Annotated in this window: 212 protein-coding genes, 4 tRNA genes, 4 pseudogenes and 2 riboswitches (1 of these 222 running past the window's edge); of the genes and pseudogenes, 125 read left to right on the top strand and 95 right to left on the bottom strand. The window is 65.3% G+C overall.

The genetic code is table 11. The annotated features are described in order from the left end of the window. The first annotated feature begins 262 nt into the window (after positions 1–262). Positions 263–1177, top strand: a complete 915-nt coding sequence (locus tag L0966_RS04275) for an alpha/beta hydrolase (RefSeq protein ID WP_234050580.1) — start codon at positions 263–265, stop codon at positions 1175–1177. A gap of 97 nt (positions 1178–1274) precedes the next feature. Here L0966_RS04275 and L0966_RS04270 read toward each other — a convergent pair whose 3' ends face one another. Then, a complete protein-coding gene (locus tag L0966_RS04270) occupies positions 1275–1802 on the bottom strand; it encodes a transposase (protein WP_234050579.1) in 528 nt (175 codons plus the stop codon). A 270-nt stretch (positions 1803–2072) separates the two neighbouring features. Here L0966_RS04270 and L0966_RS04265 point away from each other — a divergent pair, with 270 nt between their 5' ends. The 3 genes from L0966_RS04265 to L0966_RS04255 all read left to right on the top strand — a co-directional run bounded on the left by L0966_RS04265 (position 2073) and on the right by L0966_RS04255 (position 4627). Then, complete coding sequence (locus L0966_RS04265) at positions 2073–2369, top strand: hypothetical protein (RefSeq protein ID WP_234050578.1); 297 nt, start codon at positions 2073–2075, stop codon at positions 2367–2369. Between the two features lie 19 nt (positions 2370–2388). Continuing rightward, positions 2389–3633 carry a Xaa-Pro peptidase family protein gene (locus tag L0966_RS04260; RefSeq protein WP_234050577.1) on the top strand — a complete coding sequence of 415 codons (1245 nt, stop codon included), beginning with the start codon at positions 2389–2391 and terminating at the stop codon, positions 3631–3633. A gap of 103 nt (positions 3634–3736) precedes the next feature. Further along, on the top strand, positions 3737–4627 hold the full coding sequence (locus tag L0966_RS04255) for a LysR family transcriptional regulator (RefSeq protein ID WP_234050576.1): 891 nt from the start codon (positions 3737–3739) through the stop codon (positions 4625–4627). On the opposite strand, the gene L0966_RS04250 is transcribed toward L0966_RS04255, so the two are convergent. Together L0966_RS04250 and L0966_RS04245 are read right to left on the bottom strand one after the other, a co-directional pair. Beyond that, positions 4610–4831: a helix-turn-helix domain-containing protein gene (locus L0966_RS04250; RefSeq protein WP_234050575.1), complete on the bottom strand. Its 222-nt coding sequence runs from the start codon at positions 4829–4831 to the stop codon at positions 4610–4612. The two genes, L0966_RS04255 and L0966_RS04250, sit on opposite strands and share 18 nt — an antisense overlap. Positions 4832–4903: 72 nt before the next feature. After that, entirely contained in the window at positions 4904–5167 is a 264-nt protein-coding gene (locus tag L0966_RS04245; protein WP_234050574.1) for a helix-turn-helix domain-containing protein, read from the bottom strand. A 107-nt stretch (positions 5168–5274) separates the two neighbouring features. On the opposite strand from L0966_RS04245, the gene L0966_RS04240 reads away from it, so the two are divergent. From L0966_RS04240 to L0966_RS04230, 3 genes are all read left to right on the top strand, one after another. Then, positions 5275–5574, top strand: a complete 300-nt coding sequence (locus tag L0966_RS04240) for a DNA -binding domain-containing protein (RefSeq protein ID WP_234050573.1) — start codon at positions 5275–5277, stop codon at positions 5572–5574. 116 nt (positions 5575–5690) lie between these two features. After that, the gene (locus tag L0966_RS04235; protein WP_234050572.1) at positions 5691–7676 is read left to right on the top strand and encodes a conjugal transfer protein TraG; all 1986 of its coding nucleotides are present in this window, start codon (positions 5691–5693) and stop codon (positions 7674–7676) included. Between the two features lie 11 nt (positions 7677–7687). Continuing rightward, entirely contained in the window at positions 7688–8125 is a 438-nt protein-coding gene (locus L0966_RS04230) for a CopG family transcriptional regulator (protein ID WP_234050571.1), read from the top strand. 16 nt (positions 8126–8141) lie between these two features. Here the strand turns inward: L0966_RS04230 and L0966_RS04225 are convergent, their stop codons facing one another. Next, the gene (locus L0966_RS04225; RefSeq protein WP_234050570.1) at positions 8142–8891 is read right to left on the bottom strand and encodes an SDR family oxidoreductase; all 750 of its coding nucleotides are present in this window, start codon (positions 8889–8891) and stop codon (positions 8142–8144) included. Positions 8892–8982: 91 nt separating this feature from the next. Here L0966_RS04225 and L0966_RS04220 point away from each other — a divergent pair, with 91 nt between their 5' ends. The 23 genes and pseudogenes from L0966_RS04220 to L0966_RS04115 all read left to right on the top strand — a co-directional run bounded on the left by L0966_RS04220 (position 8983) and on the right by L0966_RS04115 (position 35218). After that, positions 8983–9345 carry a helix-turn-helix domain-containing protein gene (locus tag L0966_RS04220; protein ID WP_234050569.1) on the top strand — a complete coding sequence of 121 codons (363 nt, stop codon included), beginning with the start codon at positions 8983–8985 and terminating at the stop codon, positions 9343–9345. Positions 9346–9572: 227 nt separating this feature from the next. Beyond that, on the top strand, positions 9573–10580 hold the full coding sequence (gene trbB / locus L0966_RS04215; RefSeq protein ID WP_234050568.1) for a P-type conjugative transfer ATPase TrbB: 1008 nt from the start codon (positions 9573–9575) through the stop codon (positions 10578–10580). Positions 10581–10615: 35 nt separating this feature from the next. Next, positions 10616–10909 carry a TrbC/VirB2 family protein gene (locus L0966_RS04210; protein ID WP_234050567.1) on the top strand — a complete coding sequence of 98 codons (294 nt, stop codon included), beginning with the start codon at positions 10616–10618 and terminating at the stop codon, positions 10907–10909. Beyond that, the gene (locus L0966_RS04205) at positions 10909–11190 is read left to right on the top strand and encodes a VirB3 family type IV secretion system protein (RefSeq protein WP_234050566.1); all 282 of its coding nucleotides are present in this window, start codon (positions 10909–10911) and stop codon (positions 11188–11190) included. The genes L0966_RS04210 and L0966_RS04205 overlap by 1 nt, the downstream gene beginning before the upstream one ends. A 14-nt stretch (positions 11191–11204) precedes the next feature. Continuing rightward, positions 11205–13643, top strand: a complete 2439-nt coding sequence (gene trbE / locus L0966_RS04200) for a conjugal transfer protein TrbE (protein ID WP_234050565.1) — start codon at positions 11205–11207, stop codon at positions 13641–13643. Further along, on the top strand, positions 13640–14398 hold the full coding sequence (trbJ, locus tag L0966_RS04195) for a P-type conjugative transfer protein TrbJ (protein WP_234050564.1): 759 nt from the start codon (positions 13640–13642) through the stop codon (positions 14396–14398). Before trbE ends, trbJ begins: the two co-directional genes overlap by 4 nt. A gap of 10 nt (positions 14399–14408) precedes the next feature. Then, positions 14409–14678 carry a putative entry exclusion protein TrbK-alt gene (trbK-alt, locus tag L0966_RS04190; RefSeq protein WP_234050563.1) on the top strand — a complete coding sequence of 90 codons (270 nt, stop codon included), beginning with the start codon at positions 14409–14411 and terminating at the stop codon, positions 14676–14678. Between the two features lie 2 nt (positions 14679–14680). Continuing rightward, positions 14681–16003 (top strand): P-type conjugative transfer protein TrbL, encoded by a 1323-nt coding sequence (gene trbL, locus L0966_RS04185; RefSeq protein WP_234050562.1) that lies wholly within the window; start codon positions 14681–14683, stop codon positions 16001–16003. Positions 16004–16005: 2 nt separating this feature from the next. Next, the gene (trbF, locus tag L0966_RS04180; RefSeq protein ID WP_234050561.1) at positions 16006–16689 is read left to right on the top strand and encodes a conjugal transfer protein TrbF; all 684 of its coding nucleotides are present in this window, start codon (positions 16006–16008) and stop codon (positions 16687–16689) included. Next, complete coding sequence (gene trbG, locus L0966_RS04175; protein ID WP_234050560.1) at positions 16686–17738, top strand: P-type conjugative transfer protein TrbG; 1053 nt, start codon at positions 16686–16688, stop codon at positions 17736–17738. Before trbF ends, trbG begins: the two co-directional genes overlap by 4 nt. Next, complete coding sequence (locus L0966_RS04170; protein WP_234050559.1) at positions 17735–18958, top strand: TrbI/VirB10 family protein; 1224 nt, start codon at positions 17735–17737, stop codon at positions 18956–18958. Before trbG ends, L0966_RS04170 begins: the two co-directional genes overlap by 4 nt. Position 18959: 1 nt before the next feature. Further along, entirely contained in the window at positions 18960–19208 is a 249-nt protein-coding gene (locus L0966_RS04165) for a DUF2274 domain-containing protein (protein ID WP_234050558.1), read from the top strand. A gap of 235 nt (positions 19209–19443) precedes the next feature. Beyond that, positions 19444–19656 (top strand): ribbon-helix-helix domain-containing protein, encoded by a 213-nt coding sequence (locus tag L0966_RS22430; RefSeq protein WP_370640617.1) that lies wholly within the window; start codon positions 19444–19446, stop codon positions 19654–19656. Further along, positions 19653–22865, top strand: coding sequence for a helicase-related protein (locus L0966_RS04160; RefSeq protein ID WP_234050557.1), 3213 nt, complete (start codon positions 19653–19655; stop codon positions 22863–22865). Before L0966_RS22430 ends, L0966_RS04160 begins: the two co-directional genes overlap by 4 nt. Beyond that, a complete protein-coding gene (locus L0966_RS04155; protein WP_234050556.1) occupies positions 22862–23647 on the top strand; it encodes a DUF4391 domain-containing protein in 786 nt (261 codons plus the stop codon). Before L0966_RS04160 ends, L0966_RS04155 begins: the two co-directional genes overlap by 4 nt. After that, positions 23644–25593, top strand: coding sequence for a DUF262 domain-containing protein (locus tag L0966_RS04150; RefSeq protein WP_234050555.1), 1950 nt, complete (start codon positions 23644–23646; stop codon positions 25591–25593). Before L0966_RS04155 ends, L0966_RS04150 begins: the two co-directional genes overlap by 4 nt. Continuing rightward, positions 25590–27602, top strand: a complete 2013-nt coding sequence (locus tag L0966_RS04145) for a site-specific DNA-methyltransferase (RefSeq protein WP_370640616.1) — start codon at positions 25590–25592, stop codon at positions 27600–27602. The genes L0966_RS04150 and L0966_RS04145 overlap by 4 nt, the downstream gene beginning before the upstream one ends. Then, the gene (locus tag L0966_RS04140) at positions 27602–28117 is read left to right on the top strand and encodes a gamma-glutamylcyclotransferase family protein (RefSeq protein ID WP_234050554.1); all 516 of its coding nucleotides are present in this window, start codon (positions 27602–27604) and stop codon (positions 28115–28117) included. Before L0966_RS04145 ends, L0966_RS04140 begins: the two co-directional genes overlap by 1 nt. Continuing rightward, positions 28114–31101, top strand: coding sequence for a type III restriction-modification system endonuclease (locus L0966_RS04135; RefSeq protein WP_234050553.1), 2988 nt, complete (start codon positions 28114–28116; stop codon positions 31099–31101). Before L0966_RS04140 ends, L0966_RS04135 begins: the two co-directional genes overlap by 4 nt. 232 nt (positions 31102–31333) lie before the next feature. Then, on the top strand, positions 31334–31945 hold the full coding sequence (locus L0966_RS04130; RefSeq protein ID WP_234050552.1) for a type IV toxin-antitoxin system AbiEi family antitoxin domain-containing protein: 612 nt from the start codon (positions 31334–31336) through the stop codon (positions 31943–31945). After that, positions 31935–32846, top strand: a complete 912-nt coding sequence (locus L0966_RS04125) for a nucleotidyl transferase AbiEii/AbiGii toxin family protein (RefSeq protein ID WP_234050551.1) — start codon at positions 31935–31937, stop codon at positions 32844–32846. The genes L0966_RS04130 and L0966_RS04125 overlap by 11 nt, the downstream gene beginning before the upstream one ends. A gap of 569 nt (positions 32847–33415) precedes the next feature. Beyond that, a pseudogene (locus L0966_RS04120) lies at positions 33416–34701 on the top strand (tyrosine-type recombinase/integrase). After that, a complete protein-coding gene (locus tag L0966_RS04115; RefSeq protein ID WP_234050550.1) occupies positions 34688–35218 on the top strand; it encodes a GNAT family N-acetyltransferase in 531 nt (176 codons plus the stop codon). Before L0966_RS04120 ends, L0966_RS04115 begins: the two are co-directional and overlap by 14 nt. 42 nt (positions 35219–35260) lie before the next feature. Here L0966_RS04115 and L0966_RS04110 read toward each other — a convergent pair whose 3' ends face one another. The 3 genes from L0966_RS04110 to L0966_RS04100 form a co-directional block, all read right to left on the bottom strand. Then, positions 35261–35512 (bottom strand): AlpA family transcriptional regulator, encoded by a 252-nt coding sequence (locus L0966_RS04110; protein ID WP_234050829.1) that lies wholly within the window; start codon positions 35510–35512, stop codon positions 35261–35263. Positions 35513–35760: 248 nt separating this feature from the next. Beyond that, a complete protein-coding gene (locus tag L0966_RS04105; RefSeq protein ID WP_234050549.1) occupies positions 35761–36936 on the bottom strand; it encodes a serine hydrolase in 1176 nt (391 codons plus the stop codon). A gap of 17 nt (positions 36937–36953) precedes the next feature. Beyond that, positions 36954–38075 carry an MFS transporter gene (locus L0966_RS04100; protein ID WP_234050548.1) on the bottom strand — a complete coding sequence of 374 codons (1122 nt, stop codon included), beginning with the start codon at positions 38073–38075 and terminating at the stop codon, positions 36954–36956. A gap of 179 nt (positions 38076–38254) precedes the next feature. On the opposite strand from L0966_RS04100, the gene L0966_RS04095 reads away from it, so the two are divergent. From L0966_RS04095 to L0966_RS04070, 6 genes and pseudogenes are all read left to right on the top strand, one after another. Further along, positions 38255–39175, top strand: coding sequence for a LysR substrate-binding domain-containing protein (locus tag L0966_RS04095; protein WP_234050547.1), 921 nt, complete (start codon positions 38255–38257; stop codon positions 39173–39175). Positions 39176–39451: 276 nt separating this feature from the next. Then, positions 39452–39631 (top strand): annotated as a pseudogene (locus L0966_RS04090) (TrbG/VirB9 family P-type conjugative transfer protein); the annotation flags it as partial. Continuing rightward, entirely contained in the window at positions 39617–41458 is a 1842-nt protein-coding gene (locus tag L0966_RS22425; protein ID WP_370640636.1) for a hypothetical protein, read from the top strand. The pseudogene L0966_RS04090 and the gene L0966_RS22425, both read left to right, overlap by 15 nt. Before the next feature lie 225 nt (positions 41459–41683). Beyond that, a complete protein-coding gene (locus tag L0966_RS04080; protein WP_234050546.1) occupies positions 41684–42295 on the top strand; it encodes a type IV toxin-antitoxin system AbiEi family antitoxin domain-containing protein in 612 nt (203 codons plus the stop codon). Next, positions 42285–43199, top strand: coding sequence for a nucleotidyl transferase AbiEii/AbiGii toxin family protein (locus L0966_RS04075; protein WP_234050545.1), 915 nt, complete (start codon positions 42285–42287; stop codon positions 43197–43199). The genes L0966_RS04080 and L0966_RS04075 overlap by 11 nt, the downstream gene beginning before the upstream one ends. A gap of 966 nt (positions 43200–44165) precedes the next feature. Next, positions 44166–44696, top strand: a complete 531-nt coding sequence (locus tag L0966_RS04070; RefSeq protein ID WP_234050544.1) for a gamma carbonic anhydrase family protein — start codon at positions 44166–44168, stop codon at positions 44694–44696. Positions 44697–44730: 34 nt separating this feature from the next. Here the strand turns inward: L0966_RS04070 and L0966_RS04065 are convergent, their stop codons facing one another. Continuing rightward, a complete protein-coding gene (locus L0966_RS04065) occupies positions 44731–45390 on the bottom strand; it encodes a transglutaminase-like cysteine peptidase (RefSeq protein WP_234050543.1) in 660 nt (219 codons plus the stop codon). 250 nt (positions 45391–45640) lie between these two features. Here L0966_RS04065 and L0966_RS04060 point away from each other — a divergent pair, with 250 nt between their 5' ends. Both L0966_RS04060 and L0966_RS04055 read left to right on the top strand, forming a co-directional pair. Continuing rightward, positions 45641–46309, top strand: a complete 669-nt coding sequence (locus tag L0966_RS04060; protein WP_234055848.1) for a rhomboid family intramembrane serine protease — start codon at positions 45641–45643, stop codon at positions 46307–46309. 172 nt (positions 46310–46481) lie between these two features. Beyond that, positions 46482–46904, top strand: a complete 423-nt coding sequence (locus L0966_RS04055; RefSeq protein WP_234050541.1) for a CBS domain-containing protein — start codon at positions 46482–46484, stop codon at positions 46902–46904. A 57-nt stretch (positions 46905–46961) separates the two neighbouring features. Here L0966_RS04055 and L0966_RS04050 read toward each other — a convergent pair whose 3' ends face one another. Continuing rightward, positions 46962–47597, bottom strand: coding sequence for a peroxiredoxin (locus L0966_RS04050; protein WP_234050540.1), 636 nt, complete (start codon positions 47595–47597; stop codon positions 46962–46964). A gap of 181 nt (positions 47598–47778) precedes the next feature. Between L0966_RS04050 and L0966_RS04045 the strand changes: the two genes are divergently transcribed. Further along, entirely contained in the window at positions 47779–49209 is a 1431-nt protein-coding gene (locus tag L0966_RS04045; protein WP_234050539.1) for a diguanylate cyclase domain-containing protein, read from the top strand. A gap of 154 nt (positions 49210–49363) precedes the next feature. Here L0966_RS04045 and L0966_RS04040 read toward each other — a convergent pair whose 3' ends face one another. Together L0966_RS04040 and L0966_RS04035 are read right to left on the bottom strand one after the other, a co-directional pair. After that, positions 49364–51037 (bottom strand): lysine--tRNA ligase, encoded by a 1674-nt coding sequence (locus tag L0966_RS04040; RefSeq protein WP_234050538.1) that lies wholly within the window; start codon positions 51035–51037, stop codon positions 49364–49366. Positions 51038–51088: 51 nt separating this feature from the next. After that, on the bottom strand, positions 51089–51325 hold the full coding sequence (locus tag L0966_RS04035; protein ID WP_234050537.1) for a hypothetical protein: 237 nt from the start codon (positions 51323–51325) through the stop codon (positions 51089–51091). Between the two features lie 96 nt (positions 51326–51421). On the opposite strand from L0966_RS04035, the gene L0966_RS04030 reads away from it, so the two are divergent. Beyond that, positions 51422–52054, top strand: a complete 633-nt coding sequence (locus tag L0966_RS04030; protein WP_234050536.1) for a TetR/AcrR family transcriptional regulator — start codon at positions 51422–51424, stop codon at positions 52052–52054. On the opposite strand, the gene L0966_RS04025 is transcribed toward L0966_RS04030, so the two are convergent. Beyond that, positions 52048–52959 (bottom strand): transporter substrate-binding domain-containing protein, encoded by a 912-nt coding sequence (locus L0966_RS04025; protein WP_234050535.1) that lies wholly within the window; start codon positions 52957–52959, stop codon positions 52048–52050. The genes L0966_RS04030 and L0966_RS04025 overlap by 7 nt on opposite strands. 48 nt (positions 52960–53007) lie before the next feature. On the opposite strand from L0966_RS04025, the gene L0966_RS04020 reads away from it, so the two are divergent. Next, positions 53008–55014 (top strand): glycosyltransferase, encoded by a 2007-nt coding sequence (locus tag L0966_RS04020; protein ID WP_234050827.1) that lies wholly within the window; start codon positions 53008–53010, stop codon positions 55012–55014. Here the strand turns inward: L0966_RS04020 and L0966_RS04015 are convergent. Beyond that, positions 54998–55591: an SCO family protein gene (locus L0966_RS04015; RefSeq protein WP_234050534.1), complete on the bottom strand. Its 594-nt coding sequence runs from the start codon at positions 55589–55591 to the stop codon at positions 54998–55000. The two genes, L0966_RS04020 and L0966_RS04015, sit on opposite strands and share 17 nt — an antisense overlap. A 57-nt stretch (positions 55592–55648) precedes the next feature. Next, positions 55649–55876 carry a hypothetical protein gene (locus L0966_RS04010; protein WP_234050533.1) on the bottom strand — a complete coding sequence of 76 codons (228 nt, stop codon included), beginning with the start codon at positions 55874–55876 and terminating at the stop codon, positions 55649–55651. A 319-nt stretch (positions 55877–56195) separates the two neighbouring features. Here L0966_RS04010 and L0966_RS04005 point away from each other — a divergent pair, with 319 nt between their 5' ends. Together L0966_RS04005 and L0966_RS04000 are read left to right on the top strand one after the other, a co-directional pair. Then, positions 56196–56546 (top strand): hypothetical protein, encoded by a 351-nt coding sequence (locus L0966_RS04005; RefSeq protein WP_234050532.1) that lies wholly within the window; start codon positions 56196–56198, stop codon positions 56544–56546. Between the two features lie 31 nt (positions 56547–56577). Continuing rightward, positions 56578–57516, top strand: a complete 939-nt coding sequence (locus tag L0966_RS04000; RefSeq protein WP_234050531.1) for an AEC family transporter — start codon at positions 56578–56580, stop codon at positions 57514–57516. 6 nt (positions 57517–57522) lie between these two features. Here L0966_RS04000 and gluQRS read toward each other — a convergent pair whose 3' ends face one another. Next, entirely contained in the window at positions 57523–58422 is a 900-nt protein-coding gene (gene gluQRS, locus L0966_RS03995; protein WP_234050530.1) for a tRNA glutamyl-Q(34) synthetase GluQRS, read from the bottom strand. 42 nt (positions 58423–58464) lie between these two features. Here gluQRS and L0966_RS03990 point away from each other — a divergent pair, with 42 nt between their 5' ends. The 3 genes from L0966_RS03990 (at position 58465) to L0966_RS03980 (ending at position 60515) form a co-directional block, all read left to right on the top strand. Further along, complete coding sequence (locus L0966_RS03990) at positions 58465–59115, top strand: DNA-3-methyladenine glycosylase (RefSeq protein WP_234050529.1); 651 nt, start codon at positions 58465–58467, stop codon at positions 59113–59115. Positions 59116–59143: 28 nt separating this feature from the next. Then, positions 59144–59833 (top strand): alpha/beta hydrolase, encoded by a 690-nt coding sequence (locus L0966_RS03985; protein ID WP_234050528.1) that lies wholly within the window; start codon positions 59144–59146, stop codon positions 59831–59833. Positions 59834–59957: 124 nt separating this feature from the next. Continuing rightward, positions 59958–60515, top strand: coding sequence for an HNH endonuclease (locus tag L0966_RS03980; RefSeq protein ID WP_234050527.1), 558 nt, complete (start codon positions 59958–59960; stop codon positions 60513–60515). A 26-nt stretch (positions 60516–60541) separates the two neighbouring features. On the opposite strand, the gene L0966_RS03975 is transcribed toward L0966_RS03980, so the two are convergent. After that, a complete protein-coding gene (locus L0966_RS03975) occupies positions 60542–61051 on the bottom strand; it encodes a disulfide bond formation protein B (protein ID WP_234050526.1) in 510 nt (169 codons plus the stop codon). Positions 61052–61344: 293 nt separating this feature from the next. Between L0966_RS03975 and irrA the strand changes: the two genes are divergently transcribed. Further along, positions 61345–61881: an iron response transcriptional regulator IrrA gene (gene irrA, locus L0966_RS03970; protein WP_370640615.1), complete on the top strand. Its 537-nt coding sequence runs from the start codon at positions 61345–61347 to the stop codon at positions 61879–61881. A gap of 326 nt (positions 61882–62207) precedes the next feature. Here the strand turns inward: irrA and L0966_RS03965 are convergent, their stop codons facing one another. The 3 genes from L0966_RS03965 to acnA all read right to left on the bottom strand — a co-directional run bounded on the left by L0966_RS03965 (position 62208) and on the right by acnA (position 66644). After that, positions 62208–62555: a DUF2794 domain-containing protein gene (locus L0966_RS03965; RefSeq protein ID WP_234050525.1), complete on the bottom strand. Its 348-nt coding sequence runs from the start codon at positions 62553–62555 to the stop codon at positions 62208–62210. 411 nt (positions 62556–62966) lie between these two features. Further along, positions 62967–63734: a thioredoxin family protein gene (locus tag L0966_RS03960; protein ID WP_234050524.1), complete on the bottom strand. Its 768-nt coding sequence runs from the start codon at positions 63732–63734 to the stop codon at positions 62967–62969. A 213-nt stretch (positions 63735–63947) separates the two neighbouring features. Then, entirely contained in the window at positions 63948–66644 is a 2697-nt protein-coding gene (gene acnA / locus L0966_RS03955) for an aconitate hydratase AcnA (protein WP_234050523.1), read from the bottom strand. A 165-nt stretch (positions 66645–66809) separates the two neighbouring features. On the opposite strand from acnA, the gene ccmA reads away from it, so the two are divergent. Both ccmA and ccmB read left to right on the top strand, forming a co-directional pair. Then, positions 66810–67463, top strand: a complete 654-nt coding sequence (ccmA, locus tag L0966_RS03950) for a heme ABC exporter ATP-binding protein CcmA (protein ID WP_234050522.1) — start codon at positions 66810–66812, stop codon at positions 67461–67463. Then, positions 67463–68131 carry a heme exporter protein CcmB gene (gene ccmB, locus L0966_RS03945; protein WP_234050825.1) on the top strand — a complete coding sequence of 223 codons (669 nt, stop codon included), beginning with the start codon at positions 67463–67465 and terminating at the stop codon, positions 68129–68131. Before ccmA ends, ccmB begins: the two co-directional genes overlap by 1 nt. Before the next feature lie 60 nt (positions 68132–68191). Here the strand turns inward: ccmB and L0966_RS03940 are convergent, their stop codons facing one another. Further along, positions 68192–70210 (bottom strand): methyl-accepting chemotaxis protein, encoded by a 2019-nt coding sequence (locus L0966_RS03940; RefSeq protein ID WP_234050521.1) that lies wholly within the window; start codon positions 70208–70210, stop codon positions 68192–68194. A gap of 453 nt (positions 70211–70663) precedes the next feature. On the opposite strand from L0966_RS03940, the gene L0966_RS03935 reads away from it, so the two are divergent. From L0966_RS03935 to L0966_RS03925, 3 genes are all read left to right on the top strand, one after another. Then, the gene (locus L0966_RS03935) at positions 70664–72949 is read left to right on the top strand and encodes a DUF3141 domain-containing protein (RefSeq protein WP_234050520.1); all 2286 of its coding nucleotides are present in this window, start codon (positions 70664–70666) and stop codon (positions 72947–72949) included. A gap of 325 nt (positions 72950–73274) precedes the next feature. Further along, complete coding sequence (locus L0966_RS03930) at positions 73275–75056, top strand: type I secretion system permease/ATPase (RefSeq protein ID WP_234050519.1); 1782 nt, start codon at positions 73275–73277, stop codon at positions 75054–75056. A gap of 3 nt (positions 75057–75059) precedes the next feature. Continuing rightward, a complete protein-coding gene (locus L0966_RS03925; RefSeq protein ID WP_234050518.1) occupies positions 75060–76565 on the top strand; it encodes an HlyD family type I secretion periplasmic adaptor subunit in 1506 nt (501 codons plus the stop codon). A 227-nt stretch (positions 76566–76792) separates the two neighbouring features. Here the strand turns inward: L0966_RS03925 and L0966_RS03920 are convergent, their stop codons facing one another. From L0966_RS03920 to L0966_RS03905, 4 genes are all read right to left on the bottom strand, one after another. Then, complete coding sequence (locus L0966_RS03920) at positions 76793–78919, bottom strand: fibronectin type III domain-containing protein (protein ID WP_234050517.1); 2127 nt, start codon at positions 78917–78919, stop codon at positions 76793–76795. Positions 78920–79194: 275 nt separating this feature from the next. Next, on the bottom strand, positions 79195–80067 hold the full coding sequence (locus L0966_RS03915; RefSeq protein ID WP_234050516.1) for a hypothetical protein: 873 nt from the start codon (positions 80065–80067) through the stop codon (positions 79195–79197). 186 nt (positions 80068–80253) lie between these two features. Further along, positions 80254–81264, bottom strand: coding sequence for an NAD-dependent epimerase/dehydratase family protein (locus L0966_RS03910; RefSeq protein WP_234050515.1), 1011 nt, complete (start codon positions 81262–81264; stop codon positions 80254–80256). Between the two features lie 682 nt (positions 81265–81946). Further along, on the bottom strand, positions 81947–83107 hold the full coding sequence (locus tag L0966_RS03905) for a septal ring lytic transglycosylase RlpA family protein (RefSeq protein WP_370640614.1): 1161 nt from the start codon (positions 83105–83107) through the stop codon (positions 81947–81949). 269 nt (positions 83108–83376) lie between these two features. Here L0966_RS03905 and L0966_RS03900 point away from each other — a divergent pair. From L0966_RS03900 to L0966_RS03850, 11 genes and pseudogenes are all read left to right on the top strand, one after another. Then, a tRNA-Ser gene (locus L0966_RS03900) sits at positions 83377–83466 on the top strand. A 201-nt stretch (positions 83467–83667) separates the two neighbouring features. After that, a pseudogene (locus L0966_RS03895) lies at positions 83668–84122 on the top strand (IS5 family transposase); the annotation flags it as partial. Between the two features lie 279 nt (positions 84123–84401). Next, positions 84402–84697, top strand: a pseudogene (locus L0966_RS03890) (IS3 family transposase); the annotation flags it as partial. Positions 84698–84794: 97 nt separating this feature from the next. After that, positions 84795–85799, top strand: a complete 1005-nt coding sequence (locus L0966_RS03885) for an HlyD family secretion protein (RefSeq protein WP_255683903.1) — start codon at positions 84795–84797, stop codon at positions 85797–85799. Positions 85800–85801: 2 nt separating this feature from the next. Beyond that, complete coding sequence (gene rbbA / locus L0966_RS03880; protein ID WP_234050513.1) at positions 85802–88540, top strand: ribosome-associated ATPase/putative transporter RbbA; 2739 nt, start codon at positions 85802–85804, stop codon at positions 88538–88540. 2 nt (positions 88541–88542) lie between these two features. Beyond that, positions 88543–89679, top strand: coding sequence for an ABC transporter permease (locus L0966_RS03875; RefSeq protein ID WP_234050512.1), 1137 nt, complete (start codon positions 88543–88545; stop codon positions 89677–89679). A 220-nt stretch (positions 89680–89899) separates the two neighbouring features. Further along, entirely contained in the window at positions 89900–90502 is a 603-nt protein-coding gene (locus L0966_RS03870) for a hypothetical protein (RefSeq protein WP_234050511.1), read from the top strand. Positions 90503–91169: 667 nt separating this feature from the next. Further along, entirely contained in the window at positions 91170–91523 is a 354-nt protein-coding gene (locus L0966_RS03865; RefSeq protein ID WP_234050510.1) for a hypothetical protein, read from the top strand. Positions 91524–91561: 38 nt separating this feature from the next. Next, positions 91562–92032, top strand: coding sequence for a DUF2271 domain-containing protein (locus L0966_RS03860; RefSeq protein WP_234050509.1), 471 nt, complete (start codon positions 91562–91564; stop codon positions 92030–92032). A gap of 19 nt (positions 92033–92051) precedes the next feature. Beyond that, positions 92052–94241 (top strand): PepSY domain-containing protein, encoded by a 2190-nt coding sequence (locus tag L0966_RS03855; protein ID WP_234050508.1) that lies wholly within the window; start codon positions 92052–92054, stop codon positions 94239–94241. After that, complete coding sequence (locus tag L0966_RS03850) at positions 94222–95244, top strand: FAD:protein FMN transferase (protein WP_370640613.1); 1023 nt, start codon at positions 94222–94224, stop codon at positions 95242–95244. Before L0966_RS03855 ends, L0966_RS03850 begins: the two co-directional genes overlap by 20 nt. Positions 95245–95357: 113 nt before the next feature. On the opposite strand, the gene L0966_RS03845 is transcribed toward L0966_RS03850, so the two are convergent. The 6 genes from L0966_RS03845 to L0966_RS03820 form a co-directional block, all read right to left on the bottom strand. After that, on the bottom strand, positions 95358–96128 hold the full coding sequence (locus tag L0966_RS03845; RefSeq protein ID WP_234050506.1) for an HAD-IIA family hydrolase: 771 nt from the start codon (positions 96126–96128) through the stop codon (positions 95358–95360). Next, positions 96125–96982, bottom strand: a complete 858-nt coding sequence (locus tag L0966_RS03840; protein WP_234050505.1) for a metallophosphoesterase — start codon at positions 96980–96982, stop codon at positions 96125–96127. The genes L0966_RS03845 and L0966_RS03840 overlap by 4 nt, the downstream gene beginning before the upstream one ends. A 62-nt stretch (positions 96983–97044) precedes the next feature. Beyond that, positions 97045–98319 (bottom strand): ABC transporter substrate-binding protein, encoded by a 1275-nt coding sequence (locus tag L0966_RS03835; protein WP_234050504.1) that lies wholly within the window; start codon positions 98317–98319, stop codon positions 97045–97047. 65 nt (positions 98320–98384) lie between these two features. Beyond that, complete coding sequence (locus L0966_RS03830; protein WP_234050503.1) at positions 98385–99233, bottom strand: carbohydrate ABC transporter permease; 849 nt, start codon at positions 99231–99233, stop codon at positions 98385–98387. Next, positions 99230–100165, bottom strand: a complete 936-nt coding sequence (locus L0966_RS03825; protein WP_234050502.1) for a carbohydrate ABC transporter permease — start codon at positions 100163–100165, stop codon at positions 99230–99232. The genes L0966_RS03830 and L0966_RS03825 overlap by 4 nt, the downstream gene beginning before the upstream one ends. Beyond that, a complete protein-coding gene (locus L0966_RS03820) occupies positions 100162–101283 on the bottom strand; it encodes an ABC transporter ATP-binding protein (RefSeq protein ID WP_234050501.1) in 1122 nt (373 codons plus the stop codon). Before L0966_RS03820 ends, L0966_RS03825 begins: the two co-directional genes overlap by 4 nt. 103 nt (positions 101284–101386) lie before the next feature. Between L0966_RS03820 and L0966_RS03815 the strand changes: the two genes are divergently transcribed. Then, entirely contained in the window at positions 101387–102289 is a 903-nt protein-coding gene (locus L0966_RS03815) for a LysR family transcriptional regulator (RefSeq protein ID WP_234050500.1), read from the top strand. A 242-nt stretch (positions 102290–102531) separates the two neighbouring features. On the opposite strand, the gene L0966_RS03810 is transcribed toward L0966_RS03815, so the two are convergent. Further along, entirely contained in the window at positions 102532–103452 is a 921-nt protein-coding gene (locus L0966_RS03810; protein ID WP_234050499.1) for an oxidoreductase, read from the bottom strand. A gap of 22 nt (positions 103453–103474) precedes the next feature. Then, positions 103475–104317 carry an aldo/keto reductase gene (locus L0966_RS03805; protein ID WP_234050823.1) on the bottom strand — a complete coding sequence of 281 codons (843 nt, stop codon included), beginning with the start codon at positions 104315–104317 and terminating at the stop codon, positions 103475–103477. On the opposite strand from L0966_RS03805, the gene L0966_RS03800 reads away from it, so the two are divergent. Both L0966_RS03800 and L0966_RS03795 read left to right on the top strand, forming a co-directional pair. Further along, entirely contained in the window at positions 104276–105178 is a 903-nt protein-coding gene (locus L0966_RS03800) for a TetR/AcrR family transcriptional regulator (protein ID WP_234050498.1), read from the top strand. The two genes, L0966_RS03805 and L0966_RS03800, sit on opposite strands and share 42 nt — an antisense overlap. 105 nt (positions 105179–105283) lie before the next feature. After that, on the top strand, positions 105284–106117 hold the full coding sequence (locus L0966_RS03795) for an aldo/keto reductase (protein ID WP_234050497.1): 834 nt from the start codon (positions 105284–105286) through the stop codon (positions 106115–106117). Between the two features lie 6 nt (positions 106118–106123). On the opposite strand, the gene L0966_RS03790 is transcribed toward L0966_RS03795, so the two are convergent. Genes L0966_RS03790 through cobS form a run of 3 tightly spaced genes read right to left on the bottom strand, consistent with a single transcriptional unit; the run spans position 106124 to position 107881 of the window. After that, on the bottom strand, positions 106124–106831 hold the full coding sequence (locus tag L0966_RS03790) for a TIGR02281 family clan AA aspartic protease (protein ID WP_234050496.1): 708 nt from the start codon (positions 106829–106831) through the stop codon (positions 106124–106126). A 38-nt stretch (positions 106832–106869) separates the two neighbouring features. After that, entirely contained in the window at positions 106870–107076 is a 207-nt protein-coding gene (locus tag L0966_RS03785; protein ID WP_370640612.1) for a DUF1289 domain-containing protein, read from the bottom strand. Positions 107077–107092: 16 nt separating this feature from the next. Continuing rightward, positions 107093–107881 carry an adenosylcobinamide-GDP ribazoletransferase gene (gene cobS, locus L0966_RS03780; protein WP_234050495.1) on the bottom strand — a complete coding sequence of 263 codons (789 nt, stop codon included), beginning with the start codon at positions 107879–107881 and terminating at the stop codon, positions 107093–107095. Positions 107882–108113: 232 nt separating this feature from the next. Here cobS and L0966_RS03775 point away from each other — a divergent pair, with 232 nt between their 5' ends. The 9 genes from L0966_RS03775 (at position 108114) to surE (ending at position 116130) form a co-directional block, all read left to right on the top strand. After that, complete coding sequence (locus L0966_RS03775; RefSeq protein WP_234050494.1) at positions 108114–109322, top strand: M23 family metallopeptidase; 1209 nt, start codon at positions 108114–108116, stop codon at positions 109320–109322. A 104-nt stretch (positions 109323–109426) separates the two neighbouring features. Beyond that, positions 109427–110440, top strand: coding sequence for a beta-N-acetylhexosaminidase (gene nagZ / locus L0966_RS03770; protein ID WP_234050493.1), 1014 nt, complete (start codon positions 109427–109429; stop codon positions 110438–110440). A gap of 2 nt (positions 110441–110442) precedes the next feature. After that, positions 110443–111249, top strand: a complete 807-nt coding sequence (locus tag L0966_RS03765; protein ID WP_234050492.1) for a ScpA family protein — start codon at positions 110443–110445, stop codon at positions 111247–111249. Beyond that, on the top strand, positions 111246–111956 hold the full coding sequence (gene scpB / locus L0966_RS03760) for an SMC-Scp complex subunit ScpB (protein ID WP_234050491.1): 711 nt from the start codon (positions 111246–111248) through the stop codon (positions 111954–111956). The genes L0966_RS03765 and scpB overlap by 4 nt, the downstream gene beginning before the upstream one ends. Positions 111957–112113: 157 nt before the next feature. Continuing rightward, positions 112114–112347: a twin-arginine translocase TatA/TatE family subunit gene (locus L0966_RS03755; RefSeq protein ID WP_234050490.1), complete on the top strand. Its 234-nt coding sequence runs from the start codon at positions 112114–112116 to the stop codon at positions 112345–112347. A 60-nt stretch (positions 112348–112407) separates the two neighbouring features. Further along, a complete protein-coding gene (tatB, locus tag L0966_RS03750) occupies positions 112408–112914 on the top strand; it encodes a Sec-independent protein translocase protein TatB (protein WP_234050489.1) in 507 nt (168 codons plus the stop codon). After that, on the top strand, positions 112911–113717 hold the full coding sequence (tatC, locus tag L0966_RS03745; RefSeq protein ID WP_234050488.1) for a twin-arginine translocase subunit TatC: 807 nt from the start codon (positions 112911–112913) through the stop codon (positions 113715–113717). The genes tatB and tatC overlap by 4 nt, the downstream gene beginning before the upstream one ends. A gap of 107 nt (positions 113718–113824) precedes the next feature. After that, a complete protein-coding gene (gene serS, locus L0966_RS03740; RefSeq protein ID WP_234050487.1) occupies positions 113825–115294 on the top strand; it encodes a serine--tRNA ligase in 1470 nt (489 codons plus the stop codon). A 68-nt stretch (positions 115295–115362) separates the two neighbouring features. Continuing rightward, positions 115363–116130, top strand: a complete 768-nt coding sequence (gene surE / locus L0966_RS03735) for a 5'/3'-nucleotidase SurE (protein ID WP_234050486.1) — start codon at positions 115363–115365, stop codon at positions 116128–116130. Between the two features lie 9 nt (positions 116131–116139). On the opposite strand, the gene L0966_RS03730 is transcribed toward surE, so the two are convergent. Then, positions 116140–116865: an SDR family oxidoreductase gene (locus tag L0966_RS03730; RefSeq protein ID WP_234050485.1), complete on the bottom strand. Its 726-nt coding sequence runs from the start codon at positions 116863–116865 to the stop codon at positions 116140–116142. Positions 116866–117029: 164 nt separating this feature from the next. On the opposite strand from L0966_RS03730, the gene soxR reads away from it, so the two are divergent. The 3 genes from soxR to mfd all read left to right on the top strand — a co-directional run bounded on the left by soxR (position 117030) and on the right by mfd (position 121539). Beyond that, entirely contained in the window at positions 117030–117503 is a 474-nt protein-coding gene (gene soxR, locus L0966_RS03725; RefSeq protein ID WP_234050484.1) for a redox-sensitive transcriptional activator SoxR, read from the top strand. A gap of 178 nt (positions 117504–117681) precedes the next feature. Next, positions 117682–117978, top strand: coding sequence for a succinate dehydrogenase assembly factor 2 (locus L0966_RS03720; RefSeq protein WP_234050483.1), 297 nt, complete (start codon positions 117682–117684; stop codon positions 117976–117978). Between the two features lie 51 nt (positions 117979–118029). Continuing rightward, a complete protein-coding gene (mfd, locus tag L0966_RS03715; protein WP_234050482.1) occupies positions 118030–121539 on the top strand; it encodes a transcription-repair coupling factor in 3510 nt (1169 codons plus the stop codon). Between the two features lie 381 nt (positions 121540–121920). On the opposite strand, the gene L0966_RS03710 is transcribed toward mfd, so the two are convergent. The 3 genes from L0966_RS03710 to L0966_RS03700 form a co-directional block, all read right to left on the bottom strand. After that, the gene (locus L0966_RS03710; RefSeq protein WP_234050842.1) at positions 121921–122274 is read right to left on the bottom strand and encodes a hypothetical protein; all 354 of its coding nucleotides are present in this window, start codon (positions 122272–122274) and stop codon (positions 121921–121923) included. A gap of 96 nt (positions 122275–122370) precedes the next feature. Continuing rightward, positions 122371–123165: an SH3 domain-containing protein gene (locus L0966_RS03705; RefSeq protein ID WP_234050481.1), complete on the bottom strand. Its 795-nt coding sequence runs from the start codon at positions 123163–123165 to the stop codon at positions 122371–122373. 210 nt (positions 123166–123375) lie between these two features. Then, the gene (locus tag L0966_RS03700) at positions 123376–125217 is read right to left on the bottom strand and encodes an extracellular solute-binding protein (protein ID WP_370640611.1); all 1842 of its coding nucleotides are present in this window, start codon (positions 125215–125217) and stop codon (positions 123376–123378) included. 235 nt (positions 125218–125452) lie between these two features. Here L0966_RS03700 and L0966_RS03695 point away from each other — a divergent pair, with 235 nt between their 5' ends. Next, a complete protein-coding gene (locus tag L0966_RS03695; RefSeq protein WP_234050480.1) occupies positions 125453–126178 on the top strand; it encodes an invasion associated locus B family protein in 726 nt (241 codons plus the stop codon). A gap of 653 nt (positions 126179–126831) precedes the next feature. On the opposite strand, the gene hspQ is transcribed toward L0966_RS03695, so the two are convergent. From hspQ to gltX, 4 genes are all read right to left on the bottom strand, one after another. After that, positions 126832–127155 (bottom strand): heat shock protein HspQ, encoded by a 324-nt coding sequence (hspQ, locus tag L0966_RS03690; RefSeq protein ID WP_234050820.1) that lies wholly within the window; start codon positions 127153–127155, stop codon positions 126832–126834. A 139-nt stretch (positions 127156–127294) separates the two neighbouring features. Continuing rightward, complete coding sequence (locus tag L0966_RS03685) at positions 127295–128335, bottom strand: CoA ester lyase (RefSeq protein WP_234050479.1); 1041 nt, start codon at positions 128333–128335, stop codon at positions 127295–127297. A gap of 141 nt (positions 128336–128476) precedes the next feature. Beyond that, complete coding sequence (locus tag L0966_RS03680) at positions 128477–128686, bottom strand: sulfurtransferase TusA family protein (protein WP_234050819.1); 210 nt, start codon at positions 128684–128686, stop codon at positions 128477–128479. Positions 128687–128736: 50 nt separating this feature from the next. Further along, positions 128737–130152 (bottom strand): glutamate--tRNA ligase, encoded by a 1416-nt coding sequence (gene gltX / locus L0966_RS03675; RefSeq protein ID WP_234050478.1) that lies wholly within the window; start codon positions 130150–130152, stop codon positions 128737–128739. A 200-nt stretch (positions 130153–130352) separates the two neighbouring features. Here gltX and L0966_RS03670 point away from each other — a divergent pair, with 200 nt between their 5' ends. Beyond that, entirely contained in the window at positions 130353–132578 is a 2226-nt protein-coding gene (locus L0966_RS03670) for a ComEC/Rec2 family competence protein (protein WP_234050477.1), read from the top strand. Positions 132579–132593: 15 nt separating this feature from the next. Here the strand turns inward: L0966_RS03670 and lexA are convergent, their stop codons facing one another. The 9 genes from lexA to L0966_RS03625 all read right to left on the bottom strand — a co-directional run bounded on the left by lexA (position 132594) and on the right by L0966_RS03625 (position 140746). Further along, positions 132594–133307, bottom strand: coding sequence for a transcriptional repressor LexA (gene lexA, locus L0966_RS03665; RefSeq protein ID WP_234050476.1), 714 nt, complete (start codon positions 133305–133307; stop codon positions 132594–132596). Between the two features lie 174 nt (positions 133308–133481). After that, positions 133482–134471: a glycosyltransferase family 90 protein gene (locus L0966_RS03660; protein WP_234050475.1), complete on the bottom strand. Its 990-nt coding sequence runs from the start codon at positions 134469–134471 to the stop codon at positions 133482–133484. Positions 134472–134475: 4 nt separating this feature from the next. Beyond that, positions 134476–135690 (bottom strand): gephyrin-like molybdotransferase Glp, encoded by a 1215-nt coding sequence (glp, locus tag L0966_RS03655; RefSeq protein ID WP_234050474.1) that lies wholly within the window; start codon positions 135688–135690, stop codon positions 134476–134478. A 27-nt stretch (positions 135691–135717) separates the two neighbouring features. After that, positions 135718–136200 carry a cyclic pyranopterin monophosphate synthase MoaC gene (moaC, locus tag L0966_RS03650; RefSeq protein WP_234050473.1) on the bottom strand — a complete coding sequence of 161 codons (483 nt, stop codon included), beginning with the start codon at positions 136198–136200 and terminating at the stop codon, positions 135718–135720. A 228-nt stretch (positions 136201–136428) separates the two neighbouring features. Further along, positions 136429–136851, bottom strand: a complete 423-nt coding sequence (locus L0966_RS03645; protein ID WP_234050472.1) for a DUF2147 domain-containing protein — start codon at positions 136849–136851, stop codon at positions 136429–136431. Between the two features lie 77 nt (positions 136852–136928). After that, the gene (trpC, locus tag L0966_RS03640; protein WP_234050471.1) at positions 136929–137720 is read right to left on the bottom strand and encodes an indole-3-glycerol phosphate synthase TrpC; all 792 of its coding nucleotides are present in this window, start codon (positions 137718–137720) and stop codon (positions 136929–136931) included. After that, a complete protein-coding gene (trpD, locus tag L0966_RS03635; RefSeq protein WP_234050470.1) occupies positions 137720–138751 on the bottom strand; it encodes an anthranilate phosphoribosyltransferase in 1032 nt (343 codons plus the stop codon). The genes trpC and trpD overlap by 1 nt, the downstream gene beginning before the upstream one ends. A 9-nt stretch (positions 138752–138760) precedes the next feature. Then, entirely contained in the window at positions 138761–139357 is a 597-nt protein-coding gene (locus L0966_RS03630; RefSeq protein ID WP_234050469.1) for an aminodeoxychorismate/anthranilate synthase component II, read from the bottom strand. A 387-nt stretch (positions 139358–139744) separates the two neighbouring features. Continuing rightward, the gene (locus L0966_RS03625; RefSeq protein WP_234050818.1) at positions 139745–140746 is read right to left on the bottom strand and encodes a D-glycerate dehydrogenase; all 1002 of its coding nucleotides are present in this window, start codon (positions 140744–140746) and stop codon (positions 139745–139747) included. A 154-nt stretch (positions 140747–140900) separates the two neighbouring features. Between L0966_RS03625 and L0966_RS03620 the strand changes: the two genes are divergently transcribed. Beyond that, positions 140901–141449: an SH3 domain-containing protein gene (locus tag L0966_RS03620; protein ID WP_234050468.1), complete on the top strand. Its 549-nt coding sequence runs from the start codon at positions 140901–140903 to the stop codon at positions 141447–141449. 125 nt (positions 141450–141574) lie between these two features. Further along, entirely contained in the window at positions 141575–142873 is a 1299-nt protein-coding gene (locus L0966_RS03615; RefSeq protein ID WP_234050467.1) for an NCS2 family permease, read from the top strand. A 17-nt stretch (positions 142874–142890) separates the two neighbouring features. Here the strand turns inward: L0966_RS03615 and L0966_RS03610 are convergent, their stop codons facing one another. Further along, positions 142891–143622: a hypothetical protein gene (locus tag L0966_RS03610; RefSeq protein WP_234050466.1), complete on the bottom strand. Its 732-nt coding sequence runs from the start codon at positions 143620–143622 to the stop codon at positions 142891–142893. Between the two features lie 318 nt (positions 143623–143940). Here L0966_RS03610 and secG point away from each other — a divergent pair, with 318 nt between their 5' ends. From secG to sugE, 4 genes are all read left to right on the top strand, one after another. After that, the gene (gene secG / locus L0966_RS03605; RefSeq protein ID WP_234050465.1) at positions 143941–144351 is read left to right on the top strand and encodes a preprotein translocase subunit SecG; all 411 of its coding nucleotides are present in this window, start codon (positions 143941–143943) and stop codon (positions 144349–144351) included. Between the two features lie 111 nt (positions 144352–144462). Beyond that, positions 144463–146091 carry a CTP synthase gene (locus L0966_RS03600; protein ID WP_234050464.1) on the top strand — a complete coding sequence of 543 codons (1629 nt, stop codon included), beginning with the start codon at positions 144463–144465 and terminating at the stop codon, positions 146089–146091. 363 nt (positions 146092–146454) lie between these two features. Continuing rightward, entirely contained in the window at positions 146455–147336 is an 882-nt protein-coding gene (locus tag L0966_RS03595) for a VOC family protein (RefSeq protein ID WP_234050463.1), read from the top strand. A 149-nt stretch (positions 147337–147485) separates the two neighbouring features. Next, complete coding sequence (sugE, locus tag L0966_RS03590; RefSeq protein ID WP_234050462.1) at positions 147486–147803, top strand: quaternary ammonium compound efflux SMR transporter SugE; 318 nt, start codon at positions 147486–147488, stop codon at positions 147801–147803. 152 nt (positions 147804–147955) lie between these two features. Here sugE and L0966_RS03585 read toward each other — a convergent pair whose 3' ends face one another. From L0966_RS03585 to L0966_RS03565, 5 genes are all read right to left on the bottom strand, one after another. Beyond that, complete coding sequence (locus L0966_RS03585; RefSeq protein WP_234050461.1) at positions 147956–148966, bottom strand: hypothetical protein; 1011 nt, start codon at positions 148964–148966, stop codon at positions 147956–147958. Between the two features lie 95 nt (positions 148967–149061). After that, entirely contained in the window at positions 149062–149514 is a 453-nt protein-coding gene (queF, locus tag L0966_RS03580; protein WP_234050460.1) for a preQ(1) synthase, read from the bottom strand. A gap of 117 nt (positions 149515–149631) precedes the next feature. Then, positions 149632–150153, bottom strand: coding sequence for a chromate transporter (locus L0966_RS03575; protein WP_234050459.1), 522 nt, complete (start codon positions 150151–150153; stop codon positions 149632–149634). After that, positions 150150–150767 (bottom strand): chromate transporter, encoded by a 618-nt coding sequence (locus tag L0966_RS03570; protein ID WP_234050458.1) that lies wholly within the window; start codon positions 150765–150767, stop codon positions 150150–150152. Before L0966_RS03570 ends, L0966_RS03575 begins: the two co-directional genes overlap by 4 nt. Continuing rightward, positions 150760–151680 (bottom strand): hypothetical protein, encoded by a 921-nt coding sequence (locus tag L0966_RS03565; RefSeq protein WP_234050457.1) that lies wholly within the window; start codon positions 151678–151680, stop codon positions 150760–150762. The genes L0966_RS03570 and L0966_RS03565 overlap by 8 nt, the downstream gene beginning before the upstream one ends. Positions 151681–152030: 350 nt before the next feature. Here L0966_RS03565 and eno point away from each other — a divergent pair, with 350 nt between their 5' ends. Beyond that, complete coding sequence (gene eno / locus L0966_RS03560; protein WP_234050456.1) at positions 152031–153314, top strand: phosphopyruvate hydratase; 1284 nt, start codon at positions 152031–152033, stop codon at positions 153312–153314. A 106-nt stretch (positions 153315–153420) separates the two neighbouring features. Here the strand turns inward: eno and L0966_RS03555 are convergent, their stop codons facing one another. The 6 genes from L0966_RS03555 to hemB all read right to left on the bottom strand — a co-directional run bounded on the left by L0966_RS03555 (position 153421) and on the right by hemB (position 158764). Beyond that, on the bottom strand, positions 153421–154095 hold the full coding sequence (locus L0966_RS03555) for a MarC family protein (protein WP_234050455.1): 675 nt from the start codon (positions 154093–154095) through the stop codon (positions 153421–153423). An 18-nt stretch (positions 154096–154113) separates the two neighbouring features. After that, positions 154114–154863 carry an arginyltransferase gene (locus L0966_RS03550; protein ID WP_370640610.1) on the bottom strand — a complete coding sequence of 250 codons (750 nt, stop codon included), beginning with the start codon at positions 154861–154863 and terminating at the stop codon, positions 154114–154116. Positions 154864–154942: 79 nt separating this feature from the next. After that, positions 154943–155485: an RDD family protein gene (locus tag L0966_RS03545; RefSeq protein ID WP_234050454.1), complete on the bottom strand. Its 543-nt coding sequence runs from the start codon at positions 155483–155485 to the stop codon at positions 154943–154945. A 94-nt stretch (positions 155486–155579) separates the two neighbouring features. Then, on the bottom strand, positions 155580–156863 hold the full coding sequence (locus L0966_RS03540) for a threonine ammonia-lyase (RefSeq protein WP_234050453.1): 1284 nt from the start codon (positions 156861–156863) through the stop codon (positions 155580–155582). Between the two features lie 60 nt (positions 156864–156923). After that, on the bottom strand, positions 156924–157613 hold the full coding sequence (locus L0966_RS03535) for an alpha/beta fold hydrolase (protein ID WP_234050452.1): 690 nt from the start codon (positions 157611–157613) through the stop codon (positions 156924–156926). A 110-nt stretch (positions 157614–157723) separates the two neighbouring features. After that, entirely contained in the window at positions 157724–158764 is a 1041-nt protein-coding gene (gene hemB / locus L0966_RS03530; protein ID WP_234050451.1) for a porphobilinogen synthase, read from the bottom strand. A gap of 335 nt (positions 158765–159099) precedes the next feature. Here hemB and L0966_RS03525 point away from each other — a divergent pair, with 335 nt between their 5' ends. Genes L0966_RS03525 through L0966_RS03515 form a run of 3 tightly spaced genes read left to right on the top strand, consistent with a single transcriptional unit; the run spans position 159100 to position 161301 of the window. Beyond that, positions 159100–160176, top strand: a complete 1077-nt coding sequence (locus L0966_RS03525; RefSeq protein ID WP_234050450.1) for an enoyl-CoA hydratase/isomerase family protein — start codon at positions 159100–159102, stop codon at positions 160174–160176. Further along, positions 160173–160604 carry a DUF6163 family protein gene (locus tag L0966_RS03520; RefSeq protein ID WP_234050449.1) on the top strand — a complete coding sequence of 144 codons (432 nt, stop codon included), beginning with the start codon at positions 160173–160175 and terminating at the stop codon, positions 160602–160604. Before L0966_RS03525 ends, L0966_RS03520 begins: the two co-directional genes overlap by 4 nt. A gap of 16 nt (positions 160605–160620) precedes the next feature. After that, positions 160621–161301, top strand: coding sequence for an O-methyltransferase (locus tag L0966_RS03515; protein ID WP_234050448.1), 681 nt, complete (start codon positions 160621–160623; stop codon positions 161299–161301). Positions 161302–161495: 194 nt separating this feature from the next. Here L0966_RS03515 and L0966_RS03510 read toward each other — a convergent pair whose 3' ends face one another. Further along, positions 161496–161780: a helix-turn-helix transcriptional regulator gene (locus tag L0966_RS03510; RefSeq protein WP_234050447.1), complete on the bottom strand. Its 285-nt coding sequence runs from the start codon at positions 161778–161780 to the stop codon at positions 161496–161498. Positions 161781–161995: 215 nt separating this feature from the next. Between L0966_RS03510 and L0966_RS03505 the strand changes: the two genes are divergently transcribed. Both L0966_RS03505 and L0966_RS03500 read left to right on the top strand, forming a co-directional pair. Next, a complete protein-coding gene (locus L0966_RS03505) occupies positions 161996–164404 on the top strand; it encodes a DUF3141 domain-containing protein (protein ID WP_370640609.1) in 2409 nt (802 codons plus the stop codon). A gap of 105 nt (positions 164405–164509) precedes the next feature. Then, positions 164510–164923, top strand: coding sequence for a hypothetical protein (locus L0966_RS03500; protein WP_234050446.1), 414 nt, complete (start codon positions 164510–164512; stop codon positions 164921–164923). A 117-nt stretch (positions 164924–165040) separates the two neighbouring features. Here L0966_RS03500 and L0966_RS03495 read toward each other — a convergent pair whose 3' ends face one another. Both L0966_RS03495 and L0966_RS03490 read right to left on the bottom strand, forming a co-directional pair. Then, positions 165041–165736: an SDR family NAD(P)-dependent oxidoreductase gene (locus tag L0966_RS03495; protein WP_234050445.1), complete on the bottom strand. Its 696-nt coding sequence runs from the start codon at positions 165734–165736 to the stop codon at positions 165041–165043. 33 nt (positions 165737–165769) lie between these two features. Beyond that, positions 165770–166102, bottom strand: a complete 333-nt coding sequence (locus tag L0966_RS03490) for a Rieske 2Fe-2S domain-containing protein (RefSeq protein WP_234050444.1) — start codon at positions 166100–166102, stop codon at positions 165770–165772. 190 nt (positions 166103–166292) lie between these two features. Here L0966_RS03490 and L0966_RS03485 point away from each other — a divergent pair, with 190 nt between their 5' ends. The 4 genes from L0966_RS03485 (at position 166293) to L0966_RS03470 (ending at position 168745) form a co-directional block, all read left to right on the top strand. Further along, the gene (locus L0966_RS03485; RefSeq protein WP_234050443.1) at positions 166293–167114 is read left to right on the top strand and encodes an indole-3-glycerol-phosphate synthase; all 822 of its coding nucleotides are present in this window, start codon (positions 166293–166295) and stop codon (positions 167112–167114) included. A gap of 92 nt (positions 167115–167206) precedes the next feature. Beyond that, on the top strand, positions 167207–167395 hold the full coding sequence (locus L0966_RS03480) for a hypothetical protein (protein ID WP_234050442.1): 189 nt from the start codon (positions 167207–167209) through the stop codon (positions 167393–167395). An 81-nt stretch (positions 167396–167476) separates the two neighbouring features. Continuing rightward, entirely contained in the window at positions 167477–168160 is a 684-nt protein-coding gene (locus L0966_RS03475) for an alpha/beta hydrolase (RefSeq protein ID WP_234050441.1), read from the top strand. A gap of 12 nt (positions 168161–168172) precedes the next feature. Further along, positions 168173–168745 carry a hypothetical protein gene (locus tag L0966_RS03470; RefSeq protein ID WP_234050440.1) on the top strand — a complete coding sequence of 191 codons (573 nt, stop codon included), beginning with the start codon at positions 168173–168175 and terminating at the stop codon, positions 168743–168745. A gap of 189 nt (positions 168746–168934) precedes the next feature. On the opposite strand, the gene L0966_RS03465 is transcribed toward L0966_RS03470, so the two are convergent. Further along, on the bottom strand, positions 168935–169126 hold the full coding sequence (locus L0966_RS03465) for a hypothetical protein (protein ID WP_234050439.1): 192 nt from the start codon (positions 169124–169126) through the stop codon (positions 168935–168937). Between the two features lie 560 nt (positions 169127–169686). Next, positions 169687–170865 carry a M20 aminoacylase family protein gene (locus tag L0966_RS03460; RefSeq protein ID WP_234050438.1) on the bottom strand — a complete coding sequence of 393 codons (1179 nt, stop codon included), beginning with the start codon at positions 170863–170865 and terminating at the stop codon, positions 169687–169689. Positions 170866–171025: 160 nt separating this feature from the next. Here L0966_RS03460 and L0966_RS03455 point away from each other — a divergent pair. The 10 genes from L0966_RS03455 (at position 171026) to L0966_RS03415 (ending at position 177005) form a co-directional block, all read left to right on the top strand. Next, positions 171026–171101: transfer RNA gene (locus L0966_RS03455), tRNA-Lys, on the top strand. 579 nt (positions 171102–171680) lie between these two features. Further along, positions 171681–172331, top strand: coding sequence for a DUF805 domain-containing protein (locus tag L0966_RS03450; protein ID WP_234050437.1), 651 nt, complete (start codon positions 171681–171683; stop codon positions 172329–172331). A gap of 178 nt (positions 172332–172509) precedes the next feature. Next, positions 172510–173106 carry a hypothetical protein gene (locus tag L0966_RS03445; protein ID WP_234050436.1) on the top strand — a complete coding sequence of 199 codons (597 nt, stop codon included), beginning with the start codon at positions 172510–172512 and terminating at the stop codon, positions 173104–173106. 91 nt (positions 173107–173197) lie between these two features. Next, positions 173198–173878, top strand: coding sequence for a hypothetical protein (locus tag L0966_RS03440; RefSeq protein ID WP_234050435.1), 681 nt, complete (start codon positions 173198–173200; stop codon positions 173876–173878). Positions 173879–173892: 14 nt separating this feature from the next. Continuing rightward, positions 173893–174192 carry a hypothetical protein gene (locus tag L0966_RS03435; protein ID WP_234050434.1) on the top strand — a complete coding sequence of 100 codons (300 nt, stop codon included), beginning with the start codon at positions 173893–173895 and terminating at the stop codon, positions 174190–174192. 33 nt (positions 174193–174225) lie between these two features. Further along, a complete protein-coding gene (locus L0966_RS03430; RefSeq protein ID WP_234050433.1) occupies positions 174226–174411 on the top strand; it encodes a hypothetical protein in 186 nt (61 codons plus the stop codon). A 100-nt stretch (positions 174412–174511) separates the two neighbouring features. Further along, positions 174512–174904: a hypothetical protein gene (locus L0966_RS03425; RefSeq protein ID WP_234050432.1), complete on the top strand. Its 393-nt coding sequence runs from the start codon at positions 174512–174514 to the stop codon at positions 174902–174904. Positions 174905–174952: 48 nt separating this feature from the next. Beyond that, positions 174953–175396, top strand: coding sequence for a lysozyme inhibitor LprI family protein (locus L0966_RS22420; protein ID WP_370640608.1), 444 nt, complete (start codon positions 174953–174955; stop codon positions 175394–175396). A gap of 28 nt (positions 175397–175424) precedes the next feature. Then, complete coding sequence (locus L0966_RS03420; protein ID WP_234050431.1) at positions 175425–176042, top strand: hypothetical protein; 618 nt, start codon at positions 175425–175427, stop codon at positions 176040–176042. Between the two features lie 15 nt (positions 176043–176057). Further along, on the top strand, positions 176058–177005 hold the full coding sequence (locus L0966_RS03415; RefSeq protein ID WP_234050430.1) for a hypothetical protein: 948 nt from the start codon (positions 176058–176060) through the stop codon (positions 177003–177005). Positions 177006–177239: 234 nt separating this feature from the next. Here the strand turns inward: L0966_RS03415 and L0966_RS03410 are convergent, their stop codons facing one another. After that, a complete protein-coding gene (locus L0966_RS03410; protein ID WP_234050429.1) occupies positions 177240–179849 on the bottom strand; it encodes a hypothetical protein in 2610 nt (869 codons plus the stop codon). Between the two features lie 645 nt (positions 179850–180494). Further along, positions 180495–181793: a site-specific integrase gene (locus L0966_RS03405; protein ID WP_234050428.1), complete on the bottom strand. Its 1299-nt coding sequence runs from the start codon at positions 181791–181793 to the stop codon at positions 180495–180497. 170 nt (positions 181794–181963) lie between these two features. On the opposite strand from L0966_RS03405, the gene L0966_RS03400 reads away from it, so the two are divergent. Beyond that, positions 181964–182039, top strand: a tRNA-Lys gene (locus tag L0966_RS03400). A gap of 291 nt (positions 182040–182330) precedes the next feature. Here L0966_RS03400 and cobF read toward each other — a convergent pair. From cobF to cbiE, 5 genes are read right to left on the bottom strand one after another with little or no spacing between them, the layout of a single operon-like run. After that, positions 182331–183068: a precorrin-6A synthase (deacetylating) gene (gene cobF, locus L0966_RS03395; protein WP_234050427.1), complete on the bottom strand. Its 738-nt coding sequence runs from the start codon at positions 183066–183068 to the stop codon at positions 182331–182333. Further along, complete coding sequence (gene cobA, locus L0966_RS03390; RefSeq protein WP_234050426.1) at positions 183061–183795, bottom strand: uroporphyrinogen-III C-methyltransferase; 735 nt, start codon at positions 183793–183795, stop codon at positions 183061–183063. Before cobA ends, cobF begins: the two co-directional genes overlap by 8 nt. Then, entirely contained in the window at positions 183792–185120 is a 1329-nt protein-coding gene (locus L0966_RS03385) for a cobyrinate a,c-diamide synthase (RefSeq protein ID WP_234050425.1), read from the bottom strand. Before L0966_RS03385 ends, cobA begins: the two co-directional genes overlap by 4 nt. Continuing rightward, positions 185113–185907, bottom strand: a complete 795-nt coding sequence (cobM, locus tag L0966_RS03380) for a precorrin-4 C(11)-methyltransferase (protein WP_234050424.1) — start codon at positions 185905–185907, stop codon at positions 185113–185115. Before cobM ends, L0966_RS03385 begins: the two co-directional genes overlap by 8 nt. 49 nt (positions 185908–185956) lie before the next feature. Then, complete coding sequence (cbiE, locus tag L0966_RS03375; protein WP_234050423.1) at positions 185957–187156, bottom strand: precorrin-6y C5,15-methyltransferase (decarboxylating) subunit CbiE; 1200 nt, start codon at positions 187154–187156, stop codon at positions 185957–185959. Here cbiE and L0966_RS03370 point away from each other — a divergent pair. Further along, positions 187155–187910 carry a cobalt-precorrin-6A reductase gene (locus L0966_RS03370; RefSeq protein WP_234050422.1) on the top strand — a complete coding sequence of 252 codons (756 nt, stop codon included), beginning with the start codon at positions 187155–187157 and terminating at the stop codon, positions 187908–187910. The genes cbiE and L0966_RS03370 overlap by 2 nt on opposite strands. On the opposite strand, the gene cobJ is transcribed toward L0966_RS03370, so the two are convergent. The 6 genes from cobJ to cobW are packed head-to-tail and all read right to left on the bottom strand — an operon-like array spanning position 187883 to position 195526. Continuing rightward, positions 187883–188656 (bottom strand): precorrin-3B C(17)-methyltransferase, encoded by a 774-nt coding sequence (cobJ, locus tag L0966_RS03365; protein WP_234050421.1) that lies wholly within the window; start codon positions 188654–188656, stop codon positions 187883–187885. The two genes, L0966_RS03370 and cobJ, sit on opposite strands and share 28 nt — an antisense overlap. After that, complete coding sequence (locus L0966_RS03360) at positions 188653–189375, bottom strand: precorrin-2 C(20)-methyltransferase (protein WP_234050816.1); 723 nt, start codon at positions 189373–189375, stop codon at positions 188653–188655. The genes cobJ and L0966_RS03360 overlap by 4 nt, the downstream gene beginning before the upstream one ends. Before the next feature lie 2 nt (positions 189376–189377). Continuing rightward, positions 189378–190007: a precorrin-8X methylmutase gene (locus L0966_RS03355; protein WP_234050420.1), complete on the bottom strand. Its 630-nt coding sequence runs from the start codon at positions 190005–190007 to the stop codon at positions 189378–189380. A 3-nt stretch (positions 190008–190010) separates the two neighbouring features. Then, a complete protein-coding gene (cobG, locus tag L0966_RS03350) occupies positions 190011–191177 on the bottom strand; it encodes a precorrin-3B synthase (RefSeq protein WP_234050419.1) in 1167 nt (388 codons plus the stop codon). Beyond that, positions 191174–194467 (bottom strand): cobaltochelatase subunit CobN, encoded by a 3294-nt coding sequence (gene cobN / locus L0966_RS03345; protein ID WP_234050418.1) that lies wholly within the window; start codon positions 194465–194467, stop codon positions 191174–191176. The genes cobG and cobN overlap by 4 nt, the downstream gene beginning before the upstream one ends. A gap of 3 nt (positions 194468–194470) precedes the next feature. Then, entirely contained in the window at positions 194471–195526 is a 1056-nt protein-coding gene (cobW, locus tag L0966_RS03340) for a cobalamin biosynthesis protein CobW (protein WP_234050417.1), read from the bottom strand. Between the two features lie 134 nt (positions 195527–195660). Continuing rightward, positions 195661–195894: riboswitch (cobalamin riboswitch) on the bottom strand. Between the two features lie 39 nt (positions 195895–195933). Here cobW and cobO point away from each other — a divergent pair. Genes cobO through L0966_RS03325 form a run of 3 tightly spaced genes read left to right on the top strand, consistent with a single transcriptional unit; the run spans position 195934 to position 198885 of the window. Continuing rightward, positions 195934–196542 carry a cob(I)yrinic acid a,c-diamide adenosyltransferase gene (cobO, locus tag L0966_RS03335; RefSeq protein ID WP_234050416.1) on the top strand — a complete coding sequence of 203 codons (609 nt, stop codon included), beginning with the start codon at positions 195934–195936 and terminating at the stop codon, positions 196540–196542. After that, positions 196542–197432 carry a DUF1289 domain-containing protein gene (locus tag L0966_RS03330; RefSeq protein ID WP_234050415.1) on the top strand — a complete coding sequence of 297 codons (891 nt, stop codon included), beginning with the start codon at positions 196542–196544 and terminating at the stop codon, positions 197430–197432. The genes cobO and L0966_RS03330 overlap by 1 nt, the downstream gene beginning before the upstream one ends. Before the next feature lie 7 nt (positions 197433–197439). After that, positions 197440–198885, top strand: coding sequence for a cobyric acid synthase (locus L0966_RS03325; protein ID WP_234050414.1), 1446 nt, complete (start codon positions 197440–197442; stop codon positions 198883–198885). Here L0966_RS03325 and cobD read toward each other — a convergent pair. Beyond that, entirely contained in the window at positions 198871–199839 is a 969-nt protein-coding gene (gene cobD / locus L0966_RS03320; RefSeq protein WP_234050413.1) for a threonine-phosphate decarboxylase CobD, read from the bottom strand. The genes L0966_RS03325 and cobD overlap by 15 nt on opposite strands. Before the next feature lie 116 nt (positions 199840–199955). Further along, the gene (locus tag L0966_RS03315) at positions 199956–200471 is read right to left on the bottom strand and encodes a histidine phosphatase family protein (protein ID WP_234050412.1); all 516 of its coding nucleotides are present in this window, start codon (positions 200469–200471) and stop codon (positions 199956–199958) included. A 120-nt stretch (positions 200472–200591) separates the two neighbouring features. After that, positions 200592–200742, top strand: a riboswitch (adenosylcobalamin (AdoCbl) riboswitch). Position 200743: 1 nt separating this feature from the next. On the opposite strand from L0966_RS03315, the gene L0966_RS03310 reads away from it, so the two are divergent. The 3 genes from L0966_RS03310 to L0966_RS03300 are packed head-to-tail and all read left to right on the top strand — an operon-like array spanning position 200744 to position 202369. Beyond that, on the top strand, positions 200744–200953 hold the full coding sequence (locus L0966_RS03310) for a CbtB-domain containing protein (protein WP_234050411.1): 210 nt from the start codon (positions 200744–200746) through the stop codon (positions 200951–200953). An 8-nt stretch (positions 200954–200961) separates the two neighbouring features. Then, on the top strand, positions 200962–201708 hold the full coding sequence (locus L0966_RS03305) for a CbtA family protein (RefSeq protein WP_234050410.1): 747 nt from the start codon (positions 200962–200964) through the stop codon (positions 201706–201708). Then, on the top strand, positions 201695–202369 hold the full coding sequence (locus L0966_RS03300; RefSeq protein WP_234050409.1) for a hypothetical protein: 675 nt from the start codon (positions 201695–201697) through the stop codon (positions 202367–202369). The genes L0966_RS03305 and L0966_RS03300 overlap by 14 nt, the downstream gene beginning before the upstream one ends. 91 nt (positions 202370–202460) lie before the next feature. Here the strand turns inward: L0966_RS03300 and L0966_RS03295 are convergent, their stop codons facing one another. Both L0966_RS03295 and L0966_RS03290 read right to left on the bottom strand, forming a co-directional pair. Next, positions 202461–203285: an alpha/beta hydrolase gene (locus tag L0966_RS03295; protein WP_234050408.1), complete on the bottom strand. Its 825-nt coding sequence runs from the start codon at positions 203283–203285 to the stop codon at positions 202461–202463. Positions 203286–203302: 17 nt separating this feature from the next. Further along, the gene (locus L0966_RS03290; protein WP_234050407.1) at positions 203303–204469 is read right to left on the bottom strand and encodes an MFS transporter; all 1167 of its coding nucleotides are present in this window, start codon (positions 204467–204469) and stop codon (positions 203303–203305) included. Positions 204470–204563: 94 nt separating this feature from the next. Here L0966_RS03290 and L0966_RS03285 point away from each other — a divergent pair, with 94 nt between their 5' ends. After that, a complete protein-coding gene (locus L0966_RS03285) occupies positions 204564–205052 on the top strand; it encodes a MarR family winged helix-turn-helix transcriptional regulator (protein WP_234050406.1) in 489 nt (162 codons plus the stop codon). 378 nt (positions 205053–205430) lie between these two features. Here the strand turns inward: L0966_RS03285 and L0966_RS03280 are convergent. After that, positions 205431–205507: transfer RNA gene (locus L0966_RS03280), tRNA-Met, on the bottom strand. A gap of 271 nt (positions 205508–205778) precedes the next feature. Beyond that, positions 205779–206636 carry an RNA methyltransferase gene (locus L0966_RS03275; protein ID WP_234050405.1) on the bottom strand — a complete coding sequence of 286 codons (858 nt, stop codon included), beginning with the start codon at positions 206634–206636 and terminating at the stop codon, positions 205779–205781. Positions 206637–206902: 266 nt separating this feature from the next. On the opposite strand from L0966_RS03275, the gene L0966_RS03270 reads away from it, so the two are divergent. Further along, a complete protein-coding gene (locus L0966_RS03270; protein WP_234050404.1) occupies positions 206903–208114 on the top strand; it encodes an NADP-dependent isocitrate dehydrogenase in 1212 nt (403 codons plus the stop codon). A gap of 179 nt (positions 208115–208293) precedes the next feature. Here the strand turns inward: L0966_RS03270 and L0966_RS03265 are convergent, their stop codons facing one another. The 5 genes from L0966_RS03265 to L0966_RS03245 all read right to left on the bottom strand — a co-directional run bounded on the left by L0966_RS03265 (position 208294) and on the right by L0966_RS03245 (position 216546). After that, complete coding sequence (locus L0966_RS03265) at positions 208294–209493, bottom strand: cyclic nucleotide-gated ion channel (RefSeq protein ID WP_234050403.1); 1200 nt, start codon at positions 209491–209493, stop codon at positions 208294–208296. 109 nt (positions 209494–209602) lie between these two features. Beyond that, positions 209603–211327, bottom strand: a complete 1725-nt coding sequence (locus L0966_RS03260; protein ID WP_234050402.1) for a cation:proton antiporter — start codon at positions 211325–211327, stop codon at positions 209603–209605. A gap of 278 nt (positions 211328–211605) precedes the next feature. Then, on the bottom strand, positions 211606–214260 hold the full coding sequence (gene alaS / locus L0966_RS03255; RefSeq protein ID WP_234050401.1) for an alanine--tRNA ligase: 2655 nt from the start codon (positions 214258–214260) through the stop codon (positions 211606–211608). A 213-nt stretch (positions 214261–214473) separates the two neighbouring features. After that, positions 214474–215562 carry a recombinase RecA gene (gene recA / locus L0966_RS03250; RefSeq protein ID WP_234050400.1) on the bottom strand — a complete coding sequence of 363 codons (1089 nt, stop codon included), beginning with the start codon at positions 215560–215562 and terminating at the stop codon, positions 214474–214476. A 120-nt stretch (positions 215563–215682) separates the two neighbouring features. After that, positions 215683–216546, bottom strand: coding sequence for a tRNA nucleotidyltransferase (locus L0966_RS03245; protein WP_234050399.1), 864 nt, complete (start codon positions 216544–216546; stop codon positions 215683–215685). Positions 216547–216648: 102 nt separating this feature from the next. Between L0966_RS03245 and L0966_RS03240 the strand changes: the two genes are divergently transcribed. The 4 genes from L0966_RS03240 to L0966_RS03225 all read left to right on the top strand — a co-directional run bounded on the left by L0966_RS03240 (position 216649) and on the right by L0966_RS03225 (position 220713). Further along, positions 216649–216807 carry a hypothetical protein gene (locus L0966_RS03240; protein ID WP_234050398.1) on the top strand — a complete coding sequence of 53 codons (159 nt, stop codon included), beginning with the start codon at positions 216649–216651 and terminating at the stop codon, positions 216805–216807. Between the two features lie 434 nt (positions 216808–217241). Further along, positions 217242–218105 carry a polysaccharide deacetylase family protein gene (locus L0966_RS03235; RefSeq protein WP_234050397.1) on the top strand — a complete coding sequence of 288 codons (864 nt, stop codon included), beginning with the start codon at positions 217242–217244 and terminating at the stop codon, positions 218103–218105. Positions 218106–218573: 468 nt separating this feature from the next. Continuing rightward, entirely contained in the window at positions 218574–219317 is a 744-nt protein-coding gene (locus tag L0966_RS03230; protein WP_234050396.1) for a 16S rRNA (uracil(1498)-N(3))-methyltransferase, read from the top strand. Between the two features lie 274 nt (positions 219318–219591). After that, positions 219592–220713 carry a carboxylate-amine ligase gene (locus L0966_RS03225; RefSeq protein ID WP_234050395.1) on the top strand — a complete coding sequence of 374 codons (1122 nt, stop codon included), beginning with the start codon at positions 219592–219594 and terminating at the stop codon, positions 220711–220713. Positions 220714–220824: 111 nt separating this feature from the next. Here L0966_RS03225 and L0966_RS03220 read toward each other — a convergent pair whose 3' ends face one another. Beyond that, positions 220825–221673, bottom strand: a complete 849-nt coding sequence (locus tag L0966_RS03220) for a fumarylacetoacetate hydrolase family protein (protein ID WP_234050394.1) — start codon at positions 221671–221673, stop codon at positions 220825–220827. Between the two features lie 565 nt (positions 221674–222238). Between L0966_RS03220 and L0966_RS03215 the strand changes: the two genes are divergently transcribed. The 4 genes from L0966_RS03215 (at position 222239) to L0966_RS03200 (ending at position 226544) form a co-directional block, all read left to right on the top strand. Continuing rightward, positions 222239–223051: a UDP-2,3-diacylglucosamine diphosphatase gene (locus L0966_RS03215; protein WP_234050393.1), complete on the top strand. Its 813-nt coding sequence runs from the start codon at positions 222239–222241 to the stop codon at positions 223049–223051. Next, a complete protein-coding gene (locus tag L0966_RS03210) occupies positions 223051–224118 on the top strand; it encodes a glycosyltransferase family 1 protein (RefSeq protein WP_304945414.1) in 1068 nt (355 codons plus the stop codon). The genes L0966_RS03215 and L0966_RS03210 overlap by 1 nt, the downstream gene beginning before the upstream one ends. Beyond that, positions 224115–225098, top strand: coding sequence for a threonine/serine dehydratase (locus L0966_RS03205; RefSeq protein WP_234050392.1), 984 nt, complete (start codon positions 224115–224117; stop codon positions 225096–225098). Before L0966_RS03210 ends, L0966_RS03205 begins: the two co-directional genes overlap by 4 nt. Before the next feature lie 189 nt (positions 225099–225287). After that, a complete protein-coding gene (locus L0966_RS03200; protein WP_234050391.1) occupies positions 225288–226544 on the top strand; it encodes an MFS transporter in 1257 nt (418 codons plus the stop codon). On the opposite strand, the gene dgcA is transcribed toward L0966_RS03200, so the two are convergent. Continuing rightward, positions 226514–227491, bottom strand: coding sequence for an N-acetyl-D-Glu racemase DgcA (dgcA, locus tag L0966_RS03195; RefSeq protein WP_234050390.1), 978 nt, complete (start codon positions 227489–227491; stop codon positions 226514–226516). The two genes, L0966_RS03200 and dgcA, sit on opposite strands and share 31 nt — an antisense overlap. A 314-nt stretch (positions 227492–227805) precedes the next feature. Here dgcA and L0966_RS03190 point away from each other — a divergent pair, with 314 nt between their 5' ends. Next, a protein-coding gene (locus L0966_RS03190; RefSeq protein WP_370640606.1) for an MlaE family lipid ABC transporter permease subunit crosses the window boundary here: on the top strand, positions 227806–228256 show its start. 677 nt of this gene lie beyond the right edge of the window; only the first 451 of its 1128 coding nucleotides appear in the window; its start codon is at positions 227806–227808; its stop codon lies off the right edge, out of view.

The raw sequence follows: 228256 nt of genomic DNA, 5'->3' as shown, positions 1-228256 counted from the left end.
AATTAATGACCTATGAGTCACTATTTCGTTGACGGGCGGCAGAGGTGTCGATAATGACTTTCCGGTTATTATTTTCCCGGTCCGCAGCGCCGCTTGCGGGACTCTGTCCGGAAAATCGTGATCAAGGCGACTCCTATGCCCGCAAGTCCGTAGTTTGATCTCGCAGAAAAGCGCCTTGTTTCTGTCAGGTCTTTTGAAACGGTGAACTTTCTATGTTTCATCCGCGCGCATGCTAGGTCCTGAGAGAATTTGAGATCCGTCGATGATTTTATTCCATTCGCTGCGATTTATTCCGCTTTTTGCTGCTATCGCCACCAATGTCGCCGCCGCTCCGCTGCACCACACACTTAAGCGGTCAGACGGTTCGAACATCGACTGGTATCTCGACCGTCAGCACCCTTCCGATCGACAGGGTATCCTGGTGATCGCACAGGGGTCGGGCTGCGGGTCGGTCGAAAACAACCGGAATGTCGAGGTGGCGAAAGGTTTGCGCCCCGATTTCGCAGTTCTTACGGTCGAGAAATATGGAGTGGAGCCAGGCGACATCCAAGAAGGTCCGGACGATTGTTCGCCAGCCTTCTGGGCCAAACACACGATCAGCCAGCGAGTGCGCGACTATCGTGCCGTCATAGATGCCGTGAAGACCGAACGGTGGTGGAATGGGCAACTCGTCCTGTTCGGTGGGTCCGAGGGTGGGGCGGTAGTTCAAATACTTGCCGCCGACGTGAATGCGAACGCAACTGTGATTTTCTCATCCGCAACCGGCATTCCGTTCCGAGACGCTTTTGTTCAGACTCTGCCGGCAGGAATGGCAGCAGAGGCGCAAGCACAAATCGAAAACGCGCTCCGCGACCCGCTTAGCGCTGCGAGATGGGGTGGGAATTCGTATCGCTGGTGGGCAGATATCGCTGATCGGCCATTATGGCAGGATGCGCTCAAAGCCTCTGGATTCCTGCTGGTCGTCCAAGGCGTCCGTGACAAGTCGAATCCCGTCTCCTCGGCAAGAGCTTTCCGCGACGCGTTCTCAGCAAGAACCAATCTCACTTATTGGGAATACGAGGACTATGACCACGCGATGATCGATAGCGCCGGGATATCGCATCTTACTCAGGTATTTTCGAGAATCTCGAATTGGCTCAGCCTGAAGCTTAGCGCGAAGACGCCGGCAGAGCAGTAAGCATCAGCCCAACAGCGTACATACCGAGATCGGTCATATCGCCGGCATCTTGCGAATCTAAGAGTCCATCCCATAAAATTTGAAGGTGTCCATTTTTTCATGCACACCTCATGATGGTCGTGCGAGCCGTCTGACCATCAGTATGACGGCGGCGGCGTAGAGGAGGGCTCTCGCGCTTTCGGTTGTGGCCTCCAAGTCCTTTGCCAGCCTGCGACATCTTCCGAGCGAGGCGAATTCGCTCCACGCCCCAACGTAGGGGCGGTACGACGAAGCCAACTTGATCGGCGATTTTGCGCACGATTTCCACGCTGGCGTAGACTTTTGAGATAAAGGGGTAAAATCGTCTTGCAACCTCGATCACGGGACCGCCCGAGTCCCGGCCTTGAATATCGGCTGCATGCGCTTCGCTGAACAGCCGCCGCCCGCCGGTGTCGACTAGATTGGACGGCTTGCGGCCCTTGATCTTTTGGCCGCCGTCATAGCCGCACGGCCCGCTGGCTTCGGTCGTCTTGACGCTTTGGCTATCCATGATCGCCGCCGTCGGGTGCGCATCACGCCTGCATCGCTGGCGGTAACGCTCGACCAGAGCAAAGTTGATCTTCTCAAAGATCGCCTCATCCAGCATCTTCGGAGAATTCTGCCAACCTGATAGCGATGATTTCTTTGGGGGGGGCACCTCTTTGCGTCGCCGTCGTCCTGCCACCGCGGGCGGGGGGCGCTTGCTCATTGATCCTATTTCCTCCCTCTGACCGCACATTCGGGGGGCATTCCAAAACGAATCCGCACAAGCCAGACTTATCTAATAATGACTCTTGGGTCACTAATTTGTTGACGGCACCCTCGGGCTCGATTAATGACTTGAAAGTCACTAATTAACTTGCCTTGAGGTGCACCCATGCCAGTCGATGGAATCTACCAAATCACGGTCAAGACACCGCTCGGACCACAAGATGCGCAAATGACGCTCCGTGCTGAGGGAACGGATCTGTCTGGCTTTATCGAAAACGCCAAAGGTCGATCCGAATTCTCCGGCGGAACCGTTGATGGAGCGGAGTTCCGATTTTCGGCCCGCATCGGCACGCCGATCGGACGCGTGCACGCCGACATCCAAGGAAGAGTGGACGGCGATCAACTGAGCGCCACAGCGAAACTTCCGCTTGGCACAGCCGATATCCAAGGCGCTCGGATCTGATCGTTGCGAAAGGAAAATTATGTCCGCTATTGTTCCGACCTATTCTTTCGCAGAACGCGATCGCCGCTGGTCTCTCGCCAACATGCTCATGGAAGAGCGCGGCCTCGACGCCCTGCTCATTTATGGGGATCGCGAGGGAGCGTTTCCCGCTTTCTATGCCCCCGACGCATGGTTCACCAACGAGCGTCCCGGCTCGATCGTCATCGTCCCGAAGGGCGAAGAACCCATCGTCATTGTTTTCCTGGTGACGGTCATTGAGGATCACATCCAGGCAGCGACGACCGGCCACAAGAGCTGGATCAGGTCCGAGAATATCTATGCCGGGAAGATGGGGTCCAACGTCGTCGAGATCATCGAAGATAGAGGCCTTGCGAGGTGCAAGTTCGGTGTCGTCGGCCTGGAACCTTATCCGCCATATTATTTCGATGGTGTAGTTCCCTATAATACGTGGAAGGGAATTGTCGAAGATTTACCGGATGCGCGTTTCGAAGCCGTCGGCAATGACTTCTTCGCCCGCACGGCCGCCAAGAGCGCCGAAGAAATCGCCGTCCTCAAGTGGTCGGCCGGTGTCGGTGAGAAGATGTGCGCCTCGATGCGCGATGCGACCCGACCGGGTGTCGGCGAGCATGAAATCTATGCAGCCGCTCTCGGCACAGCCGCCAGCAATATCGGCTATTGCGGCCAGATTCTACTCGGCTCCGGGCCAGAGTTCGTCGGATGGGGGCAACCGGCATGGCTCTATCGACCGCAGTTGCCGCGCACCATCCGAGAAGGCGATGTCGTCCTGTCTGAGGTCTTCTCATCGTTCGGCATGCTTGAAACCCAGCATCAGCCGGCGATCGCCGTCGGCAACGTACATTCTGACTTCCACGACGCCGCCGCTTTGGCGCGTGCTTCCTATGAGGCGGGTGTCAAGGCCCTTAGGGTCGGAGCGATCTTTGCGGATGTCGTAGAGGCGATGCGGGCACCAATGCGAGAGCAGTCTTGTTGGCAGGTACATCCCCTCATTCATTCGCTGACACCGTACACGATGATTGGAGCGGGAGAACGCCTCGCTGATCTCTCCGAAATGGCGCGCTACGGCAAGGTGTTGCCGATCCCCTCAATGGGTACTGACCGGGTGCTTGAAGCGGGAATGGTCTTCGCTCTTGAGCCGAACTGCGGCATCGGTCGTCGCATGATCAATCTCGGCGGGACCGTCCTGGTCGGCGAGAACGGCGGTATCGAACTCAACAGTAATTCGACGAGACTGATGCGCGTTTAGTTTGCAACGTAGGGGCAAAGAGACGCAAACTATGCGGTGGAGAAAATCCAAGCATAATATAAACAGTCGGACGCCGAGCGGAGACCGACTTGATGGCATTCCGTTGACCGCCTTGCGGCAGGCCCTTGTCGTCTCCCACACGCTCAATTTCCACCATGCTGCCGCTGTTCTTGGCGTGACGCAATCCAGTGTCAGCGCCCGGATTAAGGGGCTCGAAGATGCCCTCGGCGTCCTGCTGTTCGAGCGTCGCCATCGCGGAGTGCGCTTGACCGAGGCTGGGCGCCATTTTGTTGCCGGCGTCTCCGCCGGCATCGCGCAACTCGATCACGCGGTGCGAACGGCGGGCGCGATGTTGGATGGAACCGAGGGACGCATTGCAATCGGCGTGCATAGCCCCATCACCGCCGGATTTCTCGCCGATCTTCGTCGCCAGTATCGAGCGACCTATCCCATGATCGAGCAATCTGTGCTGGAGGGCCGGTCTGCGGAGACGATTGCGATGGTTCGCGACGGCAGACTCGACGTCGCCTTCGTCGTCGCAGCCGTGAATGCACCCGATTGCCATTCCCGTCAGTTATGGTGCGAGCCGATGGTGGTTGCAGTGCCGACGGGTCATCCGTTGGGCGAACGCGAGACGATCACCTGGCTTGACCTCGCTGACGAAACCTTTCTCGTCCGGCATGATGGCACTGGCCCCCAAGTGTTCGAGCATGTCGTGCGCCGGATCAGCGAACGGGACCGTTCGCCACGTATCCACCGTTGCGATGTCGCGCGTGACACACTGATGGGTATGGTCGCGGTGGGTGACGGTATCACGCTGACCAGCGAGGCGACGACGCATGTTCCGTTTCCCGGCGTCGTGTTCCGGCTGATCGCCGATGAGACCGAACGGGCGCGATTTAGCGCCGTATGGTCGCCGCACAACCGCAATCCGGCCCTGCTCAATCTGCTTGACCTCGCCGCGCAGATGAGCCGGTCAGCGGGCGCGGTCTGACGCCTTCACCAATTCGCCCGGCTCGACCTTCAGCGCTTGGGCAATCTGTCCCAGCACTGTGACGCTCGCGGATACATCCGCGCGTTCTATCGCGCCGATATAGTGGGCGCTCAGGCGGGCGAGATCGGCCAGCTCTTCTTGCGTCATGTTCCGATCATGACGAATCCGACGCAGATTGACCGCCATGACCTCCTTGAGGTCCATGACACGAGAGGAACCAGCGTCGGAATGATCATTCCAGGAACGATCAATCCGATTCTCCATTTGCTGTGGTATTCATTGCGCTGTCGGGGGCGTTTTCGCGACGGCCGGTTCGATCTTCGCGAGGAGATCGTTGGCGGCAATACCGAGGACCGCAGTAATGTCCACGAACTCGACAACATCAATCCGCCGCTCGCCGTTCTCATACTTTGCGACGAACGATTGCGGTTTGCCCAAGGCATCGGCCAACTCGGCTTGTGTCAGACCCTTGGCCTTGCGCGCTTCGACGAGGAGAGATTGCAGCAGGATTTGTCGGGGCGTGCGCAAGGATTTCTGCATTCGGGGCGGCTCTCCGTTGATAAGGGGGAGCCGATCCGGTAATCCTGATTCAGGATTATCCCATTTCGGGATTGTTCTGGACGCTAGGTCCGAGGGAGGGCTGTCCGATGCGGGTGCGACCCGAGCTTGACCCCGATGTCGATGATCTGGCGCCGACCACACCGGAGATCACGATCTACGACGAGGCGCATTTCGTGACCTATCTGCGCCTGCTCGACGCCGAGGCAGATAGTGCCGACTGGCGCGAGGTTGCCCGGATCGTGCTGCATCGCGATCCGGTGGCAGAAGCTGACCGCACGCGCCTTTGCTGGCAAAGTCACATGGCCCGCGCGCAATGGATGATGAAGACCGGCTACCGCAAGATTCTGGAACAGGCGACGGCAGAGGCGCGCTCGGCTCCGCGCTGACCATCCTATTTCTTCGCCATGGTATCCGAAACCTGCACGTTACGGATTTTCTGTTGCTTTTGACCGAAGCGGCTATTCTCTGATCGGCTCCGTCTCTTTTGCTGATTGGAGCCCTTATGTCAGGAAGCCGTGTCCTGTGGGGACAAGTCGCCCTCGTTCTGACGATCGTGTTCACCGCGATCTTGGGCGCGACGGAATGGACAGCGTGGCGGCTCGGCTTTCAGGCGCAGCTTGGGCCACCCTGGTTCGAGGTGGCCGGCTGGCCCTTCTACTATCCGCCGCTCTTCCTCTGGTGGTGGTATTGCTATGACGCCTATGCGCCGCAGATCTTCGTCGAAGGCGCCTGCATCGCGGTGTCGGGCGCGTTGGTCTCGATCGTCGTCGCCATCACCCTGTCGGTGATCCGGGCGCGGGAGGCGAAGAACGTCGCCACCTATGGATCGGCGCGCTGGGCGGAATCGGAGGAAATTCGCGCCGCCGGATTGCTTGGTCCCGATGGCGTGCTGCTCGGCAAGCTGGACAGCGACTATCTCCGCCATGACGGCCCCGAGCATGTGCTGTGCTTCGCGCCGACAAGGAGCGGCAAGGGTGTGGGCCTTGTCGTGCCGACATTGCTGACCTGGCCGGGCAGTACAATCATCCACGACATCAAGGGCGAGAACTGGGGGCTGACCGCCGGTTTCCGGTCGAAGCATGGCCGCGTGCTGCTGTTCGACCCGACCAATCCGGCGTCGTCGGCTTACAATCCGCTGCTGGAGGTGCGTCGCGGTGACAAGGAAGTCCGCGACGTGCAGAACATCGCCGACATTCTCGTCGATCCGGAAGGCGCACTCGACAAGCGCAACCATTGGGAAAAGACCAGCCATTCGCTGCTGGTCGGCGCGATCCTGCATGTCCTTTATGCCGAACCCGACAAGACGTTGGCCGGTGTCGCCAATTTCCTCTCCGATCCGAAACGGCCCGTCGAGGCGACGTTGCGCGCCATGATGAGCACGCCGCACCTCGGCAAGGCCGGCGTTCACCCCGTCATCGCGTCTTCGGCCCGCGAGCTTCTCAACAAGAGCGACAACGAGCGATCGGGCGTCCTATCCACCGCAATGTCGTTCCTCGGCCTCTACCGCGATCCCGTTGTAGCCAAGGTGACGGAGCGCTGCGACTGGCGCATCGCCGATCTGGTGACGGGGGAGAGGCCGGTCAGCCTCTACCTCGTGGTTCCGCCCTCCGACATCAACCGTACCAAACCGCTGATCCGCCTGCTGCTTAATCAGGTCGGGCGGCGTCTGACCGAGGACCTGAAGACCTCCGCCAACCGGCATCGGCTCTTGCTGATGCTGGATGAGTTTCCGGCGCTCGGCCGCCTCGACTTCTTCGAGAGTGCGCTGGCCTTCATGGCGGGCTACGGCATCAAGAGTTTCCTGATCGCCCAAAGCCTCAACCAGATCGAGAAAGCCTATGGCGCGAACAACAGCGTGCTCGACAATTGCCATGTGCGCGTCGCCTTCGCCACCAACGACGAACGCACGGCTAAGCGCGTGTCGGACGCGCTCGGTACCGCGACCGAGATGCGCGATTCCACCAACTATGCCGGGCACCGGCTGTCGCCCTGGCTCGGCCATCTCATGGTGTCGCGGCAGGAGACGGCGCGGCCGCTGCTCACCCCTGGCGAGGTGATGCAGCTTCCTCCGACAGACGAATTGCTGTTGGTCGCGGGCGTGCCGCCGGTCCGGGCGAAGAAGGCGCGCTATTACGAGGATGCTCGTTTCAAGGAACGCATCTTGCCGCCGCCGAAGGCGACGAGGACGCCGATAACGCCGCCGGACGACGACTGGTCGGCACTGGCGATCCCCCCTGTCTCGACAGGGACCGCACCGGGAAATGCCGGCAGCACGATTGCCGATCCGGCCAATGCCGGTATCCGCCGCGAGCCGGAATTGCCTGAGCACGAGGAGATCGCGCCACCCGACCGCCAGGCGATCGGCGAGTTCGACCTGCTCGACGACGATCCCGATGTGGACGCCGCCACGGCCGACCGCCTCCGCCTTCAGGTCACATCGAACGCCCGGCAGGCGACGATGGACCCGGCCGATGGCATCGAGCTGTGAGGGCGACGATCATGCAGACGAAAACCCGCATGAACGTCTATTTCGACCCCGACCTGTTGAAGAAGGTCGAAGCCCTGTCGCTCCGGCGCAACGTCTCTAAATCCGCGATCATCGAAGCCGCCGTCGCGTCTTTTCTGTCGGCGGACGCCTCGGAGCGGCTGGAGGCGGTGTTCGCCCGACGTATGGACAAGATCGGCCGCCAGATCGACGGTATGGACGAAGACCTCGCCATCGTCGCCGAAACGCTCTCACTGTTTGTCGAATATTGGCTGACCATTACGCCGCCGCTGCCCGAAAGCGCGCACGCTTCCGCCAAGGCGAAGGGCACCGAACGGTTCGGCCGATTCCTGAACACGCTGGGCCGAAAGCTGGCTACGGGTGATCGATTCCTGAAGGACATATCGCGCGACATCGACGCCCGACATCATGATGGCAAACAGCCAGAATAGCTAAGTCGGCGCGCCGCTATAGGCTGCCCGTTCCACCATCGACGAGCAACTCGGTTCCGACCACGAAACTCGACTCGTCCGAAGCGAGAAACACGGCAGCCTTGGCAAGCTCAAGGGGCGTTCCCATCCGGCCCAACGGGACGAGACTGCGAATTTCTTCCTGAAGCTTTTCCTGTTCGTCCTTGGGAAGGCCCAGCTTGCCGAGAGCAGGCGTCGCCGTTGGACCGGGGCTCAATCCATTCACCCTTATGCCCCTGCCGATCAGTTCGCCCGACAAGGTGCGCGCCAGCGACAATAGTCCAGCCTTGCTGGCGGCATAGGCGCTGCTTTGCGGCAAGCCGATATGCGCGCTGACCGAGCCGCACAGGATGATCGACGCTGAGTTTGAAAACAGTGGCAGCAGCGCCCGGATCAGAAAGAACGGCCCTTTGAGATTGCTCGCCATGAGCCGGTCGAAAACATCCTCGCTCCAATCCTCCAACGACATATGGGAGACATCGGCGGCGTTGACGTAGAGGATGTCCAACCGCCCCCATCGCGCCATGATTTCGGCAGCCAGCGCTTCCTGATCGGAGAGGGCGCCAGCATCGCTTCGGATCGCGACGACCTCTGGAGAAAGGTCCAGTGCGGCAGCTTCCAGACCAGCCTCGTTCCGGCCGGTGATGGCGACCGTTGCACCTTCGGCAAGAAACTGGCGTGCGGTTTCCAATCCGATGCCGCTTGTGCCTCCGGTGATGAGTGCAAACTTACCTTCCAAACGTCCCATGCGGTGCCTCCTTTGGTGTGGGTGGCCGCATTATCGCTTTCATGGTATCAAATGCATAGTAGGCACCGATTAGATACTATTAGGAATCTTCATGGAAACTAAGGTAACGGCCGACATATCGCAGAGGTCAGATGCGACCGAACGCTGTCCGATGGTTGATTTTGTCAATCTGGTTTCGGGAAAGTGGGCCATTCCGATCCTTTATCGCTTGATCGTCACTGGACGTCCCATTCGTTTCCTGGAGTTGCAGCGGGCCGTCGCACCCATCACGCAGAAGGAGCTGACCAAGCAACTGCGCCTCTTTGAGCAGCGTGGTCTCGTGAAGCGGACCATCTACGCGGAGGTGCCGCCCCGCGTAGAGTACGAGGCAAGCGAACTCGCCGTGACATTGCGCGGCACTTTAGATTCGCTCGCGACGTGGATGCGAACCCATGGAAGCGAGCTTCTCGCCTAAGCTGCCAGTCTCGCGATTGGCAGATTGCATACGTAATATCCAATCCACTTTTGAATTCGCAACGTCGGAATTCCATCGCTCCAAGTCTTCGATCCCGCCGATCGCCGTCTTTTCTTCGCCAAGGCCGTACGTCATCAAATCCTTGTTGAATCAGCCCCATTTCCGGCTCTTTTAATCGACCCCGTCTGGGGATCGTCTGACTTCTCCCCGGCGAGATCGGGGATCGAATGGCGGTTTTGCACCACAATTCCGAAGGGCTTGCACGCGGCGCGCGGATGCTGCGCACGGCACTCGGTCCGGCCATCGCCCAGTTCCTCGAAGACCCCGCTGTAGTCGAGGTCATGCTGAACCCGGACGGGCGCATCTGGATCGATCGGCTTTCCGAAGGGCTGTCGGATACCGGTGAGCATCTGTCGCCGGCAGATGGCGAGCGCATCGTGCGCTTGGTCGCGCACCATGTCGGCGCGGAGGTCCATGCTGGCGCGCCGCGTGTGTCCGCCGAACTGCCCGAAACGGGGGAGCGGTTCGAGGGGCTGTTGCCGCCGGTAGTCGCAGCACCGGCCTTCGCCATCCGCAAACCCGCCGTCGCGGTATTCACGCTCGACGACTACGTCGCCGCCGGGATCATGTCCGCCATACAGGCCGATGCTCTTCGGATTGGCGTTGCCTCCCGCGCCAACATTCTCGTCGCCGGAGGCACGTCCACCGGCAAGACGACGCTGACCAACGCGCTGCTGGCCGAAGTGGCGAAGACTTCCGATCGCGTCGTCATCATCGAGGATACGCGCGAACTGCAATGCGCAGCGCCCAATCTCGTCGCGATGCGAACGAAGGACGGCGTCGCCTCGCTCTCCGATCTCGTTCGTTCCTCGCTTCGCCTGCGCCCCGATCGCATCCCGATCGGCGAAGTACGCGGCGCCGAGGCACTCGACCTGCTGAAAGCGTGGGGCACCGGCCATCCGGGCGGCATCGGCACGATCCACGCCGGCAGCGCCATCGGCGCGCTGAGGCGGATGGAACAGCTCATCCAGGAAGCCGTCGTCACCGTCCCGCGCGCGCTGATCGCCGAGACGATCGATCTCGTGGTCGTGCTTTCCGGCCGTGGTGCCGCGCGCCGGCTCGCCGAACTCGCCCGTGTCGATGGCCTCGGCCCGGACGGCGATTACCGCGTCGTGCCTGCCGTCGATGGCGCATCGAACGCGATCAGCACCAACCCGGAAGGAGAAACTCCGTGATCCAAGTCGCACGCCTCGCGCGCCAACGTCTCGCCATGACCGTATCCATCGTCGCGCTCAGCGTGGCGGTGACGGCGCCCGCCTATGCCTCCGGCTCATCGATGCCGTGGGAACAGCCGCTGCAGCAGATCCTGCAGTCGATCGAAGGCCCGGTCGCCAAGATCATCGCCGTCATCATCATCATCACCACGGGCTTGGCGCTCGCGTTCGGCGACAGCTCGGGTGGTTTCCGTCGCCTGATCCAGATCGTCTTCGGTCTGTCGATCGCGTTTGCCGCCAGCTCGTTCTTCCTCAGCTTCTTCTCGTTCGGCGGCGGGGCGCTGGTCTGATGGCGGGCGTCGGCGACCAGAGCGATGAAGTGTCGGGTTTCACCGTGCCGGTTCACCGGGCGTTGACCGAGCCGATCCTGCTCGGCGGCGCGCCGCGCGCCATCGCAATCATGAACGGAACGCTGGCTGGTGCTGTCGGTCTCGGCCTTCGTCTCTGGCTGGTCGGCATCGCCATCTGGGCCATCGGCCACCTTGCGGCGGTGTGGGCTGCCAAGCGCGACCCGCTGTTCGTCGAGGTCGGTCGCCGCCATCTGCGCATCCCTGCGCACCTTTCGGTCTGAAGGGGAGCGCGGCCATGATGAACCTCGCCGAGTATCGCAACCGCAATCGCCGGCTTGCCGATTTCCTGCCCTGGGCGGCCTTGGTCGGCCCCGGCATCGTGCTCAACAAGGACGGCAGCTTCCAGCGCACCGCGGGCTTCCGTGGTCCCGATCTGGATTCGGCCGTGCCCGCCGAACTGGTCGCCGTCGCAGGCCGCCTCAACAATGCCTTCCGTCGTCTCGGCAGCGGTTGGGCAATTTTCGTCGAGGCGCAACGCCATGCGGCGGGCGTCTATCCCGCCAGCCGCTTTCCCGATGCTGCTTCGGCCTTGGTCGATGCCGAGCGGAAAGCCGACTTCGAAGAAGCGGGGAGCCATTTCGAGTCCAGCTACTTCCTGACCTTCGCCTATCTGCCGCCGGCCGAGGACGCCGCGCGCGCCGAGACGTGGCTCTACGAGGGTCGCGAGAAGACCGGCATCGATCCGCATGAGGTGTTGAACGGCTTCGCCGATCGCACCGACCGGCTGCTGAATCTCATCGAAGCCTTCATGCCGGAATGTCGTTGGCTCGATGATGCGGATACGCTGACCTATCTGCACGGCTGCGTCTCCACACACCGGCATCGCGTCCGCGTTCCCGAAACGCCGATGTATCTCGACGCGCTCCTGGCCGATCAGCCGCTCACCGGCGGGCTGGAACCGCGGCTGGGAGCGCAGCACCTGCGCGTCCTCTCCGTCACCGGCTTTCCGACCGCGACCACGCCGGGCCTGCTCGACGAGTTGAATCGGCTCGCCTTCCCGTATCGCTGGTCCACCCGCGCGATCCTGCTCGACAAGACCGACGCGACGAAGCTGCTCACCAAAATCCGCCGTCAGTGGTTCGCCAAGCGCAAGTCGATCGCCGCGATCCTGAAGGAGGTGATGACCAACGAGCAATCGGTGCTGATGGACACGGATGCCTCGAACAAGGCGGCTGACGCCGATCTCGCGCTTCAGGAACTGGGCGCAGATTACGCCGGCATCGCCTATGTCACCGCGTCGGTGACGGTGTGGGACGCCGATCCGCGCGTCGCCGACGAAAAGCTGCGGCTGGTCGAGAAGGTCATCCAGGGCCGCGACTTCACCGCGATGGGGGAGACCATCAACGCGGTCGACGCATGGCTCGGCAGTCTGCCGGGGCATGTCTACGCCAATGTCCGCCAGCCACCGATTTCCACACTCAATCTCGCCCACATGATCCCCCTCAGTGCCGTGTGGGCGGGGCCGGAACGGGACGAGCACTTTGGCGCCGCCCCCTTGCTCTTCGGCAAGACCGAAGGCTCAACCCCGTTCCGGTTTTCCCTTCACGTCGGTGATGTCGGCCACACCCTGGTCGTCGGTCCGACCGGTGCCGGCAAGTCGGTGCTATTGGCGCTGATGGCGTTGCAGTTCCGCCGTTACCGTGGAGCGCAGGTCTTCGCCTTCGATTTCGGTGGTTCGATCCGTGCTGCCGCGCTCGCAATGGGTGGCGACTGGCACGATCTCGGTGGTGGACTGACGGATGGAGCGGAAACCTCCGTCAGCCTGCAGCCGCTCGCCCGCATCGAGGAGACCGCCGAACGGGCTTGGGCCGGGGACTGGATCGTCCCCATCCTCATCCGCGAAGGCGTCGCCATCACGCCGGAGGTCAAGGAGCACATCTGGACAGCGCTGACCTCGTTGACATCCGCGCCAGTCGAGGAACGCACCATCACCGGCCTCTGCGTCCTCTTGCAGTCGAACGACCTGAAACAGGCGCTCCGCCCGTACTGCATCGGTGGAGCGTGGGGCCGGTTGCTCGATGCCGAGAGCGAGCATCTCGGCACGGCCAGTTGCCAAGCCTTCGAGACCGAAGGGCTGATCGGCACGGACGCCGCCCCGGCCGTTCTCGCCTATCTCTTCCATCGTATCGAGGATCGGCTCGACGGATCGCCGACGCTCATCATCGTCGATGAGGGCTGGCTCGCGCTCGACGACGAGGGCTTTGCCGGCCAGCTTCGCGAATGGTTGAAGACGCTCCGGAAGAAGAACGCCAGCGTCATCTTCGCCACGCAGAGCCTTTCGGACATCGATGGCTCGGCAATCGCGCCCGCCATCATCGAGAGTTGCCAGACGCGGCTGCTGCTGCCGAACGAGCGGGCGATCGAGCCGCAGATCACCGCCATCTATCGCCGCTTCGGCCTCAACGATCGTCAGATCGAGATCATCGCGCGGGCCATGCCGAAGCGCGACTACTACTGCCAGTCCCGGCGCGGCAATCGGTTGTTCGAGCTGGGCCTGTCGGACGTGGCGCTCGCCCTCTGCGCCGCGTCCTCGAAGACCGATCAGGCGGCCATCGCGAAGATCGTTGCCGAACATGGCCGCGACGGCTTCCTCGATGCCTGGTTGCGTCATCGCGGCGCCGGCTGGGCCGCCGACCTCATTCCCGACCTCACCAATCTGGAGACACGTCCATGACACTGCGCCGTTCGCGCGCGGCGCGCTTCGCCGCTGCCTTGCTTTCCGCCTCCGTCGCCGTCGCACCGATGCTGCCGATGCCCGCGCACGCCATCATCGTCTTCGACCCGTCGAACTATGCGCAGAACGTCCTTCAGGCCGCCCGTGCGCTCCAGCAGATCACCAATCAGATCACCTCGCTGCAGAACGAAGCGCAGATGCTGATCAATCAGGCCCGCAATCTGGCGAGCCTGCCGTATTCGTCGCTCCAGCAGCTTCAGCAGTCCGTGCAACGGACGCAACAGCTTCTGGGGCAGGCGCAGAACATCGCCTTCGACGTCCAGCAGATCGATCGGGCCTTCCAGCAGAAATACTCGACCGCCTCGATGTCGGCGTCGGACCAGCAACTCGTCGCCGATGCCCGCTCGCGCTGGCAGAACACCGTGGGCGGTCTGCAGGACGCGATGCGCGTGCAGGCCGGCGTCGTCGGCAACATCGACACCAATCGTGCGCAGATGTCGACGCTGGTCGGCGCCAGCCAGTCGGCGACCGGAGCGCTCCAGGCGACGCAGGCCGGCAATCAGCTACTCGCGCTCCAGGCACAGCAGCTCGCCGACCTCACGGCGGTGGTCGCGGCAAACGGCCGGGCGCAGGCGCTCAGCGATGCCGAGCGGACGGCCGCGGCTGAGCAAGGTCGCGAGCAGCGCCGTCGCTTCCTGACGCCGGGCACGGGCTATCAGCCCGGCTCGGCCAAGATGTTCTACGGTAGCAATTGAGGGCGCGGCGATGGATGGCAAGACCTTCGCACGCATCGGCGCCGTCGCCTTCGTCGCGGTCGCGATCACCGCCACAGTGATCGAGCTGACGCGCACCGACGAGGTGAAGGAGATCCGCGCCGTCAGTCGTCCTCACGTCGGTGATCCCGGATCGCAGCGCGCCACGCTCCGGCATTGCCGCGACATGGGAGAGGCCGCAGCCCGTGATGCAAGCTGTCTGAAGGCATGGGCGGAGAACCGCGACCGGTTTCTCGGCGCCACCCTGCCGGAGGCGCATTGATCATGGGCGGCTCCGGCGTCATCGACCATTTCCTGGAGGTCTTCACCCGCTACATCGACAGCGGCTTCGGCCTGCTGCAGGGCGAGGTGGCCTTCATCGCCACGACGTTGATCGTCATCGACGTGACACTGGCCGCGCTGTTCTGGTCGTGGGGCGCCGACAACGACATCATCGCGCGGCTGATCAAGAAGACCCTGTTCGTCGGTGTCTTCGCCTACATCATCGGCAACTGGAACAACCTCGCGCGCATCGTCTTCGAGAGTTTCGCGGGGCTCGGCCTGAAAGCGTCCGGCACCGGCTTCTCGGTCAGCGATCTCATGCGTCCCGGCAAGGTGGCGCAGACCGGCCTTGATGCGGGCCGGCCGCTGCTCGATTCCATCTCGGACCTGATGGGCTGGGTGTCGTTCTTCGAGAACTTCATCCAGATCGCCTGCCTGCTGTTCGCCTGGGCGCTGATCCTGCTCGCCTTCTTCATCCTCGCCGTCCAGCTCTTCGTCACCCTGATCGAGTTCAAGCTGACGACGCTGGCCGGTTTCGTGCTGATCCCCTTCGGCCTCTTCGGCAAGTCCGCCTTCATGGCCGAACGGGTGCTCGGCAACGTGATCTCGTCGGGCATCAAGGTGATGGTTCTCGCCGTCATCATCGGCATCGGCTCGACGCTCTTCTCCGAGTTCACCGCCGGCTTCAACGGCGCGACGCCGACCATCGACGACGCCATGGCGATCGTGCTGGCGGCGCTGTCGCTGCTCGGCCTCGGCATCTTCGGTCCCGGCATCGCCAACGGTCTCGTCTCCGGAGGCCCGCAACTCGGCGCCGGCGCGGCGATCGGAACCGGGCTCGCCGCCGGCGGCATGGTGATGGCGGGTGCTGCGACGGTCGGCGCTGTCGCCTCCGGTGGCGCGGCATTGGCAGGAGGCGCTGCCGCAGCGGCGCGTGGCGGGGCGGCGCTCGCCGGGGGAGCATCATCTGCCTACAGCCTCGGCGCGGCCGGACACACTGGTGCGACAGGCGTCGCAGCGGGTCTCGGCAATGTCGCCGGCACCGGTGCTTCCAAACTCGGCTCGGCCATCGCCAGCCCGTTCCGGCGAGCCGCCGCGTCGATGAAGGACAGCTTCGAAGCCGGCAGCCGATCGGTCACCGGCGACGGCGCTCCATCGGATGCCGCCGCATCCTCATCTGCAACCACTGACGGCCCGCCCGCTTGGGCCAAGCGCATGAAGCGCTCTCAGGCGATGTCACACGGCGTCCAGGCCGCCGCCCACGCGGTCAAGTCCGGTGACAGTCATGGCGGCGGCGCTTCCGTCAATCTCTCCGAAGGCAACTGACCATGTTCAAACGACCCGCCGCGCATTACGGCAAATCTCCCGAACCCGAGACGCCCTATCAGCGCGCCGCCCAAGTCTGGGACGACCGCATCGGTTCGGCTCGTGTGCAGGCGAAGAACTGGCGCCTGATGGCTTTCGGATCGCTGGCCTTGTCGGCGGGTCTCTCCGCCGCCTTGGTCTGGCAATCGCTGAGTGGCTCGGTCGTGCCGTGGGTGGTGCAGGTCGACAAACTCGGTCAGGCGCAGGCCGTCGCGCCGGCAACCGCCGATTATAGGCCAACCGATCCGCAGATCGCCTTCCATCTTGCGCGCTTCATCGAAGAGGTTCGCTCGATCCCGGCCGACGCGATCATCGTCCGTCAGAACTGGCTCAGGGCCTACGATTTCACCACACAGGCCGGAGCACTGGCGCTCAACGACTACGCCCGCGCCAACGACCCCTTCACCAAGGTTGGCAAGACGCAGATCGCCGTCGATGTCTCGAGCGTCATCCGTGCGTCGCCCGACAGTTTCCGCGTCGCTTGGGTCCAGCGGACCTATCAGGACGGCTCGCTCGCCTCCACCGAGCGCTGGACCGCCATTCTGACCGTCGTCGTGCAGGTGCCGCGCGACGCCGAAAAGCTCCGGGCCAACCCACTCGGAATCTACGTCACCGCCATCAACTGGTCGAAGGAGCTAACCCAATGACGCCGACCCTCCGTGAAGCCGGGAGGCCGGCTTTCCTTACCTGCAGTTCTCAGGCTTTCCGTAAATCCGCCTTGCCGCTTCTCTTGGCTTTCACATCCACGCTCGCCGGCTGCGCCACGGCGCAGAAGCCGCCAGAAATCTCCTATGACGATGCGATGCCTGCGGTTCAGACCGCCGATCCGCCGGCGCCGGTTCGGGTGGTGGAGCTGCCGAAGCCTCTGCCGCTGCCTGGCCAGTTAAAGCCGGTCGGCAAAGACGGCAAGGCGACGCCCGAGCTGCCGGACCCGGCCGCGAGGGTGAACGAGGCCAATGCCGCCGCGCGGATGCAGCCGGTCAGGAACGGCTTCATCAACGCCATTCAGGTCTATCCATTCGTCGATGGCGCGCTCTATCAAGTCTACACCGCGCCCGGCCAGATCACCGACATCGCCTTGCAGCCCGGCGAAACGCTGGTCGGCTCAGGTCCCGTCGCCGCCGGCGATACGGTGCGCTGGATCATCGGGGACACCGAGAGCGGCGCCGGAACGACGAAGCAGGTTCATATCCTCGTCAAGCCGACGCGGTTTGAGCTGATGACCAATCTCGTCATCAACACCAACGCGCGCACCTACCACATGGAGCTGCGCTCGACCGAAAAGACCTACATGGCTTCGGTGTCATGGCAGTATCCGCAGGATCAGCTCATCGCGCTGCGTCGGCAGAACGCCGAGGCGCAAGCCGTCCAGCCGGTGGCGACCGGCATCGATCTCTCGCGCGTCAACTTCCGCTACGAGGTGACCGGCGACCGCGCACCGTGGCGGCCGCTGCGTGCCTTCGACGATGGCCGTCAGGTGTTCATCGAGTTCCCGCGCGGTATCGGCCAGGGCGAGATGCCGCCGCTCTTCGTCGTCGGTCCGGAGGGTGACACCTCGGAACTGGTGAATTATCGCGTCCGCGACAACTACATGATCGTCGACCGGCTGTTTGCTGCCGCCGAGCTGCGCTTCGGGGCGGCGAAGGATCAGAAGCGCGTTCGCATCTCCCGAACCGACGGGAGGCCGGCGTCGTGAGCGAGATCGAACCTGATCGTCACAGGTCAGAAGCGGACGACGAGGCCCGGCCGCTGACCGGAGAGCCGGTCGCACCGATGCGGCTGCGGCCCGAACCGCCGCGTGTGACGCGCCTCTCGAGAAAGGTGCTGATCGCCCTTGGCCTTCTCGCTGGCACCGGCATCGGCGGCACGTTGATCTACGCGCTCCAAACCCGGCACGGCGGCAAGACGAACGAGGAGCTCTATTCGACCGACAACCGGACGACGCCAGACGGCCTTGCCGCCTTGCCGAAGGACTATGCCGGTGTCCCGAAGCTGGGTCCGCCGCTGCCGGGCGACCTCGGCCGGCCGATCCTCAGCGCCCAGAATGCCGGCCAGTCGGTGCCGACGCCGGGGATTGCGACGCCCAATTCGGGGATCAGTCAGGAAGAGCAACGCCGCATTCAGGAGCTGGAGGCCGCGCGGACGGCCCGTCTCTTCGCTTCGACCGAGACGCGGCCGGCCAGCACCGTTGTCCCGCAGCCGCAGGCGGCGGTCACGCCTCAGACGGACCTCGCGAGTCTCGGGCTGGTACCACAGCCCGCGACGCCTTCCGCGCAGGATCGCCAGCTCGCGTTCCTCAATCAGGCGCCCGACAAGCGCACCGTCTCACCGGATCATGTCGCCGCTCCTGCGTCGGCCAATGTGCTTCAGGCGGGGGCGGTGATCGCGGCGGCACTCATCACCGGCATCCGCTCCGATCTACCCGGTCAGATCACCGCGCAGGTGACGGAGAACGTCTATGACAGCCCGACCGGGCGCATCCTGCTCGTTCCGCAGGGCACGCGGATCATCGGGCAATACGACAACGGCGTCGGCTTCGGTCAGCGCCGCGTGCTGCTGGTCTGGAACCGGCTGATCTTCCCCAATGGCCGCTCGATCGTGTTGGAGCGCCAGCCAGGTGCAGACGCTGAGGGCTATGCCGGGCTCGAAGATGGCGTCGATTACCACTGGGGCGAGCTGTTCAAGGCCGCGGCGCTGTCGACGCTGCTGAGCGTTGGCGCCCAATCCGGATCATCGAGCAATGACAGCGACATCATTCGCGCGCTGCGCAATGGCGCGTCCGACAGCATCAACCAGACCGGCCAGCAGATCGTGCAGCGTCAGCTCAACATCGCCCCTACGCTGACCATCCGACCGGGTTTCCCCGTCCGTGTGATCGTCACCCGCGATCTCGTGCTTGAGCCCTACGGAGGCTGACATGGCAAAGCTGAAACTCGGTCCGATCGCCAACGACAAGCCGGTCAAGGTGACGCTGGAGCTTCCCGCCAGCCTGCATCGCGACCTAACCGCCTATGCCGAGATCCTCGGCCGCGACGGAGGGCAGTCCGTCGCTGATCCCGTTCGCCTGATCGTGCCCATGCTGGAGCGGTTCATGGCAACCGACCGGGGATTTGCCAGCGCGCGGCGGGGAAGCCATATCTCCGTTAACAAAAAAGTGGACCCCTGAGCCATCGCAACTATTGTCTTCGGAAAAGAACCTAACATAAGGCCCTTTGCCGCAAGGGCGCGCCCGACCACTATATTCCTGACGACGGCGAAGCACTCACTTTCATCATTAGTTTTTCTCCACGACACCTTGGCCTCCCCGTTCCGAATGGTCTCGGGTACGTACTGGTGAAAAGTGCATCACTTCGTTGAAGTCTGATGCGCAAGCCGGTAAGTTGGCCCGAGGAACCGTGGGGATGGAAATGAACGAGCGTCCACGCAAGGCAACGCGGCTGACAGTTAGTCTGGAAGAGCAAGACTATCAGACGCTGTGTCAGATCGCGCTATCGAGGGACGCTTCGGTCTCGTGGGTCATTCGCCAGGCGATTCGCCAATTCATCGAGAGCACATCTGAAGCTCGTCATCCCTCCGCTATGTCTCGGCCGCCTCGAAAGGGTGGTGAGGCATGAGGCTTGTCAGAAACAGTGGGACGGATCGAGGCGTCGACAGGCTGCGCGAATGGCTCGATCAGGGCGCTCTCATAGACATCGTTTCCCCGTCCTTTTCGCTGCTTGCTTTCGCAGAGCTTCGAGGTGTTCTCGATCGGATCGAGCGATGCCGATTGTTGCTCGGAGACGCGAGTTCCGTTCTGCCCGGCCTTCTCGGCGGCGACGCCGACATCGTCTTTCGTGGACAACTCCAGGGGCGTTGGCTAGCCCGTCTTGTTGCCGATTGGGCGCGGAAGCGGGTTGAAATTCGGCACGCACGCCGGTCGCCGCCTCAGTCGCTGATACTCGTCAATGGCAAGCCTGACTTCCGTCGAGCCATGGTCGGCACATGCTCATTCACGTCCGATGGGCTCGGAGTCACTCCAAGCGGTCGCTTGGGATTGGTTCAGGCAACCGAGTCCGATGTCGAGACTGCTGATTTTTCCGAATGGTTTCGCTCGAACTGGGAGGACTTTGAGGCGAGCCCATCGGCAAAGGCCCACTTTCTGAACGCGTTGGAGGAAATTGCCTCGCAGCGCGCGCCATCGCTCGTCTATTTCCAGATCCTCTATCAGGTCTTCAAGGACTTGGGTGATGAGCTTGACGAAGAGCGGATCATCAAATCGGCGACCGGCATTCGAAACACCGTCGTGTGGAAGAAGCTGTTTCGCTTCCAGCGCGATGGAGTCGTGGGTGCGATCGACAAATTGGAGAGGATCGGCGGCTGCATTATTGCTGACAGTGTTGGCCTCGGAAAGACATTCGAAGCGCTCGCAGTCATAAAGTACTATGAGCTTCGCAATGATCGCGTTCTCGTGCTTTGCCCAAAGCGCCTCCGTGATAACTGGACCCTCTATAAAGCAAATGACCGCCGTAACATTCTGGCTTCAGATCGGTTCAATTATGACGTTTTGAACCACACGGATCTGTCGCGCGATGGTGGTGTATCCGGCGACATCGATCTTGCCCACGTCAACTGGGGCAACTACGACCTCGTGGTCATCGACGAGTCGCACAACTTCAGGAACAAGCCGACCCATAAGGACCGCGACAGCCGCTACGACCACCTGATGAAGCGGATCATTCTGTCGGGGGTGAAGACCAAGGTACTGATGCTCTCTGCAACGCCGGTCAACAACCGTCTTGCCGACCTCAAGAACCAAATCGCTTTTGTAACAGAAGGGAATGACGTGGCTCTTGCGGCCAATGGCATTCCAAGCATCGAGGCGACAATCCGTAAGGCGCAAGGCCAGTTCAATCGTTGGCTCGACCTGCCGGAAAGTGAGCGTCGGCCCGCAAAGCTTATGGACATGCTCGGCTTTGACTACTTCAAGCTGCTCGACATGCTGACGATCGCCAGATCGCGCAAGCATGTGCAACGTTATTATGGGGTCGAGGAAACGGGGCAGTTTCCTGACCGGCTGCCGCCGGTGAACATCAAGGCGGATGTTGACCTCACGGGTGAGTTTCGGCCTATTCGCGAGGTCAACAACGAGATCCGGCGCCTTACTCTCGGCGCCTACGCGCCACTGCGATACGTGCTGCCACATAAGCAGGCGGCGTATGACGAGAAGTACAGTACGAAGATTAGAGGTGGCGATCAGTTTTTCCGGCAGCTTGATCGCGAGGAAAGCCTCATCCATCTCCTGCGCGTGAATATCCTGAAGCGCATGGAGAGTTCAGTCGCGTCGTTCTCCCTGACCATCGAACGCCAACTCGCGGACGTTGATGCTCTGCTCGCCAAAATCGACTCCCATGACGACTCGATCGAGGAAATCCCGATTGACGACGTGGATGTGGACGATCCCGCATTCGAGCCGCTGCTGGTCGGCCGAAAGGTCAAGGTGCTTCTCCAGGACGTTGACCGCATTCGCTGGCGACAGGATCTCGTCGAGGACCATGAACGCTTGGCGGCGCTTCTATCGGCCGCGCGTCTTGTTATCCCCAAGCGCGATGCCAAGTTGGCTGCGCTCAAGCGGTTGATCGTTGAAAAAGTCCGCAATCCGATAAACCCGGATAACCGGAAGATTTTGCTGTTCACGGCATTCGCCGATACGGCGGACTATCTCTACCGCGAGTTGGCCGATTGGGCGCGCTCGGCGCTCGATCTACATAGCGCGGTCGTTACCGGCGCTGGGGCGAATAAGACCACATTGCCGGGCGTTCGCGGGGACATGAGCAGCATTCTGAGCGCCTTCTCTCCGAGGTCCAAAGAACGGCCAGCAGAGCTTGTCGCTGAGGGAGAAATCGATCTTCTGATTGCCACGGACTGTATTTCGGAAGGTCAGAATCTTCAGGACTGCGACTACCTCGTCAACTATGATATCCATTGGAATCCCGTGCGGATTATCCAACGATTTGGCCGCATCGACCGGATTGGTTCCCGAAACTCCAGAATTCAGTTGGTCAATTTCTGGCCGAATATGGAGCTGGACGAGTATCTTGACCTCGAATCCCGCGTCAGCGGGCGCATGATACTTCTGGATGTGTCGGCCACCGGCGAGGAGAACGTCATCGAGTTCCAGGCGGGCAACGAGATGAACGATCTGGAATACCGTCGCGCACAGCTGCAGAAGCTGCAGGACGCCGTGATCGATCTCGAAGACCTGTCCAGTGGCGTTTCTATCGCGGATCTCACACTCAACGATTTCCGGATCGATCTGGCGGGCTATCTGGGTGCCAATCGGGAGCGGCTCGATGCATTGCCGCTCGGCACCTACGCGGTCACTGAGGCTCCCGACGAGGGGGAGAATCCGGTGCCGCCGGGTGTCATCTTCTGCCTGCGGGCCGTCGGCGACGCGGCTTCCTCCGTCGCCGAGCCGGGTTATCCGCTGGCGCCGCATTACGTCGTTCACGTCGGAGAGGACGGAGAAGTCCTGCTTCCCTACACGCAGGCCAAGCAGGTGCTCGATCGTCTGAAGAAGCTCAGCCTCGGCCGCGACCAGCCGGACCAAGCGGCTTATGGGCGGTTCGACAAGGCGACACGTGCTGGTCGCGACATGGAATCCTATCGCAAGCTGCTGGCCCGCGCTGTCGGCACCATTGTCGGCAAACGTGAGGAGCGAGCGGTTGCCAGCCTGTTCCAAATGGGTGGCACCCACGCGGTGAAGGGTGAGTTCGCCGGCATCAATGACTTCGAGGTCGTTGCATTCCTGGTTGCCCTGGCTCCGGCGGCGGACGTGACGCCATGACGGAGGTGGTGGCGACCGACCCGATCATTTCGGCTTTGGACTTGCCGCCGGGAGCGCGCCTTGACATGCGCGTGCCGAAAAAGGCGCTGCTTGAGCAAGGTGCGCCGACGACGGCCGACAAGCGCGCCATCCAAGACGGCATCGAAGAGATGCAGTGGATCGCCGCGCTCAAGCCCAATACCGTCGCCATACCCGCCTTCGTGGACGAAGGCCGGAACTATTCGGAGATTGCGGTCCTATCCGCGACGCTTCGCCCCGAGGCCCGTTCGGCCCGTCTCACCGAACTCATTCATCGCGCCATTCCGTATCCGGTCCTGCTGATCACACTATCCGGCGCGCGTGCGGCCGTGTCGGTCGCCCCCAAGCGAGCGGCGCAGAACGAAGGAAACAAGGTGGTGGTGGAGCGTCTCGTGATAGCGGGCGAGATTGATCCGGACGCCCCTACCGCGATGGAACAGTCATTCCTGGAAAGCCTGGCACTTGCACAGCAACCCGCACGCGATCTATCGACGGTGTACGACGGGTGGCTGGTTCGGATCGAGGCGCTGAACGCGGCGCGCGTCTCGGGCCAATTCATCCTCGCCAATGAAGCCGATCGGATCGATCGTCGTCGCTCGGCGCTGGAAGAGCACGCTCGGCTTTTGCGCGAGATCGCACAGTTGCGCGCGCAGGCGGCGCGCGCCAAACAGATTAGTCAACGGGTTGATTTAAACCAGAAAATCAAGGCGGTCGAAGCCGCCATCGATCATGCCAAGCGGTCGATGTTGGGGGATGGCGAATGAAGATTTCCACGATCCTGGACCATATTGACAGTGGGCACATGGCGCTGCCTGAATTCCAGCGTGGCTATGTCTGGAACCGCGATCAGGTTCGCGGCCTGTTCGACTCTCTGTACCGTCGGCATCCGGTCGGCGGCCTGCTTGTGTGGGCAACGGAGGCCAAAACGGCCGCGCATCGCGGCGACGGCCCTATCGCGGCAGGCATCGTCAAGCTCTTGCTGGACGGCCAGCAGCGTATGACCTCGCTCTATGGCGTCGTGCGTGGACAGCCTCCGAAGTTTTTCGACGGCAACGCCCAGGCCTTCAGCGGCCTGCGTTTCCATCTGCAGACCGAGACTTTCGCCTTCTACCAGCCGGTCAAGATGCAGGACGATCCGCTATGGATCGATGTGACAGCCCTGATGAAGGCAGGGAACGCCGGGCTTGGGGCATTGATCGCTCAGCTTTCCGCTGATCCTGCACATGTGGCGAATGTGGGTGCCTATGTCGGCCGCCTTGGCGCTCTGCTTGGTGTCACCGAGATCGACCTGCATGTCGAGGAGGTCACCGGTCAGGACAAGACCCTCGATGTCGTCGTCGATATTTTCAACCGGGTAAACAGCGGCGGCACCAAGCTGTCGAAGGGCGATCTGGCGCTCGCGAAGATCTGCGCCGAATGGCCGGAAGCGCGCGACTCTATGAAGGCCAAGCTGAGGGAATGGACGGCCGCCGGCTACCAGTTCAACCTCGATTGGCTGCTACGCTCCGTCAACACGGTTCTGACCGGAGAGGCCAAGTTCAGCTATCTCCACGACAAGGGCGCGCTCGACATTCAGGATGGCTTGAAGCGCGCCAGCAAACACATCGACGCGAGCTTGAATTTCATCGCCGGGCGCCTCGGGCTCGATCATGACCAGGTGTTCTTCGGGCGCTTCGGCGTGCCCGTCATGGTGCGCTACATGGACAAGACGAAGGGAGCGCTGGACGCCAAGGAGCGTGACAAACTCCTGTTCTGGTTCGCGCAAGCCGGCATGTGGGGGCGCTTCTCGGGATCGACGGAGACCTTCATCGATCAGGATCTGGCTGCCCTCGAAGGGCCGAACGGCAGCCTGGACACGCTGCTGGAACAGCTTCGGCTCTGGCATGGCGGGCTTCGGGTTGAAGCCGGCCACTTCACCGGCTGGAGCCTCGGTGCGCGCTTCTATCCGGTGCTCTACATGCTGACCCGCATGGGCGAGGCGCGGGATTGGGGGACGGGGTTGCCGTTGCGCGCGAGCCTGCTCGGGAAAATGAGCCGCCTGGAGGTTCATCACATCTTCCCAAAGGCGCAGCTCTACAAGCTGAAACACCGCCGGGCCGACGTGAACGCGCTTGGCAATTTTTGCTTCCTGACCAAGGACACGAACCTCAACATCAGCGATCGCCTGCCGGAGGAGTATTTCCCGGAGGTCGAGGCGCGGCATCCCAGCGCGCTGGCGTCGCAGTGGATACCGGCCGATCCCGCACTGTGGAAGATCGAGCGCTACCTCGATTTTCTCGAAGCCCGCAAGGCGTTGCTGGCAGCGGAGGCGAACCGGCGCTTCGAGGATTTGCTCCATGGCGATACGCGCTGGCTCGGCACAGCGGCGCCGGTGGCGGAAGCCGAGGCGCAGGCCGTGGGCGGCATCACGAGCGAGGTCGAGGAAGCCGAACTCGAAGCACTCAACGATTGGGTCGACGGCCAAGGCTTGCCGCGTGGCCTGCTCGGCTTCGATTACGCCGATCCGGTCACGGGCGCGCAGAAGGCGTTGTTCGATCTGGCGTGGCCGGACGGTCTGCAGCCTGGCTTGAGCGCTCCGATCGCCGTGTTGCTCAATGAAGGCCCGGAGATCCTCGCCCTGGCGAGCAAGGCGGGTTTCCGTTGCTTCACGTCCTCGGCTGATTTCCGTACCTATGTCGAAACCGAAATTCTGCACCTGGAAGCGGCGTGACCGCCGCCATGCCTCGTTTGCACCTGATTGAGTTGGATAAAATGAAGAAACTTGATGCCGAGAGCCCCGAGACCAAGAGCGCCGATATCATCTCCGGCAACGTCGAGGTGATGAAGTCCCTGTTCCCCGATGCATTCACGGAAGGGAAGATCGACTTCGAGGTGCTGAAGCAACTGCTCGGCGGCTCTGTGGACGAGCGCGAGGAGAAGTATGGGCTCAATTGGCATGGCAAACGCCGCGCCCGGCAGATCGCGTTGACCCCGTCGGCCGGCACGCTGCTGCCCTGTCCGGAAGAGAGCGTCGACTGGGATACGACACAGAACCTGATGATCGAGGGCGACAACCTCGAAGTCCTAAAACTCTTGCAGAAAAGCTATGCCGGAAAGGTGAAGCTGATTTACATCGACCCGCCTTACAACACGGGTAAGGATTTCGTTTATCCAGATGATTTCCGCGACAGCATCAAAAATTATCTTGAACTTACAGGACAAATTGAAGGTGGTCGAAAGATAAGTTCAAATACTGATGCATCAGGACGCTATCATACCGATTGGCTCAATATGATATACCCTAGGCTATACATAGCAAGAAACTTGCTGAAGCCGAACGGAGCAATTTGTATTTCTATTGGTGAAACAGAAGTAAGTAATCTCACGCTCGCGTGCAACGAGATTTTCGGCGAGGAAAATCTGGTTACGATATGTTCTCGCGTCATGAAGACAGGGGGGCAAAAAGGGGTGCACTTTTCCCCATGCGTGGATTACATTTTGATCTATGCAAAAGACATCAGCTCTCTTGAGCCATTTCGATCAGAAATTAGTCAGAATGTCATTGATAAGGTTTACACAAAGGTCGAGGTCGAAGGCCCTCGCAAGGGAGAGAACTACAGGTCGATGGGCCTGTATCAAGCAATGTTGGACCCACGGGCTAATCAACGATACTTCATCGAATGCCCTGATGGGCAACTGGTTATTCCGCCCGGAAGCACATTTCCCAGCACTTTTGCCGACGGTGAGCAAATTAAGCCGAATGACGGTGATGGCGTTTGGCGCTGGACCTACGCGAGATACAAAGCAGAGAAGCAGTCTGGAAATATCGAGTTCATCAAAAGTGACCGCACGTCGCTGGTTACGCACGACGGCGCCCCAGCCGTTTGGAACATTTACTATAAGATTTGGCTTAAGGATCGCCTTGAAGACGGACAGCTTCCTGGAAATATTCTGGAAAAATTCGAAAGCCGTCACAGTTCTGCTGAACTGAAAAAATTGGCTATTCCTTTTGAATTTGCAAAGCCGACCGCATTGTTGAAATTTCTTATGACAATTTGCGGGGTTAAGAACGATGACATCACGCTAGACTTTTTTGCGGGCTCTGGGTCGGCCGCGCATGCCGTCATGGAACTAGCAGTTGAAACGAACAGTCGCCAACGCTTCGTATCCGTTCAACTCCCTGAACCAACCGCTGCCGAGTCTGAGGAGCGGAAAGCCGGCTTCATTAACATAAGCGAGTTGACCAAGGAGCGCATCCGCAGGGCGGCTACCGCACTCCGGAAATCTAGCCCAATGTTTGCGGGCGATCTGGGCTTTCGCGCTTTCAAGTTAGAGAACTCAAACATCCGCGCGTGGGATGCCGACCCCGCCGATCTCGAAGACAGCCTTCTGAAGAATGCCGAGCACCTCGTTCAGGGTCGAAAGGAGCAGGACGTGCTCTATGAGCTCTTGCTCAAACTCGGCCTCGATCTCTGTGTGCCGATCGAAACCAAGACGGTGGCAGGCAAGACGGTTCATTCCATTGGCGGTGGCACGCTGATCGTCTGTCTCGCTGACGGCCTGACCAAGGACGTGGTGGAGGAACTCGCGAACGGCATTGTCGATTGGCGGAAGGCGCTGGCGCCGGCCGTCGATACGCGCGTGGTGTTCAAGGACACCGGCTTTGCCGACGACATCGCCAAGACCAACATGGCCGCGATCCTGAATCAGGCCGGCATCGCCGACGTGCGGAGCCTGTGATGAGCGCCGATACGTTTCTAAGCTTCGCCTATGGCTCTAACATGCTTAGCACGCGTTTGCAGGAACGCTGCCCTTCTGCGCAACCGAAAGGTATCACCGAACTGCATGGCTACGAGCTTCGCTGGCACAAGAAGAGCCGCGACGGATCTGGAAAGTGCGACATCGTGAAAACAGATAAGCACGGCGCGTCGGTGTTCGGTGTTCTATTCGAGATAGCGCGCAGCGAGAAGGCGGCCCTCGACAAGGCTGAAGGCTTTGGGGCGGGCTATGACGAAACGCAAGTGCAGGTCCATCTTGAAGCCGACCAATGCACTGCGATCGCCTACGTAGCCACCATCACCGATCCGAAGCTCAATCCTTACACTTGGTACCGCGCTCTCGTTGTTGCAGGCGCTAAGGAGCACGGTCTGCCAGCGGACTATATTGCGCGGCTGGAAGCCGCTCCCGCTGATCAAGACCTTGACCAAGCGCGCCACGACAAGAACATGGCTCTGATCGGTGAGGTGTGCGCATGAAGCTGCATTTCGAACCCGATCTCGATTACCAGAAACGCGCGATCGAGGCCGTCGCGGACCTGTTCCGTGGCCAGGAGATCAACCGCACCGAGTTCACCGTCACCCGGCAGGAGGCGGGCGGACTGCAGGGCGAACTCGGGCTGGTCGAAAGCGAACTCGGCATTGGCAACCGGCTTACGCTGCTGGACGACGAGATCATCGCCAATCTGAAGGATATCCAGCTTCGCAATGGCTTGGCGCCATCCGCCGCGCTGACCTCCGGCGATTTCACGGTGGAAATGGAGACCGGCACGGGCAAGACCTATGTCTATCTCCGCACCATCTTCGAGATGAACAAGCTTTACGGTTTTACCAAGTTTGTCATCGTCGTGCCGTCGGTGGCGATCAAGGAGGGCGTCTACAAGACGCTGCAGATCACCGAAGAGCACTTCAAGGGCCTCTATTCGGGCCAGCCCTTCGACTATTTTCTCTACGATTCCGCCAAGCTCGGACAGGTGCGCAATTTCGCGACCAGTCCCAACATCCAGATCATGGTGGTGACGGTCGGCGCCATCAATAAGAAGGATGTGAACAACCTCTACAAAGACAGCGAGAAGACGGGCGGCGAACGGCCGATCGACCTCATCCGCGCGACCCGGCCAATCCTGATCGTGGACGAACCGCAGAGCGTCGACGGTGGCCTTTCCGGCGCAGGCAAGAACGCCCTCGGCGAGATGAATCCGCTTTGCACGCTGCGCTATTCGGCGACCCACGTCGACAAGCATCACATGGTGTTCCGCCTCGACGCTGTCGACGCCTATGAGCGCAAGCTGGTCAAGCAGATCGAGGTCGCTTCTCTCGAAGTGGAGGGCGGCCACAACAAGGCCTATGTCCGCTTCGTCTCCGCCAGCAACGCCAAGGGAACGATCACCGCCCGCGTCGAAATCGACGTGCTCGACGGCAAGCAAGTGCGTCGCCAGGAGGTGACGGTTCAGGATGGCGACGATCTGGAGGAACTGACCAAGCGTGCGATCTATGCCGATTGCCGCATCGGGGAAATCCGCGCCGGACGCGACAATCAGCTCCTGGAGGTGAAGCTGCCGGGCAGCGAGGAGTTTCTCCAGCCTGGCCAAGCCGTCGGCGATGTCGATGCTGACGCTCTGAAGCGCCTGATGATCCGCCGCACGATCCACGAGCATCTGGAAAAGGAAAAGCGCTTGGCGCCGCTCGGCATCAAGGTGCTGAGCCTGTTCTTCATCGATGCGGTGGAGCACTACCGCTCCTACGATGCCGGCGGAAATCCCGTGAAGGGCAAGTATGCCCGCATCTTCGAAGAGGAGTATCGCCGCGCGGCGAAGCTTCTCGACTTCGTCAGCCTGTTCAAGGAGGTCGACGTTACGTCGGAAGCCGAAGAGGTGCATGACGGCTATTTCTCGATCGACAAGGCGCGGCGCTGGACCGACACGGCCGACAACAATCAGGCGGGCCGCGACAATGCCGAGCGTGCCTATAACCTGATCATGAAGGACAAGGAGAAGCTGCTCAGCTTCGATACGAAGCTGAAGTTCATCTTCTCGCACTCCGCCCTCAAGGAGGGCTGGGACAATCCCAACGTCTTTCAGATCTGCGCGCTCCGCGAGATCGGCACCGAGCGCGAGCGGCGGCAGACCATCGGCCGTGGTCTTAGGCTGTGCGTGAACCAGAATGGCGAACGCCTGCGCGGCTTCGACATCAACACGCTGACCGTCATCGCCACCGAGAGTTACGAGGACTTCGCCGAGAACCTGCAGAAGGAAATCGAGAAGGACACCGGCATCAAGTTCGGCATTGTCGAGAAGCACCAGTTCGCGACAATCCCCGTGGTCAACCCGGACGGCTCGACCGGAATGCTGGGTTTCGAGGAATCCGCCGCCATCTTCGATCACTTGAAGGCTGAGGGCTTCGTCGACACCAAGGGCAAGGTGCAGGACACGCTGCGCACCGCCTTGAAGGACGGAACGCTCGCGCTGCCGGTGGCGCTCGCCGCCCATCTTGGCGCGGTTCGTGACGTGCTGAAGAAGGTCGCCGGGAAGCTCGACATCAAGAATGCCGACGAGCGCGTCACCGTCAAGACACGGCAGGCCATTCTCGAAAGCGCCGAGTTCCAGGCGCTCTGGGATCGCATCAAACATAAGACGACGTATCGCGTTCACTTCGACAACGAGAAGCTGATCACCGATTGTGCCAAGGCCATCGCCAATGGCCCGCCGGTGTCGAAAGCTCGGGTGCGGGTCAGGAAGGCCGATCTTTCCATTGGGCAGGGTGGTGTCGAGGCCAAGGAGCACGACAAGAACAGCGAAACCATCATCACGATCGAGGAAGGCGATATCGTCCTGCCCGACGTGCTGACCGATCTTCAGGACCGGACCCAACTCACCCGCAAGAGCCTCGTCCGCATTCTGACCGAGTGCGGCCGCTTGACCGACTTCAAGCGCAATCCGCAGGCGTTCATCGAGATCGCTGGTGAAGTGATCAACCGGACGAAGCGTTTGGCGATCGTGGACGGCATCAAATATCAGCGGATCGGCGACGAGCACTATTACGCGCAGGAGCTTTTTGCGCAGGAGGAGCTGACCGGCTATTTGCGCAACATGCTCAAGGACGCGCAGAAGTCGGTCTTCGAGCACGTCGTCTATGATTCCGGAGGTGTCGAGCGGACATTCGCCGAGCAGCTCGAAAAGAACGAAGCTGTGAAGATCTACGCCAAGCTGCCCGGGTGGTTCAAAGTGCCGACTCCGCTCGGTACCTACAACCCCGACTGGGCGGTTCTGGTCGAAGTCAGCGGCGAGGAGCGCCTGTATTTCGTCGTGGAGACCAAAGGCAGTCTCTTCGTCGATGACTTGCGCGACATCGAAGCCGGCAAGATCGCGTGCGGGGAGGCGCACTTCAGCGCGCTCGCCTCCGGGCCGAACCCTGCTCGCTACATAAAGGCGAGAACCGTCGACGACCTGATGGATCACACATAAGGCGGCATCGTTCGTGAGGGCGGCTATCCGTCAATTGCCTTGCACCAATGGGGGTGAATATGCGCCGTCATCGAGGTAAGGGGCGCCACTAGGGCTGAAGCCAGTGCTTTGGTGTCGCCGATGCGGTGGCCCCTTGAAAGGGCGATCACATCGGATTTGCCCTTTCCTGTAAATGTGATAAAACCTCTGCTATATTTTGAATCTGCCGAGGAAATATCACATCGCTACGGCCATGGACTCGCAACGCGCCCAAGCGCTCAAGCTGCTGAAGACGTGCCCCATGATGCGGCTGAAGGACTTTGCCGCCCGCGGCATCGCGCCCGAAACCCTGGCGCGTCTTGTCCGGGACGGCGAGGTCGTTCGTCCTGCGCGCGGTCTCTATCAGCTTGCGGATAGTTCGGGCGATGCGGCTCGCATTCTGGCGGAAGCTTCGGTGCTCGTTCCCAAAGGCGTCATCTGCCTGACCTCAGCGCTGCAATTCCATGAGCTGACCCTGCAAATGCCGTCGGCCGTTTGGATGGCCATCGATCGCACCGCCTGGCGTCCCAAGATCGACTATCCACCCATTCGCTTCGTGCGCTTCACCGGCCCCTCGCTGACGGAAGGTGTGGAGCGGCGCTCCATCGATGGCGTCGAGGTGGCGATTACAAATCCGGCGCGGACGATCGTCGATTGCTTTCGCTATCGGGCGAAGGTCGGGCTGGATGTCGCCCTGGAAGGTCTGCGCGAGGGGCTTCGACAGCGAAAAGTCACGAGTGACCAGCTTTGGACCTATGGGACCAAGGGCAAGGTCTGGTCGACCATGAAGCCCTATGTGGAGGCGACGATGGCCGATGGCGCGTGAACCGAGAAAAAATGTCGGCGCTTCGGTCCGGGCTCGTCTGCTCGATCGGTCTCGCGTCGAACGCACGGACTTTCAGATTCTGCTGACGCGCTACGCGCTGGAGCGGCTTCTCTACCGGTTGAGTCAATCACCCCATCGCGACCGCTTCGTTCTGAAAGGGGCGATGCTGTTCGTGACCTGGGTGGAGGACCCGTTCCGGCCTACGCGCGATCTCGACTTCCTCGGCTATGGCGAAAGCAGCCCGGAGGCGATCGGCGGGACCTTTCGCGAGATCTGCGGGCAGCCTGTCGATGATGATGGCGTGGAGTTCGATATCGGAGCGATCACGGCTGTTCCGATCCGGGAAGACGTAGAATACGGCGGCATTCGTGTGCGCACCTCCGCGACGATCGCGGGTGCCCGCGTTCCGATTCAGGTCGACATCGGTTTCGGTGATGCCGTCACGCCGGGGCCGGTCGAGATCGTCTATCCGCCACTGCTCGACGCGCCGGCGCCCCGCCTGCGCGCCTATCCGGTAACGACCGTAGTGGCCGAGAAATTCCAGGCGCTCGTGCTGCTCGGCATCGCGAATAGCCGGCTGAAGGATTTCTACGACCTCTGGCTGATCGCGCAGACATTCGAGTTTGACCGGGCGTCGCTTGCCGAGGCCATCCGCCAGACTTTTGCGCGGCGCGAGACCATGCTTCCAACCGAAAAGCCGATCGGTCTGAGCGAGGCTTACGTGGAGGCTTGGGGGCGACAGTGGAGGGCTTTTCTGGGGCGAGAGCGAATGGCCTCGGCGCCGACCGAGCTGGCCGTCGTTGTCTACGACCTCGCTGGATTTCTGCTTCCCCTGATCGAGCCTGCTGAAAAGGATGAGCGCTGGAAGCCCGGAGAAGGCTGGAGGGCGACGAATGCATAGCCTGCAGAGCAACGCGGGCGCGCGCGCACGGATTCGCCGTCTATCGCAGTCAATCGCGAACTTTTGTGATCGACTCTAGCTATTTCTCCCGCGCTTCGTATATAATACAAACGTACAGATCGACGCCGCGCACCGCGCCACATTTATTGTGGAAAAACAATTGCGTATGATTCTGACGGTATATATGACGGTAATCGTCTATTTCTCCGTTTTACACTCATCGAAAATTCAAATACTTACCGCTCCAGTTAATCATCGAGTGGGAATGAAATGATGTGGCTCGCGGCGTTTCGCGAGCTATCGCCACATCCTCATAACTAGCTGAAATAAAGCAAAAATCAATCACTCACTATTGGAGCCTATCGCCTTCAAGCGATGGGTTCTGACGGTGCGCGCGACGGTATGCGTTTTTCGCCGTCCGCCGGATTTTTGCCATACCGTCAGGCCGAAAACGCAAGCGGCCCATGGAAAAACAATCTACCGCGCTGTTATATAACGGTTATTCGTGTTGTTTGACGGTAAAATTGGGGGGCGAAAAGGCGTTTTGGATCGTCAACGAGGCCGTCCCCATGCTCACCGACATGGCCATCAAGAGGCTGAACCCAAAGGATAAATTATACAAGGTGGCCGACCGTGACGGTATGTACGTTTCCGTCGCCACGACAGGCCAAATCACCTTCCGGTACGACTACCGTTTGAACGGTCGCCGGGAGATGCTGACGATCGGCCCCTATGGCGCCGATGACCTCACGCTTGCCGAGGCTCGAGAGCGCTGCATCACGGCACGCAAGCTGGTGGCGGAGGGGCTTTCTCCGGCTCACGAGAAACAGCGCGACAAGCGGCGCAAGGCGATGGAGTGCAGCTTCGGTGCGGTGAGCGCCTTATGGATCAAGGACGCGCGCATGGCGGAAAGCACCCGCTCGATGCGCAAGGCCATCCTCGATCGCGACATTCTCCCCGCCTGGAAGAACCGCCTTCTCACCGAGGTGACGCCGGACGATCTGCGCCAGCTCTGCGCCAAGGTGAAAGAGCGCGGCGCGCCCGCGACCGCCATCCACGCCCGCGACGTCATCAAACAGATCTTCGCCTTCGCCATCCTGCACGGTGAGAAAGTACCGAACCCGGCCGACGAGGTCGGGCCTGCCTCGATCGCGACCTTCCAGCCGAAGGACCGGGCGCTGTCGCCGGCCGAAATCAAGATCATGCTGCAGCAGGTCGAGCACGTGCCAACCCTGCCGACCATCCGCCTCGGCCTGCGTCTGATCCTGCTCACCATGGTGCGCAAGAGCGAGCTGACCGATGCCGTCTGGGACGAGGTCGATTTCGAGAACGCCGTCTGGACCCTTCCCAAGGAGCGCATGAAGCGGTCGAAGGCGCACAACGTCTATCTCTCGCAACAGTCGCTCGACATCCTCATCGCCCTGAAGACTGCGCCGGCAACTCGCGCTATCTCCGGCCGTCCCGCTACGACGCCGACGGCCCCATGTCGCGCGCAACCTTCAATCGCGTCACCGCGGCTGTCGTGGCGCGGGCAAAGAAGGAGGGCCTGCCACTGGAGCCGTTCACGGTCCACGACTTGCGCCGGACCGGCTCGACGCTCCTGAACGAGATGGGCTTCAACAGCGACTGGATCGAGAAATGCCTCGCCCACGAGGACGGTCGCTCATCGCGCGGCGTCTACAACAAGGCAGAATACGAACCGCAGCGCCGCCACATGCTCCAGGAGTGGGCCGACATGGTCGATGCCTGGGTGAACGGAGAGAAGCGCGTGCCGACGCTGTTGCCGCCGTCGATGCCGTTTATGGGCGAGAAGAACGGATTAAGCCTGAGAGGAAGTCCAAGTGAACATCGTTGAAACGGACCGGCTGATTCTCCGAAATTTCCGGCGGGGTGACGCTGCTGATCTGTTTGCATATTTGCACCAACCCAGGTCGAGCTGCTTCGCTTCTCTGAAGCTCGCCGATCTCGGCGCCGCTCAAGCCGAAGTGGAAGCACGCAGCGGCAGCGATGAGCATGTCGCCGTATGTCTACGCAGCTCCGATACGCTGATCGGCGACCTGTTTTGTGTCCACGAGCCTCCCGACACATACTCGGTTGGTTGGAATTTCAACGCGAATTTCGGCGGTACCGGCTATGCCTCGGAGGCGGCACGGGCGCTACTCGACCACTTGTTCAAGGTGAAAGAAGCCCGGCGGCTTTATGCCTATGTCGAGGAAGACAACTTTGCCTCGCAGCGCCTCTGCGAGAGGCTGGGGATGCGACGGGAGGGGCTGTTCCGGGAGTTCGTGTCATTCGTTAATGACGATCAGGGCGTGCCAATCTACGAGAATACCATGCAATACGCCATCCTGCGCAAGGAGTGGACGCCGTAGCGGCTGTCATCTGACCTGCCGCGCTCGTCGGACCTTCGGAAATTATGCTTTGGCCGGTCGCGCACGTCGCTGGTGAACGTCCGGTGGAGGCGCCTTGCGCACGATATCCGCCTCTGACGCGCGACGCCGTTCGTCGAGCCAGGTCTCGACTTCGGCCAAGTCCCACACCACGCAGCGCGGCGTCAGAAAGAAGCGCTTGGGAAACTCGCCGCGCTGTTCCATCTCGTAGATCGTCGTGTCCGCGAGTGGGACGATTTTGCGAAGCTCTGGGCGACGGATCACGCGCTTGAACAGGTCGGCAGGTGGTTGAAACCGTTTGAGGGTATTCTCCGCTGGTCCATCAATGGAGGGTTGCCCAGTCTCGACTTCCAGAGCTTTGTCTTTCTGGGGAGTGGCTTGTTCGCGTCGCATGTCGATCGCCTTCGATCGCTGTGGAATGACTGCGACCAAGGTGATGCATGTTGCTCATGCGTTGAAGGCATCGGACGTCGGCGTGCGGGAAACGGCGGCAATGGGGAGATTTTCGGAGGGCGCGCTCCACCTTATGGTTCGATCGCGGCGTAAAGTGCCCGGCTGAGGTCGGCGGAGAAGCGTCCGCCGTTCGACATGCCTTCGAGCGCGGTGTTGGTGAAGGCGACCAGCGTCAGATTCTTGCTGGGATCGACGAACCAGCTATGGCCATAGGCTCCGCCCCAGCGCCAAGTACCGGGAGACTCGGTTACTCCAGCCGCCGTCGCATCACGCAGGATCGAGAAGCCGAGGCCATAGCCCCAGCCGGATGAGCCTTCGATATCGAGGCCGGCAATCTGATCGCGCGCCATTTCAGCCGCGTGTCCGGGCGGCATCAACGGCCCGCCGCCCGATCGCAGCGCTTCGAGCAGGGTCATCGTGTCGAGGGCAGAGCCGGTCATGCCGGCGCCGCCGGACGGAAAGGCCTTTGGGTCGAAGGCGCGTGACGGGTCCATGAGGATGCCGGGGAGACCGGGAAGAAACGGCACCAGGTCCGGCTCGCGCATCCGGCGCGGATACGGGGTGTCGTCGGCGTAAGCCGCAGCCAGCCGGGTCGGGTCCGCAACCGAGAAGCCGGTGTCGTTCAGCCCGAGGGGCTCGGTCACCAGTCGGCGCACCGCCTGCGGCAGCGACAGTCCCGTCGCGACCTCGATCAAGGCGCCCGCGACATCGAGGGCGAGCGAATAGCAAAACTGCGTCCCCGGTCGAAACAGCAGCGGCACCCCGGCGAGGCGGGAGAGGTTCTCGGCCAGCGTGATGCCGGTTCGGTCCATGCCATCTGAGACGCCGGCTCGGTGCAGCGGCCCGTCATCCGGCTCCAGAAAGCCGTAGCCGAGGCCGGACGTGTGGGTGAGGAGGTGGCGAAGGGAGATCGCGGCGGGATCGCCCCCAAAACGCGGTTCGAAGTGCGGAAGCCATTCGGCGATCGGTCGATCGAGATCGAGTTTGCCTTGTTCGACCAACGCCATGGCCGCCGCTGCGACGAAGAGCTTGGAAACCGAGGCGAGGCGGAACTGCGCATCTTCGCGCATCGGGGAACCGGTCTCGCGATCCGCCAGGCCGGCGGCGCGGGTATAGATCAGCTGGCCGTTCCGGCGCACCAGGACGACGGCGCCGACGATCCGCTCGGCCGCAATCGCGCCATCGATGACGGCGTCGAGTCTCCTGGAGAGCGTGGTGGAAGAAGTCTGAAGAGGGCGTTCGAGCATGGGAGCTCCGTTTCGGATCAAGGGGCGAAGGAGAAGGGAAATCCGTGCCGGCAGGCGCGGTGTGCGGCGATGAAGGCTGCGGCCAGCAGCAAGAGCGCGACAGGCGCAAAGGCACCGGCTCCAAAATGATCGAGCAACACCCCGCCCATGATGCCGCCGCCGGCGATGGCCGCGTTCCAGGCTGTGACGAGCATCGATTGGGCGAGGTCGTGCATGTCTCCGGCCGCCTTAGCGAGGGCGGTCTGAAACAGCGTGGCGACGCCGCCGAAGGCGAGGCCCCAGAGTCCTGTGGCGCTCAAGACGATGATCGGTGCATGACCGGCGATACCGAGTGCGAGCGCTGCGAGGCCGAACGACGCGATGCTGATCAGAGTGAGATTGCGCAGGTGACGGTCGATCAGGACACCGACGATCCAGATCCCGGCCAGCGCGGCAATTCCGAAGACGAGCAGAGCAAGATCGGTCCTGGTGGCTCCGCCAGCACTGCCGAGCAAAGGGGCGATGTAGGTGTAGAGGATGTTGTGCGCGAGCACGAAAGTCAGGGTGACGAAGAGAACCGGCCGGATTCCTGGTAAGGCGAAGACTTGGCTGAGCGGAAGCCGCTCGTCCTCGGTCTGTCCCGGGAAGTCGGGGACTTTCATCACCACCCAGGCAATCAGGATCAGGGTCAGGCCGCTCATGACCCCGAACGAAGCCCGCCATCCGATCGCAGCGCCCAGGTATGTTCCTGCCGGAATGCCGAGCGACAACGCCAACGGAGTGCCGATCATCGCAACGGCGATGGCGCGTCCCTTCGATCCTTCCGGCACCATCCGCGCGGCATAGCCGGCGATCAGTGCCCAGAGCAGTCCTGCGGAAACACCCGCGACAAACCGGGCGACGAGTGTCAGTCCATAACTATCCGACAGCGCCGTCGCCGTGTTCGCCACCGCAAATCCGCAAATGGCGATGAGAAGCAGCGGCCGTCGCCGCATGCTTTGCGTCGCGGTGGTCAGGGGAATGGCCGCGGCGAGCGAACCGATGGCGTAGAGCGTGACGAGCTGCCCGGCGAACGCCTCGGAAACGCTCAGGCTCGTGCCGATCTGTGGCAACAGACCGGCCGGAAGCGCCTCGGTCAGGATGGTGATGAACCCGGCCATCGCGAGCGCCAAAAGGTTCGGCCACGGGAATGGAGCCGAGGTCGGCGAGACGCGGCCGACCGCGTCGTGGGAGCATGTCTTTGTCATGCCCACGAGACTAGCGGTATCGCCGATGCGGAATAATCAGGCTAGAATTCCATTTATATCGGACTCATGAGTCCGCAATCTCGGAAGACGCCATGGAACATCTCGGCGCGCTCAATGCCTTCGTTCAGACGGCCGAGGCCGGCAGCTTTGCCGCCGCAGCAATCAAGCTCGGCATTTCGGCCTCCGCAGTGGGCAAGGCGGTGGCCCGGCTCGAGGAACGGCTCGGTGTCCGCCTGTTTCACCGCTCGACCCGGTCGCTGACCCTCACGCCTGAGGGCGAGCTCTTCCGCGACCGCTGCCGTCGCATCTTCTGCGAGATCGAGGCGGCGGAACTCGAACTGTCGCAGACCCGCGCGGCGCCGCGGGGGAAACTCCGCGTCAGCCTGCCACTCATCGGCATGCTGATGATGCCGGCGGTGATGGCCTTCATGCGCGCCTATCCCGAGATCGAGCTCGATCTCGACTTCACCGACAGGCTGGTGGATGTGATCGACGAAGGCTTCGACGCAGTGATCCGCACCGGCGAGGCGCGCGACAGCCGGCTGATGATGCGCCGCGTCGGCGCCTTCTCCCACCGCATCGTCGGCTCACCGGACTATTTCGCCGTGCATGGCGTGCCGAAGGTGCCGGAAGACCTCGCCGGCCACGCCTGCCTGCATCACAAATATCCCTCGACCGGCAAGCTTGAGCGCTGGCCGCTTGCGCGCGACGGGGTGGATCTCGATATGGCCCTGCCGGTCACGCTGGTCGCGAGCACGCTGGAACCCCAGATCTGTCTGGCCGAGGAAGGCTTTGGCCTCGTCTGTCTGCCGCAGTTCGCCGTGCGCACTCAGCTTTCACGCGGCACGCTCGTCAGCGTGCTCGACGACTACATCCGCGATGTGGGCGCTTTCCATATCCTATGGCCGGCAAGCCGCCACCCGTCGCCGAAGCTGTCCGCCTTCGTCTCGTTCATGGCCGAGAACCTGCTGCGCTATCCGCAACCGTTGCCCTGCAAAGCCGAAGCGCAGTGAACCAGCAACACGAGTCCATTCGCAGGAGCGCTTCGTAGCGGCCGGTTCGATCTTCCCCTCTCAACGAGCTCCGATAACGCTGGCCGCCGCCGCGGCGCGCTCAAGCCCGGCCCGTACCGGACCGTGTAGGGCCTGACCGCGCCGCTCGATTGCGCCGGCCGAACGCCTCCTCGCCCTCGATCGGAGGGTGACATCGAATGGAGGCCGACATGACCGCAGTGCTCATCACCGACGAACTCTATGCCCGGCTCCTCGCCAATGGTGCTCGCAGCGCCGCCGGTCAGGAACGGCTTCATCAACGCCATCCAGGTCTATCCCTTCGTCGATGGCGCGCTCTATCAAGTTTACACCGCGCCCGGTCAGATCACCGACATCGCCTTGCAGCCCGGCGAAACGCTGGTCGGCGCTGGTCCAGTCGCCGCCGGCGACACGGTGCGCCTGATGATCCGCCGCACGATCCACGAGCATCTGGAAAAGGAAAAGCGCTTGGCGCCGCTCGGCATCAAGGTGTTGAGCCTGTTCTTCATCGATGCGGTGGAGCACTATCGGTCCTACGATGCCGACGGAAATCCCGTGAAGGGCAAATATGCCCGCATCTTTGAAGAGGAGTATCGCCGCGCGGCGAAGCTTCCCGACTTCGTCAGCCTGTTCAGGGAGGTCGACGTTACGTCGGAAGCCGAAGAGGTGCATAATGGCTATTTTTCAATAGATAAGCGTGTTGTGACGCCGTTTGAAACATACGAGCTCAAAAAATCGTCGGCGAAAGATGCACCGGAAAATGACACTTATAACCTGATCATGAAGGACAAGGAGAAGCTGCTCAGCTTCGATACGAAGCGAAAGTTCATCTTCTCGCACTCCGCCCTGAAGGAGGGTTGGGACAATCCCAACGTATTCCAGATCTGCGCACTCCGCGAGATCGGCACCGAACGCGAGCGGCGGCAGACCATCGGCCGCGGCCTCAGGCTGTGCGTGAACCAGGGTGGCGAACGCCTGCGCGGCTTCGACATCAACACGCTGACCGTCATCGCCACCGAAAGCTATGAAGACTTCGCCGAGAACCTGCAAAAGGAAATCGAAAAGGACACCGGCATCAAGTTCGGCATTGTCGAGAAGCACCAGTTCGCGAGAATCCCCGTGGTCAACCCGGACGGCTCGACCGGAATGCTGGGTTTCGAGGAATCGGCCGCCATCTTCGATCACTTGAAGGCCGAAGGCTTCGTCGACACCAAGGGCGAGGTGCAGGATAAGCTGCGCACCGCTTTGAAGGACGGAACGCTCGCGCTGCCGGTGGCGCTCGCCGCCCACCTTGGCGCGGTTCGTGACGTGCTGAAGAAGGTCGCCGGGAAGCTCGACATCAAGAACGCCGACGAGCGCGTCACCGTCAAGACACGGCAGGCCATTCTCGAAAGCGCCGAATTCCAGGCGCTTTGGGATCGCATCAAACATAAGACGACGTATCGCGTTCACTTCGACAACGAGAAGCTGATCACCGATTGTGCCAAGGCCATCACCAATGGCCCACCGGTGTCGAAAGCTCGCGTGCGGGTCAGGAAGGCCGATCTTTCCATTGGACAGGGCGGCGTTGAGGCGAAGGAGCACGACAAGAACAGCGGAACCATCATCACGATCGACGAAGGCGACATTGTCCTGCCCGACGTGCTGACCGATCTTCAGGACCGAACCCAACTCACCCGCAAGAGCCTTGTCCGCATTCTCACCGAGTGCGGCCGCTTGGCTGACTTCAAGCGCAATCCACAGGCGTTCATCGAAATCGCCGGTGAAGTGATCAACCGGACGAAGCGCTTGGCCATTGTGGACGGCATCAAATATCAGCGGATCGGCGACGAGCACTATTACGCGCAGGAGCTTTTCGCGCAGGAGGAACTGACCGGCTATTTGCGCAACATGCTCAAGGACGCGCAGAAGTCGGTCTTCGAGCACGTCGTCTATGATTCCGGAGGTGTCGAGCGGACATTCGCCGAGCAGCTCGAAAAGAACGAAGCTGTGAAGATCTACGCCAAGCTGCCCGCGTGGTTCAAAGTGCCGACTCCGCTCGGTACCTACAATCCCGATTGGGCGGTTCTGGTCGAAGTCAGCGGCGAAGAGCGCCTCTATTTCGTCGTGGAGACCAAAAGCAGCCTCTTCGTGGACGACTTGCGCGATATCGAAGCCGGCAAGATCGCGTGCGGGGAGGCGCACTTCAGCGCGCTCGCCTCCGGACCGAACCCGGCTCGATACATAAAGGCCAGAACGGTCGACGACCTGATGGATCACACGTAAGGCGCTCTCCTTCACGAGGACTGCCGCCCGTCAATTGCCTTGCCCCCTGGAGAGCGGCGAACATATGCCGGCACCAGGGGCAAAGTCAGAGCCTGCGCTTTGGCGGTGCCGGCGCGCAGGCGGCCGCTTCGAGGGGCAAGCGCAACGGATTGCTGCTTCCTGAAAATGTGATAAAACCTCTGCTATCTTCTGGACTTGCCGAGGAAACATCACATCGCTACGGCCATGGATTCTCAACGCGCTCAAGCGCTCAAGCTGCTGAATACGTGCCCGATGATGCGGCTGAAGGACTTTGCCGCCCACGGCATCGGCCCGGAAACGCTGGCGCGTCTTGTTCGGGACGGGGCAGTCGTTCGCCCCGCGCGGGGCCTCTACCAACTCGCGGATAGCTCGGGCAATGCGGCGCGTATTCTGGCAGAAGCGTCTGCCCTCGTTCCCAAAGGCGTCATCTGCCTGATCTCAGCGCTGCAATTCCATGAGCTGACTCTGCAAATGCCGTCGGCCGTTTGGATGGCCATCGATCGCACCGCCTGGCGTCCCAAGATCGACTATCCACCCATTCGCTTCGTGCGCTTCACCGGCCCCTCGCTGACAGAAGGTGTGGAGCGACACTCCATCGATGGCGTCGAGGTGGCGATCACAAATCCAGCGCGGACGATCGTCGATTGCTTTCGCTATCGGGCGAAGGTCGGGCTGGATGTCGCACTGGAAGGTCTGCGCGAGGGGCTTCGACAGCGAAAAGTCACGAGTGACCAGCTCTGGACCTATGGGACCAAAGGCAAGGTCTGGTCGACCATGAAGCCCTATGTGGAGGCGATGGTGGCCGATGGCGCGTGAACCGAGAAAAAATGTCGGCGCTTCGGTCCGGGCTCGTCTGCTCGACCGGGCTCGCGTCGAACGCACGGACTTTCAGATTCTGCTGACGCGCTACGCGCTGGAGCGGCTTCTCTACCGGCTGAGCCAATCACCCCATCGCGACCGCTTCGTTCTGAAAGGGGCGATGCTGTTCGTGACCTGGGTGGAAGACCCGTTCCGGCCGACACGCGATCTCGATTTGCTCGGCTATGGCGAAAACAGCCCGGAGTCGATCGGCGGGGCCTTCCGCGAGATCTGTGGGCAACCGGTCGATGATGATGGCGTGGAGTTCGATATCGGAGCGATCATGGCTGTTCCGATCCGGGAAGACGTAGAATACGGCGGCATTCGTGTGCGCACCTCCGCGACGATCGCAGGCGCCCGCATTCCGATCCAGGTCGACATCGGTTTCGGTGATGCCGTCACGCCGGGACCGGTCGAGATCGTCTATCCGTCACTGCTCGACGCGCCGGCGCCCCGCCTGCGCGCCTATCCGGCGACGACCGTCGTGGCCGAGAAATTCCAGGCGCTCGTGCTGCTCGGCATCGCGAATAGCCGGCTGAAGGATTTCTACGACCTCTGGCTGATCGCGCAAACGTTCGAGTTTGACCGGGCATCGCTTGCCGAGGCCATCCGCCAGACCTTTGCACGGCGCGAGACCATGCTTCCAACCGAGAAGCCGATCGGTCTGAGCGAGGCTTACGTGGAGGCTTGGGGGCGACAGTGGAGGGCCTTTCTGGGGCGAGAGCGAATGGCCTCGGCGCCGGCCGACCTGGCTGTCGTTGTCTCCGACCTCGCCGGATTTCTGCTTCCCCTGATCGAGCCTGCTGAAAAGGATGAGCGTTGGAAGTCTGGTGAAGGTTGGAGGGCATCGGATGCCGGCTAGGATGCGTAGCCTGGAGGGTAGCGAGCAATGCGCGCGCGGCAGAATCGGTTTCGCCACGTATCGCAGTCAATCGCGGACGTTTTCGATCGGCTGTAGATATTTCTCCTGCACTTCGTATATAATACGAACGAAGAGATTGACGCCGCGTACCGCGTCACATTTATTGTGGAAAAACAATTTCGTATGAATCTGACGGTATATCTGGCGGAAATTGTAGAATTCTCCGTCTTACAATCATAAAAAATTAAAATACTTATCACTCCGGTTAATCATCGAGTGGGAATGAGGGGCGAGATCGCGGTGTCTCCCGTGGTGTGCCTATTGTTGTTGTGATGGGCTCTACCGTTGGTTTCGATCAGGTTGAGCGATGGTCTTGACTATGGAAGCGCGAGGCGTGAGCTGTGTCGGCTGAGCGAGTGGTGGGACAATGCGTGTCCAACAGGGATATACAGCGTTCTCAATAGTAGTGCCGGACGTGTCGGGGTGCGCTATGGTCCATTTGGACTGGAAATGACGTGCCGCGCGTGAGGGATAAACGGGCGCATATCGTTATGTGACGGACCGACCGCCGGGGGGAATGCCCCCGGGGCCGAGGGTAGGCATTACGCGTTGCAGCCGATGTCGGCCGCGCCCCATCGGCCGATGAGCGCGTTGGCCATGCGTTGCTTGGCGCTGCCATCGACGGCGCAAAGGAAAGAGCGTGGCGTGTCCATCACCGGAATGCCGCTATCGGCATGAGCGCTATCGCTGCATATTCCGTCGCCCACGCAGTAAGGTCGAAACCCCTTTCGCCAGACTGACCGGTGGTGCCGTGCGGCCGCGCGGCATGATGCGCCTCCACCTCCATGCCCGCCATCCGCGCGGCTGCGCACGCCGCCTGGCCTTCATCGCGGGGCCCGGTCCCTAGCCTCGTCCGGTCTTTGGCTGTAGGGGAGGGCGAGAACCGGCCCGACAGGAGGATCAGCCATGCCGCTTTATGCGCTCGACGGTGTCGCCCCCGAGCTTCCCACTTCCGGAAACTATTGGATCGCGCCCACGGCGGTGCTCATCGGCCGGGTCATCGTCAAGGAGGGGGCGAGCATCTGGTTTGGCGCCGTCCTGCGCGGCGATAATGAGCCCATCGTGGTGGGCGAGGGCAGTAACATTCAGGAAAACAGCGTCCTCCACACCGATCCCGGCTGCCCGCTGACCATCGGCACGAACGTGACCGTGGGCCACAATGTCATCCTTCACGGCTGCACCATCGGTGACAACAGCCTGGTGGGCATGGGCGCCACCGTGCTCAACCGCGCCGTCATCCCCGCCAACAGCCTGGTGGGCGCCGGCGCGCTGGTGACCGAGGGCAAGACCTTTCCCGAGCGCTCCCTCATCGTGGGCTCGCCGGCCAAGGCAGTGCGCGCGCTGGACGATGCGGCGGTGGAAGGGCTCGCCAAGAGCGCGGCCAATTACCAGCGCAATGGCCGGCGCTATGCCGAGGGTTTCGTGCGGGTCGACTGACGCGGAGGGCAGCCGAAGGGGAGGGCAGGGCGCCTCAGCGCCCGCCACCCACCACCGGCGGGGGCGGCACCAGTGTGTCGCCGAGAGACACCCAATCGGTGGCACGCGCCTGGGACTGGCGCTTCACGAAGCGGTAGCCGGTGTCCTTCCAGGACACGATGTCGTCTTCCTGGTTGTCGAGGATGAGATCACCACGATCAGTGATGACGGTGAGCACCGCATGGCCGTCGCCCTCGCGGTCGCGCACAACGGTGATCAGAAGCGCAGAGCCCGGCCAACCGAGGTTGAGCAGCGTGCGGCGCTTTTCCAGCACATAGTCCTCGCAGTCGCCCTTGCCGTCGTCGGGATAGGCCCAGCGCTCGGTCTCGCCATAGTGGTCGAGATCGGTCTCCGGCTGAATGCGGGCGTTAACGCCGCGGTTCACGCGGTCGAGCTCGGCCGCCTTGTTGTTATCGAGATGGATGACGGCAACCGCCGGGCCTGAGTTGCCGCAGTCACGGGGGTGCTCGGCACAGAAGCGGGTGTAGCCCGCCGGCGCGCTGGTGCTGCGCCCTTCGCCCAGGTGGCGGGGTGCGAACGCCGCCGAGAGATTGGCGAAGCGCTGTTCCTGGGCCCCAGCCGTGGCGAGGCCGGCACACAGCAGCGCCATGGAGAGCAGAATCTGCAGCAGGGTCCGGGGCAAACGCTTCGACATCGCGGGCATCCGCAGAAGTTAACAAAATGATAATGCCTCACCTCGGCCGCAATTGCTTCGTCAACCTTCTATTAACCTTAACGGCCTGAAGCCCTGTGGAGGGCCCGCTATCGCGGCGCGCGCGGGGCGGGGGATTTTCCTTGCCGAGGGCGGTGCGCCTGCCTATGTCGGAAGCGTGCTGTACCGTCCGCCTCTCCCCCCCGCGCCGGCTCGCGAGCCGGTCTTTAATCTGCCTGCGAGCATCGTCAGCGTGGCGCTCACGCTGATCATGATCCATGCAGTGCGTGTGCTCATCCTCAGCCAGGCGGCGGACCTGGAGGTGCTGACCTATTTCGCCTTCATCCCGGCGCGATACAGCCTGCCAGATACGATGTTCTATCTGCCGGGCGGCTGGGGGCCGAAGGTGTGGTCCGTGGTGAGCTATGCGCTGCTCCACGCCAATTGGATGCACCTTGGCGTCAACCTCATCTGGTTCCTGGCGTTCGGAACACCGGTGGCGCGCCGGTTCGGCACCCTGCGTTTTCTGCTGTTTTGCGTGGTCACCGCGGCCGCGGGCGCCGGGGCGCACTATCTGGCTTATCCGGACGGCATCGCGCCCCTGATCGGCGCTTCGGCGACGGTGTCGGGGGCCATGGCGGCGGCGATGCGGTTCGCCGTGTCGCCCGGGGGCATCCTGGCCGGCGGAATGGGGGCGGGCGACCACCACCCGGCCGAATCCCTGCTGCAAAGCCTGAAGAACCCGCAGCTGCTCATTTTCATCGCCATCTGGTTTGGCCTCAACCTGCTGTTCGGCCTGGGTGTTTCCATGCCGGGAACGGAGGGGGCGGAAGTGGCCTGGCAGGCCCATGTGGGCGGCTTTGCCGCCGGCCTGCTGCTATTCGGCCTATTCGATCCCGTGGCGCGTCCCCGGGGGCGCTGAGGCGGAATCCCAACATCCGGTATATCGCTACAGCTTGACGTTGCGCGAGTGCGAAGCGCACTTGCGTCGGCGGCCATTGCGAGTGATCCTTTCCCTTGGAGCAGGCCGGCACGGGCAAAAGCAACCGGGCCACACCGGACCCCGGCCGGATTCCGAAAGGGAGAGGACGCCAATGACCGTGAGCAGAATTCTGCAGCATAAGGGCGGGGATATCGTCACCATCTCTCCGCAGGCGACCGTGAGTGAGGCGGTGGCGCGCCATCACATCGGCGCCATCGTGGTGGTGGACGGGCACATGGGTGTGGAAGGCATCATCTCGGAGCGCGACGTTGTGCGCCTGCTCGGAGAGCGGGGAACCGAAGCGCTGTCGCTGCCGCTCGAGCAGGTGATGACGCGGGCGGTGGTGACCTGCACAGCCGACGAAACCATTCCCATGATCATGGAGCGCATGACGCGCGGCCGCTTCCGCCACGTGCCCGTGGTGGATGGGGACCGCCTCGTGGGCATCATCTCCATCGGCGACGTGGTGAAGTACCGCGTGGAGGAGATGGAGCGCGAGCACGCGGCCCTGCGCGACTACATCATGTCGGCCTGAAACGGGTTCCGGTCGGCCCTGGGGCCGACCGGACGGCGAGGCGCGCGGCCCGGCCCGTCACTTGCCAGGCTGCGGCACCAGCCGCAGATAGGGCTTCACGGCCTTCCACCCTTCGGGAAACTTCTCCTTCGCCGCAGCGTCGGACAGCGACGGCACGATGATGACGTCGTCGCCTGGCTTCCAGTCCACCGGGGTCGCCACCGAATGGTGCGCGGTGAGCTGGAGAGAATCGATCACCCGCAGGATTTCCTGGAAGTTCCGCCCGGTGGAGGCGGGATAGGTGATCGACAGCTTGAGCTTCTTGTCCGGCCCGATGATGAAGACAGAGCGCACCGTTGCCGTGTCGCTGGCATTGGGGTGGATCAGGTCATAAAGGGTCGAGACCTTTCGGTCCGCATCGGCGATGAGGGGAAAGTTCAACGTGGCGCCGGTGGCGTCCTTGATGTCCTGAACCCATGCCGGGTGGTTCTCGACCGCGTCGACCGAAAGGCCGATCACCTTCACGCCCCTTTTGTCGAACTCCCCCTTGAGATGAGCCACCTGGCCCAGCTCGGTGGTGCACACCGGCGTGAAATTCTTGGGGTGGGAGAAGAGGATGCCCCAGCTGTCCCCGAGCCAGGAATGGAAGGAGATGGGCCCCTCGGTGGTTTCGGCGGTGAAGTCGGGAACGACGTCCCCAAGGCGCAGACTCATGTCTCACTCCAATGATTCAGCCATCGATCGGCGTTGGCGATAATATATAACTAAGTCGATGGATATTGGCAAATAATGTGTCGCGGTGCAGCAAGGGCGGAGCGGGAGGTGCGTCGGCTGGTCGGTGACCCTATGATGCGGCGGCAGTGCGCCATTGCGTTGGGGAGGGGGTGAAGTGCCGATGACCGTGGCAGCGCCCGGTGTGGCCAGGGACGAGCTGGAAGCGCAGCTCGCGCGCGCTGACGACGCGCTGTGCCAGCTCGCGCGCGAGGTCTTTGGCGTGAGCTGTGCCACTGTGGTCCGCGCTCGTGACGAAAGCGGTGCCGCGCCGCTTGCCGACGGACTGGAGGAGATGCGCAGGCGCGCCGGGCAGACCCGCGCCGTGGAGGTGATTGAGGACGTGGAGGCCATGGCGCCCGACCTCACGGGTGCCTTTCCTTCGCAATGTACCGACGCAGGGTTCTGCGCTGCCGTGGCCCTCGTGGAGGGTGGCGATGAGCCCCAAGCCCAGACCGCCCCGGCTGCTCTGGTGCTGGTGGATACGCAGGCGCGGCCCTTTCCACCGGACATGCGCCAGCGCCTTGGCGCCTTTGGCACCCTGGCCGCAGCTCAATTCCGCGTGGAGGCGACGGCGCGCCGGGCCCGCGAGCAGGCGGACCTTTACCGGCTGCTCGCCGACCATTCGACCGACACCATCGTGCGTGGGACGCTGGACGGCGTACGCCTCTATGTGTCGCCGGCGGTTCGGGCACTGTTGGGTTACGAGCCTGCTGAACTGGTGGGGCGGCGCGCCATAGAGCTGGTGCATCCCGACGATCTTCCTGAATTCCGCGAGCTGATGCGGCAGGTCCGTGAAGGGCGCCTGGAGCAGGGGCGCAGCGAGCAGCGCCAGCGCCACAAAGATGGCAGCTGGGTGTGGATCGAGGCCTTCATCCGCCTGACCTATGACCGCAGGACCGCGCAGCCGGACGGCTATGTCGTGTCGGTGCGCGACATTTCCCGGCGCAAGGCCGCCGAGGCCCGCTTGGCTTATCTCGCCGCGCACGATGCGCTGACGGGCCTCGCTAATCGCAGCCTGCTGCAGGAGCGCCTGGACATGGAACTGGCGCGCGCCCAGCGCACGGCCTCGGGCTTCGCCCTGCTCTGCCTCGACCTGGACCGCTTCAAGCAAATCAATGACACGCGCGGTCATGAGGCGGGCGATGTCGTCCTGCGGACGGTGGCTGATCGCTTTCTGCAGGCTGGCGGCAAGGACGATCTCGTGGCGCGGCTGGGGGGCGATGAGTTCGTGGTGGTGCTGGCGGCGGGAGCGGATCCGCAGGAGCGCGCGGAGCGCCTTTCCTCCCGCCTGATCGAGCTTACCGGGCAGCCGATTCCCTGCCAGGGCACCGTTGTGGAAGTGGGGCTCAGCGTTGGCATCGCCGTGGCGAGCCCGGAGCTGGTCGCGGCGGGCTGCAGCGTCGGGGCGCTGCTGCGCGAGGGAGACCGGGCCCTCTATCTGGCGAAGGAAGGCGGGCGAAACCGCTATGTCATCGCGGGAAGCCCCGGGCCCGCGGATCGGGGCGCGGATCCCGCGCGGCTCGACAAAGGCGTGCAGCTGTCTCCGCCTTGAGGTCGCTGCCACGGAAGGAGCGGGGCCGTTTGCTTCGTTCCCCGCGCGGCCTCCCACGTGACCCGGCGGCCTCTTTACGAACGCCCGAGAGACATAAAAAAGGGGCCCGCGAGCAAGCTCACGGGCCCCTTTTCAATACGTTTGGGGCAAGGCTTCAGGCCGCGCCGGCAAGGTCGCCCGTAAGCGCCTTGGCGATGAGGGCGCGGGTCTCCGGAACGCCATAGATCGCCACGAACGAGCCGAAGCGCGGGCCGCGCTCCAGGCCCAGCAGCACCTGATACAGGGTATTGAACCACTCCACCGAGACGCCGGGGCGCTCCGGCGTCGCACCTTTGGCCTTCAGATCCTGATAGCGCGGGATGGGGCGCGCGACGTCGTAAAGCGCGGTCTGGATGTCGTCGGCGGTGGCGGTGGCGGGCAGGGCGGCGAGCGCCGCATCAAGGCTCGCGAGGGCCGCCCGCTCGACCTCGTCCGGCGCGCGGAACACCTTGTTGGGCTTCACGAAGTCGTGGAAATACTTCACTGCATAGCGCACCAGCTCGGCGAGCTTGGGGTGGGTGTCGGCGGAAACCCCGGCGACGTGCCGGTTGAGGAAGCCCCACAGCACCGCCTCGTCCTCGGTATTGGAGGCGGAGGCCAGGTTCAGCAGCATGGTGAAGGACACCGGCATATCCACCTTGGGCGGGTTGCCGGAATGGATGTGCCACACGGGATTGCCGAAGCGCAGCTTCCAATCCTGCTGGGGATAGCGGGCGAGGAAGTTGAAATACTCGTCCACCGCCTTCGGAATGACGTCGAAATGCAGCTTCTTGGCCGAGCGCGGCGACTGGAACATGTAGAGCGCGAGGCTCTCCGGACTGGCATAGGTCAGCCACTCGTCGATGGTCAGGCCATTGCCCTTCGACTTGGAGATCTTCTGTCCCTTCTCGTCAAGGAACAGCTCATACACGAAATGCTCGGGCGCGGTTCCACCGAGAACCTCGCAGATGCGGTCATAGATCGGCGCGTTGGTCTGGTGGTCCTTGCCGAACATCTCGAAGTCGACGCCGAGCGTGGCCCAGCGCGCCCCGAAGTCGGGCTTCCACTGCAGCTTCACATGGCCGCCGGTGACGGGGAGGGTCTTGTCCTGCCCGTCCTCGTCGGTGAACGTGATGGTGCCGGCCTTGGCATTCACGTCCTTCAGCGGCACGTAGAGCACCCGCCCGGAAGTGGGCGAGATGGGCAGGAACGGGGAATAGGTGGCCTGGCGCTCCTCGCCGAGGGTGGGCAGCATGATGGCCATGATGTCATCATACTTTTCCGTGGCCTTCAGCAGGATCGGATCAAGCTTGCCGGAGGTGTAATAGTCCGTGGCGCTGGCGAACTCGTAATCGAAGCCAAAGGTGTCGAGGAAGCGGCGGAGCATGGCGTTGTTGTGGTCGCCGAAGCTCGGATAGTCGCCGCCAAAGGGATTGGGCACGCGCGTGAGCGGCATCTGAAGATAGGGCTTCAGGGCCGCCGGATCCGGCACGTTTTCCGGAATCTTGCGCATGCCGTCCATGTCATCGGAGAAGCACAGCAGGCGCGTCTTCACCTTGTCCTCGGTGAGGATGCGGAAGGCGTGGCGCACCATGGTGGTGCGGGCCACCTCGCCGAAGGTGCCGATATGCGGCAGGCCCGAGGGGCCGTAGCCGGTCTCGAACAGCACTTCATCCTTGGGTTTGCGCTTCAGCCGCTCCACCAGCTTGCGTGCCTCCTCGAACGGCCAGGCGGTGGCCGTCTCGGCGACGCGCTTCAGCTCACCGGCGAGTTCGGCCGGGGCAGCAAGGGCGGACGAGGCTTCAGTCATGACAAACTCCAAAAAATGGAGCGCGATACTTAGGAAGGCGCGAGGGTTGCGTCAACGCGCACGAGACGCGCCACGGCCCCGCGACAGGGGCAGAACAACATGCACCATGCCCACCACCATGGGCGGCACCGCGCACAAAGTGGTGGCCCACACCGGCCAATCGACGGTGAGGGGAGACAGCAGGGCCAGGATGAGGTTGATGAGAAGATAGGCGCCAACCATCATCAGGCCCAGAAATCGCAGGTGGGCAAGGGTGGGCAGGTGAAAGAGAGTACGCAAGCGGGGCATCGTGGGCATCCTTGCAGTTCCGAAACGATCCGTTTCGATTGAGTTATATATAAACGAGCCGTATCGTTTATCAAGAGGTGCCTGAGGAGCGAGGATTTGACGCGCGACGCATCACGGGTCGAGGGCCCGCACCAAGACCATGCCGGGGAGGGGCGCCGCCGGGCGTCCATCGGGGCCCGGCGTAATCCCGAGGCAGAGGCGGCGATCCTGGAAGCGGCCCGCGGCCTTTTGGCGGAGAAGGGCTATTCCGGGTTTTCCATCGACGAGGTGGCGCGGCGGGCGGGGGCGGGCAAGCCCACCATCTACCGCTGGTGGCCCACCAAGACGGATCTTTTCATCGACGTGTACAGCGCCGAGAAGAGCGCCGCCCTTGTGCCGCCGGAAACCGGGGCGCTGTGGAGCGACCTTCTGGCCTACACGCGGGCGCTATGGACGTTCTGGCGCACCACGCCTTCGGGCCGCACCTTCCGCGCCTTGATCGCCGAGGCGCAGACCAGCGAAGCGGCGCTGGCCGCCCTGCGCGACAAGTTCCTTCCCGAGCGGCTCAAGGATGTTCGGGCCATGTTTGATGAGGCCGCCGCGCGGGGGGAGATCCGGGGCGAGGCGGTGCCGCATCTGCTTGCGCTTTATATCGGCTTCAACTGGGTGCGCCTTCTCACCGATACGATTGCGGACGATCCGCAGGGCATCGAGACGGTGGCGCGCACCCTGGCCGGATCGCCTCAATAGAAGCCGATGGGGAACCAGCGCAGGTAGAGATCCGTATAGACGCCCTTTTCCCAGATGCGCTGGAGGGCATAGTCCATGGCGTGGCGCAGCTTGTCGTTTCCGGCCTTCACCGCCACGGCGAAGCCCTCGCCGAAGAAGCGGCTGTCCGTGAAGGCGCCGCCCACGAACACGCAGCAACCGGCGGAATCCGTGCCGTTCAGCCACAGCGACAGGGTGATGCCGTCCGCGAACAGCAGGTCCACGTCACCATTGCGCAGCGCCGCCTGCGCGCTCTTCAGGTCCGGATAGGGGCGGATGGCGGCTTCGTTGAAAAAGGAGCGCAGATAGGCCTCGTGCGCGGTGCGGGACACCACGGCTATTCGCTTGCTGGCCACGGTTTCCGGAATGGCGGTGGAGGGGGCGTTCCCCTTGCGGGCGACGAAGCGTGCCGGCGTGCCGAGATAGCGCTCGGAAAAGTCCAGGGCCGCGCGGTTGGCGGGCGTCGCGGCAAGGCCCGCAATGGCTGCGTCGGCCCGCCCTTGCTCCATGGCCTCCAGCAGGCCGTCGAACGCCACCGCCTGGATGGCGCAGGCCACCTGGAGCTCGGCGCAGATGGCGCGGGCGAGATCCACGTTGAAACCGGTGAGCACGCCCTCGGCGCTCATGAAATTGAAGGGCGGATAGTCGTCTGACGTGACGATCCGCAGCTCCTTGGGCAGATCGGCCGCGTCGGGCCGCTCCAGCCGGCGCTCCACGTTCCAGAAGTTCGGAACCACGACCGGGCCGGAAAGGCCCCGTGTCGGCGCGTCCGGCCGCGGGGATTCCGCGCCGGCCGCGCCGCTCAGAAAGACCGCCAGGAGCAGAGCCAGTCCCGCCGCCCAGCGGCCCGCCGACAGCCAAAGGTTGTCGTGACTTCGTTGTGCCATGGTGCGCATAGTACCTACAGGCTGCATCGCGGTGGGGTTGGGGTGCGTATGGTGACGGGGGCGTCGCATGCCCGCAAGGGTGTGCCCAGCGGGGTTTCCAATAAGCCCTTCCGCGCGGTTTCGGAAGCGCGGCCTGCCCAGCCGGTTGGCGAAAAGGTGCCGGCGCCGCTGCAGCCCGTGGACGAGCCGCCGCCCTTGCCTTTCGAGCTGGCGGCGTTCGAGGGCTCTCTCTCCGCCGCGCTGCTTCAGCGGGCGTGGCGCCGCGCGCGCCGCCTGGGCGTGGGTGCCGACGAGGTGTTGTGCTGTGGCGGGCATGTGAGCGACGCGCAGGCGGCCCAGGCCATGGCACGGCGGCTTGGCTTGCCCGTGGTGGAGGGCGTCGCCGATCTCGCCGCGCCCAAGGCGCCGGCGCCGGGTGAGGTAGCAGACTGGGCCAGGGGGCTGCTGCGCACCGGTGTCCATGCGGGGCTCGATGCGGGTGGGCGCGTGGTCTTTACGCTCGCCGCGCGGGGCCGCTCCATGTCTCGTCTGGCACGGGCGCTGCGGGCGGATCCGCCATTGCGGGCGCGCATGCGCCTGATCGCCCCGGGGGCTCTGCGGCGGCAGGTGATGGAGCAGGCGGGTGAAGCGATCGCACGCGATGCGGCGTTCGCGTTCCGGGACAAGGCCCCGGCCTCCTCGGCCGGCACGCTGGATTCAAAGCGGGTATTGCTGCTGCTCGCTGCGACGGGTGCGATGGCGGCGGCGATGGTCTGGCTGGTGTCAGGGGAAGTGGCGCTGCTCGCCGTCCAGGCCCTGCTTTCGGCGGTCTTCCTCTCCTGGACCACCCTGCGCCTGGCGGGGTGCCTTTATGATCCGTCTGGCGATGAGCCGGAGCTGGATCTCGATGACCGGCATCTGCCCGTCTATAGCCTGCTGATCCCGCTCTATAAGGAGGCGGCCAGCGTACCCCGGCTGGTGGCGGCCATGCGGGCGCTCGACTATCCGCCGGAAAAGCTCGACATCAAACTGGTCGTGGAGGCCGATGACCGGCAGACCCGCGAGGCCATCGCCGCGGTGGGCCTGCCCGCGCATATGGAAGAAGTGGTGGTGGCCGATGTGGGGCCACGCACCAAGCCGAAGGCGCTCAATGCGGCGCTCGCCTTCGCCCGGGGCAGCTATGTGGCGGTGTTCGATGCGGAGGACCAGCCCGAGGAAGACCAGCTGAGGCGGGCGTTGGCGGCGTTTCGCGCCGGCGGGCCACGGGTGGCCTGCGTCCAGGCGCGGCTGTGCGTGGACAATGGCGCGGAATGCTGGATCAGCGGCCATTTCGCCGCCGAATATGCAGGCCAGTTTGATGTTCTCCTGCCGGCGCTCAGCGCGCTGAACATGCCGATCCTGCTGGGCGGCACCTCCAACCACTTCCGCCGCGATATTCTCGAGGAGCTGGGGGGCTGGGACCCCTTCAACGTCACGGAGGATGCGGACCTGGGCGTTCGCCTTTCCCGTGCGGGCTGGCGCACGGAGGTCATTGCCTCAAGTACCTTTGAAGAGGCGCCGGTCACGCTCAAGGCCTGGCTGGGGCAGCGCACCCGCTGGCTGAAGGGCTGGGCCCAGACGCTGCTGGTGCACGGCCGCCACCCGGGGGCCTTGCTGGCGGATCTCGGCTGGGGCGGAACGGCGGCGGTGCTGGTGCTTACCGCAGGCCCGTTCGCCTCGACCTTGCTGCACCCCATCTGCGTGGGGCTGCTGTTCTGGCACCTCGCTCGGGGGGATTTCTGGGATCCAGGCTCAAACTGGGTGGAGGTGGGCATTTCCGCGCTCACCTATGTCACCCTCGTGGTGGGCTATGGCAGCGCCGCGCTCACCCTGCACACCGGCCTCAGGCGGCGCGGCATGGCGCTGCGGGCGGGGCTGCTCCTGAGCTTTCCCTTCTATTGGCTGCTGCTGTCTCTCGCTGCCTGGCGTGCCGTGACGGACCTTGTCCGCCGTCCGCACCACTGGGAGAAGACGGCGCATGGAATCTCCACGCGCCGTCAGGCCCCGCGCTCGCGGGTGGTCAGAAATAGCGCTTGAGCTCGGCTGCCGCGGCCTCGGGCGCCTGCTTGGAGTTGAAGGGCGCGACGAAGGTGCCGTTCTTGTCCATCAGGTAGACCACGGCCGTGTGGTCCATGGTGTAGTCCCCATCGGCCAGGGGCACTTTGCGGGAATAGACCCGATATTCCTTCTTGATGGTCTCGATATTGTCCGCCGTACCGGTCAGACCGCGAAGCTGGGGCGAGAAGCTGGAGAGATAGGATTTGAGAACCTCCGGCGTGTCCCGCTCCGGATCAACCGATACGAACAGGGCCTGCACCTTGTCCGCATCGGGCCCGAGGGCGCGGAAGATCTCCGACATCTCGTAGAGCGCCGTGGGGCACACGTCGGGGCAATGGGTGAAGCCGAAGAAGATGAGGCTCGGCTTGCCCTTGAGGGTGCTCTCGGTGACTGGCGCGCCATTCTGGTCGACCAGCTTGAAGGGGCCGCCCACCGCCGCACCGCTCGTCTGCGTGGGCGGTGCGCCGGGGATCAGCGCCGTGACGCCCACCACGAGGAGCAGGGCGCCGGCGGCAAAGGCGCCGAAAAGGGTCAGAAGCTTGGTGCGGGGGGACATGGCTCTACCGGTCATCGTGGATAAGCGGGCGCAACGGGCCGCGGAAATCCCCGCGCATCACATGCACGCTGCGATGCCGGCGGACAGGGTATCGAAGAACACCGTCGCGCCGTACCGCGCCCACAGCAGCAGCGCCGCCGCGAACAGGGCGCCTGCCAGGACCACGGCCACCACCACGCTGACACGCCCCACCCAAGGGCGCGCGCCCGCCACCGGGGCGCGGGCCGGCCCGGAGCGGGAAGGAAGAGCGGTGCTGGTGCTCTGGCCGGTGGGGTGCATGCTCATGTCCGAAGCGCGAAGCGGCGCGTTGCAGGAGTGGCAAGACTATACGCGCGGCCGCCTGGCGCCAAGATGCGGGCCGCGGTGCGCGGCAACTCGCGCGGCCACCGCCAGCTGCATGGGTGGTAGCCCGCAGGGGCAGTCGGGCTGTTGACGCCCGGGGAGTGGAGCCGTAACAATTGCGGCATGTTTGTTATCGGAAACCATGGCACGGCGTTCGCTCCCGCAGCGCGGCGAATTCGTGGCCCGGTCGACTGGGTCGGCCGGGTAAAATGACGCGTCGGCGGTCGCCTGTCTCAGGCGATCCGCGATGGCGCGACCACCCATGGTCAATGACGCTCTGGCGTCCCTTCCGTTCGGACATTCCATCATGCTTTCCGCCGCCCCCATGCCTGCCGGCGTGCCCCTCCACCGTCTCGTCGTCGCGGCCGAGCCGAACCCCAATGCCTTGCTCCGCCTGCTGGAGCCCTTCGTCATCCACGACGTGCTGCCGCTTCATTTGGACAGCCGCGCGGAGGGCGAGGACCTGCGCCTTGCCATCACCTTCCGTGCCTCGCCTGATCTGGCCGAGCGGCTGAAGATGCGGCTTGCGGTGATGCCGATCACCCGCAGCGCCGTGCTGGAATTGCGCGACGAGGAGCCGGGCGAGGGGATGGACGTGAGCGCCGCCGCCTGAACCGCCACCCCGCGCGAGCGAACCGAACGCCATGCTGACCACCATCGCCGACATCGCCGTCATCGTCCTTCCGGTGTTCGGCATGGTGGCCATCGGCTATGCCGCCGCGCGCATCGGACTGGTGAGCGAGAAGGCCTCCGACGGGCTGGCCGAATATGTCTTCAGCCTGGCCGTGCCGGTGCTCATCTTCCGCACCCTCTCCGAGGCCCGGCTGCCGGATGCCCAGCCCTGGGGCTATTGGATCGCCTATTTCTCCGGCGCGTTCCTGGTGTTCGGCCTCGCCATGCTGGCGGCGCGCCGCCTGTTCCACCGCAACCACCAGGAAGCGGTCATCCATGGCTTCGCGGCGGGGCAGGCCAATACGGTGTTCGTCGGCGTCCCGCTGATCCTGAAGGCTTATGGAGAGGAAGGCGCGGTGCCGCTCTTCCTGCTCATCGCCATCCATTTGCCGGTGATGATGATCGCCGCCACCGTCCTGCTGGAGGGCAGCGCCGGATTCTCGCGGGCCACCGTTATGCGGCTGCTGAAGCTGCTGGCGCTCAATCCGGTGCTGGTGGGCATCTATGCCGGTGGGCTCGCCCAGCTCACCGGGGTGCACGCCACCGGCATTCCCCGCCAGATGGTGGACCTGCTGAGCGCCTCGGCAACGCCGTGCGCGCTGGTCTCGCTCGGCCTGTCGCTGCGGCATTACGGTATCAGTGGTGATGTACGCCCGCCCATGCTCATCACGTTCCTCAAGCTCATGGTGCATCCGGCGGCGGTGTTCCTGCTCGCCATGGTGCTGCCCATGCCGCGGGTGTGGGCCGGCGTGGCGGTGCTGTTCGCGGCCATGCCCTCAGGCATCAACGGCTATCTTTTGGCCCAGCGCTATGGCGTGGCGGTGAGCACCACCACCAGCGCGGTCTCCCTCTCCACCGCCTGCGCGGTGGTCAGCGTCGCCTTCTGGCTGCTGGTTCTGGGGGTGGGCTGAGGCGTTTCAACCGGGCGGCAGGTCCAGGCGGCGGCGGATCTCGTCCGGCGTCACGCCCGCCTCTCTCACGCTGGCGAGGCTGACGGCGTCGTTGCTCTTGGAGAGCTTGCGCCCGCTTTCGTCCAGAATCAGCCGGTGGTGGTGGTAGACCGGGGGCGGCAGCCGCAGCAGATGCTGCAGCAGCCGATGCACCGAGGTGGCGTGGAACAGGTCCATGCCCCGGATCACATGGCTGATGCCCTGGGCCGCGTCATCCACCACCACCGACAGGTGGTATGAGGTGGGCACGTCCCGCCGCGCCAGGATCACGTCGCCCCATGCGGAGGGGTCGGCAAACATCTCTTCCAGCGGGCCGTCGGGCGCGCCGCGCGCCTCCAGCCAAGAGAGGGGCGTATCCAGGCGGCTCAGCGCGCGTGCCATGTCGAGCCGCAGGAGGAAAGGTTCGCCCGCCGCCCGCCGGGCCGCTCGTTCCTCATCGGGGATCGCCGCCCGCGCAAAGGGGAAAAGGGGGCCGCCATCGGGATCGCGCGGATGGGCTCGCCCGCTCTCCTCTTCCCGTGCGCGCACCGCCCGCAGAATGTCGCCACGACTCTCGAAGGCCGGATAGACCAGCCCCATGTCCTCCAGACGGCCAAGGGCGGCAGCATAGTCCGCGAAGTGTTCCGACTGCCGCCGGAAGGGCGCGTCCGGAACGATGGAGAGCCAGGCGAGGTCCTCCAGAATACCGCTTTCGTATTGCGGGCGGCATCGGGTGGTGTCGATGTCCTCGATGCGCAACAAGAAGGTGCCGCGGGCCTTGCGGGCGGCGGACTCATTCAGCAGGGCGGAAAAGGCGTGGCCAAGATGCAGGCGCCCGTTGGGGCTCGGCGCGAAGCGGCAGACGAAGGGGCCGGGAAGGAGACTCATAATGCCTTGGCTTACCACGCTTAGCCGCCCGCCGGGGCGCCCATGACCGGCCCGCTGCTGCCCGACCAGGCCGCGTTCGAGGCCGCGTTCGCGGATCTTCTCGCCCTCGACGAGCGCCTGAAGCCATTGGCGCGGCTCACGGGAACGCCCCGGCTGCGACGGCGCCCGGCGGGCTTCGCGGGCCTTTGCGCCATGGTGGTGGCGCAGCAGCTTTCCGTGGCCGCCGCCCGCGCCATCTGGACCCGCCTCGAGGCGGCGCTGAACGGCGAGGTGACCCCAGCCACCTTCCTCGCGCTTGGCCCGGAGCGGTTGCGGCAGGCAGGGCTTTCCGCGCCGAAGATCCGCACCCTCACTGGACTCGCGCAGGCGGTGGGCACGGGGCGCGTGGGTCTTGACCACCTGTCCTCGCTGGCTCTGGAGGAGGCGGCGGACGAGCTGGTGCGGCTGCCGGGCGTGGGCCGGTGGACGGCGGAGCTCTATCTCCTGTTCTGCCTGGGCCGCGCCGACGCCTTTCCCGCCGGCGATCTGGCGCTACAGGTGGCGCTGGGCGAGGGCTTCGACCTCGGCGGGCGGTGCACAGAGCTGGGGCTGCGCGCCATCGCGGAGGATTGGCGCCCCCTCAGGGGCGTGGCCGCGCACCTCCTGTGGGCCTATTATGGTGCCCGGCGCGCCCGAGCGGGCGTTCCGGCCTGACATGACACAAGCTTGGGGGCCCCGCGGCATGTCCTTTCCCCTCGACGGCGTTTCCCTGGATGCGCCTCTTCTCGATGGTCCGCGCCTGCGCCCGAGGATGGGCGGGCAGCCGGATTCCCTGGTGGTGCTGCTGCACGGCTATGGCGCCGATGGACGCGATCTGATCGACCTCGGCAACGCCTGGTCCGAGTTGCTGCCGCGCACTGCGTTCGTCTCACCCCACGCGCTGGACCCATGCGAGCAGGCACCGGTGGGCCGCCAGTGGTTCCCGCTCACCTTCCGCGATCCCCATGAGCTGCCCCGTGGGGCGGAGGCCGCCGCCCCGCTGCTGCGCGCGTTCCTGGAGGCTGAGCTGGAAAAGCTGGCTTTGCCGCCGGAACGCCTGGCCCTCGTCGGCTTTAGCCAGGGGGCGATGATGGCCTTGAAGGTGGGGCTCGGGGAAGGGCTGCGGCCGGCCGCGGTGGTGGCGTTCTCCGGCATGTGGGTGGATGCGGGCGCTGCCCCGGCCGCGCCCATTCAAGCGCCACCGCCCGTGCTGCTGCTGCACGGGGAGGATGACGAGGTGATCCCGGCGCAGGCCCTGTTCGGCTCCGCAAAAGCGCTGGCCGCCGCTGGGGTGCCGGTGGAATGGCACCTTAGCACCGGTCTTGGCCACGGCATCGACGAAGCGGAGCTCGCCATTGCCGGCGCATTCCTGGCGCAGTCCCTGAAGGAATGATTCGGGGCGATGCCCGGTGCGGCACCGGCTCGCCTTCACAAGAGTGACATGGTGAATATACAGTATCGCCGCGCATCGGGATCGATCGGCTCGATTCGATGGGTAAGGACGAGGAGTTCGGTCCTTGACCACTGCTTTGTCACCAGGTGCCTGGCCAGCGCTCGTGCTCAACGCGGACTACCGCCCGTTGAGCTACTACCCGCTTTCGGTCTGGTCATGGCAAGATGCCATAAAGGCGGTTTTTCTGGATCGCGTGAATATCGTAGAATACTACGATAAAGCGGTCCGAAGTCCCGGCTTCGAGATCCGGTTGCCGAGTGTCGTTTCCTTAAGAACTTTTGTAAAACCCACGCGGCAGCCGGCCTTTACGCGCTTCAACGTTTTTCTCCGCGACCGCTTTTCCTGCCAATATTGCGGATCGCGCGATGATTTGACCTTCGATCACCTTATTCCGCGTTCCCGGGGCGGACAGACCACCTGGGAAAATGTCGTCACTGCCTGCTCCCCCTGCAATCTGCGCAAGGGCAGTGACATGCCGGGGGACCTGGGCATGTGGCCGGCACAGATGCCGTATCAGCCTTCCGTCCAGGACCTGCACCAGAACGGCCGCCACTTCCCGCCCAATTACCTGCATGAGAGCTGGCTCGATTATCTTTATTGGGATACCGAGCTCGATCCCTGATGCCCCGCCCGCGGCGGGGCCGTGCATCACAGTGTGCGACCGGTTGCCGCTGCGCGTCCCACAATGAGGGCTAGGGCGGCCGTGACGATGGCGTTCCAGCCCGCCATGGACAGGCCGAACAGGCGCCACGCCGCTTCATCGCAGCGCGGGACGTTGGCGCCCTTGATCGCCGAGAGAATGTCGCCCGTGACCATCACCGGCGCGCCGGTGCATGAGGTGGGCCCCGCCCAGAAGCGCCATTCCACGCCTGCGTGAAAGACCGCGAGGGCGAAGTTTCCGAGCATCATCACCGCCAGCAGCGCCAGCAGCACGCGTCCCGTCCGCAACTTTCCGGCGGCCAGCACCGCCAGCGTGACCAGCCCCAGCGGCAGCGCCATATAATAAGGAATCCGCTGGTCGAGACACAGCGGGCAGGGCGCCAGGCCCACCACCAGCTGGAAAAACCAGGCGGCGGCCAAGGCGGCGCCAGACCCAAGCGCCACCAGCAGCGCTGCGGTGGCCGGAGAACGCAGGGAAAGAAGGGGGAGGGCTGCCACGCGGTATCTCTTTGCTCTCGAAAACGCGGCGAACCGCGCGCGCCGTGTGATGCGCCGCAAGGCGATAAACCTGCGGCGCGCCTCTGTCCACGGGTGGATGCGGCGATGCCGAGGGCGTGATGGCGCGCCCGCGCCGCACCTTAGAGTTATTCCTACTCAGCAGCCGGCTATGGCTCCGCAGCGCAACATGAGGTATAAGTTGCTAGTCGTCTTCGGAGGCATTCGCATTGCGTTTCCCCTCCGCCGGCATATTTTGGTGGTAGCTACGAAGATTGCAGACCGAAATGAACGAGATGCCCCGATCCCGATCCGCCTTCGGTATTTCCGTTGCCCCGAGCAGCGAAAGCCTTGCCGAGCCTGTGCTTCCTGTCGCCCAGCTCCGCGACATTACGGTGGCGCGCCGCACGGGCTGCCCCTTCCATGATGTGCGCGAGATGCTGCGGGAGGTGGGCCTTCGGCCGACCCGCCAGCGTCTGGCCTTGGGCTGGCTGCTGTTCGCCAAGGGCGATCGGCATGTGACCGCCGAAATTCTGCATGAGGAGGCCATCAAGGCCCGCTTCCCGGTGTCGCTCGCCACCGTCTACAACACCCTGCACCAGTTCACGGAAGCACAGCTGCTCCGCGAAGTGGCGGTGGACGGCTCCAAGACCTATTTCGACACCAATTCCACCGACCACCACCATTTCTACCTCGAAGGCCAGAATGATCTGGTAGACATTCCCGCCAGCGACGTGGCGGTGAATCTTCTGCCCGAGCCGCCGGAGGGTTACGAGGTGGCGCGCGTGGATGTAGTGGTGCGCCTGCGCCGCAAGAGCAATCGCCCGTCCTGATCTCTCCGATCGTTCATGACGGCGCGCGCAGCAGGTGCTCCGCGCATGGGTGTTTGCTGCGGCCGCGCAGGTGGGTGGCGAGAAGCCTCGCCTTCATACACGGCGGCTCTTGCCAAGCTGAGTCCAATGAACGCGTGTCGTAACGCCCTCGGGGACAGGGGCTCTACGGCGCGCGTTTTTGTTTGCGGGCGACGGCTTGGGCGCTTGATCGTTTCAGCGCTTCAGTGAAGCGCCGACGTGCGCCCTCCTTATGCAGTTCCACGCCTCTTTCGCGCGAACCCGTCCGGCCTTCGCGCGGATGCGTTCGGGGGCGGCGAACCCGCGCCTCACACGGCCCGGAGCGGTTTTTCGAGCACCGCGAGCACGCGCTGTAATTCGTGCCCGCGCTTCAGGATGAGCCCGGTCTGGGACACCACCGCATAGGCTCCTTGCTTGCGGGCGAGACGGGGGTCCTTCTCGATCCGATAAAGGGGCACATCCATCGCACGGCGAAAAATGGAGAAGATGGCCTTGTCGCGGGTGAAATCCAGCGCATAGTCCCGCCACTCACCGAGGGCGACCATGCGGCCGTAGAGGTCGAGGATTCGGTCCAGCTCCCGCCGATCGAAAGTCACCCGCACGGCAGCCGCAGGGGTTGTCACGCGGGCCAAGCTTATGGGCTCGATATCTCCCATAGCCTCTCCTTTCGCACGGGCTGTTGCGCTGCGGCGATGCAGGTTGGCCATGATCACCGGCACCGCTCGCCGTTTCAAGGGGATCCATAGCCGGCACTGCAGTATGGAGTGCGTTTTCGGCCCGAGGGCGATCACGTCAACGTTAGTAAAATCACAGTCTCGCCGGATTTCGGCCTATCGCGCGCCGCTGGGCGGAGAGAAGCTTCTTCTCGTAGCAGGGCCGGTTCGTGAGGCGCTCCGGTCTATCCCAGCCCCCCCAGCCCCCCGGGGTGAATCCGAACCGGCCACTGCTACGCATCGATATTCGACCCCCAAGTTGAGCCGCCTTCGGGCGGCTTCTTTTTTGCCCGGAGCAGGGCGCACAGACCGCCGCACACGCGGACGGCGTGCGCGGACTCTCTGGCGGGGCGCTTACTTCGCCGCGGGTGGGGATGCCGGCGGCGTCTCTTGCACGGCAACGATTGTCGCCCCGAGAATGGGACCCGGCGCCGCCGCGGTGCCTGCCTGGAGCAGAACGGCGACCTGGTCCACTGCCTCGCCCTTGATGTCGCTCAGCTTGAGCTCATGGCGCTGCTTGGTGCCGTTCCATTGGCCGAGCCGCACCCACCCGCGCACCACGTTGGAATAGGTGACGTTGCGGCCGCTGTTCTCCCCCCGGCTGATGGTGACGGATTTCTCGCTGGCCACCGGACAGACCCAAACTTCCGCCCCTTCGGGCGGCGCCGCCGATTCGGGAATCTCGATTTCCATCACCTCGCCCCTGCGGTGCGCCTTGATGGGGACTTTGAGGCTGCCAGCGGTGCCCGGGCCGGCAAGAATGGCACGCTGGAGGGCGGCGCGATCGCTTCCCTTCACCGCGTGCACCCCGTCAACCACGGCCTGGGGGGTGAAGACCTTGTGATCCGCCCGCTTCTCCGCATACGCCTTTTGGCGCAGGGAGTGGCCGTGCAGGGCCAGCGTGTCCTTCCAGCCGATATAGTCCCAATAGTCCACGGGCATCGTCAGGACGATCAGGTTCGGATCCTTCGCAAGCTCGGCCACCAGCGCATCGGCCGGCGGACAGGAGGCGCACCCCTGGCTTGTGAACAGCTCGACCACCGCTTTCGGCTGGCTCTGCGCCCAGGCAGGCAGGGCGGCAAGGGAAAGGGCGAAGGCGAGAGCTGTGCGGGTGAACATCATCTTCGCAGGGATCGGTGCTGAAACGGGGCCAGTCCGGAATAGCGGACGCGGTGCCGCGGGACCAGTCACAATGGGGTGTCACGTCCGCCGGCATTGTCACAAATGGCGGTGCGGACGGTTCACAGGCGCGCTCAATGCACCCCTAAACACTGCTGAAGGCACAAAAAAACCGGCCCGGATCGCTCCGGGCCGGCCATTTGCGTAGCGTCAGCCTCAGGCCGCGAGCGAGCGCAGCACGTAAGGCAGGATGCCGCCGTTGCGGAAGTAGTCGAGCTCGTCCAGCGTATCGATACGGCAGATGAGGTCGACGTTCTTCACGGAGCCGTCGGCGAACTTGATTTCGGCGGTCAGGGTCTGGCGCGGCTTCAGGTCGCCTTCGATGCCCTTGAGGGTGACGATCTCGTCGCCCTTGATGCCGAGGGTCTGCCAGCTCTCGCCGTCCTTGAACACCAGCGGCACGATGCCCATGCCGACCAGGTTCGAGCGGTGAATGCGCTCGAAGGACTGGGCGATCACGGCGCGCACGCCGAGCAGCTTGGTGCCCTTGGCCGCCCAGTCACGGGACGAGCCGGTGCCATACTCCTTGCCGGCGAAGACCACCAGCGGCACGCCCTCGGCCTTGTACTTCATGGCCGCGTCGTAGATCGGCAGCTGCTCGCCGTCCGGATAGTGGACGGTCACGCCACCTTCCACGCCGGGCACCATCTGGTTCTTGATGCGGATGTTGGCGAAGGTGCCGCGCATCATGACTTCGTGGTTGCCGCGGCGGGTGCCGTACTGGTTGAAGTCCACCGGACGCACCTGGTGATCGACCAGATACTTGCCCGCCGGAGAAGCGGCCTTGATGGAGCCGGCCGGCGAGATGTGATCGGTGGTGATGGAGTCGAGGAACAGACCCATGATCCGCGCGTCGATGATGTCCTTCACCGGCTCCGGGGTCTTCTGCAGGCCCACGAAGTAAGGCGGGTTCTGCACATAGGTCGAGGCATCCTGCCAGGCATAGGTCTGGCCTTCGGGAGCCTGGATCTTCTGCCAGTGCTCGTCACCCTTGAACACGTCGGAGTACTTCTCCTTGAACATCTTCTTGGAGATGTTCTCGCGGATGTACTCGGCGATCTCCTTGTTGGAGGGCCAGATGTCCTTCAGGTAGACGGGCTTGCCGTCCTTGTCGGTGCCGAGCGGCTCGGTGGTGAGGTCCACCTGGAGCGAGCCGGCCAGGGCATAGGCCACGACGAGGGGCGGGGAGGCGAGGTAGTTCGCCTTCACGTCCGGGTTCACGCGGCCTTCGAAGTTGCGGTTGCCGGAGATCACGGCGCCGGCCACGAGGTCGTTCTTGTTGATGGCCTCGGAGATGGCTTCCGGCAGCGGGCCGGAATTGCCGATGCAGGTGGTGCAGCCGAAGCCGACCAGGTTGAAGCCGAGCTTGTCGAGATCATCCTGCAGGCCGGAGGCCTTCAGATAGCCCTCGACCACCTGGGACCCGGGCGCGAGCGAGGTCTTCACCCACGGCTTGGTCTTCAGGCCCTTCTTCACGGCCGCCTTGGCGAGCAGGCCGGCGGCGATGAGCACCGAGGGGTTCGAGGTGTTGGTGCAGGAGGTGATGGCGGCGATCACCACGTCGCCGTGGCCCACCGCGTAGTCGGTGCCGGCGACCGGCACGCGCTTATCGGCCTCGCCGGGCTTCTTGAACTCACCCTCGAGGGCGGAGAGGAAGCCGGTCTTGGAATCAGAGAGCAGCACGCGGTCCTGCGGACGCTTCGGGCCGGCCATGGACGGCAGCACCGAGTCGAGGTCCAGCTCCAGGGTGTCGGTGAACACCGGATCGGGAGTGTCCTTCTTGCGCCACATGCCCTGGGCCTTGGAGTACTTCTCCACCAGCTTCACGCGGCTGTCCTTGCGGCCGGTCTCGTCGAGATAGGCGATGGTCTCGCTGTCGACGGGGAAAAAGCCGCAGGTCGCGCCGTATTCCGGCGCCATGTTGGCGATGGTGGCGCGGTCTGCGAGGGTGAGGTGCTCCAGGCCGGGGCCGTAGAACTCCACGAACTTGCCCACGACGCCCTTCTTGCGGAGCATCTGGGTCACCGTCAGCACCAGATCGGTGGCGGTGATGCCTTCCTTCAGCTTGCCGTCCAGCTTGAAGCCGATGACCTCGGGAATGAGCATGGAGATGGGCTGGCCCAGCATGGCCGCCTCGGCCTCGATGCCGCCGACGCCCCAGCCCAGTACGCCCAGGCCGTTCACCATGGTGGTGTGCGAGTCGGTGCCCACGAGTGTGTCTGGGTATGCAACCTCCACCTTCTTACCGTCGATCTTCTCGTCGCGGGTCCAGACGGTCTGGGCGAGATATTCGACGTTCACCTGGTGGCAGATGCCGGTGCCGGGCGGGACGACGCGGAAGTTGTCGAACGCGCTCTGGCCCCACTTCAGGAACCGGTAGCGCTCCTGATTCTGCTTGTATTCTTCCTCGACGTTCTTGCCGAGGGCGCTGTTGGAGCCGAAGAAGTTGACGATCACCGAGTGGTCGATGACGAGGTCGACGGGCACCAGCGGGTTGATCTTGGCCGGGTCGCCGCCGAGGGCCACCATGGCGTCGCGCATGGCCGCCAAGTCCACCACGGCGGGGACGCCGGTGAAGTCCTGCATCAGCACGCGGGCGGGGCGGTAGGCGATCTCGCGTTCGGCCTTGCCCTTGTTGTTCAGCCAGTCGGCGACCGAGATGATGTCTTCCTTGGTGACCGAGCGGCCGTCTTCGAAGCGCAGGAGGTTCTCGAGGAGCACCTTCATGGAGAAGGGCAGGCGGGAAATCCCTTCGAGCCCATTCTTCTCTGCGGCTTCAAGGCTGTAATAGACGTACTCGTGGTCGTCCACCTTCAGGGTGGTGCGGCACTTGAAGCTGTCGAGGGATGTCACGGCGCGTTCTCTCCGTTGTAATGACGATCAACGCCAATATGCAAAGGTGGTCGGAGCGGCACCCCACCACCTCGAAAGGTGCGGTTCGGCGGCTTTATAGAGCCATTTCAAAGCGCGGTCATGCGCTAAGAAGAGGGAATGCGCAATGCATCCAAAGCAGGGGTCATGACGGGTTTTTCCATCACCGCCCTCACCGGCGAAAAGCTCAGCTGCCGACGCGGATTCAAGCAACTTTTCCAAGACCTTGATATCACAGCCCAAGCCGGGCGCGCGCTGGTGGTGACGGGGCCCAATGGCGCCGGCAAGTCATCCCTGCTGCGGATTCTCTCTGGCCTGCTCACTCCCAGCGGCGGCAATGTACGCCTCCAGGGTGGCCCTGAGGAAGGCGGATTGCGTGAGCATTTGCATTATCTTGGGCATGATGACGCAGTGAAGGGGGCGCTGGCGGTGGCCGCCAACCTCGACTTCTGGCGCCAGGTGCTCGGCCCCACCGGGCTTTCCGTTGAGGAAGCGCTGGAGGAGGTGGGGCTGGGGGGGCTTGGCCGGCTGCGCGCCTCCGTGCTTTCGGCGGGGCAGAAGCGGCGGTTGGCCATTGCCCGGCTCCTTGTGTCGCAACGGCCGGTCTGGATCCTGGATGAGCCGACCACGGCGCTCGATGTGCGGGCGCAGGCCCGCTTCGCGGCATTCGGACGCGCTCACCTTCAAGCGGGCGGCATTCTGGTGGCCGCCACCCATGCGCCCCTGGATCTGGGCGAGACCGACGAACTCAGCCTTTCCGGGCGGGCCATCACGACGGTTGATGAGGAGCTTGAGGCATGATGGGGGCTTTTCTGGCCGTGGTCCGGCGCGATATCGCCCTTTCCCTCGGCTCCGGCGGCGGGGCGGGGCTCGGCGTGGTGTTTTTCCTCTCGGTGATCACGGTGGTTCCCTTCGCCGTGGGGCCGGATCTGGTGCTGCTGGCCCGAATCGGCCCCGCCATCCTGTGGATTGGCGCCCTGCTGGCGAGCCTGATCGGCTTGGAGCGGCTGTTCGCGGCCGATGCGGAGGATGGCTCGCTCGATGCGCTCAGCCTTTCAGCCATGCCGCTGGAGCTGACGGCGGCCGCCAAGGGGCTCGCACACTGGATTGCAACCGGTCTGCCACTGGTGGTGGCAGCGCCGGCGCTGGCGCTGATGCTGAACCTGGAGCCGGCGGCCATCGGCGCCGTGGTGGCAACGCTGCTGGTGGGCACGCCCGCAGTCACCTTCCTGGGCCTGGTGGGCGCGGCCTTCGCGGGGGCGTTCCGGCGCGGGGGGCTGCTCATCGCCGTGCTGGTGATTCCATTGACCATCCCGGTGCTGATCTTCGCGGTTGCGGCGACCACCTCGGCCGTAACGGGGCCGGTGCCGTTCGGCACGCCGTTCCGGGTGCTCATGGGCCTCGCTCTGTTCGCCGTGGTGCTTGGGCCGGTGGCGGCCGCGGCGGCCTTGCGGGCGGCGCGCGGCTAGGGATCTGTCCGAGGGGCGCCGCGCGGTGGCTGTGTGAAGCCTGAAGGCAGCGCCCTGCCGTCACTCCAGCTGCTTCAGGCGGGTCATTTGCCGGTCGATGTCGGCCGCGACGGCGCGCTGTGCCGCGGCGGCCGTGCCGAGCTCGTCCAGGGTCTGGTCGATGACCCCGGACTGCTCGAACAGCTGCTCCAGCTTGCCGATGATCTCGCGGTGCCGCGCATCGTCGGCGCCGAAGCGGGCGTGGGTGGCATCGATGATGGAGCCGAGCCGCAGCAGGGTCTCTTCCATGCCGCCGATGGCCTCGCGGGTTTCGGAAAGGGTGGCCTTGGTATCGCCGGCCAGCTTTTTCACCTCGCTGGCCACCACCGCGAAGCCACGTCCGGCCTCCCCCGCCCGCGCCGCCTCGATGGTGGCATTGAAGGAGAGGAGATTGGTCTGCCCCGCAATGGTGTCGATGACCGCCAGCACCTCGCGGAGTTCTTTCATGGATTGGCCGAGGGCCTGAAATTCCGTGGACAGGGCGGCGGCATCGCGTTCCGCGCCTCCTCCGGCCGCCTCGCCGGAGGCGGCGAGCAGGGTGCCGCGAATGGCTTCCACCACCTCGCGCATTTCGCCGCTGCGCTCCACTGCCCCTTCAATATGGTGGATGAAATCCAGATGCCCCGCCAGCTGGTCGATGATCCGCGAGCGAAGGGCGTTCAGCATCTCGGCCCGCTTGAGGGCGCTGCTGGTGAAGGACGTGCGGAAACGCGCATAGTGGATCGGGAACGTATCCACGACGTCATCCACATAGTCGCCCGCGCTGGCGTCGAAGAAGACGATGGCGCTCAGCGTTTCATTGACATTGATACCGAAGAGCTCGCCAAAGGTGGAAAAGCCGGCCGCCGGGCAGGGCCAAAGCCCATCAGTTCCGGAGAGGTCTGCCAGATTGTTGAGCCGGCGTAGGATGCAATCATTCAGGATCGCGCCGAGGGGGCGGGGCTTTTGGGCGAGAAAGGCCTGGAGGTCGCTGCGGGTCTGTTCTGCGAAGTCGGTGGCCTGGAGCAGTAGCAGTTCATCGCCCGCATTGACGTCGCAGAAGAAGGACGCACGCTCCCGCTCCACATCGATGGCTGCGACCGAGCGCACGAACAGCTCGCCATCGATCTCGATGCCGAAGGTGCGGCCCGCCAGCGCGCCTTCCACCTCCTGTGGCGCCACGCCCAGCATGGTGGCGAGGGCGGGAACGAAGGGCTCCACCTGATCGCCGCCGGGCCTGACCACGGCCGCCACCGTGCGCCGTTCGGGATCCGCCTCCGCGACCAGGAAAGCGGTGCCGCTCTTGGTGAAGTTCTGGCTCTTGAAGACGCCATAGCGCCGGCCCGGCGCCATCTTCACGAACACCACCACGGCGTGGTTCTCAAGCACCTGCTCGCCGTTGAAGATGGAGGTCGAGCGCAGGTCCAGCGTGCCGCCCGCCGAACCGCCCACGAACAGGCAGGGAAAGCGGCCGGACCGGTAGACCGCCTCCATGAAGTAATTCTCGCTTGCCGACAGGCCGTCGATGAAGGTGAGGGCGAATACGTCCCGTGCATGAATGGGAAAGACCGGATGCACGAGGCCCAGGGATTGAGTGATCCGCGCCACGCGTGCGTGGTGCGCCAGGGCGGGCGCGCCGGCGCGGATATCCTCATTATGCAGCGGCACGGAGTGGATATCGACGGCGGCAATGAGATCGGGCGGGAAAATCTGCAGGGTCAGGGTGTTCCAGCGCTCTCCCGTGGGGCGGTAGAGCGGGCCGCCCTGGCCCGAGCAAAGCTCGCCAGCGCCGGACACCGCAACCACCGGAATCGCGCCCGCCAATGCCTTCAGGCGGGCGCTCACCGCCGCGAAATCCACGTGGGGGGAGACGAAGGCCAGGACCAAGGCCGCATCGCCCGTCGGGAAGCGCAGGTGCGCGCGTTCTATGCGCCGGAGCGCCTCGTCGGTCTCGATCACCCGGATCAGCTGGGCCGCCGCTCCCTGCGCGCCCGTGGGCTGCACGCCGCCCGCAGACGAAACGGCGTCGGGTGTCGCGGCGGCCTGCGGAGGAGGGGACATGCGAGGCTCCTGTCGGTGCGTGGCGGCAAGGGCGGCAATGCGGGCGGCGTTCGCCGGTATTCCAGAGTTTTTCCCGGACGTGAGCGGCCCCGAAGAACATGAGGCGCGGCCATAAGCACAAAAAAGTCGCGCCCTTCCGGGCTGTGCACCGGGCAGGCTGACCAGAGCATAGTTCAGTGGTGGCAGGATACAACTGACACAAATGGCGCATCCGCATGGCCAATGGGGGCTGAGGCGCGCATTCCGCTGGCTCTTCCGGTGGCCGGGGACAGGCGGGCGGAGGATCAGGCGTCAATTGTTGGCGGGTTGTTCGTGCGGGCCAGTTTGTATTCAAGTATACTTGAGGAAGAGTGGTATTCGCGGGCGCGCTCGCGGTAAATCCATAAGGAAATGTGCATTGCGCGGGCGCGCGGGGGGCGGAACGTCGGGTCGTTGCTGGCCGAGGAGGGTTCCATGCACCCCATGGACATGATGAAGGTGTACGCCCGCGTGGGCGAGGTCTACCGGGCGCGGATTGGCCAGGCGGTGGCGGAGTATGGGGAGGCCCTGCGCGGCGCCGCATCAAGCCTTGCCGGCTCCGCGGCGCCGAAGGATCCGGCGGAAGTCTGGCGGGAGGCGGTCTCCTATGGGTTTGACGCCGCGCAACGCGGGCTGCTGTTCTGGGATACGCTGCGCCAGCGCGGCAATAATTGGCTCGCCCATGAAAAGGCGGGCAAGCCCCCCTTGCTCGCGTTCGACTTTGAGATCGTTGCCGACGCGCGCACTTTCGAGCGCCCGGCGAATTACGCGCTCGCCCGCATCCTGCCGCCGGAGGGCCTGACGCCCGCCGGGGGCAAGCGGCCCTTCCTCATCATCGATCCCAGGGCGGGGCACGGGCCCGGCATCGGCGGGTTCAAGCGGGATTCGGAGGTGGGCTTCGCCCTGCGGGCGGGGCACCCGGTCTACGTGGTCATTTTCTTTCCGGACCCGGAGCCGGGCCAGACCCTGGCCGATGTCTCGCTGGCCGAGGCCGAGTTCCTGCGCATTGTCCACGCGCGCCACCCGGCGACGGACAAGCCGGTGGTGATCGGTAACTGCCAGGGCGGCTGGGCGGCGATGCTGGTGGCCGCGCTCGATCCGGACAATGTGGGCCCCATCGTGGTGAATGGCGCGCCCATGTCCTATTGGGCGGGCAACGATGCCGAAAACCCCATGCGCTATGCGGGCGGCGTGCTGGGCGGCACCTGGCCGGCGCTGCTGGCCAGCGACCTGGGCGGCGGGGTCTTCGATGGGGCCTGTCTGGTGGACAATTTCGAGTATCTGAATCCGGCCAACACGTATTTCACCAAATACTACAATCTTTATTCGCGGATCGATACCGAGGCGCCGCGCTTCCTGGAGTTCGAGCGCTGGTGGGGCGGCTATTTCCTGATGAACCGGGCCGAGATCAAGTGGATCGTCGAGAACCTGTTCGTGGGCAACAAGCTGGCCGCCGGCAAGGCGGCCTGGGCCGAGGGGCGGACCTTTGACCTGCGCGCGGTGCGCTCGCCCATCATCGTTTTTGCCTCGTTGGGCGACAACATCACGCCTCCGCAGCAGGCCATCAACTGGGTGGCGGACCTCTACCCCACAACCCAGGCGCTGAAGGATGCGGGGCAGGTGATCGTGGGGCTGATGCACGAAAGCGTCGGCCATCTGGGCATCTTCGTCTCGGGCGCCGTGGCGCGGCGTGAGCATGCGCAGATCGTCGATCTCCTGGAATATGTGGAGGCGCTGCCGCCCGGCCTCTATGGCATGCGGATCGAGGAGATCCAGGAGGACGGCGCGGTGACCTATGACGTCACCCTCACCGAGCGCAAGGTGGAGGACCTCGCCCAGCTGCAGAAATATGGCCGCAGGGATGAGATCCCCTTCGAGGTGGTGGCTAATGTGTCGGACGCCAATGCCCGGGCCTATGAGGCCCTGGTGCACCCCGCTCTTTCGCGGCTGGTGACGCCGGAAATGGGGGCCGCGCTGCGCGCCTTCCACCCGCTGCGCGTCGCCCGCTGGGCCTTCTCCGATCTCAATCCGTGGCTCGTTGCGCTGGCGCCGCTGGCGGAGTTCGCCCGCAGCCAGAGGACGCGGCGCGACGAGGCCGGAGTGTTCGCGGCGTGGGAGCGCTTTTTCGCGGCGTCCGCCACGGCCGGCTGGGATTTCTACCAGCGGATGCGGGACGCGAGCGTGGAAACCGAGTTCTTCCGGGTCTATGGCAGCCTTGCCATGCTGGATCCTGACCTGACGGCGCCGGCCCATCCAAACCTGGTGGAAGAGCCGCCGGCGGAGGTCGCTTCGGCCATGGCGGCCATGGGGGAGGGCGGCTTCACCGAGGCGGCGGTGCGCGTCGCCCTGCTGGCGCGCCGGCTCGGCGCCGGTATCCAGCGCCTGTCGGCCCTAAAGCAGATTCGCGAGCTTGTGGGCGACGAGGTGGGCCTTATCGCCCTGCCGGCGGATGAGGCCCAGGCCCTGGTGCGACGCCAGGCCATCATCGTCAATCACGCACCCGACGAGGCTTTGGCGACCCTGCCCGCCTTGCTGCACAGCCTGGGTGAGCGCCAGCATCTGGTGGAGCTGCTCGACCGGCTGTTGACCCATCTGCCCGTGGGGGAACGGCAGGCGGCGTTCGCATCGGACCTGCGCCGATTCCTGGCATCGGCTCCGCTGCCGCAGCCGGACGGGCAAATGGCGGCGCTGGCCTCATCCTCGCGCGCCGCCCGCCACTGAGGCGGAGAGCGAGTGACGATCCAGCCGTGTTCTCGCGCCCGGTTCCTGCGCCGTGCGGGCTGATCGCGCGTCCGTGTTCGGCACGCCGCATCTCGTGATTTGAACCGGGGGGTGAAGTGAGGGGATACCTCGGCCAACTGTCGAGGTCGCGTTTCTGCGGGGCATCAGGGCCTCCGCCTTGGGCGGGAACATGCAGCCTCTCCCCTTCTCGATCCGGGGGCTCCAGGGTCGGTAATGAGGATGAGACATGGTCACTCCACCCGCGGCGGGGAGGTCGTCGAGCGCGTCGTCACAAGCCCTGGGGTCCACGCCCCTGGATGCCGGCATGGACACGATCCGTCCGGCATTCGTGACGGTGGTGGTCTTCAGCTTCTTCATCAACATCCTGGCCCTCAACGGGCCGCTCTACATGATGCAGGTCTATGATCGCGTCCTGGCGAGCCGGAACCTTGAGACGCTGGTGGTGCTCACGCTCATCGCCGCCTTTCTCTATGCGGTGTGGGCGGCGCTGGAGAGCCTGCGCGCCCGCATCCTGGCGCGGGCCGGCGTCGCCTTCGACGAGGCGGTGAACGCTCCGGTGTTCGATGCGGTGTTGCGCCTTGCCGCGCGCCAGCCCGGCTCCGGCCAGGCCCAGCCCTTGCGTGATCTGGAGACGGTGCGCGATTTCTTCGCCGGCGCCGGCATCACCTCGCTTTGCGATGTGCCGTGGGTGCCCATCTACATTGCCTGCGCCACTGTGCTTCACCCCCTTTATGGGGTGCTGGCGGTGGCGAGCTGCGTGTTTTCCGGCGTCATTGCCGTGCTCAATAATCGCAGCACCCGGCACGCGCTGGAACAGGCCAACCGGGCCAGCATCGCCGCCACCGCGGCGGCCACCGCCACCTTCCGCAATGCGGAGGTGCTGAAGGCCATGGGCATGGCCGGGCCGCTGCGCCGGCGCTGGCGCAAGGTGCATGACGATGCCCTGGGATGGCAGGGGCAGGCCGGCGACCGGGGAGCTGTTCTGGTGGCCCTCACCAAGTTCAACCGCGCCTTGGTTCAGAGCGCGGTGCTCGGGCTCGGCGCCTATCTCGCCATCGAGCGCGAGATCTCGCCGGGCATGATGATCGCCGGCTCCATCCTGCTCGGGCGCTGCATTCAGCCCATCGAGCAGGCGGTGGCCAACTGGAAGTCCGTGGTGCAGATGCGCTCAGCCTACGAGCGCGTGCAGCTTCTGCTGCGGGCCGCGCCGGCACCCGGCCCGCGCCTGCAACTTCCCGACGCGAGGGGCGAGGTGAGCGCGGAGACCCTGTTCATCCGCGCACCCGGGCGCGATGTGCCGGTGATCCGCAATCTCTCCTTCAAGCTCCCAGCCGGGGCTTCTCTCGGCATCGTGGGGCCGACAGCGGCGGGCAAGTCCTCCCTCGCGCGGGTGCTGGTGGGGGTGTGGCCGGCGGCGGCGGGCTCCATCCGCCTGGATGGTTCCGAGTTCGCCCATTGGGATGAGGAGCAGCTGGGGCGGCAGGTTGGCTATCTCCCCCAGGATGTCGAGCTGTTCTCCGGCACGGTGGCCGAGAACATTGCCCGCTTCGCCGAGCCGGACGACGCCCATGTGGTGGGCGCGGCGCGCATCGCCGGGGTTCATGAGATGATCCAGCGCCTGCCGCAGGGCTACAATACGCAGATTGGGGAAGGGGGCGTCGCCCTCTCCGGCGGCCAGCGCCAGCGCATCGGGCTGGCGCGCGCGGTCTATGGCATGCCGGCTCTGGTGGTGCTGGACGAGCCCAATGCCAGCCTTGACCCGCCGGGCGAGCAGGCCCTCGCGGAGGCCATGCGACAGCTGAAGGCGGCGCGCCGCACGGTCATCATCATCAGCCATCGCCCGGCGGGGCTGGGCCAGTGCGACTTCATCCTGGGAATCAAGGACGGAACCATGCAGGCCTTCGGCCCGCGCGAGCAGACCCTGGCTAAGCTGGCCAATGGCGGCAACGCGGCGGTGCGCCAGCGTGTCCCGCTCGCGCCCAAGCCGGCGGCGGGCGCCGCGCGCGGCGCGGGGGCGATGCCGGCCGGCTGGGCGCCGGGCCCCACCGCAGTGGCGATGCCCGCAGCCGTCCAGAAGGAGGCGTGAGCCATGTCCATGCTCGATCACGGGCGTCAGGTCGGCGCCATCCTGCGCCAGGGACTCGCGCGCGGCCATCAGCTGGCACGCCATCCGGTGCTTTCCGACCTCACGCGCCGGCTGCGGGAGAACACCGCGCTCATGCGTGTGGGGGGCTGGGCGCGCGAGCGTGTCGCCACCCTCTTCGGGCCGGTTGAAGCGCCTCCGCCCGGCGCCGTGCCGCCGCCCTCGGGTGACTACCGCGTGTTCGCCCGCGCCGGCTATGGGTTGATCGCGTTCACCTTCCTGGGGCTCGGCGGCTGGGCCTCGCTCAGCAATGTGGACAGTGCCGTCATGGCCCCCGGGGTGGTGGCCGTGGAAAGCATGCGGCAGGTGGTGCAGCATCTCGAGGGCGGCATCATCGGCCAGATCCTGGTCAAGGAGGGGGACGAGGTCGCCAAGGACCAGGTGCTGTTCCGCCTCACGGACACGCTGCCGAAGGCCAATTACGACGCCGCGCTGGCGCAGCTCGGCGCGGCGCTGGCCATGGAATCGCGCCTTTTGGCCGAGCGCGACGGCCTGACGGAAGTGACCTTCCCCTCCGAGCTTTCCGACCATACGGACCGCCCCGCCGTGCTGCGGGCCATGATCGACCAGCTCACCCAGTTCAAGGACGGGCGAGCCAATTTCGACAGCCAGATCGAGATTCTCGACGGCCGCGTCTCCCAGTTCAACACGGAGATCGAGGGCCTTGCGCAGGAGCGCTCTTCCGCCCGGCAGCAGCTTTCCTTTGTGGAAGATGAGCTGAATTCCGTGCGCGTGCTGGAGCGCAAGGGGCTGGTGAACAAGTCGCGCGTGTCCCAGCTCGAGCGGGAGAAGGCGCGGCTGGACGGCGTGGTGGGCCGCAACATCGCCGATACGGCGAAGGCGCACGGCTCCATCAGCGAGATCAAGATGCAGATCGCGCAGCTGCGCCAGCAGCGGGTGGAGGATGCCGGCAAGCAGCTCCTCGACGTGCGCCAGAAGCTCAATGATCTGCGCGAGCGCGCGCGGGTGGCGCAGAGCGTGCTCGATCGCGTGGAAATCCGGGCGCCGCGCGCCGGCACGGTGCAGAATATCAACCCGCGCATCTACACGGTGGGCGCGGTGGTGCGCCCCGGCGACACCATGCTGGAGGTCGTGCCCGTTCACGAACCCCTGGTGGTGGACGCCCAGGTGCCCGTGCAGGATATCGACCGGCTGGAAAACACCAATGAGGTGGAGGTGAAGTTCCCCGCCTTCCACGCGCGCAGCACGCCTTTGGTGCTCGGCCGTCTGCAATCGGTCTCCCGCGACCGGCTGATGGACGAGACCACCCATGAACCGTTCTTCCTCGCCCGGGTGGCGGTGGCCGACACCGACATTCCGCCGGACCTGAAGGCCCGCCTTCGCCCCGGCATGAATGCGGAGGTGGTTTTCGGTACCGGCGAGCGCTCCGTGCTCAGCTATCTGGTGCGCCCCTTCACCGACGCCATGAGCCACGCCATGACAGAAAGGTGAGGGCGCGAGCCGCATCCCTCGTCCAAAACATCGGCGATGCCCGGCCCAGTGCCGGGCATTTTCATGTCCGCGGCCCGCCGAGGCTCCTATTAGGCGCGAAGGCAGCGCAGGGGGATGGCCAAAAGAAAAGCGGCCGGCTGAGGGCCGGCCGCTTCCTGTTCTGCGTGATCCTCGGGCGTGCGCGCTGCCGGCTCGCCCGGGGATGGGGCCCTCCGGGGGGCGCGCGTTCAGACCGTCGCGAAGATCTTGCTGAAGTCGTAGTCGTCCTGCGTCACGCCGCTGCCGACGGGGGAGACGAAGCCCACCACATCGCCATTGTCGCGGCCCAGGGACCACATGGAAATGCCGGCCACGTCATCGTTGGACTGGACATAGTCCACCAGCTGCTGCGCGTCCTCCAGGGTGAAGATCTCGGAGGTGACGTCGTTGATGCCGATCATCGGCGTGATGACGATGTCGGTATCAAGGCCGATCTGGCTGAGCTGGGCGAGGGTGGCTTCCGCCGCCGAAATGGCGTCGTCGCCCATGTCGCCGCTGTCGTAATAGTCGCCATAGTCCATGGCCATGATGTTGACGGCGGAGATCTGCACGCCCGCATCCATGGCCGACTTCAGAAGGTCCACCCCGTCCTGGGTGAGGCCGTCGGTGAGCACCGGCAGGGTGAACGACACCTCAAGGTCGGGGTTCGCATCCTGCAGGGCCGCGAGGGCCTCGTTGCGCATGTCGTTGGCCGCGTCGTTGGCGATCGAGGCGCCCTCGATGTCGAAGTCGAGCTTCGTCACGCCATACTTGTCGATCACCGACTGGTAGGCCGCCTCGAGCGCATCGGCGCTGGAGAAGGTCTGCGCGGCTTCCCGCCCGTTGGCGCCACCGAAGGAGATGGTGACGTCGACGCCCATGGCATGGAGCTCGTCCACCATGGACGAGATGGTGGTGCCGTTCGAGAGCGCGTCATCGGCGATGCTGCCGGTGCCGCCCCAGCCGATGGTGTCGGTGCCGGAGGACAGCACGAAGGCGAGCGTCACCGCATCCAGGCCGGCTTCGGAGACCATGCTCACGAGGTTCTGGCTCGTGGTGAGCGACATGTCGACATAGGGCGAGAAGCTCTTGTCGGTGTCGCTCACGCTCCCCGTCTCGGCGGTGGTCACGCTCAGGGTGTCGGAGGGCTGGGAGGAGCCGGCCTCGTCGAGGGCCACGACCGTGAAGGCATAGGTGGAATCGGCATCCAGGCCCGTCACCTTGAAGTAGGTGCCCGAGGTGGTGCCGATGAGCTCGCCATCCTGGTAGATCTCATAGCCGGAAACCGTGCCCACGCCATCCACCTCGGCCGCGTCCCAGCGCAGGGTGAAGGAGGTGTCCTTCACGCCAGAGGCGGCCAGGTCGTCCGGCGCGTCCGGAACCACGGGCGTGGTGTCCATGTAGCCGATGAAGGTCCACACATTGCCGCTGCCTTCGGTGCCGCTGTGGCTCGCCGGGTCGTCGCCCTGGGTCCACCAGTTGGCCTCGTACACGGCATTGCCGACGCTCACCTGGTCGCCGGCCACATAGACGCCGGAGGACGCCCAGGCCGCGGCATAGTCAGCCTCCTCGCCGCCGTCGCCGGTGTTCCCGGTGTCACCCGTATCGCCGGTGTCTCCGGTATTGCCCGTATCACCAGTGTTCCCGGTGTCTCCCGTGTTCCCGGTGTCACCCGTGTTTCCAGTGTCACCGGAATTGCCTGTGTCGCCGGAGCCGTTCGAGCCGGAAAGGGCGCCCTGCCACTCGGTGAGCGCGGAGCTGTCCTTGGCAACGATATTGTCGATGCTCAGGTCCGCCAGGGTCACGCCGGAGAGGGTGTAGGTCTGGTCGTTGGAGGGAATGGAAATCACCACCGAGCCGTCGGCCTCGGAGATGGTGAAGTTGTCGGCCGAGAACCAGCCGAAGTCGAGCTTGTCTGTTTCCGGGTTGAAGTTCAGCACCGTGTCCGAACCCCAGGACCAGGTGATGGTCGTGGTGGTGCCGCTTCCGTCATTGCCCGAGCCGGTATTGCCGGTGTCACCCGAGCCGCTGTCGCCGGAACCACCGGGGGTGGTGCCTCCGGAAGAACCGCCGGAGCTGGAAAGCGCGTCGGTCCACTCCGTCACTGCGGAGCTGTCCTTGGCCGTGATGTTGGCGAGTGTCAGATCAGACAGTGACACTCCTGCCAGAGTGTAGCTCTGATTGTTGGACGGGATCGAAATCACCACGGAGCCGTTCACTTCGCTGATCGCGAAGTTGTCGGCATTCATCCAGCCGAAATCGAGCGTATCCGTTGCGGGATTGAAGTTCACAGTCGCCTGCGAACCCCAGGCCCAAGTGATCGTGGTCGTTGTCATTCTGGCTCCTTTTCGCCGCCGCGGCAAAAGGAGCCGAGTGGCCCCTCATGGTCAAGCTTCTCCAGGTCATGTGTTTGTGAGAACTGCCATGATGTCGGGTTTGTGAACTAAGTCGCGAATATTTCTCCTTAGATGAAAGTGGTTTTCCGAGAAACGCGGTGCGGTACACTGCAATCGAATATTGAAATATGAGCGGTGATATCGCACAGGAGGTATCAAATGGCCGTTATCGCGCCATGAACACGCAACGGTGATTTGATTTCCGCGACCCGCAGTCAGGCCGGCTCAGCGGCCCGGCTCTCTCTCATGGACAAAAGCGCGCCCACGAAGAAGCCCAGTGCGCCGAGGAAGAGGCCCATATTCGCGAGCATGGGAATCCAGGCCGCCTCCGGCCCCCGGGGCACATAGGCCAGGAGCGCGGCGACCATGAAGGCGATGCAGCCGAGCAGGTTCGTGAACACGATCTGCCATTCCAGCGACCGCGGCTTCCAGCTCCAATAGCGGTGGCAGGTCTCGATGAAGGCGAGATAGCCGGACACGAGGAACAGCACGGAGCCGATCATATCCGGGCCCCAGATGGCCAAGTTCTGCATCAGCCAGCCGGGGGGATCGACGATCGAGTCGAAGGTGTTGAAGTTGAAGGCCACGGTGCCGATGAACTGGGTAAAGGTGCTGAGCCAGCCCACATTGCGCGGGTGCCAGCCCATCAGCGCGATACGGCGGGCCGGCACCGTTGCCGGGTCCACCACGAACGGGCCCGCATTCGCCGCCTGGAAATGCTGCATGTAACCGGCGGTGGTGAAGGGCAGGGACCCGGCGAAGAAAACGATGTTCACAAGCAGCGCCGAAGGCTGCCACGGCCCCTCGGGGATGAGCGCCAGCGCGCTTCCCAGCATGAACAGGAACGAGCCGATGGCGAAGATGAGGCCGGTGGCCCAGTTATAGCCCTGGGTCTGCCAGAGGGGGACGGAAGCCGTTTCGAGCGCGCGGGCGCGGCGCACCAAGCCCTTCCGGTGCTGGCGCGCCTTCCAGATAATGTGCCGCCCCGCCAGCACATAGCTTCGGAAGGTAACGAACGGCCAGGGGCCGGCGAAATGGAGATGGCGGGCCACCAATCCCTTCAGCTCGAGGGCGAACGGATCCTTCATGCCATCGCCCCCTTGGCGCGCGCGGGGCGGTGGGCGAGCGTGTCCCCCATCGGCGCTGTTCCGCGAGCTTCAGGTTTCCCTCAGGGTGTCCGCGCGGCGGCCACCGGTATCCGGGGCTTCCTGGCACATTTCAGGCCCTGCCGAAAGGGGGCGAAGAGCCCCCGGCTCTATGCCCGGCTAGGGCGTTCAAACGCCGTAATAGTCCCGGTACCACGCAACGAACGACTTCACGCCCTGGTCGACGCTGGTGGCGGGCACATGCTGTGTCAGTGCGCGAAGCAGCTCCGGCGAGGCGTAGGTCTGTGGCACATCACCTTTCTGCATGGGCAGCATCTTGCGAATGGCGGGGATGCCCACGGCCGCCTCGATGGTGTCGATGAAGGGAAGTAGCCCCACCGGCTGGCCTCCGCCGATATTCACCACCCGATAGGGCCCCTGATGGGAAAGGGAATCGCTCACGCCCGGCGTGGTCACCCTGTTGTGCTCGCCAGGGGCGATGGGGATGAGGCGCACAACGGCTTCGATGAGGTCGTCCACATAGGTGAAATCCCGCCGCATCTGGCCCTGCCCATAGATTTCGATGGGCTGCCCCTTCAGAATGGCGGAGACGAACTTGAACAGCGCCATGTCCGGCCGCCCCCAGGGGCCATAGACCGTGAAGAAGCGAAAGGCGGTGATGGGCATCTTCCACAGATGGGCATAGCTGTGCGCCATCAGCTCGCCGGCCTTTTTGGTGGCGGCATAAAGCGTTAGCGGCTCGTCCACCTTGTCGGCTTCCTCGAACGGCACTTTCTGACTGGCGCCGTACACGGAACTGCTGGATGCGCTCAAAAGGTGCTGCACCTGCCAGCGCTTCGCCACCTCCAGCACATTCCAGGTGCCGAGCAGATTGGAATCCACATACGCCTTGGGATTTTCAAGGCTGTAGCGGACGCCCGCCTGGGCCGCGAGGTGAATGATCACCTCCGGCTGTGCGAGTTCCGCCGCGGCGGCGAGGGCCTCGGCATCCTCCAACTGGCCCAGCACGGGCTGAAACGCCTCGAAGCGGGCGAGAATGGCGTGCCGGGCTTCCTTCAGCCGCACATCGTAATAGGGGGTCATGCCGTCAAAGCCGACGACCCGATGCCCTTCTCCCAGCAGCCGTCTGGCGAGGTGAAAGCCGATGAAGCCGGCCGTGCCGGTGATCAGAAAGCGCATGGGGTGGGCTCTATCAACGATGGCCACAGAGAGACTGCCGCGACACCAGCGGCGCGGGACGAACTCATGAGCACGGAGATGGGCGGGAGGATGACAGCGTCCAGTGCGATGTCTCGGGAAATGCGATGTCTTCGGGAATGATCGCGTCGTCCTTATCACACGTTGGTGGCGCATGATCCCGGTTGGAGGCGGCGCCCGGCGCATGGCTGGCTTGTGGCATGCGGCCAGGGACCCCGCCGGCAACCCCATCACCGCAGCTGTCTAGAACATTTCGCCACTCCACGGAATTGGGGAGGTGCTCCCGATCATGGCTTTGGCGGGCTTCCTTCCCGCACCGGCTCTGCGTTCTGCGGCCGCGCCGTGGCACGCAGCGGCCGCCGTGATGAGCAGGTGTTTCGAGGGGCAGGCGCGTCAGCACGTCTCACGGTTCCGCGGGTCGGGATGGGCACCGTGATTCGAAGGGTGGCTGTCTCGGTTCCTCGGCGTTGAGAGGAGAGGCCTCTCCCTTTTGCCGGGACCTTTGCGCGCGGCCATCTGCGAAAGCCGCTCAATCAACGGCGCGCGCTATCCGCGCGCAGCCTTCACCTTTGTCAATGTAGGGTAAGGCGAACAGATAGGGCCCTCGCCGGATGCGTCGTTCCGATGAGTCCTGCTTGTCGTGACTGGAGCCGGGAAGAAGAGCTTAGTTGCCAGACGCCGAAACGCCGGCAAATCCCAGACCGCTGACTGCAGCCGGCCCGGTCGACCACCCGTTGGAAGCGACATTCACCGCACGCGGCTGCGGCACCGTGGCCGCGACGGCCGACGGCGAAATCGCTCCAGAGCCGGCGCGGGCCGGAGCGGGCTTCGCGGCCGCGGACTTGTCGGCGCCCGAGTGCGACGAGGGCTTCGCGTCGGCCACCTTGGTGGAGCCGTTCGGCTTGGCGGCCGCGCCCTTGGAGTTCGTCGTGTTCTTTGTCGCGGCCGCCCGCGCGGGCACCGGCGCTGCTTCCTCTTCGGCCGCGGCCACTTGCACCTGGTCATCCGCCCCAAGGTCATAGGGCCGGCTGAGCGGCAGCGGGGCTTCCGACGCTGTGGCGGGCACCGCCTCAGGAATATTCGGAACAAACGGCTTGGCCGAGGCAACCATGATGCCAGAATCAGCCGGGGCCTGGGCCGGGCCGCCATCCTGGCGCAGTGTCATGGCAAGCTTGGTGTCGTCGGAGCCGTCGAGCGGGGCGCGCCCCACATATTCCACCCGCACCTTCGCCACGCCGTATTTGGCGAAGCCCAGGAGTTCGGCGGTGTGGTAGGAAACATCGACCAGACGCCCCTTCACGTAGGGACCGCGATTGTTCACTCGGGCGATGATGGAGCGCTTATTGGCAAGATTCGTGACGCGGACATAGGATGGCATCGGCAGGGTGCGATGCGCGACGGAAATCGAAGCCATGTCGAAGACTTCGCCATTAGCGGTCTTGCGGCCGTGGAAATCCCGCCCGTACCAGGACGCTGTGCCTTCCGCGACATAATCAGGATCTTCTGCCGGATAATAGGTCTTTCCGGCCACCTGGTAGGGCTTGCCTACCTTGTAGGAGCCGCCGCCCTTTGGAACAGGCTGCCCGTCGGCGACAACCCTGGGACTGACCTCGACGCCATAAGTGGGGTCGAGTCGGTTGTTTGCCGTTTCAACCGCGCTGCAACCTGCCAGCGAAAGGCCGACCAAGGCGCCACCGGTAAGCAACATGAAGCCACGCCACGAAGAGGCTGCGACGGGTGCCATGGGCTGGCCGCCCGCTGCATTCGCCAGATCGTTCGACGCGCGCCTTTTGCTCATCCGCGGCTTGCCCCCGGTTATCGCCATGCCGTTTCGCACTATGCCACAAAGCTAGAGGCCTGAGGCAAGTACCTTCGCGCGGCGCAGTCGAACACCCCGCACGCTGGGCAAAGAAGAACACGAAAGGCGGCGAAAATGGGGCGGGCGCGACGGAATGGTAAACAGATCGTGGCTGATCGAAGGCGCGAGCTGAGCCGCCGGCACTCCCGAGACGGCAAAAGTGGGGGTGCGCGGAGGCGAGGCCTCGACGGATACGCCACGCATTTGCTAAGAGCCCGACTGCTTACCACGGCGCAGGAAGGGTGGCCGAGTGGTTTAAGGCAGCGGTCTTGAAAACCGCCGTGGGTGCAAGCCCACCGTGGGTTCGAATCCCACCCCTTCCGCCAAATCACCCATCACAGCCGGTCGCCGACGGTCGCCGGCCCTTTGACATCAAAGGAAATCTCCCCTCTTCTAGTCACTGGCGGTCACGCCAGGGCGCCCCAAGTCGCGTTTCGTGCTGGGGCAGATGCTAGGGTCCGTACTCAATAGGCGGTGGTGGAGATCGCTGGTTTCTGATTCAAGGCTTCTGGAAGGGAGCGTTGAAGATGGCCAAGCAGGTTCAGTGGCTTAACGACGAGGAGTGGGCTCGGATCGAGCCGCTGCTGCCGCGGGGGCGCAAGGGAGCTCACCGTGTGGACGATCGCCGGGTGATCTCTGGCATCGTCCATATGCTCAAGAGCGGTGCGCGGTGGCGCGACTGCCCGCTGGAGTTTGGACCCTACACAACGGTCTACAACCGCTTCAACCGCTGGAGCCGCCAGGGGCTGTGGCTGCAGATATTCGAGGCGTTGACTGGGCACAGCGGCATCTTCGACGGAGCGGCCATCGACGCCACCCACATCAAGGCGCATCGCTCGGCGGCCGGCGCAAAAGGGGGGCCTTCAGCCAAGCCATAGGTCGCTCGCGGGGCGGCCGCACCACCAAGCTCCATGGCCTGGTCGATGAGCGCGGTCGGCCCCGTGTGCTATTGCTCAGCGCCGGGAACATCAACGACATCAGCATGTGCGAGCAGGCCCACCAGCAGATGAAGGAGCACCTAGGGCCAAAACCCAATCAGTGGGTTGAGCGGGAGCTGTTTTCCTGATTCACAGGGGTGTGGATCACGGAGGGCGGGATATGGCGTTGTTCTGGTTGTCGGATGCGGCGTGGGCTGCGATCGAACCGCATCTGCCGAAAAACCAGCCCGGTGGGGTTGTCGGCCATCGGCGATTATGCGTGGCGTACCCGGCCGGAACGTTCGAGCGCAGTTGCCAACCGGGCGGTCACCGACAAGATCCGGCTGATCCACCCCACAGACCGAGGCGTGCAATCCGCCGCGAAGCCTACCGCGGGGGCGCTCGCCACCGCTGGCATCGTCCCATCCACGAGCCGCAGGGGGATTGCTGGGACAACGCTCCGATGGAACGCGTCATCCACACCCTCAAAACCAAGCGGGTCCATCATCGCCTCCATACCACCTGGGTCAAGGCGCGACGGGATCTGTTCGGGTACGCTGAGGGCTTCTACAATCCCCGCCGTCTGCGCTCTGCGCGGGGCTACATCGGCCCAGCCGACATGGAACGCAGAGCGGCTTGAACCCGTCCACTTTTTCGGGGAAGAATCCCGGCTCCTTGGGCGCAAGCGCGGCGGTCGGTTGCTGGAATGTGTCAAGTGCGACCGGAGTAAACTCCATATGACGAGAAGGCGATGGTTGCTCCTCCTGTTGTTGGTCCCAGCCGCGGGCGCCTTCGGCATTTGGTCTTGGTGGCAGGGCCAGCAAGGAAGGCTGCCCGACGGGCTGGTGTCGGGCAACGGCCGGATCGAGTCGGATCAGGTTGATGTTTCAGCGAAGCTGGCTGGACGCGTCATGGAGGTACAGGTCCAGGAGGGCGATCTTGCTTCCCCCGGTCAGGTGCTTGCAAGGATCGATTCCACCGAATTGCAGGCCCTGCGCGCGAAATATCTCGCCGATGTCGCCGCCGACGAGGCTTCGACCCTCGAGGCAAAGGCGACGGTGGTGCAGCGGCAGGCCGAGCTCACCTTGAAGGACGCCGATCTGGAACGGGCGCAGCGTCTGGCGAAGACGGGCGCGGTGAGCCAGCAATCCCTGGACCGGGCGCAGAGCGAGCGAGATGCGGCTAAGGCCATCCTGGATGCCTCCAATAAGACGGTGACGGCGCGCGAGCGGGCCGTCGAGGCCGCACAGGCCCTGGTTCATCAGATCGATGCGCAGATCGCCGATGCGACACTGGTGTCCCCCGTGCGAGGACGCGTGCTCTACCGCCTCGCCAATCCGGGGGAAGTGGTCAGCGCCGGAGGCAAGGTGCTGACGCTCGTCAACCTGTCCGAGGTCTATATGGAGATCTATCTGCCGTCGCAGCAGGCGATGCGGGTTCCCCTGGGCTCACAGGCGCGCATCCAGCTGGATGGCGCCGATTTCGTCATCCCCGCACGGGTGAGCTTCGTGTCTCCCGAGGCGCAGTTCACGCCGAAGCAAGTCGAAACCCGCAGCGAGCGGGACAAGCTGGTGTTCCGCGTCAAGCTGCGTATCCCGCCGAGCCTCATCCAGCGCCATATCGAGCATGTGAAGACCGGAGCCCGGGGCATGGGCTATGTCCGGCTTGATCCCGATCCGCCGCAATGGCCGGACTTCCTGCAGAAGCGCTTCCCCGGCGACCCCATCGATGCGGGGGAGTGACGATGCCGGCGACCATTGGCCCTGTCGTTCGGATCGCCGACGTCTTCCACGCTTATGGCAAGGTCCGCGCGCTTGATGCGGTGTCGCTCGAACTGCCGAGCGGCCAGATGATCGGGCTCATCGGCCCGGATGGCGCCGGAAAGTCGACGCTGCTCGGGCTGATGGCGGGGGCGCGCAAGCTGCAGAAGGGGACAGTGGACGTGCTGGGCGGCAGCATGGCGAAGGCGCGGCATCGCCGGGCGGTGTGCACCCGCATCGCCTACATGCCCCAGGGGCTGGGAAAGAATCTTTATCAGGAGATCAGTGCCGCCGAGAATCTCGCCTTCTTCGGAACGCTGTTCGGGCTGTCCGCCGCAGAGCAGGAAGGCCGCGCGCGCCGGCTCGCGGCAGCCACGGGGCTTTCTCCCTTCATGGACCGTCTGGTGAGCCGGCTGTCCGGCGGCATGAAGCAGAAGCTCGGCTTGTGCTGCGCCCTCATCCATGACCCGGACCTCCTCATCCTCGACGAGCCCACCACGGGTGTGGATCCCCTCTCGCGCCGCCAGTTCTGGTCGCTGATCGCCAGCCTTCGCGCGGAGCGGCCGGCCATGAGCGTGGTGGTCTCGACCGCCTATATGGATGAGGCCGCCCAATGCGACTGGCTCGCCGTCATGGACGAGGGGAAGGTGCTGGCCTCCGGCACCGTGGCCGAGCTCAAGACCCAGACCGGCGAGACGGAGCTGGAGCGCATCTTCGTATCGCTCCGGTCGAGTAACGGGGCCGCGCGGGCGCCGCTCGTCATTCCGCCGCGCAAGCCGGGCACGGATGGCCCGGTGATCGTGGCGAAGAACCTGACCTGCCGCTTCGGCGACTTCACGGCGGTGGATGGCGTGAGCTTCACCATCGAAAAGGGCGAGATCTTCGGCTTCCTCGGCTCGAACGGCTGCGGCAAGACCACAACCATGAAGATGCTGACGGGCCTGCTGGCTCCGAGCGAGGGCGAGGCGATCGTCTGTGGAAGCCCGGTGGACGCCAACGACCTGTCCATCCGCCGCCGGGTCGGCTTCATGACACAGGCCTTCTCGCTCTATGGCGAGCTCTCGGCGCGGCAGAATCTGATGCTCCATGCGCGCCTGTTCCATCTGAGCGAGGCGGATGCCGCGAGCCGTACGGAGCAGCTCATCGCGGAGGTGGGGCTTGCGGATCACGCGGACGCCGATGCCTCGTCCCTTCCGCTCGGCGTGCGCCAGCGCCTCTCTCTTGCGGTGTCGATCGTCCACGATCCGGAGCTGCTCATCCTCGACGAGCCGACCTCGGGCGTGGACCCGGAGGCGCGCGACGATTTCTGGCGGCTCCTCGCCGATCTCTCGCGCAATCACAACGTGACCATCTTCGTCTCGACCCACTTCATGAACGAGGCGATGCGCTGCGACTGCATCGCCCTCATGCATGCGGGCCGCGTGCTGGTGTGCGACACGCCGGCGAAGGTGATCGAATCCAAGGGCGCCAAGGATCTCGAAGCCGCCTTCATCTCCTATATCGAGGAGGTCGACACTTCGCCGGCCGCGGCGCCCGCAACGGAAAGCGAGCCCCTTGCTTCGCGACAGAGCGGCGCGACGCCGTCCCGGCGGCGTTTCACGTCCCTACGGCGGCTCTTTGCCTATACGCAATGCGAGACGCGCTCGCTCCTGCGCGATCCCGTGCGCCTCGCCTTCGCTTTCTTCGGCACCTTCCTGATGCTTCTGATCTTCGGCTATGGGGTGTCGAACGATGTGACGAACATCAGGTTTGCCGCCTTCGATCACGACCACACGCCGGAAAGCCGGAGCTATCTCGCGGGGTTCGCGAACTCGCGCTATTTCAGCGAAGGTCCACCGATCCGCTCCGTCGCGGAGATGGACCAGCGGCTGAAGTCCAATGACGTCACGCTCGCCATCGAGATCCCGCCGAACTTCGGCCGCCACGTGAAGTGGGGCTCGGACTGGCAGGTGTCAGCCTGGATCGACGGGGCGAACACGCAGAGGGCTGCGACCATCGAGGGCTATGTGCAACAGGCGCATAGCCTCTTTGCCGAACGGCGGGCGCGGGAAGCCTCGAGCGCCCCCAGCGGTAGTGCAAGCACCACCATCGTGCTGCGCAATCGCTACAATCCGACCGCCGAAAGCATTTATGCCATCGGCCCTTCCGTGCCGGCCATGCTGCTGATGCTGTTCCTTGCCATTCTTATGGCGGTCAGCGTCGCCCGGGAGAAGGAGATCGGCACCATCGCCAATTTCTACGCCACGCCCACCACGCGCCTGGAGTTCCTGATCGGCAAGCAGCTGCCTTATATCGGCGTCGGCATGGTGAATTTCGCCATCATGACAGCGACCGTGGTCTTCTTATTCGGGGTCCCGCTGAAGGGAAACGGCTTCGTCCTGACCCTCGGCGCCCTTCTCTATATCGCCGCAGCGACGGGCTATGGCCTCGTCATCTCCACATTCACCCGGAGCCAGGTGGCCGCCGTCTTCGCGGGGGCGGTGCTGTCCATGATGCCGACCATGCAATTTTCGGGAATGCTGCAGCCGGTCTCCACCCTGGAAGGGGCCGCGCGCGTCATGGGCACCTTCTGGCCCACCACCTATTACATGCACATGAGCGTCGGCGCCTTCACCAAGGGCCTCGGCTTTGCCGACATGCGGACGGACATCCTGGCCCTGGCGCTCTTCACGCCCGCCTTTCTCGCGCTTTCGGCCCTCCTTCTGAGAAAGCAGGAGCGTTAGCCATGGGAGGCTTGCTGGGCAGCCTGTCCAACATCTTCTGGCTTGGCACCAAGGAGCTCTGGGCGCTCGCCAAGGACCCCATGATGCTCATCTTCATCGCCTGGGCCTTCGGCGTCGGCATCTATACCGAGGCGACCGGCGCCGGGGAGACGGTCAACAATGCCGCCATCGCCATCGTGGACGAAGATCACTCCCGGCTGTCCCGCTCCATCGCCGGGCTGTTTTATCCTCCCTATTTCCAGGCGGCCAGGACCATCGGCGCCGCGGATATCGATCGAGCCATGGATGAAGGGCGCTACACCTTCATCGTGACCATCCCGCCCCACTTCGAGGCGGATGTCCGGAGGGGCAGGAATGCCGAGGTGCAGGTGAGCATCGACGCCACCGCCGTCGAGCAGGCGACCATCGGGTCGAGCTATATCCAGAACATGGTCGCCAACGAGGTGAAAAGATACCGCCAGGAATTCGAGCACGAGCCCGGCCTCGATTCAAATCTCGCCATCCGCCGGGCCTTCAACCCGAATGGAACTCAATCCTGGTTCCGCGCCATCGTGAGCTTGGCGGATCATCTGTCGATGCTCATCATCATCCTGACCGGCGCGGCGCTGCTGCGCGAGCGCGAGCACGGCACCATCGAGCATCTCCTGGTGATGCCGCTCACGGCGTTCGAGATCGCGCTGGCGAAAGTCTGGGCCAACGGTCTCGTCATCATCGTCGCGTTCGTGTGCTCGCTGCTGTTCGTGGTTGAAGGCGCGCTCGATGTTCCCATCGCCGGCTCGCGCCTCCTTTTTCTCCTCGGCACCGTGATCTACGTTTTCGCCGCCGCTTCGATCGGCATTTTCCTCGGGACCATCGCCCGCACCATGGCGCAGTTCGCATTGATGATGATGATGACCGTCATGCCGATGATGATGCTGTCGGGAGGCATGACCCCGATCGAGAGCCAGCCGAGGTGGATTCAATATGTGACATGGCTCTTACCGTCGCGTCACTACATCGGCTTCACCCAGGCGATCGTCTATCGCGGCGCGGATTTTTCGATCGTCTGGCGGGAGTTTGCGATCGTGCTGGTGATGGGGGTCGCATTTCTCACCGGAAGCATGCTGCTGTTCCGTCGCTCCCTGGCGAGCGCGAGATAGACCCGCCCTCTTGCCTGTTGGCGGCCCCTACAGATGTGCGCCCACTCCGGGCTCCGCTGGTCGCCCCGGCTGCTTTCGCCCCAACCGTCCACGCGCGACGGGATCTGCTGTTGCGCCAAACCGGAAGCATTCCGCCAGGCGCGGACCTTGGCTCGTTGCCTGACTGCGAACATTCAGCTTCGCGTCCATCTCGGTCGTGCAATCGCGAGATGGATTGGGGTTGCATCTGGTGGTCATTCGCGCGTTCGCGCTCCATCCCGGCGGGATCGCGGGGACCAATCTCGGCACGCATGTCGGGGTGGAGATGCTGCAGAACACCGGGTTCGTCGACGAGAACGGCCGGCCCGTCATCGATCTGGCCCGTGACCTGAAATCGGTGCCGCAGGGCGCCGCCACCCACGTCTGGTGCGCGGTCAATCCGCAGCTTGACGGCAAGGGCGGTGTATTCTGCGCCGATTCCGATATCACCCCCGTACTGCCGGAGGGCGGTACCCGCGATCTGACCGAAGATCGTACCAATCGCGGCACCGGTGTCGAAGCCTTTGCGATCGACCCGGACTTCGCTGAAGAGCTTTGGCGCAGAAGCGAGAAGATCACCAATACATCTATCCGGAGCAATTCGTGGCGCGACAATATTGCGCCGCCCATCGATGCCCGAAAGCTCGCGCCAGGGCATCGATGCGGTCGCTGTATGTCACGTCCTCGACCTGCCTCGAAGCATTTGGTTCGTGAAGCCGCCACAGAACCTGACCAACAGGCCCGTTCTTTGTGGGGTTTGAGCGGGAAACTCTTGCCGAAATCGGTAGCCGTGTTGCCAAGCTGAGGTGCGTTTCGAGCCTGAAGCGGATATTCGAAGATAGCCTCGTGAACGACGGAAATGAGGGTGCAACCCCGCCAAACGTCCGAAATGGCCGCCGTTAGCCACCCAAATGCCGCCGAAACCCGCCGATAGCCGCATAACATGGAGTATCCGCATAGTTGTCAGATGCTTGTCACGATCTCGTAGTGCTCATCTTCGTCGGGCGCTGCCCGCCATATCTCTTTGAAAATAAAAAAGAGCCCAGTCTCGGCGGGGCGCTCCCTGGGGTGGCCCGGGGTTTGGGGGTGCGTACCCGACCTGGATCAGCGGCTGTACGACTCGCTAACTTGCCAGATTGCCGCTAAGGCGCCGGGTCATCGGACGTCGAAACAGGCGCTTCGTGTTCTGGTCGTCGTGAATTTGCCAGAACGAGGGTCCACCTGGATGTCCTCAGCTGGACAATGCTCACCCCAGTTAGTGCCTCACAGCCGCTTGGGGCTGTTCGCCTCGCGAATCCAGGAGGTGGATGCGGGAGCGACCCTCGGGACCGTCGCAGTGGTGCCGGTGGGTGCCATTCACGCGGGCTGGCGCGAACCTGACACCAAGCTGAACGCCGATCCGCCTTGGGTTCAGGTCGCCGTCAGGTGGGTGCGGGAACGTGGCCCGGTCAAAACGAACCGGGAGCCCCCCAATGAAGACGCGCACGCTGATCGGCGCAGCCATCCTTTTGTCCACCGCCGGCGTGGGCGTGGCCCTCGCCGCCGCTGGGGCTGACCATTTCGCCCGCCATTCCGAGAGCCGTTTCGAGCACGGGGAGCGCGATGGCAGCCATTGGCAGCGCCTCGCTGAAAGCGACCACCGCAAGCATCGCGACGATGCCTCGTCCAAGCGCCGCCATCACGACGATGACGACGACGATGACGATGACGACGGCCACAGCGGTCGCAGCGCCCTGCCGCAGAGCGGCCCGAGCGATCCGAACGCGCCGGTGCCCGACAATGGCCTGTTCCAGGGCAAGGCCCGGCCCAAGGTCGAGGTGCAGTGAGCCTTCGGCTGTTCGTCCCATCTTCAAGGAAATTCCCGATGAAATTCGCTCTTCCCGCGCTGGCGGCCACCGCCGCGCTCGTGACGCCGGTGCTCGCCGAGGCCAGGCAGGTCACGTTCGAGACCACGCTGAAGAATTATGGCGGCAACGGTGCCTATGTGGTGCTCTACGTTACCGATGCTGCCGGGGCCTATAAGGGCACGCTCTGGATGGCGGGCGACAAGGCGAAATACTATCGCCATCTCTCCGACTGGCAGCGCGCCTCCGGCGGGCGGGCCACGGAGATCGACGGCATCACCGGCGCCAGCATCGGCTCCGGGAAAACGCTGAAGATCAGCCTCGACCTCGCGGATGCCATGATCGACGCGGGCTTCAAGGTGCATGTGGACACCGCCGTGGAAGACGGCATGGACAATCCTTCCGAGGTGGTGGTGCCCCTTGAGGCCGCCGCGTCCGGCAAGCCTGTTGCCGGCAAGGGCTATGTGAATTCCTTCAGCGTCACTTTCTGATCTTCTGGGAAGACTTTCAATGCTACGCCGTCTTCATGGGCTGCCGGGCGTTGTGCTAGCGCTCGGCCTGTCCTTCATCGCCATCACGGGCGTGGTGCTCTCCGTCCAGCCGGCCATGGACCGGATGGCGGCGCCCGCCATCCCCGGGAATATGAGCGTGGCCGCCCTCGCCGAGGCCGTGGCGGCGCGCCATCAGTCTGTCGATACCATCCGCATGCGGGCGGACGGGACCTTCACCGTGGCCTTCGAGGACGCGGACGCGCGCGGCGTCGAGCGGCTGGACCCGGCCACCGGGGCGGGGCTCGGGCCCTATCAGGTGTCGGAAACCACGCGCTTCATCACCAATCTGCACCGCGCCTTCCTCATGGGCGACGCGGGGCGGGCGGCGGCCGGTGTCGGTGCCTTCGCCATGCTGGCGCTGAGCGTGTCGGGCCTTGTCCTGCTCGCTCGCCGGCTTGGTGGGGCGCGGGCGCTGTTGCGGCCCATCCGGGGCACACCAGCCCAGCGCTGGCATGGCGAATTGGGCCGCCTCGCGACTGTGGGCCTCATCGTTTCTTCCCTGACGGGCCTTTGGATGTCCGCGGGAACGTTTGGCCTCATTCCGCAGCCGCAGGCGCCCGTGGCTGAGGTCACCGCCAGCGGCGGCGCTCCGGCCCCCGTGGGCAGCCTTTCGGCGCTCAGAGGCACCAAGCTTTCGGAGCTTCGCGAGCTGACATTCCCCGCTGCGGGAGATGCCACCGGCACTTATGTGCTGCGCACCGCTGCGGGCGAGGCCGTGATCGATCCGGCGACGGGCGACCAGCTCGCCTTCACCCCCGCTTCCGTGCTGGAACGCCTCGATGGCATTTTCCGCATGCTCCATACGGGGCGTGGCGGGGCCTGGCTGCTGGGGCTGCTTCTCGGCCTTTCGGCCCTTGCAGTTCCTGTGCTGAGCGGCACCGGCATCGTTATGTGGGTGCGCAGGCGCGCGGCCCGGCCGCGCATCGTGGCCAATGTTCCCGCGCGCGCGGCCGACACGGTGATCCTGGTGGGCAGTGAAGCCAATTCCACCTGGGGCTTCGCCGGAACGCTCCACAAGGCCCTCACGGCCGCCGGCCACCGTGTCCACACCGCCACCATGAGTGAAATCGGGCCCGAGCACCTGAAGGCTGAGCGCATGCTGATCCTTGCCGCCACCCATGGCGACGGCGCGGCGCCCGCGTCCGCTGCCGCCTTCCTCTCCCGTCTCTCGGGGCTTGAGGGCAAGGTGCCCGTCGCCGTGCTCGGCTTCGGCGATCGCAGCTTCCCGCGTTTCTGCGCCTTTGCGGAGGATGTGGCGGGCGCGCTGCACGCCAAGGGCTGGCCACTGCTTATGCCCATGAAGCGCATCGATCGGCGTTCGGCCCAGGAGTTCGCCCAATGGGGGCAGGACCTCGGCGCGGCGCTCGGCCACGAGCTGACCCTCACGCACATCGCCGAGACACCGAAGACCCAGGCCTTGACGCTGGTGGAGCGCGAGGATTACGGGGCGGCGGTCGGGGCTCCCGTGGCCATCCTGCGCTTCCGCATGCCTCAGAGCAGGGGGCACGCGTCCCCCCTGCCGGAGTTCGAAGCGGGGGATCTTCTGGCCATCGTGCCGCCGGGCAGCGCCATGCCGCGCTTCTATTCGCTGGCGTCCTCCACCCGGGACGGCATGGCGGAGATCTGTGTGCGGCTGCGCGAAGGGGGGCTGTGCTCCAGCTTCCTCCATGGGCTCAAGGCGGGCGACGAGGTTGATGCCTTCATCCGCACCAACCCCACCTTCCACCCCGCCGAAGGGCGCATGCCGCTCATCCTCATCGGCGCCGGAGCGGGCATCGGGCCCCTTGCTGGCTTCGTGCGGGCCAATGCGCCGGGGCGGCCGGTGCACCTGTATTGGGGTGGGCGCAGCCCGTCTTCCGACTTCCTCTATGAGCACGAGCTGGCCCGGCATCTGGCGGAAAAGCGCCTCACCTCGCTTTCCACCGCCTTCTCGCGCGCTCCGGCCGGGAGCGCCTATGTGCAGGACCGCATTGCCGCCGATGCGCCGCGCCTGCGGGAGCTGATCCGCCAGGGTGCCCAGATCCTGGTTTGCGGCGGGCGCGACATGGCTGAAGCGGTGCGCCGGGCGCTCGATCCCATCGTGCATCCGCTCGGCCTCGACCTCGCCACCCTCAAGACCCATGGACGGTATGTGGAAGATGTCTACTGAAACGGCTCCCATCCCCTTGCGCCGCCATGCCCTGAACGGTCCCGCCATGGGCTCGCGCTGGTCCTGCGTCTTCTGGGCCGCGGAAGGCTTCGATGCCGGAGCGCTCGGGCGCGACCTGCAGGCGGCGGTGGACCGCGTGGAGCAGCAGATGTCCACCTGGCGCCCCGATTCCGACCTCGAACGCCTCAACGCCGCGCCCGTTGGCCAGTGGATGCCGGTCCCCAAGGCGCTCATGACGGTGCTCGCCACCGCCTTGGAGATTGGCCGCCTGTCGGAGGGGGCGTTCGACATTGGCGTGGGCGATCTGGTGCGGGCTTGGGGCTTCGGCGGCGGCGCGCGCACCCCCGATCCGCTCCGGATCGCCGCGTGCGAAGGCCGCCCCGCCTTTGCGGCGCCCAAGACGCTCCAGCTCGATCCCCTTGGCGGCCGGGCCCGGCGTCTCGGCCCGCTGCGGCTCGACCTCTCGGGTATCGCCAAGGGCTTCGGGGTGGACGAGCTGGCGCGGGTGATGGGCGCGGCGGGCCTCTCCTCCTGGCTGGTGGGCATTGATGGCGAGATGCGCGCTGAGGGGCGCAAGCCCGATGGCCGCCCCTGGACGGTCGCCCAGGAGAAGCCCGATGCCGGCGCACGCGAGATCCTCGGCATCCTGGAGCTCTCGGGCGCGGCCGTGGCCACCTCGGGTGGCTATCGTCATCGGGCGCGGGTGGGGGAGCGGACCGCCTCCCACACCATGGACCCGCGCCGCGGGGTGCCGCTTGACGCGGACCTCGCCGCTGTCACCGTGCTGGCCGAAACCTGCATGGCCGCCGACGCATGGGCCACAGCCCTTCTGGTGACGGGCGCGGAGCACGGCCCCGCGCTGGCCCGGCGCCTCGGCCTTGTCGCCCTGTTTGTGCGGGCGGACGGCAGCGTGGTCACCGTTTGGCCCGATGCGAGCGCGGCTGCGCTTCCGGTCGCGGCACCGCCGGTGCCGATCCCGGAGAGGTCGCCCCTCCCTTTATGACCGCTCAGTGCCCCGGGCGCCGCTGACCCATTGATCCAGCGGTCGGGGCCCCCGCTTGCGGGCCGCGGGCTGGCGCATCCATTTGGTCGCGGAGAGAAGGCGTGCTTCCGCCCTTATCGCAGAGCGTCCAGATCGGCGGCGACCGCGTGGCCGCCGCGTCCGATCTGGATCCCCATCGTCCCGATCGCTTCGGCACCCACGAGATCGGTTTCGCGGTTGTCGCCGATCATCACGGCGTCACGCGGGTCGACGCCGGCAAGGGCGGCGTGGAAGATGGTCGGTTCAGGCTTCCCGACGACCGTGACCGCGGCATGCGGGACTGCCGCGCGCAGGGCCGCCAGAAAGGCTCCGGTCTCGATCAGGGGGCGGCCGGAGCGATCGGGGCGCCAGCGATCGGGGTTCGCGACGATGATCGGCACGCCGTGATGCGCGGCATCGACGACGCGCTGGAGATGTCCGGCGTCGAAGGCGGGATCGTTGCACAACAGCACCACGTCCGGCTGCACGCTCGCTACCGCAAGCCCGCGGCGCGCTGCCTCCGCGCGGATGGCGGCGGTGGCGAGGATCATCACGCGGGCGCCGGAATAGTGCCGCGCCACGTGCTCGGTCGCCAGCTCTCCGGCAAGGAAGCAGCGTTCCGCCGGCACGTCCAGGCCGATCGCCGCCAGCCGCGCGGAGAGGGTGACAGCGACGTCCGTCGAATTGTTGGTGACAAGACGCAGCCGCTCGCCCATCCGGGCGACGAAATCGATCGCGCCCGGGCAGGGGGCCTCGCTCTCGACCAGGCAGCCGTCCACATCGCAAAGCACGACGCGGGCAGTGGCGATCCGCGCGCGGGCCTGTTCAAGCGTTGAGGGCTGGGAGAATGAGGGGGCCCGGTTCATTCGGCGCTCGTGCCGAGCGCGTAGGAGCGGCCCACGGTCTCTTCGGCAATGAGTGAGAACCGGGCATCCTCGTCGGTCACGTCAACGAAATGGACGACGAGCGATTGATCGTCGATGAGGATAACCGCATAGCCCGGCGGTTCACGGCTGCCCACGATGTCGTCCGAGGCCGCCCGCCCGTCGATCCGCAAATGCCCGTCGAGCGCCAATTGGTGGTTGAGCCCGCGGGTGCCGGAGAACGACCAGCCGCGCCATGAGCCCGAGATCGGCCGGTGCAGGTGCCCGAAAAACAGATGACGGATGCGCGCGCGGTGTGGCTCCAGGACGGCGGCGAGCGCATCGGCATCGGCCAGCGCGATGGCGTCCATGGGCGCCACCCCGACGGAAAGCGGCGGATGGTGCATGAAGACCGCGACATCGCCGACGGCGGCCTCAAGGGCGCCGGCGAGCCACGCCTGACGCGTTTCGCAGAAGCTTCCGATGTGACTGCCCGGCGTTACGGTGTCGAGGAAGAGGCAGGTGAGATCGCCGATCCGCCGATGCCCCTGAACGAAGCCGTTTTCATCGCCCATCGCACCGGGAAAGGAGCGTTTGAAGGTCTCGCGGTCATCGTGGTTGCCGATCAGGCAGACCACCGGCAGGCCGGCGCGCGCCCACTCGGCCGCAAAGGTGGCGTAGGCATCCCCCTCACCCCAATGGGCGAGATCGCCGGTGGCCACATAAAGGTCGGCGTCGTCGTGGCGCGCCTGGATGTCGGCGATCGTGCGCGCGAGACGCTCTCGCGGGTCGAGGCCATAGAGGCGGTGGGGCGCGGCGACGATGTGGGCGTCGCTGAGATGGACGATCTTGATCATGAAAGGAAACCGGGCGAGAGGTCAAAGCTCCCCCGGCGGTGGTTGCCGGGGGAGATGCGGCGTCAGTTCTTTGCCGGCAAGAGGGCCTGGACGTCGCTCGCCATGTCGGTGAGGACCGCGTCTGCCTCGCTGGTGCGGCTGCCATCCATCACCGACTGCAGCCGGTCCTTGATCACGTCGGTGATCTTCAGGCCATTGGCGCCGGGGAAGGCGTACCAGTTGGTGAGGTAGGGAAGCTGGGCGACGGCGGTGAACTGGTTCGGGTTGCGCGCATAGAAGTCGGCTAGGCGGTCGGCGGCCTTCTTGTTGGGCGCCATGTAGCCGGTGTTTTCGACCATGATCGCGCCGCCCTGGGCGCCGGTCCAGAACTTGACGAGCCCCCAGGCCGCCTTGCGCTTGGCGGGATCGGTCGCGGTGATCATCATGACGTTGCCGCCGGCGGGGAGGCGAGAGACACCGGGCACCAGCCCCGGAAAGGGCGACGTCTTCATGGTGAAGCGGTCGCCGATCTGCTTGGTCAGCGTGTTCACATAAGCGGTGGTGGTGAGGAGCACGCCAACCTGGCCGGCGGCGAAGGCGGTGCGCATGTCGTTGCCGGAAATGTTCGGCGTCTTGGTCTCGGTCACCATGCGGGCCAGCGTGCCGATGGCCTTGCGACCGGCCTCGCCGTCGAACGCGACGCGCGTTTCATCGCCATTCATCATGGTTCCGCCATTGTCGAAAACCAGAGCCTGGAACAGCCAGTTGCCGGAAATGGGCCATTCGGCGACCATGCCGTGAATGCCGGGCTTCACCCCCTCGATCTTGGCGGCGAGGCTGATGACGCCATCCCAGGTGGTCGGCAGCGCGGCGGGATCGCCTCCGGCGAGCTTCACCAGATCCAAATTGAAGTAGGCGACGGGCAGCGACACCGCGAAAGGCACGCCATAGATCTTGCCGCCGATGGAGCCGGCGTCGAACATGGCCTGGTGGAAGCCCTCGGCATCGAAGTTCTTCTCGGCGGCGACAAAGTCGTCGAGCGGCACGGCCACCTTCTTGTCGGCCAGCGCACGCACCCGGTTCAAGGCCTGGAAGGTGACGTCCGGCCCCGTGCCCGTCATCGCCTCGCGGAGGATGCGCTGGGTGGCGTCCTCATAGTCCTTGTAGGGGGCACGGAAGGTGACCTTGATGTCGGGATGCTCGGCGGCGAAGGCCTCGGCGATGCGCCGATGGGTCTCGTTGAAGACGTCCCCATAGGGATATTGGACGACGATCTCGGTCGGCGACTGGGCGAGGACCGGGCCACCGGCGAGCGTCAGCCCGAGCGTGAGAACGGAAAGCGAGAGTTTCGCGTGCATCGGAGGGGTCTCGTGTTGCGAGCGCATGGACCGGCGCCCTGTGGCGGATGTGGAGGGAAGGCGCGTCACTTGAACCCGGCGAAGGCAATGCCTTCGAGGAAGCGGCGCTGGGCGAGGAGAAAGGCGGCGACGAGCGGCAGCACGATTACGGTCGCGGCCGCCATGAGGGGGCCGTAACTGGTCCCCGCATCGTCGTTGCGGAAAGCGACGACCCCGAGCGGCGGCGTGAAGAGCGTGTCGGAGGACACCGCGACGAGCGGCCAGAAATAGTCGTTCCAATGGGCCACCACCGAAAAGATGGCGAAGGCCGAAATCGCCGGCCCCGCTGCCGGAACCATCACCCGCCAAACGATCGCGAGTTCCGACATGCCGTCCATCCGCGCCGCATCCACAAGCTCGCCCGGAATACCCTGAAAGAACTGGCGCATCAGGAAGATGCCGAAGACGGAGATCGCGAAGGGCGTCACCAGGGCGGCATAGGTGTCGAGCAGCCCAAGGGCGTGGAGGCCCACGAACAGCGGCACCGCGATGGCGTGGTAGGGAACGAGCAGCCCGAACAGCACCGCGCCGAAGAGCAGGCGCCGGCCCCGGAACTCCGATTTGGACAGAGCGAAGGCCGCCGGGACGGCGATCAGCAACTGGAGCGCCAGGATCGTCGCGGTGACGACCACGCCATTGAGGAGATAGCGCCCGAGGGGCACCGCGGCGAAGGCGCTGGCATAGTTCTCGGCGGCCCAGAAGCGGTGCGGCCAGAGGTGGAAGTCGCGCGTCAGGATCTCGTCGGGAGCCTTCAGCGAGGTGGCGACCATCCACACGAAGGGCGCGAGCGTGACGGCCGCGAGGGCGATAAGCGCCGCGTTCCGCAGCACGGAGGCGACCGACAGGCCGCGGGGGAGCTTTGGAAGCCGGCTCACTTCAGGTGAATCCTCTTCTCGACCACAACCACCTTGGTCAGCGTCAGCACCAGCATGGCGGCGACGAAGAGAACGGCGATCGCCGCGGCCCGGCCGGTGCGGAAGAATTCGAAGCCCTCCGCGTACATGGTGTAGAGCAGCACCTCGGTCGCCTTGTTGGGGCCGCCCTTGGTCAGCGCATGCACGGTGTCGAAGACCTGGAACGAGCGGATGGTCGAGATGACCACGACGAACAGCGTCACCGGCGCGAGCAGCGGCCAGGTGACGAGCCGGAAGCGCGACCAGGCGGAGGGCGCGCCGTCCATCTCGGCGGCGTCGTAAAGCGCCTGGGGAATGCCCGAGAGGCCGGCCAGGAACAGCACCATCGCGAAGCCGAACTGCTGCCAGATACCGATGACGGCGAGGGCGGGAAGCGCGGTCGCGCTGTTTTGCAGCCAGTTGACCGGGGCGATCCCGACTAGGCCGAGCATCCCATTCACGAGGCCGAAGGTGGGATGGAGCATGAATTCCCAGACGATGGCCATGGCGATCAGCGAGGCCATGACGGGCAGGAAAAATACCGTCCGCCAGACGGGCGCGAGAATGCTGCTGCCTTGCAGCATCAGCGCCGTGGCGAGGCCCAGGGCGGTTGATCCGGCGACCACCTCGACCACATAGACCACGGTGTTCACGATCGATCGCCAGAACACCGGATCGGCGGCGAGATCGGCATAGTTGGCGGCACCGACGAAACGCCAGGCTTCCGCGCCCAGCTGATAATCGGTGAGGGAGAGCGCCACCACGGCGGCCATGGGCAGCGCCAGGATGAGGATGATGAGCATCGCCGCCGGCGCGACGAGTCGCCACGCGGCGCGCTCCTCATGGGGACGGCGCACGCGCTCGGTCTCGACCGGCTGACGGGGAAGGGCGGCGGAGCGTGACATCTCGGTCATGCCCTTCCCCCCACCACAGAGCGCAGCCGCCGTCCGGCCTTGTCGAAGGCGAGCAGCCGGTCGGGGCGGATCGAGAGCCCCCAGGTCTCGCCGATGCGCGGGCGCGGATCGTGCGGATCGCGGCGCACCAGGAGCGGCGCGGTAGCGGTCGCCGTCGCCACATGAACCATCAGGTCGCTGCCGAAATTCTCGAGGTGGACGATCGAACCGGAGAGCTGGGCGCCGGCGGCCTCGACGAGCTCCACAGCCTCCGCGCGGAAGGCAAGGCGCAGCCCCTGCGGATCGGGAACGCGCCCGATATCGAGGCCGAGTGCCGTGGCGAGGTCCGCGTCGGCGGCGATCACGTTGATCTTCGGCGAGCCGACGAACTCGGCGACGCTGAGCGTATCCGGGTCGGCATAGACCTCATCCGGGGTGCCGATCTGGAGGATTGTTCCATCCATCATCACCGCGATCCGGTCGGACATGGTCATGGCCTCGGCCTGATCATGGGTGACGTAGACGAAGGTGGTCTCCAGCCGGTGGTGGAGCGACGCGATCTCGGCGCGCATCTCGACGCGCAGCTTGGCGTCGAGATTGGAAAGCGGCTCGTCCATCAGAAAAGCCTTCGGCCGCCGCACCATGGCGCGGCCGAGGGCGACGCGCTGGCGCTGGCCGCCGGAGAGTTCGCCCGGCCGGCGGTGGGCGAGCTTGGTGATGCCCAGCGTCTCCGCCACCCGCGTCACGTCGGCCTCGATCGCGGCCCGGGCGGCACGGCTTCCCGCAAGATGGCGGCCGACGAAGGGCAGCCGCTGCGCCGCGGTCAGCCGGCGCATGACGAGCGGCACGGCGATGTTCTCGGCGACGGTCAGATGCGGATAGAGCGCGTAGTTCTGGAACACCATGGCGAAGTCGCGGTCACGTGCCGGCAGCTGGTCCACGCTTGCGCCCGCGAGCCGGATGGTGCCGCGATCCTCGCGCGTCAGGCCGGCGATGATCCGCAGCAGGGTGGACTTGCCGCAGCCCGACGGGCCCACCAGGGACAGGAATTCGCCCGCCCTCACATCAAGGTCGATTCCCCGCAATACGGGCGTTCGCCCGAACCTTTTCTCGATGCCGTCAATCTCGATACGTGCCATGTGGCGTCCTTCCGTCGCCAGGGGCATAGAAGATTGATTTGCAGTCACGATGACATGATATAAAAATGATTTATGGGCCCCCGAAAATCGGGGAGATCGAACCATGTCGAGCGAGCTGCCGAGCTGGGCCCAGCTGCGGGCCTTCAATGCCGTTTTCAAGGACGGATCGATTTCCCGAGCGGCCCACCGTCTTGGCCTGACTCAGCCGGCGGTGACGGCCCAGATCCGTGCCCTCGAACGCGCCCACGACGTTCTGCTTTTTGAACGCACGGGATCAGGCATGCGCCCAACCGCGCTCGCCCGCAGCCTTTATGCCGAGACCGATGGGCTCGACACCATCGCCGATGTGGCGGCGAGCCTTCTCGGCGCATCGCGGGCGCTGAAAAGCGGCGAATTGTCCATTGCGGTGGGGGCGCCCAATCCGGCGATGGCGCTGATCGCCGAATATCACCGCCGCTTCCCCGGGGTGCGCATCACCACGAGTTTCGGCAATTGGGGCGAGGTGACCGCAGCCATTCGTGAGCGGCGCTGCGATGTGGCCATCGCAACCGAGGCGCCCAAGGACGATGACGTTGTCGCGGTCTCCTTCGCGTCGCAACGGGTCGTCGCAATCGTCGCGTCCGATCATCCACTGGCACGGCGACCGCAACCTCTGCCGCTTGCCGAGGTCGTCGCACACCCTGTCATCTTCCGGCCGCCGCCCTCGCTCACCCAGCGCAAGCTGGAAGCGGCGCTGTCACGCGCGAAGCTCTCGGCCGACCCGGTGGTGACGCTCGGCACCCGGGAAGCCTTGATTGAGGCGGTGACGCAGGGCATCGGCGTCGGTTTCATGTTCGACCTTGCAACCAACCGCCAAGAGGGCCTCGTGCGCTTGCAGGTGGCCGAGCTCGCCGACGTCCATCACGAGGACGTCTTCTGCCTTCTCCCGTACCGTCGGCGGAGGAGCGTGGCGGCACTCTTCGAGGTGGCGGAAGAAATCCGCTCTGACCTCTGGGCGGCCCGCTAAGACGACCAGGCCTGTTCCGTGCTGCGCACATGCGTGTCGTCGCCCCGCGCAAAGAATCCGCCTCCATGCGGGGGCGCTCAAATCCAGCCTCTGTCCCATCGCCAGGCGTTGCCATCTGGTGCGCAACACGCTCTCGCGCCGCGAATTCGTGCGGGATGCTTGGAGCGACGGCCCTCGCGGGGGGCAGCCCCGGCGCGAAGGCCATTGGGATTTGCGCCTGCATCGTGCGGTGGTGATGCTGCTCACGCGGGCGGGAGGCCGGGATCGATGCCCGTCATGGCAATCGAGGCGTTCCACAACCGGCACGCGGATACTGCATCGGTGGCCTGTGGCGCCCGCCGCGCCATGCCGGATCTTCCCCTGATCTCACGGAACCCCAGCGGGCCGTAATACGCACCGGCACGGATTTCGCCGGTGGCGGCCTGCAGGGTTGGCCAGGCACCCATGGCGGCAGAATTCGAGAAGGGGCTGAAGATTGGCCACAGGAGACCGATGCCGGGCATGTGGCGGCCGAGGTCGGTGGCGGCGAAGCCCGGATGGCAGCCCACCGCCGTCACCGGCGAACCGGCGGCGCGCAGGCGCTGGTCGAGTTCGAACAGGAACAGCAGGTTGGCCAGCTTGCTCATGTTGTAACGCGGCCATCTCCTGTAGCCCTTGTGGGCATTGAGATCGTCCCAGTCGATCCGGCCCCAGATGTGGGCGACGCTGCCGGTGACCACCACCCGTGCCCCCGGCGTCTGCGCGAGCTTGGGCAGCAGCAGAGCGGTGAACGCAAAGGCCCCGAGGTGATTGACGCCGAACTGAAGCTCGAAACCCTGTTTCGTGCGCATCAGCGGCGGCACCATCACGCCGGCATTGTTCACCAGCGCGTCGATGCGCGGCTCGCGCACCAGCTCCGCGGCGGCGCGACGAATGCTGTCGATATCCCCCTGATCATAAAGGAGGTGACGAAGATCGGCGCCGGGTGCCTCCGCTGTGATCCTGCCGATCGCCTCGTTCGCCTTGGCTTCGTCGCGGCAGGCGAGAATGATGCGCGCGCCGCGGGCGGCGAGCACGCGGGAGGCTTCGAAGCCCAGGCCCGTATTGGCCCCGGTGACGACGAAGCACTTGCCCGACTGATCCGGAACGTCGGCGGCAGTGAAGCCCGATGGGCGGCTGGTCATGCAATGTCTCCTTGGCTTCTGGTCAAGATCGCCACATCTGAGGGATCTGCGGGGCGTAGCGGCCACCTGCGATGGCGCCGGGCGCAAACATGCTGTCGAGCGCGGCAAGATCCTCCGCCGACAGGTCGATATCCATGGCCGACAGATTCTCGGCGATGCGGCCACGCCGGCTCATGCCCACCAGCGCGACGATGTCTTTCCCCTGCGCCAGGACCCAGGCGGCGGCGAGCTGCGTCGGGGTCCAGCCTTTCGCCTGCGCGAACGCGGTGAACCGGGCGACCACCTTCAGGTTTCTGGTCAGCGCTTCGCCCTGCAGCCGCGGCGTCCAGTTGCGCGGATCGTCCGCGGCGAGGGGCCCCTTGATGCCACCCGCCAGAAGACCTTGCGCGGCGACGCTGTAGGCGACGATACCGACGCCGAGTTCGCGCGCCACCGGCAGCAGGTCATCCTCGATGGCGCGGCCGGCCAGCCAATACTCAAGCTCCACCGCCGTCACGGGATGAACCGCGTGGGCGCGGCGCAGCTGGTCGCCGGTGACCTCGGACAGGCCCAGATGGCGGACCTTGCCCTCCTGGATCAGCTCCGCGATGGCCCCCACCGTATCCTCGATCGGAACCGAGGTTGGGACGCGGCCGGGCTGGTAGAGATCGATAACCTCGGTATCCAGGCGATCCAGCGAGTAGGAGCAGAAGTTCTTGACCGCGCGGGGGCGGATGTCCAAGCCCAGTGGCTGGCCGCTCGGGGCGACCATCATCCCAAACTTCACGCCGAGGAACGCCTGCTCGCGACGGCCGCGCAGGGCCTCCCGCACCAAGAGTTCATTATGGCCCATGCCATAGAAGTCGCCGGTGTTGATCAGCCGCAGGCCTGCATCAAGAGCTGCCTGGATGGTGGCGATGCTCTCGCCATCCTGTGCTGCGTCATGCCGGCCCAGCTGGGGCGCAGCGGCGACATGCCCATGCAGCCCAGACCAAGCGACGGAAGCTCGGGACCGTTTCGCCCAGACGATGGGTTTTCATCGGGGAGCCCCATTGTTAGAGCGCTCGCTCTATTTAAATGCGAGCAGGCTCCCTTCGTCGTCAAGATGGATAGAGCGATCGCTCTAATAATTTTCAAGGACCCCATGCGTAAGCTCGACCCCATCCGGCACGAGGAGAAGCGGCAGGAGATCCTGGCGGCGGCGAACCGCTGTTTCGAGCGCAGTGGCCTCAAGGGCGCGTCGATCTCGGATATCTGCAAGGAGGCGGGCATCAGCCCTGGACACCTCTATCATTACTTCCAGAGCAAGGACGCGATCATCGCCACGCTGTCCGAGGCCTGGCTCTCCCGGACGCGCGAACGGTTCGAGGGCTTGTCCGCGCTGGAAGGGAATGTTGCCGCGGCGCTGGTGGTCGAGATTGGACGACTGGCGCCGAGCGGCCCCAATTCCGGAACGGAACTTGTTTTCGAGATACTGGCGGAAAGCACGCGCAATCCGGCCATGGGGGAGATCATTCAGGCGCACAGCCGCAGCCTGCGCGCCATCATCGCCGACGTCTTGCGGACGGGGCAGAAGCGCGGCGATGTGCGCGCCGATCTCGATGTGGAACAGGCGGCCACCGTCGCCGTCGCCGTGGTGGATGGGCTGAAGGCCCTTAGCCTTCGGGCCCCGCAGGCTGATCGGCAGCCCGCGGCGGCGCTTTTCCAGAACATGTTGGAGGGTCTCATCAAAGGGGAAGGTCCCTAGGCGGCGCGTTGGCGGGGGGCGGTCGGCGGTGGCGCGGTGCTTTTCGGGAATCGCCGCAATGCTCTATCAGTGGAGCCATGGTTCGCGACCCGGCGAGGACGGCAGATGCGCAAGACGGTTCAACTTCCCGGCGGAGAGACGGTTTCCGCGCTGGGGCAGGGCACCTGGTACATGGGGGAGCGGGCGGAGCAGCGCGCGGCGGAGGTCGCGGCCCTGCGCGCCGGGCTCGATCTCGGGATCGATCTCATCGACACCGCCGAGATGTATGGTGAGGGCGGCGCGGAAGAGGTGGTGGGCGAGGCCATTGCCGGGCGGCGGGATAGCGTTTTCCTCGTCAGCAAGGTCTATCCCCATAATGCGAGCCGCGCCGGCGTGGTGGCCGCCTGCGAGCGCAGCCTGCGGCGCATGGGGACGGACCGCATCGACCTTTATCTTCTGCACTGGCGCGGCGAGCATCCGCTCCGTGAAACCATTGCCGGCTTCGAGACGCTGCAGCAGGCCGGCAAGATCCGCCATTGGGGCGTCAGCAATTTCGACGTCGCGGACATGGAGGAGCTGAAGGCGGCCGGGGGTGGGGCCTGCGCCGCCAACCAGGTGCTCTACAATGCCAGCCGGCGCGGACCGGAGTTCGACCTTTTCCCTTATCTGTCGGCGGCCGGCATTCCGGTGATGGCCTATAGCCCCATCGAGCAGGGGCGCCTGCCGCGTGAGGGGGCGCTGGGGCGCGTCGCGCGCAAGCATGGGGTGGATGCGTTCCAGGTGGCGCTGGCGTGGGTGATGCGCCGGCCGGACGTGATCGCCATTCCCAAGGCGACTCGCATCGCCCATGTGGAGGCCAATGCGCGCGCCCTCGAAATCGTGCTCGATGCCGATGATCTCGCGGAGATCGACCGGGATTTCCCCCCGCCGGCCGGCAAGGTCGAGCTGGAGATGATCTGATCGCGATCAGGGTGCGCGGGCGCCGCGCATGATGAGGCGGTTGCCGCGGAACTCGAACGCTTCCAGGCGGGAGAGGAAGCTCATGCCCAGCAGCGAGTTGCGCAGCGCGCCGGGGGGCGAGATCAGGGCTCGCACCCGCCGTTCGACGATGCCGCCGACGATGATGTTGTCGATCTGCACGGCGGCGGCCTTCACCCGGCCATTGGCGGTGTCCACCGGCACGTCATAGGTGATGAAGTCCAGGGGCAGGCCGGCGGCGCGGGCGTCCTCCTGTGTCAGCACCACGGACGAGGCGCCGGTGTCCACCAGCATGTGAACGGAGGCCCCGTTCACCGTGCTCCACACCGAAAAGTCGCCGTCGGCCCCGCGCTCGATCTCCACCGTCACGTCTCCGCCGCCGGAAACCGTCAGCGCCCGGCCGGGCACCAGCTGGGACATGAAGCGGTCGCCGAAGGCTTGAAGCGGCAGGCGGTAGATGTAGACGCCGCCCAGCAGAACCGCCAGCAGCAGCCAGAACACCGCTGCCAGCACCGCATCGGTGAAGCGGCCCTGGAAGCGGGAGAGCAGCCCGGAGCCGATCCAGATGCCGATGGAGCCGAGCGCCACCAGCGCGCCGAACTTGTCGAGGCTCAGCCCCGCGACCTCGCCCTGGTCGTGGTGGGCCACCAGCACCACCAGCCCAATCAGCAGGATGATGAGCAGAACCCAAAGCATGCGATCGCCGCGATAGCCCATTTCGTCGCCCCCGGCCCTCAGCAGCCCGCCGGGGCGGCCGCGCGCGCCAGCCGGCCGGCGAGCTCCGACATGATGCGTTGCCGCTCGCTCGCGGACATGGAGGCCCAGCCGGTGATCTCCTGCAGGCTGCGCCCGCAGCCGGTGCACAGGCGGTGCGTGGGGTGCACCGCGCAGCGCTTCACGCAAGGCGTGGTCATGGGCGCGGGCGAGGAGGGGTGCGACACGAAAGTGACCTCAGCTTCACGCAAAGATAAGCACGGCCAGCAGGAAGACAATCTCGCTGATCTGCTGGGTGGCCCCCGCAACGTCGCCCGTCTGCCCGCCCAGCAGGCGGGCCGAGAGGAGGCCCATCACCGCCAGCACGGCGAGCGGCGCCAGCAGGCCGGCGAAGGCCGTGGTGACGCCGAAGCACGGCACCAGCACCAGCACCACAACCAGGGCGGCAACCAAGGCGCATGAAACGGCGGCGCGCGGCGCCGGCTGCCCCACCGATGCGGAGGCGCCGTCCGCCCGCGCGGAGGGCAAAGCGCGCAGCATCAATATGCCGGTGGCGCGGGAGGCCGCAGCCGCCGCGAGGAGGGCCAGCGCGGCGCGCCCCGGGTCCGCGCGGGCGATGAGGGCTTCGAGGATGCCGACCCGCAGCAGCAGCGCCAGCACCAGCGCCGTCGCGCCGAACGAGCCCACGCGGCTGTCGCGCATGATGGCGAGGCGCCTCTCGCGATCGCGCCCGCCGCCGAATCCATCGGCCGTGTCGGCAAGGGCATCCTCCTGCAGCGCGCCGGTGATGAGCACGAGCGTGGTCACCGCCAGCGCAGCGGACAGGAAGGGCGAGAGGTGCAGCCCGCTGGCCGCCGCCAGCAGCACCAGCCCGCCCAGCGCCCCCAGCACCGCGCCCGCCAGCGGAATCGCATAGGCCAGGCGGTCTAGATTAGGGGCGGCGTGGGGGGCTTCCCCCCATTCCGGCAGCGGCAGGCGCGAATAGAAGCGCAGGGCGGTCACGATGTCTTCGGCGAGCGGCTTCAAAGCCATCAGCGATGCTTTTCCCTTGTCGGGCCAAGCCGCCATGGCCGCGCCCGAAACATCCGCCACTGTGGGAACCCGATTTGGGTCGCGGGTCAAGGCCTCGCTCACGGACTGTGTCGATTCTGCAACGGCGTGCGGAAAGTGTGTGTGCAGGCGCTGACCCTGCGTTGGCTTAAGCCGGCATTTACGCCTGCGACCTCTAATGGGCCACAGTTCTGTTGCGTGCGAGTACGGTCACATGCGTAATTTCAGCGAGACCAAGGGGCGCAGCGTCGTCGCGCGACTGGCCGTGATCGGGCTCATGTCCGGGACAGTGGCCGCCTGCAGCTCCGATACGTCCCGGTTTGCCGGCATTCCCGATTTCGGCTTTGGCAACACCCAGTCCGCGGCCCCCGCGCCGGATGTGACGGGGTCGGTGCGAAGCGCGCCCACTGGGCGCGTCGATTCGTCCGCGCTGCCTCCACCGCCCACCGGCGGCCCCAATTCCTATGCCTCGTCCGGCGCTGGCCAGCCGCTTTATGGCGCACCGAATTATGGTGGCCAGGGCGGCTCGTTGGCCTCCGGCAGCTATGTGGCGCCCGGCTACACGCCTCCCTCGGCACCGGTGGCCCCGCGCGTCGCCGGCGGCACCCACACGGTGCAGGGGGGTGAGACCCTCAATTCGGTCGCGCGTCTATATAATGTGACGCCGGCGGCCCTCGGTGCCGCCAACGGCATCGCGCCGGGCAACACCGTGCGCACCGGTCAGACCCTCGTCATTCCTCCGGGTGGCCATGGGGCGGCCGTGGCGCAGGCCCCGGCAGCCGCCGCGCCGCGCGGCTCGGGCACGCTGGGGACCATGCCCGCGCCTGCTCCCGCCCCTGCGCCCACCGTCGCGGCTGCCAAGCCGGCGCCGGTGCCGCCCACGTCCGCCAAGCCCACTCCGGTTGTGGTGGCTTCTCCTGCGCCGGAGCCCCTGAAGACGGCTGCCGCGGCCCCGTCTCCGGCGGCGTCTCCCAAGGTGGAGACGGCCGCCAAGGTGTCCGCCGTCGCCGATGCGGATGATGCGCCGCGCACCGCGGGCGGCGGTCCGCAGTTCCGCGCGCCCGTTCGCGGTCGCGTGATCTCCTCCTTCGGGCCGAAGCCTGGTGGCGCCCGCAATGATGGCGTGAACTTCGCCGTGCCCGAGGGCACCGCCGTGCGCGCCGCGGAAGACGGCGTCGTGGCCTATGCCGGCAACGAGCTGAAGGGCTACGGCAATCTGGTGCTGATCAAGCACTCCGACGGCTATGTCACCGCCTATGCTCATGCCAGCGAGCTGGACGTGAAGCGCGGCGACACTGTGCGGCGCGGGCAGATCATCGCCAAGGCTGGCCAAAGCGGCGGCGTGCAGAGCCCGCAGCTCCACTTCGAGATCCGCAAGGGTTCGACCGCTGTCGATCCGTCGCGATACGTGGCCGGGCTCTGAGCCGGTCCGCAACAGAACCGCCTTCGGCCGGGCTTGTCCCGGCCGTTTTTATTTGGGCGCCGCACCGCCTTGACGCGACGCGGGAGCGCTTATAGGGGCAGATCATGTCGTCACGGGCCTTCATCGCCGGTTGCTCCGGCCTCCGCATCACGGCTGAGGAGCGGCGCTTCTTCGCCGCCACCGCGCCGTGGGGCTTCATCCTGTTCGCGCGCAATGTGGAAAGCCCGGACCAGGTGCGCACCCTGGTGAGCGAGCTGCGCGATGCGGTCGGCTGGGCGGCGCCGGTGCTGATCGACCAGGAGGGCGGCCGCGTGCAGCGCCTGCGCCCGCCCCATTGGCACGACGACCCGCCGGCCGAGGCGTTCGGCAACCTTTACCTCACCGATCCCGCCTCCGCGCTGGTGGCGGCGCGGCTGAACTCGCGCGCCATCGCAGCCGATCTTGCCGCTCTCGGCATCGATGTGGACTGCCTGCCGGTGGCCGACCTTCGCCATCCGGACGGGCACGGCATCATCGGCAACCGCGCTTATGGAACCGAGCCGGTCGCCGTGGCTGCGCTCGCGCGCGCGGCGGCGGAAGGGCTGCTGGAAGGGGGCGTGCTGCCTGTGGTGAAGCACATTCCCGGCCATGGCCGCGCCCCGGCCGACAGCCATGAGAAGCTGCCGGTGGTCCGCGCGTCCCGGGCCGAGCTGGAGGCGACCGACTTTGCCGCCTTCCGCGCCCTGGCGGACATTCCGCTCGGCATGACGGCACATGTGGTCTACCTGGACATCGACGCGGAACACCCGGCGACCACCTCCCAGGTGGTGATGCGCGACATCATTCGCGGCAGCATTGGCTTTGCGGGCGCGCTCATGAGCGACGACCTGTCCATGGGCGCCCTGGCGGGCACGCTGGAGAGCCGCAGCCGTGCCGCTCTCGCGGCGGGCTGTGACCTTCTCCTGCACTGCAATGGCAAAATGGAGGAGATGGAGCAGGTGGCCGGCGCCGCGCCGCTGCTGGAGGGGCTTGCCGCCGAGCGTGCCGCGCGCGCCTTGGCTCTGCGCCAGCCGGCCGGGCAGGTTGACGCGGCGGCCCTGCGGGCCGAGGTGGCGCACCGGCTGGGCGCCACGGCCTGACCATGGCCGGCGGCGACTTCCCCGAGCTTGGCGACGAGCGCCCGGAGAGCGGGGAAGAAGCCTTCGTGGTGGATCTCGACGGGTTCGAGGGGCCGCTCGACCTGCTGCTGGCCCTTGCGCGCACGCAGAAGGTGGACCTCACCCGCATCTCGATCCTGGCCCTGGCCAACCAGTATCTCACCTTCATTGAGGAAGCGCGGCGCGGGCGGCTGGAGCTGGCGGCCGACTATCTGGTGATGGCGGCGTGGCTTGCTTATCTCAAGTCGCGGCTGCTTCTGCCCGCCCCGCCGCAGGAAGAGGGCCCGAGCGCGGAGGAGCTGGCGGAGGCGTTCGCCCGGCGCTTGCGCCACCTGGAGCGCATTCGCAAGGCGGCCGAGCAGCTCATGGCGCGCCCGCAGATGGAGCGGGAGGTCTTCGCCCGCGCCCGCCCGGACCCCGCGAGCCTGCCGCAGCGCCCGGTAGCCTACACCGCGACCCTCTACGACCTGCTTTCCGCCTATGCGCGGCAGCGGCAGACACAGGCTCTGTCCACAGTCACCCTGAAGATGCGTGCGGTGTGGTCCCTGGCGGAGGCGCGCGAGCGGCTGGAGCGGTTGCTGGGCCGCGATCTGCTGACCGACTGGATGCGGCTCGACCAATTTCTGGTAGAGTATCTCACCCGGCCCGACCAGCGGGCGACGGCGCTGGCCTCCAGCTTCTCTGCAACGCTGGAGATGGTGCGCGAGGGGCTTGTCGACATCCGCCAGGAGGCTCCATTCGCGCCCTTGTGGCTGCGCGCGCGGGCACGCGGGGCGGGAGAGAACACATGAAGAAGCCGGCGCCGCGCATCGATCTGTTCGACGTGCGCCCCGATGACGAGCGCGCCGCCACGTTCGTGCGCGACCTGCGGGTGGTGGAGGCGTTGCTGTTCACCTCCTCGGCGCCAGTCGACGCGCGCGCGATGCGCCCGCATCTGTCTGAAGGCGCGGACATCGGCGCCCTGACCGATGCGCTGGCGGCCGACTATGCGCGGCGGGGGGTGAACGTGGTGAAGGTGGCCGGCGGCTGGATGCTGCGCACCGCGCCCGATCTTGCGCCGGCGCTGGCGGACCTTGTGCCCGAGCAGCGCAGGCTTTCCCGCGCGGCTGTGGAGGTGCTCGCCATCATCGCCTATCACCAGCCGGTGACGCGGGCGGAAATCGAGGAGATCCGCGGCGTCTCCACCTCCAAGGGCACGCTGGATGTGCTGCTCGAAACGGGGTGGATCCGCCTGCGCGGCCGCCGCAAGGCCCCCGGCCGGCCGGTCACCTACGGCACCACCAGCGCCTTCCTGGTGCAGTTTGGCCTCGATGCGGTTTCCGACCTGCCGGGCATGGACGAGCTGAAAGGCGCCGGGCTGCTGGATGGGCGCATTCCGGCTGGATTCGCGATTCCCCTGCCGTCCGATGACATCACCCTGCGGGAGGACGAGGAGCCGCTGGAGCCGGAGCCCCTCGATTTCACGCTTTCGCCACCGCCCGGTGACGACGAGGGCTGATCGGGGCGCGCCGCCACCACGGGGCCTGTGGACATGGCCGGGGCCTGTGGACATGGCGGGCGTCCTTGTTTTCGCCGCGCCTGGGGCCTAGTGTCAGATTCCGAATACCCCAATGCTGCGGTATGGGGGTCCTGAGACCTTTCGGAGGATGACCGGAATGGGTTCGATGAGCATCTGGCACTGGATCGTGGTGCTGGCCGTGGTGCTCCTGTTGTTCGGCCGGGGCAAGATCTCCGACCTGATGGGTGACGTGGCGAAGGGCATCAAGTCCTTCAAGAAGGGCATGGCCGAGGACGACGAGCCCGCGAAGCCGGCCGCATCCGAGCCCCCGCGCCCGTTGCCGAGCCAGACCACCAGCGCCGCCACCGAGGGCGAGAAGAAGGCCGTCTGACGGTCCGTTCCCCTTTTGCGTTGAGAAAGGCGGCCGTGCGGCCGCCGGCGTGAGGCGCTTATGTTCGATATCGGCTGGTCCGAGCTGATGCTGATCGGCATCGTGGCGCTGATCGTCATCGGCCCCAAGGAGCTGCCTTCGGTGCTGCGCACCGTGGGCCGCACCGTGACGAAACTGCGCCGCATGGCCGGCGAGTTCCAGGGGCAGTTCCAGGAAGCCCTGCGCGAGGCGGATATCGCCGATATGCGCAAGGAAATCACCGACATCACCGACACCGCCCGCTCGTCCATGACGAGCGTCGGCGCCGGGGAGGCGTTCGACCCGCTAAAGTCGATTCGCGAGGAGATTCGGGCCACGGTGGAGGGCGCAGCCCCGCCCAAGGCTGCGGCGGAGACCGCCACTGGTGCGCCAGGCCCCGCGCCGACCGCGCCCGAGGCGCCGGTGGAGGCGCTGATTCCCCCGCCATCGGATGAGCCGCTGCCGCCGCCTGTCTTCCCTGTCGAATCCTCGCCGGTGCCCGCGCCGTCGCCCGCCCAGACCCCAGCGCCCAGCACGAGTCAGCAATGAGCGACGAGGACGATATCGACGCATCGAAGGCCCCGCTGATCGATCACCTGATCGAGCTGCGCGCGCGCCTCATCAAGTCGCTGGTCGCCTTTCTGGTGGCGTTTTTCCTGTGCTTCACCTTCGCCAAGCAGATCTACAACCTGCTCTTGTGGCCTTATGAGTTTGCCTCGGGCTTCGCGCCGGGCATCAAGCTCATCTATACGGCCCCGCAGGAATTCCTGTTCACGCAGATCAAGCTGGGCATGTTCGGGGCGGCGTTCCTGTCGTTTCCCGTGGTGGCGGCGCAGCTTTACATGTTCGTGGCGCCGGGCCTCTACAAGCATGAGAAGGCGGCCTTCCGCCCTTATCTCATCGCCACGCCCATCTGTTTTCTCATCGGCGCGGCCTTCGTCTATTTCGTCGCCATGCCGCTGGCGATGACCTACTTCCTGAACATGCAGCAGGCCGGCGGCGACGGGCACGCAGAAATCTCGCTGCTGCCGCGCGTGTCGGAATATCTGTCGCTCATCACCACGCTGATCCTGGCATTCGGCATCTGCTTCCAGCTCCCGGTGGTGCTGACGCTGCTGGGCCGCATTGGCGTTGTGACGCAGGACATGCTGCGGAAAACGCGGCGCTACGCCATCGTTGGCGTGTTCATCGCTGCCGCGGTGCTCACGCCGCCGGACGTCATCAGCCAGCTCTCCCTTGCCCTGCCGACGCTGCTTCTCTACGAGGTGTCCGTCTATCTGGTTGGCGTCGTCGAAAAGCGGCGGGCGGCGGAAGAGGCGGCGCGCGAGGCGGCCGACATCTCCGCGGGCTGAGCGCGGCGAAGCGTCTTCCAGACCATCGCGATTTGGACGGGGACGGGGGTGCGGCCCATGCGGGCCGCCCAAGCCCGGCCCTATGCGGCAAGCAAAGAGGCCGGCACATGCACGATATCAAGTGGATCCGCGAACAGCCCGAGGGCCTGGTGGACGCCCTCGCCCGGCGTGGCGGCGAGGCCGCGGAGGCGCGCTTGGTCGCCGACCTCCTGGTGAAGAAGATCATCGGCCTTGATGAGCAGCGCCGCACCGCGCTCACCAGCCTGGAAGGCCTGCTGGCGCGGCGCAACGCCGCCTCCAAGGAGATTGGCCAGGCCAAGGCGCAGAAGGACGAGGCCCGCGCCCAGGCGCTGATGGCCGAGGTCGCCAAGATCAAGGAAGACGTGCCGGCGCTCGAGGCCGAGGTGAAGTCGGTTGAGCAGGAGCTCGAAGCCGAGCTTGCCGCCATTCCCAACGTGCCCTTGCCGGACGTGCCCGTGGGCAAGGACGAGCACGACAATGTGGAGCGCCACCGCCACGGCACCCCGCGCGGCTACGCCTTCGAGACCAAGCAGCATTTCGAGGTGGGAGAGGGTCTCGGCCAGATGGACTTCGAGACCGCCGCGAAGATTTCCGGCGCGCGCTTCGTGGTGAACAAGGGGCCGCTGGCGCGGATGGAGCGGGCGCTCGGCCAGTTCTTCCTCGACACCCACACCGGCGAGCACGGCTACATGGAAGTGAACCCGCCCATTCTGGTGCGGGACGAGGCCATGTACGGCACCGCCCAGCTGCCGAAATTCGAGGATGACCAGTTCTCCACCACCCGCGCCGTGGAGTTCTCCGCCGCCCTGACCGAGGCGCAGAACATTGCCGCGCAGGAGATTACGGGGCTGCTCGCCTCCGGGCTCGATGTGCCGAGCGCACTCGATCGGGTGGACCTGGCGGCCCATATCCGCAAGGTGCAGGTGGCCAACCGCCTGTGGCTGGTGCCCACTGCCGAGGTGCCGCTGACCAATCTGGTGCGTGAAAGCATTCTTTCCGAGGAAGAGCTGCCTTTGCGCATGACGGCGCTCACCCCCTGCTTCCGGGCCGAGGCAGGTGCGGCGGGGCGCGACACGCGCGGCATGATCCGCCAGCACCAGTTCAACAAGGTGGAGCTGGTTTCCGTCACCACGCCCGAGAAATCGGGCGAGGAGCACGAGCGCATGCTGGCCTGCGCCGAGGCGGTGCTGAAGAAGCTGGACCTGCATTATCGCGTGGTGACCCTGTGCACCGGCGACATGGGCTTTGGGGCGCAGAAGACCTACGACATCGAGGTGTGGCTGCCGGGGCAGGGGGCGTTCCGCGAGATTTCCTCGTGCTCGGTGTGCGGCGACTTCCAGGCGCGGCGCATGAATGCCCGCTATCGCCCCGCCGAGGGCAAGGACGGCAAGGCCGCGCCGCGTTTCGTGCACACGCTGAACGGCTCGGGCGTGGCCGTGGGCCGTGCTCTGGTGGCAGTGCTGGAAACCTACCAGCAGGAGAATGGCGCCGTGGCGGTGCCCGATGCCCTGGCTCCTTATATGGGCGGGCTCAAGACCATCGAGAAGCTGAAGTAGAGCGAGCGGGCAGGCGGCGTCAGGGGGCGCCGCCTTTCTTTCGGGCGCGGCGAGAAGGCGGGAGACACATGCGTATTCTGGTGACCAACGACGACGGCATTCACGCCTCCGGCCTCGATGCCTGCGCCCGCATCGCGCGCACCTTTTCCGACGACGTGTGGGTGGTGGCGCCTGAGTTCGACCAATCGGGCGTCGCTCATTCGCTGTCCCTTTCGGACCCGCTGCGCCTGCGGCAGATCGACGAGCGCCGCTTCGCGGTGAAGGGCACGCCCACCGATTGCGTCATCATGGCGGTGCGCCACATCCTGGCCGACCAGCCGCCGGATCTGGTGCTTTCCGGCATCAACCGGGGCCAGAATATCGCTGAGGATGTGAGCTATTCCGGTACCGTGGCGGGCGCCATCGAGGGCACCATCCTGGGCATTCCCTCCATCGCCTTGTCCCAGGCCTTCGGCATCAAGAGCCGGGAGAACCCCAATTATCTCACCGCCGAGACCCACGGCCCGCGCATTATCCGCGCGCTGCTGGAGGAGGGGATTCCGGCCGGCATCGTCATGAACGTGAATTTTCCCGACCGCGCGCCGGAGGAGATCACCGGGGTCGCCGCCACCGCCCAGGGCCGGCGGGACCAGAAGCTCATGCGGATTGAGCCGCGCCGCGACGGGCGCAACAACCCCTATTATTGGATCGCCTTCGAGCGCCGCATCTTCGAGACGGCTCCCGGCTCCGATCTGCGTGCCCTGGATGAGGGGCGCATCTCCGTCACCCCGCTGCGCCTCGACATGACGGACGAGCCGTTGATGACACGGCTCGCCCTGCTGTTCGAGGGCAAGTAAGGGCAGCGCCTACCAGGGCAGCTCGCCCGCTTCGTTGACGAACTCGCCGGTCGGTCCCTCATCGTCCAGCTGCGCGAAGCGGATGGCGATGACGGCGGCCTGCTCGGGTGTGCGGTCCCCCGCGAAATTGGTGGCCTCCGTAGCGGTGTAGCCGGGGCAGATGGAATTGACCTTGATGCCCGCCGCCGCGAGCTGCCGGGCATAGCTCACCGTCAGCGCGTTCACGGCGGCCTTGGAGGCGGCATAGGTGGGCAAGGCGAATTCCGCATAGGGCCAGTCCGCCCGCGCCCGCAGGCCGAACGACGCCAGCTCCGACGACACATTGACGATCCGCCCGCGTCCGGAGCGCGTCAGCAGCGGCACCATGGCCTCCGTGAGCCGCACGGTGCCGACCACGTTCACCGCAAGGGTGCGCTCCATGCGCTCGCTCACCGTGAGGTCCGGCGCGAAATCCAGCGCGATGCCGGCATTGTTGATGAGACTGTCGAGGTGCCCGTAATCCTGCGCGATCAGGCGGGCGAGGGCGGCAATACTGGCCTCGTCCGTGGTGTCCAGCTGCACCGCGCGCGCCTTCAGGCCTTGGGCGGTGAGCGCGGCGGCGGCGGTTTCACCGCGGGCAAGATCACGCGCGCCCATCAGCACGAGGATGCCGGCCTTTGCCAGGCCGGTGGCGATGGCCAGGCCGATGCCACGATTGGCGCCGCTGACGAGGGCAATGGCGGGAAAATGGTCCATCACAAATCCGCTCCGAAGTGCGACAGGCGCGCCCGCGGGCAAAATGGACCGTGGCGTCGGCTGCTGTTGGAACCCCGTGGCCAGATGGCCCGGAGAGCTTGCGCGTGCAAGCCAACACCTCGTATAAAACCTCAACCATAGTTGAGGTCAAGGCGGGCACGGGCATGGTCGGTGCGGCAAGGGCGCCCATCCTGCTTTCGGTGGGCGAGGTGGCGCGGCGCAGCGGGGTGAATATCTCCACCCTGCATTTTTATGAGGCGAAGGGGCTGATCGCCTCGCAGCGCAGCGGCGGCAACCAGCGCCGCTATTCGCGCGATATTCTGCGGCGCGTTGCCATCATCCGCGTGGCCCAACGGCTCGGCGTGTCGCTGGCGGAGATCGCGGCGCTGCTGCGCCCCATCCCGCCGGGACGAAACCCCAGCGCGGCGGATGTGCGCGCCATGGCCGCCAACTGGAAGGCCGCGCTTCAGGCCCGGATCGACGGCTTGACCGAGCTGCGCGACCACCTGGAGGGCTGCATCGGCTGCGGCTGCCTGTCCCTGGACGATTGTCCGCTCCGTAATCCCGATGACACCCTCGCCACATGTGGCCCGGGCGCCGTGCTCCTCACCTCCTCGCACGAGGGGGAGGGCCGCTAGCACTTCGCCGCGGGGGGGAGACGGCGCGCCTGGGGCAAATGCGCCGCCCCAGAAGGGCGCTGCGCGGAAGGCTGGCCAATGCTGGGCCATTGCCTCTATAAGCGGCGGCGTGGAAACCTGCGGACGCTTCCTTTTCGGGTGCGGCCGTTCGTGCCGTTCACTGCCGAAAGGTCATCTCATGTCGGGCACCCAGCGCTCCAGCGCCGATCTCGATCCGCGCCGCCGACGCCTCCTCTATCGCGCCTGGCATCGCGGAATGCGGGAGATGGACCTCATCATGGGCAAGTTCGCGGATGCGGAGATCGGAAATCTCTCCGATGCCGAGCTCGACGCGTTCGAGAATCTCATCGATGCCCAGGACCATGACATTTTTTCCTGGATCTCCGAGACGAAGCCGGTGCCGGGGGAATATGACACGCCCCTGTTCACCCGCATGAAGGCCTTCCACGATGAGGGCCGGGGCGTGCCGGAATAGGCCCCGCTCCCGACTTTCCTGCCCGCGTCCCCTTCCTCGGAGTCTTTGAAAGTGAAGCGTCCCCGCCCGCTCGCCGAAGCGCTGGTGCAAGGCCGGCCCCTGACCCTTTCCCGCGTTGCGGAGGGCATGGAGGGCCTGGTGGTGGGAGACCTCGCCCGGTCGGTCGCGGCCGAGAAGAACGCGCCGTGGCCGAGCCTCGTGGTGGTCTGTCGCGACGGCCAGCGCATGGCGGCGCTGGAGCGGGGGCTGGCCTTCTTCGCTCCGGAAGTCGAGGTCCACAGCTTCCCGTCCTGGGATTGCCTGCCCTATGACCGCGCCTCGCCCAATGCGAGCATTTCCGCCCGCCGCATGGCAACGCTGGCCCGCCTCGCGCGGGTGAAGGGCGGCAAGGCGAGCGTGCTGCTCACCACCGTGAACGCCACGGTGCAGCGCGTGCCTGCGAAGGCGCTGGTGGCGGCGCAGTCCCTTTCGGCCGCCCCAGGCAACGCCATCGCCCTCGATGGCGTGACCCAATGGGCCGAGCAGAACGGCTTCCTGCGCACCCCCACGGTGCGCGACACCGGCGAATATGCGGTGCGCGGCGGCCTCATCGATCTGTTCCCGCCGGGCCTCGACGCGCCCATCCGGCTCGACTTCTTCGGCGACACGCTGGAAAGCATCCGCGCCTTCGACCCGGAAACCCAGCGCACCACCGGGCAGCTGCGCTCGCTGGATCTGGTGCCCATGGCCGAGTTCCAGCTCACCACCTCGACCATGAAGCGCTTCCGCATGGCCTATGTGGCCGAGTTCGGCGCCGCGCAGAAGGGCGATACCCTCTATGAGGCGGTGAGCGAGGGGCGGCGCCATGCGGGCATGGAGCATTGGCTGCCGCTCTTTCACGAGCGCATGGACACCCTGTTCGACTATGTTTCGGAAAGCCCGCTGGTGCTCGATCCGTTGATCGAGGAAGCGGCCGGCGAGCGCATCGCCCAGATCGGCGACTATTATGCCGCCCGCAAGGAAGCGCTGGAGCACCCGGCGGGCGGGCCCATCTACAATCCGCTGCCCACCAACCGGCTCTATCTGACCGGACCGGAATGGACCGCGCGCATCGGTGCCGCGCGGGTCGCGAGCCTGTCGCCGTTCGCCTTTCCGGAAGGCAAGGCGGGCGAGGTGATCGACGTGGGTGGCGTGAAGGGCCGCTCCTTCGCCGCCGAACGGGCGGACCCGGACGGCAATGTCTTCGATGCCGCCGTGGCCTATGTGCGCGAGCTGCAGAAGGAGAAGAAGGTCATCCTGGCCGGCTGGTCGGAAGGCTCGCGCGAGCGCCTGGGCACGGTTCTGGCGGACCATGGCCTGACCGGCGCCGCCGCCATCTCCCGCTTCGAGAGCATCTCGGCTTTCCCCAAGACCCAGGCGGCGCTGGCAGTCTACGGCGTGGAAGCCGGCTTCGAGACCCCGGATTTCGCCCTGATCGGCGAGCAGGACATTCTCGGCGATCGGCTGGTGCGCCCCAAGCGCAAGGCGCGCAAGCCGCAGGACGTGATTTCCGAGCTGACGGCGCTTACCGCCGGCGATCTCGTGGTGCATGTGGACCACGGCATCGGCCGCTTCATCGGCCTGAAGACCATCGAGGCCATGGGCGAGCCCCATGACTGCCTGGAAATCCACTATGCGGGCGGCGACAAGCTGTTCCTGCCGGTGGAAAACCTGGAGCTGCTGAGCCGCTACGGCTCCGAGGAGACCGAGGCCCAGCTCGACAAGCTGGGTGGCGGCGCCTGGCAGGCGCGCAAGGCGCGGATGAAGAAGCGCATCCGCGAGATGGCGTCCGCGCTCATCAAGATCGCGGCCCAGCGCCAGCTCGGCGAGGCGCCCAAGCTCACCGTCGCCACCGGCCTTTACGACGAGTTCCGCGCCCGCTTCCCCTATGAGGAGACGGACGACCAGGAAGCCGCCATCGAGGCCGTGGTCGACGACCTCGGCTCCGGCCATCCCATGGACCGGCTGGTGTGCGGCGATGTGGGCTTCGGCAAGACCGAGGTGGCGCTGCGGGCGGCCTTCGTGGCGGCGCTTTCCGGCAAGCAGGTGGCTGTGGTGGTGCCCACGACCCTGCTGGCGCGCCAGCATTTCAAGACCTTCTCCGAGCGCTTCAAGGGCCTGCCGGTGAACATCGCCCAGGCCTCGCGCATGGTGACGGGTAAGGCGCTCACCGCCGTGAAGAAGGGGCTCGCGGAGGGTACCATCGACATCGTGGTGGGCACCCACGCGCTGCTCGGAAAGACCATCCAGTTCAAGGACCTGGGCCTTGTTATCGTGGACGAGGAGCAGCATTTCGGCGTGGCCCACAAGGAGCGGCTGAAGCAGCTGCGCGCCGAGGTGCATGTGCTCACCCTCACCGCCACGCCCATTCCGCGCACGCTGCAGCTGGCCATGACGGGGGTGCGCGAGCTCTCCATCATCGCCACCCCGCCGGTGGACCGCCTGGCGGTGCGCACTTTCGTGACGCCCTTCGATCCCCTGATCGTGCGCGAGGCGTTGCTGCGCGAGCGCTATCGCGGCGGCCAGAGCTTCTATGTGGTGCCGCGCATTGAAAATCTGGCGGAGGTGCAGGAGTTCCTTTCTGCCTCTGTGCCTGAAGTGAAGGTGGCGGTGGCCCATGGGCAAATGTCCGCCGGTGCGCTCGAGGACATCATGACGGCCTTTTACGATGGCCAGTATGATGTTCTTCTGTCCACCACCATCGTGGAATCGGGCCTCGACGTGCCTAATGCCAACACGCTGATCGTGCACCGGGCCGATATGTTTGGCCTTGCCCAGCTTTACCAGCTGCGCGGGCGTGTCGGCCGGGCCAAGGCGCGGGCCTATGCCATCTTCACCGTGCCGGCGGCCCAGGCCATCACCCATCAGGCGGAGCGGCGGCTCAAGGTGCTGCAATCGCTGGAGACTTTGGGCGCGGGCTTCCAGCTGGCGAGTCACGATCTCGACATTCGCGGCGCTGGCAATCTTCTGGGCGACGAGCAGTCCGGCCACATCAAGGAAGTCGGTTACGAACTCTACCAGGAGATGCTTCACGAGGCGATCGCCCACATCAAGGCGGGCATCACCGATTATGTGGACGACAAGTGGTCGCCCAACATCACCATCGGCACGCCGGTCCTCATCCCCGAGGATTATGTGGCGGACCTGCATGTGCGGCTGGCCCTGTATCGCCGGCTCGCGGACCTTCAGGAAGATCAGGAGATCGACGGCTTCGGCGCCGAGCTTACCGATCGCTTCGGCCCCGCGCCGGAGGAGGTGGGTCACCTGCTCCAGCTCGCGAAGATCAAGGCGCTGGCGCGCGCGGCCAATGTGGAGAAGGTGGATGCCGGCCCCAAGGGCGTGGTGCTGGGCTTCCGTGGCAACGAGTTCGCCGATCCGTCAGGGCTGGTAAAGCTCATCGCCCAGGAAGGCTCGCAGGCCAAGGTGCGGCCGGACTTCAAGGTGGTGTTCCTGCGCGATTGGGCGAATCCGGAAGCGCGGCTGAAGGGCACGCTGACAGTGCTCAAGAAGCTGGCGGCCCTGGCCCAGAAGAAGGGGCTCTAAGGCCCTTTTGTGCGAAGCGGTTTCCGGTTTGCGTTGAGAAAACGCTCCGGCCCAATAGGCCCAAGTCTTTTCCCGTTTCAGAAAATGGGAAAAGACTTGGGCTGCGCGCTCATGCTTTAGGTTGGCCGCTCGACCGGGGGGCAGGTGGAGCGCTCGGTGCCCCATTGGACTTGGCAAACACGTGAGCCGTGGCGAAGGGCCCGCGCCCCATGCGGCCCACACCGCGCGGGGTGCGATGCACTCGGCGCCGCCTTGGGTAATGGCGGCGAGACGCCTTTCCGGACACTGTGCAGCTATGAAAACACCGGCTGCTCCCTTCCGGAACAGCCGGTGCATGTCACTTCAGGGACGAGGCCTTGATCGGGCCCGAGCCTGTGGGGCTCACTTCTTGCCGTCGACGCCCAGAATGCCGCCGACGGTGCCGCCGACAGCGCCCACCGTGCCGCCCACGACGGCGCCCACGGGGCCCGCGGCCTTCTCACCGGCCTGCGCGCCCTTCTCGGCGCCCTGGCCGGCGCCCTTGACGCCGCCCACGACGCCACCGCCGACCGCGCCGCCCACGGCACCCACGGTGCCACCCACGGCGCCGCCGACCGGACCCGCCGCCTTGTCGCCGGCCGCCGCGCCCTTATCGGCGCCCTGCTCGGCCCCCTTCACGACGCCCTGCGCCGAGGCCGCGCCGGAAGCCAGTGCCAGAGCCAGAAGTGCTGCTCCCGCAACAATGCTCTTCTTCATGGCAGATCCTTTCCTGTTCGTCGTTTCGAATGCCACATGACCTTTGGGCATCTTGGTGTCGAAGACGTGCCCGCGCTCGTGGCGATCCGGTGCGGATCATTGATCCACCGCACGCCGATATACATAGCCCCGCTTGCCGTCGGCCGCTACCTCGCACCAGGACTTGCATCCGTAGATTGTGACCTTGGTGCCGGCGGCCAGGGTCGCGAGCACAGTGGCGCCCCGCTGCGGGGCGTTGCGCAGATTGATGGGCGTGTTGATGCGCCCCTCGCGGCCATTGTCGCTGGAGGAGGGCGCGGAACCGGCCGCACGCGACGCAGCCGCTGCGGCACCGCCAGTTTCGTTAGGCTCTTCGTCCGCTTCCAGAGGCTCCAGAAAGGCGGGGCGTTCGAAATCCGCGGCAGTGGGTTGGCCGGGCTTGGGTTCGGGCGCAGTCTCCGCAGCCGCTGCCGATGGCGCGGTGTTCGCGGGTGGCTCGGCCGCTGGCTCTTTGCCGAGGAGCGACGCGGAGCGGCGGACCTCCAGGCTGCTTTCTGTCGGCGCCGGAGCAGTCGTCGGCACCAGCCCACCGGCAGCCACGCTGGATGGCGGATCCATCAGCTTTTCCCGCCCGAGCGCGGCCTCGTGGTCACGCCAGATTCCGAGACTTTGCAGCGCAAAAAAGCCGCCGAGCACGAACACCGCCACTGCCGCCGAAATGGCAGCGGAGCGCAGAGCCACCCCCGCGTCGACGCGCGCGACGGTTTTGCGCCTGGTGCGACGCGGCCCGCGGCCTATGCGTGGCCGCACCCCCTGGTCGGGCGCGGCGCGACGCGGTGGCGACGTGGCTTGTGACGACGCTGCGGTTCGCTCGAAGACTGTATCCTCGTGCGAACGCCGGGGGTCGGCCATCACTCCCTCCTCGACGGGCCGATCCCGATAGGGATGGCCGGTCGCCGCCTGATGCGCGGCGACGTCCTTCGATTCCCGATGATGCCCCAAGGAAAGGCCCTAGCAATGTCGGCCGCAGCCGTCTCGCGAAAACGTGTGTGAAACTGGCCCGTGATTACGGCTGATCTATGCCCCGAAGGTGGTGTGATGGTACGCGCGCAGGGTGTGCTGTCAATGATTCTGCGCGCGCCACCACGTCTCGGGCAGGGTGCCATAAAGGGAGGCCCGCTCCGGTCGGGCGATGCGCGTCCAGCGCGCCAGCCATTGGCCCGGGGTATGGAACAGCGGCACGCCATAGGCGCCGGAGATCAGGGCTCGATCGAGGGCGCGCGCGGCCGAGATGTAGTCCCCTTCGTCGTGGGCCGCGAGGAGGGCGGCGATGGCGGCATCCACAGCGGGATTCTTCGCGCCCATATAATTGCGCGTGCCGGGCGTGTCGGCGGCGGCGGAGCCGAAATAGAAGGCCTGCTCGTTGCCGGGGGACAGGGATTGGCTCCAGATGAAGGGAACCATGTCGAAGTCATAGGCATTGCGCCGGGCATCGAACTGCACCGCATCCACGAACCGCACCCGCGCCGCGATGCCGGCCCGCTTGAGCTGGGCGGCATAGGCGAGCGCAAGCCGCTCCTGGTCCCGCGTCGCCACCATGATCTCGAAGGCGAACGGCGTGCCCTCCCCATTCACCAGGGCGCCCTGCTTGAGGTGCCAGCCCGCTTCGCCCAGCAGGGCGAGCGCGGCGCGCAGGCGCTCGCGATCACGGCCCGTGCCGTCGGAGACCGGTGGGCGATAGGTGCCGGCAAGCACGTCCGGCACCACGGCATCCGGATAGGGGGCGAGAATCTCACGCTCTCGCGCATCGGCACCGTGGCCGAGGGCGGACAGTTCGGAGCCTTGGAAGAAGCTCGCCGTGCGCTGGTAAAGGCCGTGATAGAAATTGCGGTCGAGCCATTCAAAATCAAACAGCTCGATGAGAGCGCGGCGCACGCGGATTTCGGCGAACAGGGGCCGCCGGGTGTTGAACACCAGCGCTGAATAGGGCTTGGGCGTGCCGGTGGGGATGACCTCCTTCACCACCTCTCCGGCGCGGACCGCGGGGAAGTCGTATCCGGTCTCCCAGCGGGTGGGGTCGCTCTCGAAACGGGCGTCGATCAGGCCTTTCTTGAAGGCCTCGAACTCGGAATTGGCATCGCGGAAATAAACGAAGCGGAGCTCATCGAAATTGTAGAGGCCACGATTGAACGGCAGGTCACGCCCCCAGTAGTGCGGATCGCGCACCAGCGTCACCGCGGCTCCCGCTTCCACGGGCCCGGTGGTGTAGGGACCGGAGCCGATCAGTGGCGCGAGGCTGGTTTCCTCAAAGCGGGTGGGGTCGACGCTGCCGCGCGCGAGCACCGGCATGAGGCCCATGATCAGGGCCAGTTCACGGTCCGGCTCGGTGAAGGTAAAGCGCACGGTGTGGATGTTGCGCGCTTCGGCCTTGGCCACCTTTCCATAATACAGCCGATGGTTCGGCCGCCCCATGTCGCGCAGGAGCGCGAACGAGAACAGCACGTCGTCCGCTGTGACCGGCGCGCCATTGGAAAAGCGCGCGCGTGGGTCGAGGGTGAACTCCACGAAGCTGCGTTCGGCATCAGTGGTGACCGACTGCGCCAGCAGGGGGTAGAGGGTGAAGGGCTCGTCGAACGAGCGCGCCATCAGCGGCTCGACCACGTAATTGCGGACGAAACCGGGGGCGGATCCCTTAACGATGAAAGGATTGAGGCTGTCGAACGTGCCCAGCTGGGAGAGCGTGAGCCGCCCGCCCTTGGGGGCCTCGGGATTCGCATAGGGCAGGGAGGCGAAGCCTGCCGCGAGATCGGGCAGGCCGCGCATGGCAATGGCTGGCGCGGTGACGGCGGCTGCCGCGGGCTGATTCTCTTCGGCTCGGGCGCCGTCCCGTAAGGGCGAGCAGAGGGCGAGGAGCAGCAGGGCGAACAGCCCGATACCCTTGATCCGCGTGGATTTGCGCCCCATGGTTCCTTCTCTTGCGACGTTCCGCGTCGATGCGGCTTGTTCTTTTCGATATTGGTCGTGTATTGGCCTCATTCGTCGGCAAGGTAGCACGCAAAGTCGACCCAGGCAGGCACAGTTCGCGGCCCGCCACCATCTTGCCTCAATTGGTCCGGAGACAGCCCGGGTCATGATGCAGGTGCGGGCCAGCCGTCGTGCGCGAAGGTGAACGACCGGCAGGACCACAGGAAAGGCCCCAATGACCAAGACCCATTCCATCGCGCGGCTCTCGGCGGGTGTCGCCGCAACGCTGTTCACTGTGGCGCTTGCGGGCCCGGCCTTCTCTCAGGCGCAGCCCGCGAAGCCCGCCGCGCAGGCCCAGCAGGGCAAGCCCGCCCAGGGCGGCGCCGAACCGGAGGTGAAGTTCTCGGCTTCGCCGTGGCAGAAGATCTGCCAGGAGAATCCGGAGAACAAGAAGCAGGTCTGCGTGCTCACCCAGATCCTGGGCGTTGAGAGCCAGGCCATCGCCAAGATCGACATCGTCGAGATGAAGGACGAGGCGAAGAAGCGGCTCAACGTGTCCGTGCCGCTGGGCATGCGCCTGCAGCCCGGCATGCGCATCACCCTCGACAAGGAGCCGGTGTCGATTCCCTTCGTCATCTGCAATCCCATCCAGGGCGGCGGCGCCACCTGCATCGGCGACGTTGAGGTGGACGCGAGCTTCATCGCCAAGCTGAAGAAGGCCAATGCGGTCTATCTTCAGATGGTGAACGGCGTGGGTCGCACCCTCAGCCTGCCCATTTCCAACGCCGATTTCGGCAAGACCTATGACAGCCCCGGCGTGGACGCCAAGGTGGCCATGGAGCAGGAGCGCAAGCGCCTCGAAGAGGCCCGCGCCAAGGCCCAGGCCCAGGAAGAGCAGAACAAGGCCGCTCTTCTGAAGAAGGGGCAGGAGCTCGAGAAGGCTGGCACGAGCGGCAAGTGATCTGGCTGCAAATGATCTGAGGGTGATCCCGGGTTGATCCCAGAACCGATGCGGCGCGCGGCCGCGCGGATCGGGATTTACGGTGGCGCTCGATGTGGGAAATGACGAACGGCACGCTCGCAAGGGCGTGCCGTTTTGTTTTGGAGCAGAGCCCCCGGTGCCAACGCTGCCGGGTGATGGGGCAGACCGTTCCGCGGCCCGGCGGCATCAGGAAGAAAGGACACTCCGGCGCGGGCCTGGGTCGGTGTGGTGACGCGACGGCTGGGGGTTCGGCCCGGCGGTCAGCTCACGGCGCCGTAGGGCATCCGGTACGCGCATGGCCTTGCTGCGTCCTGGGGGAGATCGACGGGAGGAGATCGACGCAGGTCGTGTATGGCGCTAGCGCTGCGATCTGTACATGAGGGGAGAATAGGGGCGGGACATGCGTGCGGCCGGTTTCTCGGCGTTGAACCTCGGCCGAAGTCAAAACGCGGAAATCGGCTGCATTTCCCCATCTCAGCGACACGGGACAGCGCTTTATTGCATTGCATGCACGCGCGGTCTTCGTCCAAGTCGCATCCATTCGCGCAGGAACCGCGCCGCCGCGCCCCAGAGCCGAGCCCACTTGGGCGGCCGCATGGCCCCGGGGTGGGACCTCGGGGCCTTGCCGCTGCTCAGTTCACAAGGCGCGGAAGCACCCGCCAGCCGCCATCGCCGTCTTCCAGCAGCATCTCGTTCACCCGGGGATGGCGCAGGGGCTCATCAGAGGTGTCCGGCTCCAGATTCTGCTCGGAGACATAGGCCACATACTCGCTGTCCGCGTTTTCCGCGAACAGGTGGTAGAAGGGCTGGTTCTTATCGGGCCGGATGTCTTCCGGAATCGACAGCCACCACTCCTCGGTATTGTCGAACACGGGGTCCACGTCGAACACCACGCCCCGGAAGGGGAAGTGCTTGTGGCGCACCACCTCGCCGATCCGGAACTTCGCCATCCGCATCTGCGGGGCCTCGACGTCCGCCGCGACCTCCACGGGTGGGGGCATGGCCCCCACCATCTCCACAGTGCCAACGGCGGAGAGAGCGCGCGTCTTTTCCTGTGTGCCCATCGTCCGCCTCCTCATACTTTGCCGGATTATGTCACAGGCCGTAGACCTTGCCCATTTCCGGATCCTTGGCTGCGACGATCTTCGCAAGGTCCACGATGACCTTGGCCTGCTTCCAGGTGGCGTCGTCCTGCATCTTGCCGTCAATCATCACGGCGCCCGAGCCGTCGGGCATGGCTTCCACGATCTTGAGGGCGAAGGCCACCTCGCCCGGATCGGGAGAGAACACGCGCTTGGCGATGTCGATCTGGGTGGGGTGCAGCGACCAGGCGCCCACGCAGCCCTGCAGGAAGGCATTGCGGAACTGGCTCTCGCAGGCCGCGAGATCGGCGAAGTCGCCGAACGGGCCGTAGAAGGGCTTGATGCCGTTGGCAGCGCAGGCGTCCACCATCTTGGCGATGGTGTAATGCCAGAGGTCCTGCTGGAAGCCGATGCGCGGCTTGTCGCCGTCCGGGTCCGCCAGCACCTTGTAATCGGGGTGGCCGCCGCCCACGCGGGTGGTTTTCATGGCGCGCGAGGCCGCCAGATCCGCCGGGCCCAGGCTCATGCCATGCATGCGCGGGGAGGCGGCGGCGATCTCCTCCACATTCTTCACGCCTTCGGCGGTCTCCAGAATGGCGTGGATGAGAATGGGCTTCTGCACGCCATGGCGAGCTTCCAGCTGCGCCAGGAGCTGGTCCAGATAATGGATGTCCCAGGCGCCTTCCACCTTGGGCAGCATGATCACGTCGAGCTTGTTGCCGATGGCGGCGACGATCTCGGTGATGTCGTCCAGCACCCAGGGGCTGTTGAGGCAGTTGATGCGGGTCCACAGGCCCGTGCTGCCGAAATCGGTGGCCTGGGCCATCTCGATGAAGCCCTTGCGGGCGGCTTCCTTGGCGTCGCTGGGAATGGCGTCCTCAAGGTTGCCCAGCACCACGTCGACCTGCTTGGCGATGTCCGGCACCTTGGCGCGCATCTTCTCCAGATGCGGCGGCACGAAGTGAATCATGCGCTCCAGACGCACCGGCAGTTCGCGATAGGGCGCGGGCGCGCCGATGGCGAGCGGCTTGAAGAACTGACGCGGAAGCTTCATTGATCCCCCCTGGCGCGGGCCGGCGGGAACAGGTCCCCCGGGCCCGGGCTCATCCGAGACTGCACTGCATCATAGCTCACACCGGTGCGCAACGCCGCGCGGGACGCTGCCGGTGATGTTGCCCACAAAAGGCCGGGGGCTTCAGGTCAGGCGCACCTTTCGCAAGGTGAAGGTGAGGCGACCATCTTCCACCGTCCGGCTCTCCAGCATCGCCCCCATCTCATGGGCGGCATGCGGAATGTCGATCACGGCCAGGGGGTCGCTGCAGGTCACCACCAGCCGCACCCCAACGGGCAGGGCCGCCAGCGCCTTGCGGGTGCGCAGGGCTGGCAGCGGACACTTCAAACCCATGAGGTCCAGCTCCACGGGCGTCTGCTCGGGCGCTGGATCCCCTGTTTCGCTCACTTGGCTTGGTCCTTCAGCCGCGCAAGGCTCTCCTCGCGGCCGAGCACCATCAGCACGTCGAAGATGGGCGGGGAGGTGGACTTGCCGGTGAGCGCGGCGCGTAGCGGCTGCGCCACCGCGCCCAGCTTCACGCTGGCCTGCTCCGCATAGGCGCGCACGGCGGCCTCGGTGGCGGCAGCGGTCCATTCGGCGGCTTCCAGCAGCGGCACGAGCTTGCCCAGGTGCTCACGGCCGGCATCGGAAAGAAGGGTCTTGGCCTTCTCATCCAGCGGCAGGGGCCGGGTTTCGAAGATGAACTCGGCATTGTCCAGCAGCTCGACCACCGTCTTGGCGCGCTCCTTCAGGCCCGGCATGGCGGCGGTGAGCTGGGCGCGCCGCTCCGGCGTCATGCGGGCAAGGCGATGCGCGGCGTCGGGCAGGTGGGGCACCAGCGCGTCCACGGCGGCCATCAGCTCGGCGTCGGAGGCGGCGCGCATATACTGGCCGTTCAGGTTCTCAAGCTTCTGGAAGTCGAAGCGGGCGGCGGAGCGGCCCACTTTGTCCAGGTCGAAATAGCTCACCATCTCCTCGGTGGAGAAGACTTCCTGGTCGCCATGGCTCCAGCCGAGGCGCACCAGATAATTGCGCAGGGCGGCGGGCAGATAGCCCATGTCGCGATAGGCATCCACGCCCAGCGCCCCGTGGCGCTTGGAGAGCTTGGCCCCGTCCGGGCCATGGATGAGGGGAATGTGCGCCATGCGCGGCACGTCCCAGCCCAGGGCGCGATAAATCTGCGTCTGGCGCGCGGCATTGGTCAGGTGGTCGTCGCCACGGATGATGTGGGTGACGCCCATGTCATGGTCGTCCACCACCACGGCGAGCATGTAGGTGGGCGTGCCGTCGGAACGCAGCAGGATGAGGTCGTCGAGGTCCTTGTTGGGGAAGGTCACGGTGCCCTGCACCATGTCCTCGATCACCGTCTCACCCTCGCGCGGGGCCTTCAGGCGGATGACCGGCGCGCGGCCCGCGGGTGCCTCGGAGGGGTCGCGATCGCGCCAGCGGCCGTCATAGCGCGGCGGCCGGCCCTCCTTGCGGGCGAGCTCGCGCATCTCTTCGAGCTCTTCGGCGCTCGCATAGCAGCGATACGCATTGCCCTTGGCCAGCATCTCTTCCACCGCGGCGCGATGCCGCTCGGCGCGGGCGAACTGGTAGATGGGCTCGCCATCCCAGTCGATGCCGATCCAGGACAGGCCTTCCAGGATGGCGTCGATGGCCTCCTTGGTGGACCTTTGACGGTCGGTGTCCTCGATGCGCAGCAGCATCTTGCCGCCCTTCGCCTTGGCGTAGAGCCAGTTGAACAGCGCCGTTCGGGCACCGCCGATATGCAGGAAGCCGGTGGGCGAAGGGGCGAAGCGGGTGACGATCTCGGACATGGGGAACTCGACGGCCGGGCGCCCCGCGGAGCGAAGGCGACGGAAACGGGCAGGGCGCGCCGCCGGCACCCGATGAGTCCGCCGTGGCGCGCGCGAGGCGCCCGTGTAGCATAGGCGCCTCGCACAAGAAACATGGTCGCGACACAGGGCGGGGTGAGATGGGGGGCGGGCAGGGTGAGAGCGGGCACGGTCGCGGGCGCATGGCGCCGGCGCGATCGGCTGCGCGCGCCGTTGCCGTCGCCGCCGGCGCGCGGTCGGGTACTGTTCGCTTCGATCTGCTGTGGGCCGGGCTGCTCCGGCGCCTGGGGGCGGATCTGGTCGCGGAAGCGGAATCCGGCCGTCTCGCCTTGTGGTTGCCGGTGGCGTTCGCCGTCGGGGTGCTGGTTTATTTTGCGGCACCCAACGAGCCTTCCCTGATCGCCGCCTTGCTTCTCACTGGGGCCTTGGCGGGGGCGCTTTTCGCGGGACGGCGCAATGCCGTGATGGTGCGTGTGTTCGCGGGCCTGCTGGCCCTCTCCGCTGGCTTCTCCGCCGGCTGCGTGCGCACGGCCCTGGTTTGGCATGAGGTGGTGGCGAAGGCGCCCGCTTTTCCGGTGCGCCTTTCAGGCTATGTAGAAAGCCTCGAGCGGCGCGTGGGGAGTGATCGTATTCTGCTGCGGCTGGACGGCGGGGCAATTTCCGGCGTCGAGGGGTCTCCCCGGCTGGTGCGGCTTTCGCTCCGGCCGGGCATGGCGCCGCCGGTGGGAGCCCACATCACCCAGCTCGCGCGCCTGCTTCCACCGCTTGGACCCGCAATGCCCGGATCACACGATTTCGGGCGCGCGCTCTGGTTCAAGGGCATTGATGCCGTCGGCTTCGGTCTTGGCCGCCCTAAGGTGGTTCTCGCGGCGAACGAGCCTCCCCTTTCGGTGCGGATCGCTACGCTGGTCGATGGCGTGCGTGCAGCACTCGGGGCGCGCATCCGCGCCGTGCTCCACGGTGTGCCGGGGGAGATCGCGGTTGCGCTTGTAGCTGGCGATCGTTCCGCGATTCCGAAGGAGGTGGAGGAGGGCATGCGCGTATCGGGCCTGACGCACATCCTCTCTATATCCGGGCTGCATATGGCGCTGGTCGCGGGCACCCTGTTCGCCCTGGCGCGGGGCGGCCTGGCCCTGGTGCCGGCGCTGGCGCTGGGCTGGCCCATCAAGGCCATGGCGGCGCTGCTCGCGCTTGCCGGCAGCGCCTTCTACCTCATCCTTTCCGGCAATGATGTTCCCGCCCAGCGTTCCTTCGTGATGACGGCACTTGTGCTCGCGGGGGTGATCATGGGGCGGAGGGCGCTGACCCTCCGGACCCTTGCCGTTGCCGCCGTCGTCGTGATCGGCCTGACGCCCGAGGCGGCGCTCGATCCTGGGCCGCAAATGTCGTTTGCGGCTACATTGGCCCTGGTGGCCGCATATGAGAGGCTGCAGCCGCTGCGGGCGCTGCCCCGCCCGGAAGGACTGTTGGCGCGAATCGGCATGATGCCGGTGGTCTTCCTTGCGGGGATCGTGGTGACCGCGCTGGTGGCCGGCTCCGCCAGCGGCCCGTTCGCCGCCTATCACTTCCAGAGGTTCGCCCCTTACGGGCTGCTGGCTAATCTCGCCGCCATGCCCGCCGTCTCGCTGCTGGTCATGCCGTTCGGCCTTATCGGCGTGCTGCTGATGCCCTTTGGCTGGGACGGGCTAGCCTGGCCCGTCATGGGCACCGGCATCGAGATCATGCTGGCGGTGTCGGATTACGTCGCCGGGTTGCCGGGCGCGGATGCTCGAATCGACACGCTGAACACCGCAGCTCTGCTGTGGTTCAGCCTCGCCCTCCTGTCCACCTGCCTGCTGCGCGGGCTACCGAGCCTCATCGCCGTGCCGGCCTTCGCCTTCGCCCTCGCCGCCTCAGGCCCCCTAAAGCCACCGGATGTGCTGATCGCCCCCAATGCGACGACCGTGGCGGTGCGTGGAGGCGACGGCCGACTTTCCGTGGTGGGGGCCAAGGGCCAGCGCATCCTGGTGGAGCAATGGTTGGCCCGCGAGGGCGACCGCCGCACGGCGCGCTCGCCCGAACTCGACAATGGCTTTGCCTGCGACCCGATGGGTTGTGCCGCCCCTCTGCCAGGCGGCGGCACGATCGCGATTTCGCGCCGCGCGGAGGGGCTCGCTGCCGATTGCCTCAACGCCCGCATCGTCGTGACCCGAGACACACCGCCTGCGGGATGTCCCGCCCGTGTCGTGACGCCGAAGGATCTCGACCGCACCGGTACGCTGGCCTTCTTCCGAGACGAAGCGGGCCTGCGTGAACAGCCCACGCGCGACCCTTCCATTCGCCGGCCTTGGCTGCCCCCGCTTCCGCCCGCCCCGCCCGGCAAGACCGAAGCCGCCAACGAGGCCGAGGATGACGCCGCGACGGAGTGAGACCGCGCCCCGCCCTCAGTAGCGCCGCATCAAGCCGACAAGCCGACCCTGGATGCGCACCCGGTCCGGGCCGAAGATGCGGGTTTCATAGGCTGGATTGGCTGCCTCCAGCGCGATGGAGGCGCCCTTTTTCCGGAGCCGCTTGAGCGTTGCTTCCTCTTCGTCCACCAGCGCCACAATGATGTCGCCGGTTTCGGCGCTGTCGCATTTGCGGATCAGCACGGTGTCACCGTCGAGAATGCCCGCTTCGATCATGCTGTCGCCGCGCACTTCGAGCGCGAAATGCTCGCCCTGGCCCAGCATTTCGGGCGGAACGTTCAATGTGGCGCTGCGGCTCTGAATGGCCGATATGGGCGTGCCGGCCGCGATGCGGCCCATGACGGGCACCGCGACGGTCTGTCCGCTTTCCTCCTCATCCTCGGCAACAGGGCGGACCTTGCCGAGGCTGCCCTCGATGACCGAGGGAGAGAAGCCGCGTCCCGCGCCCCGTTGCGTCGTGAGGCCGGGCGCCACGCTGTCCGGCAGGCGAACCACCTCCAGGGCGCGGGCGCGATTGGGCAGGCGCCGGATGAAACCGCGTTCTTCCAGCGCGGTGATGAGGCGATGGATGCCCGACTTGGAGCGCAGGTCCAGCGCCTCCTTCATTTCATCGAAGGACGGCGGCACGCCGGTTTCCTTAAGCCGCTCATGGATGAAGCGAAGCAGGTCGTATTGCTTGCGCGTCAGCATCTCACCCCCCGTTCCCGGTGCCGCCGACCACCAGCGGTGCGGCCCTGCCGGACAGTTCGGCAGGGGCGGCAAGCGCGCGATGGTGTCGCAAATATGCGAAACAAATCATGAACAGCTTCTATCTGTTCCTTTTGTGTTCCGCAAGGGTGAAGATCTCTTTGGCGCGATCTTTCTTCACGTGAAGAGCGAAGCCGACTGCGGCCAGGGCTCGGCTTGCCCAGTGCGCTCGAAATATTTCTGCAGAACGAGAAGCGCGATGAGCCGCTCACGCCTCGGATTGAAGAATTGCCGAACATAGGCCTGTGCATTGGCAATGATCGTGCGCGCTTCATCCGGATGTCGATTGAAATAATCTATTCTCTCGTCCAGGTCGTCATAATCGGCTTGGAGCTCGACATAATGGATGCCGGGCTTCAGCGTGCCTTCCATGAACCAGGTTTCATATCGCGGCGGAGGCATGAAACAGAGGGAGTTCGACGCCATGATCCATTTCAGGTTCGTGGCCACATCATTCCCCTCGATGGAGAGGATGTACTTGTAGCCGAGCTGTTGGAATGGCGAGAGATAGGGCTTCGGCGGCGGGCCGCCGGGGGATGCGGCGACGGAGCCAATGTCGCAGCGGGGATTGGTGGCGTGGCGGGCGACGAGACGTTGGCGCCACGGGAGATTGCCGCCGCCGCGCCAGACCGCCATGGGACGCTTCTCGTCGAAGGAGAGGGGATCGCGGTACAGCTGGTAGTGGCGGAATCGATCGAGCTTCAACAGGACCGAATTCTGGTTGTCGCCGGCAATGGGGCGGCTCTTCAGAATGGTGGGCTGGTCGGGAACGGCGATGACGTCACCGAACTGATAGCGGGGGCGGAGCGGCGCCGGAAAGGCGTGCAGGGCCTCCATCAGGTCGTAATAATAGCGGCTGCCCGACCGCACGTGGGGGCGCGGCATGAGGGTGATGGGGTGCGGCACGCCGGCCGCAAGTTTGTTGTAGTAGTTGACGCGGAACACAAGGTCCGCATCCGCGCCATGGGCCTGCGCCATGCGGCGCGCGGCGGCGAGCTGCGGGGCGTGCAGGGCGTGGGGAGCAAGGTCGCGGAGCAGGCCTTGCACGTAATAGGTCACGCGCCGCGCGGCCTTTTCGATCTCGAAGCTCAGATTGCCCGTGGCCATGGCATCAATCGTGGAATGGGATGATTTCGCAGGGGTCGCCGGCCTTGGCAGCGGGGGCGAACGGCGGGCGCACCAGCAGGCAATCGGCCGCCGCGAGCACGCTCAGCATGGCGCTGTCCTGGGACGCGGCGGGCGTGACCCGCACCGAGCCGTCGACGTCATGCTCCATATGGGCGCGCATGAAATCTCGCCGCTGATCATTGGCGGGCACGGCGACGGCGAGCCGGGCAGGGGCGGTGCGCACAACAGCGGCGGCATCGCCCTGCATGGCCCGCACCAGCGGCTCGAGGAACAACAGCGCGCACACATGAGAGGAGACGGGGTTGCCGGGCAGGCCCAGGCACCGTACGGCGCCGCGGGTGCCGAACATCAGCGGCTTGCCCGGGCGCAGCGCGATCTTGTGCACATAGAGGTCCACGCCCTCGGCGCGCAGGGCGGGCGCCATCAGGTCGTGATCGCCCACCGAGGCACCGCCAGACGACACTACAAGATCAAAATCCCCATTGAGGGCACGGGCGACCACGGCGCGGATGTCGGCGAGTTCGTCGCCCACCAGCCCAAGGTCCGTCACCACGGCTCCGGCGCGGCTGGCGAGGGCTGCGAGGCCAAACGCGTTGGACACCACGATTTCACCCTCGGCGCCGGTGCCGCGGCCGGGCAGCACCAGCTCGTCGCCGGTCTGGATGATGGCGACGCGGGGCCGGCGGGCCACCGGGATGGTGGCGTGGTCCATGGCCGCGGCCAGCATGATGTCGCGGCTGGTGAGGCGGCGGCCGGCGCGCAGCCCAGGGGCGCCTTGCAGGAAATCGCAGCCAAGCTTGCGGACATTGCGCAGGGCGGCGGTTGCCGCCGTGGTGGTGACAAGATCGCCGTCGCGGCTGGTGTTCTCCTGAATCACCACCGTATCGGCGCCCTCCGGCATCACGGCGCCGGTGAAGATGCGCACCGCCTGCCCGGGGCCCATGCCGCCGACAAACGGGCGGCCGGCGGCGGATTCGCCGATGACGGTGAGGGTCGCGGGTGTGATCGAGATGTCGGCGGCGCGCACGGCATAGCCATCCATGGCCGACATGTCGGCCGGCGGCTGGGAGCGGCGCGCGATGAGGTCCGCGGCCAGCACCCGGCCCGCCGCCTGTTCCACCGGAACCTCTTCGATGCCCAGGGGCGTGACCGAGTGGGTCACGCGGCTGAGGGCCTCCTCGACGCTCATCAGCGCCATGGTCGCGTTCCTTCCTTGTCTCGCCGGCTATGAGGCTTCCGCGCGCCACAGGCCACTGCGCCCGCCGGACTTTTCCTTGAGGCTGACGCCTTCAATGCGCATGCCGCGATCCACGGCCTTGGCCATGTCGTAAATGGTGAGGCACGCCACCGAGACGGCGGTGAGCGCCTCCATCTCCACGCCGGTCTGGCCGGAGGTCTTCACCCGCGCGGTGACGACGAGGCCGGGCAGGGCGCTGTCTGGGGCAATCTCCACTTCCACCTTGGAGAGCATGAGCGGGTGGCAGAGCGGAATCAGCTCATGGGTGCGCTTGGACGCCATGATTCCTGCGATGCGCGCCACGCCAAGCACGTCGCCCTTCTTGGCATTGCCGGAAAGAATCATCTCCAGCGTTTCAGGCGCCATGATCACCTGGCCCTGGGCCACGGCTTCGCGCGCGGTGATCGCCTTTTCGGAGACGTCCACCATGCGTGCTGCGCCCTGGTCGTCGAGATGAGTCAGGCGCGCCATGGGGACGCTGGCCTCCGGAATCGCTGCGGGTCGGGGGCAAGATGGAGCCAGCAGCCGGGCGTGTCCACCTCCGGGCTGTTCCCGGCTCCGGCAGCGGCGGAGCGCAATGGGGTGGAGAGCGGCGCGGTGTGCTTGTGGAAAGTGTTCTAAGTCAATTGGATAGAGCACTTCCGCCTTTCAGGGAATTGCGGAAGTGCTCTGGTCTCTGGTGTCGCTCCGCTGGCGGGATCAGCGCAGACGGGTCCAGGTCTGGGTCTTGCAGAGGGGAACGATGACGCAGCCCTTCAGCTTCAGCTTGTCGGCCCCGTCCAGGGTGATGGAAGCCGAATAGGTCTTGCCGTCATCGGCATTGTAGATGCTGCCGCCGCTCCACTCGCTCGGCCCGCCGCTGAAGCCGCTGAGAATGGTGAGCCCCTTCAGCGGGCGGTCACGCAGCTTGGCATCGGAATTATGGACGTCCTTCAGCCCCGGATCGGCCTTCAGGCCCTCGGAGGAGACCAGGCGCCCGCAGAGGCTGGCGCCACACTTGGAGATTTCCACCTGGCCGCCACGAGTGGGCGTCTGCCACAGGCCGGTCGGGTCCGCCGCCAGCGCGGGACCCGCCACAAGCCAAGCCGCACCCGCAAGGGCGCCGAGAAGGGCCACTTTCATCACAATTCTCCCTATGCGCCGGCCTCTTCAGCGGGCCGGTGCGCACATTAAGGACGAAAGTGACGTATAGGGCAAGATCAGGACGCAAGCAGGAGCGAAGTCGCGCTCGCGACATCCTCCTGGCGCATGAGGCTTTCGCCCACCAGGATGGAATGGATGCCCACCTGTCCCAGCCGTGCCACATCGGCGGCGGTGAAAATGCCGCTCTCGCCGATCACCAGCCGGTCCTTTGGCACGCGTGGGGCGAGCCGTTCGCAGGTGGCCAGGGTGGTCTCGAAGGTGCGCAGGTCGCGATTGTTGATGCCGATGAGGCGGCTGGGCAGGGCCAAGGCGCGGTCGAGCTCAGCGTCGTCATGCACCTCGAAGATCGCGTCCATGCCGTAGGCGACCGCCGCGGCGGCAAGGTCGCCTGCCAGCGCGTCGTCCACCCCCGCCATGATGATGAGGATGCAGTCCGCCCCCCAGGCGCGCGCTTCCGCCACCTGATAGGTGTCGTACATGAAGTCCTTGCGCAGCACCGGCAGGTTCACCACCGCGCGCGCCGCCTTCAGATAATCCGGCGCACCCTGGAAGGAGGGGGTGTCGGTGAGCACGGAAAGGCAGGTGGCACCGCCGCGCTGATAGGCCCGCGCCAGGCTCGGCGGATCAAAGTCCGGCCGGATCAGGCCCTTGGAGGGGCTGGCCTTCTTGATCTCGGCGATAAGGGCGGTATGCCCGTCCGCGATATTGCGGGCAAGGGCCTCCGCGAACGGGCGCACGCGCGGCGCGGCCTTGGCTGCCGCTTCAATCTCCGCCAGCGGGTGCGCCTTCTTGGCGGCGGCGATTTCTTCGCGCTTATAGGCCTCGATGCGGGTGAGGATGTTACTCATCACGCCGCCTCCGCCGCTGCCGCGGAAACCGCCACGAGCTTCTCGAGTTTGGCCTTCGCGGCGCCGGAATCGAGGCTGGCGGTGGCCATCTCCACGCCCTCGCGCAGGTCCTTGGCGCGGCCGGCGACCACCAAGGTGGCGGCGGCATTGAAGAGGGAGACGTCGCGATAGGCGTTGCGGGCGCCGTCCAGCACAGCGGTGAGCGCGGCGGCGTTCACCTTGGCATCGCCGCCCTTCAGGGCTTCGGCCGGCGCGCGGGTCAGCCCCACATCCTCCGGCGTCACCTGGAAGGTGTGGATCTTGCCGTTCTCCAGAACGGCGATGTCGGTGGTGCCCGAAATGGTGATCTCATCCAGCCCGTCCGAGCCATGGACCACGAATGCGCGCTCCGAGCCCAGGGTCTTCAGCACCTCGGCCAGCGGCACGATCCAGGACTTGGCGAACACGCCCACCATCTGCCGCGTCACGCCCGCCGGATTGGAGAGCGGGCCGATGAGGTTGAAGATGGTGCGGGTGCCCATCTCCACACGGGTGGGGCCCACATGCTTCATGGCCGGATGGTGGGAGGGCGCGAACATGAAGCCGATGCCCGCCTCCGAAAGGCAGCGGGAGATGCCGGCCGGCGTCAGGTCGATGCGCACGCCAAGGGCGGCCAGCACATCGGCGGCGCCGGACTTGGAGGAGAGCGCGCGATTGCCGTGCTTGGCCACGGGCGCACCGGCACCCGCCACGATGAACGACGCGCAGGTGGAGATGTTGTAGGAGCCCGAGGCGTCGCCGCCCGTGCCCACCACGTCCACCGCATCGGCCGGGGCGGTGACGGGCAGCATCTTGGAGCGCATGACGGAGACGGCGCCGGCGATCTCGTCCACCGTCTCGCCGCGCACGCGCAGGCCCATGAGCAGCGCGCCCATCTGGGAGGGGGTGGCCTCGCCCGACATCATCTTGTCGAACACGATGGCCGCTTCGTCGCGCGTGAGGCTGGCGCCGGTGGCGACCTTGCCGAGCAGCGGCTTGAACTCGTCCGTCATCTTTCGTCCTCAGCCTTTGGCCGCGTTGAAGGCGGTCGCGATCTCCAGGAAATTGCGCAGGAGCGCGTGGCCGTTCTCCGAGGCGATGCTCTCGGGGTGGAACTGCACGCCGTGGATGGGCCGGGTCTTGTGGGCGAGGCCCATGATGAGGCCATCCGCCGTGTGGGCGGTGATCTCCAGCGTGTCCGGCAGGGTGTCGCGCTTCACGATCAGCGAGTGATAGCGCGTGGCCTGGAAGGAGTGGTTGAGGCCCCGGAACACGCTCTTGCCCTCGTGCAGGATCTCAGAAAGCTTGCCGTGCATGGGGGTGGGCGCGCGCACCACATCGCCGCCGAACACCTGGCCGATGGCCTGGTGACCGAGGCAAACGCCGAACATGGGCACATCCGCCCCCGCCGCCGCGATCAGGTCGCAGCAGATGCCGGCTTCGGTGGGGGTGCAGGGGCCGGGGGAAAGCACGATGGCCTCCGGCTTTTCGGCCAGCACGTCGGCGATGGAAACCGCATCGTTGCGATGGACGGTGACGGTGGCGCCGAGCTCACCCAGATAATGCACGAGATTGTAGGTGAAGCTGTCGTAGTTATCGATCAGCGTAACGGCGGTCATAACGGCTCCCTGGCGGGTCCCGGCCCGATTGTCTCGGCGATTTTCGGCCGGTTAAAGCGGTCCGGACGGATGGGGTCAAGCGAAGGCGGCTCAGCAGATCAGCGCGCTTCGCACCATCGGTCGGACGCCTGGGCGGCGCCGGTTGCGCGCGGCGCGAGGCGGCCGCGGCGGTCTTCGAAATGGATAGGCATCAGGATCATCGATCGTCCCATCGCCCCACGACCCGGTGGCCACACGGCGGTTGCGCGGGAAAGACTACGACGCGAGCGGCGCCAAGGGAAGGGCGGTGTGCGCCGCATGTGGCCTGCCGCCACCTCGGTTCTCGATGGTGACAAAGCGAAACGGCCGGGACGAGCCCGGCCGTTCGATCAATCCGCGAATTGTGCCTCACAGCATGGCGGGCAGCACGCGATCCGGCGGACGGTGGCCATCCATGAAGGTCTTGATGTTGACGATGACCTTCTCGCCCATGTCGATGCGGCCCTCAAGGGTGGCCGAACCGAGGTGTGGCAGCAGCACCACCTTGCCCTGGCGGGCGAGGCGCACCAGCTTGGGGTTGACCGCCGGCTCCTGCTCGAACACGTCGAGGCCGGCGCCGCCGAGCTCCCCAGCCTCCAGCAGGCGGGTGAGGGCGTTCTCGTCGATCACTTCGCCACGGGCAGTGTTCACCACATAGGCGTCGTTCTTCAAGAGCTTCAGGCGGCGGGCCGAAAGCAGGTGATAGGTGGCCGGGGTGTGCGGGCAGTTCACGGAGATGATGTCCATGCGCGCCAGCATCTGGTCCAGGCTGTCCCAATAGGTGGCGTCGAGCATTTCCTCGATGCCGGAAGGCAGCCGGTGGCGGTTGTGGTAGTGGATCTGCAGGCCGAAGGCCTTGGCGCGCCGCGCCACCGCCTGGCCGATGCGGCCCATGCCGATGATGCCAAGGCGCTTGCCCCAAATGCGCCGGCCGAGCATCCAGGTGGGCGACCAGCCCGGCCACTCGTCCTTCTCGGAGATCATGACCTGCGCGCCCTCGGCGAGGCGGCGCGGCACGGCGAGGATGAGCGCCATGGTCATGTCCGCCGTGTCCTCGGTGAGGACGCCGGGCGTGTTGGTGACGGTGATGCCGCGGTTGAGCGCGCTCGCCACGTCGATGTGGTCGACGCCGTTGGAGAACGAGGCAATGAGACGCAGGTTCTCCCCTGCCTGCGAGAGCAGGGCGGAATCGATACGGTCGGTCACCGTGGGGACCAACACGTCAGCGGTTTTCACCGCCTCGATGAGGGCGGCCTGATCCATGGGCGTGTCGTCCACGTTCAGGCGAGCATCGAAGAGCTCGCGCATGCGCGTCTCGACCGATTCGGGCAGCTTGCGCGTGACGACGACAAGCGGTTTGCGGCGCACGATGGGCACTTCCCATTCCCCATTTCTTAACTCTTCTCGTCCCGTCTATCAGACAGGCGGGGAAACACAAGGCGTCCGGCAGCCCATCCGCTTGACGATGTCCCGCCGGGGGCGCACTGCCTCTGCCCGAAAATCTTGAGTGCGAAAGGACCAGCCGATGCTGTCGATGGCGCGAGCTCTTCCCCCAAAAAGCCCCCTGCGGAACCTGACGGCCCTCGCTCTGGCCGCCGTGGTGACCCTGGCCGGGGCGGGAATGGCCGTCGCCGCCGAGGACGGAACCTCGGGCCTGCCGGTGCCGCGCTTCGTCTCGCTCAAGGCGGACAAGGTGAATGTGCGCAACGGGCCGAACAAGGACCAGGACGTGGCCTGGGTGTTCTCCCGCTCCGGCCTGCCGGTGGAGGTGACGGCTGAGTTCGAGACCTGGCGGCGCATCCGCGATGCCGATGGCGCGGAGGGGTGGGTCTATCACTCCATGCTCTCCCTGCGCCGCACCGCGTTGGTGGCACCCTGGCTGAAGAACGAGACCGTGGTTCTGCGCGCCGAGCCCAACGCGGACGCCCGGGTGGTGGCCCGCCTGGAGCCCGGCGTGCTGGGCAATGTGAAGAAATGCGATGGCAAGTTCTGCCGGCTGACGGGCGAGGGCTTCGACGGCTATGTGCAGCAGTCCCAGCTCTTCGGCGTCTATCCCGACGAAAAGATCGAGTGACCGCGCCACGGGTGATGGTTCGCGCGCGGCGGTGTCAGGTCGGGCGCCTGAGCGTTTTGCCCGCGTGAGGCGGTATCGTTCCGGCGGTAAAATGGCTTAGCTTTCTCCACAGGGGGAGGGCCGCCATGGGCGCCGCGCTGGATCGCATTTTCAGGCTCGGGGAAAACGGCACTTCCGTGCCTGTGGAGGTGGGGGCGGGGGTCACCACCTTCCTCACCATGAGCTACATCATCGTGGTGAACCCGCAGATTCTGGCCGCCGCGGGCATCGACCAGGGCGCGGCTTTCGTGGCCACGTGCCTTGCCGCGGCGCTCGGCAGCCTCGCCATGGGGCTGGTGGCCAACTACCCCATCGCTCTCGCGCCCGGCATGGGCATCAATGCCTATTTCGCCTTCACCGTGGTGGGGGCCATGGGCGTGCCCTGGCAGACGGCGCTCGGGGCGGTGTTCCTTTCCGGATGCCTGTTCCTGCTGGTGAGCGTGTTGCGCCTGCGCGAGTGGCTGGTGAATTCCATTCCGCTCTCTCTCAAGCTCGGCATTGGGGCCGGTATCGGCCTGTTCCTCGGCCTGCTGGGGCTGCACGGCATGGGGGTGGTGGTGGCGAAGCCAGCCACGCTTTTGGCGCTGGGGCCGCTTGGCACCGCGTCCACCCTGCTCGCCTGCGTCGGGTTCGTTCTGATGGCGGGTCTTGCGGCGCGGCGGGTGCCGGGGGCGATTCTGATCGCCATCGGGGCTGTGACCCTGGCGGGCGTTCCCCTGGGCCTGGTGACGTTCACGGGCGTAGTGGCGCCGCCGCCCTCGCTCCTGCCCACTTTGCTTCAGCTCGATGTGGCGGGCGCACTGAGTGTGGGCATCGCCTCGGTCGTGTTCGCCTTTTTCCTGGTGGACCTGCTGGACAACATGGGCACCCTCATCGCCACCCTGCATCGCGCCAGCCTGATGCGCGCCGACGGCACGGTGCCGCGCCTGCGCCAAGTGCTGCTGGCCGATTCTGGCGGAGCGCTGGTGAGCAGCCTGCTCGGTACGTCGCCGACCGTGTCCTACATTGAAAGCGCGTCCGGCATCGCCGCCGGCGGGCGAACGGGCCTCGCGGCCGTGGTGGTGGCGGGGCTGTTCCTGCTCTGCCTGCTGTTCTCGCCGCTGGCGCTGGCGGTGCCGGCCTTCGCCACCGCACCGGCGCTGCTCTATGTGGCGTGCTCCATGCTCGGCGCGGTTCGGGACATCCGGTGGGAGGATGCGACGGAGGCGCTGCCCGCGGCCGTAACCGCGCTGGGCATCGTCTTCACCTTCTCCATCGCCACCGGCATCGGGCTGGGCTTCATCACCTATGTGGGCGTGAAGGCCATCGCCGGTCGCTGGAGGGAGATTGGAGGCGCCGTGTGGCTCATCGCTGCTGCCGCCGCGTTGATGCTGGCAGTGGGGTGAAGCGGGGCCCGCGGACGTCAGGCCAGCTTCACCTCGGTGCTCTGGGTGCCGTTTTCGCCGTAGACGTTCTTCACTGCGGTTCCGCTGCCGTCGTGGCTCCAGCTCACCATCTTGGCTCCGTTGGGAACCCGCACATGGATTGAGAACTGGCCGAAGCTGAATGAGCCGTCGGGGTTGCGCGTGTAGATGGTGCCGGTCACCCCGCGCGAGCGCTTGATTTCCGCCAGCCCATCCTCAATCGCGCCCGGGCCGTTGGCCACCACGGCGTTGGCCTGGCTGATGGCGCTGATGGTCGAGGCGATCATCTGATTGAGATAGGTGACCATCCGATCGTCGGTCGCCGCGCCCAGGCTGGCCTGGAAGCCCTGGAGCTGCTGCTGCAGGGCTGGGAGCTTCTGCAGCGTCTGGTTGAAGGTGATGATCGCGTCGATCAGCATGTCCTCGCTGGCGATGGACAGCTTTTTCGAGCGCATGCTGGAGGCGGCCGTTGCGGTGCCGAGATCGGCGGCCGGCTTCGATTCGCCCACACCTTTGACGTCCGATTCGGTGTCGGTCGCATGGGTGCTGGAGATCCAGGCGTCGGTCGCGACGCTGGTTCCGCGGAGCCAGGCAGGGCTGGTCGCGGCGCCGATCTGGCCGGCCTGGCCCCCATCCGCTCCAGCGGTGGCGCCATTTACCGCCAAGCCCAGGTCCTGCGTCGCAGGGCGCGAGGACAAAAGATTCAGGGAGCTGTCAACAAGCGTCACCATGCGCCCCTCCTCGGAGGCGTGGAGCCCGCAAGGCTCATCATGTGCGCGCGGGCTCGGAAACCGGTGCCGACATCATGTCGACCGCATAGGAAGGCGGTGGGGATTCTGATGGCCTCACGTTACCACAGCTCCAGTCCGCTCCACAGCGTGAAAATTAGCCAGTTCCGCGCATTTTGCGGTGCCTGTGTGCGTGCGCGGTGAGGCGGGGAGCTCACGATAGGGTGTCCGGCGGGCCTTCCATCCGGCGGCGGCTTCGTGTAGATGACCCGCAACTGGCGTGCCCGGCCCTCCGGCTGCGGCGCGAAGATGATGGATTCCATGCAAACGGTTTTGATCGTCATTCACCTGTTGGTGGTGCTTGCGCTTATTGGCGTGGTGCTGATCCAGCGCTCCGAGGGGGGCGGGCTAGGCATTGGTGGCGGCGGTGGTGGCGGCGGTGGCTTCTTCACCGCCCGCGGCACCGCCAACATGCTGACCCGCGCGACCGCCATTCTGGCCGTGCTGTTCTTCATTACGTCGCTGGCGCTGACCATCGTGGCTGGCTGGGGGCGTTCTCCCGGCTCCATCCTGGTGCCGGCCGGCCAGAGCCAGGGCGCGCCCGCCGCGCCGCAGAGCGGTGGCGCGACGATCCTTGATCAGATTCGCCCGCAGGGTAGCGGTGCGCAGGAGGCTCCGGCCACGCCTGCCCCCACGGCTCCTTCGGGTCCGCAGGTTCCGCAGTCACAGTGAGTGTGTCGCCGCGATCATCTCGCGGCGCCGTTCCTTCTCCACGGGCGAGGCGAGGCCGGATGCGGCTTTGCCCTCGCCGAATCGCGTTTGCACGAGGTAAGGTCAAGGCCCATGGCGCGCTATATCTTCATCACCGGCGGCGTCGTGTCTTCCCTGGGCAAGGGCCTCGCCTCCGCCGCCCTGGGCGCGCTGCTTCAGGCGCGCGGCTACACGGTTCGTCTGCGCAAGCTCGACCCCTATCTCAACGTCGATCCGGGCACCATGAGCCCGTACCAGCACGGTGAGGTGTTCGTCACCGACGACGGCGCGGAGACGGATCTCGACCTTGGTCATTACGAGCGGTTCACCGGGCGCCCGGCCTGCAGGCAGGACAACATCACCACCGGCCGCATCTATCAGGACATCCTGACCAAGGAGCGCCGGGGCGACTATCTGGGCGCCACCATCCAGGTCATTCCCCACGTCACCAACGCCATCAAGGACTTCGTCCTGGAGGGCAACGAGGGGTTTGACTTCGTGCTGGTCGAGATCGGCGGCACGGTCGGCGACATCGAGGGCCTGCCCTTTTTCGAGGCCACCCGCCAGCTCAAGAACGAGCTGCCCCGCGGGCATGCCATCTTCATTCATCTCACGCTGCTGCCCTACATCCCGTCTGCCGGCGAGGTGAAGACCAAGCCCACGCAGCATTCGGTGAAGGAGCTGCGTTCCATCGGCATCCAGCCGGACATCCTGCTGTGCCGCACGGATCGCGAGATCCCGCGCGAGGAGCGCCGCAAGCTTTCGCTGTTCTGCAATGTGCGCGAGAGCGCGGTGATCGAGGCGCGCGACGCCGACAACATCTATGCGGTCCCGTCGGCCTATCACGCCGAGGGCCTCGACAAGGAAGTGCTCGCGGCCTTCAACATCGAGCCGGCGCCGGCGCCCAATCTCAAGCGCTGGACTGACATCGAGAAGCGCGTGCGCAACCCCGAGGGCGAAGTGACCATCGCCATCGTCGGCAAGTACACGGGGCTGAAGGACGCCTATAAGTCGCTGATCGAGGCGCTGGCCCATGGCGGCATCGCCCATCAGGTCAAGGTGAACCTGGACTGGATCGAGAGCGAGACCTTCGAGCGCGAGGATCCCACGCCCTTCCTGGAGCATGTGAACGGCATTCTCGTGCCCGGCGGCTTCGGCCAGCGCGGCGCTGAGGGCAAGATTCGCGCGGCTCAGTTCGCGCGCGAACGCCAGGTGCCCTATCTCGGCATCTGCTTCGGCATGCAGATGGCGGTGATCGAGGCTGCGCGCAATCTCGCGGGAATCGAGAAGGCCAATTCCACCGAATTCGGCCCGACGTCTGAACCGGTGGTGGGCCTGCTCACCGAGTGGCTGCAGGGCAATGAGCTGCAGCGCCGTAGCGCGGCCGGCGATCTGGGCGGCACCATGCGGCTTGGCGCCTATCCCGCCCATCTGGCGCCCGGCAGCAAGGCCGAGGCGATCTATGGCAAGAGCGACATCTTCGAGCGCCATCGCCATCGCTACGAGGTGAACACCGCGTATCGCGAGCGGCTCGAGCAGCACGGGCTCAAATTCTCCGGCATGTCTCCGGATGGGCTGCTGCCCGAGATTGTCGAGCATCAGAATCACCGGTGGTTTGTCGGCGTACAATTCCATCCGGAGTTGAAGTCCCGCCCGTTCGAACCGCACCCGTTGTTCGCGTCCTTCATTGGCGCGGCGATGGAGCAGAGCCGGCTTGTGTGATCGGCAGCTGCCTGAGACGCGTTCCAGAGCTTGGGTTTCGGGCGGCTGGCGCGTGCTTCGTGGGCCATTGATTGTGGCATCAGGGTGCCGTCATTGCGGCTGCGCGCCACATTTTCATTTCGCAAACATGGCATCCTGCGGCTAAGCTCGCCGCAGGAGCGGGGCGCTTTTGCGCCGCGGATCTACATTCTGCGTGATCCTTCCGTCTCCCGGCCGTGCCGGCAACGCATGCCAAGCGTGCGTGGGCGAATGACATTGGCGGCCGCCGAGGGCCTTGGCCCGACGCATTCAAACTTGCGTTCAAAGTCCGGTCTTCCGCTGCGCTTCGCCCCGGCCGGACACCCTTGAAACAAAGGAGATGCCATGCGACGCGGCCTCGATCACGTGGTTCACCTCGTCCGTGACCTCGACGCAGCAGGCGAAACCTACGACCTGCTGGGCTTCACGGTGGGGTCGCGCAATGCGCACCCGTGGGGCACCGAAAACCGCATCGTCCAGACCCCTGGATTTTTCATCGAGCTGTTGCAGATCACCGATGCCGCCAAGATTCCGGCGGCCGAGCCCGGTCACTTCTCGTTCGGCGCCTTCAATGCCAACTTCCTTTCCACCTGTGGCGAAGGCTTGTCCATGATGGTCCTGGAAGGCACTAATGCCGCCGCTGAGCAGGCCCTGTTCGATCAGGCTGGCTTCGGTGGCTTTGAGCCGGTGGAGTTCTCCCGGAAGGCGCGCCGGCCAGATGGGCAGGAGGTGGATGTCGGCTTCGCACTCGCATTCGCGCAGGAGCCCGCCTCTCCGGATTTCGCGGCTTTCACCTGCACCCAGACGCACCCGGAGAACTTCTGGTCGGTCGACCTGCAGCGCCATTCAAACATGGTGTCAGGGGTGAGCGGGGTGGTGCTGGTGGCCGACACGCCGGTGGAGCACCAAGCCTTCGTGAACACTCTGACCGATGTGCCCCTCCTGCGCGCGCGGGATGATTGGTACGTGGCGCAGACGCCGCGCGGGCAGATCGACGTGATGAGCCGGCCGCTGTTCACCGAGCGCTATGGCGTGCCCGCGCCGAAGGGGCCGGGCCTGCGCGTGGCTGCGGTTCGATTCGCGACGACCGGCGCGGAAGAGCTGCGGCGCTCGCTCGCGGCGCGGCGCATGGTGGAGGAATCCATTGCCGGTGTGGTGGTGGTGCCGCCACGGTCCGCCGCGGGTGCTACGCTGGTGTTCGAGGTCACCGACGACAAAAGCGCATAGTGCGGCATTTTTTTCAGCTGGGCCTCTGGTCGTGAAGGCGCGATCGGGTAAAGGAGAAGGGCGGGGACAGGCGGTCCCCGCCGAGCGCGGACGGCCGCGCTGTTCTCCCTCGTGCGGCGGGGACGACCCCGCTTCCCTGGTGTTCCCCAATGGCATGGGTGTATCTGCTCGCGGCCGGTTTCACTGAAATCGCCTGGGCCGTCGGCATCAAATATTCTGAAGGCTTCACGCGGTTTTGGCCGAGTGTTCTCACCATCGGCGCGATCGCACTGAGCCTGCTTCTGCTGTCTCTGGCACTGCGGGGCATCCCCCTGGGCACCGCATACGCCGTGTGGGCCGGCATCGGAACGGTCGGCACGGCCCTTGTGGGCATTATGTTCTACGCGGAATCGGCCGACATCCTACGGCTGGTCTCGATCGGCCTCGTGGCGCTGGGGATCGTGGGGCTGAAGCTGGTCACGCACTGAGCGTCCCGGCGCCTTGGCCTGTCACTGCGGTCACCCCGGAGCGTTTCCCGGGTGAAGTGGAAACCCGTTCGCGTGACGGACGCGCGCAGAAGCGCGAGGTCGCGTGCCTCCGCGCGTCCATGAGGAACTGAAGCGGTCTGGTTGGGGGCCAGCTAGTTGGGGGCCAGGAGCTCGCCGCGCGCGCGGTCATAGCGCCACATGGCGCCGGGCATCACCTGGAAGCCGCCCATAGCCCGCTCGACCGTGTTTTCGCACGCATGGTCGAAGCGGCCCTTCAGGGCGGCCACGCCCGCCTTGGTCAAGCTGATCTCGGCGGAGGCATAGGCGCGGTAGCTGCGCTCCGCCGGGCTGCCGTCTCCCGGCGCAAAGGCGAGGGCGCCGCACTCGCTGGTCTGGAACGGAAGGCCGGAGATCAGCGGCTCGTGGGCGAAGGCCAGCCCATCAAGGCGCAGGAAGAAGGGCAGGTCCGCCAGAAACTGGGCCTCATCCATGGAATGAACGGCGGCGAACAGGTGCGCGACCTTGCGCGGTCCGTCGGCCAATTCTTCCAGAATCCGCTGCTCGGTGAGGGACAGGCCAGAGCGCGGTGCCGGCAGCTCGGCCAGCAGCCGCCGCAAGGCGGACACCAGATAGGGCAACGCCTCATGGGGCTTCGCCGCGAAGGTGGCGAGCGCGGTCGGGGTTGGGGCGGTGAAGGCGTCCCAGGCCTCGCGCGCGGTTTCGATCTGAAGGGCGGTGACCGGCATTCGGCGATGCTGCATCGCCTGCAGCTCGGCCGGCTCCATCACCCCGATGTAGTGATTCGCCTGCACCAGAAAGAGGCCCATGCGCTCCGGCTCATGGGAGAAATAATGCAGCAGCTGGATGAGCTGGAGCTGGTCATAGAGGTCGTGCTCGAACCACAGCTCCACCTCGGTGTAGGCGGAATGCACATCGAGCTGTGCATCACGGTGGGCGAAGTCGGCGCGCACGCTGTCCAAAGGCAGGCCGAGGGCGGCTGACAGGAAGTCCGCGCGGGTGTCGGAAACCTCGTCCAGCAGGGCGCTGCCGGGCACCGGGCCATCATGCAGCATGTCCTGCCACGGCAGGAGATGACCGGCGATATGCGCCGCCTGGAGCCGCTCTACAGCCGCGTCGCCATTGGTGACGATGAGCTTCGGCATGCACAATTCCTCCTGTGGCAGCGTGTCCTGGCAGCGTCCTTGGAGCGGAGGGCGAGAGGCCTGTGCGTGAGACAGGCTGCTCGCCTGCGCCGCACTCAGCCGCGTCCGCGATAGGATGCCACCCCCGTGTCGGGTAACCACGCTCCGGCGGGAAGGGTTCCCGTCTGCCAGAAAACATCGATCGGAATACCGCCGCGGGGGTACCAATAGCCGGCAATACGCAGGAAGCGCGGCGAGAGAAGGTTCGCCACGCGCTTGCCGATGGCCACCGTGCAGTCCTCGTGGAACGCGCCGTGATTGCGGAAGCTGGCGAGGTACAGCTTCAGCGACTTGGATTCGAGCAGAAACTGGTCCGGCACATAGTCGATGACCAGGTGGGCGAAGTCCGGCTGCCCCGTTACCGGACACAGGGATGTGAACTCCGGGCAGGTGAAGCGGGCCACGTAGTCGGTATCCGCATGGGGGTTCGGCACCCGGTCGAGCACCGCCGCCTCTGGCGAGGGGGGCAGGTCCGTATGTGCGCCGAGCTGTAGCGGTCGGTCGGTCATGGGTCGTGGGTCCTTGTCCTGGCACGCGGCGCCGGCCGTGGCTCAGGGCGAATTGGGCCGGTGCGGGCCGCAGTTTGCGCGGGCGGCCTCCAAGGTCAACCGCATCGGGCGGCCGCCTCAGCGGAAAAGGAAATAGCCGATGGCGCCGGAGGCGGCGATGAGGGGAATGGGGTTCATCCGCGTCGCCAGCAGGATGCCGAACACGCCCAGCGCAATCATGGCCCCTTCCCACCCGGTCACGGTGCTGCGGGCGATACTGATGGAGCCGGCCAGGAGCAGGCCGATGGAAACCGGCGCAAGGCCCCGCTGAATGGAGGCGCGCCAGGGCCAATGGTCCAGCCGGTTCCACAACCGACCAACCCACAGGGTGAACAGGCCGGTGGGAAGGAAGAAGGCCGCGACCACGGCAACCGCGCCCACCGGGCCCGCGACCCATTGGCCGACGCCCGCGATCATCATCATGTTCGGGCCGGGCGATACCTGGCCCACGCTGTAGATGTGGACGAGCTGCGGCACCGTCATCCAGTGGAAGGTGTCCACCACCAGGGTCTTCATTTCCGGGAACGCGGCCATGCCGCCGCCCACCGTGAGCAGTGAGAGGTAGGCGAAGACGCCGATCAGGGCTGGAAGCTGGCTCATGACCCTGTCTGCTCCTGCGTCTTCTCGCTTTGCATCTTTTCCGCCGCCAGCTGGCTGGGGCGGTACCAGTAGATGGCGACCGCGCCGGCCAGCACCAGCACCAGCAGGACCGAGAGGTGCAGCACGTTCACGCCGATGACGGTCAGCGCCACCAGGATGAAGTCCGCCCAGCGCGCCAGCGTCTTGCGGCCGAGCTGGACGGTGACGGAGAAGACGAGGCCCACCGCCGCCGCCGAAACCCCGTGCAGCACGGCCTGCATGCCCACCTCGGAGTGCTGCGAGGCCGCATAGGCGCCGGCCGCGACCGACATCAGCAGGCCGCCCGGCAGGCAGATGCCGACCAGCGCCGCCGCCGCGCCGGCAGTGCCGCGCAGGCGATCTCCCACCAGGATCGCCATGTTGGAGGCGTTGAGCCCCGGCAGGGTCTGGCAGATGGACAGGAGCTCGACGAAGGTTTCGTCGGCGATCCATTTGCGGCGCCCCACCAGGCCGGTGCGCAGATAGGCCACGACGCCGCCGCCGAAGCTGGTGGCGCCGATGATGAGGAAGCCCACGAAAATCTCGCGCAGGCTCACCTGCAGCGTTTCGGGCCGCGGCGCAGGCTGCTCACTCATGGTTTTGCGGGGGATTGCCCTGAAGGCGGTAGACCGCGGCGGTCTTGGTGGTGCCGAGCAGCACCCAGTCCCGCGCCTCATCCTGCAGGGCGCGGAAGAAGGCATCGCTGCGCTGAAGTGCCTTCGGGCTCATGTCGCTCTGATGGGCGTAATGGACCTGATAGGCGAACTCGCCGACCAGCTGCCGCTGCTCACCGCGTGTGCGCCACACCGAGACATTGCAGGGGGCGATCATGCCTCGTCCGAAATCCAGCGTGCCGAGCTGTTGCAGCACTTCTTCCACTGCGGTGTGGTTCACCAGCTGCACATGCTCGCCGCAGTCTTCCAGTACCGGCAGCAAGGCGGGAAAGACCCGCGCCAGCGTGTCCGGACTCAGCGGATCGCCGATCCCCCGAGGATGAAAGGGAAACTCGACATTGTGCGAGAACAGGGAGCGCACGCCACCCAGCCGATTGCGGAGCGGCAGCGTCTCTTCCTTGAACTTGATGCGGTAACTGCCCTGGATCTGCGGCCGCACATCCAGCGCGGCTGCCTTGTCGCGGTCTGGATGGCGGTATTTGAAGACGATTTCCGGGTCGCCCACGGGAAAGCCATCCTCGTAGGTGACGCGTCGGCGCAGGATGAAGGAGTTATTGTAGAGACGGAAATCGTGGGTATCGAGGAACAGCACCTCGCGAATTTGCGGGCGAAGTCCCCGGGCAGGGCGCGGATCGAAGTCTATACCCTGGTGCTTGGCAACCTTTGCCACGATCTTGGCGAAGTCGAAGAAACTTTGGACAGATGTGAAGCGCAGCCCCTGAAGGATGATTTTTGCTTCAAGATAGCGCACCTCGTCATAAGGGTGCCCGTCTGCATAAAGTTGAGATGTGTCATCCACACCACTCACGGTGTCTTCGGTCTGGTCCTGCGTCACCGGTCCGTCCCCCGCAGAGCGCCGCGCCGGCGCGAAAACCGCATCTGTAGCCAGCACTTATCCATCGCCTCGAAGAATGCGCAAGCGCCTTGGCGGGCGCCGCGCCGGGCCGGCGCGCATTTCTTTTGCGCGCTCCGCAGGGGGAAGCGCGGCAGCGGTGCGTTTTCGCGATTCAAAGAGCATGAAAAATGCTCTAGAAGCGGCCCGCCCGGGGGCGCGTGATCCGCACCCAGCGGAAGATGCCACGGGCGAGGGATCAGCGACGGATCGGACACGTGGACGCTCACGTGGGGGTGGCAGGGCCGCCTTCCGGCATCCGGCGCACGCACGAGATGAGGGAAGGACCGTTCATGACCGCCATCGTCGACATCATCGGCCGCGAAATTCTGGACAGCCGAGGCAATCCGACGGTCGAAGTGGATGTGGTGCTGGAAGACGGCTCCATCGGCCGCGCCGCGGTGCCGTCGGGTGCCTCCACCGGCGCCCACGAGGCCGTGGAGCTGCGCGACGGCGACAAGGAGCGCTACCTGGGCAAGGGCGTGCTGCGCGCCGTAGATGCGGTCAATGGCGAGATCTATGACGCCATCGGCGGCTTCGAGGTGGAGGATCAGGCGCACATCGACGCCACCCTCATCGCCCTGGACGGCACCCCCAACAAGGCCCGCCTGGGCGCCAACGCCATTCTGGGCGTGTCGCTGGCGGTGGCCAAGGCCGGCGCGCTGGCCAACAACCTGCCGCTCTACCGCTATGTGGGCGGCGTGAATGCCCGCACCCTGCCGGTGCCCATGATGAACATCGTCAATGGCGGCGCCCATGCGGACAATCCCATCGACTTCCAGGAGTTTATGATCCTGCCGGCCGGCGCCGAATCCTTCTCCGAAGGCCTGCGCTGGGGCTCGGAGATCTTCCACACCCTGAAGAAGGGCCTGAAGGACGCCGGCCACAACACCAATGTGGGCGACGAGGGCGGCTTCGCCCCCAACCTGGCTTCCGCCGAGGCGGCTTTGGATTTCGTGCTCAAGGCCATTGAGACTGCTGGTTTCAAGCCGGGTGAGGACGTCTATCTCGGCCTCGACTGCGCCTCGACGGAGTTTTTCAAGGACGGCGCCTACAATTATACGGGCGAGGGCAAGGTGCGCGATGTGGAAGCCCAGGTGAAGTACCTGGCGGAGCTCGTCGGCAACTATCCCATCGTCACCATCGAGGACGGCATGGCCGAGGATGACTGGGCCGGCTGGAAGCTGCTCACCGACGCCATCGGCTCCAAGTGCCAGCTGGTGGGCGATGACCTGTTCGTCACCAACGTGGAGCGCTTGTCGCGCGGCATCAAGCAGGGCGTGGGCAATGCCATCCTGGTGAAGGTGAACCAGATCGGTTCGCTGACCGAGACGCTGGACACCGTGGAGCTGGCGCACACCAATGCCTATCGCGCCGTGATGTCCCACCGCTCCGGCGAGACCGAGGATTCCACCATCGCGGATCTGGCCGTCGCCACCAATTGCGGGCAGATCAAGACCGGCTCGCTGGCCCGCGCGGACCGTACCGCCAAGTACAACCAGCTGCTGCGCATCGAGCAGGAGCTGGGCGACACCGCGCGCTATGCCGGCAAGGCCGCGCTGAAGGCCCTGGCCTGAGACCCGTCCCGCGCCCGTCCTCCGGGAGGGGCGCGCCGGTGGGTGGCGCTGGAAGAATGAGGGGGCCTCGTGGCCCCCTTTTTCATGTCCGCTGAATGGCCGCGACTCAGGCCGGCATGGCGCGCATGTCATTGATGAGCTCGTGCAGGCCGAGCCAGACGATCTGCAGGCCGATGGCAAGCAGGATGAATGCGAACAGGCGAATCAGCACGCTGGTTCCCGTGTGCCCCAGAACCCGCTCGATAGTGGGCGCCTCGCGGAAGCAGAAATAGACCGTGAGGGAGATAGCGAAGAGCCCGGCCAGGGCGCCGAGGATCTCGCTCATGATGTCCGTAAGGTCGTTGGCCGCGATGGCGGCGGGACCAGCGGAAAGGGCGATGGTGGTGGCGATGGCGCCCGGCCCGACGGTCAATGGCAGGGTAAGGGGGTAGAAGGCCTGGTCCAGCGCCTCGCTGTCGTCGAGGGTGTTACCATCGGTCTTGTTGGCGGGCTTGTCGTCCGAGTGCAGCATCTGCCAGCCCACGGATGCCACCACCAGGCCGCCGGCCACCCGCAGCACCGGCAGCGTCACGCCGAAGAAGAGCAGAACCTTTGCTCCCACGACCATGGTGGCCACGAGCAGCAGGAAGCCGAACAGGGCGACCTTGCGGGCCACCAGCTCCCGCGTGCCGGGGGAACAGCGCTGAACCAGGGTGAGGAAGATGGGCGCGCTGCCGAGGGGATTGACGATGGGAAAGAGCGCGGCATAGACCGCGACGAATACGTTGAAGAAGGAACTCATCCGGGTCCTCTTCCGCTCCTATTTGTCCACCCGCTCCCAGCCGTGGGGCGAAAGGCGCTCCTGGGGCAGGAACCGGCGCTTGTAGTCCATCTTGTGCGACCCCTGCACCCAATAGCCCAGATAAACGTAAGGCAGGCCCATGTCCCGGGCGCGCGCGACATGGTCGAGGATGAGGAAGGTGCCGAGAGAGCGGTGCGGCACCTGCGGGTTGTAGAAGGAATAGACCATGGACAGCCCGTCGGAGAGGATGTCCGTCAGTGCCACCGCGATCAGGTCTCCGGTGCCGCGCCCCAGGAACCGCGAATCCACATTGCGGTTGCGATACTCGATGAGACGTGTGTCGACGTGGGTATCCTCCACCATCATGGCGTAGTCGAGCACGCTCATGTCCGCCATGCCGCCATCGCCGTGGCGGGTGGTCACATAAGCGCGGAACAGGCTGTATTGCTCGGATGTGGGAGAGGGTGACCGCACCGCCCCGATAAGGTCCGCATTGGCGGCGCGGACCCGGCGCAGGCTCTTGGTTTCAACGAAATCGTCGACGCAGATGCGGACGGAGACGCAGGCCCGGCACCCCTCGCAGGCGGGCCGGTAGGCGATGGATTGGCTGCGGCGGAAGCCGCCCTGGGTGAGCACGTCGTTGAGCGTGGCCGCCCGCTCGCCCACAAGGTGCGTGAATACCTTCCGCTCTTCCCGGTCGGGCAGATAGGGGCAGGGGGCGGGCGCCGTCAGATAGAATTGCGGCGTATCACGGGGGTGCTCGCTCACGGTCCTTGATCCTCAGGAGACTACAGGATCGCTGGAGCGGGACAGCACGTCAAAGGCGAAATGGTCCGCAACGGGATTTTCATTGGGAGCGCCGCAACATGCTGGCGCGGGCGGCCGAGTTCACCACCACCGTTCCCGCCGCGAAATCGTGCAGCAGGCGGCGCCGGTCGTTGAACAGGGCGACCACCAGGATCAGCGGCGTGAGCGCGCTTAGCGACACCCAGAACAGCACCGCGTGCACCGCGCCCAGCAGCGAGTAGCAGGGCGCGCCGTACCAAGTCCGCATTTCGATATCCATCAGCCGCATGCCCAGGGTTGCCGAGGCCGGCGAGCCCAGGGTGATCGCGTTGTAGGCGATGGCCCAGATGATGAATGCCGGGCCGAGCAGGGGAAACAGCATCCACCCCAGGCTCAGCGTCACAATGCCGAACACGAAGATGAAGATGGCGAGCCCGACGATGGGGCCGAGAATCATCACCACATCCACGCAGAAAGCGATGAGCCGGCGGGAGAGCACGCCCTCGAAATATTCCGGCTGGGTCACCGGGTCGAAGGCATGGGGCTTCACCCCGTCGGCCGTGCCTTGGTACGGATCGCGGTAGGCATCGCCGGTATTGGTCATCTGGTGTCCCTCATGGGGCGGAGCTTGCTTGGGGCGGAGCGTCATGACCCTTGAACGTGGGGGGCATCGCCCCCCGGCGCAAGGGAAGGCGGCTTCACCACTCGGCGCCGCCGGCCCCCAGGCGCTGCACGGGCAGACCCTCCGCCTCCAGCGCCTTCTGGATCAGCTCGGCATGGGCCTGGTCGCGGGTCTCCACGGTCAAGTCGAGCCGGGTGCCCTTGGCCGGCACGTCCAGGAAGGTGCGCCGGTGGTGCACCTCGAGGATATTGGCCCCGAGCTTGCCGAGCAGCGTGGAGATGATGCCGAGCATGCCCGGCCGATCCAGAATGGTGAGGCGGAAGGAGACGATGCGGCTTTCACGCTCCAGTTCGCGCATCAGGATGCCGGCGATCATGCGCGGGTCGATATTGCCGCCGCACAGCACCAGCCCCACGGTCTTGCCCCGGAAGCGCTCCGGCTCGGTGAGAAGGGCGGCCAGCCCGGCGGCGCCGGCGCCTTCCGCCAGGGTCTTCTGGTGCATCAGGAAGGCATTCACCGCCCGTTCCAGCGCGGTTTCATCCACCAATACGATATTGGGCACCAGCCGGCGGATGATCTGCGAGGTGAGGGCTCCCACATTGCGCACGGCGATGCCCTCGGCCAGGGTGGGCCCGCCGCAGGGCCGCGCCACGCCCGTCAGGGCGCTCCACATGGCGGGGTAAAGGGCCGCCTCGACGCCCACGATCTCGGTTTGCGGCGCGCGGCCGGCGAATGCCAGCGCCATGCCGGCCATCATGCCGCCGCCGCCGATGGGAACCACCACCGCGTCGAAGGCGGGCCCGTCCTCCATCATCTCCAGGGCGATGGAGCCCTGGCCGGCGATCACGTCGCGGTCGTCATAGGGGTGGACGAAGACGCGCCCTTCCATCTGGGCAATGCGCTCGGCCTCCGCCTGGGCATCGGCGACGGTGTCCCCGAACAGCACCACGTGCGCTCCGAAGGCCTCGGTGGCGCTCACCTTCACCTGGGGGGTGGTTTCGGGCATCACGATGGTGGTGGCGATGCCGAGGCGCGCCCCGTGATAGGCCACCGCCTGGGCGTGATTGCCCGCCGACATGGCGATGACGCCCCGCGCCGCCTCCTCCGCCGACAGGCGGGAGAGCTTCACCAGCGCGCCGCGCTCCTTGAAGGAGGCGGTGACCTGAAAGTTCTCGTATTTCACCCACACATCGGCGCCGGTGAGGGCGGAGAGCCGGGGGGCGCGCAGGGTCGGCGTGTGCAGAATGGCACCGGCGAGCAGCGGGCGGGCGGCTTCCACGTCGGCAAGGGTCACGGGCAGATCGGCCATGACGGGCTGAGAGGCCGGCTGCGCGAGGGACGGGGACGTAGACTGGGGCATGAGCGTTCCTTCCCGCCACTTGGGGCGTCAGATTATGGGAGTTGCCGCGATCTGGCCACTTCAGCCGGTGAGGGCCCGCTCCAGCTCGCGGTAGAAAATGTCGCGCGCCTCCTGCTCCACCCACGGCCGGTGGCCGCACCGTGGCAGCGGCACGAACCGGAAGTCCCGCGCGACGGCGCGCAGCGGCTCCTCTACACCCGCCGCCGGATGCGGATCGTAATCGCCGTGGATCGCGACGATAGGGCAGCGGATGGTGCCGGTGAGCCGCAGCAATTCGCCTGATCGGCGAAGCTCGGCAGCCTGCGGCCACACGCTTTCATAGATGGCCGGGTCGAAGTCCGCTTCGGCCTCGGCCTGCGGGATCGCCCGCCAGGTATCACAGGCGGCGAGAAGCGCCATGATGCGGGCCTGGCTGGCAGGGCCGCCCATGTCGTTGTTCTCAAGGCAGGTCTTCAGGAACCGGGCATCCGCCGCGGTGAGGCGGGACAAGCGTGTGGGGAGAATGGTGGCGGCGTATTCGGGCGTGAACGGGCCGCTTCCCACCAGGATCACACGGGACACCAGGGTGGGTGAATCGGCGGCCAGCAGGCAGGCGAGCCATGCCCCCCAGGACCAGCCGATGACGGCAAGAGGAGGGCTGCCGTGCCGCTCCAGGACCTCCTTCAGTTCGCGGACCTGGCCCGAGACCGACCGCGCGCTCTGAGCCGGCTCGAGCACGCCATAGCCCCGCGCCGCCAGCGCGTGCGCCACAGGAGCGACCTCACCGGCGGCGCCGGGCCCACCATGGAGCACGGCGACGCGGTAAGGGGGCTCGCCATGGCGCCTCAGCCCATCGCGAAAGGGCGCGGCCACCGGTGTCTTCAGCCGGCGGCGAGGCGTTCGGCCACGCGCGGGGCGAAATAGGTGAGGATGCCGTCCGCGCCGGCGCGCTTGAAGGCCATGAGCGCTTCCAGCACGATGCGGTCGCCATCCACCCAGCCGTTGCGGATGGCGCCTTCGATCATCGCGTATTCGCCGGACACCTGATAGGCGAAGGTGGGCAGGCCGAAGGCCTCCTTCAGCCGCCACACGATGTCGAGATAGGGCAGGCCGGGCTTCACCATCAGCATGTCGGCGCCCTCCTCCACGTCCAGCGCCGCCTCGCGCAGGGCCTCCAGGCCATTGCCGGGGTCCATCTGGTAGGTGCGCTTGTCGCCGGAAAGGGTCTTGGCGGTGCCGATGGCGTCGCGGAACGGACCGTAGAAGGCCGAGGCATACTTCGCCGCATAGGACATGATCTGCACATCGGTGAAGCCGGCCTCGTCGAGCCCGGCGCGGATGGCGCCCACGCGGCCGTCCATCATGTCGGAGGGGGCGATCACGTCGGCGCCCGCTTCCGCCTGCACCAGCGCCTGGCGCACCAGGATGTCCACCGTTTCGTCATTGAGGATGCGCCCGTCATCCAGAAGGCCATCATGGCCATGGCTGGTGAAGGGGTCGAGGGCCACATCCGTGATGAGGCCGATCTCGGGAACCTCCGCCTTGATGGCGCGCAGGGTCTGGCACACGAGATTGTTCTCGTTCAGCGCCTCGCTGCCCTCGGGATCCCGCAGGGTGGGATCAATGTAGGGAAACAGCGCCAGGGCGGGGATCTTCAGCTTCGCCGCGCGCTCGGCGGCGCGCACCGCCTCGTCCACCGTCAGCCGCTCCACACCGGGCATGGAGGCGATGGGCGCGCGGGTGGCTTTGCCCTCCATCACGAAGATCGGCCAGATCAGGTCGTCGACGGAGAGGGCCGACTCACGCACCAGCCGACGGGCCCAATCGCTCTTGCGGTTGCGGCGGGGGCGCTGGACCAGATCGAGCCGCGACGTGCGGGCGGGTTCCGAAACCGGATGGATGCGGGACGAAGTGGGGGCCATGGATCAACTCTTGTCTGGCTGCGGCGCGGGGAGCGCCTCGGCGGTCGGTGCCTGCGGAACGGCGGCGATCCCATCCACCGCCGGTCTTCGACCGGTGCCGGGTGGGTTCGCGCAAGCCGCGCAGGCCGGACCAGAGGCCCATGAGTGAAGTTCATGAGCCCTTCGTATTATAGCGGCCGGTCCGGCGGACGGCGAGACGCGGGGCGCGGCCCGATGTCTCACGAGCGCGGGGCAGCCTTCCGCGCGCCGTTGACGCTGGCCGCCGCCGCGTCTAACCCTCCCCAACCCCTATAACGCTGCCCGATCCAAACGGGCGGCTGCTCAGAGAGGCGCGCATGGAGATCCGGCCGGAACCCGAAGTCATCCTGGAGCGGAAGGGAGAGGCCGGGGTCATCACGCTCAATCGGCCAAAGGCGCTCAACGCCCTCAACCTCGCGATGGTGCGCGAGATTCTGCCGCGGCTGCGCGAATGGGCGAACGATCCGGCCGTGACCCGCGTCATCATCAAGGCCACCGGCGAGAAGGCATTTTGCGCGGGCGGCGACGTGCGCACGCTCTATGATCTCGGCCGGGCGGGCCACACCGCCGAGGCGCTGGATTTCTGGCGCGAGGAATATGTGCTGAACCACTATATCGGCACTTTTCCAAAGCCTTACGTGTCGCTCATCGACGGCATCTGCATGGGCGGCGGCTTCGGCCTCTCGGCCCACGGCCCGCACCGGGTGGCGGGCGAGCGGTATCTGTTCGCCATGCCGGAGGTGAATATCGGCCTGTTTCCGGATGTGGGCGGCACCCACGTTCTGCCACGCCTGCCCGGCGCGTTCGGTGTGTTCCTGGCGCTGACGGGCACGCGACTCCGCGCGCCCGAGGCCTGCGCCTGCGGCCTGGCCACCGCATTCGCCCCCTCCGCCGCCTTCCCGGCGCTGGAGGAGGCCCTGTGCGCCGGCGGCGATGTAGACGCCGCCATTGCCGCCCATACGACGGCGCCCGCCCCCAGCGCCTTCGCCGACCGGGCCGAGATCATCGCCGACCTGTTCTCCCGCGGCAGTCTCGAGGCGATCCTCGCCGCGCTGGAGGCCGCGGGCGCGGCCGGCGGGCCGTTCGCGGATTTCGCGGCGGCCACCGCCAAGGACATGCGCACGAAGTCGCCCACCAGCCTGTCCATCGCCATGGAGCAGATGCGGCGCGGTCCCGCGCTGGATCTCGGCGAATGTCTCCAGGCGGAGTTCCGGGTCGTGACGCGGGTGGCCGCGGGCCACGATTTCTATGAAGGCGTGCGCGCCGTGCTGGTGGACCGGGACAATGCCCCGCGCTGGAAGCCGGAAACCCTCGCGCAGGTCGACCCGGCCGCCATCGCCGCCCATTTCGACCCGATTCCCGACGAACTCGAGCTGCTGGCACCCGGCGCATGAGCCATTACGATCCCATCGACGCCAGCGCCCGCGCGCATCTGGAGAGCCTTTCGCCCTGGCGGCGGCGGCTGTTCCTCTTCCTGCGCGCGGTGGCCGTGTTCCTGCTGGTCGAGGGCGTCATTCACTGGGTGGTCATCGTCGGTGTCGGCGAGGGCACGCCCTCCTGGTTCGAGCAGCTACCCATGGCGGCGCAGGGGGCCGTGATCTGGGCGGCCATCGTGGATCCCATCGCCGGAGTGGGGCTGTGGCTGCGCGCCGGCTGGGCCATCGTGCTGTGGCTGATCGCCACCCTGACGCAGGCGGTGCTCGCCGCCTGGGCCCCCTCGGGCATGACGCCGCTGCTGCTGTTCACCCTGGTGGAGCTGGGGCTGGTGCTGGTCTATGCGGTGCTTTCCATCCGCGCTGCGCGTGAGAGCGACGAAAACTGAAGCCGGGAGACGGGCCATGAGCGGGCAGGATGCAGCCGTGTGGAGCGCAGTGGACGACTATTTCGCGGATCGCCTGCTGCCCCATGATCTGGTGCTGCGGCAGGCCCTGGAGGCGAGTGAGGCCGCAGGCCTGCCGGCCATCGCGGTGTCCGCCACCCAGGGCCAGATGCTGCACCTGTTCGCGCAGATGGTGGGGGCGCGGCGCATTCTCGAAATCGGGACCCTCGGCGGCTACAGCAGCATCTTCCTCGCCCGCGCCCTACCGGCCTACGGACAGCTGGTGACGCTGGAGGCCATGCCCCACCACGCGGAGGTGGCCGCTGCCAATTTCAGGCGCGCGGGGCTTGCGGACAAGATCGACCTGCGCGTCGCCCCCGCCTTGGAAACCCTGCCGAAGCTGGAGGCTGAAGGGGCGGGGCCTTTCGATCTCGTCTTCATCGACGCCGACAAGCCCAGTAATGCGGACTATCTGCGCTGGTCCCTGCGCCTGACGCGGCCGGGCAGCATCATCATCTGCGACAATGTGGTGCGCAACGGCGCCGTCGTTCAGGAGGGTAGCGCGGACGCCGCGGTCCAGGGCGTGCGCCGCCTGCTGGATGACGTGGCGGCGGACGGAAGGCTGACCGCCACCGCCATTCAGACGGTGGGGGCCAAGGGCTATGACGGCTTCGCCTTGATCCGCGTGGGCGAGGCCTGAAGGCTCAGGACCAGCTGCCCAGATAGGCCAGCACCGCCACGATGAGGATGATGGCGACCACGATGTAGTGCCGCGCCGCGATTTTGTGGAGAATCATGGGTCCGTCCGATGTGATGGAGCCGCAGCAAAGCACAGGCGTGACTGAAGGGCACCCGCTTTTGGCGGCGTTTATACCGTCGCTGGGCCTCGCGCGGTCAGTCGTCGTTGGAGGCGTTGAGGTCCTCGGCCCGCAGGCCCTCTTCGGCCGGAATGAGCTGAACGCCCGGCGCGCTGCCCAGCAGGAATCTGATACCCGCAGCCTCCAGCACCTTCACGAGCCGCGCGCGGGTGGGGGCGAGGGCGGGCAGGGCGTCCTCGTCGGTTTCCACGACTTTTACGGTGGCCGGGCTCATGCCGGCGCGGGAGGCCAGATCCTGGCGCCGCCAGCCGAGAATGGCGCGCGCGGCCTTGATTTGCCGTGCGGAAACGGTGTCGTTCATCTGGCGCCTCCCTCAGGTTTCCCATTCCTATCGCACGGCGGGCCGCGGGCGTCGACATGTCGTCAACCATTGCGCGAGGCGCGGGGTGGTACAGCGCGACTGCCATCTTTATGCAACAGGCCGTGTCTAGTATTGTGCGGTGCAGTATTCTCCGGCGGCCCCGGCTGGAGAACGGCCGAACCGGAACACGCCGCCCATGCGGCGGGGAGGACCGCTTGAACGCTCAGCTTTCAGCCTCGAAGTTCACGAACCCGTTCTTCGCCAAGGTGACGGACGGGAACGCCTGGACCGCGCGCCAGCGCGCGCTGGCCATGACCGCCCAGCTCTCCGAGCTCTCCACCATGAGCCAGCTCACCTCGAAGGCTGCCGGCCGGCACTTCATGAACATCTCGGCCACCCATGGCGAGCGCCTGCGGGAGACCTTCAACGAGCTCACCGCTCTGGTGGGCACCGTGACCAGCACGGGCCGTTCGCTCTCCGATCGGGTGAAGGAAGCGCAGGCCTACGCCATCGACCGTACCCAGCGCATGGTCCTCACCATGGACACGCTGCGCCAGCGTGGTGACAATTTCTTTGAGCACGAAGCCGCCGGCTGCCCGCCGGTGCTCATCTACGACTATGAAGTGGCCATGGATGGTCGCACCCTGCCGCGGCCGTGCAACTATGCGCTGCTGAAGATCACGCCGCCCGCCGGGGTCGAGGTTTATCCCTGGAAGCGCCCCTACGTGATCATCGATCCGCGCGCGGGACACGGCGCCGGCATCGGCGGCTTCAAGTCCGACAGCCAGGTGGGCGTGGCGCTGAAGGGCGGCCATCCAGTCTACTTCGTCAGCTTCAGCCGCAATCCCGAACCTGGCCAGACGCTGGCCGATGTTTCGCGCGCCGAAGCCACTTTCGTGCGCTATGTGCAGGAGCAGCACCCGGACGCGCCGAAGCCGGTGGTGATCGGCAACTGCCAGGGCGGCTGGGCCACCCTCATCCTCGGTGCCGCCAATCCGGACATTACCGGCCCGCTGGTCCTGAACGGGGCCCCCGTCGAGACCTGGTCCGGCGACGTGGGCGCCAACCCCATGCGCTACAATGCCGGCCTGCTGGGCGGGCAGATCCAGCCCATGTTCTGGTCCGATTATGGCGACGGCGTCTTCGACGGCGCGTGGCTGGTTCTGAACTTCGAGATGCTGAACCCCAGCCGGACCTGGTTCCGCAAATATTACGACCTGTTCGAGAAGGTGGACACCGAGCGCGGGCGCTTCCTGGAATTCGAACGCTGGTGGAGCGGCTTCTTCCTGCTCAACGAGCCCGAAATCAGCTGGATCGTGCGCCAGCTCTTCGTGGGCAACAAGCTGGCCCGCAACGAGGCGCGCCTCGAGCACGGCCGCGTGCTGGACGTGAAGCAGATCCGCTCGCCGATCATCGTGTTCGCCAGCCACGGCGACAACATCACGCCGGTGAAGCAGGCCATCAACTGGATCATGGACACCTATGCGGACGAGACGGAGATCCGCATTCGCGGTCAGCGCATCGTCTACATGGTGCATGACAAGGTCGGCCATCTCGGCATCTTCGTCTCGGCGTCCATCGCCAAGCGCGAGCATGCGCAGATGTCCTCCGTGCTGAAGACCATCGAGGCGCTTCAGCCCGGCCTCTACGAAATGACCATCGACGACATTCAGGGCGAGGGCCAGGACGCCCAGTTCACGGTGTCGTTCGCCGAGCGCAAGATGAGCGAGCTGCCCGGCTACGCCGACGGGCGCGAGGACGAGGTGCCGTTCGCCGCCGTGCAGCACATCTCCGAGCTCCAGGGCGAGCTCTATGACGTGTTCATGCGCCCGCTGGTTCAGGCCTCCGTGACCCGCGCCAGCGCCGAGATCGGCCGCATGCTGCATCCGCTGCGGGTTCAGCGCGCGGTCGCGTCCTCGCGCAATCCGGCCATGCTGCCGCTCGAAGCCATCACCAAGGTGGTGAATGAGAGCCGCAAGCCGGTCGAGAAGGACAACCCCTTCGTGCTGGCGGAACGGCTGATCGCCGATGCTTTCGAGCAGACCATCGACGTGATCCGCGATATTCGCGACGCCTGGTACGAAGTGACCTTCTATTCCATTTATGCCACGCCTTACATGCGCTGGTTCGGCCGCAACTATAACTTCGAGCGGACCCGCAAGACCAAGGAAGAGCTGGTGGGCCTGCCGGAAGTGCGTTCGGCGCTGCTGCATGTGAACTCCGGCACCTTCGTGGAAGCCGTGATCCGCATGCTGATCCTGCTCGCCGATGCCCGTGGCAATGTGCGTCGCGATCGCCTGGAGCGCTCCGCCAAGGTGCTCACGAAGGACGAGCCGTTCCACTCGCTGCCGGTGGCCCGAAAGGCGGAGATCATCCACGAACAGAGCCTGATCGTGGAATATGCCCGCGAGGCCGCCATCGAGGCGCTGCCCGAGCTGCTGCGCACTCCGGAAGAGCGGCTCAAGGCGGCCGAGGTGGTGCAGTTCGTGCCCGGCCCGCTGGATGAGATGGACCCGCGGACCCTCTCCATGCTCCAGCGCATCCGCCACGTTCTGGGGCTGGAGCCGGCGACCCAGGACGTCGCCCTCGACCCCCTGGAGGTCACCGCCCAGGCGGCCCAGTGAGGCACAAGGCATAAGCCATCAAGGATGTCGCGGCTTCCCCGCGACATCCCTTCCGTAAGGGACTAGGCTTCGCATCGGGTGGAAACTCCGGGAAGGAGACACGTGATGTCGAATCTGAAGCAGGGTATTGGGGCGGTGCTCGGCGCAATCATGGCGATTGCGCTGGCGGGTTCGGCCTGCGCCGCCATGTCGGGCAAGGATGCCCTCGCCAAGGTCAACAAGGACGGCGACGACACCTTGGAGATCGTCGAGGTGGTCGACCTCGGCACGCAGATGTTCAACGCCCTCAACAAAGACGGCGACACCACGCTGGAAGCCCCGGAGACGAAGGGTCGCCTGACGCCGGAAGACTGGGCGCTCATAAATAAGGATGCGGACCAGACGCTGGAGCTGGACGAGTGGCTGCTCCTGGTGCGTTCCCGCTTCAACGCGGCTGACGCCAACAAGGACGGCAAGCTGACGGCGGCCGAGCTTGATTCAGCGCCCGGCCAGCAATTGCTCCTGCTCATCGTGAAATAGCAAGAGATCCGGCCCCGCACGATCGCGCGGCCCCAGGCGCCGGATCCGGGGGCCGAAGGCTGCTCGCCTCCTGCGCCGCCGGTTGCGGCGGCGCCTTGGGGCGTTTTCGGCGGAAGCTCAGAACTTCTCCACCCAGGGGCGCAGGTCCACCTCGAAGCTCCAGGCGGAGCGATGCTGGCGGTGGATGGCGAGGTAGGTTTCGGCGATGGCTTCGGGCGCCAGCCACTTGTCGGCGGGGCCGGGCTCGCCCGGTGTGGCCCAGGACGACGAGATGCCGCCATCAATGATGAAGTGGGCCACGTGGATGTTCCGGGGGCCGAGTTCCCGCGCCAGGCTCTGGGCGAGCCCACGCAGCGCGAATTTCTGCATGGCGAACGGAATGGAATGGGGCATCCCCTTGATGCTCGCCGTGGCCCCGGTGAAGAAGATGGAGCCGGAGCCGCTCGCCAGCATGCGCCGCGCCGCCGCCTGCGCCGTGAGGAAGCCACCGAAGGCACCGACCGCATAGGCATCGAGCACGTCGCCGGGATCGAGCTCCTCGATGGCCCCGCGATAGCGCTGCGCGGCGTTGAAGACGACGAGGCTCGGCGTGCCCAGGCTGCGATCCACGGCGGCGAAGGCAGCCTCCACGGCCTGTGCGTTCTGGACGTCGCCAGCGATGGCGAGCGCGTCCGTCTCCTCCACCAGGGGCGCGAGCTTCTCCACGTTGCGCGCCACCAGAGCGAGCCTGAAGCCCTCGCGCTTCAGGCGGCGTGCCAGAGCGGCGCTGAGGCCCTTGCCGGCCCCGACGATAACGGCGATCTCTTCAGTCACGTCAGCTACTCCCAAACTCGAGGCGTGGGCGTCTCAGCGGGCGGCGAACAGGGGCGAAACCCCCTCGGTATCGATGTAGACGATGCCGTCGTCGACCTTCACCGGATATTCGGCCAGGGCGCTCTCCTGCGGGTCGACGGGCGCGCCGGAATTCAGGTCCCAGGTCCAATTGTGCAGCGGGCAGGTCAGCACTCGCCCGTCGAATTCCGCATCGGAAAGGGGCGTGTTGCTGTGCGGGCAAACGCCCTGAAAAGCCCTCAGCTCGCCGTCCTCCGGCCAGGCGAGGACGATGAGCTGGCTGTCGGCGATGACGAGCCGCATGCCGCCCTCGGGGACGGTCTCGGCCTTGCAGATGCGCGTAAACATTCGAAAAATCTCGCCAATATGCAAAGAAAACAGGGCTATGATGCCCCGTCCCGGCGGAGCTGAAAAGGCTTCTGGGGCAAAACAGGCGGCGCGCGCGAGTGGCCAAACGTCAGCAAATCTGTGACGCTTCCTCGCGGCGCAGCATTTCATCGGGGGCTCGCCACCCTCCCTTTGTCTGGACGTTTCATCCATGCCATTGCCGGAAAACAGCCGCCTGAAGCCCTTTATCCTCCAGCGCAAGGATCAGCTCACCAAGGCCAAGGCCCGTCGCTCCCTGGGGCAGATGCAGGGCAAGATCGGCGAAATGCCGCTCACCCTGGGTTTCCAGGGCGCGCTGGCCGCGAAATTCAAGGAAACCGGCGCGCCGGTGGTCATTGCCGAATTGAAAGGTGGTTCGCCGTTCGACCCCGGCTTCCGCATGATGGTGCCGTACAAGGACCTCGCCGAAGACTTCGAGGCGGTGGGCGCCGGTGCCCTTTCAGTGGCGGTGGAGCGGCAGACTTTTCGCGGCTCAGCTTCGGACCTTGCCACCGTGCGCGGCGCGGTCGGCCTGCCGGTGATGGCGCAGGACATTATTTTCGATGTCTATCAGATCCTTGAGGCGCGCCTTGCGGGGGCGGATGCGGTCATTCTGTCGGCGGCGCTGCTGGGCGACAAGCTGGGCGCTTTCCGCGAGCGGGCGGCGGCCATCGTCCTCGACGCGCTGGTGCAGGTGCACACGCCCGCGGAAGTGGAATTGGCCCTGGCCTCGGGCGCGGATTTCATCTGTGTCACCAATCGCGACCTCCACACCTTCGAGCTGAAACCGGGCACCTGCGAGGCGTTGCTGCCCCTGGTGCCGGCCGGCAAGGCCTTCTTGGTGGCGGAAGGTGGCCTCTCCACGGCCGATGAGCGCGCGCGGCTGGGGGCGCTTGGGGCGAAGGCCATGCTGGTCGGCTCGGCCCTCATGAAGGATCCGGATCCCGCCGGTGTGCTGGAGAAGATCCTGGGTGTCGAGGCTCCGGCGGAATGATGCTGTCGCGTGGCCGGGTCGCCGTGGACTGCGCCCGGCCGCGCAGGCACGCCCATTGCAAGGGCTTCGCCACCAATGGAAGGAGCCCTGCAATGCCCTTGAAGGAAGAGGATATCCAGCCCGGCAAGTGCTACAAAACAAAGGGGCCGGAGAACTATAAGGTGATCTCCATCACCCGGGGCATTGTCACCTACCAGACATGGACCTCTCCCCTGCGCATCAATACCGGCATCAAGGCGTTCGCTGACGCTGTCTACAAGATGGTGCCCTGTCCCCAGTGAGGCGCGCGCGGCGGCGCTGGCAAGGATGTTGCCTGGGGTCCCCCATAAAGCCGGGGGGCCGGCTGCGCCACGGGGAGAACCATGAGCGGGATCGTCGAGGGCCCGAAGATCGCGGCCTTGTCATGCGGCAAGCCGGCGTTCCTCGTGGTGCTGCTGCACGGGGAGGGCAGCGAGGGGGCCGCCATCATCCAGCAGGCGCTCAACTGGGCGCCCACCATGCCGAAGGCGGATTTCCTGGCGCTGGAAGCGCCTTTGTCAGGGCCCGGCGGGGTGGGGCGCAGCTGGTTCGAGCCGGGCGATCTTGCGCAAGCATCGCCCGAGGCCGTTTCGCGGGCGGCCGCGCTGCTGAATGATCTTCTGGACGAGGCCCTGGCGGCACGGCGCCTGCCCGACAGCCATCTGGCCCTGGTCGGCTTCTCGCAGGGGGCGATGGTGGCCTTGTGCGCGGCGCTGCAGCGGCAAAAGCGCATCGCGGCTGTGGTGAGCTTCGCCGGCGCGCTGCCCGAGGGCGCCCCCACCGGGGTGCGCTCTGCGCCCCCGGTGCTGATGATCCACGGCGAGGATGACGATCAGCTCCCCTTCGCGGTCATGACCGCCACTAAGGAGCGGCTGAAGGCGGCCGGTGTTCCTGTGAAGAGCATGCGCCGGCGCGGCATCGGCCACGTGATGGATGACGAGGGGGTGCTGGCGGCCGGCGATTTCCTCACGGTCCATGTGGCTCATCCTCCAGCCGCCGATGCCGATCACCACAACCACGCCCACTGAAGGGATTTCACCATGAGCATGCGGGTGCCGGAGGCGTTGCGGCGCTTCATCTGGGACATTCAATCCATGGTGGAGCTGGCGGACAGCCCGCGCGAGATCCTGTTCATCGGGCGCGATCTGATGGCGCGGCTTGTGGCGGACGACGCGTGGTTGCCCGCGCCGTTCGCCACCGCCGGCGCGCAGCCGCGCCTCTTCGAGCTCTATCGCGACGGCATGGAGCGCTTTTGCGTGGCGGCCTCCGTGCTCGCCCCCGGCCAAGCCTGGCCCTGCCTTGAGGATGGGGTGTGGGAGATCAGCGGTGTGCTGCGGGGCGAGGTGACGCGCATGGGGCGGGAGGGGGCCGGCCGGTGGCTCCTGCAAGGCAGCGTCGAGACAGCACTCGGCCGCGAGCCTGTGGCCATTGGCAACGCCTCGAGAGAGGTCCCCGCCATCGTCATTCATGTCTATGGCGGGGACATCGGCAACCTGCCGCGCCGGCTTGCGGACGCCGACAGCACCGTGCGCGAGGTGGTGACCGGATACGCCAATCCGCCCGAGCTCCCTGCCTACGATATCCTGACCATCCAGGCGGAAATCGCGGACTGAGGGGCCGCTGCCCGCGCGTCCGGTGTCCGACATCCAACACGGCCGCGGCCGAGGTTTCCGACAAAGGACCGGCCGCTGACCTTCGGCCGATCCTGCCGGAGCGCCCCTGCCGCGCGCCGAGCCAATCCGCTGGCCCTCGCCGCCTTGGGGCCGGTGAGGGGGGTGGGCGCTGGGCCCACCCGAAGGGCCTTATTTCTTGACCTTGCGCAGCATCATCTCGATCGCGGTCACGGATTCAGAGACGTTCAGCCAGTTTTCCGCCTGTTCGTCGTTCTTGAACTCGCGGCCCAGGTTGATGGGCTCGTCATGACCATCCACATGGAGGAAACACGCCCACTTCCCGGTGGGAAGTTGGTCCACAGTCACCTTGTAGTCTGCCATAGTCAGATCCTTCGCCTTGCTTCTCAGCCCGATGCCGGGCGATCTGCTGGTTTGGCGCCTCTCCGCGCGCGGCGATGATGCAAATCGATGGCCAGACGCGAGCGTGGCAGCACGCCGGATGGCGCTGAATCGATCCATCAGACTGGGGCAGGGTGAAGGGGAGGGGCCGCCGGAGCTGCGCCGATAAACGCACGCCCCCTGGCGACAGGGCCGTCAGGCTTGAATGTAGGTCATCGCCGACAGAGCCGGAGGATTTTTGTGCGGCGCCAATGGTGCGACGCACAAGAGTTACTGAAGAATCCAGCTGATCCCCATAGCGCAGAGCATGGTGGTAATCGCAGCCGTGCGAATGACCTCGCGCGCGGACAATGTGGACATGGGACCCTCCCTGCGTTGCTGAACCTCCGCGACGTTAACGATAAGCCAAGTCGACCGCAGGCGCATGCGTTATTTCCGCAAGGCAGGGAGTTCTGTCCTTTGCTGGTACAATGCTGGGTCGGACAACTGAGAAGTCTCTCAGACTTCGAGCGGCTCCCTATCGCTTGCCGACTTCGCTCGCCTCAGGTCGCCGAGGGCGACGCGGGCAGCGCGCGCTCCACCAGCCGCACCCAGAATGAGGAACCATAGGCAATGGCGTCATCGGCAAAGTCGTAGGCCGGGTGGTGCAGGCCCTGGGAAGGGCCATTGCCGATGAACAGGTACGCGCCGGGCTTCTCCTCCAGCATGTAGGCGAAGTCCTCCGCCGCCATGATGGGCTCGGCCGCGGCGTTTACGGCGTGCGCGCCACACACCTCGCGCGCCACCTCAGCCGCGAAGGCGGCCTGGGCGGGGTGGTTGCGGGTGACGGGGTAGCCCTCCGGGAAATTCACCCGCACCGTGGCGCCATGAGCCGCCGCCACACCTTCGGCGATGGCGCGCACCCTCTCCTTCACGCGGGCGCGGACATCGGGGGCCAGCGTGCGCGCCGTGCCGATGAGGCGGGCGGAGGGCGGCAGCACATTGTCCACCTCGCCCGCCTGGAACACGCAGATGGACACCACCGCCGACTTCTGCGGGTCCACATTGCGGGCGCTGACCTGCTGCAGCGCGGTGACGATGGCGGCGCCGGTCAGCACCACATCCACCCCCTCATGGGGCCGCGCCGCATGGGCGCCGCTGCCCAGGACCTCGATCTCGATGCGATCAGCGGATGCCATGATCGGCCCCTCGCGCACCGCGAAGGTACCAACGGGCAGGCCGGGCAGATTATGGAGGCTGTAGACCTCATCCACGGGAAAGCGCTGGAACAGACCGTCGTCAATCATCGCCTTGGCGCCGGCGCCGGCCTCCTCCGCGGGCTGGAAGATCAAGATGGCGGTGCCGCTGAAGGCGCGGGTTTCCGCCAGCTGGCGGGCGGCGCCCAGCAGCATGGCGGTGTGGCCATCATGGCCGCAGGCATGCATGCGGCCGGGGGTGAGCGAGGCATGCTCCGCGCCCGTTTCCTCCCACACCGGCAAGGCGTCCATGTCGGCGCGCAGGCCGATGGTGCGAGACCCCGCGTTCTGGCCCCGGATGACCGCCACCAAGCCAGTGCCGCCGATTCCCGTCACCACCTCGTCGCAGCCGAAGGCGCGGAGCTTTTCGGCGACGAAGCGGCTGGTTTCCGGCAGGTCGTATTCGAGCTCCGGATGGCGATGAAGGTGCCTGCGCCATTGAACGATGTCTTCAACGCGCGCAGCGATGCTGTTGTTGAGCGGCATGCGGATCCCTGGCCCCGAAACGCTAAGGCGCCATGGTGCGCATGCGAATGCGCGGGGTCAACGCACGAGGCGATGTTCACAGGCTGCGAAGCAGGAATGAACGCGCGTGCCCCGTCGGCCTTGACCCCGAGGCACTCCCGGCCTAACCACTGCCGGGAGTGAGCCCGTAGCTCAGCCGGTAGAGCACGTGACTTTTAATCATGGGGTCTCGGGTTCGAATCCCGACGGGCTCACCATAAGTCCATGATTTATAACATCTTTTCAAAATTTGCGGCGAATGGCTAAGCTGCATCTCTGTATGGGGTAACATTAGGGTAACGTTGGTCGCTTGGTAGGGTGGTTCACGTTGGGTAGCTGACCCCCACTGCCGACTCTTCATGTGATGGCCATGGGAGCCCTGATCGGACTCAGCCCACGTGGCCTTGAATCATTATCAACATATTAAATCTGTTTATTTGATCTGATTGCGGCCGATCACGGACGCGAGAATGCAACGCTGCCGCACTGCGGTATCTCAGTCAGATTTTTGCCGCGACAGAACACGGCCCCTGCCCTAAGATTGCAGTTGGAGCGTCACGCAGCGCTCTGGGGCGTGGAAACCCCAACGAATCGGTATGGGTGCCAGCCGGAATGGCGCCGAACTCCTTGACCCTATGGTCGGGGAGCCTGTGGCGTATGCAACAGGTTCTCCGAACTAAAGGCCACAGGGACCGTATTCGTTCGGTTTTCCAACTCCCCGATCACCAAGTGGGCAATGAGCAACGCATAGCGGGGGCGCACCGCTATCTGCGTTTGCCTGGGTGCTGGGGAACGCGATGGATTTCCAAACCGCAATCAAAACGTGCATGTCGAAGTTCGGCACGTTCAGTGGGCGAGCTTCTCGATCTGAATTCTGGTGGTTTTATCTCGCGCTCACCATGTTCGGATGGGCGTCTCAAGTCGTTGGAGAAAATAGTTTTCATTCCGCCGTCATGCGTCAGCCCGAATTAGGACGACTGCTAGCGATAATATATATATTGTCTAAATCTATATTTAGCGTCGCAAGCTGCATCGCTGTATTTTCCACTGGAAGCCGCCGGCTTCATGACATTGGCAAAAGCGGTTGGTGGCAGCTCATCGCACTGACGGGGGTGGGTCTCATCCTTCTCATCATCTGGTGGGCGAAGCCGTCCGATCCTGACGACAACAAGTATGGCTATGGGCCAGAAGCAACGGCGGACGTTCCTCGGTCTCCCCCAGTCCAGCAGAGCACCACGCTCCGCGCGCAGCCGCCCCAGGACGATAACAGCCGCTATGCTCGCCCTTCGCAGCCGGCGACGGACACCGCCACTCCTGCGCCTATCCAGCCGATCAAAGCGCAACAGCCCGCCAACCCGTTTAGCACCAAGCCTCCAGGCGACGCGGCCGCCGACAAGGCGGCCAAGGGGTTCATGGAATGGGCCAACCCCGCCAATCGTAAAGACTAAGACCCCAAGCCGGCCCGATCTCCAAGACAATGCCCTGTGAGCGTCGGGCCAGCTCCATGCATCCACGTTTATTCTGCCAACATCTGATAGCTGATTGCGCGATGTAAAACGGAATTCGTGGATTCTGCCTACCTATAGATAACAATATCAGCTCATAATTACATAATGAGGTTGGGGCATGAGCGCGCTCAAATATGCATTCGCAGCTTTCATTGTCTTTTTCGCCGCTGGTAATGCATCGGCAGCTACCCCTGAAATTGAAACATTTTTCTTCAACAAACGGGTAGAAGGAACACAATGGATCGTCATTGGCGCCACGCCTGACGGTCGGCAGAAGCGCTGTGATGTCCTGAAGAAGCTGGATAATGGGGACATTATCGTTCTGGCAAACGGCACATCAAAAGGAAGCGCTTTGGAAGTGGATGCGTCTTCTCCGAGGTGGAATTTCGGAAGCTACGGCCGCTCCAGCCGGAAGCTTGACGTTACGGTGTCCTTCCGCGCGTCCCCGAATGAGAGTGACGAAAAGAGCTTTCAAATTGACGCATATCCCATCAGCAACACGATGATAATTATCAACGACTTTGAGCGTAAGGCAGCAAGATTGCCGGATCTGTATAGTGTTTTTGCAGGACATGGATTTATTGAATACATTTCAAGCGGGGCCGGTCCGGATATTGTGATAACCGCAGACGGTTACAGTGCGGTTTTTAGTCTCTCAGGATATCAGAGAGTGCAGCCGATATTGGTCGAATGCATGAATAGTGCCAGCAAATAGCCCCCCACCACACCCCTTAGATGCATAACCGGCGGGCTTCACGGCCAAAGCAGGATGCGTTCCAAATGCTCCCCGAATTAGGATGATTGTCATGTCCGAAAATGGTCAGGGCAACAGGTCAAACAAAATGGTCGCGATTTTGGCATCCCTCGTGATAGGCGCTGCCATAGGCGCGGTCTTGTTATCACGTGATGGTGTTATTGTTGGTGATTTAACAGGCGTTTTGGGCAATAGTGCAATTATCGAATCGAAAAAAGCCTTCTTTCGAAAGAAAATAGAAGATACGCAGTTCGGAATAATTGGTCTAACCGTTCCTGATGGAACAGATGTTTGTTTCCTCGTCCAAAAAAATAAAAACGGCGATGTCACAACGATATTCAAGGGCATTGATAATGCCGACAAATTTCACCTACTTGCAGCAAGTCCAGTATGGAATTTTAGAAATTACGGCGATGATAGTCCTAATTTCAGGGTTTCTGCGACGATAGATGTGATCGCTCCGGATGGTGCCACTGCTCAGCAGCCGTATGGCTTTAATGCGCATGCAACCGGCCAGAATGAAATTGGAATTGAGGATTTTTTCAGTAAATTTGGCGTATATCAAATGCTTATCGTAGGGCGATATGCTGCTAAGATTAAAGGTGAGCCACCGCCAACCGAGAGGATTTGGATTAGTTTCGACATAAAGGGGCACACCGTGGAGTTCGATCTTAGCGGTGCAATGGATATATTAGATTCTGATTTTGATGAGTGCCTGGAAGCTGGCCGGTGAGAACGGGTGTAGCTATGAAACGAATGGCTTTGGCAGCTCTCACCACCGCCTCACTCATCATCATTTCCAGTCAGGTGAACGCGGGCGGAGCGAGCGAACGAATGGCGGAAGCCCGCCACCTTTGCGTGGTAGCGCATGGCATTGGAAACGTCGAGGTCTATGGCGTCTGGGAGGAGGACGGCATTTGGTATGTTGAATATGCCAACCCGCCATCCCAAAGCGCGGTGACCACGACCATAAGTCTCAACATACGGGAAATGGGTGCGCCCGGCATGAAGCCAGGGTGGATACGCGTCCACTGGTATAATTGCTGAGAGCGGTGGGCCTGCTTGAAGGGGATAGATGACATGGCGAGCGGCTACGAACAGGTGCAGGTGCAGTTTCAGAACAAGACGGGCAACTGGTCTACGGTGATCGTGACCCAGAACCTGCCCGCCGACATCCTCAACGCGATGAAGTCAGTCGCTCAGGCCAATCCGGGTTGCCGTGTGAGGGCGGTCGATTCCGTCGACCGCGTTGTCGATATCCTATAATGTGGCCACCCCAAGGGAGATTGAAAAGCCCAACGCGATCTCCCGAATCATAACCGGCTCTGCCATTTGGCAGCGCTGTTACCGAGCGAAGAAAAAGACAATGAACAAAGCAACTGCGTTTGGCATTAGTGTGCTTCTATCAATTTGCGGAAGTCTGGAACCTGCGCGCGCGGGTGAGGCGTGGGAGGGAATATGGGCGACTTCAATGAAAGACTGCGATGATAGAGAGGGGCCAAACTCTATCACGAATATCGAGTTTGGTGTTTTGATCGGCGACAGATTGGAATCCGTCATCGATCAATATGAAAATCATTGCCTAATTGATACGGTAAAAAAGGAAGGTGACAACATCATTGCCTCATCGAGTTGTTATGAATTTTGGGAAAATGTTGAAGAAAAAAAAGATATGACGAAACATGTTTTTAAGCTGTCAACAAGAGGAGGAAATATATTATACATCGATGGTTCACGCCATATAAAATGTCGTAAATGAACTTATGTAGATGATAAATTTATCGATTTATTAATAGGTTACACTCGTATGCATAAATACATATTAATTACATTTCTTGCATACATGGCGGCTAATGCCATTCGATTTGCAAGGGCGACGGTGGCGCTAGGTATTGCCTGTGGCTTGTTCGCGATCTCAAGTCTTCCAGGGCGGACCTCTGAGCTGAGCCCGAAATTTGATGAGTGTATCGCGGAGGCGAGGTCAGCGTCTCAGAGTCGAACTTGTCTTGTGGGCGAGCTTGATAGGCAGGATGTCCGGCTCAATATGGTTTACCATGATGCCATGGCTCGCCTATCGCCAAGTGCCCAAAAACATCTGCGTGAAGCTCAACGTGCATGGATCAAATTTCGCGATACGAAGTGTGAGCCCGAAGACGGTGTTGATAAGGTGGCCGAGATTTGGGATTATCCGCTATGCATTGCGATAGAAACGAAGTTAAGAGCCGATGAGCTATCTAAAATAAGGCGCTAACCCACTCTGCAATCAGGGATCACGTAAGATGGCTGGGCATTTTTTTAGAAGCATCGCTGTCGTCTCGGCTACGCTGCTGGCGAGCAGTGTCCTGGTGAAACATCATGCGTTAGCTCAGTCTGGAACATTAAATGAGCTTCCAGAAGAGGCAAAAGAAATCGCAAACTCCGTTCTTAATTATTGTAATGATATGGGCTACGACCTTAACCACGATACAGCTACTATAGAAAATATAGGAAATAATGAACGCGGCCGTAATATTATTTTATTTCAACCCGGTGATCTGTGTGGCTATCGAGATCGCGGCAATGGTGCCTGCAGCACAGATGGCTGTGAGTTCTTTGTGTTCTCAGATCATGCTGGGGGGCAGCTTACACGCATATATCAACGCACCGCTTCTGGAGTTGTTGGCTTCCCGGAGGACAAGAATAAGCCGGCAACAATCGTGTTCCAGTCGAGAGGCGAGCTTAAGCCTTGCCTTGGAAAGCGAGAAGCGACCTGTATTGTATCGCTCACTTGGAATGGAACAAAATTAATCGAAAAAGTAATAGATAATAATCCGAATTCGAAATTCGTAAAATGTATGTCAAATGACAACACACAGCGTCAAAAGATATCATGCGTCGCGAAGTTGATCGGGCGATAAATGAGGGGTGGGGGCATGCTCAGGTACACGCTTTCTCTTATAACATGGCTGGCATTGGGCCAAAGCCTTGCACATAGCGCCGAGTTTAAGTTAATCAACGAAATTAAGACGGGAAATTGGGCCGCAACGCTCTACAATAACATTAACGGGGATCGCCTATTTTGCGCTATAGAGTCCAACACCGGTGGTACAACGTTCAGAATCAACAATTACATTGAAAATAACGACACATTCCTGGAGGTGTTCAATCCAGATTGGCGCAACGAATCTAGAAATATGTCATTTGGATTATTGTTTACACCATATTCATCCGCATCTGGAAGTACACCTAAGCCAATAACGATGATATTAAAAGGAAAATCCTTGAGCGACAGTTATATATACGATTTCGATGGGAAATATGAAATTTCTGATATCGCGTCATACATGAAAGTTGGAAAATTTGTTTCTGTATTTGATCCGGCCGGGAAACATATAGTATCTTTTAATCTTAATGGAGCAGATGATGCAATCAATAATTTTTTCGATTGCGTTACAAGTGCGAAAATAAAAAATAATATATCAAATAACACTAGCTTCAAATTATCGGATGGCGATATTGGGCCGGATGAGATTCAGAGATTTTCCTCAAGATACATGAAAAATCTCTCAGACGATGGTCTAAATGACAGAGATATAGCAAATCAACTTGCATCGTCTATAATTTGGCTTGAAAAAATCAACCTAACATGCACTTCATATTTTCAAATTAACTTACGTGAATTGAGGCTTCATTACAAACTCTATCAGGGGACGTGGCAACTCATGTTCGGCTCAGGCCGCAGTGCCACTGACGCTTTGAATAGAGCATCGATAAGGCGAAACAATGAATTTAATAATGCGCCCTCTAAACGGAAATGGTGTGAAGACACAAAGGAATTTGTGGTGAAAAAACTTGGATGGGACTACCTATTTGAACAATGATTTTGACGATATATTGCCTCGCATGGCGGGGTGCCCTTGGCGCCGATAGAATGGTGACAAGGGACAGGGAGAGGGCGCCTGAACATCCCTGCCGAAGCTGGTGACAGGAGACAGAGGGGGCCGCCGCACAGGGCCGGCGACAAGGGGCATTGGGAGATCAGGCGGAACCCGCCTCACTATCGCTGCGCAGCCTCCCCAAGCATCTGAAGGGGCAATGGAGAGGCTGCCACCGCCTCAGTGGCGCCAGTGCTTTGACGTGAATGCCCCATATCCCTTGAGTGATTGAATGATCCAAGGAATCTGCCTCAGGCGATCCTTTGGTGTGTTGGCTTTTCGCGCTTCCGCTTCTAACAACTCCCTCACCTGGGCTTCCGGCATTCCAGCGCCAGCGGCTACACAGCCGAGCTTAAAGAGGGCATAGTTTCCATTCTTCGGCTGGATGCCTTCAGTCTCATAATCCGCAATAGCCCTTTTCACCGCCTCCGGTAGCTCCGTGAGCCATTCCGTCATCTGGAGGACTTGCTGTCCTTCTGCAGGTTGAGGCGCCCTGGGCACGGGCGCCTTTGCAATCCACGCCTTAACGTCCATCAGTTGGCGATCGTCGCCAACATAGTCATGGAAGAAGCTGCCTCCTTCCTCATAGGCTTGGCAGGGTAGGCGAAAAATAGCGTTGATGTTGCGCTTGGACGTATCGAAACCATGGGCCTTTGAGTAGGGCTTCTTGGGGTCTGCCTTAGCAAGTGTGTAGCCATGCCTTGCCAGCTCCCCCATAATCCCGTCAAAGAGACAGCAATAATTAGACACCGAAACTTCGTCTGATAGGAAAATAATAGCACGCCATCTTGGGTTATTCGCAGTTGAATTTCTTGTGTTGCAGATAAGAATTTTCTCACTGGATAATATATTTACAAACTTCTTATGGCTTATACCACCGCCATCGTTATCAAGGATCATGACACGGGAGGATAGGGCATCCTCCTGTCTTTTGGATTCTGACGGATTACATGCAAATTTTGTGAAATTAAAAAACCCAGGCCCGCTTGGCTTCTCGTAGTAAATGTCAAATGTTCCTCGAAATGTATCAACTATTTCGTCAATCGAATCAAACGCTATTACTCCATCTGAACCAAACGTATCAAGTCGTGAATAGAAGTTCATAACCGCTCTGAATTCAAATGATTCTCTCCTAAGTGGCTCACGAGCCTCAATGTCTTCACATATACCTCTAGTTACAACGAAGTCTGAACTTGAGAAAGCCTGGACATCGCCAGATATAATATGCGAATTATTGTTCTCAGCACCTGTAAATATATGGACATTAGAAGAAATATTAGTTTTCATTTGATTTCCATTTAACATATGTTCTTGAATCGTTACGAAACTATTAATAGACTCTATAGAGGTTTTGTAACGGTCGGCATTGGCTAATTGTTGGCGGTCACTTTCAGGTGCCAACTTGGCGGCGGCCTTCTCAGCCTTCTTCCTGTCCCGATATGCCTTCTGCCGCTTGGCATTGCTTTCGTATTTCTGAGGGCGCCCAGACTTGCCCAGGGTTGCGTCTGCCTTGGCCGTTGGAATGAGCTTCAGCGTCGATCCGGGGAAAACCTCCAGCAGCCAATCGGCGGTCCTTTTGTCAGGAACAATCAGGTGCTTTGGTTCCTTGGAATTTCCATCTCGTACAGAGCAGCGCATGAACGCCTGATATATGCCATGACAATGGATGCCGACCTCAATCTGAGGTCCATCCAGACCAAGATATTCAAGGAATTTGGTTTGTTCCGGATTGAGATTGTAGGCAGGAAATATAAGAGAATTATGGATATGCCTGTAATTATTGGACCCATGAGGGCAGCCGCTTAGCTCAATACCTCCCGCCATTATCAAGTCGATATGGCTCATTCCTTTATTAGAAAGAAAAATAAATTTATTTGAAGCGAACAAAGATATAGAATAGTCCTTGATATTTTTCACAAGTGACGGGTTATTATTCATTATATTCTTAGATATACGCTTGATATCTGGGTAGTGAATAGTCAGAAGATGTCCATTCTGATGCTCTAAATATTCAAATGAGCCGTCCGGAACGGGGTGTGGTTCAAATGTAACCCCATAATTTTGCATCGTGTGAAATAATATACTTTCCTTGAAGCGGGCGCTTATGATTGTGCAGCTCTTGAAACTCCCAAGAATGCGAGCGTTCCGAACAGCGTGAACATGAAGGGTATCCGTGGTGGATTTTCCGGAAAGCAGTGCCTCGTAGCTGTCCGCCTTCACCATGGTATCCCAGCCGAGAGAGGTGATTTTGACCGCAACATCTCTGAACTGCGCATACACCTCATCATTCCTGCCCTTAGCGATGATATCGGCCAAGTTTTTCTTTTTCTTGCAGAAAATGTGCACATATGTCCCGTCACCGCCTGTTGAAAGATGGTTTGTTAAAATTTCATGGCTATGAGGAACAGTAAGCTCAAAGAAGTCAATGGGAGTCGGGCATTCATCAAATATGAGATTGCAATGATTGGGCCGATGAAAATATGGAACGCAATCGAATCCCGCGTGGGTTATCACTATCACCTGCCCGTAATCAGCATGAAATGACTTCATTGCTGCGATGATTCGAGAGGCGACATTTCCAGACGACCCATCTTCACCATGAATTAACGTGACAGTGAATCTGCCGTTGGTCAGCTCCTTAAGTTTATTGGCTGACGTATTGGCTAACTCAGTTGTCGGAACTGCAAGTATGAACTTCTCTCTATTTGAGGCCAAATCAGCTATGTTGTTGTAAATGAACGTCGATTTCCCGGCACCTGCTGGTGCGTCAATATATTTTATTATACTCATAATTATTCCATTTAGAATTAAATTTATCCCGCCTGAAAATGGCAGGAACTCAACACTCCAACTGCAATGTCGTGGGGTGCCACCGCGTCATCCGATATAATTATCGACGAACTACGATTTAATTATTATCGCATAAAATCTATGTGAAATCAATGCATTTATGCGGTATATGGATATATAATTTAATTTTTGTGTTCTATGTGGAGATTATACTATTAATATACATTGTCCGCGCGCTCATTCTGAAAATATCGCTGAATCCATCGGAAAGAACCGGACATTGGCAAGATAAAGTTTTATGATTTGAATCAATGAGATAAGCCTAATCCGGCCGGCATTCTTGCGAATGGATGTGGTCTCGGAGAGGAAAAGGGCTGGAGGGATAATCGCCGTTCAATGCCCAATCCAGGTTCGGCCGGCCGCTTCAACCTCAATAGAAAACAACTAATAATTTATGTGAAATATGGTAATACTCTTCTCTAAGGGATAGCCTACCACCCGCTTCCTTTGCCTTAAGGCTGGCGAGGCTCAGGGGGGACCCATTTTTATCTTATGCAAGGTCAAATGGTCGGGGATTGACAGGTCGCATATGCCTTAACACGACCTATCATATAGTTATCATTTATATCTTATTTGATTTCTGTCTTATGCAGTTCCTTTGTCGCCTTCTGTCGTACAACTTGTGATGTGCTTCCCCCAAGCTGCCGCTGCCTCTTTCTTCTCCGTCGCGAAATCATGCCTTTGATAGACGGACACGATGCCGGCAAACGTGCCGCTGGTGTGGTTCAGCAGCTTTTCGACGATATGAACCGGAACACCCAGCCTTGCCATCCCGGAAGCCATCGTGCGGCGCAGATCGTGCAGGCGCCAATTGGCGATGGACGGGGCGTCTTCTTCCTCTCCCCCCTGTTCCGGTGCGTCATTGGCGGGCGTCCTGGCCGCCTCAGCCTCCTGCCTCATCAACTTGGAAATGGCTTTATCCAGAGCCACCTTGGCCTTGGAGAAGCCGGAAATGGGCGTCTTGCCTGTGGTGGTGAAAACGAACGGGGAATCTGTGTTCCCGTCCTTCTTTCGAGGCAGGCCGGACAAGATGGCGACGGCTTCAGAGGAAAGGGGCACGACATGAGCGATCCCGTTTTTGGTGCGCTCAGCCGGTATGGTCCAGATGGCGTTGGTCAGGTCCAGCTCAGACCACCGCATTCCCGCAACTTCGTCTCGCCGCTGGCCGGTGAGAATGAGAATGTGAACAAACCGCCCAAAGAGCCAGCCGAAGCCATCAGCCGCTTTCCAGACCAATGCCAATTCTCCGTCCGACAAAACTCGATCACGGCTCTGTTCAGCGGTGGGGGCCTTGAGGCCGGCGACGGGTGAGGCGTCTACAATCCCTCGCTCCACGCACCAGTTGAAGAACCGGCGTAATGCAGCCAGAAGCCGATTGGCGCTGATGGCGGCACCCCGGTCCACGGTAGCGTCCAATAGCTCGATCACATCACGGCGGGTAATGGATTTGATGGAGCGTCCCTTCCAGGCGACCACCGCCTCTTTCTCTAGATACCGTTTCGTCTGACTGTAGGAGCTGTCACGCAACCGGGGTTCGGCATAGCGCTCCAAGAATGCTTGAACCACAGAGGCAATGTCGTCCTTGATGGCAGTGGCAGCATCCCGCTTGGCCTGCTTCTTGTCCGCGCTGGGGTCGTGTCCTTCTGCAACTGCGGTCAATGCCTGTCCTGCGAGTGCGCGGGCATCGGCGAGTTTGATTGCGGGATAGCCGCCCAACGTGTGTTTCTTCGGCTTGCCATTGTGGCGATAGCGAATGGCCCAGCTCATCACGCCCGAGGGCTGAACGATCAGATAAAGGCCGGGCATCAGCCCATCAGGGATTTCACGGCGGTCATCGGCAGGCTTCAGTGCCTCGATGCCTTTCACGGTGAGTGGCTTGGTCATGATGGCTTTGTCAGGAGAGTGCTGTTACCCCTCGATTGTAGGGTAACAATAGGGGTAACACAAATCGCTGACGGGGGTGAATTTCGGATGACTGGCTGAATGCGAGTGAGCGATAATAATACTTGTAAAACATATAGATAGGCACTCCCGGCCTAACCACTGCCGGGAGTGAGCCCGTAGCTCAGCCGGTAGAGCACGTGACTTTTAATCATGGGGTCTCGGGTTCGAATCCCGACGGGCTCACCAATAAAAGCAACAAGTTCCGGAAAGCGCGCCTCCTGAAGCTAAGTGCCAGGGGTAAGGTGGGACGTGGCGCTTTGGGCCCGATTTCAGGGTTTCCCGACCGTCGCGCGCAAAATCGCGTTGCAGCCAACGCACCAGTAGAACTCAACGCGGCTTTAGAGCCATGCACTCCGCCCACACTGCCGGGGTGGGGCGGAACTGCCTAGCGGAGTGCCGGCTTGGGGTGCTTCTGCGCGGGCGCTGTCCATCGACTCGCACTCGCGCACGGGAAACCCATGACGGCTTTTGCGGTCGTTATCCCGTGCGCCGTAGCAGATAGGTGTCCATGATCCAGCCGTGCTGGGCGCGGGCTGTGGCGCGGGTGGAGATGATGCGGGGGGCGGTTTCGGCGAGGGGCCCGGATTCCAGCACCTGCTCCGGCATGCCGAGGAAGGCGCCCCACCAGATGTGCAGGCCGCCCGGGTCGAGGGTCTGGAAGCTGCATTCGCCGTCGAGCATCACCACGATGGTGTCGGGGCCGTCGGGCCAGCCATGGTCGCGCAGGCGGCGGCCGGTGGTGACCGTGACGGGGCCGTTCACCGTGTTGAACGGGATGGCGTGGGCGGCGGTGAGGGCCTGAAGGGCAGAGATGCCGGGCACGACCCGGATGCGCGGGCGCGGCTCGAGCCGCTCGGCGATGCGCAAGGTGCTGTCGTAAAGCCCGGGGTCGCCCCAGACCATCAGCGCGATGGGCCCCTGGGGGCGTGCCGCGGCGATGGTCCGGCTCCAGATGGTGGCGATCTCGTCATGCCAGCGCCGCACCCGCTCTTGATAGGGCAAGGTTTCGTCCCGCACCGGCATGTCGAATTCCGCGACCGGCGCGGTGCTGCCGCAATGGTTGAGGATGGCGTGGCGCAGATGGGCGAGGTCGGCCTTGTCCGGACCCTTGCGGGGCAGAAGGATCAGGGCGGCATCGCACAGGGCCTGGCGCGCCTCGAGGGTGACGTGGGCCGGGTTGCCGGTGCCGATGCCGATGAGCCAGAGGTCAGTCAAAGCCCACCCCCAGCTCGGCCAGCGGGCCGTAGAGGATCAGCGCCGGCCGGCTGCTGACCGCATCGGCGAGACGCGCGGCGAGCGCGGCGACGGTGAGGCGGTGCAGGGCCTGTTCGGGCGTGCCCACCGCCTCGGCGAGGAGGGTGGGGGTATCGGCCGGAAGGCCGCGCGCCATCAGTGCCGCGGCCAAAGCGGGAAAGGTGCGCTGGCCCATGAAGACGACGGTGCAGGCCCCGGGGTCGGCCAGGGCGGCCAGGTCGATGTCCGAGGGCAGGCGGCCCTCCACGTCATGTCCGGTCACGAATTGCACGCGCCGGGCGGTCAGGCGCCGGGTGAGCGGGATGCCGCAGGCCGCCGCCGCCGCGCAGGGCGAGGGAATGCCGGGCACGATCTCATAGGCGATGCCGGCGGCGCGCACTGCCAGCAGCTCTTCCTCCAGCCGGCCGAACAGTCCGCCGTCCCCGGATTTCAGCCGCACCACCCGGCCACCGGCGCGGGCATAGTCGACGAGCAGGCGGCTCACATGGTCCTGGCGCGGGGAGGGGCGGCCGGCGCGCTTGCCCACGCCCACCAGGTCCGCTCCCGGCCGGGCGAGCGAGAGGATGGGGCCGGCCGACAGGTCGTCGAACAGCACCGCGTCCGCACGCTTCAGGCGGTCCACCGCCTTGACGGTGAGAAGCTCAGGGTCGCCAGGCCCCGAGCCGACAAAGCTGACGAAGCCGCTCACGGATGCTCCTGTGCGATCAGATGAAAGAAAGTGCCGCTCACCAGCCCGCGCCGGGAGCCGGTTTCAGGCACCGACCCGCCATCGGCGTCCTGCACGGTCGCGAGCGGCGGGTCGGGCTGTTCCAGGATGGTGGAATAGTGAAACTCATGCCCGCGCAACGCTGTGCCGGGCTGGTGGCCGGGCAGCGGCGCCAGAAGCTGCGCCCGGCGGTAGCCCAGATGGAGCTTGCGCGTCTGGTAGGAGGTGACGAGCCCCAGCAGCCCTGCCATGGGGTGTCGCGCGCCCGCCGCATCCACCAGCGCCGTGCCGAGAACCATGTAGCCGCCGCACTCGCCATGGACGGGCCGCGTCTGGGCGTGGCGGCGCAGCCCGTCCATGAAGCGTCGCGCGCTGGAGAGCGGGCCCGCGTGGAGCTCCGGATAGCCGCCGGGGAGCCAGACCAGATCCGCCGACGGATCGGGTGGCTCGTCCGCCAGGGGCGAGAAGGGCAGGATTTCGGCCCCCGCGGCGCGCCAGCCCTCCAGCAGGTGGGGATAGGTGAACGAGAAGGCCTGATCCCAGCCCAGCGCGATGCGCTGCGCCGGAGGCGGGGGCAGCGCGCCCTCCTTCGCGTTCGCTGTCCCCTGTGCCGCGCGCTTGATGGCCGCAAGGTCGATATGGGCGCGCAGGAAGGCCGCGTAGCGGGCGATGGCGGCTTCGAGGTTGGGGTGCTCGGTGGCCTGGATCAGGCCCAGGTGCCGCTCGGGCAAAGCGAGGTCGCCGCGCCGGGGCAGGGCGCCGAGCACGGGCAGGCCCGCTTGCTCCATGCCCAGCCGGATCAGGCGCTCATGGCGCGGGCTCGCCACCCGGTTCAGGATCACGCCCGCGAAGGGCAGGTCGGGCGCATAGCGGGCGAAGCCCAGGGCAGTTGCGGCCGCCGATTGCGCCTGCCCGCCCACATCCAGCACCAGGATGACCGGCCACCCCATGGCCCGGGCCGTCTCGGCGCTGGAGCCGAAACCGAGCAGCCCGCGCGTGGCGACGGCATCGTAAAGCCCCATCGATCCCTCGGCGAGGCAGATGTCGGCCCCGCGCGCCTGCGCCGCGATGGTGTCGAACAGCGCCGGCCCCATGGCCCAGGTGTCCAGGTTGAACGAGGCCCGGCCGCTGGCGGCGCGGTGAAAGGCGGGGTCGATATAGTCCGGTCCCGACTTGAAGGGCTGGACCGCAAGGCCGTCCTCCACCAAGGCGCGGAGGAGGCCGAGCATCACTGTCGTCTTGCCGGTGCCGGAGGCGGGGGCGGAGACGAGAAGGCCCGGCGGAAGGGCGCGGCCTTTCTCATTCATCGTCGGGAGTCCAGCGCGCCCAGGCGCTGTCGGCGGATTGGGGCCGATAGCGGCGGTCGTAGTCAGCCGCGTAGAGGCGGCTTTCCTTGAAACCCGAGGCCCCCAGCGCCGGCCCCACCAGGATCAGCGCGGTGCGGGAGATGCCTTCGCCCAGCGCCGTCGCGATGGTGGCGAGGGTGGCCCGCACGATCTTCTGGTCGGGCCAGCTCGCGCGGTACACCACCGCCACCGGGCAGTCAGTCCCGTAATGGGGAGAAAGCTCCGCCGCCACCTGGGCGAGGTTCTGGATCGACAGGTGAATGGCGAGGGTCGCTCCCGTGGCGCCGAAAGCGGCGAGGCTCTCCCCCACCGGCATGGCCGATGCACGCCCCGGCGTGCGGGTGAGCACCACCGATTGGGCGAGGCCCGGCAGGGTCAGCTCGGCACCCAGCGCCGCGGCCGCCGCCGCGAAGGACGGCACGCCGGGGGTGACCGTATAGGGAATGCCCAGGGCCTCGAGCCGCCGGATCTGCTCACCCATGGCGGACCACACGGAGAGATCGCCCGAATGCAGCCGCGCCACGTCTTGTCCCGCCTCGTGGGCGCGGGTCATCTCGGCGGTGATGGCGTCGAGGTCGAGCGGCGCGGTATTGACGATCCGCGCGCCCGGCGGGCAGTGCGCCAGCACTGCCCCGGGCACCAGCGAGCCCGCATAGAGGCACACCGGGCTGGCGGCGATGAGGTCGCGCCCGCGCAAGGTGAGCAGGTCCGGAGCGCCAGGGCCGGCGCCGATGAAATGCACCGTCATGGGCGCGCTCCCTTTCTTGCCCTGCGGGGCGGTGGCTGAACCGGTGGGATCACAGGGTGAGGCTCCACTGAACCACTGGATAGGCGCTCTTCCAGCCGCGCCGCTCGCCGAGGGGGCCGGCGGAGGCCAGCTCGATGCGCAGCAGCGTTCCTCCGCGCCGCGCCTGCGCCGCGGCCAGCACCGCCTCGGACTCCAGCGTCACCGCATGGGCGACGAGCCGGGTACCGGGCGCAAGGCGCTGCTCCAGCACGTCGAGCAGCGCTTCAGACAGGCCGCCACCGATGAACACGGCCTGGGGGGAGGGCAGGGGCTCCAGCGCCTCGGGGGCGCCCCCCTCCACCACCTGCAACCGGTCCACACCCAGCTGCTCCGCATTGGCGCGGATGCGGGCCGCGCGCTCGGCATGCGCCTCGATGCTCACCGCCTGCGTCGCCGGGTGGCTGAGAAGCCATTCGATGGCGATGGAGCCGGAGCCGCCGCCAATGTCCCACAGCAGCTCCCCCGGCCGGGGTGCCAGGGCGGAGAGGGCGAGCGCGCGTACCGGCCGCTTGGTGATCTGCCCGTCATGCGCGAAAAAGGAATCGTCGAGCCCCGAGGCGCGGGGCAGCGCACGGCCGGCGCCATCGATCTTTATCGCGATGCAGACCGGATGGGCGCAATCGGGGGGAAGCGCGCCATCCGCACGGGCTTCGCGCACCCGTTCGCGCGGGCCGCCCAGGGCCTCCATCACCCAGAGCCGGCTGGTGCCGAAGCCCTGTTCGCAAAGATAGGCCGCAAGCCCCGCCACCGCCGCGCCATCGCGCAGCAGCACGATGAGCCGCTCGCCGGGCGCCAGGTGCGGCCGCAGCCGCGTTAGCGGCGCCGCATGGAGGCCGAGGCAAGAGGTGCGCTCCAGGGGCCAGCCCAGCCGCGCCGCGGCCAGGGAGAAGGTGGAGGGGGCGGGCAGCGCGCGCCATTCCCCGGGGCGGAACTCGCGCGCAATCACGCTGCCGAGGCCGAACCAGAACGGGTCGCCGGATGCCAGCACGGCCACCCGGCGGCCGCTGAAGCCGCGCAGCAGGGGCAGCCCATCGGCGAACGGCACCGGCCACACCACGCGCTCCGCCCCGAGGCCGGGCGCAAGCGACAGGTGGCGTGCGGCGCCCATCACCACCTCGGCCGAGGCGAGCGCGGCGCGGCTTGCGGGGGGCAGGCCTTCCAGTCCATCTTCGCCCACCCCGATGATGGTGAGCCACGGAGTCTCAGGCATGCGTCCCAACCTCCTGATCCTGGCCGGAACCACCGAGGCGGCGGCCCTTGCCCGCGCCGTGGTGGCGGCGGGGATGTCGGGCACCGTTTCGTTCGCGGGGCGGGTGGAGCGCCTGCCGGCCCAGCCCTTGCCACAGCGCGTCGGCGGCTTCGGCGGGGTGGAGGGGCTCAAAGCCTACGTGCGCGAGCACGGCGTCACCCATGTGATCGACGCCACCCATCCCTTCGCCGCGCAGATGAGCGCCCATGCCGTGGCTGCCTGCACCGCCCTCGGCGTGCCCCTGGTGGCGCTGACCCGCCCGCCGTGGGTGCCGGTGGAGGGCGATCGCTGGATCCGCGTGCCGGATATCGCCGGCGCGGTCGCGGCGCTGGACCGGGAGGCATGCCGGGTGATGCTGGCGGTGGGGCGCATGCATCTGGCGGAATTCACCCCTAACCTCCAGCATTTCTACCTGCTGCGGCTGGTGGAGCCGCCCAAGGCCCCCATGCCGTTCCCCAATCACCACGTGATCGTGGATCGCGGTCCGTTCACGGTGGAGGCGGACCGCGCGCTGATGGAGGCGCACGGCATTCGCCTGGTGGTCTCCAAGAATTCCGGTGGCACGGGTGCCTATGCCAAGATTGCCGCGGCGCGCACCCTGGGGCTGCCGGTGATCATGATCGACCGGCCCGAGGGCCTGGCGCGGCATGAGGTGGGGAGCGTTGAGGCGGTGCTCGACTGGGTCGCTCATGCGGACACCGACCTTGGCGTGTAGACGATGGGGCGGCCCGCCCGCGCGATGATGCGCGTGTGCGATGAGCCGATCAGCACCACTGTGCGCATGTCCGCCATCTCCGGCCGCGCCTCGGACAGGGGAACGACGCGGATCTCCTCCTCGGGTGTCGAGACGGCCCGGGCGAAGATCAGCACGCGCTCGGGGGCGCATGAGGCCCGCAGGAGATTGAGCACCTGGGCAAAGCCGTCCGGCCGGGCCCTGGAGCGGGGATTGTAGAGCGCAATGGCGAAATCGGCCTCCACCGCCAGCGCGAGGCGCCGGGCCACCAGGCTCCAGGGCTTGAGATTGTCCGACAGGTTGATGGCGCAGAAATCGTGCCCCAGGGGGGCGCCCACACGGGCGGCGGCGGCCAGCATTGCGGTGACGCCCGGCAGTACGCGGATGTCCAGCTCACGCCAGCCCGGATCGCCTTGCTCCACCGCCTCGAACACCGCCGAGGCCATGGCGAACACGCCGGGATCGCCGGAAGACACCACCACCACACGCCGCCCTTGCGCGGCGAGGACCAGGGCATGGCGCGCGCGGTCGATCTCCACCCGGTTGTCGCTCTCGTGCAGGTTCAGCCCCACGCGCGGCGCCACGCGCCGCACATAGGGGATGTAGCCGACAACATCCGTCGCCTGCTCCAGCGCCGCCGTCACCTCTGGCGTCACAAGCAGATCATCTCCCGGGCCGAGCCCGGCGATGGCGAGCCAGCCCGCGCTCACGATGGCCACCTCACTCATGGCCGCCGTCCCTGGCCGTGGACGATGATGATGGAGAAATAGGGCGCGGCATCCCCCTTCACCTCGTGCAGGGGAATGACGCGCTCCTCCGCCATGCTGGCATATTCCACCAGGAAGGCCGCATCTGCCTTGCCGCTGCTTTCGAGAGCCCGGCGCACGCGGCCGAGATTGCGCCCGATTTTCATCACCACCAGCGCCTCGGCCCCCGCCATTCGGCGGGCGAGCTCGGCTTCCGGCAGGGTGCCGGCGAGCACGGTCAAGGCATCGTCGCCCCAGGTCACGGGCGCGCCGGTGGCCGTCCAGGCGGCGGACATGCCGGTGATGGCGGGCACCACCACCACCGGGACATGGCCGCGCAGGCGAATGTGGAGATGCATGAACGAGCCGTAGAAGAAGGGGTCGCCCTCGCACAGGACCATCACGTCTTCCCCGCTTTCCGCCAGCGCCCGCAGATGCGCGCTCGATGTTGCGTAGAAGGCGGAGAGGGCGGCGTTGTAGCGGGGGTCGGAAACTGGAATTTCCGTCGTCAGCGGATAGTCCATGGGGTGCTCGCGGGCATCCGCGCGCAGCAGGCCGGAGACGATCCCGCGCGCCCGCCCGGCAAGGCCGCTCTTGCGGAAATAGGCCACATGCGCCGCCCGGCGCACCAGCCGGTCGGCCTTCACGCTCATCAGTTCCGGATCGCCGGGCCCGAGGCCCACGCCGTAAATTGTGCCCATGCTCATTCGGCGCGGCTCGCAATGGCGTTGATGGCGGCGACGGTGATGGCGCTGCCGCCAAGACGTCCGTCCACGATCATGCAGGGGGCGGCGGCCGAGGCCCACAGGGCCGCCTTCGATTCCTGAGCGCCGACGAAGCCGACGGGGCAGCCGATGATGGCCGCCGGGCGGGGGCAGTCCGGCATTTCCAGCATCTCCAGCAGGTGGAACAGCGCGGTGGGCGCGTTGCCGATGGCCACCACTGCGCCTTCCAGCCGTGGCCGCCACAGCTCCAGCGCCGCCGCCGACCGGGTGGTCCTGAGCCGCGCCGCGAGGGCTGCGACCTCCGGCTCATGCAGGGTGCAGATCACCGCATTGTCCGCCGGCAGCCGCTTGCGGGTGATGCCCTCGCTCACCATGCGGGCGTCGCAGAAAATGGGGGCGCCGGCTTCCAGAGCCGCGCGCGCGGCGGCCACCATGCCGGGCGAAAAGCGAATGTGCGCTTCCAGGCCGACCATGCCAGCGGCGTGGATCATGCGCACGGCCACCTGTTCTTCGTCGGGGGCGAAGCGCGCGAGGTCCGCCTCCGCGCGGATAATGGAGAAGGAGCGCGCATAGATGGCCGCGCCGTCGGTTTCGTATTCGTAGGGCATCTTTTACCCGCTGATGACCGCGAGCACCTGGTCCGGAGCGATCGCGCGGCGCGCGGGCGCGTCCCAGGGGGCGGCGTGGGTGACAAGGTCGAAGGCGCCATCCCGGCCCACCAGGGTCAGGTCGGCCGGGCCGGGCAGGGCGCAGCCCTTCGCGCAGCCGGAAACGTGGAGGGTGACACCCCGGGGCAGGCGCGGCGCAAGACGGCGGGCGAGCGCACGCGTCTCCACGCTGGACTGGGGGCAGCCCGGCGCCCCGGTGCAGGCGATGACGCCGAGCAGCGGATCATCCGGCGTCGCGATGAGGTCGCCATTGAAAGGGCGGGCATCGCGAAGGTCGGGCAGATGGATCATCCGGTATGGGGTGATGCGCAGGACGCGCGTGCCACTGTCCGCAAGACGGCAGAAGTCCTGCGCCCGGAACTGGCCGAAGGCCGCGGCGATGTTGAGCCCCTCCGCGCACAGCCCCGGCAAAGGCCGGGCCGCATCCCCATTGGGCGCGGCATCGCCGGTGAGCATGTGGGGCAGCGGCGCGCCTCCGGCCAAGTGCCGGCGCATGCGCCCCCGTCCATCGGCGGCGATGCCTCCGGAGGTAATGAACCAGCGCGCGGCTTCCAGCGCCAGCCGCACAGCGGCCTCTGCGTCCGCGACCCTGCGGCCATGTGCGCAGCCGTCCAGGCGGACCATCAGCCCGGATGCCGAGGACTCGATGCGGACATCTGCGCTCACCTCCGCGAGCCGCCGCTGCGGGCCGGCATCGACGATGAAGCCGAACTTGGACGGCAGGGGCTGGAATTCAGGCGCCGCCAGCCCCAGCGCCAGACCTTCGGCGCAATGGGTCTCGGGATCGTCGATGGCCTGCGGCCGGAAAGGGTTGACCACGATGTTGCGATGGCTCTCCGCATCGCCATCCGCATCGAGCAGGCCCAGGGCGGCCAGTCTGTCGCGCAGCGGGGCGTGGGCAGCGGGCAAGACGCCGCGCACCTGCACATTGGCGCGGTTGGTCAGTTCCAGCACGCCGTGCCCGTGGGTGGTGGCGAGATGGGCAAGGCCACGGGCCTGTTCCGGCGTCAGCTCGCCCCGTGGCGGGCGCACGCGCACCACGAGCCCGTCACCGGACATCATGGGGCGATGGGCGCCGGGGCACCATCCCTTGATGGCCGGCGCGCTCATCGCCCATCATCCAGTGCGGCGGCGATGGCGTTGCGCCGCGTGGTCCACAGCCCCGCCGCGCAGAGGGCGGCGAAGCGCGCGCGCATGGCCGCGAGCGCCGCCGGATTGGCCTCCTGCAGGAAAGCGGCGACATCGGCATTGCCAAGGGTCGCATCCCAATAGAGGTCGAAGAGATGGGCCGGAACGACGCCCGCCAGGTGCGCGAACGCGGCCATGTTCTCCAGCGTCACAGCAATCTCGGCGGCACCGCGAAAGCCGTGGTGGCGCATGCCCTCGATCCAGGCGGGATTGCTGGCGCGGGCGCGCACCACCCGCGCGATTTCTTCCGCCAGTGCGCGGGCCCGGGGGCGGGCCGGGTCGGTATTGTCCAGGTGGTAAAGCACCGCCTTGCCGCCGGCATGGTCGCGCGCGGCGGCAAAGCCGGCTTCGTGGCGCGCATAGTCCTCGGCCAGCAGCAGGTCGGTTTCGGGCAGGTCCTGGAGATGCACGAAGGCGTCGGCCGCCGCCACGCGCTCCCGCAGCCCTGCCTCGTCACGGCGCGCGCTCGCGCCGTCATGGGCGAAGGCGCTGGCCGCCAGCCAGGCGGCACCGGCGGCAAGGCGACCGTCCTGCGAATAATCCTCCATCGCTTCACCCATGCCGAGGCCGAACGCGCCGGGGGCGGGACCGTAGACCCGGGGTTCCGCGCGGCCCACATAGGGGTTCCATTCACGTTCCTCGTCTCGCTCGGCCAGGGCGCGCACGGCCTGCTGGAACATGGCGGACAGGGTGGGGAAGACGTCGCGGAACAGGCCGGAAATGCGCAGCGTCACATCCATGCGCGGGCGTTCCAGCTCGGCGATGGGCAGGATCTCGACCCGCGACACCCGCTCCGACCCCATATCCCACACCGGCCGCACGCCCATGAGGGCGAGCGCCATGGCGAATTCCTCGCCCGCCGTGCGCATGGTGGCCGAGCCCCACAGATCGACGATGAGGGCGCGCGGCCAGTCGCCCTCGTCCTGCAGGTGGCGGCGCACCAGCTCCTCGGCGAGTTGCACGCCCTGGGCATAAGCGGCGCGGGTCGGCACCGCGCGCGGATCGGTGGTGAAGAGATTGCGCCCCGTGGGCAGCACATCGGACCGGCCGCGATAGGGTGAGCCCGACGGCCCGGGCTCGATCCGCCGGCCGTCGAGGGCATCGAGCAGGGCCTGGCGTTCCGCCGCCGCCGAACCCCTGCCATCAAAGGCGCCGGACGTCGCGGGCGCCCGGCCCCACACATGAAGGCCGGCGCCGAACTGGCTCTCCTTGATGTCGCACACGAAGCGATCGATGCGCGTTACCGCCTCGTGGGCGCTGAGGCTCGCGTCGATGCCGAGATCGCTCTCCACCCCCAGGGCCCGGGCTTCGTCCCGGATGTCGCGGATGAGGCGGGCGCGCCGCTTGGGGTCGAGCCCGTCGGCATTGGAGAATTCGTCCAGCAGGGCTTCCAGATGAGCGAAATGGGCCGGCGCGCCGCCCGTCTTCAGGGGCGGCGGAATATGGCCCAATGTCACCGCGCCGATGCGCCGCTTGGCCTGGGCGGCCTCGCCGGGGTCGTTGACGATGAAGGGGTAGATGACCGGGAGACCGCCGATCAGCGCCTCGGGCCAGCAGGTGGATGAGAGCGCGACCGCCTTGCCCGGCAGCCATTCCAGGGTGCCATGCGCGCCGATATGCACCAGGGCGTCCACCTCATCGCGGAGCCAGAGATAGAAGGCGACATAAGCGTGGCGCGGCACCCGCGCGAGGTCGTGATACTCGCCGTCCCGCTGCGCCTTGAGGCCCCGCTCCGGCTGGAGCGCGACCACCACCCGCCCGCGCCGCAGGGCCGCGAAGGTGAAGGCTTCCGGCGTCGCGTCGGGGTCGTCCTCCGGCGCCCCCCATGCCGCGGCAAGGTCGGCGCGAAGGGGCGCCGGCAGGCGCGCCAGGGCGGCCTTGTAGTGCCCCATCGGCCATTGGAGGCGCTCTTCGCGGAATTGCGCAGCGAGGGGAGATTGAGGCTCCGCCTCGTATCCCGCCGCCGACAGGTCGGCCAGGATTGCCTCGGCCGAGGCGAGCGCGTCCAGGCCCACGGCATGGGCCATGTTCCAATCGCGGCCCGGATAGGTGGAGAGCACCAGCCCCAGCCGCCGTTCCGCCGCCGGCCGTGTCGCCAGCCGATGCCAGGCGGCTACCCGATCGGCGATGGCGGCGATGCGCTCGGCATTGGGGGCGTGGATCTGGCGGGAGAACTGAAGATCAGCGTCACGCGCCGCCGGTGCCTTGAAGGAGGCGACCCCGGCGAAGATCCGCCCATCCACCTCCGGCAGCACCACATGCATGGCAAGGTCTGCCGGCGAAAGGCCGCGCTCGGCCTCTTCCCAGGCCTCACGGGTCGAGGTTGCCAGCGCCACCTGGAACACCGGCGCGTCGGCCGCGTCCAGTGGGGAGGCTCGCTCCGCGCCACGCCCCGAAAATGCGGTGGCGTTGACGATGGCGACAGGGCGCAGCGCCGCCAGCCGCGCTTCCAGCCACGCCCCCGCCCCCTCCGCCTTCAGAGAGGGGGCGAACAGGCCCAGCACCTCGAAGCCTCGCGCGCGCAGGGCCGCGAAGAGTGCTTCCACGGGTGCCAGATCGTCCGCCACCAGATAGGCGCGGTAGAACACCACGACCACCAGCGGCATGGGCGTTGGCCCGTCCTCGGGAGCGGGTGGCTTGTCGTCGCGCTCCACACCCCTCTCTGGCGTCCAGGTGCCGAAGTCCGGCACCGTCTTGCTGCCGGGCACGGGCGGGGCATAGAGCCCGGCAGCGAGCGCCAGCTGCGCCAGGGCGGCCTGGGCCGCCACCGCGCCGCCGGCATCGCACAGCTCCGCCAGCCGCTTCAGGGTCGAGGGCGGCACGGTGGACATGGCATCGAGCCGCGCGTCCGGCCGCCCATCGGCCGGCAAGACGGCGAGCGCGATGCCCTTTGCACGCGCGAGAGCCTCGATCTGGCTCAGGCCGTAGGGCCAATAGGGTTGGCCGCCGATGAGGCGGATCAGAATGCCCCGCGCGCCGCTGAGCGTGCGCTCCATATAGGTGTCAACGGAGAGGGGATGGCACAGGGCCGCGATGTTGGCGAGCCGCAGGGTCGGCATGCCGCCCCCACCATCGCGGTGCCAGCCGGCCGCGAAGGCCCCGAGATCGGAGTCCGAGAAGGACAGCACCACCAGATCCGCCGGGCTCTGGCCGAGGTCGGTGGGCGTCTCGGTCTCTTCCAGACCCCGGCTTTCGCGGAAAACGACGTGCATGGTCTATTCGGCGGCCCGTGCGGACGGCACCAGGACGCTGCGGATGGCGCCCGCGTCGATGTCGTCATGCTCGGCGATCACCACCAGCCGCCCGGCGCGGGGCTCGTCCGGTGCCCAGGGCCGGTCATACTGGTGGCGCACCCGCGCGCCCACGGCCTGCACCAGCAGGCGCATGGGCTTGCCGGCCACCGCCGCATAGCCCTTCACCCGCAGGATGTTCTGCCGGTCCGCCAGCTCCGCGATGCGCGTGACCAGCTCCGCGGGATCGGCCAGCTCGGGAATGTCGATGACGACGCTGTCGAAATCGTCATGGTCGTGGTCGGCGGCGGTGTCGTGGTGGCTGGGGCGGGCGGCAAGGTCGTCCTCCGCCGCGGCGCCCAGGCCCAGGATCACGCGCGGATCCACCGCCCCCTCCACCACCTCGATGATGGGCAGGGCGCGCGGGGCTTCCGCATGGATGATCGCCTTGGCCTTGGCCACGCCCTCCTCGCCCGCAAGGTCCGCCTTGGTGAGCAGGACGATGTCGGCGCAGGAGATCTGATCCTCGAACACCTCGCTGAGCGGCGTTTCGTGATCGATGCTGGCGTCGGCCTGCCGCTGGCGGTCCACCGCCGCCACGTCGGGCGCGAACCGGCCGGCGGCCACCGCCTCCGCGTCGGCGAGCGCAATCACGCCATCGACCGTGATGCGCGAGCGGATGTCCGGCCAGTCGAAGGCCTTCACCAGCGGCTTGGGCAGCGCTAGGCCGCTGGTTTCGATGAGGATGTGATCTGGCCGCGGCTCAAGGGCCATCAGCGCCTCAATGGTGGGAATGAACTCATCGGCGACGGTGCAGCAGATGCAGCCATTGGCGAGCTCGATGATGTTTTCCGCCGGGCACTCGGGAATGGCGCAGCCCTTGAGGATCTCGCCATCCACGCCCACGTCGCCGAACTCGTTGACTACCACCGCGAGCCGCCGGCCGCCCGGATTGCGCATGAGATGGCTGATGAGCGTTGTCTTGCCGGAGCCGAGAAAGCCCGTGATGACGGTGACCGGCAGCTTTTCGAGAGTGGCCATGGCGCGCTTGCGTCCCAGATCTGCGAGCCAGAGGGAGCCGGCGTTGCGCCTGCATCCCCTATGGCGATGGCAGCGGGGAGCTTGAGGCGGGTGGGCGCGCGCACGCACCCTCCCGACACCGGTGCACCCCGCCGGCTTCGTCGGTTGGAGCTGGCAGGTCTCCCGGCTTGCGGATATCAGACAGGGCCTGTGTCGGCCCTCTGGTGGTCACCCGGCCTTCCCGGTCCCAAGGGCCAGTGGCGGTGGGTGACCTTCTCCGGTCACGGTCGCGGGGGCGGCTGCGCTTGGGCCGGGGCTCTGTAGCCCCTTTGGCTTGGCGCATTCCCTTTTCATCTGTTTACACAGACACCAGCTTCGGGGGAAATGTGCCCGAACGCCCAACCCTGTCAAGCACGAAGGAGCCGGGCATGGATGACCGCGCCGCTCGCCACAACGCCAAGATGAAAGCCGTCAAGGCCGCGCGTGATGAGCTGATGAAAACCAAGACCGAGGAAAAAGGCTTGGTTATCGTTCACACAGGCGCGGGGAAGGGCAAGTCATCTTCCGGATTCGGCATGGTCCTGCGCTGCATCGCCCATGGCATGCCCTGCGCGGTGGTGCAGTTCATCAAGGGTGATCGCGAGACCGGCGAAAAGACATTGCTGCGCGAGCGCTTCGGTGCGGAATGTCGCTTTTTCGTGTCTGGCGAGGGCTTTACATGGGAAACCCAGGATCGCGACCGGGACGTGGCCGCTGCCCAGGCGGGATGGCGCATCGCCATGGAGCAGATCCTCGACCCGCAAATCCGGTTTGTGCTCCTGGACGAGATCAACATTGCCCTGCGCTATGAATACCTGGACATTGGCGAGGTGGTGGATTTTCTTCTGACCCGGAAGCCGGAGATGACTCACGTCTGCCTCACCGGCCGCAACGCCCGGCCGGAGCTGATCGAAATTGCCGATCTGGTGACGGAAATGACGCTGGTGAAGCATCCCTTCCGCAGCGGGGTGAAGGCACAGATGGGAATCGAGTTCTGATGAATATGGCGGTGGACAAGCCCCGTCCGGCCAGCCCCTGCATCGGCGCCTGCGCCATGGACGAGGCGAGCGGCCAGTGCCGGGGCTGCGCGCGGACGCGAGACGAGATTGCCATTTGGGGCGGCACGGACGAGGCCACCCGCCAGCGCATCTGGGCGGAGCTGCCGGCGCGCGCCGCCGCGATGGGCCTTGCCCTGCGGCGCCTGCCATGGCGCGGAAGCGCGCTTCTTGATCAGGTGGAGCACCGTTTCGCGTCTGCTCAGGGCGCCTTCGTCGCCGGCGTTTTTGGGGCGGTGGCGGAAGTGTTGCGCGATCCGGACGAGCCCTATGAGGCCGCGCGTGACGGGGAGAGCCTGACCCTGCGCTCTCCCCGCGCGGCCCTGCGGCTGCAGGCGCCCCCCTACCTCACCGCTTTCGAAATCCCGCGCGGCGCAAACGCGCCTCTTCTCGCCTTCGCGGTGCCCGCCGGGCGGGTGGGGCTGGCCGGCCCGGCCGAGCTGACGGCGCTGGGGCCCGATGGGGATTCGCTGCTGGCGCGCGACGCCGGTGGGGCGCGTTTCGATATCGGCCTCGCGCGCCGCGCGGCGCGCTTTTCCATCCGCTGCGGGCCGGCCATCGCTGGCGAGGTCGCCGCCCGGTGCGGTGCGCCTTGGCCCCTGGTGCTCGCCGGCATCGCCCCGCTGGTGCTCGGGCATAGCCCGGTGCGGGTGGTGGAGACTCCGTGCGTGCGGGCGGAGGTGGATGCGCCCATTCCGCCGCCCGATGGTCGCTCGCCCGAGGGGCCGCACACCCATCTCCTGCCGGAACTCCTGGCCCAGGGGCTGGACGTTCCGCCGGGGCTGTTGCTGCCGAAGGGCTACATCCTGTCGCTTCTTTTCCATCCGGTGTGAGGGGCGAATGGGCCGCTCGGTGATGATTCAGGGCACCGGCAGCAATGTCGGCAAGTCCCTTCTGGTGGCCGGCCTGTGCCGCGCTGCCCGACGGCGCGGCTTGAGTGTCGCGCCCTTCAAGCCGCAGAACATGTCCAACAATGCGGCGGTGACCGCGGACGGGGGCGAGATCGGCCGGGCTCAGGCACTGCAGGCGCGCGCCTGCGGCCTTCTTCCCCACACGGACATGAACCCCGTTCTGCTGAAGCCCGAGAGTGACGTGGGGGCGCAGATCATCGTTCAGGGCAAGCGCCTCGCGACCGCCCGCGCCCGGGAATATTTCAAGCTGAAGCCGCAGCTGCTGGAAACCGTGCTGGAGAGCTTCGGGCGCCTGAAGGCCGCCCATGATCTCGTCATCGTGGAAGGCGCGGGCAGCCCGGCGGAAGTGAACCTGCGCAAGGGCGACATCGCCAATATGGGCTTTGCCCGCGCGGCCGGGACGCCGGTGGTGCTCGCCGGGGACATCGACCGGGGCGGCGTGATCGCCCAGATCGTCGGCACGCAGGCGGTGATGGACCTGGAGGATGCGGCGCTGGTGAAGGGCTTCATCATCAACAAGTTTCGCGGGGATCCAAGCCTGTTCGACGATGGCTATGCCTTGATCGGCGCCCGCACCGGCTGGCGCGGCTTCGGCGTGTGCCCGTGGTTCGCGGAAGGGTGGAGGCTACCGGCGGAGGATGCGCTGGACCTTGCCGCGCCCCGCCGCGCCGAAGGCGTGCATGTGGTCTGCCTGGTGCTCTCGAGGATCGCCAATTTCGACGACCTCGACCCCCTGGCGCAGGAACCGGGCGTGCGCCTGACGCTGCTCGGCCCCGGCCGGCCCATTCCCGGCGACGCGGATCTCGTCATCATCCCCGGCACCAAGTCCACGCGCGGCGACCTCGCTTTCCTGCGGCAGCAGGGATGGGACGTGGATCTCATGGCCCATCGCCGCCGGGGCGGGCGCGTGCTCGGCATTTGCGGCGGCTACCAGATGCTGGGCCGGACGGTGGACGATCCGCACGGGATCGAGGGGCCCATGGGCTCTGACCGCGGACTTGGCCTGCTGGACGTGGAAACGGCGATGACACCCGACAAACGCCTGACCGAGGTGGCTGCGGTGCACGCCGCGTCGGGCGCCGCATTCCACGGCTACGAGATCCATATCGGCCGCACCGAGGGCACAGATCGCGCCCGCCCCTTCGCCTTCGTCGATGGCGCGCCGGAAGGCGCTGTCAGCACCGATGGGCTGGTGGCGGGCAGCTACCTGCACGGCATGTTCCGCGACGACCGCTTTCGCGCGGCCATGCTGGCCGAGTTGGGCGCCCACTCCACGCTTGGCTATGAAGCCTCCGTCGAGCAGACGCTGGATGCCCTGGCGGAGCATCTGGAACAGCACCTGGATGTCGAGGGCCTGCTTTCAGAGACGCGATAGGGCGGCTTCGAGCCGCTGCCAGCCGGCCGCCGTGCCCGGCAGCCCCAGCCGGAGCCAGCCTTGCGACCACGGAAAGGCGCGGGACCAGATATGGTCGCGGGCGAGCCGGTCCCGGACCCTCGCCGCGTCCCCCGTCTCATAGGTGCGAAACAGCTCGGTTCCGCCCACCAGCCGCCAGCCGCAGGCTGCCGCGAACCCATCCAGGCGCCGCGCATCGGCGACAAGGCGGCGGATGGTGTCCGCGCGCCAGTCGGCATCGGCCAGCGCCGCGCGCCCGATGGCGATGGCGGGGCCGTTCACCGCCCAGGGGCCGGCCAGCCCCCGCAGCCGCACCGCCAAGGTCGAGCCCGTGACCGCGAAGCCCAGCCGGACACCCGCCAGGCCATAGAATTTGCCGAAGGAGCGCAGCACGACCACGTTGTCCGTCTGCGGTCCAAGCTCCGGCAGCAGAGAGAGTGCGGGCTCGGCATCGCCGAAGCTCTCATCCACCACCAGCAGCGAAACCTGCCCGGCCAGGGCGGAAAGCGCCTCGGGCATAAGACGGCGGCCGTCGGGATTGTTGGGGTTCACCACGACGGCCAGATCGGCGCCGGGCAGGCCGGCCACGTCGCCGGTGGTGTCGACCGCCCAGCCCATGGTGTCGAGCGCGGCGGCGTGCTCGTTGTACGTGGGGCCGAGCACCCGCGCCCGGCCGGGCGGCACCAGGCGCGGCACCAGCTGAATGGCGGCCTGCGCGCCCGAAAGGGCGACCACATGTGCCTGTGTGCGGTACGCCGCCTGCGCCACCGCCTCCAGCGCGGCGATCTCGCTCGCGGCGGGCAGGGCGGCCCAGGCGTGGGGCGGCAGCGCCGGCACCGGATAGGGGCAGGGGTTGATACCCGTTGAAAGGTCCAGCCAGTCGCCCGCGCCATATTGGGCTTGCGCCCGATCCATATCGCCGCCGTGATCGCGCATGTTTCGTCTCGGAAAAGCCGCAGCCCCGCCTGCGCGGGCCGCATGCGGGGAGCGCCTCTGCTAGAGCATTTCGCCGTGCCGCGAAACGGCTCCGATTTCGTTTGAAAGCGCGGCCTTTATGAGGGCGGCGCGTTGAGGCCGCGCAGGGCCCAGCGGCGCCCATCGCAGCGCAGCTCGGTTCGGCTGAGGGGCTCGATATCAAGCCGCCAGAAGGCGTCCGGCGGTGAGCCGAGGGTGTGGAGCACGGCGGCGCGGATCACGGCGGCATGGGTCACGCACAGCGTGTGCCCGCGCCTCGCCATCTGGGCGGTGAGCCAGGCGCCGACGCGCGCTTGCAGCTGGGTGCGGGATTCTCCCCCGTGTGGCGCGGCGTCCGGCACCGAAAGCCAGAGGGCGGCGGCCTCGGGCTCGCGGTCGTGAATGTCCCGCAAAGCGCGGCCCTGCCACTGCCCAAGGTCGAGCTCGCGCAGCGCCGGCTCCACGGTGACGTCCTGCGCCAATGCCGCCGCCGTCTGCCGCGCCCGCAGCAGGGGGCTGGTAAGGCAGCGGTCCACGCGGCCGAGGCCCTCGCGCAGCGCGGAAAGGGCGGGCAGCGCTCCCCCGTCCAGCGGCTCATCGATGGGAAAGGCCATGGGCACAGCGGGTGTGCTCGGGCCGTGGCAAAGCAGGGTCAGGCGATGCAGCGAGGGGCCCTCCGCCGGAAAACGGGCATCGCAGGCCAAGCCATCGGTTGACAGCCGTCAACCGCGAAGCCTAGCTTGACGCGTCGTTTGCGGGATTGGAAGCCGGTGTGAGTCCGGCACGGTCGCGCCACTGTAACCGCGATCCTTCGGGATCCGGAAGTCAGGCCTAATCCCAAACGACCATATCCGCCCAGTGGGACGCGCCATCCCGGGAGTGCACCATGTCTGACATTATCCTGAAGCCCGTAGCCCAGCCCGCGCCGATTCCGGTGGCGGAGATTTTGCCTTGGGCCGTATTCGCGGGCCTGATCCTGCTCCTTGCCATCTATTTCGTGGGTGCGGAGGAGGGGGCAACCTCGTTGATCTCGGGCTCCTACGTCCATGAATTCGTCCATGACGGACGCCATCTGCTCGGCTTCCCCTGTCACTGAGGCGCATCATGGTCGGAAATCTCTTGCTCCGCGGCATGATCGTCGGTGCCGTGGCGGGGTTGCTCGCGTTTGGATTCGCGCGAGTTTTCGGCGAGCCCGCGGTGGATCACGCCATCGCTTTGGAAGAGGCCGCGAGCCAGGCCAAGGGCGAGGCGCCCGAGCCTGAGCTGGTGAGCCGCGACGTGCAGGCCGGATTGGGCCTGTTTACCGGCGTGGTCACCTTCGGGGCGGCGCTTGGCGGTTTGTTTTCGCTCGCCTTTTCCTTCTCCTATGGCCGGCTCACGCCGCTGGGCCCGCGCGGGGCGTCCGCCCTGCTCGCCGCCGTGGGCTTCGTGGCGCTCGTCCTGGTGCCGGGGCTGAAGTTTCCGCCTACGCCACCGGCGGTGGGCAGCCCGGAAACCATCGTCGCGCGCACCCAGCTCTTCTTCACCATGCTGGCCCTGTCGCTGGCGGCAGTGGCCGTCGCGGTGGCGGTTGCGCGGCGCAGCTGGCGACTGGGGGCCTGGAATGCATCGCTGCTGGGCGTTGCCGTCTATGCCGCCCTGGTGGTGCTCATTGACCTCGCCCTGCCAGGCGTGAATGAGGTGCCGGAGCAGTTTCCCGCCCTGCTGCTGTGGGACTTCCGCATTGCTTCGCTGGGCATGCAGGCCATTCTATGGGCAGGGCTGGGCCTCGGCTTTGGTTATGTGGCGGAGCGCTATCTGGCCAGCCTGCGGCCTGAGCGGCGGATCGCTTCGGCCTATGCCGCCCGCTGATGGGCGCGATGTGATGAAGCAGGGCGCGCGCGGGCGACGCTGGGTCGTCCGTGCGTGCGCGGTTCTGCTGCTGGTCTGCATGGGCCTTGGGCCTGATGGGGCGAGCGCGCATCGCGCCGTCGACGCGGGCACGCTCGCCGCGAACGGTCTGGTCATCCCAAGCCTCACCCATGGCGAGATGGCCGTGGTGGCGCGTCATGCGGGCGCCATCCGGGCCCTCGCCGGAAGCCAGCAGCGCACCGACCCCACGTTCCGCCGGCTGGCGAACTTCGCCGCCCTGCAGCGCACCTATTGCTTCTGGGGGCTGGTGCCGGGCAGCCTCACCGATGAGGATAATCCCTTCAATACCTGTCTCCACGCCTATCTCGGCGCGCTCCGCGCATTGCTTGTGCATATGCAGGAGATGCCGGGCGAGAGCGGCGAGGCGCGGGTGCTGGTCGGCCGGATCGAGCAGGAGATGGTGGCGAGCGAGGCGGCATCGAGCCTCTGTCGCAGCAGCGGCGCCGACTTCAACACCGCCGCTCTGATTGTTCCCGAATGGCGTGATGTTCTGGGCTATCCACCCACGCTGCTGACCTTCGCCGGCCTCGCGCTCATGGTTGCCGCTGGTGCGTGGGGCGTATTTGGCATTCGGACCGCTCCCCCACGACGGCACGGCTGAGCCCGGGTTCCTGGCCCGGACCCACGCCTTTCACCGGCCGTGCGCGACTCGATGGCGGACGCGCAAAGCCGGTGGATTGTCGCTGCGGGCGTCAGGCGTCCGCGGTGAGGTCGAATGCTGCAGGTTGCAGGAACTCCAGCAAAACGGCAGTGAATTCGTCCGCGGAGTCGGCGTTTGAGATGTGCGCGGCCCCCTCGATGATGGAGAGCGTGCTGCACGGGGTTCGCTCCGCCATGCGGCGGCTCAAATCGGCTGGAGACATCCTGTCGAGGCCTCCGGCGATGAACAGCGTGGGCATCGCAAGCTCGCCGAGGCGGTTGGAGACGTCGAAGGTTGTGATGCCGCGTGCGACCTGCGCGAGGGATGCGCCGTCGGATGTCGCCGCGATGCCATGCCACACCTGATAGGTGCGCAGGCCCTCGGGCGAGGCGCGGAACGCCGCCGACACCGAAACGAGCCAGTTCTGTTCAAGACGCGTGATCGGACCATGCGGCTGCTCGAAGGCGGTGGCCCAGCCTTCGGCCATGGCGGCGAATTCCGGAGTCGCGGTCTTGTCGAAGCTGTTGGCGATGACCAGCCGCTGAATTCTGGACGGTTCACGCAGTGCCAGCTCCAGGGCCACCATGCCGCCAAGGGACAGGCCCACCACGTCCAGGCTTTCGACGCCGAGGTGGGCGAGAAGCTGCTGCGTGTCGTCGGTGATGTCTGTAACCCCGAACGGACTGGAGAGAGGGGCGGATGCGCCGTGGCCGGCATGGTCTGGCACGATGACCCGATAGCCGGCCGCCACAAGCGCCGGGATCTGCGGTCCCCAGGCGCGGCCTGAATTGCTGATGCCGTGCAACAGTAGAATCGGCCGGCCTTCCCCGAATTCCATGAAATAGTTGCTCCGACCCCGGACGTCGTAATAGGCCACGTGAAGTCTCCTTCCAGTCACTTCGGGAATGTGATGTGCTCGCCCGGACGAAAGCGGGCGGCGAGGGCCCACAGCACCAAGCACAGGGCGGCCATCAGCCACCACGCGGGCGTGAGGTCTGACAGGCTCTGGCGCAGGAGCCCGGCGACCAGCGGAAGGACGGCGGCAACCACATAGCCGCCTCCCTGGACAAAGGCCGCGATTGCGCCGGCGTCGCTTGCCCCTTCGCCATGGTCCATCGCCACGATCAGCCCAAGCGGAAATAGCGCGCCGATGCCCACCCCCGCGAGGAGCGCCGATGGCCACGGGAAGAGCAGCGGGGTGGTCGCAAAGCCCAGCAGGCCGAAAAACAGGGCGGCGATCGCGGTGAATATGGGGGGGCGACGGTCAACGGAGCGACTGACCCAGAAGGAGACCCCCAGGCCGGCGATCACTTCGGCTAGGGTGACAATGCCCAGCATCATGCCGGCGGCTTGCTCCGACCAGCCAAGGCCCGTGTAGAACGGCGGGAGCCAGGCGAGCACAAGCGTATAGGCGCCGGTCCCCAGCCCGAAGAAGGCCAGCAATCGCCAGGCCCGGGGCACCCGGGCGAAGGCGTGGTGCCGGACAGGGCGCGGAACCACGTCAGGGGCGCTCGTCGCGCGCCACCAGACGAGCCCGCCGACCAGCGCGGGAAGGGCCCAGATGCCCAGCGCCGCGGGCCAGCCATAGGCTTGCGCGATCCAGGGACTCGCCGTCCCCGAAAGGAAGGCTCCGCCCATGATCGCCGTTGAATAGACCCCCATCAGCCCGGCCGCCCGGCCGCCGGCGCGATGCCGAATGACGATCGGCAGGAGGGCCTGCACGATCGCGATGCCGATGCCGCTGAACACCGCCGTCAGCAGCAGCATCCCCGCGCTTGGCACTCCCCAGCGAGCCAAGTCGCTCAGGAGGATGAGAATGAGACCCAACGCAATGCCGGACCGTTCCCCCACAAAGGCCCTCAGGCGGCTTGAGGCGAGAAGGCAGGCGCCCATGAGCGCGACGGGCACGGTGGTGAGAAGGCTGGCGGTGGTGTCGGAAAGCCCGGTGTCCCGTTGAATGATGTCGAGCAGCGGGCCGATCGCCGCCATGGTCGGACGTAGATTGATGCCCACCAGGAGGATCGCGGCCGTGAATAGATAGCGGCCTGAAAATATGGACATGACTCGCTTCCTCCACCTCGCTTGCCGCAAGGCGGCGCTTCGCATATATCTTGACGTAGAGATATATTGTCTTGACGTCAAGATAGGTGGCGGAATGGACCGAGCTGTGGTCGCGGCGGAGCAATGGGCGCGAGAGCGACCGGACCTGGATACTGGGCCGATGATTCTGTTGGGGCGTTTGGCCGAGGCGGCGCTGGTGGTGTCGCGGGACCGGCTTAATCCGGCATTTGCCGAGTTCGGCCTGCAGCCGGGCGAATTCGACGTTCTGGCCACCTTGCGGCGCAGCGGCTCCCCTTACGCCCTGACGCCGACAGAGCTCTACGAGGCTGCCATGATCTCGTCCGGAAGCATGACGAACCGGATCGATCGGCTGGAGAAAGCCGGCTTGGTGGCCCGCAAGCCCAACCCGGCCGATCGACGCGGGACTCTTGTCGCACTCACGGCGGATGGGCTTGCGCTGATCGAAACGGCTGTTGATGCGCATGTGGCCAACCAGCACGCCATTGTCGCAGGGCTGACGCTGGAAGAGCAGGAGCTGCTTTCCCGCCTCCTCAAAAAGCTGCTGGATCTACAGCAGACCTAGCCCCACGCGGCATGGTCACGCCCCAGGTGGCGCAGCTGGGTAATGGCTGTCTTGTGGTGGGGCACGGCGGACAGTCCTCTGCCGTGCCCCCAAGACCGCCGCATGGCCAATGTTGGCACACGGTTTCAGGGAACGAACATTTTGCACTCTGGGTGATTCACATGGAGAGCCGACGCAGTCTCGGTGACACGCCAAGGGGCGCGAGACGGCAGCTTGGATTTTTGGCGATCGGCTCCGATGGCGGATCTGGCCCCGGCGGAGATGGGGCCAATCCCTGCGATTCACAGCGAAGAGGTTGCGACAGCGCAGGCGACCCAGCGCCGAACGGCCATAAACGACAAAACCCTCCGGCGAATATCGCACGGAGGGTTTTGTCTTTGGTTGCGGGGGCAGGATTTGAACCTGCGACCTTCAGGTTATGAGCCTGACGAGCTACCGGGCTGCTCCACCCCGCGTCAAGTCCGAAGTCGTTCGCCAGCGGCGTCGTCGTTCGGTGAGGCGTATGTAGCAACCCCCTGTCGGGAAGGAAAGGGCAGGCTGCCAAAAAAACGTCATAGCAGCCATGCCGTTGGCCTCCTCCTGTGGATGGAGCGGGGCGGAGGCCCGCTCTTGCTCCGCGCAAACCGCTGCCATTGCTGGCTTGTCGCGTTCTCCGCCGCCGCGGCGGGATGCGCCGGTGTCGCCCGAGATCGCCTGTGGATGACGCCGCGTGGGGGACGTGGACCCTCAATCGTCCGTCGGGCTGGGTGCGGTTTTGGCTTTTTCGGCGCGCCGTTCGGCGGCGGCGGCCTCGTGGGCGGCCTTGCGCGCCTCACGTCCGGCCCGGCCCTCCACCAGCGAGGTGACGGCCCCGTGCAGCGTCGCCAGATCCTGCCGGGTGAGGCCGAGGCGATGAAAGATGTTGCGGATGTTCCGGGTGGTGGAGGGGCGCTTTTCTGGCGAACGGAAGAAGCCCGCCTCTTCCAGCGCGCCTTCCAGGTGATCGAAGAAAGCGAAAAGGTCCTGCTTGTCCGCCAGCGGCGACTTGTCCGGCGCGGCGAAGGGCAGGGCGCCCGCGCTGGCGACCTTGAACCACTCATAGCTCGCGACGGCGACGCAGGTGGCAAGGTTCAGGGAGGCGAAGGCCGGGTTGACCGGCAGCGTGAGAATGGCATCGCATAGCGATACCTCCTCCGTATAGAGCCCGGTGCGCTCGCGGCCGAACACCAGCGCCACGTCCTCTTCGGCGGAAAGGTGCTGGGCGGTTTCCTGCGCCGCGGCGTCGGCGCCCATCACGGGCTTCGCCATGCCGCGCTCGCGCGCCGTGGCGGCAAACGCATAGCGAACCCCCACGAGGGCGGAACGCAGGTCGGGGAAAACCTCGGCTGCCTCCAGAATGCGATCGGCCCCGGCGCTGAACACCCGCGACTTCTCATTGGGCCAGCCTTCGCGGGGGTTGACGATACGCAGCCGGGCGAGGCCGAAATTGCCCATGGCGCGCGCGGCCGAGCCGATATTCTCGCCGAGCTGGGGCTCAACCAGGATCACCACCGGTCCACCGGCGATCCAGGGCTTGGTACTGTCCGTTCCGGAACCTGGCATCATCTTTCTCCGCCGGCGTTATTTTCATGGGCGGCCGGCTGCATCGAGTTTGTACACATTGTCATGCAATTCATGCGAAAGGCGGGGGCATTGGCGCTTTCGCTAGGTGGCACGCCGGTGCTATAGCGGCGCCCTGGGAGGATTGCCAAAGGGCAGGCGGGCCCGAACCGCGCGCGAATACGCGAGACGAGGACCCGGACCCAGGACCCCGAGGCGACTTCTGAGACGAATTCCATCCACGCGCAGAGCACCCCCGAAAGGTCGTCCACATGGCGAAGATCAAGGTGGCTAATCCGGTCGTCGAACTCGACGGCGACGAGATGACCCGGATCATCTGGCAGTACATCAAGGACAAGCTGATCCACCCCTATCTCGACATCGACCTCGAGTATTACGACCTGTCTGTCGAGAACCGCGACGCCACCAACGACCAGGTGACCATCGACGCGGCTAACGCTATCAAGAAGCACGGCGTGGGCGTCAAGTGCGCCACCATCACCCCGGACGAAGCCCGGGTGAAGGAATTCAACCTGAAGGAAATGTGGAAGTCGCCCAACGGCACCATCCGCAACATCCTCGGCGGCGTGATCTTCCGCGAGCCGATCATCTGCAAGAACGTGCCGCGCCTCGTGCCCGGCTGGACCCAGCCCATCGTGGTGGGCCGCCATGCGTTCGGCGACCAGTATCGCGCGACCGACTTCAAGGTGCCGGGCAAGGGCACGCTGACCATCTCCTTCGTGGGTGAAGACGGCACGAAGATCGAGAAGGAAGTCTACAAGTTCCCGGGCGCCGGCGTCGCCATGTCCATGTACAACGTGGACGAGTCGATCCGTGACTTCGCCCGCGCATCGCTGAACTACGGCCTGATGCGCAACTATCCGGTCTATCTCTCCACGAAGAACACCATCCTGAAGGCCTATGACGGCCGCTTCAAGGATATCTTCCAGGAGATCTACGACGCCGAGTTCAAGGAAGAGTTCACCAAGCGCGGCCTCACCTATGAGCATCGCCTCATCGACGACATGGTGGCCTCGGCCCTCAAGTGGTCCGGCGGCTATGTGTGGGCCTGCAAGAACTATGACGGCGACGTGCAGTCCGACATCGTGGCCCAGGGCTTCGGCTCGCTCGGCCTCATGACCTCCGTACTCATGACCCCCGATGGCAAGACCGTGGAGGCCGAGGCCGCCCACGGCACCGTGACCCGCCACTATCGCGAGCACCAGAAGGGCAAGGAGACCTCCACCAACTCCATCGCTTCCATCTTCGCCTGGACCCGTGGCCTTGCCCACCGCGCCAAGCTCGATGGCAATGAGGAGCTGGCCGCCTTCTCCAAGACCCTGGAGAAGGTGTGCGTGGACACCGTCGAGTCCGGTTTCATGACCAAGGACCTGGCGCTGCTGGTGGGTGCCGACCAGAAGTGGCTGTCCACCACCGGCTTCCTGGACAAGATCTCCGAGAACCTGTCCAAGGCGCTTGCCTGAGGCATTCTTCGCGGATCAGCTCCGTGATGCGCGCATCGAACGCCGGCTCCCTCGAGCCGGCGTTTTCTTTTGTTCGGCAGTGTCGCCCTCGAGCGGCCGCGGCGAGAGTTCTCGGGTCGCGGCACTGGCGATCCGCGTGATTGCCGCGGTGCGGCGCGCGGTCGAAAGACGCGCGGAGCTCAGCTTGTCGGGCGTTTGCGGGGGTGGGGCACCAGGCGCCTCGGCCGGCGAGCAAAGATGCCCCCCGTGGGGCGCCCGGCCATTTCCGTCAGGCGGCGGCTGATGTCCGGGTAGCGCAGGGTGAGCATGTTCAGCTCTTCTTCCTCGATGGCGAGGAGCTTGCTCTTGGTCAGCGCCCGCACCGGCTGCGCACTGCCATCCGTTCCCGGCGAAATGCCGAAAACGTCGCCAGCGCCCAGCCGCACCGTTCGTTCGCCACCGGTGGATTCCAGCTCACCCTCCAGCACCACGAACAGGTGGCGCGCTCGCTCGCCGGGCCGAACAACCTGGCGCCCGCGATCGAAGCTGCGGGAATTGAAGAGCGGCAACAGGTCGCCAAGCACGCGCGCATCCAGGTCCGAAAACGGAGGCAGGCGTGAGAGCATGGAGAACGTCACCACGAAATTATGTTTCGAGATGACGTCCGAGAAGGAGCTGGCCACGATGGCGATGGGCAAGGCCAGCATGATGAGGCCGGTAACCATGGTCACCGCACCGATCATGCGGCCGATTGTGGTGATCGGAACCGTATCTCCATACCCAACCGTGGTCAGTGTCGTGATGGCCCACCACATGGATTCCGGAATGGAGCCGAACTTGTCCGGCTGCACGTTGCGCTCTACGAGGTACATGGCGGTTGCCGCCAGCAGCACGCCGGTCCACAGCAGCACAAGGCACGCAAGCAGGGCGTAGCGCTCGCGTTTCACGGCCAGATAGAGTGCATTGAAGCCCGACGAATACCGGGCCAGCTTGAGAAACCGCAGCAACCGCAGGACGAGGAGCGCCTGCGTGTCCATGGGGGCGAATTCCGCCACCAGAACCGGCGCGACCGCGAGCAGATCGATGATCGCCGCTGGTGTCGCCAGATAGTTGAGGCGTGCGCGCCACGCGGGCAGCTGCCGGCGCAGCGGATGTTCCGGCGCGACCCAAATGCGCACCAGATACTCAATTGAAAAGACGATGAGCGCGCAAAATTCGCCGAAGTTGAACCACCACTTTTCGTGCAGTTCAAAGGACGGCACGGTTCCAAGCACCGCACCGACGACGCTGACCAGCACCAGCAAGATGAGGAAGAAGTGCACTACATCCGCGGCGACGTCGCCGGGCATGTCGCGCTCCAGGATATCGAAGGTGCGTTGGCGAATTTGTTCCAGGCTCATCGCAGATCGTTCCCCGCGGAGGCCCGGACCGGCGCCCTGAGGCTCGGAGCCGGGCGGGGCAGTGACACGCACCGCGGATTACGAGCGAAAGTCCTCGCCGGTAATGACTTCAAGTGGGTCGGCATCCGAAACGCTCAGCCTCTCTCGCCCGCGCCTCGGCCGTGCGGGTCGCCACTGCATCCGGGGGCATGCCCAAGGTGCCAAGAAGCTGCGCCACAAGCTGCAGGCTGCCTTCCACCGTCTCGGGAATGACGCCGGAAACCCCGTGACCGGCCAGCCGGCAGGCATGATCGGCGTCTTTCGCCCGAGCAAGAACCGGGACATTGCCCCAACGGCGATGGATCACCTCCGCCATCCGCTCCGCTGCTGTGGGCGAATCAAGTGTCAGAACGAAGGCGATGGCGCCGTCCGCGCCCAGCCGCTCCAGAATCTCCTCACGGCCGGCATCGCCAAAATAGACCGGCCGGCCGCTGGCCCGCTCGATGGCAACGCGCCGGGGATTGCTGTCGACGGCGACGAACGGAACCTTTTCCCGCTCCAACGCCTCCGCCACCATTCCCCCCACCCGGCCAAAGCCGCCGATAATGACGTGCCCACGGGGCGCATCCAGCGTGGGCACGGCGAGATGGTCGTGTGCCCGCACTTCCAGCTTCAGGCCCAGCTTGTGCCCCAGGCCCGAAAGCACGGGGGTCGCTGCAAGTCCGAGCCCGACCACTGCGATGACGATACCGGCATCGGCGCTGCCCAGAACGCCCTTCGCCACCATCAGGCCCAGCACGACCAAGGCAAACTCGCCCGTCTGGGCCAGCAAAATTGCAGCCTCCGCCGCTTCGGCCTGCCCCACACGCATGACGCGCGCCGCAGCGAAATTGAACACCGTCTTGATCACAAGCAGCGCCACAGTGCCCGCGAGTACGAGGTGAAGATGTGGCAGAACCGCGCGAAAATTCACGCTCATGCCGACCGTTACGAAGAACACGCCAATCAGCAGGCCCTTGAACGGTTCGAGATCCACCTCAATCTGGTGCCGATAGGCGGTTTCCGAGAGCAGCATGCCCGCAAGAAACGCCCCAAGCGCGCCGGAAAGTCCCGCCGCGCGCGTGAAGGCCGCAGTCCCGACGACAACGACCAGGGTAATCGCCATGATGAGCTCGCGGGACCTGGTGCTGCCGGCGATACTCACCAGCGGCGCCATCACGAACCTGCCGGCCACGAGAATGACCGCGACCGCACCCAACGCCTTGGCCATGGCCGTGACCGCAAGGAGCAGGACGCTTCCGCCGTCGGCGATCAATTCAGTGGCGAGCAGGATGGGGACCACCATCAGATCCTGAAAGAGGAGCACGGCAATGACGAGCTGCCCGAGCGGCGCCAATGACCGATGTTCCTCAATGAGGATCTGAGTAACCACGGCGGTGGACGACAGTGCGAGCGCGAAGCCCAGCACCAACGCAACATCTGACTCAACAAATCCCGACAGTCCAACCGCGGACGCCAGCGCCGCGCCGCAGAACAGCACCTGCAGGCCGCCAATACCGAACACTTCCCGCCGAAGCGCCCACAGGCGGCTTGCTGAGAATTCGAGACCAAGCAGAAATAGGAGGAAGATGACCCCAAGCTCACCAAACGGTGCGGCCCGCTCTGGGTTTGAAATGGTGACGAAGCGCAACCAGGGTACGTCCGCCGCCCAGCTCCCGAGCCCGTGCGGCCCCAGCACGGCACCGATGAGAATGAAGCCCACGACGGCGCCAATGCGCGCGCGGTGAAAGAGTGGCACCAAAATACCGGCTGCCAGGAGATAAACGAACCCGTCCTTGAGGAAGGCGTCACCCACAGCCGCTTCTCCTCACTCAAAACACCTCAGGAGTTGCATTAATATGTGTGGCGCCAGTCGCCCCACAGCGAAATCGCGACTTGCGAAGAGCCATCCAATCGCCATCACCGGGGTGATTGCGAGAGGTCCGCGGATCAGCGCCGGTCGCGAGACCGCTGCTCAACGAAGCGCACCTGGCACCTCCGCCGCGCTGATGTCTTTCTGGACGCGCGCTCGCCCGCAGCCGGGTTCACCAACGAGGCCGAGCGCGCCCACCATAATGGACCCACGCCGCACTTTCAGCCGGCGAGCGCTGCCTCGATCGCCGCGAGAGCCGCTTCGCATTTCCCACCGTCCGGACCGCCCGCCTGGGCCATGTCCGGCCGCCCACCGCCGCCCTTGCCGCCCAGAGCTTCGGCGCCGCGTCGAACCAGCGCCACCGCATCGAACCGACCGACGAGATCCGCCGTCACACCGACCACAAGGGACGCCTTTCCGTCTGCGGCGCTGTTTGCCACCGCAACGACACCGGACCCGATCTTGCTCTTCCCTTCATCGGCGATCGCCTTCAGATCCTTGGCATCCGCGCCGGAAATCGCAATCGCAAGATACTTCGTGCCGTTAACCTCAATGACCCGCGGCCCCTGCTCCTCGCCTCCGCCGGCCATCGCCAACTTCTTGCGCGCATCGGTCAATTCGCGCTCAAGCTTGCGTCGATCCTCAACCAGAGCCGCAAGCCGCGCCTCGACCTCCGCCACAGGCGCTTTGAGGATCGACGCCGCACCCTGCAGGGCCGTATTCGCAATATTGAGGTGGTGGCGAGCGGCATCGGCCGTCAGCGCCTCGATGCGCCGCACACCAGAAGCGACAGCAGTTTCCGCAACAACGGAAACGATGCCGATATCGCCCGTCCGCCGCACATGCGTCCCGCCGCAAAGCTCAATGGAATAAGGGGAGCCGTTTCCAGCGTCGGTGCCCATGGACACCACCCGGACTTCATCACCGTACTTCTCGCCGAACAGCGCGCGCGCACCTGACGCAATGGCGTCGTCCACTGCCATGACGCGCGTTTCAACGGGCTCATTGCGCAGCACGAACCTGTTGGTGATGTCCTCGACCTCTGCGACCTCGCTCGGGGAAAGCGGCTTGGGGTGAGAAAAATCGAAGCGCAGCCGATCCGGCGCCACCAGCGAGCCCTTCTGAGCCACATGCTCGCCAAGCACGCGCCGAAGCGCCTCATGCAGCAGGTGAGTGGCCGAATGGTTCGCCCGCAATGCGGAGCGTCGGGCATGGTCCACTTCGAGCACCAGCGCGGCACCGTTCTTCAGCTCACCCGCAGTGACCTCAACCTCATGGACGAACAGGTCGCCGAGTTTCTTCTGAGTGGAAAGCACCCGCACGGCCACGCCGCCTTCGCCGCTCCACACGCCCGTGTCGCCCATCTGGCCACCGGATTCTGCGTAGAATGGCGTTTGGTTCAGCACGACTAGCCCGCGAGAACCGGCTGGTAGGCTCTCAACCTCCCCGCCATCCTTCAGTAAAGCGACGACAGCACCCTCAGCCTTTTCCGTCTCATAGCCAAGGAATTCGGTGGCACCGACCCTGTCGCGGATCTGGAACCAGACATTGTCCGTCGCCGCCTCACCGGACCCTGCCCAATTGGCGCGGGCTTCGGCCTTTTGGCGGGCCATCGCCGCGTCAAAAGCGCTAAGGTCCACCGAGATGCCGCGGGCCCTCAACGCGTCCTGCGTCAGATCGAGGGGGAAGCCGTAGGTGTCATAGAGCTTGAAGGCCACCTCACCGGGGAAGCTTGCACCCTGGACAAGGCCCGCGCTCTCTTCCTCGAGAATCGAGAGACCCCGCTCAAGCGTCCGGCGGAAGCGGGTTTCCTCAAGCAGCAGTGTCTCGCTGGCCAGCGCTTCGGCCCGCACGATCTCCGGGTAAGCCCGCCCCATCTCGCGCACGAGGGCGGGAACCAGACGGTGCATCAGCGGGTCGCGCGCGCCCAGAAGCTGAGCATGGCGCATAGCGCGGCGCATGATGCGACGCAGGACGTATCCGCGGCCCTCATTGGAGGGAAGCACGCCGTCCGCCGTCAAAAACACCGAGGCGCGCAGATGATCCGCGATAACACGGTGGCTTGCCTTCTGCGGCCCATCCGGATCGACGTTTGTGAGCTCCGCGACCTCCGCGATCAAGGCGCGCATCAGGTCGGTTTCGTAATTGTCATGCGTTCCCTGGAGGACGGCGGAGATGCGTTCCAGTCCCATACCCGTGTCGATGGACGGACGGGGCAGCACCAGCCGCTCGCCACCGGGGAGCTGCTCGTATTGCATGAACACGAGGTTCCAGATCTCGATAAAGCGATCCCCGTCCTCGTCGGGCGAGCCCGGAGGGCCACCGGGAATGTGCGGCCCGTGATCGAAGAAGATCTCGGAGCAGGGTCCGCATGGACCGGTATCGCCCATGGACCAGAAATTGTCGCTTGTTGAAATACGAATGATCTTGTCGTCGGACAGGCCAGCGATCTTCTTCCAAAGATTGTAGGCCTCTTCGTCCTCGCTATAGACGGTGACGAGCAGGCGATCCTTCGGCAGGTCGAACGAACCGGTGACCAGATTCCATGCAAGCTCGATCGCGCGATCCTTGAAATAGTCGCCGAACGAGAAATTGCCGAGCATTTCGAAGAAGGTATGATGCCGGGCTGTGTAGCCGACATTATCAAGATCGTTGTGCTTTCCGCCGGCGCGCACACATTTCTGCGCGGTCACAGCGCGCGAGTAAGCGCGCTTCTCCATTCCGGTGAAGACGTTCTTGAACTGCACCATCCCCGCATTGGTGAACATCAGGGTGGGGTCGTTGTGCGGCACCAGCGGGGATGAGGAAACCGCCTCGTGCCCGTGCTTGACGAAGTAGTCGATGAAAGTCGACCGAATCTCGTTGACGCCGCTCATGTGCCGGCCACTACCTTTAAGAGCCGGACGCGCGAGACGCAGCCGGCGATGATCACCTCGAACGAAGCGCTCGCGCTGTCGCCCGGTTCCGCGCTCACCGCCTATGCAGGCGTCACACGAGCGAAACGGAACCGGGTTCGTTTACCGGCGAGCCCGGCGCTTGTCCAGAAACCCTTGAACTCTCCGCAGCCCACGGGCGGGCCAGCGGTAAGGTTAGCCCTCCGCTGGCTCTTCGCCATCGGCATTCTCCTCCGGAGTGCCGACGAGAATTTGTTCCGCGATCAGCCCCGCATTTTGGCGGATTGCCGCTTCGATCCGGCCAGCCACCTCGGAATTCTGACGCAGGAAGGTCTTGGCGTTCTCTCGACCCTGGCCGAGGCGCTGACTGTCGTAGGAGAACCACGCGCCTGATTTTTCCACCACGCCGGCACGCACGCCGAGATCGAGCAATTCGCCCATCTTGGAGACGCCTTCGCCGTACATGATGTCGAACTCAACCTGCTTGAAGGGTGGCGCGAGCTTATTTTTCACCACCTTCACGCGGGTTTGGTTGCCCACGACTTCGTCACGCTCCTTGATCGAACCGAAGCGGCGAATGTCGAGCCGCACGGAAGCATAGAACTTCAGCGCGTTACCGCCCGTGGTGGTTTCGGGCGAACCGTACATCACGCCAATCTTCATGCGAATCTGGTTGATGAAGATGACCATGGTGTTGGACTTGGAGATCGACGCGGTGAGCTTGCGCAGAGCCTGGCTCATGAGCCGGGCCTGCATGCCGGGCTGGTTGTCGCCCATCTCGCCCTCAAGTTCCGCGCGCGGCGTGAGGGCTGCTACAGAATCCACCACCAGGACGTCGATGGCCCCAGAACGCACCAGGGTATCGGCGATCTCGAGCGCCTGCTCGCCGGCATCGGGCTGGGAGATCAGGAGGTCGTCCAGGTTGACACCCAGCTTGCGCGCGTAGACTGGGTCGAGAGCATGCTCGGCGTCGATGAAGGCGCACGTGCCTCCGCGCTTTTGGGATTCGGCGATCACGTGAAGGGCGAGGGTGGTCTTACCGGACGATTCCGGGCCGAAGATTTCGACAACGCGGCCCTTCGGAAGACCGCCAATGCCAAGCGCGATGTCGAGGCCCAGCGAACCCGTGGGAATGCTCTCAATTTCCAGCGCTTTGCCGCCTTTGCCCAGGCGCATGATCGAGCCTTTGCCGAAGTGGCGCTCGATCTGAGAAAGCGCGGCATCGAGAGCTTTGGTCTTGTCCATGGAAGAACCTTCGACGAGTCGGAGTGTCGCCTGAGTCATCGCCGCGCTCCAGTGCTGGCGCAAGGGGAAATGAGATCACCCCTTATGTACTTGCTTTGTTCCTTGTTCGCAATATGTTCTAACCAACGAAGAAGGGTGGGGCACAGTTGTAGTTTCGGTTCAGTCGTCGTCGGACCAGCGCTCGGAGCGGAAGGCTCGGGCGATCGCACCAGCGCGGGCTGTCATCAGTTCCTCTGGCGTCTCAAAGCTTTCGGGGGAGAGCGGCGCGCAACTCGCCAGCGCCTTTTCGAGAATCTGGGCTTTGGGATACTCGGGCTCACTGCGTCCGCCGTGGCCGTAATAGTCACAGCGCGCCACGCTCATAAGGCGGGCGAAACGCGTCGGGTTGTCGAAGGCGTCGATGCGCGCGAGCATGGCGGCGATCGGTCCGGCGCGCACGGCAGAGGTGCGGTGCACACGCTCGCACTCCTTCAGCGCCAGCATTGCGAGGTCGCGGCAGCTTTCGGAAACGCCGAAGCGCTTAGCCATGGCGGCAACGCGCGGTGCGCCGCGCTCAATGTGCCGGTAGTGGGCAGGCAGGTGCTCTTTGGGAGAATCGGACTTGCCGGCATTCATGACCAGCAGCGCGAAGCGGACTTCAAGCGGTGCGTTAACGGAGGCCGCTTCGTCCAGGGAGCGCAGAAGCAGCTCGCCAAGATCGACCTCGCCGGGGTCGTCGGCGATCTGCGGTACGCCGAACAGGGCATCCAGCTCCGGCAGGATAATCTCGAGCACGCCGCAGGCCCGCAGCGCACGCAGCATGGCCGAGGGTTTCGCGCCCATCAGGCCGCGCTCCAGCTCGCTCCAGATCTCGACCGGGGGCAAGCGGTCCAACGCCCCGATCTCCATCTGTTCGAACATCGCGTCGAGGGTCTCGTCGTCCGCCTCCGCGCCGTCGGAGAGCAGGGCGGCGAAGCGCAGTAGACCAAGGCCCGGATGCAACTGCACCAGGTCGGACGGGAATGGAGAAGTGTCGCGATCCATCTTTCAAGTGGATCACCATGTGCCATCGCAGTGCAAGACAAGAGTGGAGCCCGCCGCAACTTCGACCGGCTCCAGACGACCGAAACGCGGCGATGTTGGCGGATGCATGTCATCGCGGCGGTATTATCGTCGGTCGCGGATGCAGGGCTGCATTGCACCCATGTGTCGGGTGGCGGGCAACGCTGGGCCGCAATGTTCGCCAAACCGTTGCCTTTCCGGGCCTCGCAGCTGTTGCAAGAAGGCATCGCGGATCGTTTTTGATATGGCTGGACGACATAAGTTCATAATTTGTCCATAGAGCAGGACTGAGAGTGCGCTATGGTTTTTGCGAAATCGTACAGGAAGCCGGCATTGTGAGAGTTCTTGTGGCCATGTCTGCGTTTCTGGCGTCGGGTGCGCTCGGTCTCGGGCTTGCATTCAGCCAGATTGTGTCGCCCGCCCCGGCGGGGGACGTCGCCGCGGTGCCGGTTATCTCCAGTGCCGCCCCTGTTGCAAAGCCCGCCCAGCAGCCCACTTCGGGGGCCGCTGCGCCCGCAACCAATTCGTTCGCGCATGGCGCAAACGGCTCGGCGGCGCAGGCGGCAGCTGCCGCGGCGCTTCTGTCCGCGCCCGTCGCGGGGGCCGGTGCGTCGGCTGCTGCTTCAACAGTCGCACAAAGTTCGACTGCCATGAACACGCCCTCGATGAGCGCGCCCATGGCTGCCGCCCCTATGGGGGAGGGGACGCCCCCTGCCAATGCGGCCAACAGCTCCGGTCACCGTTTCCCGGCCTATACGTCGGCCAACGTGGATGGGCCCTACATCGCCATCACCTTCGACGACGGGCCCAACCCGGAAACCACCCCCAAGCTGCTGAAGATCCTGGAAGCGCGGGGCATAAAGGCGACGTTTTTCGTGGTCGGCACGCGAGCTTCGGAGAATCCGGAGCTGCTGCGCCGGATGGCCGAAGCCGGGCACGAGATCGGCAATCATTCGTGGAACCATCCGCAGCTGCCCAAGGTCAGCGTGCAGGAGGCCGATCGGCAGATCAGCCAGACCTCGGCCGCGATTCATGCCGCCATCGGCAAGGACCCGATCTATCTGCGTCCGCCCTATGGCGCGATGAACAACACGCTGCGCAAGCACATCGAGGACAAGTTCGGCCTCGCCATGGTCTATTGGTCCGCGGATTCTCTAGATTGGAAGAACCGCGATACCCAGTCCATCTATGACAAGGTGATGGCCCAGACGCGCCCGGGCGGCATCATCTTGATGCACGACATTCATGCGACCACGGTGGCGGCTGTTCCGCGTGTGGTGGATGCGCTGATCGCGAAGGGCTATAAGTTCGTGACCGTGTCTGAGCTGATTGCCATGAACCGGCCGGTTCCGCGCAAGGAGGAAGTGGCGTCCCTGACGCCGCAGCCGGCGCGCAAGAAGCCCAAGCCCCAGGCCGCCAGCGCATCCGCCAAGCCCGCAAGTGCGGCTTCCGCCAGTAGTGCGGTCGCGCCGCGTCCCGCCAGCGCGACGACCAAGCCGCGCCCGCCGGCGGCGGTCTCCACGGGCACGAGCCTCTTCTGAGCCCGGCCTGCGCCAAACATCCGTTCAAGTGGTTTCGGTCGTCGATTGCTTCATGCGAACGACGACCGAAATCATTTTAGCGGCGTGAGGCGGGCCATCAGGGCACCCGGCGAGCCTGGTCTCGGCCCCCCGCGAATCAATGCCGATGTTGCAGAAGAGTGACAGCGTCAAATCCGCATCCCCTATTCGGGGGATGCGGCGGTTGCCGAATTGCGGCAAGGGTTGACGTGCCGGTCAGGCGTCGCAGCTTGTTGGAGGGGGCTCCAACGACTGCTGGGATGCACCGCGGGCGGTGCCCTCAATAGCCCGTCCGCGGTGCATCAATCCGTTCGGAGCGGCCGGCCTCAAGGGCTGTCGAGCCCCATCCTCGCGCTAACGTTTGCCTGCATCACGGCGTTCGCCGGCGCGCTGCGGCTTGCCATTGCTGCGGGGGCGTGCTGACCCTTCGCGCCAGAAAGGAAAGCCGCGATGCCCGATCACGATTTCAATGCCCAGCGCCTGTGCGTGAGTGACGACCTGTCCGAGGGCGCGCTCGTCGCGCTGGCGCCGGAGCAGGCCCACTATGCGGCGAATGTGATCCGCCTCGCTGTCGGCGCAGACATTTTGCTGTTCAATGGGCGGGATGGGGAGTGGCGGGCGCGCCGCGTCGCCGCCGGAAAGCGCGACGTGAAGCTTGAGGTGCTGGCGCAGACGCGGCCGCAGCCTAGTGCACTCACGGTGGAATATGCCTTCGCGCCGCTGAAGCACGCGCGCCTCGACTACATGATTCAGAAGGCGGTCGAGATGGGCGCGGGCATTCTGAGCCCGGTCGTAACCCGCTACACCCAGGTTTCGCGCGTGAACCTGGAACGGATGACGGCCAACGCCGTTGAGGCTGCGGAGCAGTGCGGGATCCTGACGCTGCCGCAGGTGAGCCCGCCCCGCTCGCTCACCCAATGGCTTGCGGAGCTTCCCGCGGACCGCGTGCTGGCATTTTGCGACGAAGCGGCGGAGGAAGGCGACCCCGTCGCCGCATTGCGCCGGGCGCCGCCGGGGCCGGTGAGCGTGCTGGTGGGACCGGAGGGCGGATTCGCACCGGAGGAACGAGCGATGCTGGCCCCCCGCGCGGTCATCCTCTCGCTCGGGCCGCGCATCCTGCGCGCAGATACCGCCGCCGTGGCGGCACTCGCATTGGTAGAGGCCGCGCGGAGTGGTGCGGGGCCGGCGCGCTAGCCGTAGCGTTATGTAGTGTGAGTGCTGGACGCAGCAGGGCTGGCGTGTAATTTAGAAATAATACATCCGTCTTTCCTTCGCGCGCTGCAAGATGGTGCGGGCTAAGGAAATATCGGCCCTTCATACTGCATTGCACTCGCCGATTCGAGCCTCATTGCTGCATGTGCGTCCTCTTGTGCCCCATTTTGGACGGATTTTCGGGCAGTCTATCGCCGCTGTTGAGTGTGTGTGCCATTTTGGCTTAGCCTTTCATTATCATCTTTCGGAGGTGGCGATGACGCAGCCCTATCGATTTGGAATCGAGGAGGAGTTCTTCGTTGTCGATGCCGCAACCAAGGCGGTGCAGCGGCGGATGCCGCCGGGCTTCTACGATGCGCTGAAGGAGGAGCTCGGGGCCTCGGTCACGCTGGAGCTGCTGCAATCCCAGCTTGAGATTTCCACCCGTCCGGCGACCACCTCTGGCGGCGCGCATGATGAGCTGCGCCATCTGCGCCAGACGGTGGGGGAGGTGGCGGCGCGCCACGGTCTCGGCTTCATCGCCGCCGGCACGCACCCCACCGCCACCTGGGACGGCGCGCGCGCCACCAAGGCGAACCGCTATGACGGCTTGATGAATGACCTGCGGATGCTGGGCGAGCGCAACATGGTGTGTGGCCTGCACGTGCATGTGGAGCTGCCCGATCCGGACGAGCGGGTGGACGTGATGCGCCGGCTGGTGCCGTATGTGCCGCACTTCGTCGCCTTGGCCACGTCGTCGCCGTTCTGGGGCTCCAAGCAAACGGGGCTCATGGGCTATCGCCTGGCCGCCTATGATGAGCTGCCGCGCACCGGCCTGCCGGATATGTTCGAGAACAATGCCGACTATGAGCGGTATGTGGACGCGCTCGTCTCGGCGCGGGCGATTTCGGATTCGAGCTATGTGTGGTGGGCGATCCGCCCTTCGCGCAAGCTTCCGACGCTGGAGCTGCGCGCCCCTGACAGCTGCACGCGCATCGAGGACACGATGGCCATCGTGGCCCTCTATCGTTCGCTGGCGCGCTTCCTGGTGCGCAATCCCCACCACAATCGCGACGTGGGGGCGGTCGACCGGGCCATTGCCGATGAGAACAAGTGGCGGGCCCAGCGCTATGGCGTGCATGGCTCGTTCGTGGATCTCGCGCAGCGGCGCGCGGTTTCCGTGCGCGATGCGGTTGAGGGGCTGGTCAATCTGGTGGCGGAAGATGCGGAGGCGCTCGACTGCCTTGATGCGCTGATGCATGTGCGCACCATCGCCGAGGTGGGCACCAGCGCCGACGTGCAGATTGCCCTTTATCAGGAAGCGCAGCACCGCACCGGCAGCCGTGCCGAGGCCCTCAATGTGGTGAAGAGCTGGCTGGCGGAAGCCACGCTGCAATAGGGTCGATGCCCGGCATTTGTTCGCCGGACCGAGCGAGAGTGCCCGCGCACCCGGCCCCCGAGAGCTCTCGGGGGCTCTTCATTTGGTCGGCGCGCGACCGGCCGGCGGCGATCAGGGCTGGAACGGCACCACGGTTTGCCGCTGCTCGCCCAGCCCGGCCACGCCGAGCGTCACCACGTCCCCGGCCTTCAGGAAGTGGGGCGGCGTCTTGCCCAGGCCGACGCCGGGCGGGGTGCCGGTGGTGATGATGTCACCGGGGTCGAGCACCATGAACTGGCTGAGATAGCTGAGCAGGAACGGCACCCGGAAAATCATGGTGCGGGTCGAGCCGTGCTGCATCCGCTCGCCGTTCACGTCGAGCCACATGGGGAGATCGGAAGTGTCGGTAAGCTCGTCGGCGGTCACCAGCCAGGGGCCCACGGGGCCGAAGCTCTCGCAGCCCTTGCCCTTGGTCCACTGACCCGACCGCTCCATCTGAAAATTGCGCTCCGACACGTCATTGCAGAGGCAGTAGCCGGCGATGTGGGAAAGGGCATCCTTCTCCTCCACATAGCGCGCGCGGGTGCCGATGACGAAGGCGAGCTCAACTTCCCAATCGAGCTTGGTGGAGCCCTTGGGGATGATGATGTCGTCGTTGGGGCCGCTGAGGCAGTTCGGCGCCTTGTTGAACACCACCGGCTCGGCGGGGATGGGGTTGCCGGTTTCCTCGGCGTGGTCCGCGAAATTGAGGCCGATGGCGATGAAGTTGCCCGGCCGCGGCACGCAGGGGCCAAGCCGCACCCCCTCCGGCGCCAGCGGCAGCGTCTCAGCCTCCAGCGCGCCGAGCCGCGCCAGGCTCGCGGGGGAAAGAGCCTCGCCGGCGAGCTCGGAAACATGGCCGGAAAGGTCGCGCACCCGCCCATTGCCGTCGATGAGGCCGGGCTTCTCCGTGCCCTTCGCGCCGAAACGAACCAGTTTCATGCCAGATGCTCCTTTGTGCCCCTACGCGCCCACCTCCGGAGGTCGGCGGGCAGGCACGCTGACCTGTGGCATCGCGCCGGTCAATGGTGCGTGCGATGCAATATTTTCTCCCGCTCCGACAATATCTTCCGCAGGGGAGCGCGAGGCATCCGCCCGTTCCCGGCCTTAGATGACGCTGCGTAATATCGGAAAGATCCGGGGGAGGGCCGGGCTTCCTGTTCGCATCTGATGGCGGCTGTCTGGGCAGAAAACGGGCCAGTCTCGCTATCGCGTAGTGATTTTCGTCTCGGTGTGGCGTGGAAAGCTCATCGCCTGCAACTAAAGACTATTAGCCGCCTTTCCGCCGCTGCCGGAATACTGGCTCGGCCTTCTGGAACGCGTTGTTTGGAGGCATTCCGCTTCCGTTTTTCGCGCTGGCGTCATAAAAGGGAAGCACGACTCCGGGTAACTGCGTCGAGCACCCGCTCAGCCTGTTCGGTGGCTGACTCAGGGCGTCTTGGCTGGCCCTGGAGGGTGACTCTTGAGGGGTGGCCATGGTCGGGTTCCAAAGCGTGGAGGTCCTGGCGTGAGCGAGAGTCCGGATGCGCGACGCTATCGCGCCCTGTTTCTTTCAGACATTCACCTGGGCACCAAGGGCTGTCAGGCAGAATTGCTGCTGGATTTCCTGAAGTACCATGATGCCGACGTGATCTATCTGGTCGGTGACATCGTGGACGGCTGGCGCCTGCGCTCGTCGTGGTATTGGCCGCAGAAGCACAATGACGTGGTGCAGAAGCTGCTGCGCAAGGGCCGCAAGGGCACGCGCATTGTCTACCTGCCCGGCAATCATGACGAATTCCTGCGCGACTATTACGGCACCCACTTCGGCGGCATCGACGTGGTGGAAACCGCCATTCACGAGGCGGCCGACGGTAAGCGCTATCTGGTCATTCATGGCGACGTGTTTGACGTGGTGGTGCGCCACGCCAAGTGGCTCGCCTTCATGGGCGACTGGGCTTATTCCACCGCGCTGATGGCCAACACCTATGTGAACCGCGTGCGCCGCAAGCTCGGCCTCACCTACTGGTCGCTCAGCCAGTGGGCCAAGCTGAAGGTGAAGAACGCGGTGAACTATATCGGCAAGTTCGAGGAGGCCGTGGCCGACGAGGCCAAGCGCAACTCGGTGGACGGCGTCATCTGCGGACATATCCACCACGCGGTTATTCACGATCAGTTCGGCGTGCGCTATGTGAACTGCGGCGATTGGGTGGAGAGCTGCACCGCCATCGCCGAGCATGACGACGGCCGCTTGGAGATCATCTGCTGGACACGCAATTTGAAGGCTGCGCCGGACAGCGAGTCGGATCTGGTGGATGGGCAGGCCCGGGCGGCCGCCTGATGCGCGTTCTCGTCGCGACGGATGCCTGGCATCCGCAGATCAATGGCGTCGTGCGCTCGCTGGAGTACACCGCGCGCGAGGCGGAGCACCTGGGGGCGGAGCTGATGTTCCTCTCTCCCCAGGAATTTCGCACCATTCCCATGCCTACCTACAGCGAAATCCGTCTCGCTCTGGCCACGCCGCGCATGATCATGCGCCGCATCGAGGCCATGCAGCCGGACTTCGTGCATATCGCGACCGAGGGGCCCATTGGCATCCTGGTGCGGCGGGCCTGTATCGCCTCGCGGCGTACGTTCACCACCTCCTATCACACCAAGTTTCCCGAATATCTGGCGGCCCGCGCCCCGGTGCCCGAGCGCTGGACCTATGCGTGGCTGCGCTCGTTCCACAATGCGGCCGGCGGCGTCATGGTCTCCACCGCCACGCTGGAGCGGGACCTGGCGGCGCGCGGCTTCAAGCGCCTCATGCGCTGGTCGCGCGGGGTCGACGCGGACCTGTTCCGCCCCCGGCCCGAGGCGACGCTGAACATTCCGCGCCCCGCCTTCCTGTTCGTGGGCCGTGTGGCCGTCGAGAAGAACATCGAGGCCTTTCTCGATCTCGACTTGCCGGGCTCGAAAGTGGTGGTGGGCGGCGGTCCCGCTTTGGAGATGCTTCGGGCGCGCTACCCAGACGTGCATTTCCTGGGCCCCAAGGAGGGGGAGGAGCTGGCGCAGGCCTACGCCGCCTGCGACGTGTTCTGCTTCCCCAGCCGCACCGACACCTTCGGCATCGTGCTGCTGGAGGCGATGGCCAGCGGGCTGCCGGTGGCGGCCTATCCGGTGACCGGTCCGCTGGACGTGCTGGAAGGCGCGACCGAGCAGGTGGGCGTGCTGGACGAGGACCTGCGCACCGCATGCATGAAGGCGCTGGAGCTCTCGCCCGCCGCCGCGCGGCGTTTCGGCGAGCGCTATACGTGGCGCGAAAGTGCTCGGCAGTTCCTCGATAACGTGCTGATCGCGCACGATATCGGTCCCATCGCGCGGCGCTATCGCCTTCGCCTGCGGCGTCGGGTAGCTTCGGAGGCATGAGCACCCCTCTTTCCCTTCCGACCGCCGCCGATGTGGATGCCGCCGCCGCCCGCCTCAAGGGCGTGGCGGTGCGCACGCCCCTCGTGTTTTCCCCCGTCCTCAGCGAGCGGGTCGGTGCGCGCGTGTTTCTGAAGCCCGAAACCCTGCAGCGCACCGGCTCTTTCAAGTTCCGCGGCGCCTATAACCGCATCGCGCAGATCCCGCCGGAGGGTCGGGCCGCCGGGGTGGTGGCGTGCTCTTCCGGGAATCACGCCCAGGGTGTGGCGGCCGCCGCGCAGCTCTTGAACATGCCCGCCGTGATCGTGATGCCCCACGATGCGCCGGCTCTGAAGCGCGAGCGCACGCTGGCGCTGGGTGCCGAGGTGGTCGGCTATGATCGCGCCACCGAGGATCGGGACGCCATCGCCCGCGCCATCGCCGCCGAGCGCGGCGCGGTAATGGTGCCGCCCTATGATGATTGCGATGTCATCGCCGGCCAGGGCACCGTGGGGCTGGAGATCATTGAGGATCTCGCCGCGCAGGGTCTGAAGCCGGACCTGGTTGCCGCCAACACTTCCGGTGGCGGGCTCATCGCGGGCATCGCCCTGGCGGTGAAGTCACGCGACGCCGCCGCGCGGGTGGTGGCCTGCGAGCCGGCGGGGTTCGACGACCATGCCCGCTCCTTCCGCTCAGGGGTGCGCGAGCGCAATGCCGCCCCAACCGGCTCCTTCTGCGATGCGCTCCTGGCGCCGACGCCGGGCGAGATCACCTTTGCCATCAGCCGTGAGCTGGTCGGCGAGGCGGCGTCCGCCGACGATGCGGAGGTTGCCCGCGCGGTCGCCTATGCCTTCACGGAGCTGAAGCTGGTGGTGGAGCCGGGCGGTGCCGTGGCCCTGGCCGCGCTGCTGGAGGGGCGCCTGCGCGCGGAAGGAACCATCGTCGTCGTTCTGTCCGGCGGCAATGTGGATGCGGACACCTATCTGCGGTGTCTGAGGGGGTAGCGCCAGCCGCAAAACCCTCCCGGCGTTCCGCTTCTCAAAGGGCAGGATGCCGCGCAGCGCCTCCCGCAGGCGTTCGCTTGTGAAAGGCGCATCAAGCGTCGTCGCTTCGCGCGTTTTGCTTCATCGGCCGATCGCCGTTGCGCGCGGGGGCGCCTTGCTCCATCAGCCCAGCGCGATGCCGGGCACATCGTGAATAGCCGCACCCCCATGTCCTCCCGCGCGCCAAAGATCGAACCGGACAGCGTCCCTCCTCGCGAGGCGGGCGCGGGGGAGGCCCATAAGCCGCGCATTGATCTGAAGGTCGCCCTCGCGGCAGCCTTCGCCACCTTCTATCTGCCGCTGGGCATCCAGATGCCCTATCTGCCGCTATGGCTTCAGCACCGCGGTCTGGACCCGCAGGAAATCGGCATCGCCATTGCCGTGCCACTGGTGACGCGCCTGTTCGCCACGCCGGTCCTGGGTTTCCTGTCTGATCGGGTGGGGCGGCCACGAGCGGTGCTGACCACGCTCGCCCTCATGACCACGCTGACCACTGGCCTGCTGGCGCTGTGCGTGGATCCGTTGACCATCTTCATTGCGGCGGGGCTCATTGCCATCAGCTGGAATCCGAGCTTCGCGCTCTTGGATTCGTACGCCTCGCGCCAGGCCCGCGCGGGACGGGCGGATTACGGCCGCTCGCGGCAGTGGGGCTCGGGGGCGTTCCTGGTCGCGAACGTGCTCGGGGGCGTCGTCATCACGGCCACCGGGGCGGGGTCGGTGGTGTTGTGGATCGTGCTCGGGCACCTCTGCTATCTGCTGGTGTCCCTGACCCTGCCGGAATTGCCGCCGCCGCCGCGCCCCGCGCACCACGAACAGGGGCGCGAGCGGGTGCCGCTGGTGCTGGCGCTGGGCGTCGTGGCCGTGGCCCTGGTTCAGGCGAGCCACGCGCTGCTCTATGCATTCGCCTCCGTGCATTGGCGGGCGGAGGGCTGGTCGCTCACCACCATCGGCCTGCTGTGGGCCACGGGGGTGGCGGCGGAAATCGTCTTGTTCCGCTTCGGCACGCGGCTCATGGGCCGGTTTGGGCCGTTCCAGCTCATCGTCCTGGGCGGGTTCGCGGCCTTGCTGCGGTTCGGCGTCATGGCGTTCGATCCGCCCCTGGCGCTGTTGTTCCCGCTGCAGCTGCTGCATGGCTTTACATTTGGCGCCACCTATCTCGGCATGGTGGAGATGGTGGCGCGCGGCGTCAGCGCGCACCGCTCGGGTTCGGGCCAGTCGCTGGCGGCGTGGACGGTGAACATCTTCATGTCGGCGGCGACGGTCGCCTCCGGCCCCCTTTGGGTGGCGATGGGCGCGAAGGCGTTCGCGGTTTCCGCAGGGCTCGGCCTGCTGGGAGCCGTGCTTGCCCTGGCTCTCCGCCGCCGGGTGGGATGGCCTCAGCCCCACAGCTCCGGCGTGGGCGGATAAACGGTGGCGCCATCATAATGAAGGCCCGGCACGCGGTCGCGCGCCAGCAGAAGCGGCCCGTCCAGGTCCACCACCTGCGCGCGCTGGGCCACCAGCAGGGCCGGGGCCATGGCGAGGGAGCTGGCCAGCATGCAGCCCACCATCAGCTTGAAGCCCAGGCGCTCGGCCTCGTCCGCCAAAGCCAGCGCCTCGGTGAGGCCGCCGGTCTTGTCGAGCTTGATGTTGACGGCATCATAGCGCCCGCGCAGCGCCGCCAGGCCCGCCCGATCATGAACGCTCTCGTCGGCGCAGATGGGGACGGTGTGGGGCAGCCGCGCCAGGGCCTCGTCGGCGGCAGCGGGCAGGGGCTGCTCCACCAGCTCGACGCCCACATCCGCGCACGCCTGGAGCAGCCCCGGCAGGGCATTTTCATCCCAACCCTCATTGGCATCGACGATGAGGCGGGCCCGCGGCGCGGCGGCGCGCACCGCCGCGAGCCGCTCGGGATCACCCGGCGCACCCAGCTTCAGCTTCAGAAGTGGGCGGTTGGCATGGGCTGCAGCTTGGGCCATCTCGGCTGGGGCGGCGAGGCTCAAGGTGAATGCGGTCTCGAGCGGGCGCGGGGCCGGCACGCCCGCGAGAGTAGCGGCGGGGATGCCCTTCAGCTTTGCCTCCAGGTCCCAAAAGGCGCAGTCGAGCGCATTGCGCGCCGCGCCGGCGGGCAAGCGCGCCTGAAGCCCCGCGCGATCCAGTCCGGCGGCGATCTCCGGCGCAAGGCTTTCCACCAGCGCGCGGACACCGTCAACGGTTTCAGAATACCGCGCATAGGGCACGCACTCGCCGCGCCCGCGGGCACCATCCGTATCGATCTCAGCCACCACCACGACCGCCTCGGTCTTGGAGCCGCGGGCGATGGTGAAGGTGCCATGGATGGGGAAACGTTCAACGCTCACGGTCAGGCGGGGCATGGCGGGTCCGGTTGCTGCAAGGTGTGCCTGAAATGCCGACACGGCCGAAAATCGGCTTGGGGAATGGCGCGAAGGGCAGCGGCATCGAAGGGCGATGTGGTAAGGAAGGCCGGCAGCTGAGGCGCATAAGCGGAATCGTAGTGCGATTCGGCCGTGCGTGCCGCTGGCAAAATGACGTGGAAGCCGGGGCCTCCCGGTGGCCTGTTGCGGGCGTCCGCTGCAAGAAGGCGGGTTCAAGAGCAGGAGAATGCGTCCACGGGGGTGATGCATTCCACCCGCCCCTGAAGAGACAACCGGGTCCTGGAGAGGTCGCGTTGCCCCATACCTCGTTGATTTCCGTGCATACCCAGGACGATCGCCTGACCGTGGCGGGACGGGGTGCGTGGACGTCCGAGCATGCGAACGAGCTGGAAACCGCCGTGGGCGACGCGGTTGCCACCTACCCCTCACCCAAGGGGGTTGATTTCGACCTCGCTGGCGTCGAGCGCATGGACACGTTCGGCGCGCTGCTGTTCGAGCGGCTGCGCCGGGCCTGGGACGAGAAGGGCATCGCAACCAGCATCCAGGGTCTCGCGCCGCGCTATAAGATCCTGCTGGAGGAGATGGCCCGCGCCGGCCGCGACCAGCGCCCGGCCCCCCGCCGGCAGGAAGCCGTTCTGGAGCGAGTCGGCCACGAGGTGGTGAACACCGGCGCCGACGCCTTGGCGCTCCTCAATTTCATCGGCGCCACCATCGCCGCCATGCTGCGGGTGCTGGCAAAGCCCC

Source organism: Xanthobacter sp. NM-59 (genome assembly GCF_021401125.1).
In the GTDB taxonomy this organism is placed as follows: domain Bacteria; phylum Pseudomonadota; class Alphaproteobacteria; order Rhizobiales; family Xanthobacteraceae; genus Xanthobacter.
Note: the sequence above shows the minus strand (reverse complement) of the source record. Positions and strands in the feature narration are given on the sequence as shown.

Coding starts and splice junctions, on each gene's coding strand:
- L0966_RS04275 (WP_234050580.1), top strand. CDS start 263: ATGATTTTATTCCATTCGCTGCGATTTATTCCGCTTTTTGCTGCTATC.
- L0966_RS04270 (WP_234050579.1), bottom strand. CDS start 1,802: ATGCTGGATGAGGCGATCTTTGAGAAGATCAACTTTGCTCTGGTCGAG.
- L0966_RS04265 (WP_234050578.1), top strand. CDS start 2,073: ATGCCAGTCGATGGAATCTACCAAATCACGGTCAAGACACCGCTCGGA.
- L0966_RS04260 (WP_234050577.1), top strand. CDS start 2,389: ATGTCCGCTATTGTTCCGACCTATTCTTTCGCAGAACGCGATCGCCGC.
- L0966_RS04250 (WP_234050575.1), bottom strand. CDS start 4,831: ATGGACCTCAAGGAGGTCATGGCGGTCAATCTGCGTCGGATTCGTCAT.
- L0966_RS04245 (WP_234050574.1), bottom strand. CDS start 5,167: ATGCAGAAATCCTTGCGCACGCCCCGACAAATCCTGCTGCAATCTCTC.
- L0966_RS04240 (WP_234050573.1), top strand. CDS start 5,275: ATGCGGGTGCGACCCGAGCTTGACCCCGATGTCGATGATCTGGCGCCG.
- L0966_RS04235 (WP_234050572.1), top strand. CDS start 5,691: ATGTCAGGAAGCCGTGTCCTGTGGGGACAAGTCGCCCTCGTTCTGACG.
- L0966_RS04230 (WP_234050571.1), top strand. CDS start 7,688: ATGCAGACGAAAACCCGCATGAACGTCTATTTCGACCCCGACCTGTTG.
- L0966_RS04225 (WP_234050570.1), bottom strand. CDS start 8,891: ATGGGACGTTTGGAAGGTAAGTTTGCACTCATCACCGGAGGCACAAGC.
- L0966_RS04220 (WP_234050569.1), top strand. CDS start 8,983: ATGGAAACTAAGGTAACGGCCGACATATCGCAGAGGTCAGATGCGACC.
- trbB (WP_234050568.1), top strand. CDS start 9,573: ATGGCGGTTTTGCACCACAATTCCGAAGGGCTTGCACGCGGCGCGCGG.
- L0966_RS04210 (WP_234050567.1), top strand. CDS start 10,616: ATGACCGTATCCATCGTCGCGCTCAGCGTGGCGGTGACGGCGCCCGCC.
- L0966_RS04205 (WP_234050566.1), top strand. CDS start 10,909: ATGGCGGGCGTCGGCGACCAGAGCGATGAAGTGTCGGGTTTCACCGTG.
- trbE (WP_234050565.1), top strand. CDS start 11,205: ATGATGAACCTCGCCGAGTATCGCAACCGCAATCGCCGGCTTGCCGAT.
- trbJ (WP_234050564.1), top strand. CDS start 13,640: ATGACACTGCGCCGTTCGCGCGCGGCGCGCTTCGCCGCTGCCTTGCTT.
- trbK-alt (WP_234050563.1), top strand. CDS start 14,409: ATGGATGGCAAGACCTTCGCACGCATCGGCGCCGTCGCCTTCGTCGCG.
- trbL (WP_234050562.1), top strand. CDS start 14,681: ATGGGCGGCTCCGGCGTCATCGACCATTTCCTGGAGGTCTTCACCCGC.
- trbF (WP_234050561.1), top strand. CDS start 16,006: ATGTTCAAACGACCCGCCGCGCATTACGGCAAATCTCCCGAACCCGAG.
- trbG (WP_234050560.1), top strand. CDS start 16,686: ATGACGCCGACCCTCCGTGAAGCCGGGAGGCCGGCTTTCCTTACCTGC.
- L0966_RS04165 (WP_234050558.1), top strand. CDS start 18,960: ATGGCAAAGCTGAAACTCGGTCCGATCGCCAACGACAAGCCGGTCAAG.
- L0966_RS22430 (WP_370640617.1), top strand. CDS start 19,444: ATGGAAATGAACGAGCGTCCACGCAAGGCAACGCGGCTGACAGTTAGT.
- L0966_RS04160 (WP_234050557.1), top strand. CDS start 19,653: ATGAGGCTTGTCAGAAACAGTGGGACGGATCGAGGCGTCGACAGGCTG.
- L0966_RS04155 (WP_234050556.1), top strand. CDS start 22,862: ATGACGGAGGTGGTGGCGACCGACCCGATCATTTCGGCTTTGGACTTG.
- L0966_RS04150 (WP_234050555.1), top strand. CDS start 23,644: ATGAAGATTTCCACGATCCTGGACCATATTGACAGTGGGCACATGGCG.
- L0966_RS04140 (WP_234050554.1), top strand. CDS start 27,602: ATGAGCGCCGATACGTTTCTAAGCTTCGCCTATGGCTCTAACATGCTT.
- L0966_RS04135 (WP_234050553.1), top strand. CDS start 28,114: ATGAAGCTGCATTTCGAACCCGATCTCGATTACCAGAAACGCGCGATC.
- L0966_RS04130 (WP_234050552.1), top strand. CDS start 31,334: ATGGACTCGCAACGCGCCCAAGCGCTCAAGCTGCTGAAGACGTGCCCC.
- L0966_RS04125 (WP_234050551.1), top strand. CDS start 31,935: ATGGCGCGTGAACCGAGAAAAAATGTCGGCGCTTCGGTCCGGGCTCGT.
- L0966_RS04105 (WP_234050549.1), bottom strand. CDS start 36,936: ATGCTCGAACGCCCTCTTCAGACTTCTTCCACCACGCTCTCCAGGAGA.
- L0966_RS04100 (WP_234050548.1), bottom strand. CDS start 38,075: ATGGCCGGGTTCATCACCATCCTGACCGAGGCGCTTCCGGCCGGTCTG.
- L0966_RS04095 (WP_234050547.1), top strand. CDS start 38,255: ATGGAACATCTCGGCGCGCTCAATGCCTTCGTTCAGACGGCCGAGGCC.
- L0966_RS22425 (WP_370640636.1), top strand. CDS start 39,617: ATGATCCGCCGCACGATCCACGAGCATCTGGAAAAGGAAAAGCGCTTG.
- L0966_RS04080 (WP_234050546.1), top strand. CDS start 41,684: ATGGATTCTCAACGCGCTCAAGCGCTCAAGCTGCTGAATACGTGCCCG.
- L0966_RS04075 (WP_234050545.1), top strand. CDS start 42,285: ATGGCGCGTGAACCGAGAAAAAATGTCGGCGCTTCGGTCCGGGCTCGT.
- L0966_RS04070 (WP_234050544.1), top strand. CDS start 44,166: ATGCCGCTTTATGCGCTCGACGGTGTCGCCCCCGAGCTTCCCACTTCC.
- L0966_RS04065 (WP_234050543.1), bottom strand. CDS start 45,390: ATGTCGAAGCGTTTGCCCCGGACCCTGCTGCAGATTCTGCTCTCCATG.
- L0966_RS04055 (WP_234050541.1), top strand. CDS start 46,482: ATGACCGTGAGCAGAATTCTGCAGCATAAGGGCGGGGATATCGTCACC.
- L0966_RS04050 (WP_234050540.1), bottom strand. CDS start 47,597: ATGAGTCTGCGCCTTGGGGACGTCGTTCCCGACTTCACCGCCGAAACC.
- L0966_RS04045 (WP_234050539.1), top strand. CDS start 47,779: ATGACCGTGGCAGCGCCCGGTGTGGCCAGGGACGAGCTGGAAGCGCAG.
- L0966_RS04040 (WP_234050538.1), bottom strand. CDS start 51,037: ATGACTGAAGCCTCGTCCGCCCTTGCTGCCCCGGCCGAACTCGCCGGT.
- L0966_RS04035 (WP_234050537.1), bottom strand. CDS start 51,325: ATGCCCCGCTTGCGTACTCTCTTTCACCTGCCCACCCTTGCCCACCTG.
- L0966_RS04025 (WP_234050535.1), bottom strand. CDS start 52,959: ATGGCACAACGAAGTCACGACAACCTTTGGCTGTCGGCGGGCCGCTGG.
- L0966_RS04020 (WP_234050827.1), top strand. CDS start 53,008: ATGGTGACGGGGGCGTCGCATGCCCGCAAGGGTGTGCCCAGCGGGGTT.
- L0966_RS04015 (WP_234050534.1), bottom strand. CDS start 55,591: ATGTCCCCCCGCACCAAGCTTCTGACCCTTTTCGGCGCCTTTGCCGCC.
- L0966_RS04010 (WP_234050533.1), bottom strand. CDS start 55,876: ATGAGCATGCACCCCACCGGCCAGAGCACCAGCACCGCTCTTCCTTCC.
- L0966_RS04005 (WP_234050532.1), top strand. CDS start 56,196: ATGGTCAATGACGCTCTGGCGTCCCTTCCGTTCGGACATTCCATCATG.
- L0966_RS04000 (WP_234050531.1), top strand. CDS start 56,578: ATGCTGACCACCATCGCCGACATCGCCGTCATCGTCCTTCCGGTGTTC.
- gluQRS (WP_234050530.1), bottom strand. CDS start 58,422: ATGAGTCTCCTTCCCGGCCCCTTCGTCTGCCGCTTCGCGCCGAGCCCC.
- L0966_RS03990 (WP_234050529.1), top strand. CDS start 58,465: ATGACCGGCCCGCTGCTGCCCGACCAGGCCGCGTTCGAGGCCGCGTTC.
- L0966_RS03985 (WP_234050528.1), top strand. CDS start 59,144: ATGTCCTTTCCCCTCGACGGCGTTTCCCTGGATGCGCCTCTTCTCGAT.
- irrA (WP_370640615.1), top strand. CDS start 61,345: ATGCCCCGATCCCGATCCGCCTTCGGTATTTCCGTTGCCCCGAGCAGC.
- L0966_RS03965 (WP_234050525.1), bottom strand. CDS start 62,555: ATGGGAGATATCGAGCCCATAAGCTTGGCCCGCGTGACAACCCCTGCG.
- L0966_RS03960 (WP_234050524.1), bottom strand. CDS start 63,734: ATGATGTTCACCCGCACAGCTCTCGCCTTCGCCCTTTCCCTTGCCGCC.
- ccmA (WP_234050522.1), top strand. CDS start 66,810: ATGACGGGTTTTTCCATCACCGCCCTCACCGGCGAAAAGCTCAGCTGC.
- ccmB (WP_234050825.1), top strand. CDS start 67,463: ATGGGGGCTTTTCTGGCCGTGGTCCGGCGCGATATCGCCCTTTCCCTC.
- L0966_RS03940 (WP_234050521.1), bottom strand. CDS start 70,210: ATGTCCCCTCCTCCGCAGGCCGCCGCGACACCCGACGCCGTTTCGTCT.
- L0966_RS03935 (WP_234050520.1), top strand. CDS start 70,664: ATGCACCCCATGGACATGATGAAGGTGTACGCCCGCGTGGGCGAGGTC.
- L0966_RS03930 (WP_234050519.1), top strand. CDS start 73,275: ATGGACACGATCCGTCCGGCATTCGTGACGGTGGTGGTCTTCAGCTTC.
- L0966_RS03925 (WP_234050518.1), top strand. CDS start 75,060: ATGTCCATGCTCGATCACGGGCGTCAGGTCGGCGCCATCCTGCGCCAG.
- L0966_RS03920 (WP_234050517.1), bottom strand. CDS start 78,919: ATGACAACGACCACGATCACTTGGGCCTGGGGTTCGCAGGCGACTGTG.
- L0966_RS03915 (WP_234050516.1), bottom strand. CDS start 80,067: ATGAAGGATCCGTTCGCCCTCGAGCTGAAGGGATTGGTGGCCCGCCAT.
- L0966_RS03910 (WP_234050515.1), bottom strand. CDS start 81,264: ATGCGCTTTCTGATCACCGGCACGGCCGGCTTCATCGGCTTTCACCTC.
- L0966_RS03905 (WP_370640614.1), bottom strand. CDS start 83,107: ATGGCGATAACCGGGGGCAAGCCGCGGATGAGCAAAAGGCGCGCGTCG.
- L0966_RS03885 (WP_255683903.1), top strand. CDS start 84,795: ATGACGAGAAGGCGATGGTTGCTCCTCCTGTTGTTGGTCCCAGCCGCG.
- rbbA (WP_234050513.1), top strand. CDS start 85,802: ATGCCGGCGACCATTGGCCCTGTCGTTCGGATCGCCGACGTCTTCCAC.
- L0966_RS03875 (WP_234050512.1), top strand. CDS start 88,543: ATGGGAGGCTTGCTGGGCAGCCTGTCCAACATCTTCTGGCTTGGCACC.
- L0966_RS03865 (WP_234050510.1), top strand. CDS start 91,170: ATGAAGACGCGCACGCTGATCGGCGCAGCCATCCTTTTGTCCACCGCC.
- L0966_RS03860 (WP_234050509.1), top strand. CDS start 91,562: ATGAAATTCGCTCTTCCCGCGCTGGCGGCCACCGCCGCGCTCGTGACG.
- L0966_RS03855 (WP_234050508.1), top strand. CDS start 92,052: ATGCTACGCCGTCTTCATGGGCTGCCGGGCGTTGTGCTAGCGCTCGGC.
- L0966_RS03850 (WP_370640613.1), top strand. CDS start 94,222: ATGTGGAAGATGTCTACTGAAACGGCTCCCATCCCCTTGCGCCGCCAT.
- L0966_RS03845 (WP_234050506.1), bottom strand. CDS start 96,128: ATGAACCGGGCCCCCTCATTCTCCCAGCCCTCAACGCTTGAACAGGCC.
- L0966_RS03840 (WP_234050505.1), bottom strand. CDS start 96,982: ATGATCAAGATCGTCCATCTCAGCGACGCCCACATCGTCGCCGCGCCC.
- L0966_RS03835 (WP_234050504.1), bottom strand. CDS start 98,319: ATGCACGCGAAACTCTCGCTTTCCGTTCTCACGCTCGGGCTGACGCTC.
- L0966_RS03825 (WP_234050502.1), bottom strand. CDS start 100,165: ATGACCGAGATGTCACGCTCCGCCGCCCTTCCCCGTCAGCCGGTCGAG.
- L0966_RS03820 (WP_234050501.1), bottom strand. CDS start 101,283: ATGGCACGTATCGAGATTGACGGCATCGAGAAAAGGTTCGGGCGAACG.
- L0966_RS03815 (WP_234050500.1), top strand. CDS start 101,387: ATGTCGAGCGAGCTGCCGAGCTGGGCCCAGCTGCGGGCCTTCAATGCC.
- L0966_RS03810 (WP_234050499.1), bottom strand. CDS start 103,452: ATGACCAGCCGCCCATCGGGCTTCACTGCCGCCGACGTTCCGGATCAG.
- L0966_RS03800 (WP_234050498.1), top strand. CDS start 104,276: ATGGCCCATGCCATAGAAGTCGCCGGTGTTGATCAGCCGCAGGCCTGC.
- L0966_RS03795 (WP_234050497.1), top strand. CDS start 105,284: ATGCGCAAGACGGTTCAACTTCCCGGCGGAGAGACGGTTTCCGCGCTG.
- L0966_RS03790 (WP_234050496.1), bottom strand. CDS start 106,831: ATGCTTTGGGTTCTGCTCATCATCCTGCTGATTGGGCTGGTGGTGCTG.
- cobS (WP_234050495.1), bottom strand. CDS start 107,881: ATGGCTTTGAAGCCGCTCGCCGAAGACATCGTGACCGCCCTGCGCTTC.
- L0966_RS03775 (WP_234050494.1), top strand. CDS start 108,114: ATGCGTAATTTCAGCGAGACCAAGGGGCGCAGCGTCGTCGCGCGACTG.
- nagZ (WP_234050493.1), top strand. CDS start 109,427: ATGTCGTCACGGGCCTTCATCGCCGGTTGCTCCGGCCTCCGCATCACG.
- L0966_RS03765 (WP_234050492.1), top strand. CDS start 110,443: ATGGCCGGCGGCGACTTCCCCGAGCTTGGCGACGAGCGCCCGGAGAGC.
- scpB (WP_234050491.1), top strand. CDS start 111,246: ATGAAGAAGCCGGCGCCGCGCATCGATCTGTTCGACGTGCGCCCCGAT.
- L0966_RS03755 (WP_234050490.1), top strand. CDS start 112,114: ATGGGTTCGATGAGCATCTGGCACTGGATCGTGGTGCTGGCCGTGGTG.
- tatB (WP_234050489.1), top strand. CDS start 112,408: ATGTTCGATATCGGCTGGTCCGAGCTGATGCTGATCGGCATCGTGGCG.
- tatC (WP_234050488.1), top strand. CDS start 112,911: ATGAGCGACGAGGACGATATCGACGCATCGAAGGCCCCGCTGATCGAT.
- serS (WP_234050487.1), top strand. CDS start 113,825: ATGCACGATATCAAGTGGATCCGCGAACAGCCCGAGGGCCTGGTGGAC.
- surE (WP_234050486.1), top strand. CDS start 115,363: ATGCGTATTCTGGTGACCAACGACGACGGCATTCACGCCTCCGGCCTC.
- L0966_RS03730 (WP_234050485.1), bottom strand. CDS start 116,865: ATGGACCATTTTCCCGCCATTGCCCTCGTCAGCGGCGCCAATCGTGGC.
- soxR (WP_234050484.1), top strand. CDS start 117,030: ATGGTCGGTGCGGCAAGGGCGCCCATCCTGCTTTCGGTGGGCGAGGTG.
- L0966_RS03720 (WP_234050483.1), top strand. CDS start 117,682: ATGTCGGGCACCCAGCGCTCCAGCGCCGATCTCGATCCGCGCCGCCGA.
- L0966_RS03710 (WP_234050842.1), bottom strand. CDS start 122,274: ATGAAGAAGAGCATTGTTGCGGGAGCAGCACTTCTGGCTCTGGCACTG.
- L0966_RS03705 (WP_234050481.1), bottom strand. CDS start 123,165: ATGGCCGACCCCCGGCGTTCGCACGAGGATACAGTCTTCGAGCGAACC.
- L0966_RS03700 (WP_370640611.1), bottom strand. CDS start 125,217: ATGGGGCGCAAATCCACGCGGATCAAGGGTATCGGGCTGTTCGCCCTG.
- L0966_RS03695 (WP_234050480.1), top strand. CDS start 125,453: ATGACCAAGACCCATTCCATCGCGCGGCTCTCGGCGGGTGTCGCCGCA.
- hspQ (WP_234050820.1), bottom strand. CDS start 127,155: ATGCGGATGGCGAAGTTCCGGATCGGCGAGGTGGTGCGCCACAAGCAC.
- L0966_RS03685 (WP_234050479.1), bottom strand. CDS start 128,335: ATGAAGCTTCCGCGTCAGTTCTTCAAGCCGCTCGCCATCGGCGCGCCC.
- L0966_RS03680 (WP_234050819.1), bottom strand. CDS start 128,686: ATGGGTTTGAAGTGTCCGCTGCCAGCCCTGCGCACCCGCAAGGCGCTG.
- gltX (WP_234050478.1), bottom strand. CDS start 130,152: ATGTCCGAGATCGTCACCCGCTTCGCCCCTTCGCCCACCGGCTTCCTG.
- L0966_RS03670 (WP_234050477.1), top strand. CDS start 130,353: ATGGCGCCGGCGCGATCGGCTGCGCGCGCCGTTGCCGTCGCCGCCGGC.
- lexA (WP_234050476.1), bottom strand. CDS start 133,307: ATGCTGACGCGCAAGCAATACGACCTGCTTCGCTTCATCCATGAGCGG.
- L0966_RS03660 (WP_234050475.1), bottom strand. CDS start 134,471: ATGGCCACGGGCAATCTGAGCTTCGAGATCGAAAAGGCCGCGCGGCGC.
- glp (WP_234050474.1), bottom strand. CDS start 135,690: ATGGCGCTGATGAGCGTCGAGGAGGCCCTCAGCCGCGTGACCCACTCG.
- moaC (WP_234050473.1), bottom strand. CDS start 136,200: ATGGCGCGCCTGACTCATCTCGACGACCAGGGCGCAGCACGCATGGTG.
- L0966_RS03645 (WP_234050472.1), bottom strand. CDS start 136,851: ATGAAAGTGGCCCTTCTCGGCGCCCTTGCGGGTGCGGCTTGGCTTGTG.
- trpC (WP_234050471.1), bottom strand. CDS start 137,720: ATGAGTAACATCCTCACCCGCATCGAGGCCTATAAGCGCGAAGAAATC.
- trpD (WP_234050470.1), bottom strand. CDS start 138,751: ATGACGGACGAGTTCAAGCCGCTGCTCGGCAAGGTCGCCACCGGCGCC.
- L0966_RS03630 (WP_234050469.1), bottom strand. CDS start 139,357: ATGACCGCCGTTACGCTGATCGATAACTACGACAGCTTCACCTACAAT.
- L0966_RS03620 (WP_234050468.1), top strand. CDS start 140,901: ATGCTGTCGATGGCGCGAGCTCTTCCCCCAAAAAGCCCCCTGCGGAAC.
- L0966_RS03615 (WP_234050467.1), top strand. CDS start 141,575: ATGGGCGCCGCGCTGGATCGCATTTTCAGGCTCGGGGAAAACGGCACT.
- L0966_RS03610 (WP_234050466.1), bottom strand. CDS start 143,622: ATGGTGACGCTTGTTGACAGCTCCCTGAATCTTTTGTCCTCGCGCCCT.
- secG (WP_234050465.1), top strand. CDS start 143,941: ATGCAAACGGTTTTGATCGTCATTCACCTGTTGGTGGTGCTTGCGCTT.
- L0966_RS03600 (WP_234050464.1), top strand. CDS start 144,463: ATGGCGCGCTATATCTTCATCACCGGCGGCGTCGTGTCTTCCCTGGGC.
- L0966_RS03595 (WP_234050463.1), top strand. CDS start 146,455: ATGCGACGCGGCCTCGATCACGTGGTTCACCTCGTCCGTGACCTCGAC.
- sugE (WP_234050462.1), top strand. CDS start 147,486: ATGGCATGGGTGTATCTGCTCGCGGCCGGTTTCACTGAAATCGCCTGG.
- L0966_RS03585 (WP_234050461.1), bottom strand. CDS start 148,966: ATGCCGAAGCTCATCGTCACCAATGGCGACGCGGCTGTAGAGCGGCTC.
- queF (WP_234050460.1), bottom strand. CDS start 149,514: ATGACCGACCGACCGCTACAGCTCGGCGCACATACGGACCTGCCCCCC.
- L0966_RS03575 (WP_234050459.1), bottom strand. CDS start 150,153: ATGAGCCAGCTTCCAGCCCTGATCGGCGTCTTCGCCTACCTCTCACTG.
- L0966_RS03570 (WP_234050458.1), bottom strand. CDS start 150,767: ATGAGTGAGCAGCCTGCGCCGCGGCCCGAAACGCTGCAGGTGAGCCTG.
- eno (WP_234050456.1), top strand. CDS start 152,031: ATGACCGCCATCGTCGACATCATCGGCCGCGAAATTCTGGACAGCCGA.
- L0966_RS03555 (WP_234050455.1), bottom strand. CDS start 154,095: ATGAGTTCCTTCTTCAACGTATTCGTCGCGGTCTATGCCGCGCTCTTT.
- L0966_RS03545 (WP_234050454.1), bottom strand. CDS start 155,485: ATGACCAATACCGGCGATGCCTACCGCGATCCGTACCAAGGCACGGCC.
- L0966_RS03540 (WP_234050453.1), bottom strand. CDS start 156,863: ATGCCCCAGTCTACGTCCCCGTCCCTCGCGCAGCCGGCCTCTCAGCCC.
- hemB (WP_234050451.1), bottom strand. CDS start 158,764: ATGGCCCCCACTTCGTCCCGCATCCATCCGGTTTCGGAACCCGCCCGC.
- L0966_RS03525 (WP_234050450.1), top strand. CDS start 159,100: ATGGAGATCCGGCCGGAACCCGAAGTCATCCTGGAGCGGAAGGGAGAG.
- L0966_RS03520 (WP_234050449.1), top strand. CDS start 160,173: ATGAGCCATTACGATCCCATCGACGCCAGCGCCCGCGCGCATCTGGAG.
- L0966_RS03515 (WP_234050448.1), top strand. CDS start 160,621: ATGAGCGGGCAGGATGCAGCCGTGTGGAGCGCAGTGGACGACTATTTC.
- L0966_RS03510 (WP_234050447.1), bottom strand. CDS start 161,780: ATGAACGACACCGTTTCCGCACGGCAAATCAAGGCCGCGCGCGCCATT.
- L0966_RS03500 (WP_234050446.1), top strand. CDS start 164,510: ATGTCGAATCTGAAGCAGGGTATTGGGGCGGTGCTCGGCGCAATCATG.
- L0966_RS03490 (WP_234050444.1), bottom strand. CDS start 166,102: ATGTTTACGCGCATCTGCAAGGCCGAGACCGTCCCCGAGGGCGGCATG.
- L0966_RS03485 (WP_234050443.1), top strand. CDS start 166,293: ATGCCATTGCCGGAAAACAGCCGCCTGAAGCCCTTTATCCTCCAGCGC.
- L0966_RS03480 (WP_234050442.1), top strand. CDS start 167,207: ATGCCCTTGAAGGAAGAGGATATCCAGCCCGGCAAGTGCTACAAAACA.
- L0966_RS03475 (WP_234050441.1), top strand. CDS start 167,477: ATGAGCGGGATCGTCGAGGGCCCGAAGATCGCGGCCTTGTCATGCGGC.
- L0966_RS03470 (WP_234050440.1), top strand. CDS start 168,173: ATGAGCATGCGGGTGCCGGAGGCGTTGCGGCGCTTCATCTGGGACATT.
- L0966_RS03465 (WP_234050439.1), bottom strand. CDS start 169,126: ATGGCAGACTACAAGGTGACTGTGGACCAACTTCCCACCGGGAAGTGG.
- L0966_RS03460 (WP_234050438.1), bottom strand. CDS start 170,865: ATGCCGCTCAACAACAGCATCGCTGCGCGCGTTGAAGACATCGTTCAA.
- L0966_RS03450 (WP_234050437.1), top strand. CDS start 171,681: ATGGATTTCCAAACCGCAATCAAAACGTGCATGTCGAAGTTCGGCACG.
- L0966_RS03445 (WP_234050436.1), top strand. CDS start 172,510: ATGAGCGCGCTCAAATATGCATTCGCAGCTTTCATTGTCTTTTTCGCC.
- L0966_RS03440 (WP_234050435.1), top strand. CDS start 173,198: ATGTCCGAAAATGGTCAGGGCAACAGGTCAAACAAAATGGTCGCGATT.
- L0966_RS03435 (WP_234050434.1), top strand. CDS start 173,893: ATGAAACGAATGGCTTTGGCAGCTCTCACCACCGCCTCACTCATCATC.
- L0966_RS03430 (WP_234050433.1), top strand. CDS start 174,226: ATGGCGAGCGGCTACGAACAGGTGCAGGTGCAGTTTCAGAACAAGACG.
- L0966_RS03425 (WP_234050432.1), top strand. CDS start 174,512: ATGAACAAAGCAACTGCGTTTGGCATTAGTGTGCTTCTATCAATTTGC.
- L0966_RS22420 (WP_370640608.1), top strand. CDS start 174,953: ATGCATAAATACATATTAATTACATTTCTTGCATACATGGCGGCTAAT.
- L0966_RS03420 (WP_234050431.1), top strand. CDS start 175,425: ATGGCTGGGCATTTTTTTAGAAGCATCGCTGTCGTCTCGGCTACGCTG.
- L0966_RS03415 (WP_234050430.1), top strand. CDS start 176,058: ATGCTCAGGTACACGCTTTCTCTTATAACATGGCTGGCATTGGGCCAA.
- L0966_RS03410 (WP_234050429.1), bottom strand. CDS start 179,849: ATGAGTATAATAAAATATATTGACGCACCAGCAGGTGCCGGGAAATCG.
- L0966_RS03405 (WP_234050428.1), bottom strand. CDS start 181,793: ATGACCAAGCCACTCACCGTGAAAGGCATCGAGGCACTGAAGCCTGCC.
- L0966_RS03385 (WP_234050425.1), bottom strand. CDS start 185,120: ATGAATGAGAAAGGCCGCGCCCTTCCGCCGGGCCTTCTCGTCTCCGCC.
- cobM (WP_234050424.1), bottom strand. CDS start 185,907: ATGACGGTGCATTTCATCGGCGCCGGCCCTGGCGCTCCGGACCTGCTC.
- L0966_RS03370 (WP_234050422.1), top strand. CDS start 187,155: ATGCGTCCCAACCTCCTGATCCTGGCCGGAACCACCGAGGCGGCGGCC.
- cbiE (WP_234050423.1), bottom strand. CDS start 187,156: ATGCCTGAGACTCCGTGGCTCACCATCATCGGGGTGGGCGAAGATGGA.
- cobJ (WP_234050421.1), bottom strand. CDS start 188,656: ATGAGTGAGGTGGCCATCGTGAGCGCGGGCTGGCTCGCCATCGCCGGG.
- L0966_RS03360 (WP_234050816.1), bottom strand. CDS start 189,375: ATGGGCACAATTTACGGCGTGGGCCTCGGGCCCGGCGATCCGGAACTG.
- L0966_RS03355 (WP_234050420.1), bottom strand. CDS start 190,007: ATGCCCTACGAATACGAAACCGACGGCGCGGCCATCTATGCGCGCTCC.
- cobG (WP_234050419.1), bottom strand. CDS start 191,177: ATGAGCGCGCCGGCCATCAAGGGATGGTGCCCCGGCGCCCATCGCCCC.
- cobN (WP_234050418.1), bottom strand. CDS start 194,467: ATGCACGTCGTTTTCCGCGAAAGCCGGGGTCTGGAAGAGACCGAGACG.
- cobW (WP_234050417.1), bottom strand. CDS start 195,526: ATGGCCACTCTCGAAAAGCTGCCGGTCACCGTCATCACGGGCTTTCTC.
- cobO (WP_234050416.1), top strand. CDS start 195,934: ATGGATGACCGCGCCGCTCGCCACAACGCCAAGATGAAAGCCGTCAAG.
- L0966_RS03330 (WP_234050415.1), top strand. CDS start 196,542: ATGAATATGGCGGTGGACAAGCCCCGTCCGGCCAGCCCCTGCATCGGC.
- L0966_RS03325 (WP_234050414.1), top strand. CDS start 197,440: ATGGGCCGCTCGGTGATGATTCAGGGCACCGGCAGCAATGTCGGCAAG.
- cobD (WP_234050413.1), bottom strand. CDS start 199,839: ATGCGCGATCACGGCGGCGATATGGATCGGGCGCAAGCCCAATATGGC.
- L0966_RS03315 (WP_234050412.1), bottom strand. CDS start 200,471: ATGGCCTTTCCCATCGATGAGCCGCTGGACGGGGGAGCGCTGCCCGCC.
- L0966_RS03310 (WP_234050411.1), top strand. CDS start 200,744: ATGTCTGACATTATCCTGAAGCCCGTAGCCCAGCCCGCGCCGATTCCG.
- L0966_RS03305 (WP_234050410.1), top strand. CDS start 200,962: ATGGTCGGAAATCTCTTGCTCCGCGGCATGATCGTCGGTGCCGTGGCG.
- L0966_RS03300 (WP_234050409.1), top strand. CDS start 201,695: ATGCCGCCCGCTGATGGGCGCGATGTGATGAAGCAGGGCGCGCGCGGG.
- L0966_RS03290 (WP_234050407.1), bottom strand. CDS start 204,469: ATGTCCATATTTTCAGGCCGCTATCTATTCACGGCCGCGATCCTCCTG.
- L0966_RS03285 (WP_234050406.1), top strand. CDS start 204,564: ATGGACCGAGCTGTGGTCGCGGCGGAGCAATGGGCGCGAGAGCGACCG.
- L0966_RS03275 (WP_234050405.1), bottom strand. CDS start 206,636: ATGATGCCAGGTTCCGGAACGGACAGTACCAAGCCCTGGATCGCCGGT.
- L0966_RS03270 (WP_234050404.1), top strand. CDS start 206,903: ATGGCGAAGATCAAGGTGGCTAATCCGGTCGTCGAACTCGACGGCGAC.
- L0966_RS03265 (WP_234050403.1), bottom strand. CDS start 209,493: ATGAGCCTGGAACAAATTCGCCAACGCACCTTCGATATCCTGGAGCGC.
- alaS (WP_234050401.1), bottom strand. CDS start 214,260: ATGAGCGGCGTCAACGAGATTCGGTCGACTTTCATCGACTACTTCGTC.
- recA (WP_234050400.1), bottom strand. CDS start 215,562: ATGACTCAGGCGACACTCCGACTCGTCGAAGGTTCTTCCATGGACAAG.
- L0966_RS03245 (WP_234050399.1), bottom strand. CDS start 216,546: ATGGATCGCGACACTTCTCCATTCCCGTCCGACCTGGTGCAGTTGCAT.
- L0966_RS03240 (WP_234050398.1), top strand. CDS start 216,649: ATGCATGTCATCGCGGCGGTATTATCGTCGGTCGCGGATGCAGGGCTG.
- L0966_RS03235 (WP_234050397.1), top strand. CDS start 217,242: ATGGCTGCCGCCCCTATGGGGGAGGGGACGCCCCCTGCCAATGCGGCC.
- L0966_RS03230 (WP_234050396.1), top strand. CDS start 218,574: ATGCCCGATCACGATTTCAATGCCCAGCGCCTGTGCGTGAGTGACGAC.
- L0966_RS03225 (WP_234050395.1), top strand. CDS start 219,592: ATGACGCAGCCCTATCGATTTGGAATCGAGGAGGAGTTCTTCGTTGTC.
- L0966_RS03220 (WP_234050394.1), bottom strand. CDS start 221,673: ATGAAACTGGTTCGTTTCGGCGCGAAGGGCACGGAGAAGCCCGGCCTC.
- L0966_RS03210 (WP_304945414.1), top strand. CDS start 223,051: ATGCGCGTTCTCGTCGCGACGGATGCCTGGCATCCGCAGATCAATGGC.
- L0966_RS03205 (WP_234050392.1), top strand. CDS start 224,115: ATGAGCACCCCTCTTTCCCTTCCGACCGCCGCCGATGTGGATGCCGCC.
- dgcA (WP_234050390.1), bottom strand. CDS start 227,491: ATGCCCCGCCTGACCGTGAGCGTTGAACGTTTCCCCATCCATGGCACC.